208 protein-coding genes, 6 tRNA genes and 1 pseudogene (2 of these 215 running past the window's edge) are annotated in these 229039 nt (G+C 60.5%); 146 read left to right on the forward strand and 69 right to left on the reverse strand.

Annotation, left to right across the window (positions count from 1 at the left end):
• Positions 1–1027, reverse strand: partial view of a methyl-accepting chemotaxis protein gene (locus tag CAF76_RS12290; RefSeq protein ID WP_085647364.1) — the 5' portion only. 614 nt of this gene lie to the left of the window's left edge; only the first 1027 of its 1641 coding nucleotides appear in the window; it begins with the start codon at positions 1025–1027; its stop codon lies beyond the left edge, outside the window.
• A 366-nt stretch (positions 1028–1393) separates the two neighbouring features.
• Between CAF76_RS12290 and CAF76_RS12295 the strand changes: the two genes are divergently transcribed.
• The 7 genes from CAF76_RS12295 (at position 1394) to CAF76_RS12325 (ending at position 10517) form a co-directional block, all read left to right on the forward strand.
• Complete coding sequence (locus CAF76_RS12295) at positions 1394–2794, forward strand: cytochrome c (protein WP_085647365.1); 1401 nt, start codon at positions 1394–1396, stop codon at positions 2792–2794.
• Between the two features lie 15 nt (positions 2795–2809).
• Entirely contained in the window at positions 2810–3352 is a 543-nt protein-coding gene (locus tag CAF76_RS12300) for a sorbitol dehydrogenase family protein (RefSeq protein WP_256579609.1), read from the forward strand.
• Positions 3349–4983, forward strand: coding sequence for a GMC family oxidoreductase (locus CAF76_RS12305; protein WP_085647367.1), 1635 nt, complete (start codon positions 3349–3351; stop codon positions 4981–4983). Before CAF76_RS12300 ends, CAF76_RS12305 begins: the two co-directional genes overlap by 4 nt.
• Before the next feature lie 346 nt (positions 4984–5329).
• A complete protein-coding gene (locus tag CAF76_RS12310) occupies positions 5330–6934 on the forward strand; it encodes a tetratricopeptide repeat-containing response regulator (protein WP_085647368.1) in 1605 nt (534 codons plus the stop codon).
• Positions 6931–7623: a sensor histidine kinase KdpD gene (locus CAF76_RS12315; RefSeq protein WP_085647369.1), complete on the forward strand. Its 693-nt coding sequence runs from the start codon at positions 6931–6933 to the stop codon at positions 7621–7623. The genes CAF76_RS12310 and CAF76_RS12315 overlap by 4 nt, the downstream gene beginning before the upstream one ends.
• A gap of 219 nt (positions 7624–7842) precedes the next feature.
• Positions 7843–9084 (forward strand): glutamine synthetase family protein, encoded by a 1242-nt coding sequence (locus tag CAF76_RS12320; protein ID WP_178076177.1) that lies wholly within the window; start codon positions 7843–7845, stop codon positions 9082–9084.
• A 68-nt stretch (positions 9085–9152) separates the two neighbouring features.
• A complete protein-coding gene (locus CAF76_RS12325; RefSeq protein ID WP_085610720.1) occupies positions 9153–10517 on the forward strand; it encodes an MFS transporter in 1365 nt (454 codons plus the stop codon).
• Between the two features lie 60 nt (positions 10518–10577).
• Here CAF76_RS12325 and CAF76_RS12330 read toward each other — a convergent pair whose 3' ends face one another.
• From CAF76_RS12330 to flgA, 4 genes are all read right to left on the reverse strand, one after another.
• A complete protein-coding gene (locus tag CAF76_RS12330) occupies positions 10578–11324 on the reverse strand; it encodes a flagellar brake protein (protein WP_039772106.1) in 747 nt (248 codons plus the stop codon).
• Positions 11325–11419: 95 nt separating this feature from the next.
• Positions 11420–11887 (reverse strand): flagella synthesis protein FlgN, encoded by a 468-nt coding sequence (locus tag CAF76_RS12335; protein ID WP_039772108.1) that lies wholly within the window; start codon positions 11885–11887, stop codon positions 11420–11422.
• Between the two features lie 48 nt (positions 11888–11935).
• The gene (gene flgM / locus CAF76_RS12340; protein ID WP_007960324.1) at positions 11936–12262 is read right to left on the reverse strand and encodes a flagellar biosynthesis anti-sigma factor FlgM; all 327 of its coding nucleotides are present in this window, start codon (positions 12260–12262) and stop codon (positions 11936–11938) included.
• A gap of 205 nt (positions 12263–12467) precedes the next feature.
• Entirely contained in the window at positions 12468–13229 is a 762-nt protein-coding gene (gene flgA / locus CAF76_RS12345) for a flagellar basal body P-ring formation chaperone FlgA (RefSeq protein ID WP_064598681.1), read from the reverse strand.
• Positions 13230–13311: 82 nt separating this feature from the next.
• Here flgA and CAF76_RS12350 point away from each other — a divergent pair, with 82 nt between their 5' ends.
• The 6 genes from CAF76_RS12350 to flgE all read left to right on the forward strand — a co-directional run bounded on the left by CAF76_RS12350 (position 13312) and on the right by flgE (position 18298).
• Positions 13312–14244 carry a chemotaxis protein CheV gene (locus tag CAF76_RS12350; protein WP_011335509.1) on the forward strand — a complete coding sequence of 311 codons (933 nt, stop codon included), beginning with the start codon at positions 13312–13314 and terminating at the stop codon, positions 14242–14244.
• Between the two features lie 47 nt (positions 14245–14291).
• The gene (gene cheR, locus CAF76_RS12355; RefSeq protein ID WP_007960327.1) at positions 14292–15119 is read left to right on the forward strand and encodes a protein-glutamate O-methyltransferase CheR; all 828 of its coding nucleotides are present in this window, start codon (positions 14292–14294) and stop codon (positions 15117–15119) included.
• A 236-nt stretch (positions 15120–15355) separates the two neighbouring features.
• Positions 15356–15763 (forward strand): flagellar basal body rod protein FlgB, encoded by a 408-nt coding sequence (gene flgB, locus CAF76_RS12360; RefSeq protein ID WP_007960328.1) that lies wholly within the window; start codon positions 15356–15358, stop codon positions 15761–15763.
• 3 nt (positions 15764–15766) lie between these two features.
• Positions 15767–16210 (forward strand): flagellar basal body rod protein FlgC, encoded by a 444-nt coding sequence (gene flgC, locus CAF76_RS12365; RefSeq protein ID WP_007960329.1) that lies wholly within the window; start codon positions 15767–15769, stop codon positions 16208–16210.
• A gap of 15 nt (positions 16211–16225) precedes the next feature.
• The gene (flgD, locus tag CAF76_RS12370; RefSeq protein WP_039772111.1) at positions 16226–16954 is read left to right on the forward strand and encodes a flagellar hook assembly protein FlgD; all 729 of its coding nucleotides are present in this window, start codon (positions 16226–16228) and stop codon (positions 16952–16954) included.
• Between the two features lie 30 nt (positions 16955–16984).
• On the forward strand, positions 16985–18298 hold the full coding sequence (gene flgE, locus CAF76_RS12375) for a flagellar hook protein FlgE (protein WP_064383586.1): 1314 nt from the start codon (positions 16985–16987) through the stop codon (positions 18296–18298).
• A gap of 357 nt (positions 18299–18655) precedes the next feature.
• Here flgE and CAF76_RS12380 read toward each other — a convergent pair whose 3' ends face one another.
• Both CAF76_RS12380 and CAF76_RS12385 read right to left on the reverse strand, forming a co-directional pair.
• Positions 18656–18907, reverse strand: coding sequence for a hypothetical protein (locus CAF76_RS12380; protein WP_143491839.1), 252 nt, complete (start codon positions 18905–18907; stop codon positions 18656–18658).
• 195 nt (positions 18908–19102) lie between these two features.
• Complete coding sequence (locus tag CAF76_RS12385) at positions 19103–21997, reverse strand: ribonucleoside-diphosphate reductase subunit alpha (protein ID WP_011335505.1); 2895 nt, start codon at positions 21995–21997, stop codon at positions 19103–19105.
• 736 nt (positions 21998–22733) lie between these two features.
• Here CAF76_RS12385 and CAF76_RS12390 point away from each other — a divergent pair.
• Together CAF76_RS12390 and CAF76_RS12395 are read left to right on the forward strand one after the other, a co-directional pair.
• Positions 22734–23456: a response regulator gene (locus CAF76_RS12390; protein WP_064598677.1), complete on the forward strand. Its 723-nt coding sequence runs from the start codon at positions 22734–22736 to the stop codon at positions 23454–23456.
• The gene (locus CAF76_RS12395; protein ID WP_007957745.1) at positions 23453–25063 is read left to right on the forward strand and encodes an ATP-binding protein; all 1611 of its coding nucleotides are present in this window, start codon (positions 23453–23455) and stop codon (positions 25061–25063) included. The genes CAF76_RS12390 and CAF76_RS12395 overlap by 4 nt, the downstream gene beginning before the upstream one ends.
• Before the next feature lie 6 nt (positions 25064–25069).
• Here the strand turns inward: CAF76_RS12395 and CAF76_RS12400 are convergent, their stop codons facing one another.
• A complete protein-coding gene (locus CAF76_RS12400; protein ID WP_085647375.1) occupies positions 25070–25795 on the reverse strand; it encodes a 4'-phosphopantetheinyl transferase in 726 nt (241 codons plus the stop codon).
• A 152-nt stretch (positions 25796–25947) separates the two neighbouring features.
• Entirely contained in the window at positions 25948–26739 is a 792-nt protein-coding gene (locus tag CAF76_RS12405; RefSeq protein WP_085647377.1) for a dienelactone hydrolase family protein, read from the reverse strand.
• Positions 26740–26881: 142 nt separating this feature from the next.
• Here CAF76_RS12405 and CAF76_RS12410 point away from each other — a divergent pair, with 142 nt between their 5' ends.
• The 3 genes from CAF76_RS12410 to CAF76_RS12420 all read left to right on the forward strand — a co-directional run bounded on the left by CAF76_RS12410 (position 26882) and on the right by CAF76_RS12420 (position 29659).
• Positions 26882–27487 (forward strand): hypothetical protein, encoded by a 606-nt coding sequence (locus tag CAF76_RS12410; protein ID WP_064598671.1) that lies wholly within the window; start codon positions 26882–26884, stop codon positions 27485–27487.
• A gap of 151 nt (positions 27488–27638) precedes the next feature.
• Positions 27639–28316, forward strand: coding sequence for a response regulator transcription factor (locus CAF76_RS12415; RefSeq protein ID WP_007957754.1), 678 nt, complete (start codon positions 27639–27641; stop codon positions 28314–28316).
• Positions 28313–29659: an ATP-binding protein gene (locus CAF76_RS12420; RefSeq protein WP_064598667.1), complete on the forward strand. Its 1347-nt coding sequence runs from the start codon at positions 28313–28315 to the stop codon at positions 29657–29659. Before CAF76_RS12415 ends, CAF76_RS12420 begins: the two co-directional genes overlap by 4 nt.
• A 4-nt stretch (positions 29660–29663) precedes the next feature.
• Here CAF76_RS12420 and CAF76_RS12425 read toward each other — a convergent pair whose 3' ends face one another.
• A complete protein-coding gene (locus tag CAF76_RS12425) occupies positions 29664–30662 on the reverse strand; it encodes an AraC family transcriptional regulator (RefSeq protein ID WP_085647380.1) in 999 nt (332 codons plus the stop codon).
• A 353-nt stretch (positions 30663–31015) separates the two neighbouring features.
• On the opposite strand from CAF76_RS12425, the gene CAF76_RS12430 reads away from it, so the two are divergent.
• Positions 31016–32350: a dicarboxylate/amino acid:cation symporter gene (locus CAF76_RS12430; protein WP_039772890.1), complete on the forward strand. Its 1335-nt coding sequence runs from the start codon at positions 31016–31018 to the stop codon at positions 32348–32350.
• Between the two features lie 145 nt (positions 32351–32495).
• On the forward strand, positions 32496–33677 hold the full coding sequence (locus CAF76_RS12435; RefSeq protein WP_085647382.1) for a CaiB/BaiF CoA-transferase family protein: 1182 nt from the start codon (positions 32496–32498) through the stop codon (positions 33675–33677).
• A gap of 149 nt (positions 33678–33826) precedes the next feature.
• Here the strand turns inward: CAF76_RS12435 and CAF76_RS12440 are convergent, their stop codons facing one another.
• Positions 33827–34321, reverse strand: a complete 495-nt coding sequence (locus tag CAF76_RS12440; protein WP_007957760.1) for a SprT family zinc-dependent metalloprotease — start codon at positions 34319–34321, stop codon at positions 33827–33829.
• A gap of 160 nt (positions 34322–34481) precedes the next feature.
• Positions 34482–35084, reverse strand: coding sequence for a Yip1 family protein (locus CAF76_RS12445; protein ID WP_007957761.1), 603 nt, complete (start codon positions 35082–35084; stop codon positions 34482–34484).
• A 289-nt stretch (positions 35085–35373) separates the two neighbouring features.
• On the opposite strand from CAF76_RS12445, the gene ttcA reads away from it, so the two are divergent.
• Positions 35374–36198, forward strand: coding sequence for a tRNA 2-thiocytidine(32) synthetase TtcA (gene ttcA, locus CAF76_RS12450; protein WP_085647384.1), 825 nt, complete (start codon positions 35374–35376; stop codon positions 36196–36198).
• A gap of 132 nt (positions 36199–36330) precedes the next feature.
• Positions 36331–37005 (forward strand): DNA-3-methyladenine glycosylase I, encoded by a 675-nt coding sequence (locus tag CAF76_RS12455; protein ID WP_039772888.1) that lies wholly within the window; start codon positions 36331–36333, stop codon positions 37003–37005.
• Between the two features lie 81 nt (positions 37006–37086).
• On the opposite strand, the gene CAF76_RS12460 is transcribed toward CAF76_RS12455, so the two are convergent.
• From CAF76_RS12460 to arsC, 3 genes are read right to left on the reverse strand one after another with little or no spacing between them, the layout of a single operon-like run.
• Positions 37087–37512, reverse strand: a complete 426-nt coding sequence (locus tag CAF76_RS12460) for a DUF2069 domain-containing protein (protein WP_011335491.1) — start codon at positions 37510–37512, stop codon at positions 37087–37089.
• A gap of 1 nt (position 37513) precedes the next feature.
• Complete coding sequence (wrbA, locus tag CAF76_RS12465; RefSeq protein WP_085647386.1) at positions 37514–38110, reverse strand: NAD(P)H:quinone oxidoreductase; 597 nt, start codon at positions 38108–38110, stop codon at positions 37514–37516.
• On the reverse strand, positions 38107–38460 hold the full coding sequence (gene arsC / locus CAF76_RS12470) for an arsenate reductase (glutaredoxin) (RefSeq protein WP_085610708.1): 354 nt from the start codon (positions 38458–38460) through the stop codon (positions 38107–38109). The genes wrbA and arsC overlap by 4 nt, the downstream gene beginning before the upstream one ends.
• 114 nt (positions 38461–38574) lie before the next feature.
• Between arsC and CAF76_RS12475 the strand changes: the two genes are divergently transcribed.
• Complete coding sequence (locus CAF76_RS12475) at positions 38575–39042, forward strand: TlpA disulfide reductase family protein (RefSeq protein WP_064598655.1); 468 nt, start codon at positions 38575–38577, stop codon at positions 39040–39042.
• Positions 39043–39198: 156 nt separating this feature from the next.
• Here CAF76_RS12475 and CAF76_RS12480 read toward each other — a convergent pair whose 3' ends face one another.
• Both CAF76_RS12480 and CAF76_RS12485 read right to left on the reverse strand, forming a co-directional pair.
• Positions 39199–39603: an META domain-containing protein gene (locus tag CAF76_RS12480; protein ID WP_039772881.1), complete on the reverse strand. Its 405-nt coding sequence runs from the start codon at positions 39601–39603 to the stop codon at positions 39199–39201.
• Complete coding sequence (locus CAF76_RS12485) at positions 39603–40037, reverse strand: hypothetical protein (RefSeq protein ID WP_085610706.1); 435 nt, start codon at positions 40035–40037, stop codon at positions 39603–39605. The genes CAF76_RS12480 and CAF76_RS12485 overlap by 1 nt, the downstream gene beginning before the upstream one ends.
• A 133-nt stretch (positions 40038–40170) precedes the next feature.
• On the opposite strand from CAF76_RS12485, the gene CAF76_RS12490 reads away from it, so the two are divergent.
• Positions 40171–40611, forward strand: coding sequence for a hypothetical protein (locus CAF76_RS12490; protein WP_064598651.1), 441 nt, complete (start codon positions 40171–40173; stop codon positions 40609–40611).
• Positions 40612–40621: 10 nt separating this feature from the next.
• Here CAF76_RS12490 and CAF76_RS12495 read toward each other — a convergent pair whose 3' ends face one another.
• A complete protein-coding gene (locus CAF76_RS12495) occupies positions 40622–41611 on the reverse strand; it encodes a 2-hydroxyacid dehydrogenase (protein ID WP_085647388.1) in 990 nt (329 codons plus the stop codon).
• A gap of 83 nt (positions 41612–41694) precedes the next feature.
• A complete protein-coding gene (locus CAF76_RS12500) occupies positions 41695–44448 on the reverse strand; it encodes a response regulator (RefSeq protein ID WP_085647617.1) in 2754 nt (917 codons plus the stop codon).
• A 216-nt stretch (positions 44449–44664) separates the two neighbouring features.
• Between CAF76_RS12500 and CAF76_RS12505 the strand changes: the two genes are divergently transcribed.
• From CAF76_RS12505 to CAF76_RS12535, 7 genes are all read left to right on the forward strand, one after another.
• Positions 44665–45387, forward strand: coding sequence for a response regulator transcription factor (locus tag CAF76_RS12505; RefSeq protein WP_085647390.1), 723 nt, complete (start codon positions 44665–44667; stop codon positions 45385–45387).
• The gene (locus CAF76_RS12510; RefSeq protein WP_085647392.1) at positions 45374–46798 is read left to right on the forward strand and encodes a sensor histidine kinase; all 1425 of its coding nucleotides are present in this window, start codon (positions 45374–45376) and stop codon (positions 46796–46798) included. Before CAF76_RS12505 ends, CAF76_RS12510 begins: the two co-directional genes overlap by 14 nt.
• A 170-nt stretch (positions 46799–46968) precedes the next feature.
• On the forward strand, positions 46969–47871 hold the full coding sequence (cysM, locus tag CAF76_RS12515; protein WP_085647394.1) for a cysteine synthase CysM: 903 nt from the start codon (positions 46969–46971) through the stop codon (positions 47869–47871).
• Positions 47871–49256 (forward strand): 23S rRNA (uracil(1939)-C(5))-methyltransferase RlmD, encoded by a 1386-nt coding sequence (rlmD, locus tag CAF76_RS12520; RefSeq protein ID WP_085647396.1) that lies wholly within the window; start codon positions 47871–47873, stop codon positions 49254–49256. The genes cysM and rlmD overlap by 1 nt, the downstream gene beginning before the upstream one ends.
• A gap of 88 nt (positions 49257–49344) precedes the next feature.
• Positions 49345–51588 carry a GTP diphosphokinase gene (relA, locus tag CAF76_RS12525; protein WP_007957789.1) on the forward strand — a complete coding sequence of 748 codons (2244 nt, stop codon included), beginning with the start codon at positions 49345–49347 and terminating at the stop codon, positions 51586–51588.
• Positions 51585–52427, forward strand: coding sequence for a nucleoside triphosphate pyrophosphohydrolase (gene mazG, locus CAF76_RS12530; protein WP_085647398.1), 843 nt, complete (start codon positions 51585–51587; stop codon positions 52425–52427). The genes relA and mazG overlap by 4 nt, the downstream gene beginning before the upstream one ends.
• 26 nt (positions 52428–52453) lie before the next feature.
• Positions 52454–52996 carry a DUF2058 domain-containing protein gene (locus CAF76_RS12535; RefSeq protein ID WP_007957793.1) on the forward strand — a complete coding sequence of 181 codons (543 nt, stop codon included), beginning with the start codon at positions 52454–52456 and terminating at the stop codon, positions 52994–52996.
• A gap of 97 nt (positions 52997–53093) precedes the next feature.
• On the opposite strand, the gene CAF76_RS12540 is transcribed toward CAF76_RS12535, so the two are convergent.
• The 6 genes from CAF76_RS12540 to CAF76_RS12565 all read right to left on the reverse strand — a co-directional run bounded on the left by CAF76_RS12540 (position 53094) and on the right by CAF76_RS12565 (position 60626).
• A complete protein-coding gene (locus CAF76_RS12540; protein ID WP_039772867.1) occupies positions 53094–53282 on the reverse strand; it encodes a hypothetical protein in 189 nt (62 codons plus the stop codon).
• Between the two features lie 394 nt (positions 53283–53676).
• Positions 53677–54897, reverse strand: a complete 1221-nt coding sequence (fabB, locus tag CAF76_RS12545; protein ID WP_007957797.1) for a beta-ketoacyl-ACP synthase I — start codon at positions 54895–54897, stop codon at positions 53677–53679.
• A gap of 11 nt (positions 54898–54908) precedes the next feature.
• Entirely contained in the window at positions 54909–55424 is a 516-nt protein-coding gene (gene fabA / locus CAF76_RS12550) for a 3-hydroxyacyl-[acyl-carrier-protein] dehydratase FabA (RefSeq protein ID WP_003227150.1), read from the reverse strand.
• A 247-nt stretch (positions 55425–55671) separates the two neighbouring features.
• Positions 55672–57573, reverse strand: a complete 1902-nt coding sequence (locus CAF76_RS12555) for an ATP-binding protein (RefSeq protein WP_085647400.1) — start codon at positions 57571–57573, stop codon at positions 55672–55674.
• Positions 57570–58502, reverse strand: coding sequence for an ABC transporter substrate-binding protein (locus CAF76_RS12560; RefSeq protein ID WP_085647402.1), 933 nt, complete (start codon positions 58500–58502; stop codon positions 57570–57572). The genes CAF76_RS12555 and CAF76_RS12560 overlap by 4 nt, the downstream gene beginning before the upstream one ends.
• Positions 58503–60626 (reverse strand): TonB-dependent siderophore receptor, encoded by a 2124-nt coding sequence (locus tag CAF76_RS12565; protein ID WP_085647404.1) that lies wholly within the window; start codon positions 60624–60626, stop codon positions 58503–58505. It lies immediately after the preceding gene.
• Positions 60627–60822: 196 nt separating this feature from the next.
• Between CAF76_RS12565 and CAF76_RS12570 the strand changes: the two genes are divergently transcribed.
• The 9 genes from CAF76_RS12570 to CAF76_RS12610 all read left to right on the forward strand — a co-directional run bounded on the left by CAF76_RS12570 (position 60823) and on the right by CAF76_RS12610 (position 68696).
• Entirely contained in the window at positions 60823–61848 is a 1026-nt protein-coding gene (locus CAF76_RS12570) for an NAD(P)H-dependent glycerol-3-phosphate dehydrogenase (RefSeq protein ID WP_085647406.1), read from the forward strand.
• A gap of 18 nt (positions 61849–61866) precedes the next feature.
• Positions 61867–62214, forward strand: coding sequence for a DUF4389 domain-containing protein (locus CAF76_RS12575; RefSeq protein WP_039772859.1), 348 nt, complete (start codon positions 61867–61869; stop codon positions 62212–62214).
• On the forward strand, positions 62211–62663 hold the full coding sequence (gene sixA, locus CAF76_RS12580; RefSeq protein WP_064598618.1) for a phosphohistidine phosphatase SixA: 453 nt from the start codon (positions 62211–62213) through the stop codon (positions 62661–62663). Before CAF76_RS12575 ends, sixA begins: the two co-directional genes overlap by 4 nt.
• A gap of 81 nt (positions 62664–62744) precedes the next feature.
• On the forward strand, positions 62745–64400 hold the full coding sequence (locus CAF76_RS12585) for an AMP-binding protein (protein WP_085647408.1): 1656 nt from the start codon (positions 62745–62747) through the stop codon (positions 64398–64400).
• Positions 64401–64431: 31 nt separating this feature from the next.
• Positions 64432–64875 (forward strand): hotdog fold thioesterase, encoded by a 444-nt coding sequence (locus tag CAF76_RS12590; protein ID WP_007957810.1) that lies wholly within the window; start codon positions 64432–64434, stop codon positions 64873–64875.
• A 118-nt stretch (positions 64876–64993) separates the two neighbouring features.
• Positions 64994–65800, forward strand: coding sequence for an alpha/beta fold hydrolase (locus CAF76_RS12595; RefSeq protein WP_039772855.1), 807 nt, complete (start codon positions 64994–64996; stop codon positions 65798–65800).
• Complete coding sequence (locus tag CAF76_RS12600) at positions 65797–66651, forward strand: alpha/beta hydrolase (RefSeq protein ID WP_064598615.1); 855 nt, start codon at positions 65797–65799, stop codon at positions 66649–66651. Before CAF76_RS12595 ends, CAF76_RS12600 begins: the two co-directional genes overlap by 4 nt.
• A 127-nt stretch (positions 66652–66778) precedes the next feature.
• Positions 66779–67585, forward strand: coding sequence for a DUF4892 domain-containing protein (locus CAF76_RS12605; RefSeq protein ID WP_007957816.1), 807 nt, complete (start codon positions 66779–66781; stop codon positions 67583–67585).
• 70 nt (positions 67586–67655) lie between these two features.
• On the forward strand, positions 67656–68696 hold the full coding sequence (locus CAF76_RS12610; RefSeq protein WP_039772850.1) for an AI-2E family transporter: 1041 nt from the start codon (positions 67656–67658) through the stop codon (positions 68694–68696).
• Positions 68697–69294: 598 nt separating this feature from the next.
• Here the strand turns inward: CAF76_RS12610 and xopAW are convergent.
• The 3 genes from xopAW to CAF76_RS12625 form a co-directional block, all read right to left on the reverse strand.
• Positions 69295–70152: a XopAW family type III secretion system calcium-binding effector gene (xopAW, locus tag CAF76_RS12615; protein ID WP_085695475.1), complete on the reverse strand. Its 858-nt coding sequence runs from the start codon at positions 70150–70152 to the stop codon at positions 69295–69297.
• A gap of 110 nt (positions 70153–70262) precedes the next feature.
• Positions 70263–71312: a cell wall metabolism sensor histidine kinase WalK gene (locus CAF76_RS12620; RefSeq protein ID WP_085647412.1), complete on the reverse strand. Its 1050-nt coding sequence runs from the start codon at positions 71310–71312 to the stop codon at positions 70263–70265.
• Positions 71312–72061, reverse strand: coding sequence for a response regulator (locus CAF76_RS12625; protein ID WP_064600917.1), 750 nt, complete (start codon positions 72059–72061; stop codon positions 71312–71314). Before CAF76_RS12625 ends, CAF76_RS12620 begins: the two co-directional genes overlap by 1 nt.
• A 295-nt stretch (positions 72062–72356) precedes the next feature.
• On the opposite strand from CAF76_RS12625, the gene pyrF reads away from it, so the two are divergent.
• Positions 72357–73055: an orotidine-5'-phosphate decarboxylase gene (gene pyrF, locus CAF76_RS12630; RefSeq protein ID WP_178076173.1), complete on the forward strand. Its 699-nt coding sequence runs from the start codon at positions 72357–72359 to the stop codon at positions 73053–73055.
• A 52-nt stretch (positions 73056–73107) separates the two neighbouring features.
• Here pyrF and CAF76_RS12635 read toward each other — a convergent pair whose 3' ends face one another.
• Positions 73108–74112, reverse strand: a complete 1005-nt coding sequence (locus CAF76_RS12635) for an NADP-dependent oxidoreductase (protein ID WP_085647416.1) — start codon at positions 74110–74112, stop codon at positions 73108–73110.
• 228 nt (positions 74113–74340) lie between these two features.
• On the opposite strand from CAF76_RS12635, the gene CAF76_RS12640 reads away from it, so the two are divergent.
• The 4 genes and pseudogenes from CAF76_RS12640 to CAF76_RS29055 all read left to right on the forward strand — a co-directional run bounded on the left by CAF76_RS12640 (position 74341) and on the right by CAF76_RS29055 (position 78772).
• Positions 74341–75102, forward strand: coding sequence for an SDR family oxidoreductase (locus CAF76_RS12640; protein WP_007917441.1), 762 nt, complete (start codon positions 74341–74343; stop codon positions 75100–75102).
• A gap of 196 nt (positions 75103–75298) precedes the next feature.
• On the forward strand, positions 75299–76699 hold the full coding sequence (locus CAF76_RS12645; RefSeq protein WP_085647418.1) for a PLP-dependent aminotransferase family protein: 1401 nt from the start codon (positions 75299–75301) through the stop codon (positions 76697–76699).
• A gap of 147 nt (positions 76700–76846) precedes the next feature.
• Positions 76847–77911 (forward strand): annotated as a pseudogene (locus CAF76_RS29050) (HAMP domain-containing protein); the annotation flags it as partial.
• Entirely contained in the window at positions 77909–78772 is an 864-nt protein-coding gene (locus CAF76_RS29055; RefSeq protein ID WP_371855248.1) for a methyl-accepting chemotaxis protein, read from the forward strand. The pseudogene CAF76_RS29050 and the gene CAF76_RS29055, both read left to right, overlap by 3 nt.
• Before the next feature lie 611 nt (positions 78773–79383).
• On the opposite strand, the gene CAF76_RS12655 is transcribed toward CAF76_RS29055, so the two are convergent.
• A complete protein-coding gene (locus CAF76_RS12655; RefSeq protein ID WP_011335462.1) occupies positions 79384–80142 on the reverse strand; it encodes a hypothetical protein in 759 nt (252 codons plus the stop codon).
• A 388-nt stretch (positions 80143–80530) separates the two neighbouring features.
• Here CAF76_RS12655 and CAF76_RS12660 point away from each other — a divergent pair.
• The 6 genes from CAF76_RS12660 (at position 80531) to CAF76_RS12685 (ending at position 81157) form a co-directional block, all read left to right on the forward strand.
• Positions 80531–80606 (forward strand) — tRNA-Glu (locus CAF76_RS12660).
• Between the two features lie 2 nt (positions 80607–80608).
• Positions 80609–80684 (forward strand) — tRNA-Gly (locus tag CAF76_RS12665).
• A 104-nt stretch (positions 80685–80788) separates the two neighbouring features.
• Positions 80789–80864 (forward strand) — tRNA-Glu (locus CAF76_RS12670).
• A 3-nt stretch (positions 80865–80867) separates the two neighbouring features.
• Positions 80868–80943 (forward strand) — tRNA-Gly (locus CAF76_RS12675).
• Positions 80944–81003: 60 nt separating this feature from the next.
• Positions 81004–81079, forward strand: a tRNA-Glu gene (locus tag CAF76_RS12680).
• 2 nt (positions 81080–81081) lie between these two features.
• Positions 81082–81157: transfer RNA gene (locus CAF76_RS12685), tRNA-Gly, on the forward strand.
• Between the two features lie 124 nt (positions 81158–81281).
• Here the strand turns inward: CAF76_RS12685 and CAF76_RS12690 are convergent.
• The 4 genes from CAF76_RS12690 to CAF76_RS12705 all read right to left on the reverse strand — a co-directional run bounded on the left by CAF76_RS12690 (position 81282) and on the right by CAF76_RS12705 (position 85343).
• Complete coding sequence (locus CAF76_RS12690) at positions 81282–83021, reverse strand: dipeptidase (protein ID WP_085647420.1); 1740 nt, start codon at positions 83019–83021, stop codon at positions 81282–81284.
• 194 nt (positions 83022–83215) lie between these two features.
• Positions 83216–83854: a LysE family translocator gene (locus CAF76_RS12695; protein WP_011335460.1), complete on the reverse strand. Its 639-nt coding sequence runs from the start codon at positions 83852–83854 to the stop codon at positions 83216–83218.
• 1 nt (position 83855) lies between these two features.
• Complete coding sequence (locus CAF76_RS12700; RefSeq protein WP_064598593.1) at positions 83856–84626, reverse strand: 2OG-Fe(II) oxygenase; 771 nt, start codon at positions 84624–84626, stop codon at positions 83856–83858.
• 90 nt (positions 84627–84716) lie between these two features.
• Positions 84717–85343 carry a hypothetical protein gene (locus tag CAF76_RS12705; protein ID WP_085647422.1) on the reverse strand — a complete coding sequence of 209 codons (627 nt, stop codon included), beginning with the start codon at positions 85341–85343 and terminating at the stop codon, positions 84717–84719.
• A gap of 90 nt (positions 85344–85433) precedes the next feature.
• Here CAF76_RS12705 and CAF76_RS12710 point away from each other — a divergent pair, with 90 nt between their 5' ends.
• A complete protein-coding gene (locus CAF76_RS12710) occupies positions 85434–86429 on the forward strand; it encodes a LysR family transcriptional regulator (protein ID WP_064598590.1) in 996 nt (331 codons plus the stop codon).
• Positions 86430–86486: 57 nt separating this feature from the next.
• On the opposite strand, the gene CAF76_RS12715 is transcribed toward CAF76_RS12710, so the two are convergent.
• Together CAF76_RS12715 and CAF76_RS12720 are read right to left on the reverse strand one after the other, a co-directional pair.
• Positions 86487–86894: a PA2817 family protein gene (locus tag CAF76_RS12715; RefSeq protein WP_007950758.1), complete on the reverse strand. Its 408-nt coding sequence runs from the start codon at positions 86892–86894 to the stop codon at positions 86487–86489.
• Positions 86895–86968: 74 nt separating this feature from the next.
• Positions 86969–89416 (reverse strand): acyl-CoA dehydrogenase, encoded by a 2448-nt coding sequence (locus CAF76_RS12720; RefSeq protein ID WP_085647424.1) that lies wholly within the window; start codon positions 89414–89416, stop codon positions 86969–86971.
• Positions 89417–89664: 248 nt separating this feature from the next.
• Between CAF76_RS12720 and CAF76_RS12725 the strand changes: the two genes are divergently transcribed.
• The 4 genes from CAF76_RS12725 to CAF76_RS12740 all read left to right on the forward strand — a co-directional run bounded on the left by CAF76_RS12725 (position 89665) and on the right by CAF76_RS12740 (position 92833).
• On the forward strand, positions 89665–90324 hold the full coding sequence (locus CAF76_RS12725; RefSeq protein ID WP_064598586.1) for a transglutaminase family protein: 660 nt from the start codon (positions 89665–89667) through the stop codon (positions 90322–90324).
• 43 nt (positions 90325–90367) lie between these two features.
• Positions 90368–90991, forward strand: coding sequence for a glutathione S-transferase family protein (locus CAF76_RS12730; protein ID WP_085647426.1), 624 nt, complete (start codon positions 90368–90370; stop codon positions 90989–90991).
• Between the two features lie 133 nt (positions 90992–91124).
• Positions 91125–92057, forward strand: a complete 933-nt coding sequence (locus CAF76_RS12735; protein WP_039770736.1) for an ABC transporter ATP-binding protein — start codon at positions 91125–91127, stop codon at positions 92055–92057.
• Positions 92054–92833 carry an ABC transporter permease gene (locus tag CAF76_RS12740; RefSeq protein WP_085612112.1) on the forward strand — a complete coding sequence of 260 codons (780 nt, stop codon included), beginning with the start codon at positions 92054–92056 and terminating at the stop codon, positions 92831–92833. Before CAF76_RS12735 ends, CAF76_RS12740 begins: the two co-directional genes overlap by 4 nt.
• A gap of 53 nt (positions 92834–92886) precedes the next feature.
• Here CAF76_RS12740 and CAF76_RS12745 read toward each other — a convergent pair whose 3' ends face one another.
• Positions 92887–93405, reverse strand: a complete 519-nt coding sequence (locus CAF76_RS12745) for a DUF2062 domain-containing protein (RefSeq protein WP_085647428.1) — start codon at positions 93403–93405, stop codon at positions 92887–92889.
• A gap of 136 nt (positions 93406–93541) precedes the next feature.
• On the opposite strand from CAF76_RS12745, the gene CAF76_RS12750 reads away from it, so the two are divergent.
• From CAF76_RS12750 to CAF76_RS12805, 12 genes are all read left to right on the forward strand, one after another.
• On the forward strand, positions 93542–95785 hold the full coding sequence (locus CAF76_RS12750; protein WP_085647430.1) for a DNA internalization-related competence protein ComEC/Rec2: 2244 nt from the start codon (positions 93542–93544) through the stop codon (positions 95783–95785).
• A gap of 78 nt (positions 95786–95863) precedes the next feature.
• A complete protein-coding gene (locus tag CAF76_RS12755) occupies positions 95864–96499 on the forward strand; it encodes a MotA/TolQ/ExbB proton channel family protein (protein ID WP_163976130.1) in 636 nt (211 codons plus the stop codon).
• Entirely contained in the window at positions 96496–96924 is a 429-nt protein-coding gene (locus CAF76_RS12760; RefSeq protein ID WP_039770694.1) for a biopolymer transporter ExbD, read from the forward strand. Before CAF76_RS12755 ends, CAF76_RS12760 begins: the two co-directional genes overlap by 4 nt.
• Positions 96924–97934: a tetraacyldisaccharide 4'-kinase gene (gene lpxK / locus CAF76_RS12765; protein WP_085647432.1), complete on the forward strand. Its 1011-nt coding sequence runs from the start codon at positions 96924–96926 to the stop codon at positions 97932–97934. The genes CAF76_RS12760 and lpxK overlap by 1 nt, the downstream gene beginning before the upstream one ends.
• Before the next feature lie 23 nt (positions 97935–97957).
• Entirely contained in the window at positions 97958–98143 is a 186-nt protein-coding gene (locus CAF76_RS12770; RefSeq protein WP_003179363.1) for a Trm112 family protein, read from the forward strand.
• Positions 98140–98904, forward strand: coding sequence for a 3-deoxy-manno-octulosonate cytidylyltransferase (gene kdsB, locus CAF76_RS12775; RefSeq protein WP_064383500.1), 765 nt, complete (start codon positions 98140–98142; stop codon positions 98902–98904). The genes CAF76_RS12770 and kdsB overlap by 4 nt, the downstream gene beginning before the upstream one ends.
• A complete protein-coding gene (locus CAF76_RS12780) occupies positions 98904–99368 on the forward strand; it encodes a low molecular weight protein-tyrosine-phosphatase (protein WP_064598568.1) in 465 nt (154 codons plus the stop codon). Before kdsB ends, CAF76_RS12780 begins: the two co-directional genes overlap by 1 nt.
• Complete coding sequence (murB, locus tag CAF76_RS12785) at positions 99365–100384, forward strand: UDP-N-acetylmuramate dehydrogenase (protein WP_085647434.1); 1020 nt, start codon at positions 99365–99367, stop codon at positions 100382–100384. Before CAF76_RS12780 ends, murB begins: the two co-directional genes overlap by 4 nt.
• A gap of 247 nt (positions 100385–100631) precedes the next feature.
• Positions 100632–101102 (forward strand): (2Fe-2S)-binding protein, encoded by a 471-nt coding sequence (locus CAF76_RS12790; protein WP_039770687.1) that lies wholly within the window; start codon positions 100632–100634, stop codon positions 101100–101102.
• A complete protein-coding gene (locus tag CAF76_RS12795) occupies positions 101099–103420 on the forward strand; it encodes a xanthine dehydrogenase family protein molybdopterin-binding subunit (RefSeq protein ID WP_085647436.1) in 2322 nt (773 codons plus the stop codon). Before CAF76_RS12790 ends, CAF76_RS12795 begins: the two co-directional genes overlap by 4 nt.
• Positions 103420–104400, forward strand: coding sequence for an XdhC family protein (locus CAF76_RS12800; RefSeq protein WP_085647438.1), 981 nt, complete (start codon positions 103420–103422; stop codon positions 104398–104400). The genes CAF76_RS12795 and CAF76_RS12800 overlap by 1 nt, the downstream gene beginning before the upstream one ends.
• The gene (locus tag CAF76_RS12805) at positions 104397–104993 is read left to right on the forward strand and encodes a nucleotidyltransferase family protein (RefSeq protein WP_085647440.1); all 597 of its coding nucleotides are present in this window, start codon (positions 104397–104399) and stop codon (positions 104991–104993) included. The genes CAF76_RS12800 and CAF76_RS12805 overlap by 4 nt, the downstream gene beginning before the upstream one ends.
• A gap of 67 nt (positions 104994–105060) precedes the next feature.
• Here the strand turns inward: CAF76_RS12805 and rne are convergent, their stop codons facing one another.
• Complete coding sequence (gene rne / locus CAF76_RS12810) at positions 105061–108291, reverse strand: ribonuclease E (RefSeq protein ID WP_085647442.1); 3231 nt, start codon at positions 108289–108291, stop codon at positions 105061–105063.
• A 699-nt stretch (positions 108292–108990) separates the two neighbouring features.
• Here rne and rluC point away from each other — a divergent pair.
• Genes rluC through sppA form a run of 3 tightly spaced genes read left to right on the forward strand, consistent with a single transcriptional unit; the run spans position 108991 to position 111616 of the window.
• The gene (gene rluC, locus CAF76_RS12815) at positions 108991–109953 is read left to right on the forward strand and encodes a 23S rRNA pseudouridine(955/2504/2580) synthase RluC (RefSeq protein ID WP_039770677.1); all 963 of its coding nucleotides are present in this window, start codon (positions 108991–108993) and stop codon (positions 109951–109953) included.
• Complete coding sequence (locus CAF76_RS12820; RefSeq protein WP_039770675.1) at positions 109940–110602, forward strand: HAD-IA family hydrolase; 663 nt, start codon at positions 109940–109942, stop codon at positions 110600–110602. The genes rluC and CAF76_RS12820 overlap by 14 nt, the downstream gene beginning before the upstream one ends.
• 24 nt (positions 110603–110626) lie before the next feature.
• Entirely contained in the window at positions 110627–111616 is a 990-nt protein-coding gene (sppA, locus tag CAF76_RS12825) for a signal peptide peptidase SppA (RefSeq protein ID WP_085612123.1), read from the forward strand.
• Positions 111617–111662: 46 nt separating this feature from the next.
• On the opposite strand, the gene CAF76_RS12830 is transcribed toward sppA, so the two are convergent.
• Positions 111663–112241, reverse strand: coding sequence for a nucleoside triphosphate pyrophosphatase (locus CAF76_RS12830; RefSeq protein WP_085647444.1), 579 nt, complete (start codon positions 112239–112241; stop codon positions 111663–111665).
• Between the two features lie 106 nt (positions 112242–112347).
• Between CAF76_RS12830 and CAF76_RS12835 the strand changes: the two genes are divergently transcribed.
• The 27 genes from CAF76_RS12835 to CAF76_RS12965 all read left to right on the forward strand — a co-directional run bounded on the left by CAF76_RS12835 (position 112348) and on the right by CAF76_RS12965 (position 137111).
• Complete coding sequence (locus CAF76_RS12835; protein ID WP_003204262.1) at positions 112348–112875, forward strand: YceD family protein; 528 nt, start codon at positions 112348–112350, stop codon at positions 112873–112875.
• A 13-nt stretch (positions 112876–112888) separates the two neighbouring features.
• Positions 112889–113071 (forward strand): 50S ribosomal protein L32, encoded by a 183-nt coding sequence (rpmF, locus tag CAF76_RS12840; protein ID WP_003179396.1) that lies wholly within the window; start codon positions 112889–112891, stop codon positions 113069–113071.
• Positions 113072–113075: 4 nt separating this feature from the next.
• A complete protein-coding gene (gene plsX / locus CAF76_RS12845; RefSeq protein WP_085612125.1) occupies positions 113076–114086 on the forward strand; it encodes a phosphate acyltransferase PlsX in 1011 nt (336 codons plus the stop codon).
• A 125-nt stretch (positions 114087–114211) separates the two neighbouring features.
• Entirely contained in the window at positions 114212–115150 is a 939-nt protein-coding gene (fabD, locus tag CAF76_RS12850; protein ID WP_007950787.1) for an ACP S-malonyltransferase, read from the forward strand.
• A gap of 16 nt (positions 115151–115166) precedes the next feature.
• Complete coding sequence (fabG, locus tag CAF76_RS12855) at positions 115167–115910, forward strand: 3-oxoacyl-ACP reductase FabG (RefSeq protein ID WP_007950790.1); 744 nt, start codon at positions 115167–115169, stop codon at positions 115908–115910.
• A 196-nt stretch (positions 115911–116106) separates the two neighbouring features.
• Positions 116107–116343 carry an acyl carrier protein gene (gene acpP / locus CAF76_RS12860; RefSeq protein WP_003175607.1) on the forward strand — a complete coding sequence of 79 codons (237 nt, stop codon included), beginning with the start codon at positions 116107–116109 and terminating at the stop codon, positions 116341–116343.
• 108 nt (positions 116344–116451) lie between these two features.
• On the forward strand, positions 116452–117696 hold the full coding sequence (gene fabF / locus CAF76_RS12865) for a beta-ketoacyl-ACP synthase II (RefSeq protein WP_007908259.1): 1245 nt from the start codon (positions 116452–116454) through the stop codon (positions 117694–117696).
• Complete coding sequence (pabC, locus tag CAF76_RS12870; RefSeq protein ID WP_064598548.1) at positions 117696–118511, forward strand: aminodeoxychorismate lyase; 816 nt, start codon at positions 117696–117698, stop codon at positions 118509–118511. The genes fabF and pabC overlap by 1 nt, the downstream gene beginning before the upstream one ends.
• 3 nt (positions 118512–118514) lie before the next feature.
• A complete protein-coding gene (mltG, locus tag CAF76_RS12875; protein WP_085647446.1) occupies positions 118515–119696 on the forward strand; it encodes an endolytic transglycosylase MltG in 1182 nt (393 codons plus the stop codon).
• A gap of 19 nt (positions 119697–119715) precedes the next feature.
• Positions 119716–120348: a dTMP kinase gene (gene tmk / locus CAF76_RS12880; RefSeq protein WP_007950797.1), complete on the forward strand. Its 633-nt coding sequence runs from the start codon at positions 119716–119718 to the stop codon at positions 120346–120348.
• On the forward strand, positions 120341–121324 hold the full coding sequence (locus CAF76_RS12885) for a DNA polymerase III subunit delta' (RefSeq protein WP_085647448.1): 984 nt from the start codon (positions 120341–120343) through the stop codon (positions 121322–121324). Before tmk ends, CAF76_RS12885 begins: the two co-directional genes overlap by 8 nt.
• A gap of 42 nt (positions 121325–121366) precedes the next feature.
• Positions 121367–121723, forward strand: coding sequence for a PilZ domain-containing protein (locus CAF76_RS12890; RefSeq protein WP_039770657.1), 357 nt, complete (start codon positions 121367–121369; stop codon positions 121721–121723).
• Positions 121724–121738: 15 nt separating this feature from the next.
• Positions 121739–122524 (forward strand): TatD family hydrolase, encoded by a 786-nt coding sequence (locus tag CAF76_RS12895; protein ID WP_085647450.1) that lies wholly within the window; start codon positions 121739–121741, stop codon positions 122522–122524.
• Positions 122525–122865: 341 nt separating this feature from the next.
• Positions 122866–123504: a TetR/AcrR family transcriptional regulator gene (locus tag CAF76_RS12900; protein ID WP_007950805.1), complete on the forward strand. Its 639-nt coding sequence runs from the start codon at positions 122866–122868 to the stop codon at positions 123502–123504.
• Between the two features lie 138 nt (positions 123505–123642).
• Positions 123643–124611: a GTP 3',8-cyclase MoaA gene (locus tag CAF76_RS12905; protein WP_064383475.1), complete on the forward strand. Its 969-nt coding sequence runs from the start codon at positions 123643–123645 to the stop codon at positions 124609–124611.
• Between the two features lie 168 nt (positions 124612–124779).
• The gene (locus CAF76_RS12910) at positions 124780–125385 is read left to right on the forward strand and encodes a DUF4823 domain-containing protein (protein WP_064598539.1); all 606 of its coding nucleotides are present in this window, start codon (positions 124780–124782) and stop codon (positions 125383–125385) included.
• Positions 125386–125400: 15 nt separating this feature from the next.
• Positions 125401–125961, forward strand: a complete 561-nt coding sequence (locus CAF76_RS12915; RefSeq protein WP_085647452.1) for a DUF1285 domain-containing protein — start codon at positions 125401–125403, stop codon at positions 125959–125961.
• 101 nt (positions 125962–126062) lie between these two features.
• Positions 126063–126779 carry a FadR/GntR family transcriptional regulator gene (locus tag CAF76_RS12920; RefSeq protein ID WP_007950814.1) on the forward strand — a complete coding sequence of 239 codons (717 nt, stop codon included), beginning with the start codon at positions 126063–126065 and terminating at the stop codon, positions 126777–126779.
• Between the two features lie 25 nt (positions 126780–126804).
• Positions 126805–127680 (forward strand): SMP-30/gluconolactonase/LRE family protein, encoded by an 876-nt coding sequence (locus tag CAF76_RS12925; RefSeq protein WP_085647454.1) that lies wholly within the window; start codon positions 126805–126807, stop codon positions 127678–127680.
• Between the two features lie 270 nt (positions 127681–127950).
• Positions 127951–128769, forward strand: a complete 819-nt coding sequence (locus CAF76_RS12930; protein WP_011335425.1) for an SDR family oxidoreductase — start codon at positions 127951–127953, stop codon at positions 128767–128769.
• 144 nt (positions 128770–128913) lie between these two features.
• Complete coding sequence (locus tag CAF76_RS12935; protein WP_085647456.1) at positions 128914–129918, forward strand: substrate-binding domain-containing protein; 1005 nt, start codon at positions 128914–128916, stop codon at positions 129916–129918.
• 56 nt (positions 129919–129974) lie between these two features.
• Positions 129975–131519, forward strand: coding sequence for an L-arabinose ABC transporter ATP-binding protein AraG (gene araG, locus CAF76_RS12940; RefSeq protein ID WP_039770641.1), 1545 nt, complete (start codon positions 129975–129977; stop codon positions 131517–131519).
• 12 nt (positions 131520–131531) lie between these two features.
• Positions 131532–132500 carry an L-arabinose ABC transporter permease AraH gene (araH, locus tag CAF76_RS12945; RefSeq protein ID WP_011335422.1) on the forward strand — a complete coding sequence of 323 codons (969 nt, stop codon included), beginning with the start codon at positions 131532–131534 and terminating at the stop codon, positions 132498–132500.
• 296 nt (positions 132501–132796) lie between these two features.
• A complete protein-coding gene (locus CAF76_RS12950) occupies positions 132797–133510 on the forward strand; it encodes a GntR family transcriptional regulator (protein WP_064598527.1) in 714 nt (237 codons plus the stop codon).
• Positions 133507–134505 (forward strand): ADP-ribosylglycohydrolase family protein, encoded by a 999-nt coding sequence (locus CAF76_RS12955; protein ID WP_085647458.1) that lies wholly within the window; start codon positions 133507–133509, stop codon positions 134503–134505. The genes CAF76_RS12950 and CAF76_RS12955 overlap by 4 nt, the downstream gene beginning before the upstream one ends.
• Before the next feature lie 217 nt (positions 134506–134722).
• On the forward strand, positions 134723–136189 hold the full coding sequence (locus tag CAF76_RS12960; protein ID WP_085647459.1) for a cytosine permease: 1467 nt from the start codon (positions 134723–134725) through the stop codon (positions 136187–136189).
• Entirely contained in the window at positions 136182–137111 is a 930-nt protein-coding gene (locus CAF76_RS12965) for a PfkB family carbohydrate kinase (RefSeq protein WP_085647461.1), read from the forward strand. Before CAF76_RS12960 ends, CAF76_RS12965 begins: the two co-directional genes overlap by 8 nt.
• A 60-nt stretch (positions 137112–137171) precedes the next feature.
• On the opposite strand, the gene CAF76_RS12970 is transcribed toward CAF76_RS12965, so the two are convergent.
• The 4 genes from CAF76_RS12970 to CAF76_RS12985 form a co-directional block, all read right to left on the reverse strand.
• Complete coding sequence (locus tag CAF76_RS12970; RefSeq protein WP_085647463.1) at positions 137172–137552, reverse strand: Rho termination factor N-terminal domain-containing protein; 381 nt, start codon at positions 137550–137552, stop codon at positions 137172–137174.
• An 88-nt stretch (positions 137553–137640) separates the two neighbouring features.
• Positions 137641–137895: a hypothetical protein gene (locus CAF76_RS12975; RefSeq protein WP_011335416.1), complete on the reverse strand. Its 255-nt coding sequence runs from the start codon at positions 137893–137895 to the stop codon at positions 137641–137643.
• Between the two features lie 52 nt (positions 137896–137947).
• Positions 137948–138292, reverse strand: coding sequence for a hypothetical protein (locus CAF76_RS12980; RefSeq protein ID WP_064598512.1), 345 nt, complete (start codon positions 138290–138292; stop codon positions 137948–137950).
• 82 nt (positions 138293–138374) lie between these two features.
• Positions 138375–139037: an HD domain-containing protein gene (locus tag CAF76_RS12985; RefSeq protein WP_143491838.1), complete on the reverse strand. Its 663-nt coding sequence runs from the start codon at positions 139035–139037 to the stop codon at positions 138375–138377.
• Positions 139038–139154: 117 nt separating this feature from the next.
• Here CAF76_RS12985 and CAF76_RS12990 point away from each other — a divergent pair, with 117 nt between their 5' ends.
• The 6 genes from CAF76_RS12990 to CAF76_RS13015 all read left to right on the forward strand — a co-directional run bounded on the left by CAF76_RS12990 (position 139155) and on the right by CAF76_RS13015 (position 144927).
• Positions 139155–139637 carry a GNAT family N-acetyltransferase gene (locus CAF76_RS12990; RefSeq protein ID WP_039770630.1) on the forward strand — a complete coding sequence of 161 codons (483 nt, stop codon included), beginning with the start codon at positions 139155–139157 and terminating at the stop codon, positions 139635–139637.
• Between the two features lie 192 nt (positions 139638–139829).
• Complete coding sequence (locus CAF76_RS12995; RefSeq protein WP_085647467.1) at positions 139830–140819, forward strand: 2-dehydro-3-deoxygalactonokinase; 990 nt, start codon at positions 139830–139832, stop codon at positions 140817–140819.
• Between the two features lie 19 nt (positions 140820–140838).
• Entirely contained in the window at positions 140839–141459 is a 621-nt protein-coding gene (locus CAF76_RS13000) for a 2-dehydro-3-deoxy-6-phosphogalactonate aldolase (RefSeq protein ID WP_085647469.1), read from the forward strand.
• A gap of 48 nt (positions 141460–141507) precedes the next feature.
• A complete protein-coding gene (gene dgoD / locus CAF76_RS13005) occupies positions 141508–142656 on the forward strand; it encodes a galactonate dehydratase (protein ID WP_007950849.1) in 1149 nt (382 codons plus the stop codon).
• A gap of 96 nt (positions 142657–142752) precedes the next feature.
• Entirely contained in the window at positions 142753–144063 is a 1311-nt protein-coding gene (locus CAF76_RS13010; RefSeq protein ID WP_085647471.1) for an MFS transporter, read from the forward strand.
• Positions 144064–144123: 60 nt separating this feature from the next.
• The gene (locus tag CAF76_RS13015) at positions 144124–144927 is read left to right on the forward strand and encodes an IclR family transcriptional regulator (RefSeq protein ID WP_085647473.1); all 804 of its coding nucleotides are present in this window, start codon (positions 144124–144126) and stop codon (positions 144925–144927) included.
• Here CAF76_RS13015 and CAF76_RS13020 read toward each other — a convergent pair.
• Positions 144924–145976 (reverse strand): NAD(P)-dependent alcohol dehydrogenase, encoded by a 1053-nt coding sequence (locus CAF76_RS13020; protein ID WP_011335405.1) that lies wholly within the window; start codon positions 145974–145976, stop codon positions 144924–144926. The two genes, CAF76_RS13015 and CAF76_RS13020, sit on opposite strands and share 4 nt — an antisense overlap.
• 191 nt (positions 145977–146167) lie before the next feature.
• Between CAF76_RS13020 and CAF76_RS13025 the strand changes: the two genes are divergently transcribed.
• Positions 146168–147058: an AraC family transcriptional regulator gene (locus tag CAF76_RS13025; protein ID WP_074688074.1), complete on the forward strand. Its 891-nt coding sequence runs from the start codon at positions 146168–146170 to the stop codon at positions 147056–147058.
• Between the two features lie 66 nt (positions 147059–147124).
• Here the strand turns inward: CAF76_RS13025 and CAF76_RS13030 are convergent, their stop codons facing one another.
• Complete coding sequence (locus CAF76_RS13030) at positions 147125–148789, reverse strand: electron transfer flavoprotein-ubiquinone oxidoreductase (RefSeq protein ID WP_064598497.1); 1665 nt, start codon at positions 148787–148789, stop codon at positions 147125–147127.
• 525 nt (positions 148790–149314) lie between these two features.
• On the opposite strand from CAF76_RS13030, the gene CAF76_RS13035 reads away from it, so the two are divergent.
• The 10 genes from CAF76_RS13035 (at position 149315) to CAF76_RS13080 (ending at position 158753) form a co-directional block, all read left to right on the forward strand.
• On the forward strand, positions 149315–150064 hold the full coding sequence (locus tag CAF76_RS13035; RefSeq protein ID WP_085647475.1) for an electron transfer flavoprotein subunit beta/FixA family protein: 750 nt from the start codon (positions 149315–149317) through the stop codon (positions 150062–150064).
• A complete protein-coding gene (locus CAF76_RS13040) occupies positions 150065–150994 on the forward strand; it encodes an electron transfer flavoprotein subunit alpha/FixB family protein (RefSeq protein WP_085647477.1) in 930 nt (309 codons plus the stop codon).
• Positions 150995–151074: 80 nt separating this feature from the next.
• Positions 151075–151911, forward strand: coding sequence for an ABC transporter substrate-binding protein (locus CAF76_RS13045; protein ID WP_064598494.1), 837 nt, complete (start codon positions 151075–151077; stop codon positions 151909–151911).
• A 9-nt stretch (positions 151912–151920) separates the two neighbouring features.
• The gene (locus CAF76_RS13050; protein WP_172829501.1) at positions 151921–152277 is read left to right on the forward strand and encodes a DUF4398 domain-containing protein; all 357 of its coding nucleotides are present in this window, start codon (positions 151921–151923) and stop codon (positions 152275–152277) included.
• Positions 152274–153086, forward strand: a complete 813-nt coding sequence (locus CAF76_RS13055; protein WP_085647479.1) for an OmpA family protein — start codon at positions 152274–152276, stop codon at positions 153084–153086. Before CAF76_RS13050 ends, CAF76_RS13055 begins: the two co-directional genes overlap by 4 nt.
• A gap of 201 nt (positions 153087–153287) precedes the next feature.
• The gene (locus tag CAF76_RS13060; RefSeq protein WP_039770612.1) at positions 153288–154727 is read left to right on the forward strand and encodes a PLP-dependent aminotransferase family protein; all 1440 of its coding nucleotides are present in this window, start codon (positions 153288–153290) and stop codon (positions 154725–154727) included.
• A 74-nt stretch (positions 154728–154801) separates the two neighbouring features.
• Positions 154802–155278: a translation initiation factor 2 gene (locus CAF76_RS13065; RefSeq protein ID WP_085647481.1), complete on the forward strand. Its 477-nt coding sequence runs from the start codon at positions 154802–154804 to the stop codon at positions 155276–155278.
• A gap of 166 nt (positions 155279–155444) precedes the next feature.
• Complete coding sequence (locus CAF76_RS13070) at positions 155445–155699, forward strand: YkgJ family cysteine cluster protein (RefSeq protein ID WP_007950870.1); 255 nt, start codon at positions 155445–155447, stop codon at positions 155697–155699.
• 41 nt (positions 155700–155740) lie between these two features.
• Positions 155741–156346: an START domain-containing protein gene (locus tag CAF76_RS13075; RefSeq protein ID WP_064598485.1), complete on the forward strand. Its 606-nt coding sequence runs from the start codon at positions 155741–155743 to the stop codon at positions 156344–156346.
• 313 nt (positions 156347–156659) lie between these two features.
• Complete coding sequence (locus tag CAF76_RS13080) at positions 156660–158753, forward strand: LTA synthase family protein (RefSeq protein ID WP_085647483.1); 2094 nt, start codon at positions 156660–156662, stop codon at positions 158751–158753.
• 61 nt (positions 158754–158814) lie between these two features.
• On the opposite strand, the gene CAF76_RS13085 is transcribed toward CAF76_RS13080, so the two are convergent.
• Positions 158815–158973 (reverse strand): DUF3309 family protein, encoded by a 159-nt coding sequence (locus tag CAF76_RS13085; RefSeq protein ID WP_169432680.1) that lies wholly within the window; start codon positions 158971–158973, stop codon positions 158815–158817.
• A gap of 256 nt (positions 158974–159229) precedes the next feature.
• Here CAF76_RS13085 and CAF76_RS13090 point away from each other — a divergent pair, with 256 nt between their 5' ends.
• The 3 genes from CAF76_RS13090 to csrA all read left to right on the forward strand — a co-directional run bounded on the left by CAF76_RS13090 (position 159230) and on the right by csrA (position 160766).
• Positions 159230–160045 (forward strand): SDR family oxidoreductase, encoded by an 816-nt coding sequence (locus CAF76_RS13090; protein WP_064598482.1) that lies wholly within the window; start codon positions 159230–159232, stop codon positions 160043–160045.
• A gap of 64 nt (positions 160046–160109) precedes the next feature.
• Positions 160110–160442 (forward strand): YnfA family protein, encoded by a 333-nt coding sequence (locus CAF76_RS13095; RefSeq protein ID WP_085647485.1) that lies wholly within the window; start codon positions 160110–160112, stop codon positions 160440–160442.
• A 138-nt stretch (positions 160443–160580) separates the two neighbouring features.
• Positions 160581–160766, forward strand: a complete 186-nt coding sequence (gene csrA, locus CAF76_RS13100) for a carbon storage regulator CsrA (RefSeq protein WP_007950875.1) — start codon at positions 160581–160583, stop codon at positions 160764–160766.
• Positions 160767–160772: 6 nt separating this feature from the next.
• Here the strand turns inward: csrA and CAF76_RS13105 are convergent, their stop codons facing one another.
• The 4 genes from CAF76_RS13105 to CAF76_RS13120 all read right to left on the reverse strand — a co-directional run bounded on the left by CAF76_RS13105 (position 160773) and on the right by CAF76_RS13120 (position 165833).
• Positions 160773–161000: a YheU family protein gene (locus CAF76_RS13105; RefSeq protein WP_003192759.1), complete on the reverse strand. Its 228-nt coding sequence runs from the start codon at positions 160998–161000 to the stop codon at positions 160773–160775.
• A gap of 59 nt (positions 161001–161059) precedes the next feature.
• The gene (locus tag CAF76_RS13110; RefSeq protein ID WP_007950879.1) at positions 161060–162250 is read right to left on the reverse strand and encodes an osmoprotectant NAGGN system M42 family peptidase; all 1191 of its coding nucleotides are present in this window, start codon (positions 162248–162250) and stop codon (positions 161060–161062) included.
• Between the two features lie 61 nt (positions 162251–162311).
• Positions 162312–164057, reverse strand: coding sequence for an N-acetylglutaminylglutamine synthetase (ngg, locus tag CAF76_RS13115; RefSeq protein WP_064598480.1), 1746 nt, complete (start codon positions 164055–164057; stop codon positions 162312–162314).
• 3 nt (positions 164058–164060) lie between these two features.
• Complete coding sequence (locus CAF76_RS13120) at positions 164061–165833, reverse strand: N-acetylglutaminylglutamine amidotransferase (RefSeq protein ID WP_085647487.1); 1773 nt, start codon at positions 165831–165833, stop codon at positions 164061–164063.
• Positions 165834–166128: 295 nt separating this feature from the next.
• Between CAF76_RS13120 and CAF76_RS13125 the strand changes: the two genes are divergently transcribed.
• Entirely contained in the window at positions 166129–170955 is a 4827-nt protein-coding gene (locus tag CAF76_RS13125) for an NEL-type E3 ubiquitin ligase domain-containing protein (RefSeq protein ID WP_085647489.1), read from the forward strand.
• Positions 170956–170973: 18 nt separating this feature from the next.
• On the opposite strand, the gene mnmC is transcribed toward CAF76_RS13125, so the two are convergent.
• Complete coding sequence (mnmC, locus tag CAF76_RS13130; RefSeq protein ID WP_085647492.1) at positions 170974–172953, reverse strand: bifunctional tRNA (5-methylaminomethyl-2-thiouridine)(34)-methyltransferase MnmD/FAD-dependent 5-carboxymethylaminomethyl-2-thiouridine(34) oxidoreductase MnmC; 1980 nt, start codon at positions 172951–172953, stop codon at positions 170974–170976.
• A 172-nt stretch (positions 172954–173125) separates the two neighbouring features.
• Here mnmC and pap point away from each other — a divergent pair, with 172 nt between their 5' ends.
• Positions 173126–174640, forward strand: coding sequence for a polyphosphate:AMP phosphotransferase (gene pap / locus CAF76_RS13135; RefSeq protein ID WP_085612157.1), 1515 nt, complete (start codon positions 173126–173128; stop codon positions 174638–174640).
• Positions 174641–174742: 102 nt separating this feature from the next.
• Complete coding sequence (locus CAF76_RS13140; RefSeq protein ID WP_085612158.1) at positions 174743–175927, forward strand: thiolase family protein; 1185 nt, start codon at positions 174743–174745, stop codon at positions 175925–175927.
• Positions 175928–176063: 136 nt separating this feature from the next.
• Here the strand turns inward: CAF76_RS13140 and CAF76_RS13145 are convergent, their stop codons facing one another.
• Positions 176064–176258 (reverse strand): DUF6316 family protein, encoded by a 195-nt coding sequence (locus CAF76_RS13145; protein WP_085647618.1) that lies wholly within the window; start codon positions 176256–176258, stop codon positions 176064–176066.
• Between the two features lie 214 nt (positions 176259–176472).
• On the opposite strand from CAF76_RS13145, the gene CAF76_RS13150 reads away from it, so the two are divergent.
• Positions 176473–177432, forward strand: coding sequence for a DMT family transporter (locus CAF76_RS13150; RefSeq protein WP_039770584.1), 960 nt, complete (start codon positions 176473–176475; stop codon positions 177430–177432).
• A 36-nt stretch (positions 177433–177468) separates the two neighbouring features.
• Here the strand turns inward: CAF76_RS13150 and CAF76_RS13155 are convergent, their stop codons facing one another.
• Entirely contained in the window at positions 177469–178863 is a 1395-nt protein-coding gene (locus CAF76_RS13155) for a class II fumarate hydratase (protein ID WP_064598467.1), read from the reverse strand.
• Between the two features lie 193 nt (positions 178864–179056).
• Between CAF76_RS13155 and CAF76_RS13160 the strand changes: the two genes are divergently transcribed.
• The 5 genes from CAF76_RS13160 to CAF76_RS13180 all read left to right on the forward strand — a co-directional run bounded on the left by CAF76_RS13160 (position 179057) and on the right by CAF76_RS13180 (position 183394).
• Entirely contained in the window at positions 179057–179575 is a 519-nt protein-coding gene (locus CAF76_RS13160; RefSeq protein ID WP_007950895.1) for a DUF2059 domain-containing protein, read from the forward strand.
• Between the two features lie 12 nt (positions 179576–179587).
• Complete coding sequence (locus CAF76_RS13165) at positions 179588–179887, forward strand: BolA family transcriptional regulator (protein WP_007950896.1); 300 nt, start codon at positions 179588–179590, stop codon at positions 179885–179887.
• A 117-nt stretch (positions 179888–180004) separates the two neighbouring features.
• Positions 180005–180946 carry a rhodanese-related sulfurtransferase gene (locus CAF76_RS13170; protein ID WP_085647494.1) on the forward strand — a complete coding sequence of 314 codons (942 nt, stop codon included), beginning with the start codon at positions 180005–180007 and terminating at the stop codon, positions 180944–180946.
• Between the two features lie 35 nt (positions 180947–180981).
• The gene (locus CAF76_RS13175; protein WP_172829544.1) at positions 180982–181584 is read left to right on the forward strand and encodes a DsbA family protein; all 603 of its coding nucleotides are present in this window, start codon (positions 180982–180984) and stop codon (positions 181582–181584) included.
• Positions 181577–183394 (forward strand): ABC transporter ATP-binding protein, encoded by a 1818-nt coding sequence (locus tag CAF76_RS13180; RefSeq protein ID WP_085647496.1) that lies wholly within the window; start codon positions 181577–181579, stop codon positions 183392–183394. The genes CAF76_RS13175 and CAF76_RS13180 overlap by 8 nt, the downstream gene beginning before the upstream one ends.
• Before the next feature lies 1 nt (position 183395).
• Here CAF76_RS13180 and CAF76_RS13185 read toward each other — a convergent pair whose 3' ends face one another.
• Positions 183396–187550 carry a hypothetical protein gene (locus CAF76_RS13185; RefSeq protein ID WP_085647498.1) on the reverse strand — a complete coding sequence of 1385 codons (4155 nt, stop codon included), beginning with the start codon at positions 187548–187550 and terminating at the stop codon, positions 183396–183398.
• Positions 187551–187769: 219 nt separating this feature from the next.
• On the opposite strand from CAF76_RS13185, the gene CAF76_RS13190 reads away from it, so the two are divergent.
• Positions 187770–190232 carry an EAL domain-containing protein gene (locus CAF76_RS13190; RefSeq protein WP_064598459.1) on the forward strand — a complete coding sequence of 821 codons (2463 nt, stop codon included), beginning with the start codon at positions 187770–187772 and terminating at the stop codon, positions 190230–190232.
• Positions 190233–190278: 46 nt separating this feature from the next.
• Positions 190279–191073, forward strand: a complete 795-nt coding sequence (locus tag CAF76_RS13195) for a TenA family transcriptional regulator (protein ID WP_085647500.1) — start codon at positions 190279–190281, stop codon at positions 191071–191073.
• Between the two features lie 62 nt (positions 191074–191135).
• Here CAF76_RS13195 and CAF76_RS13200 read toward each other — a convergent pair whose 3' ends face one another.
• The 5 genes from CAF76_RS13200 to CAF76_RS13220 all read right to left on the reverse strand — a co-directional run bounded on the left by CAF76_RS13200 (position 191136) and on the right by CAF76_RS13220 (position 196007).
• Positions 191136–192062 (reverse strand): GGDEF domain-containing protein, encoded by a 927-nt coding sequence (locus CAF76_RS13200; protein ID WP_085647502.1) that lies wholly within the window; start codon positions 192060–192062, stop codon positions 191136–191138.
• Between the two features lie 362 nt (positions 192063–192424).
• Positions 192425–193165: a YciK family oxidoreductase gene (locus CAF76_RS13205; protein WP_039770568.1), complete on the reverse strand. Its 741-nt coding sequence runs from the start codon at positions 193163–193165 to the stop codon at positions 192425–192427.
• A gap of 75 nt (positions 193166–193240) precedes the next feature.
• Positions 193241–193912 carry an N-acetylmuramic acid 6-phosphate phosphatase MupP gene (mupP, locus tag CAF76_RS13210; protein WP_074688036.1) on the reverse strand — a complete coding sequence of 224 codons (672 nt, stop codon included), beginning with the start codon at positions 193910–193912 and terminating at the stop codon, positions 193241–193243.
• A 4-nt stretch (positions 193913–193916) separates the two neighbouring features.
• Positions 193917–194615 (reverse strand): bifunctional 2-polyprenyl-6-hydroxyphenol methylase/3-demethylubiquinol 3-O-methyltransferase UbiG, encoded by a 699-nt coding sequence (gene ubiG, locus CAF76_RS13215; protein WP_039770564.1) that lies wholly within the window; start codon positions 194613–194615, stop codon positions 193917–193919.
• Between the two features lie 57 nt (positions 194616–194672).
• Positions 194673–196007, reverse strand: a complete 1335-nt coding sequence (locus CAF76_RS13220) for a TRZ/ATZ family hydrolase (RefSeq protein ID WP_085647504.1) — start codon at positions 196005–196007, stop codon at positions 194673–194675.
• A 108-nt stretch (positions 196008–196115) separates the two neighbouring features.
• Here CAF76_RS13220 and mtnA point away from each other — a divergent pair, with 108 nt between their 5' ends.
• The 8 genes from mtnA to rpsA all read left to right on the forward strand — a co-directional run bounded on the left by mtnA (position 196116) and on the right by rpsA (position 208376).
• Positions 196116–197192, forward strand: coding sequence for an S-methyl-5-thioribose-1-phosphate isomerase (gene mtnA, locus CAF76_RS13225; RefSeq protein WP_039770560.1), 1077 nt, complete (start codon positions 196116–196118; stop codon positions 197190–197192).
• A gap of 424 nt (positions 197193–197616) precedes the next feature.
• Complete coding sequence (gene gyrA, locus CAF76_RS13230; RefSeq protein ID WP_039770558.1) at positions 197617–200280, forward strand: DNA gyrase subunit A; 2664 nt, start codon at positions 197617–197619, stop codon at positions 200278–200280.
• A gap of 64 nt (positions 200281–200344) precedes the next feature.
• The gene (gene serC, locus CAF76_RS13235; RefSeq protein ID WP_085647505.1) at positions 200345–201430 is read left to right on the forward strand and encodes a 3-phosphoserine/phosphohydroxythreonine transaminase; all 1086 of its coding nucleotides are present in this window, start codon (positions 200345–200347) and stop codon (positions 201428–201430) included.
• Entirely contained in the window at positions 201430–202524 is a 1095-nt protein-coding gene (gene pheA / locus CAF76_RS13240) for a prephenate dehydratase (protein WP_007950913.1), read from the forward strand. Before serC ends, pheA begins: the two co-directional genes overlap by 1 nt.
• A gap of 12 nt (positions 202525–202536) precedes the next feature.
• Positions 202537–203649 (forward strand): histidinol-phosphate transaminase, encoded by a 1113-nt coding sequence (gene hisC / locus CAF76_RS13245; RefSeq protein WP_007950914.1) that lies wholly within the window; start codon positions 202537–202539, stop codon positions 203647–203649.
• Positions 203650–203677: 28 nt separating this feature from the next.
• Positions 203678–205885, forward strand: coding sequence for a bifunctional prephenate dehydrogenase/3-phosphoshikimate 1-carboxyvinyltransferase (locus CAF76_RS13250; protein ID WP_256579614.1), 2208 nt, complete (start codon positions 203678–203680; stop codon positions 205883–205885).
• Positions 205882–206571, forward strand: coding sequence for a (d)CMP kinase (cmk, locus tag CAF76_RS13255; protein WP_085647507.1), 690 nt, complete (start codon positions 205882–205884; stop codon positions 206569–206571). Before CAF76_RS13250 ends, cmk begins: the two co-directional genes overlap by 4 nt.
• 119 nt (positions 206572–206690) lie before the next feature.
• Positions 206691–208376, forward strand: coding sequence for a 30S ribosomal protein S1 (gene rpsA / locus CAF76_RS13260; protein WP_085647508.1), 1686 nt, complete (start codon positions 206691–206693; stop codon positions 208374–208376).
• 118 nt (positions 208377–208494) lie between these two features.
• Here the strand turns inward: rpsA and CAF76_RS13265 are convergent, their stop codons facing one another.
• From CAF76_RS13265 to CAF76_RS13310, 10 genes are read right to left on the reverse strand one after another with little or no spacing between them, the layout of a single operon-like run.
• Complete coding sequence (locus CAF76_RS13265; RefSeq protein ID WP_085647509.1) at positions 208495–209505, reverse strand: NAD-dependent epimerase; 1011 nt, start codon at positions 209503–209505, stop codon at positions 208495–208497.
• Between the two features lie 11 nt (positions 209506–209516).
• Complete coding sequence (locus tag CAF76_RS13270; protein WP_085647510.1) at positions 209517–210866, reverse strand: UDP-glucose/GDP-mannose dehydrogenase family protein; 1350 nt, start codon at positions 210864–210866, stop codon at positions 209517–209519.
• Between the two features lie 43 nt (positions 210867–210909).
• Complete coding sequence (locus CAF76_RS13275) at positions 210910–212082, reverse strand: glycosyltransferase (RefSeq protein ID WP_158090458.1); 1173 nt, start codon at positions 212080–212082, stop codon at positions 210910–210912.
• A 44-nt stretch (positions 212083–212126) separates the two neighbouring features.
• Complete coding sequence (locus CAF76_RS13280; RefSeq protein ID WP_085647512.1) at positions 212127–214163, reverse strand: methyltransferase domain-containing protein; 2037 nt, start codon at positions 214161–214163, stop codon at positions 212127–212129.
• Positions 214160–217390 carry a glycosyltransferase gene (locus CAF76_RS13285; protein WP_085647514.1) on the reverse strand — a complete coding sequence of 1077 codons (3231 nt, stop codon included), beginning with the start codon at positions 217388–217390 and terminating at the stop codon, positions 214160–214162. The genes CAF76_RS13280 and CAF76_RS13285 overlap by 4 nt, the downstream gene beginning before the upstream one ends.
• Positions 217387–218418 (reverse strand): acyltransferase, encoded by a 1032-nt coding sequence (locus CAF76_RS13290; protein WP_085647516.1) that lies wholly within the window; start codon positions 218416–218418, stop codon positions 217387–217389. The genes CAF76_RS13285 and CAF76_RS13290 overlap by 4 nt, the downstream gene beginning before the upstream one ends.
• A gap of 51 nt (positions 218419–218469) precedes the next feature.
• Positions 218470–219228, reverse strand: coding sequence for an ABC transporter ATP-binding protein (locus CAF76_RS13295; protein ID WP_085647518.1), 759 nt, complete (start codon positions 219226–219228; stop codon positions 218470–218472).
• The gene (locus CAF76_RS13300; RefSeq protein WP_085647520.1) at positions 219225–220022 is read right to left on the reverse strand and encodes an ABC transporter permease; all 798 of its coding nucleotides are present in this window, start codon (positions 220020–220022) and stop codon (positions 219225–219227) included. Before CAF76_RS13300 ends, CAF76_RS13295 begins: the two co-directional genes overlap by 4 nt.
• Positions 220019–220495 carry a GNAT family N-acetyltransferase gene (locus tag CAF76_RS13305; RefSeq protein WP_218190799.1) on the reverse strand — a complete coding sequence of 159 codons (477 nt, stop codon included), beginning with the start codon at positions 220493–220495 and terminating at the stop codon, positions 220019–220021. The genes CAF76_RS13300 and CAF76_RS13305 overlap by 4 nt, the downstream gene beginning before the upstream one ends.
• A 32-nt stretch (positions 220496–220527) precedes the next feature.
• Complete coding sequence (locus CAF76_RS13310) at positions 220528–221655, reverse strand: DegT/DnrJ/EryC1/StrS aminotransferase family protein (protein ID WP_085647522.1); 1128 nt, start codon at positions 221653–221655, stop codon at positions 220528–220530.
• Positions 221656–222487: 832 nt separating this feature from the next.
• Between CAF76_RS13310 and CAF76_RS13320 the strand changes: the two genes are divergently transcribed.
• The 9 genes from CAF76_RS13320 to CAF76_RS13360 all read left to right on the forward strand — a co-directional run.
• Positions 222488–222772, forward strand: a complete 285-nt coding sequence (locus tag CAF76_RS13320; protein ID WP_085647526.1) for a hypothetical protein — start codon at positions 222488–222490, stop codon at positions 222770–222772.
• 177 nt (positions 222773–222949) lie between these two features.
• Positions 222950–223246 carry an integration host factor subunit beta gene (ihfB, locus tag CAF76_RS13325; protein WP_011335356.1) on the forward strand — a complete coding sequence of 99 codons (297 nt, stop codon included), beginning with the start codon at positions 222950–222952 and terminating at the stop codon, positions 223244–223246.
• A 27-nt stretch (positions 223247–223273) separates the two neighbouring features.
• Positions 223274–223513, forward strand: coding sequence for a lipopolysaccharide assembly protein LapA domain-containing protein (locus CAF76_RS13330; RefSeq protein ID WP_085647528.1), 240 nt, complete (start codon positions 223274–223276; stop codon positions 223511–223513).
• 227 nt (positions 223514–223740) lie between these two features.
• Complete coding sequence (gene rfbB / locus CAF76_RS13335) at positions 223741–224817, forward strand: dTDP-glucose 4,6-dehydratase (RefSeq protein ID WP_085647530.1); 1077 nt, start codon at positions 223741–223743, stop codon at positions 224815–224817.
• Complete coding sequence (rfbD, locus tag CAF76_RS13340; protein WP_085647532.1) at positions 224814–225713, forward strand: dTDP-4-dehydrorhamnose reductase; 900 nt, start codon at positions 224814–224816, stop codon at positions 225711–225713. The genes rfbB and rfbD overlap by 4 nt, the downstream gene beginning before the upstream one ends.
• A complete protein-coding gene (rfbA, locus tag CAF76_RS13345; RefSeq protein WP_085647533.1) occupies positions 225710–226600 on the forward strand; it encodes a glucose-1-phosphate thymidylyltransferase RfbA in 891 nt (296 codons plus the stop codon). Before rfbD ends, rfbA begins: the two co-directional genes overlap by 4 nt.
• 53 nt (positions 226601–226653) lie before the next feature.
• Positions 226654–227577 carry a glycosyltransferase gene (locus CAF76_RS13350; protein WP_085647535.1) on the forward strand — a complete coding sequence of 308 codons (924 nt, stop codon included), beginning with the start codon at positions 226654–226656 and terminating at the stop codon, positions 227575–227577.
• Positions 227574–228536 carry an SDR family oxidoreductase gene (locus CAF76_RS13355; protein WP_085647537.1) on the forward strand — a complete coding sequence of 321 codons (963 nt, stop codon included), beginning with the start codon at positions 227574–227576 and terminating at the stop codon, positions 228534–228536. The genes CAF76_RS13350 and CAF76_RS13355 overlap by 4 nt, the downstream gene beginning before the upstream one ends.
• On the forward strand, positions 228533–229039 hold the 5' portion of the coding sequence (locus CAF76_RS13360; RefSeq protein WP_085647538.1) for a glycosyltransferase family 4 protein. Its footprint extends 504 nt past the window's final position; the window shows 507 of its 1011 coding nt (coding positions 1–507); the start codon lies at positions 228533–228535; its stop codon lies beyond the right edge, outside the window. Before CAF76_RS13355 ends, CAF76_RS13360 begins: the two co-directional genes overlap by 4 nt.

The following is a 229039-nucleotide window of genomic DNA, read 5'->3' on the forward strand; positions in this document are numbered from 1 at the left end:
CGCGGCCGTTGCTGGCTTCCCGGCTGGTGGTCTGGGAGGCCTCGGAGGTGGATACCGCATTGCGCGCAACTTCCTCCACGGCGGAGGTCATTTCCGTGACAGCCGTCGCTGCCTGCTGGATCTCGTCGTTCTGACGAATCAGTCCGCGGCTTCCATTGTCTGTGACGGCGGTGAGTTCTTCGGCGGCGGAAGCCAGTTGATCCGCCGCGCTGGCGATCTGCTGAATAGTGCTTTTCAGACTGCCCTGCATCTCGGCCAGGGCTGTGAGCAGCTGGCCGGCCTCGTCGCGGCCGGTGCTGACGATGTTTTGAGTCAAGTCGCCGCCAGCGATGCTTCGGGCGCTTTCAACGGCTTTGGAGATGGGGCGGCTGATCAGCCGGCTGATGAACAGGCCAAGCAAAATCGCCGCGACGAAGGCCAGCACGATGCCGATGTACAGCGAGGTCTTGGCAGAGGACTCCGTCAGAACCGATCGCTTTGCGGCTTCGCTGACCTGCATGTCGTTGGAGTTGGTCATGATGGTCAATTCGTCCATGACGACGCGATAGTTTTTCTGCAGGTCGCCGAGCAGCAGTTCGCGGCCATTTTCCAGGTCGCCGGCCTTCATCAGGCCCAGATACCTTTGCACGATCGCCTGGTAAACGGGCCAGGCCTTCTCCATCCGGTCACCGGCTGCACGTTCGTCGTCGGCAAGCTCGGTTTTTCTGTATTCGGCAAAGGCTTTTTCACTCGCCAACTGGTTGGCGCTCATCGAGGCGAGAAATTCGTCTTTGGTGCTCTGGGGCAGGTTGGCGGCAGTGGCGACGTAAAGTCGATACATGTCACGGGTCTGTCCGACAGCCTTGATTTTGGTCTGCGCAATGTTGGCGACGGCGACGAGGTTGTTACCGAACACCGATCTGAGGCTTGTCGAGAGTTCGGTCACTCCCCGGCTTCCCAGCAGGCCCACCCCCAGGGTGATGAAGGCGCACGCCGCGAAGGCCGTGATCAATTTCGTGGAAAGTCTTGCGTCATTCAACCAACTCATAAGGGGCATCCTGCTGACATGTGGGGGCGGAGCAATATCGAGCGCAGCTCGTACGAAAATGGTTCGTCGTCGTACATCTTTCGGCTGCGGAGTCCACAACTGTAGGGTTACCAGTTGTTTCTTATCTAAATATATTCCGCATTAAACCCCCTTGTAACCAGCGTTTTAGAGCATTCAGCACAAACATACAAAAGATGGCACTTGGCCTTTTCTATTTGTTGCCAAGTGTTACATTGTGTGGAATATTCCAATAAATACGTACGACATCGTACCTCTTCGTCCTTGTCGCTCAAGATGACGAGGACGCTGTGTTCGTGATTTCCAGAACCGTGAAAAAAAAGAACGAAGCAGCCTAGGGTAGGACTCATGTCGCGTCGCATTGATAAAGGGAAACGCAGGGGGTACGCCTCTGCCGGATTGGTTACGCTGCTGATCGCTATAGCTGGCACCGCGTACGGCGAGACGCTCGACAGCACGGCCTCGGCGGGCAAGCGTCTGGCGGTAGCGGCTGACTGTGTGGCTTGCCATACGGTGCCAGGCGGCAAGGCTTTTGCGGGCGGCTATCCGCTCGGCTCACCGATGGGCACGATCTACTCGACCAACATCACGCCTTCGAAAACGGCGGGTATCGGCAATTACACGTCTGAGCAATTCGCCCGTGCGGTGCGTGACGGGGTGGCGGCCGATGGCACTCGGCTTTACCCGGCGATGCCCTACACCTCCTATTCGAAGATGACCGACAGCGACATTGCTGCGCTCTACGACTACTTCATGCATGAAGTGGCGCCGGTCGATACGCCGAACCAGAAAACCGCTCTGGATTTCCCGTTCAATATCCGCGCATCGATGATTGGCTGGAACGCGCTGTTCCACAGCACGGCGCGCTTTACGCCGGATCCGGCCAAGTCTGCCGAGGTCAACCGTGGCGACTATCTGGTCAACGGCCTGGCTCACTGCGATACCTGCCACACACCGCGCAATGTCCTGATGGCGGCCGACAGCGCAAAACCGTTGGCCGGCGGATCACTGGGCAGTTGGTATGCCCCCAATATCACCTCCGACAAAGTCAGCGGCATCGGTGCCTGGTCGAGCGACGAGATCGTGGCCTATCTGCGTACCGGTCACGTCGAGGGCAAGGCCCAGGCGGCAGGCCCAATGGCCGAGGCGGTGGAGAACAGTCTGCAGCATCTGAGCGATGTGGATCTCAAGGCCATCGCGGCCTACCTGCTGCAGACGGCGCCGATCAACAGTGGGGAAACCAAAGCCCGCCACGAGTACGGTCAGGCCTCGGTCGATGAATTGACGCTGCGCGGAGGCAAACCGGGGGATAACCCGGGTTGGCACATATTCAGTGGCACTTGCGCCAACTGCCATCAGCCGAACGGTCAAGGCACGCGGGAATACCCATCGCTGTTTCACAACACCGCCACCAGTCGCAGCGACAACCTGATTGCGACCATCGTGTACGGCGTGCATCGTGAAGTCGACGGTGTGGCCATCGACATGCCGGGTTTCGGCCCTGACGCGCTGTTCACCGACCGCCTCAACGACCAGCAGATTGCCGACGTCAGCAACTACGTGCTGTCGCGCTACGGCAATGCCGACACGGTTGTCACCGCCGCCGATGTGGCACAGGTACGCAACGGTGGGCCCCAGGCGCCACTGGCAGTGATGGCGAAGTTTACGACCCCGGTCATCATTCTCGTGTGCGTGTTGATCGGCCTGGGCGCATGGGCCTTGATTGCACGTCGGCGCAAGGGGGCCTGAGCAATGGACACTTCAATGACGCACAAACACGAAAAAACTCAAATCGAAAGCTCGACTGGGCTCACTCGCCGCAATCTGTTGCGCGGTTCCGTGACGCTGGGCCTGGCTGCGATGATCGGCAGTGCGCTGCCCTGGCAGTCGGTGCTGGCAGCGCAGGTTTCGAGTGACGATTTCATTGCGCTGTCGCAGTTTCTGGTCAGCCGTGCGGTCAATCCGGTTCTGGCCGGTCGTTATTACGCTGCGCTGGACAAGCGCGCGCCGAATTTCTCGACCAACGTGATTGCCTTGAAGCAATTGATCGGCGCACAGGGTTACAAGCATGTCGATGAATACCTGGCGCAGCCGAATCCGGATCCGTCGCTGCGGGCCACGGCCACCAGCATCATTTCCGCCTGGTATCTGGGCATCGTCGGTGAGCCGGCGGATGCCGAGTTGATCAGCTATTCCCTCGCCATGATGTATCAGCCCACTCACGGCATTCTCATCATTCCAACCTACGGTGGCGGCCCGGATTCATGGGGTCCCAAACCAGCAGTCATTCAGGACTCGACAGTATGAGCAGCGATCAATTCGATGCCGATGTGGTGATCATCGGTTCCGGTGTCATGGGCGGTCTGATCGCCACGGGCCTGGCCAAAGCGAACAAGTCGGTGATCGTGCTCGAGGCCGGTCCCCGGGTGAATCGCCGTGATGTGGTGGAAACATTCCGCAATGCCCCGGTGAAACTCTCGCTGGCCAACGCCAAGTTGCAGGGCGCCGGGTCGCCTTATCCGAGCCTGCCCCACGCGCCCTCTACCTATGGCGACTATCTGCAGCAGGTAGGGCCGGTGAAATACAACACCTCTTATCTGCGTGTGGTGGGTGGCACCACCTGGCATTTCGGTTCCTCGCTGTGGCGCATGCTGCCCAATGATTTTCGTCTCAAGTCGCTGTATGGCCGTGGTCGTGACTGGCCGATCAGTTATGACGAACTCGAACCGTATTACGCTCGGGCTGAAATCGAACTGGGAGTTTCCGGTGTCGACGGCCAGGACGAAAGCGGGCAGGGCGGAGACGCCTATCCGCCGCGCTCGATTCCCTATCCGATGGAGGGCCTGAAGCCGAGCTACATGTTCAAACGCCTTTCCGAATTGCTCAGCAAGGGCGGGTATAACCCGATCCTCGAGCCGAATGGCCGGGCGACCCGTCCTTATGGCAAACGGCCTCCCTGTGCCGGCAACAACAACTGCAACCCGGTGTGCCCGATTGCCGCCAAGTACGATGGTTCGATGCACATCGATGAAGCCGAGCGCCATGGCGCCAAGGTGCTGGACAACTCTGTCGTCTACAAGATCGAGGCGGGCGACGACGGCAAGATCACCGCGATCTGGTACATGCGCCCCGACAAGTCCAAACACAAACTGACCGCCCGGGCCTTTGTACTGGCGGCATACGGTATCGAGTCGCCGAAGCTGCTGTTGATGTCGACCTCGGAAAAATACCCGAACGGGATTGCCAACTCCTCGGATCAGGTCGGGCGCAACCTGATGGACCACACCGGCATCAGCATGAACGTCATGACCAATGAAGACATGTGGCCGGGCGAAGGGCCGACGCAATTGCTGGTCTATCTGAACAGTCGCGATGGCGCGTTTCGCAACGATTACCCGAGCTACAAGATCAAGGTGCGCAACACCGTGCCGACGTCGCAAATCACCTCGAACCTGATTGCCAAAGGCGTGCTGGGCTCGAAGCTCGATGAGCAGATCCGCCTGCAATCGGCGCGCTCCCTGAACTGGGCCGTCGATTTCGAAACCCTGCCACTGCCGGAGAACCGGGTCACCCCGAGCAAGACCAAGTTCGACGCCATCGGTCTGCCGGTTCCCGAGATCTACTACAGCGTTCCCGACTACTGGCACGCCGGTAAAGAGAAGGCGCTGGAAGACTTCAAGCAGTTTGCAAAACTGCTCGACGCCGACATCCTCAGCACCGACACGGGCTTCCAGAACCGTCAGCACATCATGGGCACCACCATCATGGGCGATGACCCGAAAGACTCGGTGGTGGACCGCGATTGCCGCAGTCACGACCATTCCAACCTGTTCATCGCAGGCACGAGCGTCATGCCATCGTCCTCCTGCGTGAACCCGACGCTGACAGGTGCGGCGTTGAGTATTCGGATTGCCGATGTGTTGGTGGCGGAGGTCTGAGAGGCGCCCTGAATTGAAAAGCCCCATGCAGAGAAAACTGGTGGGGCTTTTTTGTTTTTGGTGCAGTCCAGTCTGGCGGTTGGAGCGAGCAGGTTAAATGCAAGCTTGCAGGCCGACACGATTCAGCATTCCTTGATGTACCCGCGTTCGAAGTTGAGAACCGCCGCGCAATTAAGTCACTGCGCAACGAATCTTGAACCCCCGCTTCAAGAGAACCACTGATCCGGCCGATAACCCGTTCGGTGACTACAGAGTCGCGCGAAATCGCTTGATAGCATTTGGCCGGCAGCTATCATCTGCGCGCCTGGAAATGGTCCCATCTTCTTCAATTGCCTGGAAATCCTCGATGCTGTCGTATCACCAAAAGAGTTTTCTGATCGTCGATGATTTCTCGGATTTCCGCAGTTCCGTGCGTTCGATGTTGCGCGAGTTGGGCGTCAAGGATGTGGACACCGCCGACACCGGCGAGCAGGCGCTGAAAATGTGTGCGCAGAAGTCCTACGATTTCATCCTTCAGGACTTCCACCTCGGTGACGGCAAGAAGAACGGCCAGCAGGTGCTGGAAGACCTGATGATGGAGAAGCTGATCAGTCACGAAGCGGTGTTCGTGATGGTCACGGCCGAGACCAGTCAGGCGATGGTGCTCAGTGCCCTGGAGCACGAGCCGGACGCGTACCTGACCAAGCCGTTCAACCGTTCCGGCCTGGCTCAGCGGCTGGAGCGTCTGGAGCAGCGCAAGACCCTGCTCAAGCCGATTCTGCAAGCCCTCGACCGTGGCAAACCGATGGAAGTGCTCAACGCTTGCATCGCCCTGTGCAAACAGGACATCCGCTATTCGCCGCTGTGCCTGCGCTATCGCGCCGATGCGTTGCGCGACATGAATCAGAACGAAGCGCTCGAGCGCCTTTACGACAGCATCATCGCTGACCGGCCGTTGCCGTGGGCGTTTGCCGGGTTAGGCAAGTTGCTGTTCAAGCGTGGGCAGGTCAGTCAGGCCAAGGGCGTTTACGAAAAAGCCCTGAAGGTCTTCCCGATGATGCCGGCGCTGTATGACGGCATGGCTGACGTGCTGGTCGCCGAAGGCGATACCAAAGGCGCGCAGCAAGTGCTGGAGGAAGCGATTCGCCTGTCGCCGCTGGCGGTGCGCCGTCAGGCATTGCTGGGCAAGCTGGCGATGGCCAACGAAGATTTCGACACCGCCTCCCGGGCTTATCGCCAGGCGGTGAATCAGGGCGCGCAATCGCGGTTCAAGGATCCGGAAAGCAATCTCGGCCTGGCCCATGCCTTGATCAGCAAGGGCAGCGAACGCGGGCTCGACACCCGTACGCGTCTGGAGATCAACACCACCCTCAGCGCCGTGGCCAAGGAAAACCCGACCGATCCGGGCCTGCAGATTCGTGCGCGTCTGATGAAGGCTACGAGCCTGTTGCTCAACGATGCCGAGACCGCCGAAAAACTCACCGAACAAGCGCTGATGCGCCTGGACGGCATGGAGCAGTTCATGAGCCCCGAGGCCGCGTTGCTGGTGGCCAAGCAATTGCAGATGCTCGGCCAGACCGAGGCGGGCACCTCGATGCTCAAGAGTTGTGCGGAAATCTACGGCGATGACCCGACGGTGATGAAAGACATCGCCAAGCTCACTGACGACCCGACTATTCTCAGCTCCAGCAACGCCGCTGCCGACCTCAACCGGCAGGGCGTGCGCGTGTACAAGACCGGCAACCTGGTGGAGGCCCGCGAGGTGTTCCGCAAGGCGCTGAAGATGCAACCGAAGAACATCAGTATTGCGCTGAACATGGCCCAGTCGCTGCTGCACGGCACCGACACCAATGTGCCGTCGGCGGAGCTGGAAGAATGTCGGGCCTGCCTGAAACTGGTGGGCATGATGCCCGATACCGACGCGCGTTATCCGCGTTATCAGAAGCTGAAAAGCAAGGCGTTTGGCGAATGAACCAAGACGAGCAGGCACTGGATTTTTCCACGGTGATCGCCTCCACCGTGCACGACATGAAGAACTCTCTGGCGATGCTGATGCAGGCCCACAGCCAATGGCTGGCGCGTCTGCCCGAGGCGCAGCGCCAAGGGGCGGAGCAGGGCGTGATCGACTTCGAGTTCGCCCACCTCAACGGCATGCTGGTGCAGTTGCTCGGGCTGTACAAGCTCGGGGTCAATCAGATGCCGTTGCAGCCGGCTTATCACGAGCTGGACGACTTCATCGAGGCGCAACTGGCGGCGCATCAGGAAGTGTTCGCCAGTCGTGGAATCCTCGCCACATACGAAGTCGATCCGCTCAGTCCCCTGGGCTTCTTCGATCGTGAGCTGATCGCCTCGGTGCTGGGCAACTGCATCAACAATGCGATCCGCTACGCCCGCGAATCGCTGCTGATCACCGTCAGCGATGAGGCGGGGCAACTGGTGCTGAGCATCAACGATGACGGCGACGGTTACCCGGCCGAAATGCTTGAGCGTCAGGCCGATTATGTGCAGGGCATCAACCACAGCAGTGGCAGTACCGGCCTTGGTCTGTACTTCGCCGGACGCATCGCCGCGCTGCATCAGCGCAACGGTGTTGGCGGCCGGACCGAGATCCGCAATGGCGGCCCGTTGGGCGGCGGCGTGTTCAGTATTTACCTGCCCTGAATCACCGATTCATCGACCGGAATTCTTTTTGTTGGCTGCTGCTTGATATTCCGAACAGCCGAAGCCTATTTTGTCCGGGTCGCCGTTCGCGGCTCGCACAATAACAAGGATTGCGTCATGACAACCGATGGCCAGCGTTCTCTCGCGCAGCGATTGACGGGCATTGATGAGATTGAATGTGTCACGCCGGATTTGAACGGCGTGCCACGGGGCAAGGTAATGACCGCCGAGGGCTTCCTCGAAGGGCGGCGTCTGCAGTTGGCCCGGGGGGTGCTGCTGCAATGCATCATGGGCGGTTATCCTGCCGCGAAATTCTATGGCAGCGATGACGGCGATCTGGCGCTGGTGGCCGATCCTGCGCAGATCCATCCGTTGCCATGGAGCGAAGAGCCAAGAGCCTTTGCCATCTGTGATGCCGACGAACTGACCGGCGAAAGCTCCAACCTGTCGACCCGTGGTCAGCTCAAGAAAGTCATTGCCCGCTACGCGGCCCTCGGTCTGGCGCCGGTGGTGGCGACCGAGCTCGAATTTTTTGTGTTCGCCCCGAACACCGACCCGACCCAACCGTTCCAGCCGCCAGTCGGTCTCGACGGTCGTCGCGAGGACGGTCATTCGGCGTTCAGCGTCAGTTCCAACAACGGTCTGCGACCGTTCTTCAGTGAAGTCTATAAATGCATGGCGGCTCTGGGCCTGCCACGCGACACCTTCATGCACGAAATGGGCGTCAGCCAGTTCGAGATCAACCTGCTGCACGGCGATCCGCTGCTGCTGGCCGACCAGACCTTCCTGTTCAAGCACCTGCTCAAGGAAGTCGCGCTCAAGCACGGCCTGACCGTGGTGTGCATGGCCAAGCCGCTGGCGCACACGCCGGGCAGTTCGATGCACATTCATCAGAGCATCGTCGAGATCGGCAGCGGCAAAAATGTGTTCAGCGATGCGGACGGTCAGCCGACTGCAATGTTCCGCCACTTCATCGGCGGGCAGCAGGCGGGCATGGCTGATTTCACCGCGCTGTTTGCGCCGAACGTCAATTCCTACCAGCGCCTGTGCCATCCGTTTGCATCGCCGAACAACGCCTGCTGGTCCCACGACAACCGTGCCGCCGGCCTGCGCATCCCGGCCAGTTCGCCGGTTGCCCGTCGGGTCGAGAACCGCTTGCCGGGCGCCGATGCCAACCCGTATCTGGCGATTGCCGCAAGCCTGGCCGCCGGCTTGTACGGCATCGAGCATGAACTCGAACCAAGCGAAGCGATTCAGGGCGAGTTCGACGTGCCGGACAATCTTTCGCTGCCGTGTACCTTGCACGCGGCGCTCGAACGTCTGAAACGCAGCCAGCTTGCAAAGGAACTGTTCGGCACGGAGTTCATCGAAGGCTACATCGCTTCGAAGACCATGGAGTTGACCAGTTTCTTTGATGAAATCACTCCCTGGGAACGCCGTGTTCTAGCAGCCCAGGCCTGACGAAATGTCGCCGTCGGGCTATCGTTTGATAGCCCGATACTTACTGCAAGGAGCCGCTCGGAACGCCGATGCGCCAAATCTGGAAATCCTTTCGAGCGCTGTATTTCGCCTCGCTGATGATGTTGATCGGCTCGGGCCTTCTTTCTACTTATCTGGCTTTGCGTCTGGCTGCCGACCATGTCGACGGGTTGTGGGTCGGTGCGTTGATGGCGGCCAACTATTTCGGTCTGGTGCTGGGCGGCAAGATCGGTCACCGCCTGATCGCCCGGGTCGGGCATATCCGTGCCTACTCGGCGTGTGCCGGGATCGTCGGTGCGGCGGTGCTCGGTCATGGGCTGGTGGACTGGTTGCCGGCGTGGCTGGTGCTGCGGACCATCGTCGGCCTCGGCATGATGTGCCAGTACATGGTCATCGAGAGCTGGCTGAACGAGCAGGCCGACGCCAATCAGCGGGGACTGGTGTTCAGCGGCTACATGATCGCGTCGTATCTGGGGCTGGTACTCGGTCAGCTGATTCTGGTCATGCACCCGGGCCTTGGTCTGGAACTGTTGATGCTGGTCGCGCTGTGCTTCGCCCTGTGTCTGGTGCCGGTGGCGCTGACTCGACGGATTCACCCGGCGCCGTTGCACCCGGCGCCGATGGAGCCGCGCTTCTTTATCAAGCGCGTGCCGCAGTCGCTGAGCACGGTGCTCGGGGCCGGGCTGATCATCGGTTCGTTCTACGGTCTGGCGCCGCTGTATGCCTCGCAGCAGGGGCTGTCCACCGAACAGGTCGGTCTGTTCATGGGTAGCTGCATTTTTGCCGGGCTGGTGGTGCAGTGGCCGCTGGGCTGGTTGTCCGACCGCTATGACCGGGCGCTGTTGATCCGCTGTTTCGCGCTGTTCCTCGCGGTTGCTTCGTTGCCACTGGCGATCCTGCCGCAGGTGCCGCTGGAGGTGCTGTTCGTGGTCGGCTTCCTCTGTTCGCTGGTGCAGTTCTGCCTGTACCCGTTGGCGGTGGCGTTCTCCAACGACCACGTCGAAGGCGAGCGTCGGGTGTCGCTGACGGCGATGCTGCTGGTGACCTACGGCGTGGGCGCCAGTATCGGGCCGCTGGCGGCCGGGGTGCTGATGAAGCTGTTCGGGCCGCAGAGCCTGTACGCGTTCTTCACCTTTTTCGCGTTGGTGCTGGTGTGGCGGATCCGGCCAAAAGCCGTGACCAATCTGCACCAGGTCGATGATGCGCCGCTGCATCACGTGGCGATGCCTGACAGCATGTCCAGTTCGCCGTTGGTGGCAGCGCTGGACCCGCGGGTTGACGAGCAGGTGGTGCAGGAGCAGATGCAGAATACGGTCGCTCCGGAGCCTGAACCTGAACCCGAGCCAGAACCTGTCGCGCCAACCGACTCGACAATCGAAGGTGAGGGGCCGGACATCAGCCCCGCCAGACCGTGATTCAGGCATAAAAAAACGGGCAGTCACCGCAGTGATTGCCCGTTTTTTCATGCCTGTCGATCAGAGGTCGTCTTTATCGAACCGACGCGCTTCGCGTTGCAGTTGATAAACGAAGCGCTCGACGTTGCGCGCCGCCGGGCCGCTGATGTTGTGAAAGCGCAGGCCGGCGAAGGTGATGTTGAGTTTTTCTTCGAAGTGCAGGTAACGCAGCTCGACCGAAGTCGGCTGGTTGCCGAACAGCGGCGCGGCGATCAGGCGATCATAAACCTGGCCCAGTTGCAGGCGGTCGGTGATGTCGCCTTCGAAGCGCAGTTTGCAGCCGGTGGCGGAGATATCCAGCAGTTTGCCGCCGATAGGCGACTTGAGCTTTTCGCCGCCCAGTTCGACGCTGACCAGGTCGGTCAGCTTCAAAGCGGCGCGGAACGCATTGCGACGCTGGTGATAGACCACTTCGGTGGGCAGGTCGCCAGTGTAGAAACGATCGCCACTGGATTCTTCGATGTTCAGTGTGCCGTTGCATTCCCAGGCAATGCGCACGCCGTCATGAAAACCTTCGACCTTGAACGGCTCGCCAGCCAGCAGGAAGCGTTCGCCATCGCGCGGGATCATCTCGTCCAGGGCAATCGTGGCGGTTTCCCGGTCAACCTTGATCAGGTAGCTCTGGAAGCGCTGGCTGCGCTCGTGGAAGGTGATGATCAGAGGATCATGGCTTTCTTGCAGCTGGCGCAGGTTGCTGGAGATTTCCAGAGGTGTAGTGAGCACCTTTGGGGGCTGCGGAGCATCATCCGCGCTGAGGACGTTGGACACGTTGAATCAATCTCCAGACAAAATTTGACTACGGCTGGCCAGTATTTTGCCAGCATGTTTCGCACGTTGATAGGGCGCAAGCATAGAAGAAAGCATCACGCCTGGCTGAGCGCGCGCGGTTTCTGTAGTTTGGAGAAGGTGCCACTGGCATCGTAGAGCGCGGGTGGCTCGCCGCCGGTAAGGATTTTCAGCTGATTGGCCGTGGCGGCCTGTTGCATGATGATCGACTGGCCATTCCTGGCATTGGCTGCCTGGCACTGGGCGATCAGATCGGTCAGGACATCGCTCTGGCTGAGCAACTGGTCGCCGATGCTCGACTGGCTGGCCAGTTGTTCCAGGCCGGCGCGGTCGAGCGACAGATTGAGACTGGCGAGGATTTCGCTGCGCTTGCGGCCATGCTGTTCGAGCAGAATGATCAATGCCTGCTTGTTCGCCAGAATTTCTTCCAGCAGAGGCATGTCGCGACCGTGCAAGGCGAGGGACTCGGTTTGCAGTAACTCCAGCAATTGTTGAGCTGGAGCAAAGTCGTCGATGATCAGTTGCAATAAATTAGTGTCGTGCATGGCTGGCCTTGGGTTTTAAGCGTCCAAAAGCCTGGCGCTGACCGAGGCCTAGCGCTGGGCTTCGAAATTGAGCAGTTTGCTGGCTACACGGTTGCTGTCGACCTTGTAGCTGCCATCGGCAATCGCTGCTTTCAACTCGGCCACGCGGGCCTTGTCGACGGCAGGCTGATCACGCAGCTTGTCAGTGACCTTCTGCAACTGTTGAGCCTCATTGCTGAGGTGTACCGATTCCCCGCTTTTTGCGGTACTGGCCTGTTCGGCCGGTGTATTCAGCGGCGCGGAGGTGCCGGTTTCGGCGGTTTCCTTGGCGTTGCTGGTACGTGTACTGCCCGTAAGTGACGAGGAGCTGTTCAAACGGCTGAAATCGATGACCATGTTAAAAACCTCTGGGAATTTGGACGCTTGCCATGTTCTCGGCCATCCCCTGGAAAACTTTAGGCCCATTTAGCAATGAGCTTGCATGCGCCGTTGCAGGTCCTGCTGCGGCACAGTTTAGGGAACAGCTCTGGTCAGCGCCAGTTTTCTGCCAAACGCTCAGGGGCTTTTCAAATATCCGTTCATCTTGCCGCTCACTCGCCGCTTACATCGCTACTTCCACCTGGCCGGGCGCCACAACCTGCGCCTTGATGACCCGCTGGGAGTTGAGGTTCTTCACTCGAATCTGTTCTTTCAGGCCGCCGTTGGCCAGCGCTTCGCCTGGCATCCGCACGGCGAGGGTGCCGCTGCGGGCAGTGATCACCACTTGATCGCCCTTGCGAACCACTTCCGCCTGTTCCAGATGCACCAGGGTGATGACTTGATCGGCTACCGTTGGTCGGGTCAATTTCTGGCCGATGGCTTCATCCACCGACGTCAGGAAACCCTGATTGATCGTGCTGACGTCGCGCTCGCGCAAGGTCACGTCCTGCGGCTCGATGATGCCGGCGCGCTTGAGTGGCCGCGTGGTGGTGACAATCTCGCGAAACAGGCGGACTTGAGCGGGCACGAACACCGTCCAGGGGGAGGCGCCTTCGCAGCGGACCTTGACCGTGACACGGCCCAGAGGACGTGCCGGACTCTCCAGTGTCGCTGTCAATTCCTTGTCGCACATAGGCATGCGCATGCGTGGATCGAGCTGGTTGACCTCGATTTCATATCGGCCTTCCGTTTGACTGGTGGCCAGATAGTCTTCTACGGTGAATTCAAGAAAGCCCTGAGTGACGCCGATAAGCATGTCAGGCATGGTAACCGCATCAGCAACGGCAGGGCTGCCAGCGAAAGACAGGCAAACGGCGGACATCGCGCAAAGCCCTCTGCGGAGGGGAGATGTCAGGCGTCGGAAAAATGTCGTTTGAGCGTTCATACGAGTTAAAAAGCAAGCGCCGTGCCGTTTAGCAATGAATGTGCGTCGCAACAACACTTGGCGTTGGTGTAGGAGTCTGGGCATGGCTGGTGTAATGGATTCGGTGAACCAGCGCACGCAACTGGTGGGGCAGAATCGCCTGGAGCTGTTGTTGTTCCGTCTCGACGGTCAGCAGCTCTACGGGATCAACGTGTTCAAGGTTCGGGAAGTGCTGCAGTGCCCGCAACTGACGCTGATGCCCAAGTCCAGTCCTGTCGTGTGCGGGGTGGCGAATATCCGGGGGGCGACCATTCCGATCCTTGATCTGGCGATGGCGACCGGCTCCGGTGCGTTGAAAGACAAGAACAGTCCGTTTGTGATCATCACGGAATACAACACCAAGACCCAGGGTTTCCTGGTGCGCTCGGTGGAACGTATCGTGAACATGAACTGGGAAGAGATTCATCCACCGCCCAAGGGCACCGGACGCGATCACTACCTGACCGCTGTGACTCGGGTCGACAATCAGTTAGTCGAAATCATCGACGTCGAGAAGGTGCTGGCGGAAGTTGCGCCGACCCCGGAAGCGATTTCGGTCGGCGTGGTGGATGTCGAGACCCAGAGCAAGGCGTTGTCGCTGCGGGTGCTGACGGTCGATGACTCGTCGGTGGCGCGCAAGCAGGTGACGCGTTGCCTGCAGACAGTCGGTGTCGAAGTGGTGGCGTTGAACGACGGCAGGCAAGCGCTGGATTACCTGCGCAAACTGGTCGACGAGGGCAAGAAGCCGGAAGAAGAGTTCCTGATGATGATCTCCGACATCGAAATGCCGGAGATGGACGGGTACACCCTGACGGCCGAGATCCGCAGCGACCCTCGCATGCAAAAGCTTCATATCATCCTGCATACTTCGTTGTCGGGTGTGTTCAATCAGGCGATGGTCAAGAAAGTCGGTGCCGATGACTTCCTGGCCAAGTTCCGTCCTGATGACCTGGCATCCCGGGTAGTCGACCGGATCAAAGCAGCAGATATCAGCTAAGGGCCTTTTGCCCCTGGCGTTCAACACGATTTAAGAGGCGGCATCATTTGTCTACGGGTAATTTGGATTTCGAACAGTTCCGGGTCTTCCTGGAAAAAGCCTGTGGCATTTTGCTCGGTGAAAACAAGCAGTACCTGGTGTCGAGCCGTCTCAACAAACTGATGGAGCAGCAAGGCATCAAGTCCCTGGGTGAGCTGGTACAGCGCATCCAGACCCAGCCGCGCAGCGGTTTGCGCGAGCAGGTGGTCGATGCCATGACGACCAACGAAACCCTGTGGTTTCGCGACACCTATCCGTTTGAAGTCTTGAAGAACAAGGTGCTGCCCGAAGCGATCAAGGCCGCTCCCAACCAGCGTCTGCGGATCTGGTCGGCGGCCTGCTCGTCGGGTCAGGAACCCTACTCGCTGTCGATGTCGATCGACGAGTTCGAGCGGACCAACATCGGCCAGTTGAAGATGGGCGTGCAGATCGTCGCCACGGATCTGTCCGGCAGCATGCTGACCAACTGCAAGACCGGCGAGTACGACAGCCTGGCGATCGGTCGCGGTCTGTCCGCCGATCGCCTGCAGCGCTACTTCGACCCGAAAGGGCCGGGGCGCTGGGTGATCAAGGCGCCGATCAAGAACCGTGTGGAATTCCGCTCGTTCAACCTGCTCGACAGCTACGCAAGCCTGGGCAAGTTCGACATCGTGTTCTGCCGCAACGTGCTGATCTACTTCTCCGCCGAGGTGAAGAAGGACATCCTGTTGCGCATCCACAGCACGCTGAAGCCGGGCGGTTATCTGTTCCTTGGCGCTTCCGAAGCGCTGAATGGTCTGCCGGATCATTACCAGATGGTTCAGTGCAGCCCGGGGATCATCTACCAGGCGAAGTGAAACACTGGCGACACAAAAAACGGGAGTCCTCAGGGGCTCCCGTTTTTTTATGCCTGAAGGTTTTGCCGGTGGCAGGCGGCAGAAAAGCGGCATCCGGCGGAAACCGGTTGCCGCTTTTCTGGCATTGCCGTGTTGCCGATTGCATGCAAAGCCCCGTAATCCGGGGCTTTCTCAAACTGGCACGCCGCTTGCTATAACCCTGTTACGAAAAATCCGGTCACCTGAAGGTTCCCGACATGAGCATCAGCTTCGATAAAGCGCTCGGCATTCACGAAAAGGCTTTGGGCTTCCGCGCCCAGCGTGCCGAAGTGCTGGCCAACAACATCGCCAACGCCGACACCCCGAACTACAAGGCGCGGGATCTGGAGTTCTCCAAAGTGCTTGAAGCACAGAGCCAGAAGAACGCCAACGGCACCATCGCCCTGAACATGACTAACAGCCGTCACATCGAAGCTGAAGGCCTGGGCAATGGCGACGAGTCGCTGATGTATCGCACGCCGATGCAGCCGTCGATCGACCAGAACACCGTGGACGCCCAACTGGAACAGTCGAACTACGCGGAAAACGCCGTCGGCTTCCAGGCCAGCTTCACCCTGCTCAACAGCAAATTCAAAGGGCTGGTGTCAGCCCTGCGCGGAGAGTAATCCATGTCCCTGTCCAGCGTTTTCAACATTGCCGGCAGCGGCATGAGCGCCCAGACCACCCGTCTCAACACCGTGGCCTCGAACATCGCCAACGCCGAGACCGTCTCGTCGAGCATCGACCAGACTTATCGCGCCCGTCACCCGGTGTTCGCCACCATGTTCCAGGGCGGCCAGAGCGGCGGCAGCAATTCACTGTTCCAGAACCAGGACGCGGCCGGTCAGGGCGTGCAGGTCATGGGCGTGGTCGAAGACCAGAGCAACCTCGAAGCGCGCTACGAGCCGAACCATCCGGCGGCCGACGCCAAAGGCTACGTCTACTACCCGAACGTCAACGTGGTGGAAGAAATGGCTGACATGATTTCCGCGAGCCGGTCGTTCCAGACCAACGCCGAAATGATGAACACCGCCAAGACCATGATGCAGAAGGTACTGACCCTCGGTCAGTGATAAGGGGCGACTGCCATGAGTGTTACCGATACCACCAGCAGCCTGACGATGAACGACATACTGGCCAACTCTTCGAAGAAGACCAGTAGCACCACCACCGGCGGCATCGCTTCGGCCACCAACAGCTCGACCGGCGGCCAGGCCCTGGGCAAGGACGCGTTCCTGCAACTGCTGGTGACTCAGCTGAAGAACCAGAACCCGCTCGACCCGCAGGACAACAGCGCATTCGTTGCCCAGCTCGCGCAGTTCAGCAGCCTCGAGGGGATCACCACCCTCAACAGCACCGTCAGTTCGCTGGCCGGCAACTACAACTCGTCGCAAGCCCTGCAGGCGTCGTCGCTGGTGGGTCGCAATGTGATCGTGCAGACCAACACGGTTCAGCTGGACGATCCGAGCAAAGGCATGACCGGTTCGGTCACCGTTCCGTCGTCGATTGCCGGCGGTACCGTCACCATCACCGACAGCAGCGGCGCCACCGTTCGCACCATCGATCTGGGCAGTCGCGCCGCAGGCGATGCAAGCTTCACCTGGGACGGCAAGGACAAGGACGGCAACCTGGTGAAAACCGGTACCTACACCGTCAAGGCCAACGCCTCGATCAACGGCACCGCGACCGACCTGGCGACCTATCTGCCAGCCACGGTCACCAGCGTGACGATCAGCCAGACCGGCGGCGAGCTGATGCTCAACCTGTCCGGCAAGGGCACCGTCGCCCTGTCCAAAGTACAAACCATTGGTATATAGAGCCGACTAACCGGCACAAAGGAGTGGAATATGTCTTTCAATATCGGCCTTAGCGGTCTCTATGCAGCCAACAAACAACTGGACGTGACCGGCAACAACATCGCCAACGTCGCGACCGCCGGTTTCAAATCGTCCCGCGCAGAATTCGAAGACGTCTACTCGGCGACTCGCCTGGGCAGCGGCAGCAAGGTCATTGGTAACGGCGTGCGTCTGGCCAACGTTTCCCAGCAGTTCACCCAAGGCGACATCAACAACACCGGCAACGTGCTGGATATGGGGATCAACGGTTCGGGCTTCTTCACCCTGAGCAACAACGGTTCTATCTCCTACACCCGTGCCGGTACGTTCAAGGTCGACAAGGACGGCTTCATTACCAACACCGACTACACCTCGCGTCTGCAAGGTTACGGTGTGGACTCCAACGGCAAGATCATCAACGGCGTGTTGACCGATCTGAAGATCGACACCTCGAACCTGGCGCCGAAGTCCACCTCGCTGGTGACCTCGACCATCAACCTGAACTCGACCGCTCCGGTGATCGACGACACAGCAGTGGCCGGCAAGTTCGACCCGACCAACCTCGCGACCTACACCAAGTCGTTCAGCACTCCGATCTATGACAGCCAGGGCAACTCCCATGTCATGGATCAGTACATGGTGAAGACCGGCGCCAACACCTGGAAGGTCTACACCCTGGTGGACGGTCGCAACCCGGATGCTACCGGCAGCGATCCGAAAGTCACTGCGCCTGTCGCATCGACCATGACCTTTGACTCCACTGGCAAGCTGACTCAGGTCAGCACTCCTCCTGCCGTGATCAGCAGCGACCTGAAACTCACTGGCTGGGTACCGGGCACTGTCACCAACGGTGTGTGGACGGCCAACGGTGCTTCGGCTAACCCGGCCGGCATTACCATTTCGATGGCCAAGACCACTCAATACAACGCTGACACCGCGCGTTCGATCCCGACTCAGGATGGTTACGCCACTGGCCAGATCACCAACCTGACCATCGACGGTACCGGTACGCTGTTCGCCAACTTCAGCAACAACCAGAGCAAGGCCATCGGCCAGGTTGCGCTGGCGAGCTTCACCAACGAGCAGGGCCTGCAGCCGATCGGTGGTACCAGCTGGAAAGAGACTTTCGCTTCGGGTATTCCGGGCTACGATGCGCCGGAGACCGGTACGCTGGGTTCGGTGGTTTCGAACTCGCTGGAGGAGTCGAACGTTAACCTGACCAATGAGCTGGTTGATCTGATCAAGGGGCAGAGTAACTATCAGGCGAATGCCAAGACCATTTCGACTCAGAGCACTATCATGCAGACCATTATTCAGATGACCTGATTTCTGGGTTTTGGCTGGTTAAGGAGCCCCTCTTTTTGAGGGGCTTTTTTTTGGCTGGGGGTTGGGGTGTTTATCCGTTGCTTCGGGTGCTGCCGCTGGCGGTTTCGCCCTTACGGCGAGTCACTTTTGCAGACGCCCAAAAGTAACCAAAACGCTGGGCCCCGGCGTTCGGCACCTCGCTTTGGCTCGGTGTTCCTTCGTTACGGGATTCATCCGGGGGCATCGCCTACGGTTTGCTTCGCTGCACCTCCTCTCGATGCATGCGGCTGCGCCGCACGGTCGCTGCGCTCCCACCCCCGGATAAATCCCTCCACTCAGCCTTCCGATGGGGCCGGCACGTCAAAAGCGGTACTCGAGCTAACGCTCATCGTGTTGAGTGGTGGAGAGCGGAAGCAGAAGCAGCAGCGGAAGTGGAAGCAGGAGCAGGAGCAGGAGCAGGAGCAGGAGCAGGAGCAGGAGCAGGAGCAGGAGCAGGAGCAGAGAAAGCAGGAGCAGAGAAAGCAGGAGCAGAGAAAGCAGGAACAGAGAAAGCAGGAACAGAGAAAGCAGGAACAGAGAAAGCAGGAACAGAGAAAGCAGGGGTTGAGTTGTATGCGTTTCAAAACCCAAGTTCACCTCGGTATTTCACGTCGGCGTATCTCTATAAAACACCTCGGTCAGTCCCCTCTCCCTCCGGGAGAGGGTTAGGGTGAGGGCGGCTTTTGCTTTTGCTTTTTGCGCGGGCAAAAGAAAACCCCCGACAAACCAGAAGTCTGTCGGGGGTTTCTCGGATCAGGCGTTTCACAACGCCCGATTCAGCTCAGCTTATTGGCAAGCTTCGCAATCCGGCTCGTCGATGGCGCAAGCCTTCGGTACTGGAGCCGGGCCGGCAGGGGCTGCCAGGACCGAGTCGTCGCCGTGGTTGCCGCCGCTGGAAACAGCGTTCAGCTTGCCGGTGTTGATGGTCGACTTCTCGGTGCTGGTCGCGGCCAGGGCACGGAGGTAGTAGGTGGTTTTCAGGCCACGGTACCAGGCCATGCGGTAGGTCACGTCCAGCTTCTTGCCCGATGCGCCGGCGATGTACAGGTTCAGCGACTGGGCCTGGTCGATCCACTTCTGACGACGGCTGGCGGCGTCAACGATCCACTTGGTGTCCACTTCGAACGCGGTCGCGTAGAGCTCTTTGAGTTCTTGCGGGATGCGCTCGATCTGCTGAACCGAACCGTCGTAGTACTTCAGGTCGTTGATCATGACCGAGTCCCACAGGCCGCGAGCCTTCAGGTCGCGAACCAGGTACGGGTTGATCACGGTGAATTCGCCCGAGAGGTTCGATTTCACGTACAGGTTCTGGTAAGTCGGTTCGATCGACTGCGAGACGCCGGTGATGTTGGCGATGGTCGCGGTCGGTGCGATGGCCATGATGTTCGAGTTACGGATGCCTTTCTGTACACGGGCGCGAACCGGTGCCCAGTCCAGGGACTCGGTCAGGTCGACGTCGATGTACTTCTGGCCACGTGCTTCGATCAGGATCTGTTGCGAATCCAGCGGCAGTACGCCTTTGGACCACAGCGAACCCTGGAACGTCTCGTACGAGCCGCGCTCGTCGGCCAGATCGCAGGAAGCCTGGATCGCGTAGTAGCTGACCGCTTCCATCGACTTGTCGGCGAACTCGACGGCAGCGTCGGAACCGTAAGGGATGTGCTGCAGGTACAGCGCGTCCTGGAAGCCCATGATGCCCAGGCCGACCGGACGGTGACGGAAGTTGGAGTTCTTCGCCTGCGGTACCGAGTAGTAGTTGATGTCGATCACGTTGTCGAGCATGCGCACGGCGACGTCGATGGTGCGCTTGAGCTTGGCGGTGTCCAGCTTGCCGTCGACGATGTGGTTCGGCAGGTTGATCGAGCCCAGGTTGCAGACCGCGATCTCGTCCTTGTTGGTATTCAAGGTGATCTCGGTGCACAGGTTCGAGCTGTGAACCACGCCGACGTGCTGCTGCGGGCTGCGCAGGTTGCACGGGTCCTTGAAAGTCAGCCATGGGTGGCCGGTTTCGAACAGCATCGACAGCATCTTGCGCCACAGGTCTTTGGCCTGGATGGTCTTGAACAGCTTGATCTTGCCCGGGTATTCGGTCAGGGCTTCGTAGTACTCGTAGCGCTCTTCGAAGGCCTTGCCGGTCAGGTCGTGCAGGTCCGGTACTTCGGACGGCGAGAACAGGGTCCACTTGCCGTCATCGAAGACGCGCTTCATGAACAGGTCAGGGATCCAGTTGGCGGTGTTCATGTCGTGGGTACGACGACGGTCATCACCGGTGTTCTTGCGCAGCTCGATGAACTCTTCGATGTCCATGTGCCAGGTTTCCAGGTAGGCACAGACAGCGCCTTTGCGCTTGCCACCCTGGTTAACGGCGACGGCGGTGTCGTTCACCACTTTCAGGAACGGAACCACGCCCTGCGACTTGCCGTTGGTGCCCTTGATGTACGAGCCCAGCGCACGAACCGGGGTCCAGTCGTTGCCCAGGCCGCCGGCGAATTTCGACAGCATGGCGTTGTCGTGGATCGCGTGGTAGATGCCCGACAGGTCATCCGGCACGGTGGTCAGGTAGCAGCTCGACAGCTGTGGACGCAGGGTACCGGCGTTGAACAGGGTCGGGGTCGAAGCCATGTAGTCGAACGAGGACAGCAGGTTGTAGAACTCGATCGCACGGTCTTCTTTCTGCTTCTCTTCGATCGCCAGGCCCATGGCCACGCGCATGAAGAAGATCTGCGGCAGTTCGAAACGCACGCCATCCTTGTGGATGAAGTAACGGTCGTACAGGGTCTGCAGGCCCAGGTAGGTGAATTGCTGGTCGCGCTCGTGGTTGATCGCCTTGCCCAGTTTTTCCAGGTCGAAGGAGGCCAGCACAGGGTTCAGCAGTTCGAACTCGATACCTTTGGCAACGTAGGCCGGCAGGGCCTTGGCGTACAGGTCGGCCATTTCGTGGTGAGTGGCGCTCTCGGCCACGCCCAGGAAGCCCAGGCCTTCGGCACGCAGGGTGTCCATCAGCAGGCGGGCGGTCACGAACGAGTAGTTCGGCTCGCGCTCAACCAGGGTACGGGCGGTCATCACCAGCGCGGTGTTGACGTCGTTCAGGGCCACGCCGTCGTACAGGTTCTTCAGGGTTTCGCGCTGGATCAGGTCGCCGTCGACTTCGGCCAGACCTTCGCAGGCTTCGGTGACGATGGTGTTCAGGCGGCCCATGTCCAGCGGCGCGAGGCTGCCGTCGGCGCGGGTGATGCGGATCGACGGGTGCGCCTGTACCGGTGCTTCGGCGGTGGTGCGGGTGGCGCGTTCCTTGGAACGGGCGTCACGGTAGATCACGTAGTCGCGAGCCACTTTCTGCTCGCCGGCACGCATCAGGGCCAGTTCGACCTGGTCCTGGATTTCTTCGATGTGGATGGTGCCGCCCGACGGCATGCGACGCTTGAAGGTCGCGGTGACCTGTTCGGTCAGGCGGGCAACGGTGTCGTGGATTCGCGACGAAGCGGCAGCGGTGCCGCCCTCAACTGCGAGGAACGCTTTGGTGATAGCGACGGTGATCTTGTCATCGGTGTAAGGAACGACAGTGCCATTACGCTTGATCACGCGCAGTTGACCAGGCGCGGTGGCAGCCAGATCCGAATTCGAATCGGCGGCCTGCGGCAAGGTGCCCTGCGGGTTCTCGCGAGTTGTGTCGGTTTGCATGGGGGGTGATCTCCACATTCTCTATGTTTGTTTGGGCACCATCATGGTGCTCACCGTTCTGGTCCGAAGCACTACAACCGACGGGCGTCGGGCATAACAACTTCGGACCAGTAGGAAAAAGGCTAATGACGCCGCATCCTTGCCGAAGTTTTCGGCCACGAGCCAAGGCTCGAGCCGGATTACTTCCAGGGTGACAGTAATGACTGCAACACCCGTACCGTTCCGGTCGTTGCCAACCTGAAAAACGGTGCCATCCGCAAGTGCGGTTTGGGCTTTGAAAAACTTGCTTGGTTCAACCGGAAACTGGCAATAAAGCACTTGAGTTTCAGGTCCGAAATGTGGTTGGGCTCTGGAATGGAAAACCCTATATGTAGGGTCTGTCCTCGCGCCGTGCTACAAGATAATGCGTTTCGAGGGGGCTTGCAACGTACGAGCTGTGGATAAACCTGTGCGTAAATTGTGTAAGAAACCAGGAATTCCCGTGTAGGCCGCGAACCTGCTGAGCTAGACCGTCTGTCACTGTTTTTCACCGCAAAAAAATGCCGCGGCGGAATTTTGAGGGCGCGAACCCTATCACAAAAATCCGCCTTGTCCGAACGCATTTACCGACTTGTGTTCTGGTTGTTCGCCGTTTATACAATCGGCCCATGCGCACGCATTCTTATCCTCCTTAAAGATGACAAAAAGACGGGAGGATCCTTCCTTTATAAGCAGCATCGGCAAGCAGAGGTCACTCGTGGAGCAAGAAGCCTGGCAGGTATTGATCGTCGAGGATGACCAGCGTCTGGCCGAACTGACCCGTGAATACCTGCAAGCCAACGGATTGCGCGTGGAGATCGAAGGCAACGGCGCACTGGCGGCGGCGCGGATCATCAAGGAGCAACCGGATCTGGTAATCCTCGACCTGATGCTCCCCGGCGAAGACGGCCTGAGCATCTGCCGCAAGGTCCGTGACCGCTACGACGGGCCGATACTGATGCTCACCGCGCGCACTGACGACGCCGACCAGATCCTCGGTCTCGACCTCGGTGCCGACGATTACGTGTGCAAACCGGTGCGCCCGCGGCTGTTGCTGGCACGCATCCAGGCATTGTTGCGACGCAGTGACACACCGGAGCCATCGGCAGGCAATCCGCGTCGGTTGCAATTCGGCCCGCTGGTGGTGGACAACGCGTTGCGCGAAGCCTGGCTCAGCGACAGTGGCATCGAACTGACCAGCGCCGAATTCGATCTGCTCTGGCTGCTGGTGTCCAACGCCGGACGGATCCTGTCCCGGGAAGAAATATTCACCGCGTTGCGCGGTATCGGCTACGACGGCCAGGACCGTTCGATCGATGTGCGCATTTCGCGCATCCGCCCGAAGATCGGCGACGACCCCGACCATCCGCGCCTGATCAAGACCATCCGCAGCAAAGGCTATCTGTTCGTGCCGGAAGCCTGCGCAGACCTGCCGCTGTGAATTCGATCTTCCTGCGCATCTATGGCGGCATGTGCGCGGCGCTGATTCTGGTGGCGGTGCTCGGCGTGCTTGCGCTGCACCTGCTCAATCAGGTGCGCAGCGAGCAATACCGCGAGCGTCTGGCTCACGGTACGTTTTCGCTGATGGCCGATAACCTGCAACCGATGAACGAAACCGAGCGCCATCGCGCCTTGCTGGTGTGGGAGCGGCTGCTCGGGATTCCGCTGGCGCTGAAAACCTTTGCCCAGACCGACCTCGACCTGACTCAGCGCACCCGGGTGCAGCGCGGGCAGGCGCTGGTCGAACAGACCGGCCCGCACGCGGCCAAGGTCTATCGGCTGGTCAGCGACAAGGATCAACTGGTGCTGGTGGGCGAGGTGCAGCAGATCAGCGAGCAACTGGCCCGGGCGACCATTTACCTGTTGGCCGATGAACTGGTGCGGGTACCGGTGGGCGAGCAGCCCAAACGACTGGCGCAGTTGAAAGAAGACAAAGGCTTCGGCTTCGATTTGCGGCTGGTCACGGTCAGCGACGCGGACATGGACGAAGACCAGAGCCGTCGGGTGTCCGAAGGCGATACGGTGATGGCGCTGGGCAAGGGTGGCGATTCGATCCGGGTGTTCGCCGGTATGGTCGGCACGCCGTGGGTGCTGGAAATCGGGCCGCTGTATCAGATGAACCCGTACCCGCCGGAATGGCTGGTGCTGATCGCCGCCCTTGGCCTGACTCTGATCGGCCTGATCGTCTATTTATTGGTGCGTCAGCTTGAACGGCGTTTGCGCGGACTCGAAGCTGCCGCTACGCGCATCGCCAAAGGCAGCCTGGAAACCCGGGTGCCGGCCCGGGGTGCCGACTCGGTGGGCAAACTGGCGGCGGCGTTCAACGGCATGGCCGAGCACTTGCAGCAGTTGCTCGCCATTCAGCGTGAACTGGTGCGCGCGGTGTCCCACGAATTGCGCACGCCGGTGGCGCGCCTGCGTTTCGGTCTGGAGATGATCGGCTCGGCGACCACCCCGCAGGCGCTGGAAAAATACCGCGAGGGCATGGACCACGACATCGAGGACCTCGACAAGCTGGTCGACGAAATGCTCACGTACGCCAGACTGGAACAGGGCTCGCCGGCGCTGACCTTCCAGCGCATCGACCTGGATGCGCTGGTCAATCAGGTGATCGAAGAGCTGGCGCCTCTGCGCGCCGAGGTCACGGTGCAGCGCGGCTTGTGCCTGTCGGCGGCGGATTGCGATGACGCCTGGGTCGAGGCCGAGCCGCGTTACCTGCACCGCGCCTTGCAGAATCTGGTGAGCAACGCCATGCGCCATGCGCGTTCGAAGGTCACGGTCAGTTATCAGGTCGGGCAGATGCGTTGCCGGGTGGATGTCGAGGACGACGGCCCCGGTGTGCCGGAAACCGCCTGGGAGAAAATCTTCACGCCGTTCCTGCGCCTGGACGACAGCCGCACCCGGGCGTCCGGCGGACACGGGCTGGGCCTGTCGATCGTGCGTCGGATCATCCACTGGCACGACGGGCGGGCGTTGATTGGCAAGAGCAAGAGCCTGGGCGGGGCTTGTTTCAGTCTGAGCTGGCCGAGGAATCAGGAGCGGCGCTGAAGCCGCCTACGCCTGGATGCTGACCAGACTCAGCAACTGGCCGTCCTGCACGCCGAATTGCGCATCAAGCTCCGTACCGTTGCGCCATTCACAGGACAGATCCGTGAGCAACCGCAGCCGCACCTGACCCTGTTCATTCCACTCCAGCACTTCGGCGTGTTCGAAGTAGAAGCGCTGCTGCACGATCGGGTACAGCGCCTTGAACAGGCTTTCTTTCACCGAGAAGGTCAGGGTCACCCACAACGCAATCTGATCTCGGGAGCCGGCGGCCATGCGCTGCATTTCCGGCGGGGTCAGGATCTCTCCGGCCAGTCGTTCGGCGCGTTCGGCGTTGAGCAGGTTTTCCAGGTCCATGCCCAGTCCGCGCCAGTGCTGCTTGTTGGCGACAATCGCCGCCGCACGGCCGGTGCTGTGGGTGATCGAGCCGCAGATGTGTGCCGGCCAAATGGGTGCACGGTCCTCGCCGATCGCCGGAACAGTGCTTGAGCCTTCCAATTGCTGCAACGCGGCCCGGGCGCAAATCCGCCCGGCGAGGAATTCCGCCTGCCGCTTGGCCACCGAACGCTGAATGCTCGGCGGCGGCTCGATGGCGCTACGACGAAAGTCATCGCCGAGTAGTCGCGACGGGTCGAAATGGGTGCTCAGAAATACGGTTTCGGGCAACACCGTCGGCAGTGGCCAATGGGCATCGAGCGGCGTGCAGCAGGCGGGGAGGAAAGGGCTGGCATTCATGGCGGGCATTTTGCCGGTAAGCGTCAGGGCTGGGTAGTGGCAAGGTTTAAATCGGCGGCGCGATCATCGCCAGCAGGCTGGCTCCCACAAACGCTCGCCATGCATATGTGGGAGCCAGCCTGCTGGCGATGGCCGCGCCGCGATGTCTCTGCCTAACCAAAGATCTTCTTGAAAAACGCCTGCATGTCCGCCCAGGATTTTTCATCTGCAGCCTTGTTGTAGCCGATATCCGGGCCACCGTGATCGCCGTGGCTCAGGCGATCCGCGTCGGGATTGCTGAAACCGTGCTTGGCGCCGTCGAGGCTGACGAATTGATAGTCGGCGCCGGCCTTGTCCATTTCCGACTTGAACGCCGTGACGTTGTCCGGGGTGACCATACTGTCCAACGCGCCATGTTCGACGAGGATTTTCGCCTTCACAGTGCCAGGCGCAGCCGGGGTCTTGGTGGCCAGCGCGCCGTGGAAACTCACCACGCCGGCCAGCGGCACACCCTGACGCGCCGCATTCAGCACCACGCCACCGCCGAAGCAGTAACCGATGGCGGCGATTTTATCCTTGTCGGTCTGCGGCTGTTTCTTCAACAGATCCAGCCCGGCCTGAAAGCGCTTGCTGGCCGCATCGGCGTTTTGCGTGGCGGCTTGCATGAACGCCATCGCGTCTTTCGGGTGCTCGGTGTTCTTGCCTTCACCGTACATGTCGATGGCCAGCGCGCTGTAGCCAAGCCCGGCGAGGTCCCGGGCGCGGCGCTTGGCGTAGTCGTTCAGGCCCCACCATTCATGCACCACCACCACGCCGGGGCGCGGGCCCTTGATCGCGTCGTCGTAGGCGTAGTAACCGATCAGCTTCGTGCCGTCGGCGCTCTGATAGGGGATTTCCTCGGTCTTGATCGCAGCCTGGCTGAGGCTGCTTAAGGCGAGAAGGGCGAGGGTCAATAGCAGGCGCATGATCGGGTCTCCGGACAATAAGGGGTCAAAACAGCCTAGTTCATTTCATTCAGGCGAGGTTCAGAGAGCGTTCAGGGGCGGTACAGGGGAGGCTCAGTAACCTTGCGCCATACCCAAACAGCACTGTGAAAGAGGAAACTCCATGACTCGTTTAAATAAACTGCTGCTGGCTTTTACCGTAATGAGCGCCAGTATCGCGGCCCACGCCGACACCACCAGCAACTTCGCCGGCCTGACCTTTGGCCAGACCAGCGACAAGATCAAGAAATCCAACGCCCTGAACGACAACCTCGGCCACCCGGACGCCACCGCGGCCATCGACGGCAACAACACCTACGGCCTGCGTCTGGGTCAGCAAAACAGCCAGGGTCGCTACTACGCCACCTACGACAACGTGTCGGGCTCGCACAATGGCATTAAACTGCGCCAGGAAAACCTGCTGGGCAGCTACGATCTGTTCTACCCGGTGGGCGGCAGCACCAAGCTGTTCGGCGGTGCCACGGCGGGTCTGACCAAGCTGACCCAGGATTCGCCAGGCTACAGCCGTGACAGCGACATCGGTTACGCCGTCGGCGGTCAGTTCGGTGTGCTGCAGCAAGTCTCGCAGAACACCTCGGTCGAACTCGGTTACCGTTACCTGCGCAGCAACGCCAGCACCGAGATGAAAGAGAGCGGCGGCAGCAAGCAAGGCTCGCTGGACTTGACCAGCAGCGCCCAGACTTACCTGTCGGCCAACTACGCTTTCTAAAGCGCGGCTTGCCCTGGCCCCTGTGGGAGCTAGCCTGCTAGCGATAGCGTCCTGACAGTCGACATCATGGTCGGCTGTCAAATCGCAATCGCTAGCAGGCTAGCTCCCACAATTGGTTGTCTGGAGATTTCGTTTTACCCGGGAGAAGGTTATGAAACTGTTGGTCGTCGAAGATGAAGCGCTGTTGCGCCATCACCTGCAAACCCGCCTGACGGAGAGCGGTCACGTGGTCGAGTCCGTGGCCAACGCCGAAGAGGCGTTGTACCAGACCGGGCAATTCAACTTTGACCTGGCAGTGATCGACCTCGGCCTGCCGGGCATGGGTGGGCTCGACCTGATCCGCCAGTTGCGCTCGGGCGGCAAGACCTTTCCGATCCTGATTCTCACCGCGCGCGGCAACTGGCAGGACAAGGTCGAAGGCCTGGCCGCCGGCGCTGACGATTACGTGGTCAAGCCGTTCCAGTTCGAAGAGCTTGAAGCGCGGCTCAATGCGTTGCTGCGCCGCTCCAGCGGTTTCACCCAGTCGACCATCGTCGCCGGCCCGCTGTTGCTGGACCTCAATCGCAAACAGGCGACCCTCGACGAGCAACCGCTGGCGCTGACCGCCTACGAATACCGGATCCTCGAATACCTCATGCGCCATCATCAGCAAGTGGTGCCCAAGGATCGGCTGATGGAGCAGTTGTACCCGGATGACGACGAGCGCGATCCGAACGTGATTGAAGTGCTGGTCGGCCGTCTGCGCCGCAAGCTCGAAGGCCCGGCCGGGTTCAAGCCAATCGACACCGTGCGTGGCCTCGGCTACCTGTTCAATGAGCGCTGCACTTGATCCGTTCCCTTCGCGTCCGGCTGATGCTCGCCGCCACCACCCTGGCGGTGCTGTTCATGCTCGCGTTGCTCCCGGCGATGCAGGGCGCGTTCAGCCTGGCGCTGCAGGACTCGATCGAGCAGCGACTGGCGTCCGACGTCACCACGCTGATCTCCGCCGCGCGGGTTGAAAACAACCACCTGATGATGCCGGCACAGTTGCCCGACGAGCGCTTCAACCTCACGGACAATCGCCTGCTCGGCTACATCTATGACCGCGAAGGGCATCTGGTCTGGCGCTCGAAGGGCACCCAGGAAGAGAAGATCAACTACACGCCGCGCTACGATGGCCTCGGCAACGAGTTCGCACGGATCCGCGAGGCCAACGGTCAGGAATTCTTCGTCTACGACGTCGAAGTCAAACTGCTCGGCGGCAAAAGCGCGGCCTTCAGTATCGTGGCCCTGCAACCGGTGCGCGAATACGAAACCACCCTCGAAGGCCTGCGGGAAAATCTCTACCTCGGTTTTGGCGCGGCGCTGCTGGTGCTGCTGGCGCTGCTGTGGATCGGCCTGACCTGGGGTCTGAAAGCCTTGCGCCGGCTCAGTCAGGAACTTGACGAAATCGAAGGCGGAACCCTCGAAAGCCTCAGTGAACAACACCCGCGAGAACTGCTGCGCCTGACCGGCTCCCTCAACCGCCTGTTGCACAGCGAACGCCAGCAGCGCAGCCGTTACCGCGACTCCCTCGACGACCTGGCCCACAGCCTGAAAACCCCGCTGGCGGTATTGCAAGGCGTCAGCGAAGACATGGCCCAGCGTCCCGAAGACCGCGATCAGGCGTGGGTGCTGCAAACCCAGATCGAACGCATGAGCCAGCAGATCGGCTACCAGTTGCAACGCGCCAGCCTGCGCAAAAGCGGTCTGGTACGCCATCAGGTGCGCCTGCGGCCGGTGCTGCAAAGCCTGTGCGACACCCTCGACAAGGTCTACCGCGACAAACACGTGCGCGTCGCCTTCGATCTGCCGGAGCACTGTTACGTGCCGATCGAGCAGGGCGCCTTGCTGGAGATGATGGGCAACCTGCTGGAAAACGCCTATCGCCTGTGTTTGAGCGAAGTGCGCATCAGCGTGCGCGAAAGCCATTCCGGAATCGAACTGTGCATCGAAGACGACGGCCCCGGCGTACCACCGGATCAGCGCGCACGGATACTCGAACGCGGCGAACGCCTGGATCGCCAGCATCCGGGGCAGGGGATCGGGCTGGCAGTGGTCAAGGACATCATCGAGAGCTACAGCGCCAAGCTGACTCTGGGGGATTCGCCGATGGGTGGGGCGGCGTTCAGGATTCATTTTCCGGCGGTGTGACGGCCTACTGCTCCTGCGCTCGATAAGCACCCGGCGTCAGCCCCGTCCACTTCTTGAACGCCCGGTGAAACGCCGACGGCTCGGAGAACCCGAGCTGTTCGGCGATCTGTTGCAACGACAGATCCGCCCGCCCCAGGTGATAAATCGCGATGTCCCGGCGCAGATGATCCTTCAATTCCTGAAAACTGGTGCCTTCCTCGCGCAGATGCCGGCGCAGGGTTTGCGGGCTGATGTGCAGGTGCGCGGCCACGGCTTCGAGGTCCGGCCAGCGTGCGCTGTCGTGGCTGAGCAAGCGGCGCAGCCGGCTGCTCAGGCTGTTGCCGTCGTCCGGGCGGGACAGCAGGTCGGCGGGGGAGCGTTCGAGGAAATGCTTGAGGGTGCGTTCGTCCTGCAACAGCGGCATGTGCAGATAGCGGCTGTGAAATACCAGGCTGCTTTGCGTTGCCGAAAATTCCAGCGGGCAGGAAAACAGCAAATCGTATTCCGCCCCGTGCGCCGGTTTCGGGTAGCTGAAGCTCGCCTGTTCAAGACGAATCCGCTGGCCGATCAGCCAGCTGCCGAGGCGATGCCAGATCACCAGCAGGCTCTCGCTGAGAAAGTGATCCGGGTCCCACAATTGCGCATCGTCGAGGCTCAGGCGCACCCATTCGTCTTCATGGGTCAGGGTCAGGCGCGGGGCTTCGGGGAATAGGCTATAAAACAATAAGCCGCGTTGCAGAGCCTTTTCCAGGCTGCGGCAATGAATGATCGCGTGGCACATCATGGCGAAGCTGCCGGGTTTGCTCGGCGCGTTGCCGAAACCCAGGTATTCGTCGTCCAGGGCCAGCCACAGGTTCTGGATCAACTGGGTGAATTGTTCCGGGGCGATCCGCGCGCGCGGCTCGTCGAGCAGTTCGGGGCTGATGCCCAGTTGCTGCAGCAGGTCCGAATAGTCGTAACCCGAGCGCCGCGCGCCACCGAGGGCGGCGCGGGCAAAGTGACTGGCGATGGTACGTTCGCGCATGAGCGGCAGATCCTTCCTCTGGCGACCGATGGTAGCGGCTGCCTTTGATCGGTAACAAGGCGGATTTCCGCCAAATTGTAGGACGAGGTCGGGCGAGTTGGCGGAAATCCGCCACACTTGAGTCACCGAATGGTGACACAGAAAAACTCGAATCCCCTGATATCAAAAGGCTTGCAGCGATTTGCACCAAAGTGGCACGACGTTTGCGATAAGAGCGACAGAAGCGTGCGCCGAGCCGGTCCGGAAAAGCGCCGTTCGACACAACAAATCCCTCCAGTGCAGGAGGGTTCGCAATTCAGGTGTCGCGTTCAACAGATGGATGTTGCCACGCGGGACTCTTGAGGAACTTTGCAATGACGACTCGTCAGCCACTGTACAAATCCCTGTATTTCCAGGTGATCGTTGCCATCGCCATCGGCATCCTGCTCGGTCACTTCTACCCACAGACCGGTGTGGCGCTCAAGCCACTGGGTGACGGGTTCATCAAACTGATCAAAATGGTCATTGCGCCGATCATCTTCTGTACCGTTGTCAGCGGCATCGCCGGCATGCAGAACATGAAATCCGTGGGCAAGACCGGCGGCTACGCGCTGCTGTACTTCGAAATCGTTTCCACCATTGCCCTGCTGATCGGTCTGGTCGTGGTCAACGTTGTGCAGCCGGGCGCCGGCATGCACATCGACGTCACCACCCTGGACGCCTCGAAAATCGCCACTTATGTGACGGCCAGTAAAGACCAGAGCATCGTTGGCTTCCTCCTCAACGTGATCCCGAACACCATCGTCGGCGCATTCGCCACCGGTGACATCCTGCAAGTGTTGATGTTCTCGGTGATCTTTGGCTATGCGCTGCATCGCCTGGGTTCATACGGTCGTCCGCTGCTGGACATGATCGATCGCTTCGCCCACGTGATGTTCAACATCATCAACATGATCATGAAACTGGCGCCACTCGGTGCGCTGGGCGCCATGGCGTTCACCATCGGTGCCTACGGTGTCGGCTCGCTGGTGCAGCTGGGTCAGCTGATGATCTGCTTCTACATCACCTGCGTACTGTTCGTCGTGCTGGTGCTGGGTGCGATCTGCCGGGCTCACGGTTTCAGCGTGTTCAAACTGGTGCGCTACATCCGTGAAGAGCTGTTGATCGTACTGGGTACGTCCTCGTCGGAATCGGCACTGCCACGCATGCTGATCAAGATGGAACGTCTGGGCGCGAAGAAATCGGTGGTAGGTCTGGTCATCCCGACCGGCTACTCGTTCAACCTCGACGGTACCTCGATCTACCTGACCATGGCGGCCGTGTTCATCGCTCAGGCGACCGACACCCACATGGACATCACCCATCAGATCACCCTGCTGCTGGTGCTGCTGCTGTCCTCCAAAGGCGCAGCCGGTGTGACCGGTTCGGGCTTCATCGTACTGGCGGCCACCCTGTCGGCCGTAGGTCACCTGCCGGTGGCCGGTCTGGCGCTGATCCTCGGTATCGACCGCTTCATGTCCGAAGCCCGCGCCCTGACCAACCTGGTCGGCAACGCCGTAGCGACTATCGTCGTGGCCAAGTGGGTCAAGGAGCTGGACACCGACGTGCTGCAATCCGAGCTGGCCTCGGGCGGTCGCGGTATCTCTGACGAGCGTCAAGAAGACGACCTGGGCGTGGCCGAAGGCCCGACCCCGAGCAATGTGAAGTAAGCATCGCTCGAATGGAAAAACCCGCTTCGGCGGGTTTTTTCTTGTCTGCTGTTTGAGCGCAACGGTCAGCGCAACTGATGGATCCGGTAATTGCCCCATCGCCGATGGCTGCCTAGGCTGCATGCATCGTTGATGGAGAATGCCCATGTCTGCACCGCTGGCCTCACTGAAGATTCTGGATTTCTCGACCCTGCTGCCGGGGCCGTTCGCCTCGCTGCTGCTAGCGGACATGGGCGCCGAGGTACTGCGCATCGAATCGCCGACCCGCCTCGACCTGGTGCGGGTGTTGCCGCCTCACGATCACGGCGTCTCGGCCAGTCACGCGTATCTCAACCGCAACAAGCGCAGCCTGGCGCTGGACCTCAAGCGGCCCGAGGCGCTGGCGCTGGTCAAGCAGTTGCTGGCGGATTACGACATCGTGCTGGAGCAGTTTCGCCCCGGAGTGATGGAGCGGCTGGGGCTGGGTTACGAGGCGCTGAAGGCGATCAATCCGAAGCTGATTTATGTGTCGATCTCCGGTTACGGCCAGACCGGGCCGTACAAGGATCGCGCCGGCCACGACATCAACTATCTGGCACTGGCCGGGCTCTCCAGTTACACCGGGCGCGCCGACAGCGGGCCGTTGCCGCTGGGCATGCAGGTGGCGGATGTCGCGGGCGGCTCGCTGCACGGGGTGATCGGTCTGCTGGCGGCGGTGATTTCCCGTCAGCAAACCGGGCAGGGCACCCATCTTGACGTGAGCATGACCGACTGCGCGTTCAGCCTGAATGCCATGGCCGGAGCCGGGTATCTGGCCTGCGGCGAAGAGCCGGGCTGGGAAGAGCAGATGCTCAATGGCGGCAGTTTCTACGATTACTACCGCTCTCGCGACGGGCGCTGGATGTCGGTGGGCAGTCTGGAACCGGCCTTCATGCAGCAACTGTGTGCGGCGCTGGGCCGGCCGGAACTGGCGGCGCAGGGCCTGTCACTCAAACCCGAACAGCAACGGGCGCTCAAGGACGCCTTGAAGGTCGAGTTCGAGAAGCATGACTTTGCCGAACTGTGCGAGCTGTTCGCCGGAATCGATGCCTGTGTCGAACCGGTGCTGAATCTGGGCGAGGCGGTGCGGCATCCTCAATTGCAGGCGCGGGAACTGGTGACGCAGGTGCCCCGTGGCGATGGCTCGGCGCAGGCGCAGATCGCCTGTCCGCTGAAGTTCTCCGAGGCATTGCCGGCGCCGCGACATGTCGGGGCGGCGCTGGGGCAGCATACGGATCAGGTGTTGGCGGAGTTGGGGTTGAGCCCTGAGCGGATTGCCGAACTGCGGCGGGCAAAGGTAGTTCTCTAGTACCTGTTGCGGCCTCTTCGTCGGATCGCCGCCCGGACCAAGCCCGCTCCCACAGGTTACGTGTCGTACACAGAGGCTGTGAACACACCGGACACTGTGGGAGCGGGCTTGCCCGCGAAGAGGCCCGACCAGACAACACAAAATCCAGGTTATTCGACCCGCATCTCGCCACTGAACACCAGCGTATTGCGACAGCGCCGGCACAAATAGCGCCGACCTTGCCGGACCAGGCTGTGACGCTGCGCCGAAAACGGAAAATCGCTGTCCGCACACGGGCATTTATAGATGTAGCGGGTCACGCTGCGGCGTTTGACTTCATAGGTGTGACAGCGATCCGGTGGCAATTCGTAGACGCCGCGCATGATCAGTTGCCACTCCTCGCCGTGGGGCTGGATGCGATCGCCGAACAGTTGATGGGCGATCAGGTGCGCGACTTCGTGGGCCACGGTCTGCTTGAGGAAGTGCTCGGTGTTTTCCCGGTACAGCTGCGGATTGAAGCGCAGCAGGTTCTCGTGCAGATGCGCGACCCCGGCTTTTTGCCCGCGCAGCTTGAGGCTCACCACGGGGCGTTTGAAGGGACGTTTGAAAAAGGATTCAGCGAGTTGGAAACAGTCTTCGACGCGGGTATTGAGTTGCTCGGGCATGCTTGATGGATCTCCAGAGGCGTCGAGTATGCCGCAACCCCGGGGCGTTGCGAATCGTCGAACTGCCGAATGGTCGTCGCTCTTTTTCAACCGGCACGAGAAGGCCGCCTTGCGGCGGCCTGTGTTGGCGGATCTTGTTTTTCTCGGGATGAACCGATTGCTAATTGGTGTAGACGGGCCCCACGCCCAGTCCCCAGACGATCACGGTAAACGCCATGATGGCCACCAGCACCACCAGACCCACCGCCAGTACCGAGCTGGAAAACAGGAAACCCTCGTCGGACGGAATATTCATGAAGGTCGGCAGCCCCACATACAACAGGTACACCGTGTAGCAGATGGCCGCCGTGCCGACGATCATCCCCAGCCACATGTGCGGGTAGAGCGCCGCCAGTCCGCCGACGAACAGCGGTGTCGCGGTGTAGGTGGCAAATGCCACGCAACGGGCCAGGCTCGGGTTGGCGTCATAGGTGCGGGCCATCCAGTGCACGAAGGCACCCATGACCGCGACCCCGCCGAGCATTGCCAGATAAGACATGATCGTCATCCACAACGCGCTTTCGACGGTGAGCATCACCGGTGCGCGGTTGCCGATCACCCAGCCGACCTGGGTGGTGCCGATAAATGCCGAAACAGCGGGGATCGCCGCCAGGATCAGCGTGTGCGTCAGGTACATGTGGCTGATGCTTTCTTCCTGGTCGCCACGGATTTCCTTCCATTCCTGATCGGGGTGGGTAAAAAGTCCCACTACGTGATGGATCATGCCAGTCACTCCTCTCGTTATTGCCATCGCCCCCCAGCGGAGCGCCTACGGGCCAATGCGGCCGAGCAAATACAGGTCTTCAGATTGTGTGCGACCTTATGTCGCAGTATAGAAAGGTCTTAACCGCACAGGTGATAGGGGCTTAGAGCAAATCGCGCTGTAAAACCTCGGGGTAATCGCGTCGGGGTCTGTGTAAGCAGGCATTCGAGGGGGCGACAACCTGTGGCCACAAGCCAAGTGTTTTTGCGTAAAATGCCCGCCTTTCGTCACACCTCACGGATTTCGCGTCATGGGCACTCTTACGGTCAACCAGAACAAACTGCAAAAGCGCCTGCGCCGCCTGGCGGGCGAAGCCGTCACCGACTTCAACATGATCGAAGACGGCGACAAGGTCATGGTCTGCCTGTCCGGGGGCAAGGACAGCTACACCATGCTCGACGTGCTGATGCACCTGCAGAAGGTTGCACCGATCAAGTTCGAGATTGTCGCCGTGAACATGGACCAGAAGCAGCCGGGTTTCCCCGAACACGTGCTGCCGGCCTACCTGAAAGAGCTGGGCATCGAGTACCACATCGTCGAGAAGGACACGTACTCGGTGGTCAAGGAACTGATCCCGGAAGGCAAGACCACCTGCTCGCTGTGCTCGCGCCTGCGTCGCGGCACGCTGTACACCTTCGCCGACGAAATCGGCGCGACCAAAATGGCCCTCGGTCATCATCGCGACGACATCGTCGAGACGTTCTTCCTCAACATGTTCTTCAACGGCAGCCTCAAAGCCATGCCGCCGAAACTGCGCGCCGACGATGGTCGCAACGTGGTGATCCGTCCGCTGGCCTACTGCAACGAGAAAGACATCCAGGCCTACTCGGACTTCAAGCAATTCCCGATCATCCCGTGCAACCTTTGCGGCTCCCAGGAAAACCTGCAGCGTCAGGTGGTCAAGGAAATGCTGTTGGACTGGGAACGCAAGACACCGGGCCGTACCGAGAGCATTTTCCGCAGCCTGCAGAACGTGATTCCGTCGCAACTGGCCGACCGTAACCTGTTTGACTTCACCAGCCTGAAGATCGACGAGACCGCCGCTTCGCGTTTCGTCAACGTCGTAAACCTGTAAGCCGTACCCATTGTGGGAGCCAGCCTGCTGGCGATTGCGGTGTGCCAGCCCCGACATGGGTGACTGACACTGCGCTATCGCCAGCAGGCTGGCTCCCACATTGGTTTTTCGTTTCATTCAAAAGGAGAGGGCATGCGCGACTACAAGTGGCTGCACGAATACTGTCTGAACCGCTTCGGTTCGGCGGCTGAACTGGAAGCCCATCTGCCCGTTCCCAAGACCCCGGCGCAACTGCGCAAGATCAGCGACGACCGTTATCTCTCGACCATGGCCCTGCGGGTGTTTCGTGCCGGGCTCAAGCACAGCCTGGTGGACGCCAAGTGGCCGGCCTTCGAAGAAGTGTTCTTCAAGTTCGACCCGGAAAAGGTCGTGCTGATGAGTGCCGAACACCTTGAGCGGCTGATGCAGGATGCGCGGATCATCCGTCACCTGGGCAAGCTGAAAAGCGTGCCGCGCAATGCGCAGTTCATTCTGGACGTCGAGAAAGAGAAGGGCAGTTTCGGTGCGTTGCTGGCCGACTGGCCGGTGACCGACATCGTCGGTTTGTGGACCTACCTGAAAAAGCACGGCCATCAATTGGGCGGGCTGTCGGCGCCTCGGTTTTTGCGGATGGTTGGCAAGGACACCTTTGTGCCGAGCTACGACGTGGTCGCGGCGTTGAATGCACAGAAGATCGTCGACAAGGCACCCACCAGCCTGCGGGATCTGGCGACGGTGCAGAACGCGTTCAACCAGTGGCATGAAGAGAGTGGCGGACGGCCGATGAGCCAGATCTCGATGATGCTGGCTTACACCGTCAACCATTGAGCTCAGAGTGATCGTTCCCACGCTCTGTGTGGGAATGATCCCGAAACCTGTGGGAGCTGGCTTGCCAGCGATAGCGGTCTGTCAGGCGACGGAGACTTCGCCTTCGCCCGCCAGTTTGCGGTTCAGCTGATACCGCCAGCGCACATACAGCAACGCCGAGCAGAACACCGCCAGACTGGCGATCATCTCCAGCACGCCAAACAGCTGCCGGCTCGGGTCGTATGCGGCCAGCGCGCCCTTGATGAAATACAGGTTCACCACAAAGCACATCCACGAATGCCCGCGTGCGCTGCCCATGATCATGCCCGGTGCGAGCACGATCCACGGGATCAGCTCGATCAGCAGAATCACCCACGGCCGCGCGCCGTGCAGGTCGGCGAACACCAGGTAATACGCGGCGAGCAGTCCGGCCAGGCCGAAAAAGCACAGCAGACTGATCACCCGCATCGCCCGCACCCGTGGCTCCAGCCACTCGACGGCGGGCAGGACTTTCGGCTTTCTGGCCATCTCAGTTCCCCAGTTTCTGGGCGGTCTTGGCCAGACGTGCACCGAGGGCGCGGCACAGCGCCACTTCGTGCGGATCGAGACCACTTTTACCGTCGGCCCCAGCGTGATGGCTGGCGCCGTAAGGCGTGCCGCCGCCCTGGGTTTCCAGCAGCGCCGATTCGCTGTAAGGCAGGCCGGTGATCAGCATGCCGTGGTGCAGCAGCGGCAGCATCATCGACAGCAGGGTGGTTTCCTGACCACCGTGCAGGCTGGCGGTGGAGGTGAACACCCCGGCCGGCTTGCCGACCAGCGCGCCGGTCAGCCACAGGTTGCTGGTGCCATCGAGGAAGTACTTGAGCGGCGCGGCCATGTTGCCGAAACGAGTCGGGCTGCCGAGGGCAAGACCGGTGCAGTTCTTCAGGTCATCCAGAGTGGCGTACAGCGCGCCTTCATCCGGAATGTCCGGTGCCACGGCTTCACACTCGGTGGAGATCGCCGGCACGGTGCGCAGGCGTGCTTCGAGACCGGCCTGCTCGACGCCACGGGCGATCTGCCGGGCCATCTCGTTGGTCGAGCCGCTGCGGCTGTAATACAGAACCAGAATGTACGGCGCACTCACGGCAGCAGCTCCAGGATCTGCTCCGGTGGACGGCCGATAATGGCTTTGTCGCCGGCTTCGAGAATCGGTCGCTCCATCAGCTTCGGATGTGCCGCGATGGCTTCGATCAATTGCTGCTCGGTGAGACTGGCATCGGCCAGGTTCAAGGTCTTGTATTCGTCTTCGCCGGTGCGCAGCAGTTGCCGTGCGCTGATTCCGAGCTTGCCGAGCAAAGCCTTGATCTGCGCGGCGTCCAGCGGCGTTTCGAGGTAGCGCACCACGTTTGGCGTCAGGCCACGGGCTTCGAGGAGTTCGAGCGCACCGCGGGATTTCGAGCAGCGCGGGTTGTGATAAAGCGTCAGATCGGTCATGGGCGGGTCGCTTCTTGCGTAGAGTGGCGGCTATTCTAACTGTGCAGCGCGCAATCCAGAACCTTGGGAGGCGATGGGTCGCAGGCGCATTCAATTTTTCACAAGGAACACGACATGACACGGGCACTGGCAGCGGCATTGACGATCATCGGGGCGTTGATGCTGGGGGGCTGCGGTAACGACTACGGCATCGACCAGAACGGGCAGAAAGTGGCGTCCGAACGCCTCGACAAACAATGGGTCGTGCTCAACTACTGGGCCGAATGGTGCGGCCCATGCCGCACGGAAATCCCGGAACTCAATCATTTGGCCGAAGAGCTCAAGGGCAAGAAGATCGGCGTGTTCGGGGTCAATTTCGACAATGTGCAGGGTGAAGAGCTGAAGAGCGCCAGCGAAAAACTGGGCATCAAATTCACGGTGCTGGCGCAGGATCCGTCGGAACTGTTCGAGCTGCCGCGCAGTGAGGCCTTGCCGGTGACCTACATCATCGACAACAAGGGCAAGGTGCGGGAACAGTTGCTGGGCGAGCAGACAGCGGCGGGGGTGATGGCGAAGCTTGAGGCGTTGCAGGCGACCAACTGATTCGCCTTGGCTGATCGTCGCTGATCGTTCCCACGCTCCGCGTGGGAATGCATCCCGTGACGCTCTGCGTCACAGCGGACGCGGAGCGTCCGGGGCGGCGTTACCACGCAGAGCGTGGGAACGATCACGCGCTGTGCGTGGGAACGACTCGAAGGATCAGCCTTCTTCCAGCCACCAGCGCAATGGCTTGCCTTCAGCCGGCCAGAAGCGCATCTGCTCGATCGGCGAGATGTCCCAGCGCTCAACATGCTCCAGGGCCTGGAGGAAGCGTTGCTCCTGCTCCATCAGCGCCGGTGCGCAGAGTTTGCGGGTCTTGCCGATCTTGCCGAAGCTCAGCTTGTCGCCTTCCAGAGTGTACGGCGCGAACCAGTGGTTGCAGCCGCCATTGCCATACGCCCGGCCATCATCGCCAAGGGTCACGGTCAGGTGGCTGTAGTCCATCAGCGGTCGCTCGCCGATCCACTCCAGAATGTAGCTGCGGTTCTGTTGCAGTTGCACAGGCTCCGCGGCGCAACCCATCAGGCCGGCGCCGACAACAGCGGTCAGGGCCAGGTGTTTCATCACGCCGGCTCCTGGCATTTCGGGCACAGGTGCTTGTCGCCAACGGTTTTCCAGCCGAGCTCGGCGATGCGTGCGGTGGCGGCCGGTTTTTCCGCAGGCTTGCCCAATTTGGCGTCCACGGCGAATTCGAAGCTCAGCTCCCTGGCGCAGCTGTCGCAATTGACCTGCCAGGTGTGGATCGCCAGCTCACCAAACACCGGGCCGGTGGTCATGGCAGTCCATTGACCCGGCGGGTTGATCAGGTGGCGGACGGTGTCGACGGTCAGGCGCATGGACAAGTCCTTGCTGCCTTTGAGGGTTACGACCAGCACGTCGCCGATGCGGATCGAGCCACCGTTGCCGGTGACCTGATAACGGCCCGGAACCAGGGCGCGGCATTCGGTGAGGGTGTGTTGCGGGTTCATCAGGGTGTAGCGGAAATCGTGTTCGACCATGGGTCCTCCAAATATGCGCGACATGCTAGCACGGGCTTGATTGCAGAATGATGCGCGCGTGCGACCTTCGATCCGGTTCAAATCGACACCGCAGTCGTGGCAAACTGCCGCCTTCATTTTCAAGGAACGGAACATGGCGCTGATCGAATGTTATGAATGCAAGCGGAGCATCAGCTCCGAAGCCACGGCGTGCATTCATTGCGGGGCCCCGCTGGCAGAGGCGCCTGCTTCGCACGCCCAGACGGGCACGTCGACAATTTCCTTTGGCAGCCTGCCGCGCAACAAGGCAGTGCCCGAGGCCTACGTTCCGCCGCCGGCGCCCGAGCGGCCGAAGATCATGCCGGCCGCTGCGGGGCGACGCCGTCGTTCGCAGCCGGTCGAGCCGGTGCTGAACCCGGACGGCTCGCGCCCGGTGGAAGGCTGGCTGAAGATCATGGCGTTTCTGATGCCGCTGGTGTTTGTCTGGTTCCTGCTGCGCAACGGGCACTCCCTCAAGCAACGTTTACTGGGGTTCGGCTGGCTGGCGCTGTTAATCCTGTGCGTGGCGATTACCCCGACGCCGCCTCCGGTCTGAGCCCGATCGTTCAGCCCTCGACCTGGTTCTGCGGCGTACCCGCCGCCCAGGTCGCGATGTTGTGCAGGGTGGTCGCGGCAATCGCGCCCAGCGCCTCATGGGTCAGGAACGCCTGATGGGCGGTGACGATCACATTGGGGAACGTCAGCAGCCGCGCCAGCACGTCGTCCTGTAGCGGCAGGTCGGAACGGTCCTCGAAAAACAGCTGCGCTTCCTCTTCATACACATCCAGTCCCAGATAACCGAGCTGGCTGTCCTTCAGGGCGTCGATCAGCGCTGGCGTGTCCACCAGACCGCCGCGCCCGGTGTTGATCAGCATCGCCCCCGGTTGCATGTGCGCCAGCGAATTGCGGTTGATCAGGTGTCTGCTCTGTTCGTTGAGCGGGCAGTGCAGGCTGATGATCCGCGACTGTGCCAGCAGATCCGGCAGGCTCAGGTAGCGCGCGCCTAACGCTTCGACGGCGGGATTCGGATAAGGGTCGTAGGCCAGCAGTTCGCAGCCAAAGCCGTGCATGATTTTCGCGAAGGTCGCGCCGATCTGTCCGGTGCCGACGATGCCGACCGTCTTGCCCACCAGATCGAAACCGGTAAGACCGTGCAGGCTGAAATCGCCTTCGCGGGTGCGGTTGTAGGCGCGATGCAGGCGCCGGTTGAGGGCGAGGATCAACGCCACCGCATGCTCGGCCACCGCGTGGGGCGAGTAGGCTGGTACACGCACGACGGCCAGCCCCAGACGTTTGGCGACGGTCAGATCCACGTGGTTGTAGCCGGCCGAACGCAAGGCGATAAGGCGAGTGCCGCCGGCCGCCAGACGTTCCAGCACCGGCGCGCTGAGGTCATCGTTGATGAAGGCGCAGACTACCTCGTGATGTTCGGCCAGCGCTGCGGTATCGAGGCTGAGCCGGGCCGGCTGGAAGTGCAGTTCGATCCCGTCCGGGCAGTCGGCGGCGAGGAAACTGTCGCGGTCGTAGGTCTGGCTGCTGAAAACGATCGTGCGCATGAAATCCTCCTGGAGCATCGACGCGGGCGCAAATCACCCGCGACAACTGTAGCCGCGTCGGCGTTGACCGGCATTGCCGTGGATCAGGCGCTGATCTTCGCCTGGGCCGCCAGACGATTGATCGCCCGTTCCAGCTCGTCCAGCGCGGTCGAGGCCTTGGGGTCCTGCTGCTTGAGCAGGGTTTCGCTGCGCTGGCAGGCGGCGCGCAATTGCGGCACGCCGCAGTAACGCGTGGCGCCATGCAGACGGTGCACCCGTTCGAGCAGGCTGTTCTGATCCTGACTGTCGCGGGCGGTGCGGATGGCTTCGCGGTCGGCTTCAAGCGAAGCCAGCAGCATCGCCAGCATGTCCGCCGCCAGGTCCGCCTTGCCGGCAGCCAGGCGCAAACCTTCTTCGTGATCGAGAATCGGCAGTTCCTGATTGCCCAGCAGGCTTTCGCCGCCCCGGTCCGGCGCCTGATTGCGCAACGCAAGGCCCGTCCACTTCAGCACCACCTGCGCCAGTTGCCGCTCGCTGATCGGCTTGGTCAGGTAGTCGTCCATGCCGCTTTGCAGCAGCGCGCGTTTTTCATTGGCCATGGCGTGGGCGGTGAGGGCGACGATCGGCAGCGGCGTGCAGTGCCGCTCGCTTTCCCACTGGCGAATCGTTTCGGTGCTCTGGCGTCCGTCCATGCCGGGCATCTGCACGTCCATCAGCACCAGATCGAAGGTTTCGTTCTGCACTGCCTTGACCGCGGCATAACCGCTTTCCACGGCCAGCACCTTGGCGCCCATGTCTTCGAGCAGCGTCTGCACCAGCAACAGGTTGGCCGGGTTGTCGTCGACGCACAGCACTTTCGGCGCGCGGCTCGACAACGGTTCGCCCGGTTCGCTGCGCTGCTGGCGCGGGTTGACCATGTCCGACAAGGCCCGGCGCAGTTTGCGGGTGCAGGCCGGTTTCGATTGCAACTGACTGTGAGGGTTGGGCACTGAAAGGTGATAGAGCGTCAGCTCGGTGGTCGGGCACAACACCAGCACCCGGCAACCGAGGTGCTCAAGGTCCCAGATGTGCTGGTTGAGGCGCTCCGGCGGCATGTCGTTACTGGTGATGCCGAGCACCGCCAGATCGATGGCCTGATCGGTCTGATGGGCGCCGGTAACGCCATTGGTCAGGCTTTCCAACGTGTTGAACGGCGTGACATCGAGGCCGCAGTCTTCCAACTGATGTTGCAGGGCCTGACGCGCCAGTTCATGGTTCTCCAGCACCGCCACCCGGCGCCCGAGCAACGGCGCGGCGGGCAGGTCTTCGGCATCGTCGCGGGTCTTGGGCAGGTTCAGGCTGATCCAGAATTCCGAACCTTCACCCGGGGTGCTGTCGACGCCGATTTCGCCGCCCATCTGTTCGATCAGGCGCTTGGAAATCACCAGCCCCAGGCCGGTGCCACCGGGTTGGCGCGACAGCGAATTGTCGGCCTGGCTGAAAGCCTGGAACAACGCGCGCACATCCTGGTTCGACAGGCCGATGCCAGTGTCCTGAATGCTGATGCGCAACTGCACGCTGTCGTCGTTTTCTTCTTCGAGCATGGCGCGGGCGACGATGGTGCCTTCGCGGGTGAACTTGATCGCGTTACTCACAAGGTTGGTCAGGATCTGCTTAAGCCGCAGTGGATCGCCGACCAGCGACAGCGGCGTATCGCGGTACACCAGACTCACCAGTTCCAGCTGCTTGGCGTGGGCGGCGGGGGCGAGGATGGTCAGGGTGTCCTGCAACAGGTCGCGCAGGTTGAACGGAATATGGTCGAGCACCAGTTTGCCGGCCTCGATCTTCGAGAAATCGAGGATCTCGTTGATGATCCCCAGCAGGCTGTCGGCGGACTTTTCGATGGTGCCCAGGTAGTCGAGCTGGCGCGGGGTCAGCTCGCTTTTCTGCAACAGGTGGGTGAAACCGAGAATGCCGTTGAGCGGCGTGCGGATTTCGTGGCTCATGTTGGCGAGGAATTCGGATTTGATCCGGCTCGCTTCCAGCGCTTCCTTGCGGGCCAGGTCCAGCTCGATGTTCTGGATCTCGATGGTTTCCAGGTTCTGGCGCACGTCTTCGGTGGCCTGATCGACGCTGTGCTGCAATTCTTCGCGGGCGTTCTGCAGGGTGCCGGCCATGCGGTTGATGCCGGACGCCAGTTCATCCAGTTCCTGACTGCCCAGCGGTGGCAGGCGGGTTTCCAGATGACCGTCCTTGAGCTGGGCGACGGCCTGTTTGATCTGGCTCAGCGGGCGGTTGATCGTGCGGCCCATGCGCAAGGCCAGCAACGCGGCGCCGGCCAGACCCGCGCCGATCAGCAACAGACTGGCGAACAGGCTTCGGTAGCCGCGCAACAACATGCCGTTGTGCGACAGTTCCAGTTCAACCCAGCCGAGCAGGCGGTCGGATTCTTGCGGGATCAGCTCGCCGGCGAGGTTGCGGTGTTTGCCGAAGACCGGCAGCAGATAGCGGGTGGCATCGTTGCCGCTGCGTCGCAGCAGGTGCGCGCTGTCACCGCTCGGCGCCTGGTTGAGCATGGTCGGGCCGGCGTGGGCGAGGGGAGAGCGATCGGGCGCGAGGAAGGTCACGGCGCGCACGTCTGGTTGTTCGAGGGACTGGGTGGCGATGCGCTCGAGCAGTTCGGCATCGCCGTGGCCCATGGCCGGTGCCACCAGCGGAGCCAGTTGCTCGGCGATCATTTCGCCGCGCTGCATCAGTTGAGCTTGCAGGTCGGATTGCTGCGTCCAGGTGAAGTACCCGCCCAGCACCAGTGCCATCAGGCTGGTCGGCAACAGGGTCAGCAACAATACGCGACCTTTGATTCCCAGTTTCTTGAGCACGCCTTTCTCCTGCATCCCGCTGATCGTTGACTCACACGTGCGTCCGGCACGCGGTATCGGCGCAGTGTAGCGATTTGCTTGCGGGCAATCTTGGGAAAAATGATGTCGTCATTGTTCGCTCGCAGGCCGGTCATCTGTCCGACAGGTCAAGCTTGGGTTGCCGGGCGCCGGGCAATCTTGAATAATCGCCCAACTGAGAATTATTTGCAGATAGTCATGACTCCTGTCTCTATTGGCCAACCCCGCATTCTTTCCATCGAAGACGATCCCGTCCTCGGTGCCTATGTCCATGAACAACTGGGCCGCAGCGGCTTCCAGGTGACCTGGTGCCAGAACGGCAGCGAAGGCCTGAGCATTGCCCGGCGCCAGCCGTTCGATGTGGTGTTGATGGATATTCTGTTGCCGGGGCTGGATGGATTGAATGTCCTGACTCAACTGCGTCAGAGCCATTCCACCCCGGTGCTGCTGATGTCGGCGCTGGGTGCCGAGGCCGACCGTATCAGCGGTTTCCGCCTCGGCGCCGATGACTACCTGCCCAAACCTTTCAGCATGGCCGAGTTACATGTGCGCATCGAGGCGATCCTGCGGCGCGTCGCGCTCGACCGGCGCCCGGCTGTCGCCGCCCCGGTGATGCCGGCCAGCGGGCTGCGTTTCGACGACGAGCAGTGCGATGTGTTCTACCGTAATCAACCGGCCGGCCTGACCCGCAGCGAATACCGTCTGCTGGAAACCCTCAACCGCAACGACGAGGAAGTGCTGAGCAAGGCCTTCCTTTATCAGCACGTTCTGCAACGCGGCTATGCGGCCCACGACCGCAGCCTCGACATGCACATCAGCCAGATCCGCCGCAAACTCAAGTCAGTCGGCTACACCGAGCGGGAAGTGCGCACGGTGTGGGGCAAGGGTTACGTCCTGAGTGCCATCGATGAAAGTGTCTGACCTGCCGGGCCGGCACTCGCTGTTCTGGAAACTCGCCTGCCTGTTGGTGGCGTTCTGTCTGTTGATGATCTGGCTGAGCTGGTCCTGGGGCCGGTACATGGAGCAGCGCAACCAGTTCCTCTCCGACGACGCCCGTCGCACGTTGAGCCGTTATGCCGCCGAGGCCGAGCGCGCGTGGCAGCAGGGCGGGCGCGATGGCATCGATAGCTTTTTACAGAGCATGGAGTTGCGCGAAGCCGGCTGGGTCGGCGTGATCGGCGGCAACCTGCAGTCGCTGGGCAGCCAGCCGTTGAACGCTCAAGAGCTTCAACGCCTGACCTTCCTGCGCGGCCTTGACTGGCCGATTCACAAAAAGGGCCGGCCGTGGCTGCGGGTTCCATTTCCCACAGACCCGACCGCCGGCAGTCTGGTGATCGAGTTGCCCGAGCGATTTCTGCCGGGCAAATACCGGGTGTTCTGGCGCGTCATCACCAACGGGGTGATTCCAGGTCTGTTCACCTTGCTGCTGTGCGTCGGCCTGTATCGCCTGCTCGTGGTGCCGCTGAACAATCTGCGCGAGCAGGCCAATGCGTGGCGTGCCGATCAATTGAATGTGCGGTTGTCGAGCGGCATCACCCAGCGGCCCGATGAGCTTGGCGAACTGGCCCGTGCTTTCGACTCGATGTCCGAACGCCTGCAATCCACCGTGGCCCTGCAACAGCAACTGTTGCGCGACCTGTCCCACGAACTGCGCACGCCCCTGAGTCGGTTGCGGGTCGCCAGCGAAAGCGAGCAGCAGCTGCAACCGCTGCGCGAACGTATCGGTCGCGAAGTCGACGTGATGCAGCGGCTGGTGGAAGACACTCTGCAACTGGCCTGGCTCGACACCGAACGCGCGCCGTTGCCGGACGAAGCGATCCAGATTCAGGCACTGTGGGAAATGCTCACGGAAAACGCCTGCTACGAAAGCTGCTGTCCGATGGGGCAGTTGCAGTGCGGGGTGGAAGCCTCATGCTGGGTACGCGGCAATCTCAACACCCTGGCCCAGGCACTGGAAAACATTCTGCGTAATGCGATTCGACATTCGCCACCGGGCGGCATCGTGCGGCTCGACGGTCGACGGGATGGCGATTACTGGCACCTGTGGCTGGAGGACGAGGGCGGCGGCGTGGCCGAAGCGGACCTTGAGCGGATCTTCTCGCCCTTCATCCGACTCGACGGCTCGCGGCCGGGGGACGGTGGATTTGGTCTGGGCCTGAGCATCGCGAGGAACGCGGTGCAACGCCAGGGCGGAACCCTGTGGGCTGAGAACGGCCCGTCGGGATTGCGACTGAATCTGCGGTTGGTGGCGGATGACAGTGCTGTCAGTCCCGACGTCTTCGCTGGCAAGCCAGCTGCCACAGTGGACATGGGCCGCCCGCAGATCGTTTGAGCTGCACAAGAAAGTGTCAGCGCTGCTGACACTATTTAAAAGTCGCACCACTGGCGCGACTTTTATTGCTTATTCCAAGAAACCATAAGCACCACACTTTGCGTGATATGGCCTGCGCAGGTTTGCCGGTATGATAGGCGCCCCCGCAGTCCGGATTGCGAAAAAACGCCATGACCTTGCAGTACCCAACCATCGCCGATTGCGTCGGCAACACGCCGCTGGTGCGTTTGCAGCGCCTGCCCGGTGTCACCAGCAACACCCTTTTGCTCAAGCTCGAAGGGAACAACCCGGCGGGTTCGGTCAAGGATCGTCCGGCGCTGTCGATGATCACCCGTGCCGAGTTGCGCGGGCAGATCCACGAAGGCGATACGCTGATCGAAGCGACCTCGGGCAACACCGGGATCGCCCTGGCGATGGCCGCCGCGATCAAGGGTTACAAGATGATCCTGATCATGCCGGACAACTCCAGCGCCGAGCGTAAGGCGGCGATGACCGCTTACGGCGCGCAGCTGATTCTGGTCAGCCAGGAAGAGGGCATGGAAGGCGCTCGCGATCTCGCCCAGCGGATGGAAGCCGAAGGCCGTGGCAAGGTGCTGGATCAGTTCGCCAACGGCGACAATCCTGAAGCGCACTACACCACCACCGGCCCGGAAATCTGGCGTCAGACCCAGGGCTCCATCACCCATTTCGTCAGCTCCATGGGTACCACCGGCACCATCATGGGCGTGTCGCGCTACCTCAAGGAGCAGAACGACAAGGTGCAGATCGTCGGCCTGCAACCGATGGAAGGCTCGGCCATTCCCGGCATCCGCCGCTGGCCGCAGGAATACCTGCCGAAGATCTACCAGGCCGACCGCGTTGACCGCATCGTCGACATGGCGCAAAGCGAAGCCGAGGACGTCACCCGGCGTCTGGCCCGCGAAGAAGGCATCTTCTGTGGCGTGTCCTCGGGCGGTGCGGTGGCAGCGATGCTGCGCCTGTCCAGAGAAGTTGAAAACGCGGTGATCGTCGCGATCATCTGCGACCGTGGCGACCGTTACCTGTCGACCGGCATTTTCGACGCGCCCAACTGATGGCCAAGCATGAGAGAGGCCTGCGCTTCCAGCCCACCGGCGGCAGCAAGGCCGCGCAAATCCCGACCGGCAAAAAGCAGCGTCTGAGCATCGAGCGCCTGGCCAATGACGGTCGCGGCATCGCGTTTTTTGAAGGCAAGACCTGGTTCGTCCTCGGCGCTCTGGCGGGTGAGGAGGTCGAAGCGCGGGTGCTCGGCGCCCACGGCAAAGTGGTCGAGGCGCGTACCGAGCGCGTGTTCAGCGCCAGTCAATTGCGTCGTCCCGCACCTTGCCAGCATGCCGGCCGTTGCGGCGGTTGCAGCGTCCAGCATTTGCCCCACAACGAACAGCTTGCCCTGAAACAGCGCATGCTCGCCGAGCAGTGGTCGCGAGTCGCTGGTGCCGAGCCCGAGGAGTGGGCGGCGCCGTTGACCGGTCCCGAATTCGGCTACCGTCGCCGCGCCCGGATCGCCGTGCGCTGGGACAGCAAGGCCAAACAGCTTGAAGTCGGTTTCCGTGCCGCCGGCAGTCAGGACATCGTCGCGATCAGCGAATGCCCGGTGCTGGTACAGCCCTTGCAGCCGATCATGACCCGCTTGCCGGAGATGCTGCGACGCTTGAGCAAACCTCAGGCGCTGGGGCATGTCGAATTGTTCAGTGGCTCGTCACTCGCCGTACTGCTGCGTCACATGGCGCCGCTGTCCGAGGCCGACCTGACGATCCTCAAGGATTTCTGCGCGTTCCATGAAGCGCAGCTCTGGCTGCATGGCGAAGGCGAACCGCAGCCGGTGGATGATGCACAGTCGCTTGGCTATCACCTGGAACAGTGGGATCTGCAATTGGCTTACCGGCCGGGGGATTTCATCCAGGTCAATGCCGGGGTCAACGAGGCCATGGTCGCCCAGGCGCTGGACTGGTTGAAACCGACGAGCGATGAGCGCGTGCTCGACCTGTTTTGCGGCCTCGGCAACTTCGCCCTGCCGCTGGCGAAAGCTGCGCGTGAAGTGGTGGCGGTCGAAGGCGTGCAGACCATGGTCGATCGCGCGGCGGCCAATGCCGCTAGCAACAATTTGCATAACACAAAGTTTTTTCAGGCCGATTTATCCCAGCCTTTGACCGATGCCCAGTGGATCGGAAACGGCTTTTCTGCGGTACTCTTGGACCCACCGCGCGACGGTGCTTTCGAGGTGGTGCGCAAGCTGGCGGCCTTGGGCGCCAAACGGTTGGTGTACGTGTCGTGCAACCCTGCAACTCTGGCGCGCGATACGGTCGAATTGATCAAGCAGGGCTACCGGTTAAAACGTGCCGGGATTCTCGATATGTTTCCTCAGACGGCACATGTCGAGGCCATGGCGTTATTTGAAGCGAGCCAGGATGGCTCGTCTGATCCGACTGGTCGTCCGTAGCGCTCGCCTTGGCCCCGCGAGCGCGAACGGGCATTGACGGTCAGTGATTTGACGCATTGAATCTGCGTCGTAGGGAAGGTAAAGCAAGATGGTACAGGTGAGAGCACACCAGCCGATCAACACTGACGGCAGTATCAATCTCGAGGCTTGGCTCGATCACGCGGTCAGTGTCGATCTGGCACTGGATCGCGAAGCCTTGAAAGAGGCCTGCGAGTACGCTCGCCAGGCCGAGCAGCAATCCAATGCCGCGAAGAATCTCTGGTCCGAAGGCAGCGGCAGTTTCAGCACGGGCCTTGAGATCGCCGAGATCCTCGCCGACCTCAAGCTCGATCAGGATTCGCTGGTTGCCGCGGTTCTGTATCGCGGCGTACGCGAAGGCCAGATTGAACTCGCAGCGGTCAGCCAGCGCTTCGGCCCGGTGGTCGCCAAGTTGATCGACGGCGTGCTGCGCATGGCGGCGATCAGTGCCAGCCTCAGCCCGCGCCAGTCGATGGTGCTTGGCACCCAGGGCCAGGTGGAAAACCTGCGCAAGATGCTGGTGGCGATGGTCGACGACGTGCGTGTCGCGCTGATCAAACTCGCCGAACGCACCTGTGCGATCCGCGCGGTGAAAACCGCCGACGACGAAAAACGTAACCGGGTCGCCCGGGAAGTGTTCGATATCTATGCGCCGCTCGCGCATCGACTCGGCATCGGTCATATCAAATGGGAACTGGAGGACCTGTCCTTCCGTTACCTGGAACCCGATCAATACAAACAGATTGCCAAGCTGCTGCATGAGCGGCGGCTGGATCGTGAGCGTTTCATCGCCGACGTGATGACCCAGCTCAAGGACGAACTGCAGGCCACCGGCGTCGAAGCCGACATCAGTGGCCGGGCCAAACACATCTATTCGATCTGGCGCAAAATGCAGCGCAAGGGTCTGGAGTTCAGCCAGATCTACGACGTGCGTGCGGTGCGCGTGCTGGTGCCGGAAATGCGCGACTGCTACACCGCGCTCGGTATCGTCCACACCCTGTGGCGGCACATCCCGAAAGAGTTCGACGACTACATCGCCAACCCGAAAGAGAACGGCTACCGCTCGCTGCACACGGCGGTAATCGGCCCGGAAGGCAAGGTGCTGGAAGTCCAGATACGGACCCATTCGATGCACGAAGAGGCCGAACTCGGTGTCTGCGCGCACTGGCGCTACAAGGGCACCGACGTCAAGTCCGGCTCCAATCACTACGAAGAGAAAATCTCCTGGCTGCGTCAGGTCCTCGAGTGGCACGAAGAGCTGGGCGACATCGGTGGTCTGGCCGAACAGCTGCGGGTCGATATCGAGCCGGACCGGGTCTACATCTTCACCCCGGACGGTCACGCCATCGACTTGCCGAAGGGCGCGACGCCGCTGGACTTCGCCTACCGCGTACACACTGAAATCGGTCACAACTGCCGTGGCGCGAAGATCAACGGGCGCATCGTTCCGCTCAACTACAGCCTGCAGACCGGTGAACAGGTCGAGATCATCACCAGCAAGCACGGCACTCCGAGCCGCGACTGGCTGAACCCGAACCTGGGCTACGTCACCACGTCCCGGGCGCGGGCGAAGATCGTGCACTGGTTCAAGTTGCAGGCGCGCGACCAGAACGTCGCGGCGGGCAAGACCCTGCTCGAGCGCGAGCTCAATCGCCTCGGCCTGCCGGCGGTGGATTTTGACAAGCTGGCCGACAAGGCCAACATGAAAACCGCCGAAGACATGTTCGCCGCCCTCGGTGCCGGCGACCTGCGTCTGGCGCAGCTGGTCAATCTGGCGCAACAACTGGTCGAGCCGGAACGCGGCAACGAACAGCTGGAGCTGATTCCGCGCAAGGCCACCGGCTACAAACCGGGCAAGCGCGGCGACATTCAGATCCAGGGCGTCGGCAACCTGATGACCCAGATGGCCGGCTGCTGCCAGCCGTTGCCGGGCGATGCGATCGTCGGTTACATCACCCAGGGCCGTGGCGTGAGCATTCACCGCCAGGACTGCGCCTCGGTGTTGCAACTGGCCGGGCGCGAGCCGGAGCGGATCATCCAGGTCAGCTGGGGCCCGGTGCCGGTGCTCACCTATCCGGTGGACATCGTCATCCGCGCCTACGACCGATCCGGTCTGCTGCGTGACGTCTCGCAGGTGCTGCTCAACGAGCGGATCAACGTGCTGGCGGTCAACACCCGCTCGAACAAGGAGGACAACACCGCGCTGATGTCCCTGACCATCGAGATTCCGGGTCTGGACGCGCTGGGGCGGTTGCTGGGGCGGATTTCCCAGTTGCCGAACATCATCGAAACGCGGCGTAACCGGACTCCATGAAACCGACCTACAGCCTTGACGACCTGCTGCACCTGATGAACCGTCTGCGTGACCCGCAGTATGGTTGCCCGTGGGATATCAGGCAGACTTACGCGACCATCGTTCCACACACCCTTGAAGAGGCCTACGAAGTCGCCGACGCCATCGAGCGCGGCGACTTCGATCACTTGCAGGGGGAGTTGGGCGATCTGCTGTTTCAGGTGGTGTATTACAGCCAGCTGGCACGGGAGGAGGGGCGGTTCGAATTCGCCGGCGTGGTCGACAGCATTACCCGCAAACTGATCCGTCGTCATCCGCACGTGTTCCCCACCGGCGATCTGTATGCGCCGGTGGACGTGCCGCGTCTGAACGAAGAGCAGGTCAAGCAGCGCTGGGAGGAAATCAAGGCCGAGGAGCGCGCCGAGAAATCCACCGAGCCGCAGCAACTGTCACTGCTCGACGATGTGCCTGCTGCGTTGCCGGCATTATCCCGCTCGGCCAAGTTGCAGAAGCGCGCCGGTCAGGTCGGTTTCGACTGGCCGGATGCCTTGCCGGTGCTGGACAAGGTCCGTGAAGAGCTCGATGAAGTACTCGAAGCCATGTCCGAAAATGACCCGCAAGCGGTGGCCGACGAGATCGGTGACCTGCTGTTTTCCGTGGTCAATCTGGCCCGGCACCTGAAGGTCGATCCGGAAACCGCATTGCGTGGCGCCAACGCCAAGTTCGAGCGACGTTTCCGTTTTATCGAACAGGCATTGCGCGATACCCACCGCCCCATGGAAGATTGCACCCTCGAAGAGTTGGACGCCCTGTGGGGCGAAGCCAAACGTCAGGAAAAGAATTCGCCCAGCTGTGGCTGAGCCGTTGCCCAAGTGAGTAAGCATCAATGAGCCTTTCCCTTCGCGACCAGTTGCTCAAGGCAGGACTGGTCAACCAAAAGCAGGCCAAGCAGGTCAGCAAAGACAAACAGAAACAACAGCGCCTGGCCCACAAAGGCCAGATCGAACTGGACGACTCCCAGCAGCGTGCTGCCCAGGAAGCCCAGGCCGAGAAGGTCAAGCGCGACCAGGAGCTGAACCGCCAGCAGCAGGAGAAGGCGGAAGCCAAGGCCCGCGCCGCGCAGGTCAAGCAGTTGATCGAGGTCTCGCGTCTGCCGAAGCTGACGACCGAGGACTACTACAACTTCGTCGACGACAAGAAGGTCAAGCGCATCTCGGTCAACACGCTGATGCGCAACAAGCTCAGCAGCGGCTCGCTGGCGATCGTGCACCACGCCGGCGGCTACGAAGTGATTCCTCGTGAGGCGGCCCTGAAGATTCAGGAGCGCGATCCACAGCGCATCGTCCAGCTCAACGAGAAGGTCGAAGAGGTCAATGCCGAGGACGATCCGTACGCGGCCTACGTGATCCCTGATGATCTGATGTGGTAATCGGGTCTCGCCGGGCTGCGAAGCGGCCCTGAAATCCCCAAAAACGACAAACCCCGCTCATGGCGGGGTTTGTCGTTTTCAATGCTGTGGTTTTGTTTCAGGCGGATTTCCGATCCCGCTGCTGTTCCTGCAGTTCCAGTTCGGCCTTGTAGTTGTGGGCGTCGATCTCGTTGTGGAACATGCCGACCAGCAAGTCTTGTTGATGCACATCCCAGATCCGTACGCCGGCGGCTACGCCTTCATGGGACATGTGTGAATCGTCGCGTTCAGTTACTTTTACAGTCATCTGCTAGCTCCAAATCTCAAGTTATCTGCAGCAAGGCGTGTGCAGGACTCTGTTATAGATTTTGTTAGCCGGCTAAGTAAACGCCCGATTCGTGCAATGTATTCTTGCGAAATCTGCAACAGCGCTGGAGCCCGCGGAAACCGCGACATTCAGTCGCAGGGCATTGAGCTTCATGACAAAAGCTTCATGTTCCTGACGGCGATTTTCAAGCAATACACCGACCCTGTGGGAGCGGGCTTGCTCGCGAATGCGATTTAACATTCAACATTTTTGTCGACTGACCCACCGCTTTCGCGAGCAAGCCCGCTCCCACAGGAGGTTGTGTTTATGGCTGGCGAAAAAAAACGCCCCGAACCAGTCGGGGCGTTTTCATGTGCGGCTCAGCAGGAGGGAATTACTTGCCTTCCCAGCGCTTCAGCACGAGGGTGGCGTTGGTGCCACCGAAGCCGAAGCTGTTGCTCATCACGGTGTTGATGGTGGCGTTCTCGCGGGTCTTGGTCAGCACCGGCAGATCGGCCACTTCAGGGTCCAGTTCGTCGATGTTGGCCGAACCGGCGATGAAGTTGCCTTCCATCATCAGCATGCAGTAGATCGCTTCGTGAACGCCGGCGGCGCCCAGGGAGTGACCCGACAGGCTCTTGGTGGAGCTGATGGCCGGGGCCTTGTCGCCGAACACTTCGCGCACACCTTTCATTTCCGCGACGTCGCCGACCGGAGTCGAAGTGCCGTGGGTGTTCAGGTAGTCGATCGGGGTGTCGACGGTGGACAGCGCCTGCTGCATGCAGCGGATGGCGCCTTCGCCGCTCGGGGCCACCATGTCGTAGCCGTCGGAAGTCGCGCCGTAGCCAACGATTTCCGCGTAGATCTTCGCGCCACGGGCCAGAGCGTGTTCCAGCTCCTCGACCACCACCATGCCGCCACCGCCAGCGATGACGAAACCGTCACGGTCGGCGTCGTAGGCGCGGGAAGCTTGCTCAGGGGTGTCGTTACGCTTGCTGGACAGGGCGCCCATCGCGTCGAACAGGAACGACTGGCTCCAGTGCTCTTCTTCACCGCCGCCGGCGAACACGATGTCCTGCTTGCCCATCTGGATCTGTTCCATGGCGGTACCGATGCAGTGAGCACTGGTGGCGCAGGCAGAAGCGATGGAGTAGTTCAGGCCCTTGATCTTGAACGGGGTGGCCAGGCAAGCCGAAACGGTGCTGCTCATGGTCCGCGTTACACGGTATGGGCCGACGCGCTTGACGCCTTTCTCGCGCAGGATGTCCAGCGCTTCCATCTGGTTCAGGGTCGACGCGCCGCCGGAACCTGCGATCAGGCCGGTACGCGGGTTGGACACCTGCTCTTCGGTCAGACCGGAGTCAGCGATGGCGTCTTTCATGGCCAGGTAGGCGTAAGCCGCTGCGTGGCCGACGAAGCGATAGATCTTGCGATCGATCAGCTCTTCAAGGTTGAGGTCGATGGAGCCGGAAACCTGGCTACGCAGACCCATTTCGGCGTATTCCGGGTTGAACCGGATGCCAGGGCGGCTTGCACGCAGGTTAGCGGAGACGGTCTCTTTGTCATTGCCCAGGCACGAAACAATGCCCAGACCAGTGATAACGACGCGGCGCATGCGAATAACCCTTAGAAGTTGTCAGTGGAGGTGAACACGCCGACGCGAAGGCCTTCGGCGGTGTAGATTTCGCGACCGTCGACAGTCACCGAACCGTCGGCGATGGCCAGGTTCAGCTTGCCCTTGAGGACGCGCTTGATATGAATGTTGTAGGTGACTTTCTTGGCGGTCGGCAGGACCTGGCCGAAGAATTTCACTTCGCCCGAACCCAGCGCACGGCCGCGGCCCGGCAGGCCTTGCCAGCCCAGGAAGAAGCCGACCAATTGCCACATGGCGTCCAGACCCAGGCAGCCCGGCATCACCGGATCGCCTTCGAAGTGGCACGCGAAGAACCACAGGTCAGGGTTGATATCCAGCTCGGCGACCAATTCACCTTTGCCGTACTTGCCGCCTTCTTCGCTGATCAGGGTGATGCGATCCACCATCAGCATGTTCGGGGCGGGCAGTTGCGCGTTACCTGGGCCGAACAGCTCACCGCGACTGCAGCGCAGCAGGTCTTCCCGAGTAAAGGCGTTTTGTTTGGTCATGCGAGCTCCTCAATAATCCCATGCGGCAGGTGGGGCAAATCTTCCCGGCCGATCGACGCGTTCATGCCTCGAACCGGCAGCCTACTCATAGACTATTGCGTTGTGGTGAAAGTCACAGCACCAAGGACATGAATGTACACTTGTGCACTGAAATTTTTAATCAAGCCCCTTTTGAGGCCCGTTCGGGTGCCTAAGACTGCCGCACTTTCGCTTTTCACGCCAGTCGCAGATGCTCGAAAGGGCCTCTCTACTGCACCCAGCGCTGCAGAATCTGCTGCAGGTCATTGCGTTTGAATGGCTTGGCCAGGTAATCGTTCATCCCTGCCGACAGGCAGTTTTCGCGATCACCCTGCAACGCGTTGGCGGTCAGGGCGATGATCGGCACGTGGCCGCAGCCGGGCAGGCGGCGGATCTGTCGGGTCGCCTCGTATCCATCGATGAGTGGCAAGCGGCAATCCATCAGGATCGCTTCGAAACGGTTGTCCCCGGCACTGCGCACCGCCTGCACGCCATCGGTGGCGACGCTGACGGTAAAGCCCAGGCTGCGCAGCATCGCTTCGATCACGGTCTGGTTGACCGGGTTGTCCTCGACCAGCAACACATGGCGTCCTTCGCCGTGACCGTTGCCGTTCAATGCGCGCGGTGCCGCCAGCGCGGGCAGTGCCTGCTTATATAGGGCCAGTGGTATTTCCAGGGTGAACACCGAGCCGCGACCTTCTTCACTCTGGGCACGCAAGGTGCCGCCCATCCGCTCGGCGAGGGTGCGGGCAATCGGCAGGCCCAGACCGGTGCCGCCATATCGACGGGAAATCGAGCTGTCGGCCTGCTGGAACGCGTTGAACATCAGCTCCAGGCTTTCCGGCGAAATGCCGATGCCACTGTCACGTACCGCGCAGGTGAACCACAGCAATTCGTGATCCAGCGATTGCCATTGCGCCTCGATGCTGACGCGCCCCTGCTCGGTGAACTTCAGCGCATTGCCGACCAGGTTGACCAGAATCTGCCGGATCCGCGTCGGATCGCCCTGTACCTGCAAGTCGTGCATGTCATCGGGGATCCGCAGCTGCAGGGCCAGCCCGCGTTGCGCCGCGCTGTGCTGGAAGGAATGGGCGCAGGCGCCGATCAGGTCGGCTAGGTTGAACGGAATGTGCTCCAGCTCCAGCTCCGAACGTTCGATGCGCGAGAAATCCAGAATGTCGTTGATCACCTTGAGCAAATGCTCGGTGGACTCGGAAGCCAGCGCCGCGTACTCGACCTGCTCCTCGGTCATGTCGGTGGTTTCCAGCAATTGCAGCATGCCCAGCACACCGTTCATCGGGGTGCGCAGCTCATGGCTCATCATCGCCAGGAAATCCGATTTGGCGTTGTTGGCCTTTTCCGCCTCTTCGCGGGTCTGGATCAGTTGCGCCATCGCCTGATGCTGTTCGCGGCTGGCCTGCTCCAGTGCCTGGGCCAGGTTGTTGATGTGCTGGGACAGTGCGCCCAGCTCGGTGTCATCGACGATCGGCAGCGGGGTCTTGTAGTCGCCCTCCTGAATCGCCTTGACCGCATTGCCGATGTCGCGGATCGGCTGCGACAGGCTGCCGGCCAGTCGCCGCGCCAGCACAAAGGTGAAGAGCAGGGCGAACAACGCCAGAATCCCGGCCTTGAGCAGGATCTCCTGTTGGCGCTGACTGAAGGCGTCATTCGACAGCCCGACGATCACCCGCCCCAGATAATCCTCGCTGGCCACGCCAGGGCTGCTCTTGCCGTCCTGGAAGAAATCGTTGTGCAAGGCGATGCGTTGCAGCCGCACCGGCGCCTGGAACACTTCGACCTGATGCGGGCGATTGTGCGCATCCGCCGGCTGTTCGACGTAGGCCAGAATCCGGTTGGCGCTGTCCTGCACTTCCAGAAACCGTACGTTCGGCGTGGCCAGCGTGGCCTTGAGCAGGCTTTCCAGGACTTCGTTGTTGCCGGAAATCACCCCGTACTCGGTGGCCGGTGCGAGTTGGTTGGCGATCAACTGGCCGGTGTGATTCAGCTCCTGACGCAGATCCTGAATGCGCACGAAGGTGAAAAAGCTGATCAGCAGCAAGGTCAGCAACAGCGCAGGGCCCAGGCTGATCAACTGGGTGCGGGTGTTGATGTCCCAACGGCGGAAAATCATGGGCGGCGCTCTCCTTCGGCCAGCTCTGCGGCGACAGACGCTTCATTGATCGGTTCTATCCCTAGGGAACGAGCCACCTGCGCATTACTTGAGACTTTAAAACGCCCGGGGTAGAGCGTGCGCGGCCAGGTGGCCGGTGTCCGGTCCAGCAATTCGTCGAGGACGGCCAGCCAGTCGTTCTGATCGCTGTAGGTACTGGCCAGGCTGCCGGCGCGAACGAACGAGACATTCGGCCCGACCAGTGCCAGTTGCCGAGAGTAACTGCTGAGCAACAGGTTCTTCGCGGTTTTCGGGTTGTACAGGTCAGGGTCGTCGAGGCCCAGCAGCACGTCGCTGTTTTTCAGCACGGTCTGCAAGGGGCGGCTGTCGTGGGTGTTGTCCCAGCGTTGCGGGACAATTTGCAGATTCAGCGGCTGGGCAGCCGATTGCAGCTCCTTGAGCAGGAACTCGCTGTGCTGATCGAACAGCACGCCGACGCGCCCGGCCTGGGGCAGAATCCGGCGGATCAGTTGCAACTGACGACTCAGCGGCGGATCGGCCCACAGCAGGCTCAAGTGGGGTGGCTGCGCGTCGCCGAAGCGTTGGCGGGCTTGCAAGCGGCTGATGCGCAGGACCAAAGTCGCTGGGCCCTGGCTTTCCTGCATGCGCCAATCGAGGCTCGGCAGATCCAGCAGGATCAGGCGCAGGCTCGACGGCAGTTTGCCCGGTGCTGGCAGACTGGCCAGTGGCTGGAAATGCACGCGGTCGGTGGGGCGCAGTTCGCTCAGGGCCTGAACGAAGGACTGCACACCGGGGCTTTCCTCGGCGCCGGTCAGCAGAATGTCGGCCGCCTGCACCGCCACGCCATGCAGCCACGCTGTCAGGAACAGACAGAGCCCGGCCAGCCATTGGCCGAGCGTTGGCATCTTCCGTGACATGGCGTAACGCATCTAGAACTCCAGCTCGGCGCTGAAATACACCACCCGGCGTTCGTCGTAATTGTTGTCGACGAAGGTGGTCGGCTCATGGTCGAGGCGTTGTTGCAGCACGCCGGCCAGTTGCAGCTGGGCCTTGCCCAGGGCGATGCGTTTGGCGATGCGCGTGTCGACCCGCTCGAAGCGGTAACCGTTGAGCGCGTTGTCACCGTAATAGAAGAGGGCGCTGTTCCAGCCGTGGCCCCAATCGCGCAGCCAGCCGGCCGAGCCGCTGTTGCGCGCGGTGAATTGCTGGTCCAGCGGGTTGCTCGCCTCGGCGTCGACGAAGGCGTAGGTCAGGCGCAAGCGGTCAGCCGCACTCAGGCGCCAGTCCATTTGCGTTTCGGTGCCGCGAAAGCGCGAATCGTTGGCGTTGCTGGCGATGTACTGATTGTTGCGCAGCGGCTCGCTGATCATCCCGGTGATTTCGTCGTAGAACAGCTTCACGTCCAGGGCCAGGCCCCATTCCGGGAAAAAGCCGTTGTAGCCCAGTTCCCGCGAGCGCATGTGCTCCTGGTCCAGATCGCCGGGGCCCCGGGTCTTGACGAAGTAGCGGGCTGAAGACTGGCCATAGGCGGCAGGCCGCAGGTTGGTCACCTGATAACTCCAGTTGACGTTGTTCTCGAACATGTCCGGCGAACGGATGGCTTCCGAATACACCGCGCGCAGGCTGTGCCGCGGATTGATCAGGTAGTTGACCGCAAACCGGGGCGTCAGCGAGCTGCCGATCAATTGCGTGTCTTCGAACATGGCGCCGCCCTGCAACAGCCAGTGTTCGCTGACGCGCCATTCCAGTTGGCCGAAGGCGCGCCAAGTGGTGTCGTCCAGCGTGCCGTTGAAATAGGTCTCGGAATCGGCACGGTCGTAACGATAGTTCAGGCCGCTGACCAGACGCAGGCTATCGGACAGGCTGAGGGTGTCCTGCAATTCCAGGTCGTAGCGCGATTCCCGGGCACTCTGGTCGATGTCACCGCACAGAGTCTGGCGCGCGCCGTTGCGCCACTGATCCAGCACCTGATTGGCCAGGGTCATTTCCTGCGGCGTGCCGGCGGGTGCGCCGGGGCCGGTGAACAGCGTCATGTTACGGGCCAGGCGTTCGGTGTAGTTCGGGTTGAGCTGCCACAGCTCGGTCAATTGCGGGCTGAACGACACTTCGGCGTCACAGGCGCGCCAGGTCTGCTGGCGATCCCAGTGTTGTGCCGAGCCCTGCACGTACAGGCTGTGATCGGGGTTGATGTCCAGGTTCCAGCGCACCGAACCGGCGTAGTCCTTGGCAACCACGTCGGAATTGTTCCCGGCAGCGGTAATCCCGGAGAACACCGGGCGGTAGGTGTAAGGCCGCTGATTGGTCCCGTCCTTGGCGTTGACCTGCCAGTCCAGGCTCTGGTTGTCGCTCAGGGTCTGGCTGACCGCGAGGCTGAAGCGGTTCAAGCGGCGGTTGTCGCGGTAGTCGGCGCCGGTGCGGTCGCTGTCGAAACCGTCGTCCTCCTGGCCGGACAGCGACAGACGCAGGTCGCCGCCATTCCAGCCGGTGCTCTGGCTGGCATAGAAATCGTTGATGCCACGTTGGCCGCGGGTCAGCTTCAGTCGTGTGCCGTGGCTGTCCGCCGGGTTGCGGGTGATGATGTTGATCACCGCCATCAGCGCGTTGGCGCCGTAGCTGACGGTGTTCGGGCCGCGAAAGACTTCGATGCGTTCGATGTCTTCCATGGCCACCGGGATATCGCTCCAGTCCACGGTCGCCAGACCGGCGCGGTACACCGAGCGGCCGTCGATCAACACCTGCATGCGCCGGGCTTCGCTGGCGTTGGTCCCGTGATAGTTCACCGCCGCCTGATTGCCGCTGATATTGCCGACCATCATCCCCGGCACCAGGCGCAGCAGTTCACTGATGTCCCGGGCACCGCTGGCGCTGATCAGTTCGCTGTCGAGCACGGTCATGCTGCCCGGGACTTCCGCCGGCGACTGTTTCAGCCGCGTGGCGGTCAGGATCTGCGGTAAGGCCTCACTGTCGACAAACAGGTCGTCCGCCAGCAGCACCGGGCTGAACAGCAGCGCCAGCAGCAGGGACGAACGCGGGGAAGGGGGGCCAGAAAACACGACGCAGCCTTGATAGCAAAGAATTGGCGCGCATGTTAACCGAGGTCGACGACTTTTCCAGTCACGTTGCAGGCATTTTCCTCGGTTTTATTGGTCTTCTTCCTACAAGTGCGGGTAATTGACGCCGGGGCTGTCCGAGAAGGGGACGCTCCGTATAATGCCGGCATCGCCACTGGTATGGATTAACGGATTACATATGACTGAACAGCGCCCGATTGCGGTCCTGGGAGGCGGAAGTTTCGGTACCGCCGTGGCCAATCTGTTGGCCGAGAACGGCCATCAAGTCCGGCAGTGGATGCGTGACCCCGAGCAGGCCGAGGCCATCCGGGTCAATCGCGAGAACCCGCGTTACCTCAAAGGCATCAAGATTCTGCCGGGCGTGACTGCGGTCACCCACCTGCAGGAAACCCTCGACGCCTGCGATTTGTGTTTCGTCGCGTTGCCGTCCAGCGCGCTGCGCACGGTGTTGGCAGCGCACGCCGAACGCCTGAGCGGCAAGATGCTGGTCAGCCTGACCAAGGGCATCGAAGCCCACACCTTCAAACTGATGAGCCAGATCCTCGAAGAGATCGCCCCGCAGGCACGTATCGGCGTGCTGTCCGGGCCGAACCTGGCGCGGGAAATCGCCGAGCACGCACTGACCGCCACCGTGGTCGCCAGCGAAGACGAAGAACTCTGCAAAGCCGTGCAGGCCGCATTGCATGGCCGCACTTTCCGCGTCTACGCCAGCGCCGACCGTTTCGGCGTCGAGCTGGGCGGGGCGCTGAAAAACGTTTACGCGATCATCGCCGGCATGGCGGTGGCGCTGGAAATGGGCGAGAACACCAAGAGCATGCTGATTACCCGGGCGCTGGCCGAAATGACCCGGTTTGCGGTGAATCAGGGCGCCAACCCTATGACCTTCCTCGGTCTGGCCGGTGTCGGCGACCTGATCGTCACTTGCTCGTCGCCGAAAAGCCGCAACTACCAGGTCGGTTTCGCCCTCGGTCAGGGTTTGAGCCTGGACGAAGCGGTGTCGCGCCTGGGTGAAGTGGCCGAAGGCGTCAACACCCTGAAAGTGCTTAAGGCCAAGGCCCAGGAGGTTGGCGTGTACATGCCGCTGGTCGCCGGATTGCATGCAATTCTGTTCGAAGGGCGCACGCTTGAGCAGGTGATCGGTCTGCTGATGCGTGCCGAACCGAAAACCGATGTCGACTTTATTTCCACCAGTGGTTTCAACTGATTCAGCAGGGAGCAGGCCATGAACGATCCGAAAACCGAAGCCAAATATGAATCCATCCTCCTGCGGGTGTTGTGGATGATTGTTTACATCCTGGTCTGGCAGGTGGCGCAGTTCATCCTCGGCGCGGTGGTGCTGGTGCAGTTGATCTATCGTTTGTTCTATGGCGCCCCAAGCGCCAGCCTGATGAATTTCGGCGACAGCCTGAGCCAGTTTCTGGCGCAGATCGGCCGTTTCGGCAGCTTCCACAGCGACCAGAAACCCTGGCCGTTCGCCGACTGGCCGGCGCCGCGTACGCCGGAAGGTGAAGCGCCACACGTTGTTGCGCCGGCACCGCATCCGGCCCGGGATGAGGAACCCAAGCTATGAAACTCTGGGTATTGCGTCACGGTGAGGCCGAGCCCTATGGCTCGCGCCCCGACTCCGAGCGGGAACTGACCGACCACGGTCGCAAGGAAGTGTTGAGCAGCGCGGCCCGTTTGATGGGCCAGCCGCTGACGGCGATCTACGCCAGCCCGTACCTGCGGGCGCAGCAGACGGCGCAACTGGTACGCGAAGCGCTCGGCTTCGAGCCGGAAATCCGTACAGTCGAGTGGTTGACCCCGGAAGTTGACCCGGACCGCGTGGCCGAGCAACTGGTGTCGGTGAGCAACGTGCTGCTGGTCAGCCACAATCCGCTGGTGGGCAATCTGCTCAGCTACCTGCAACACGGTGCGGGCTACCCACCGGAAAAAGTCAGCACCGCCGGGCTGGCCGAGCTCGAACACAGCGAGTTGCTGATCGGCTCGATGACGCTCAACAGCCTTAAACATCCCTGAAATTTTTTGTATGAAATAGTCAACCAAGCACTTGCTTGGTTGACTACGCTTGCTCCAGACCAAAAAACAGGAGCGAGTCGAATGTCTTCCGCCTTCCGTTTGCCGCTGGACGTGTTTTACGAACGCGAGGCCCGGCACCCGCGCCAGCGTTTTCTGGTGCAGCCGATCGGCGGCGGGCAGGTCGAGACACTGACCTGGGCCGACGTCGGCCATCAGGCCCGCTGCGCCGCGCACTGGCTGCGCTCCCGGGAATTGCCGCAAGGCAGCCACATCGCCCTGATCTCGAAAAACTGCGCGCACTGGATCATCGCCGACCTGGCGATCTGGATGGCCGGGCACGTTTCGGTGCCGCTCTATCCGAACCTCACCGCCGAATCCGTGAATCAGGTGCTGACCCACTCGGAAAGCGTGCTGGCGTTCATCGGCAAGCTCGATGACTGGCCGAGCATGTCAGCCGGCATACCGGCCGGCCTGACCACCGTCAGCCTGCCGCTGCATCCGCCGGGCACGTTCGATTTCAACTGGGATGACCTGCAACGCAGCTCACCGATCCAGGACGACCCGCGACCCGCCGCCGAGCAACTGGCGACCATCATTTACACCTCCGGCACCACCGGCCTGCCCAAGGGCGTGATGCACAGTTTTGCCAACCTCGGCTTCGCGACGACGCGCGGTACGCAGCTGTTCGGCCTCAATGAGAACGACCGGCTGCTGTCGTATCTGCCGCTGTGCCACGTGGCCGAGCGGATGTTCGTCGAGCTGGCGTCGATCTATACCGGGCAGACGGTGTTTTTTGCTGAAAGCCTCGACACCTTTCTTGCCGATCTCAAGCGGGCGCGGCCGACGGCGATGTTCGGGGTGCCGCGGATCTGGACCAAGTTCCAGATGGGTGTCTACAGCAAGATCCCGGCGAAACGCCTGGACTTGCTGCTCGGTCTGCCTTTTATCGGCCGACGGATCGGCCACAAGGTCCTGGCCGGATTGGGTCTGGATGCCTTGCGCGTGGCGCTGTCCGGTGCGGCGCCGGTGCCGCTGACCCTGTTGCGCTGGTATCAGAAACTCGGGCTCGACGTGCTGGAGGTCTACGGCATGACAGAAAGCTGCGGTTATTCGCACATCTGCCTGCCGGGGCAATACAAGGAAGGCTGGATCGGCCGGCCGTGTCCTGACGTGGAAGTGCGGATCGACGAGTCCGGCGAAGTGCAGGTGCGCAGCCAGGCGAATATGCTCGGCTATTTCAAGGAACCGCAGAAAACCGCCGAGACCCTCACCGAAGACGGCTTCCTGCGCACCGGCGACAAGGGCGAACAGGACGCCGAAGGGCGTTTGCGCCTGACCGGGCGGCTCAAGGAAATCTTCAAGACCAGCAAGGGCAAATACGTCGCCCCGGCGCCGATCGAAAATCGGCTGGCGGTGCATTCGCGGATCGAGCAGGTCTGCGTGGTCGGCGATGGCCTGAGCGCACCGCTGGGATTGTGCGTGCTCTCGGCGGTGGGCCGGGAAGAGCCCCGCGCACCGCTGCATTCGAGCCTGGAAAAACTGCTGGAGGAGGTCAACGCCGTCCTCGACAAGCACGAGCGCCTGCGTCGGCTGGTGGTGGTCAAGGACAGTTGGGCAGTGGAGAACGGCTTCCTCACGCCGACCTTGAAGATCAAACGCAACATCATCGAAGACACCTACGGAGCACGTTTCGAAGAATGGAGCGAGCGCAGCGAGGCGGTGCTGTGGCAGGATTGAGCGTCGATCAAAACAACAAAGGAAGCCTGCGATGACCTTGTGGCGCACCACTCCGAACATCGAGCAGTTGAACGCAATCCAGAAAAACACCATCGGCGAAGTGCTGGACATTCGCTTCGAGTCCTTCGACGAGGAATCGCTGACGGCCAGCATGGTCATCGACCATCGCACCCATCAGCCTTACGGCCTGTTGCACGGCGGAGCCTCGGTGGTGCTGGCCGAGACGGTCGGCTCGATGGCCAGTTACCTGTGCATCGACGCCAGCAAGTTCTATTGCGTGGGCCTGGAAATCAACGCCAACCACTTGCGCGGCCTGCGCAGCGGACGAGTGACGGCGGTGGCCAAACCGATCCACATCGGCCGCACCACCCACGTCTGGGATATCCGCCTGACCAGCGATGAAGGCAAGGCCAGTTGTGTGTCGCGCCTGACCATGGCGGTGGTGCCGCTGGGAGAACAACCGCCGGCGCGTTAATGGCCGCAGCGTCATAGCCCTGACCGGACTGTCATCATTCCTGGCAGTTACGGTCATTGCTGTAGGACGCGGTCTTGCGGACAATCAACGCCTGTTTTCCGCTCTTGGATTTGCCGGTATGTCGCAACCGATCTTCTTCGCCCACGCCAACGGTTTCCCTTCGGGTACCTACGGCAAACTGTTCGCGGCGCTGGCGCCCGAGTACCGGGTCGCGCATCTGGAACAACATGCCCATGACCCGCGTTTCCCGGCAGGTGATAACTGGTATCACCTGGTCGATGAACTCATCCATCATCTTCAACAGCAAGACGAGCCGGTGTGGGGCGTGGGCCATTCCTTCGGCGGCATGCTGCATTTGCACGCCGCGCTGCGTTGCCCTGAACTGTATCGGGGCGTGGTGATGCTCGACTCGCCGGTGCTGACCCGCACCGATCAATGGGTGATCCGGGCCGCCAAGCGTTTTGGTTTCATCGACAAACTGACCCCGGCCGGCCGCACGCTGGGACGGCGCGAAGAATTTGCCGATCTGGACAGTGCCCGTGGTTATTTCGCTGGCAAGACCCTGTTCCGCAGCTTTGATCCGGAATGTTTCGATGCCTACCTGCAGCACGGTTTGCACAAGGTCGGCGACAAGCTGCGTCTGCGCTTCGATCCTGCGACCGAGATCAGCATCTATCGCGGCGTGCCGCACACCAGTCCTGCGCATACCCGGCAATTGAAAGTGCCGCTGGCGGTGGTACGTGGACACAAGAGCCGCGTGGTGATGAACCACCACACCCGATTTGTCGGACGCCTGCCTCAGGGCGAGTCGCTGACCGTGCCCGGCGGGCACATGTTTCCGCTTGAGCGTCCGCAGGACACCGCACAATTACTGAAAAACCTGTTCAATCGCTGGGAACGCCGGCAAGACAAGGACTGCGCATGAACCCGGCCGTCGAAGAAGTGCGCCTGAGCCTGCCGCATATCGAACTGGCGGCCCACCTGTTCGGCCCGGACGACGGGTTGCCGGTGATCGCCCTGCACGGCTGGCTGGACAACGCCAACAGCTTTGCACGCCTGGCGCCGAAGCTCAAAGGCTTGCGCATCGTCGCGCTGGACATGGCCGGCCACGGACATTCCGGGCACCGGCCGAACGGCGCCGGTTACGCGCTGTGGGATTACGCCCACGACGTGCTGCAGGTCGCCGAACAACTGGGCTGGAAGCGTTTCGGCCTGCTCGGGCACTCCATGGGCGCCATTGTTTCGCTGGTGCTGGCCGGGTCGTTGCCCGAACGCATCACCCATCTGGCGTTGATCGACGGGGTTATTCCTCCTACCGACAAAGGCGAAAATGCCGCCGAGCGCATGGGCATGGCCTTACAGGCGCAGCTCGATCTTCGGGAAAAGCGCAAACCGGTCTACAACACCCTCGACCGGGCGATCGAAGCGCGGATGAAAGGGCTGGTGGCGGTCAGTCGCGAAGCCGCCGAACTGCTGGCGCAACGCGGACTGATGCCGGTGCCCGGCGGGTACACCTGGCGCACCGACAACCGCCTGACTTTGCCTTCGCCGCTGCGTCTGACCCAGGAACAGGCGATGGCGTTCGTGCAGCGCATTGCCTGCCCCGCACAATTGGTGGTCGCCGCCGACGGCATGCTGGCCAAACATCCCGAGCTGCTGGAACGTCTACCCTTTGCCCGGGAACAGCTGCCGGGCGGGCACCATCTGCACCTGAACGATGAGGCCGGGGCCGAGCTTGTCGCAGACTGTTTCAATCGGTTCTTCGCCATTCCTTGACTTGCTCCCGGCAACTGTCGAGGCTGGGCGGGTTGAAATGGGAGACAACCAAGATGGATTTCTACACCGCTGCGACTTCGAACTGCCCCCAAGGCATCCAGGCCATGTCCCTGCGATGAGCCTGTCCATGCGATCTATCAGTCTGCTGGCGCTGTGCTGTTTCAGTCCCTTTCTATTCGCTGCCGACCTGCCGGGCAGTCAGGACCTGCCGATTGTGCCGCGTGTGGCCGATGCGCAGATCGTCGACTATCGCCCCGCCGTGGAGCTGGAGCGGATCTACCCGCTCGGCTCGATCCGCAAGATCAGCGGTCAATTGCGTTTCGACGGCCAGGTCAGCGCCCGGGGGCAAACCACCTCGGTGACCTATGAGTTGCCGCCGGAACATTCCGCCACCGAAGCCTTCACTCTCGCTCGCGAAGCCCTGCAAAAACAGGACGCCCAGCTGTTGTTCTGGTGCCAGGCCCGGGATTGCGGCGAGAGCAGCCTGTGGGCCAACGAGGTGTTCGGCAACGCCAAGCTGTACGGTGCCGACGAGCAGCAGGCCTATTTGCTGTTGAGGCTCGCGGCCCCGCGCGACAACACGCTGGTGGCGCTGTACAGCATCACCCGGGGCAATCGCAAAGCCTATCTGCACGTCGAACAGTTCGAGGCGCTGGCCCCGCTGGGTGACCTGCTGCCGACCTCGGCCACGCTGCTGCGGGAACTCAAAAGCACCGGTGAGCTGGACTTTCCAAAGCTGGCCGGCGATCCGGATGACACCTGGCTGCGCTTGCTGTCCCGTGGTTTGAACCTCGACACCACCTTGCGGGTGACAGTGTCCGGGCCGAAAGCCGAGGCCTGGCGGCAGGCGCTGATCGGGCAGGGCGTGCGTGCCGCGCGCATGGAAACCGGCAGTGTCGACGGCGAAGGTCTGCGCATCGATCTGTTGCGATAAGGTGTCTTTGGCGGACACGCTCGACGTGTTCGCCTACTCTTTGCCTGACTGATTTTTTTCGAGATTTCACATGCCCAATAATGATCGTCTGTTGGTGCAGATCCTGTTGCTGGTGCTGTTTGGTGCCAGTTTCTGGGTGATGGCGCCGTTCTGGTCGGCGCTGTTCTGGGGCGCGGTGCTAGCGTTCGCCAGTTGGCCGCTGATGCGTTTGCTGACCCGCTGGCTCAATGGCCGGGAATCGCTGGCGGCTCTGGTTCTGACCATGGGCTGGATGTTGCTGGTAGCGGGGCCGCTGGTGTGGCTCGGCTTTAACCTGGCCGATCACGTGCGTGACGCTACGGCGTTCATCAAGGATGTGCAGGTCGACGGGCTGCCCGAGGCACCGAGCTGGCTGGGTGGCGTGCCTTTGGTGGGCGAACGGCTGGTGGGGATCTGGAACAGCATCGATCAGCAGGGCGCGGCGCTGATGGTGACGGTCAAACCCTATCTGGGGCAGGTCGGCAACTGGCTGCTGGCGCGCAGTGCGCAGATCGGCAGCGGGATTCTCGAGCTGACCCTGAGCATTGTCTTCGTGTTCTTTTTCTACCGCGACGGGCCGCGGCTGGCGGCATTCGTACACAGTCTGCTGGAACGCCTGATCGGTGACCGGGCCGGGTACTACATCGATCTGGTGGCCGGTACCGTGCAACGGGTGGTCAACGGGGTGATCGGTACGGCGGCGGCGCAAGCGGTGCTGGCGCTGATCGGGTTCCTGATTGCCGGGGTGCCGGGGGCGCTGGTGCTGGGGATCGTGACGTTCCTGCTCAGTCTGATTCCGATGGGGCCGCCGCTGGTGTGGATTCCGGCCACGGCTTGGCTTGCCTGGAAGGGCGAGTACGGGATGGCGGTGTTTCTCGGGATCTGGGGGACGTTCATCATCAGTGGCGTGGATAACGTACTCAAGCCGTATCTGATCAGCCGGGGTGGGAATCTGCCGTTGGTGATTGTGTTGCTTGGGGTGTTTGGCGGGTTGATTGCGTTTGGGTTTATCGGGTTGTTTATTGGGCCTACGCTTTTGGCTGTGGCTTATAGTTTGTTGACGGATTGGAGTAAGAGTCAGGCTCGGGTTTGAGGCTTTGGACTTGGCGGCCTTTGGGCCGACCAGGCTCTTGTTCGTTTTGCGTGTATATCCGTTTCTTCGGGTGCGGCCGCTGGCGGTTTCGCTCTTACAGCGAGTCACTTTGGCAAACGCCCCAAAGTAACCAAAGGTCTGGGCCCCGGCGTACGGCCCGCTCGCTGGGGCTCGGGGTTCCTTCGTTCCGGGATTCATCCGGGGGCATCGCCTACGGTTTGCTTCGCTGCACCTCCTCTCGATGCATGCGGCTGCGCCGCACGGTCGCTGCGCTCCCACCCCCGGATAAATCCCTCCACTCAGCCTTCCGAAGGGGCCGGTACGTCAAAAGCGGTACTCGAGCTAACGCTCATTGTGTTGAGTGGTGGGAAGCCAAAGCGAAAGCCAAAGCCAAATCAGGAGTGGGGTTGTATATGTTTTTGAAAACTCGAGTTCACTTCGGTATTTCACGTCGGTGTAGTTCGCTTAAACACCTCGGTCGGTCCCCTCTCCCTCTGGGAGAGGGCTAGGGTGAGGGCAGCTTTGATGACACATCGCAGAGCCAAAGCAAACCACTCACCCAGCCAACCTCAGTCGTCCCTCAAATCCTCACCCAATCTCAAGTCGCCACATTCAAATACTTGCCCACCGACGCGGTGCTTTCGAGCGAGTACTGCTTGCTCAGATTGGCAATCATCCGGTTCAGCGCTTCGGTGGTGGTTTGAGTATTGCTGGCGGTCTGTTCGTCATCCGGGCGCTCACGGCCAGCATGCAGCGCAGCTTTCAGTTCGTCGCTGCTGACGCCTGCGCTGCTGTCGCTGTCCAGCACCTTGAGCAGAGCGGCGGCGGTGTCGGTGTTGTTCGATGAGGTGCTGTCGCTGACCTGCAACGCGCTGTTCAGTTCGGTGGCGGTAACAGTGCCGTCGCCGTCTGCATCGAGTTGGCTGAAGAGTTCGTCGCTGGAGGCTTGCGGCGGTGGGGGTGGCGGTGGGGTGAGGCTGGCGGCGAGTTCGTCCTGGCTGACGACGCCGTCTTCGTTTTTGTCCAGGGCCGAGAAGATTTTGCTGCTGTCGGCGGTGCTGCCGGCGCTGGTCAGGCCGTTGCTCAGTTCGTCGCTGCTGATGGCGCCGTCGCCGTCGGCGTCCAGGGCGCTTATCAGGGCGTCGGCCAGTTCGGTGTTGGGGGCCTGGTCGCCTGGGGGCGGTGGCGGTGGGGCCATGGCGGCCATTTCTTCGGCGCTGAGGCTGCCGCTGGCGTCGCTGTCCAGATCGCCGAATTGTTTGCTCAGGCTGACCAGCAGGCCGTCGTTGGACTTTTGCGACAGGGCGCTGCCGAGTTCGTCCTGATCCACCGCGCCGTCGCCGTTGCTGTCGAGTTTGGCGAACAGTTCCTTTTGCAGTTGCTGGCTGCGGGCGTTCTGGGTGGAGGTGCTGCTGGTGCTGGTATAGCTCGTGTAGTTGCTGACGCTACCGATCATCGGGCTCGCTCCTTGGACTGGAAAACCGGTGGGTGTACCGGCTTATGCAGCCTTATGGTGCAAGGTGTCGTGGGTATGTGAGGTTTGTACCGGCCGGTACACAGTCGGGATCAGTGGCGAGGCAGTTGGATCACGGCGGTCAGGCCGCCGGCGGGGGTTTCTGCCAGGGTCAGTTGTCCGCCCTGGCGCTGCGCCGCTTCCCGGGCGATGGTCATGCCCAGGCCGACGCCGCCGGAGTTGCGGTTACGTGAGCCTTCGAGGCGGAAGAACGGCTCGAATACCGCTTCACGCTTGTCCGCCGCGATGCCCGGGCCGTGGTCGATGACGCGGATCAGCAGTTGTTCGCGTTGGTCTTGCAGTTCGATGTGCGCTTGGCCGGCGTAGCGCAGGGCGTTGTCCATCAGGTTGTTGATGCACGAGCGCAGTGCCATCGGTTGCACCTGCAACGGGGCGCAGTGGCCGCTGACCTGAACGTCGGCGCCTTGATCCTGGGCGTTTTCGCACAGTGATTCGACCAGCGCCTGCACGTCCATCAACTGCAAGGCCTCGCTGGTGCGCTGTTCGTGCAGGTAGGTGAGGGTGGCGTCGAGCATGCCGATCATGTCGTCCAGATCCTGGCGCATCTGGCCCTGCAGTTTGTCGTCGCTGATATTTTCCAGACGCAGTTTCAGTCGCGACAGCGGGGTGCGCAGGTCGTGGGAGACGGCGCCGAGCATCCGCGCGCGCTGCTGCACCTGTTCGCGGATGCGCTGCTGCATCAGGTTGAAGGTGTACGCAGCCTGCCGTGCTTCCCGCGGGCCGGTTTCGTCCAGCGGCGGGCTGTCGAGGTCTTCGCTCAGGCGCTCGGCCGCATCGCTCAGACGCTGGATCGGTCGGGTCAGCAGCTTGGCGCCGTACCAGGCGGCGATGATCAGCGAGATGAACTGGAAGGTTAGCGGCACGATCGGCCCGCCGAACCAGGGTCGCGGTGGACGGGGCGGGTAGCGTGGATCCTGAGCCGGCTGTTGGCCGTCGAGGTTTTGCGAGAACTCCGGCGGCGGTGGCGGGGGCGGTGGGCCGTAGAGGCGGAACCAGGCGAAGGCCAGCAGGTGCGCCAGGACGATCGCCACCAACAGCATGCCAAACAGGCGGCCGAACAGCGTGTCGAAGCGCGCCCGCATCAGCCGATGTCTCGTGCGTCGAACAGGTAGCCTTCACCGCGCACGGTCTTGATCAGTTGCGGGGCTTTCGGGTCGTCGCCGAGTTTTTGCCGCAGACGCGAGACCAGCAGGTCGATGCTACGGTCGAAGGCTTCGATCGAGCGGCCACGGGCGGCGTCCAGCAACTGTTCGCGGCTGAGCACCCGGCGCGGGCGTTCGATGAACACCCAGAGCAGGCGGAATTCAGCGTTGGACAGCGGCACCACCAGACCATCGTCAGCGATGAGCTGGCGCAGGACGCTGTTCAGGCGCCAGTTGTCGAAGCGAATGTTCGCACGCTGTTCGCTGCGGTCGTCGCGCACCCGACGCAGAATCGTCTGGATCCGCGCCACCAGTTCCCGGGGTTCGAACGGTTTGGCCATGTAGTCATCGGCACCCAGTTCCAGGCCGATGATCCGGTCGGTGGGTTCGCAGCGGGCGGTGAGCATCAGGATCGGGATGTCGGACTCTGCGCGCAGCCAGCGGCACAGCGACAGACCGTCCTCGCCGGGCAGCATCAGGTCGAGCACCACCACGTCGAAATGTTCGGCCTGCATCGCCTGGCGCATGGCCGCGCCGTCGGTGACGCCGCTGGCGTGAATGTTGAAGCGGGCCAGGTAGTCGATCATCAATTCACGGATCGGCACGTCATCGTCGACGATCAGCGCGCGGATGTTCCAGCGCTTGTCGTCTTTCTGTTCGTCGTTCACGGAGGCTTGGGAGTTGTGCATGAGGCTGTTCATCTGCCAGTAGGCCGCCAACCACAAAGATAGGCTGCGAGGTTGTGGTTTCAGCATAGGCGTCCGGCCGTGAGGCGGGAAGGGCTGCTGTAAGGACTTGTTGCGGCTGGCGAGGCTAGCGCGGGCGCATGTTGTCGGCGTGTCGGTTGTGTATCGGGTTCGACACAATACCCTGCAAGGCTATGCTGATCACGGTTGGCGCGACGATTTACCGATCATCGGGTGCCGCGCCGCCGCCGGTTCCGCTACAATGCGCGCCGATTTCGACTTGCCTGAGAGCCCATCCATGTCCGCCTGCCAGACTCCTATCATCGTCGCCCTGGATTTCCCTACCCGTGACGCCGCACTGAAGCTGGCTGACCAGTTGGACCCGAAGCTGTGCCGGGTCAAAGTGGGCAAGGAACTGTTCACCAGTTGCGCCGCGGAAATCGTCGGCACCCTGCGTGACAAGGGTTTTGAAGTATTCCTGGATCTTAAATTCCACGACATTCCCAACACCACGGCGATGGCGGTAAAAGCCGCGGCAGAGATGGGCGTGTGGATGGTCAACGTTCACTGCTCCGGCGGCCTGCGCATGATGGCGGCCTGCCGTGAAGAGCTGGACAAGCGCAGCGGTCCGCAGCCGTTGCTGATCGGCGTGACCGTGCTGACCAGCATGGAGCGTGAGGATCTGGCGGGTATCGGTCTGGACATCGAGCCGCAGGAGCAGGTGCTGCGTCTGGCGGCGCTGGCCGAAAAGGCCGGGATGGACGGTCTGGTGTGCTCGGCGCTGGAAGCCACTGCGCTGAAAACCGCGCATCCATCGCTGCAACTGGTGACCCCGGGGATTCGTCCGGCGGGCAGCGCCCAGGACGACCAGCGTCGCATCCTGACCCCGCGTCAGGCGCTGGATGCCGGTTCCGACTATCTGGTGATCGGCCGTCCGATCAGCCAGGCGGCGGATCCGGCCAAGGCACTGGTCTCGGTGGTTGCCGAACTGGCCTGAGCGAACAGCTGAAGAAACAATGAAGGGAGCCCGATGGCTCCCTTCATTGTTTTCAGACCTTCAACACCAGCTTGCCGAAGTTCTCGCCGCTGAACAGTTTGCCCAGGGTCTCGGGGAATGTTTCCAGGCCTTCAACGATGTCTTCCTTGCTCTTGAGCTGACCCTTGGCCATCCACCCGGCCATTTCCTGGGCGGCACTGGCGTACTGCGCGGCGTAATCCATCACCACGAAGCCTTCCATCCGCGCGCGGTTGACCAGCAGCGACAGGTAGTTGGCCGGGCCTTTGACCGCTTCCTTGTTGTTGTACTGGCTGATCGCGCCGCAGATCACCACGCGTGCTTTCAGGTTGATACGGCTGAGTACGGCGTCGAGGATGTCGCCGCCGACGTTGTCGAAATACACGTCCACGCCTTTCGGGCATTCGCGTTTGAGACCGGAGAGTACGTCTTCGCTCTTGTAGTCGATGGCGCCGTCGAAGCCCAGTTCATCGACCAGGAATTTGCACTTGTCCGCGCCGCCGGCGATGCCGATCACCCGGCAGCCTTTGATTTTGGCGATCTGACCGGCGATGCTGCCGACCGCGCCCGCGGCACCGGACAGCACCACGGTGTCCCCGGCCTTCGGCGCGCCGACATCGAGCAGGGCAAAGTAGGCGGTCATGCCGGTCATGCCCAGTGCGGACAGATAAACCGGCAGCGGTGCCAGTTTCGGGTCGACCTTGTAGAAACCTCTTGGCTCGCCGAGGAAATAATCCTGCACGCCAATGGCACCGTTGACGTAGTCGCCGACGGCAAACCCCGGATTGTTCGACGCGACGACTTTACCTACGCCCAACGCGCGCATGACTTCGCCCAGACCCACCGGCGGAATGTAGGACTTGCCTTCGTTCATCCAGCCGCGCATGGCCGGGTCGAGGGACAGGTATTCGTTCTTGACCAGAATCTGCCCTGCCGCCGGCTCGCCGACCGGTACTTCCTGATAGGTGAAGGTCTCGCGGGTGGCGGCGCCCACTGGGCGTTTGGCGAGCAGGAACTGGCGATTGGTCTGGTTGGTCATGACAGGCACTCGAATTGAATGAAGCCTTGTTGATAGACCTTCATGAGCGATGCCGCAAGGTTGGCTCACGGGGCGAATGCAGGCTGATCCAGTACGGTGATAGTGCAGGCCTGGGTTTCATCACTGCGATTCATGCAAGCCTAACCGGCCTTCTGATAGTGCTGACGTCACTCAGGCCCCTGTGGCTATGCTGCCTTCATCCATTCCCCCGCATTCGAGGACATAACAATGAGCATGACGTTTTCCGGTCAGGTAGCCGTCGTCACCGGCGCGGCCAACGGCATCGGCCGCGCGACGGCCCAGGCATTCGCCGCCGAAGGTCTGAAAGTGGTGGTGGCCGATCTGGATGCGGCCGGGGGCGAGGGCACCGTGGCGCTGATTCGTACAGCCGGTGGCGAAGCGACCTTCGTGCGCTGCAACGTGACCGTCGAAAGCGAAGTGAAAAATCTGATGGACGAGGTGATCAATACCTACGGCCGTCTCGACTACGCCTTCAACAATGCCGGGATCGAAATCGAGAAAGGCAAACTGGCCGAAGGCTCGATGGACGAGTTCGACGCGATCATGGGCGTCAACGTCAAGGGCGTCTGGCTGTGCATGAAGTATCAGCTGCCGTTGCTGCTGGCTCAGGGTGGCGGGGCGATCGTCAACACCGCGTCGGTGGCTGGATTGGGCGCCGCGCCGAAGATGAGTATCTACGCGGCTTCCAAACATGCGGTGATCGGTCTGACCAAGTCGGCTGCGATCGAATACGCCAAGAAGAAAATCCGCGTCAACGCCGTCTGCCCGGCGGTGATCGACACTGACATGTTCCGTCGCGCCTATGAAGCGGACCCGAAAAAAGGCGAGTTCGCCAACGCCATGCACCCGGTCGGCCGCATCGGTAAGGTCGAGGAAATTGCCAGTGCCGTTCTGTATCTGTGCAGCGACGGTGCGGCTTTTACCACCGGCCATTCGCTGGCCGTGGATGGCGGCGTGACCGCCTTCTAAAGTGGCGTCGACCGAGTCAATAAACGACCCGCCCACTGGCGGGTTTTTTTTCGCCTCGGGAGCGGTTCCGTTAGTCCGCTAAACAATGTGTTTCAAATGGTGAGAACGGAGCCTTTTGGCGGTTTTGTCGCACAGCCTCAAGGGCGTGGCTGTGATTTACTGCCGCCAGCAAAAACGGACAGGAGTTTGCGTGCTCATGGAATTGAGAATTGACCGACAGGCAATGGTGCCGGTCGTACAGCAGATTGTTGACGGGTTGACCGAGTGGATCATGCAGGGGCAGGTGCCGCCGACGACGCGTCTGCCCTCCGTGCGCGAGATCGCACGGTGCAATTTGCTCAGCCAGTCCTGCGTCATGGAGGCTTGCGAGCGGCTGGTGGCGCAAGGGGTTCTGGCCTCGCGTCAGGGCTCGGGATTCATGGTGGCGGCTTCGTCGCCCGATTGTTGCAAGGCGATCGATGGCTCCGGGTGTGAGGGGGAGCGCACCGGGGGCGATCCGGCCCTCCGATGGCGCGGCGGTTTGACGCTGGGGAGTGGCGTCCTGCCAGAGAGTTGGCGCGAGCCCGATGATCTCGGCTATGCGATCCGCGAGGTGACGCGCGCCGACATGGCCAGCCTGTTCAACTACAGCACGCCACTGGGGCTGCCGGCGTTGCGCGAACAGATTGTCAGGCGCCTGGGATTGCTGAATATCAAGGCTGCTGACGAGCAGGTGATGACTACCGCCGGCGCCAGCCACGCACTCGACCTGATCGTGCGGACCTTGTTCAAGGCCGGTGATTGCGTCGTGGTAGAAACCCCCGGTTATGCGCCGCTGTTCGATCTCCTGCGCTTGCATGGCGTGCGCATGCTGGAGGTTCGCCGCATGGCGGGCGGGCCGGATGTCGAGGCCCTCGAGGCGTTGCTGCAGCAGTTCCGACCCTCGGCGCTGTTCATCAACAGTCATCATCACAATCCCACGGGCAGTTGCCTGGTGCCGGCGGTCGCCCGACGCATCCTGCAGCTGAGCAGGATCTACGACCTGCGGCTGATAGAAGATGATGTCTATGCCGACCTGCACAACGGCAGCGGCACTCGCCTGGCGGCGCTGGATGACGAGGGGCGGGTCATTTACGTCGGCAGTTTTTCCAAGACCCTGAGCAGCTCGCTACGGGTGGGTTTCGTGCTGGCCGATGGCGAGCTGATCGAGCGGATGGCGCGGGTCAAGATGATAAGTTGCATGGGGACCCCAAGGTTCTGCGAGGCGGTGCTGGCGGGGATGCTTGCCAGTGGTGCCTATCGAAAACTGGTACAGCGTCAGCGTCAGCGGCTTTCCACTGATCGTGCGGCTGCTCTTCAGGCGCTGGAAGACGCTGACTGGGAGGTGTTCGGCAAACCCACGGGCGGCCTGTTCATCTGGGCACGTTCGCCAGTGGCCGATGAGGCGCGCCTGCGCAGGCATGCTCTGCGATGCGGTGTGCAGTTGTCCTGCGCAACGTCGTTCAGTCCCAGTGGCGAAGCCTGCGACTGGCAGCGGATCAACGTGGCTTACGCCTGCGATCCCCGGGCACGGCAGTTTTTTCGCGATACAGCCATGGATCGACCTCGAACGTTCTGAAAACGACGCGTGCGTAGCTTTTTGCCATTATTCCGACGCCAGAGACTTGTGCTGGTTCAAGGCCGTTGCGAATCTTCGACAACAGACTATGGCAGGGGACTACGCGCAATGATTTCGGCCGTGCAAGGACGTTTTGCCAACCTCGGTATGGCAAAAAAACTGGGTATCGGGTTTGTGCTGGTGTTGTTGCTGACTGCACTGGTGGCGGCGATTGGCGTCTGGTCCCTGCAAACCATCAGCCAGCGCTTCGATGGCCTCAAGCAGATGTCATCGCTCAACAGTGGCCTGCTCAAGGTGCGGCTGCTGGAGCAGGACTACGCCTTGCATGGCAACCCGAAAACCGTCGAGGCCTTGCACGAAGGTGTCGACGGTCTGGTCGCCATGGCCGACCAACTCAAGATTTTGTCGCCGGGCAATGAGTCGGTCATGAACGACGTCCAACAGTCATTGGGCGCTTACCGCAAGGCGTTCGATGAATTCGTCTCGTTGTCCCAGGCCAAGGATCTGGCGCTGGAGATGGCCAGTTGGTCGGTGTCCAGCGTCGCCAACAATCTCGATGTGTTGCAGGCCGGTCTGGCCGACGACGGCGCGTACACTCTGAAAGACAGCGAGGGCAAGGACGGGGCGCAATTCATCGAGCAGGCCGGCCAGGTCAGTCAGGTCTCACGCTTGATGCTGCAGGCGATGAACGAGGCGCGGGTACGCCTGGATCAAAGCCGCAAGGGTGATGACAGCGCAGGTCAGGGCAATATCGAGCAGGCTGCGCAAGCCCAGGCGCAAGCCGAGCAGCTTAAGTCCACGGTCAAGGACGAAGGCTATCTGACGGTGCTCAATGAAGTGTCCGGGCACATTGCGGGTTTCAGCGACAAGCTGGCCGAGTACACCGGGTTGCTGGCCCAGGAAAAGACTGTCTATCAACAGCTGCACCAACGGGCCGACGAAGTCGTGGCGCGGGTCCAACAGGCCTATGTTGCGCAAGACGGCGCCATGCAGAGCGAACTGAAAAAAAATTCGGTGCTGATCATCGGCTCATCGGCGTTGGCATTGCTGGTCGGGCTGATTGCGGCGTGGGTGATTACCCGGTTGATCGTTGCACCGTTGCGCAGCGTGATTCACGTGGCGCAACAGATTGCGGCCGGTGATTTGAGTGGAACGATCGAGGTATCGCGCCGTGATGAAATCGGTCAATTGATGCTGGCCATGCAGCAGATGGGCGCGGGCTTGAGCACGATTGTCAGCGGGTTGCAGGCGGGTATCGAACAGTTGGCCAGTTCGGCGCAATCGCTGTCGGCGGTGACCGAGCAGACCAACCTTGAGGTCAGCAGCCAGAAAGAGGAAACCGAACAGGTGGCGACGGCGATGAACCAGATGACCGCCACCGTTCATGATGTGGCGCGCAACGCCGAAGAAGCGGCGCTCGCAGCGCAGACCGCTGATGGCAAGGTCGAAAGCGGTCAGCAGGTGGTGCGTCAGAGCATGGCGCGGATCGAGCAACTGGCGGACTCGGCGACGTCGGCCAGTTCGAGCATCGAAAGCCTCAGTGCGGAAATCCAGAACATCGGCACGGTGCTGGAAGTGATCAAGAGTGTCGCCGAGCAGACCAATCTGCTGGCGCTCAACGCGGCGATCGAAGCGGCGAGGGCGGGCGAGCAGGGCAGGGGCTTTGCGGTGGTCGCCGATGAGGTGCGGGCGCTGGCCCGGCGCACGCAGCAGTCGACCGAGGAAATCGAGCGGCTGGTCAGTGCCTTGCGTTCGGCGGCGCATTCGTCGGTGCAGCAGATTCAGAGCAGTGGCGAACTGGTGAAACTGGCGGTGAGCGATGCGTTGCAGACCGAGAGTGCGCTGGGGAGTATTGCGGCGGCGGTTTCGTTGATTCAGCAGATGAACCAGCAGATTGCGGCGGCGGCCGAGGAGCAGAGTTCGGTGGCCGAGGAGATCAATCGCAGTGTGACGAGTATTCGGGCGAGTGCGGATCAGTCTTCGATTGCCATGCGCGGGAATGCGGCTTCGAGTGTTGAGCTGGCGCAGTTGGGGAGTGAGCTTCGGGGGATGGTGGGGCATTTCCGGCTTTGACCCTGGCGGCCTTTGGGCCGACCAGGTTGTTGGTTGTTTGGGGTGAATATCCGTTGCTTCGGGTGCTGCCGCTGGCGGTTTCGCCCTTACGGCGAGTCCCTTTTTCAGACGCCAAAAAGGAACCAAAAGGCTGGGCCCCTGCGTTCGGCACCTCGCTGTGGCTCGGTGTTCCTTCGTTCCGGGATTCATCCGGGGGCATCGCCTACGGTTTGCTTCGCTGCACCTCCTCTCGATGCATGCGGCTGCGCCGCACGGTCGCTGCGCTCCCACCCCCGGATAAATCCCTCCACTCAGCCTTCCGAAGGGGCCGGTACGTCAAAAGCGGTACTCGAGCTAACGCTCATCGTTTTGAGTGGTGGGAAGCCGAAGCCAAAGCAGAAGCAAGAGTAGAAGAGGCAGAAGGTGCAGAAGGTGCGGCAGTGTGAGTTGAGTTGCATGTGTTTCAAAAACCGAGTGCGACTCGGTTTTTCACGTCGGCGTACCTCCCCCAAGCAATGCGGTCAGTCCCCTCTCCCCCCGGGAGAGGGTTAGGGTGAGGGCGCTTTTGATTTTGATCTTTCCCGCGGGCAATAAAAAAGCCACCTCCCGGTGGCTTCTCTCTCCGACTGCACTCAGTCGTAAATCACTTTCTTCTTCCAGTCCGCATCAGCCTCGACATCTTTGAGGCCGGCAGTCAGTTGGTTTTCTTCGCCTTCGACCGGGGCGATCTTGTCCATGACCTGGGCGTTGGCGCGGGCCAGGAGTTTTTCCAGGTATTGGAGTTGTTCGGCGTAGATTTGCGGGTCCTGCTGTTTGCGCAGGTATTGCACGCCGCGTTCGAAGGCGAGGCGGGCCTGGCCTGGCTGGTTTTGCTGGAGGGCGTGTTGGCCGAGGTTGTTGAAGAACTCGATGTGCAGCAGCACGAGGATGTGGCGTACTTCGCGGATCCAGTGTTTGGCTTCGTTCGGTGGCAGGAAGCCGTCCTGGGCGGCGCGGGTGATTTGGCCGTGGAGGGCTTCGAGGAGGAAGCGGACGTCTTTGGCCTTGGCTTCGGTCTGGATCGGTGCCGGCGGGTTGTTGACCGGGATCGATTCGCCCTGGGCGACCAGGGCGCTGAGTTCTGTGATGCGAGCCTTGGTGGTGGCGCTGGTCTTTTCCAGGTTCAGCAGGCGCTGGCAGACGTTCAGCTCGAGGCGAGTCAGCAGCAGTTTGAGGGCCGGGGTCATGAACTGGCCGGGGAAGGTTTCGGTCAGTTCGCCGCAACGGCGCAGGCGGTCGTTGAGTTCGACCTTGGTGCGGGCCTTCTCCAGTTTGGTGTTTTCCACCACATGGTTCATGTAGCCAATGGCGATCAAGATTGCGATGCCGGCTATGACTAGCAGGGTGATCATGAGTGGTGTCACCGGTAAGACCTCTTTATAGGGTTCGCGTGCGAGTGTAGTGGCTTGGCATACAGGAGCCTAGCGCCGCTCGACGGGTTTGGATCGGCGAAGCTGAATCTGTATCGGCCAGGAACCGGCTTATATAAATGCTGGCCCTTGGGGTGCAGATTGCCATCACCTGTGCCGTGGACTATAACGCCTTGGCGAGTGTCGGAATATAGGCGTCAATCGTCGGGCGACGCAAAAGCCGGAAACGGTGCGTAAAGCAGGTCGAAGTCATTGATTTAAATAAATTTATATCTGGGGGTTGACGACCTTTCAATCCATCCATAGAATGCGCGCCACTTGCAGCGTAAAGCACACAGCGAAACGCGGCAGGGAGTGAATGTTGTAGTGTGTCCCCTTCGTCTAGTGGCCTAGGACACCGCCCTTTCACGGCGGTAACAGGGGTTCGAGTCCCCTAGGGGACGCCAATGCGGGAATAGCTCAGTTGGTAGAGCACGACCTTGCCAAGGTCGGGGTCGCGAGTTCGAGTCTCGTTTCCCGCTCCAATTTTAAACAGCAACGCTTCAGGGCGGTGCTGAGTGAAACCAGAGCCAACTCTTCGGAGGCGGATCTGGACACCGAAACACACACCATGTGTTCCGGGTAGCGTGTCCCCTTCGTCTAGTGGCCTAGGACACCGCCCTTTCACGGCGGTAACAGGGGTTCGAGTCCCCTAGGGGACGCCATTTGCGGGAATAGCTCAGTTGGTAGAGCACGACCTTGCCAAGGTCGGGGTCGCGAGTTCGAGTCTCGTTTCCCGCTCCAAATTCAAAAAGCGCCGCTTTGCAAAGAGCGGCGTTTTTATTAGTGAAAGTTGTAGCCTGTGTCCCCTTCGTCTAGTGGCCTAGGACACCGCCCTTTCACGGCGGTAACAGGGGTTCGAGTCCCCTAGGGGACGCCATTGCGGGAATAGCTCAGTTGGTAGAGCACGACCTTGCCAAGGTCGGGGTCGCGAGTTCGAGTCTCGTTTCCCGCTCCAAATTCACAAAAACGCCGCTCAGTGATGAGCGGCGTTTTTGTTTGTGCTGTTTTTGTCAGGCAATAGAAAAGGACCTCACGGTCCTTTTTTGTGGGCCCGCCAATGTGGCGAGCCCGGTACGTGATCAGAGCTTCGGCAACTGCCCGATGCGTCCCATCATTTCGGTGACGATCTGCAGGTCCAGCAGGAACTGGTCAACGGTCTTGAATTCGCCATCGGTGTGACCGGTGTACTTGACCTCAGGTCGCGCCAGGCCGAATTGCACGCCGTTCGGCAGTTCATGCACCGAGGTGGCGCCGGCCGAAGTGCCGAATTCGTGTTTCATGCCCAGGTTTTCGGTGGCCACGGCCAGCAGCGCCTTGACCCACTCACCTTCTGGGTTGCGGTACATCGGTTCGGCGATCGAATAGTCGAAGTTGACCGCGACATGGGTCTTCTTGCTCCAGGCCGCCAGTTTGTCGGCGATTTCGCGCTTGAGCACTTCCGGCGACTTGCCCTTCGGCACGCGCAGGTTGACCGCGAGTTTGAAGGTTTTGTCGTCCATGCCGACGTAGGTCGGGGACGTGGTCAGCGGGCCCATGAAATCATCGGCGAAACCGACGCCCAACTTGCCACCCTTGTAATCCAGGCCCCAGTTGTCGGCGGCGTAGTGGGCAGCGTCGGTGATGTGGTTGTGCTTGAAGGCGATCTTGCCGTCCACGCTGTGGATGAAGTCGAGCATGCGCGCGACCGGATTAACGCCGGATTCTGGCTCGGACGAGTGCGCGGAAACACCGGTCACGGTGAGTTTGACGTCTTTGCCATCGACCTTGGCGTTCACTTCGAAATCGCCGCCATTGCGCTTGGCGTATTCAGTGCCGGCCTTTTGCAGGCTGGCCGCAAGCTCGGCGGGTTTGTCTGTCACCAGCGTGACGACCGAAACCGATGGAATCTGGTTGGTCGCCAGGCCGCCGGTCATCGAGGCGATTTCCGCGCCTTTACCCTCGGCCTTGCGCTTGGCGAACTTGGCCATGACGGTGCCGTAGCCTTTTTCCGCAATCACTACGGGATAGCCGCCATCCAGTGCCAGGTTGTACTCGGGCGTCGGGTTGCGTTCGAAGTAGTAGGGAATCGCGTCACCGGTAGTTTCTTCGGTGGTGTCCACCAGCAGTTTGAAATTGCGTGCCAGCGGCAGCTTCTCTTCCTTGATCACCTTCATGGCGTACAGCGTCACAACGATGCCGTTCTTGTCGTCCTCGGTGCCGCGGCCGTACATGCGGTCGCCGATCAGCGTGACCTTGAACGGGTCGAGTTTGGTGCCGTCCTTCAGCACCCAGTTTTCCGGCGTTACCGGCACCACGTCGGCGTGAGCATGAATGCCGACGACGTCCTTGCCGCTGCCGTCGAGGGAGATTTCGTAGACGCGGTTGTCGACGTTGCGATACTTCAGGCCGAAAGACTCAGCCAGATCCTTGATCTTGTCGGCGATCTTGATGAATTCGGGGTTGTCATGCTGATCGACGCCATCCTTGCGGAAGGTCGGGATTTCCACCAGTTCGCGCAGGGTTTCCAGCGCAGCTTTGCCGTACTTCACGCGGGTGTAGAGACCGAGCAGGCGATGGATTTCGTTTTGCTGTTCGGCGGTCAGCGTCTCGTTGTCGAGGAAGGCGCTGATGGCAGGGCGCAGATCGTCGGTCTTGCTCAGGTCGTTCTTGGCCAGATCACCGAGAAATGCTCTGAAGTCACTGATCTTTGCCTCATTGAAGGTCTTGAGAATGGTCGCGCTCTGCTGCTCGGTAAGGTTGGCTTGGGCTGGCAGCGTGACGGACGAAAGGCTGGCCAGAATCAGCGTCGACGCGGCCAGTTGCTTGAGTGAAAAATCCATTGCTAAGGGCATTCCTTTGCAGGCGGTGAGAAGGAGTTGTCTGACCGATGCGTCAGACGGTCTCGCAAACTACCACCACACGAGCGTGCCCGGGAGCCCCCGAAGTGGGACGCGTCGCACAGAAACGCAAAAGCGGCGCAGAATCGAAAAAGCCCGTCCAATCTGTCTGGATCGGGCTTCTCCGCTCAGCATGCTTACATCGACAGCACCAGACGCCCGGCAAACAGGATCAGAATCACCCCCATGCTGCGCTCGAACCAGTGGCCCATGCGCATGAACAGCACGCGCACTTTGCTGCTGGAAAAGAACAGCGCGACGATCACGAACCACAACGCATTCACCCCGCACATCCACAACCCGTACAGGGCCTGGATTTGCAGCGGCGTGCTGGCGCTGATGATCGTGGTGAAGATCGCCAGGAAAAACAGTGTGGCCTTGGGGTTGGTGGCGTTGGTCAGGAAACCGGTGGAAAACGCCTTGAACAGCGATTGCTCGACCAGTGGTTCGTCGCTGGTCTTTTCGCCTTCCATTGTCGTCTTGGGTTTGCTGCGGATCAGGCTGACGCCCAGATAAAGAATGTAAGCACCGCCGACCACTTTGGCGACGGTCAGCAACCACGGCGTGGTGTGCATCAAGGCGCCGACGCCCAGCAGGGTGTACAGCACGTGCACGGAAATCCCCGCGCCGATGCCCAGTGCCGTGCAGATGCCGACCAAACGACCGAAACGCACACTCTGGCGGATGGTCACGGCGAAGTCCGGGCCGGGTGCGACCACGGCCAGAAAGTGGATGGTGGCCAGCGCCAGAAACTCGCCCAGATAATTCGATGTCATTTCAGCTCCAGAAAGTCAGGGGTGAGGCATTGCCGCGATAGCCGACAAAAAACGAAAGGCTCAAGCGCGGATCGGCCACGCCCGGCGTTACCGAGTGCATGCGACGCGAATTGAACATGATGAAATCCCCCGGTTCCGGGCGAACTTCGAGGGCGGGCGGGCCGAGCAGTGCCGGGTCGATGCCGTAGCTGTCGCCGCGCATTTCGTCGAAGCGGTCCGGGGAAATGTCGTCTTCCCACATCTGCAACGCGCCGCCTTCGGTCGGCATGTTGAGGTAGACGTTGCAGGCAAACTGCGCCTCCAGGCTGCGGGCCTGAAAACTGTCCGGGGCGTCCTTGGCGAAGATGTCGTGGTGGGCCAGGAAGCACACGCCCGGTTTCACCACGCGGGACAGGCCGACGTACATCTTGCGACCGTAGAGGTTTTCCAGGTGGGCACCCGCCGGCCAGGATTCGTCGAGCATGCAGCGCAAGGTATCGACCGGCGACGAGTAGGGTGCGCAACGGTTACGTAGTTCGGCGATGTTGCTGGTGGCGCGCTCGAAATAATCTTCGATCAGCAGCGGCTGGTTTTCCGCCTCGTAGAACGCCATGCCGATGCGGCCGATGCTCGGCGCATTGATGTAGCCCTCGAAGCCGGGGGCGAGGATCTTGTCGCCAATCTGGATTGCCTGCGCCTGGGGCAGAAAGCCTTTGAAGCGGATGGCGAGGACTTCTTCGTTGGCCAGTTTTTTTATGCACGTCTCATCGAGACGCTCGACGTCAAGCATCATGGTTTCAGGTCCATCTATCGAATAGTCAACGGAACCGGCGAACGCGGTTCCCCCGGCGTCGGACGCTGCATCTGGCAGCGTCCGAAATCCTCAATCCACGTTGTAGTGGACGGACAACGTGCCTTTCTTCTGCGAAAGGGACGCGATCGTGACTGTGCCCAAATCCTTCAGGCTGCGTACATGGGTGCCACCGCAGCCATAGGCTGGCAGTTCACCGAAACCGATTTCCCGCGCGCCTTCGCGCAGGGAAGTCAGGCGTGGCAGGTCGTGTTCGATCCATTGCTCGATGCCGTATTGAACGGTTTGCGCATCGACTTCCTGGGCCGAATCTCCGGGTTTGAATTGAACCCGGCCCTCGTCCGGCCAGTGGTGCGCCTTGATCGGCATCCAGCCCATGGCCTGGACGAAGTGGCCGATCAAATGTCCGGCAGAGTGCATGCGGGTGTTGAAGCGGCGGCGTTTTTCGTCGACGCGAATCTGGGTCATGCCCAGTGGCACCGGCTGATCGACAAAATGAATGATCCGGTCCGGTTCCTGGACGACGCGCAGAACCTTGCTTTCGCCAATCCAACCGGTATCGCAGGGTTGGCCACCGCCCTGGGGATGGAAAAGCGTAGCGCGCAACACAACGGCGAATTCGTTCTCGTGGGGCGTGCAGTCGAGGACTTCCACATTGGCCTTGAGGTCATCACTATGGAAAAAGAGGCGAAGCGTCATATTCCATGCCCTTATTAAAGTTTCTTTTTTAATTATATGAATCGTGCAATAACGTGATAATCCGTTCAAACATCAAAGGACTGTTGCGCTGTGAGCATAAATCTTCCCCTGCCGCTGCTTGGTGAGATGGCGATTTTCGTCAAGGTCGTCGAGACCGGCAGTTTCTCCGAAGCCGCTCGCCAGTTGGGCTCATCGCCCTCGGCAGTCAGTCGCAGTATTTCCCGGCTGGAGAAAGCGCTGGCCACGCGGCTGCTGCAACGCACCACGCGCAAACTGCGCTTGAGCGATGGCGGGGAAGAGGTGTTCAAGCGCTGCCAGGAAATGGTCAGCGCCGCCAAGTCGGTGATGGAGATCAGCGGCCAGTTCACCCACGAAGCCGAAGGTCTGGTGCGGGTCAGCGTGCCGAAAGCGGTGGGGCGCTTCGTGATTCACCCGCACATGCCGGAGTTTCTGCGGCGCTACCCGAAGGTCGATGTGGAGTTGTTGCTGGAAGACCGCCAGGTTGATCTGATCGATGACCATGTCGACCTGGCTATTCGCATCACGGATCGTCCACCGGCCGGACTGGTCGGCCGACAACTGCTGACCATCGACCATTTGCTCTGCGCCACACCGCAATACCTGGCCGAACACGGGACGCCGACCCATCCCCACGACTTGCTCAATCACAGTTGCATTTACCTGGGCGAAACCCCGAGCGATGCGCGCTGGAAATTCAAGAAAGGCACGAAAGCCGTCACCGTCGGCGTGCGCGGCCGGTATGCCGCCAATCACACCGGCGTGCGTCTGGGCGCCGTGTTGCAACACATCGGTATTGGCAGCCTGCCGTATTTCACCGCCCGTTATGCGCTGGAGCAGGGGCTGATCGTGCAGGTGCTGCCGGACTGGACATTCCTGGCGTCGTACCACGGCGGATTGTGGTTGCTGCACTCGCCGACGCGCTATCTGCCGCCGAAGCTGCGGGTGTTCATCGACTATCTGGTGGAGTGCCTGGAGAAAGAGCCGACCCTGAGCAAGCCGGGGAAGTCTGGCGGTTCAAAACCGTTGGCCGAGTACGAATTGCCCGAGAGCGAAGGGTTGCTCTGACCCCATGAAAAAGGCCCGCATGGATCACCATGCGGGCCTTTTCATTACCGGGGAAAATCAGTGCTTGCTGTCCTGGGCGGACATCGCCAGCAGCTGTTTTTCCTGGTTCCAGTCGAACGGTTCGTCGTTCTGTTCGGCTTCGTAGCGGCGTTCTTCCAGCGCCTGATACATGTCGATTTCTTCGTCGGACAGGTAATGCAGGCAGTCGCCGGCGAAGAACCACAGCAGATCCCGCGGGATCAGGTGGGCAATTTGCGGGTAACGGGTAATCACTTGAGTCAGGATGTCCTGGCCCAGGTATTGGCTTTCGATTGGCTCGATCGGCAGTGACGCCAGCAGTTCGTCGAAACGCTCCAGGAACAGGGCATGGCTTTCTTCGGGAACCTGATCGGCCTCACCTACGGCGACCAGGATACTGCGCAGATGGTCGAGCAAAACCAGATGATCGGCAACGACGTTGGACACGAGATAAGTCCTCAAGAGCAAAACGGGCGCGGGAGTATAAAGCGCCCGCGCCCGTTTTTCACTGATTGAAGGGATCAGCGGATTTTGCCTTCCGCGGGTTTGAGTTGCTCCTTGTCGAAATCATCGACATCGATCACCTTGCGCCGCGCCGCTTCGGCATCACGCAGGGTCTGGGCTTCCACGGCCTGCAACACGCCGGCTTCCAGCGCCGCATCGATGGCGTGTTCGCCGGCAACCGGTTTGACCTGACCGCTCTTGAGCGACGAGTGCAGTTTCTTGTGCAGCGGTTGCGCCGCGTTCAGTTGATCGCAGGCGTGCTGCAGCGCACCGACGGCATCATCGACCGATTGCGGGCGATAGCAGCCGGCAAGCAGTTCTTCCAGCGCCGGATCGCCCTTGGCCCGGCCGATGACTGCAGCCACCTCGGCACCGAGTTTGTCCGAAGGCCCTTTGTGACGGCGGCCGAACGGGAACACGATCACGCGCAACAGGCAGCCAAAGACTCGGTTCGGGAAGTTGGTCAGCAGTTCATCCAGCGCCTTTTCCGACTGGCCGAGGCTTTCTTCCATGGCCCATCGGAACAGCGGTTCCATGTACGCCGGGGAATCGAGGTCGTGATAGCGCTTGAGCGCCGCCGACGCCAGATACAGGTTGCTCAGCACATCGCCCAATCGTGCTGACAAACGCTCGCGGCGTTTCAGTTCGCCACCCAGCAACATCATGCTCAGGTCGGCGAGCATGGCAAATGCGGCAGCCTGACGGTTGAGGGCGCGGAAATAACCCTGGCTGAGCTTGTCTCCCGGCGCATGTTCGAAATGGCCGAAGCCAAGGTTCAACACCAGGGTGCTGGCGGCGTTGCTCACGGCAAAGCCGATGTGCTTGAGCAGCAGGCCATCGAATTCCTTGAGTGCCTGATCCTTGTCCTCGCGTCCGGCGAGGGCCATTTCCTTGAGCACGAACGGATGGCAGCGGATGGCGCCCTGGCCGAAGATCATCAGGTTGCGCGAAAGAATGTTCGCGCCTTCCACGGTGATGAAGATCGGCGCGCCGTTCCAGCTGCGACCCAGGTAGTTGTTCGGGCCCATGATGATCGCCTTGCCGCCGTGTACGTCCATGGCGTGGCTGATGCACTCGCGACCGCGTTCGGTGAGGTGGTACTTGAGGATCGCCGACAGCACGGAAGGCTTCTCGCCCAGGTCCACCGCGTTGGCGGTCAGCATCCGTGCGGCGTCCATCATCCAGGCGTTGCCGCCGATCCGCGCCATGGCTTCCTGAATGCCTTCGAACGCTGACAGCGGCACGTTGAACTGCTCGCGAATCTGCGCGTATTGCCCGGTCACCAGACTGGTGAACTTGGCCGCGCCGGTACCTACTGCCGGCAGCGAGATCGAACGCCCGACCGACAGGCAGTTCATCAGCATCATCCAGCCTTTGCCGAGCATGTCCTGGCCGCCGATGAGGAAGTCCAGCGGGATGAATACGTCCTTGCCGGAGTTCGGGCCGTTCATGAACGCAGCGCCCAGCGGCAGGTGGCGACGACCGATTTCCACGCCGGGGGTGTCGGTCGGGATCAGCGCCAGGCTGATGCCCAGGTCTTCCTTGTCGCCGAGCAGGTGATCCGGGTCATAGGCCTTGAAGGCCAGGCCGAGCAAGGTCGCGACCGGGCCGAGTGTGATGTAGCGTTTTTCCCAGTTCAGGCGCAGGCCGAGGGTTTCCTGACCTTCCCATTCGCCCTTGCAGATGATCCCGGTGTCGGGCATGGCGCCGGCGTCGGAACCGGCGAGCGGGCCGGTCAGCGCAAAGCACGGAATGTCGTCGCCCCGGGCCAGCCGTGGCAGGTAATGATTGCGTTGTTCGTCGGTGCCGTAATGCAGCAGCAGTTCGGCCGGACCGAGGGAGTTGGGCACCATCACGGTGGAGGCAAGATCGCCGCTGCGGGTTGCCAGTTTCATCGCCACCTGGGAGTGGGCGTAGGCGGAGAAACCCTTGCCGCCGAATTCCTTGGGAATGATCAGGGCGAAGAAACCGTGTTCCTTGATGTGAGTCCAGGCTTCGGCCGGCAAGTCCATCGACTGGCCGATCTGCCAGTCGGTGACCATCGCGCAGAGCTCTTCGGTCGGGCCGTCGATGAACGCCTGTTCCTCTTCGCTCAATTGAACCTTGGGATAGGACAGCAGCTTGTCCCAGTCCGGACGGCCGCTGAACAGTTCGCCGTCCCACCACACCGTGCCGGCGTCGATCGCGTCGCGTTCGGTCTGCGACATCGGTGGCAGGGTTTTCTGGAACCAGCTGAACAGCGGCGCGGTGAAGTGTTTGCGGCGCAGGTCAGGCAACAGCAACGGGGCGGCCACCAGGGCCAGCACCACCCAGAAAATCAGCAGCAACCAGCCCGGTGCGTGGCTGAAAATTCCCATCGCCAACAGGTAAGCGGCAACGATGCCCAGCGCCGGCAGCGGGGCGATGCGCCGGTGGGCCAGATACGCCACGCCGACGATCAGAACCAGTATCCACAACAACAGCATATTTAATCCTCCGTGAACCAGCGCGAACCGACCCTCCAGAGCTTAGACGGCATCTGCAAAACGGGGCGGTCAGAGCAAGGTGATTGAAATCGTGGGAAACCCCGGATGTCTTTTGTAGGTTCGGTGGGCAACACGCGTGGGAAATCGTTCGCCGCTTCCGCGTCTTTGCGTGCATGTTTGGCCGAAACGTCGTTATCTCTGTGCTGAACCTCTCGCTAGACTCGGGGCTCAATCAGGAGAATGTCGTCATGCACGAGTATCTGAGCCCCGGCCGCTTCATCGATAGTGACCACCCCTCGGTGGTGGAGTTCGCCGAGCAGCACCGTGGTGCCAGTCGCGATCCACTCGCGCAGGCGATCAGTCTTTATTACGCCGTGCGCGAGGCGGTGCGTTACAACATGTACACCTTCAGCCGCGACCCGCAGACCTTGCGCGGCAGCTATGCGCTGGCGGCGGGTGAGAGTTATTGCGTGCCCAAGGCCACGTTGCTCGCCGGTTGCGCGCGCCATTGCGGGATCCCCGCACGCATCGGTCTGGCGGATGTGAAAAATCATCTGTCGACGCCGCGTCTGCTTGAACTGCTGAGAAGCGAAGTGTTCGCCATGCATGGTTATACCGAGCTGTTTCTCAATGATCGCTGGGTGAAAGCCACGCCCGCGTTCAACCAGAAGCTCTGCGAAATGTTCAACGTTGCGCCGCTGGAATTCGACGGCATGAACGACAGCGTTTTTCACCCGTACAACAGCGATGGCGCGCTGCTGATGGAGTACCTGGTCGATCACGGCCAGTTCGCCGATGTACCGGAATCTTTTTTCTTCGAACATCTGCAGAAATGTTATCCGCACCTGTTCAACGATCAGCAGAAGCCACTGTCCAGTGACATGCGCGGTGATGTCGGCAGCCTCTGATCCGGCGTATGCTGCCTGCCCATTTACTGGAAAAGAGGCGGTCATGCTGAAGATCTGGGGTCGCAAGAATTCGTCGAATGTCAGAAAGCCGTTGTGGGCTGCCGAAGAGCTCGGACTGGCCTACGAGGCCATCGATGCCGGTGGCGCGTTTGGTGTGGTCGACACGCCGGAGTACCGGGCGATGAACCCGAACGGGCGGGTGCCGGTGATTCAGGACGATGGTTTTGTCTTGTGGGAATCGAATGCCATCGTGCGTTACCTGCTGGCAAAACATGCGGCCGATACCTCGTGGTACCCGGCGGATCCGCAGACCCGCGCCACCGCTGACAAGTGGATGGACTGGACGACTTCCAGTTTTGCCGGACCGTTTCGCACGGTGTTCTGGGGCGTTCTGCGTACCCCGGCAGACAAGCAGGACTGGCCGGCCATCCACGCGGCGATCAAGGAATGTGACGGCTTGCTGGCGATGGCCGATCAGGCACTGAAGCACCAGCCGTATCTGTCCGGGAGTGAAATCGGCATGGGCGATATCCCGCTCGGCAGTTTCATTTATGCCTGGTTCGAGATGCCGATCGAGCGCGCGCCACAGCCGAATCTTGAAGCCTGGTACGCGCGGTTGAAGCAGCGTCCGGCGTATCAGAAAGCTGTCATGACCGCGTTGACTTAATACCTACTATCGACACACTTGACTGTACTTGTGCGGCGACGGCAAGCACCATTGCGCTCGAGCGCTGCGGTTGTCTTCCCCGCCGCCGGCCTTTTATCAGTCCTTTTTTCCTTACTGGGTGCGTAAATCCGATATGAGTTCCGCTCTGTCCATCCGGCAGCTAACCAAAACCTACGGCAACGGGTTCCAGGCCTTGAGTGGTATCGATCTGGACGTCGCCGAAGGTGACTTCTTCGCCTTGCTCGGCCCCAACGGCGCCGGCAAATCCACGACGATCGGCATCCTCTCGACCCTGGTCAACAAGACCAGCGGCACCGTGAATATCTTCGGCCACGACCTGGACAAGAACCCGGCGGCGCTCAAGCGCTCGATCGGCGTGGTGCCCCAGGAGTTCAACTTCAACCAGTTCGAAAAGACGTTCGACATCGTCGTGACCCAGGCCGGTTACTACGGCATTCCGGCGAAGGTCGCCAAGGAACGCGCCGAGCAGTACCTGACCCAGCTCGGCCTTTGGGACAAGCGCGATGTGCCGTCGCGTTCGCTGTCCGGCGGCATGAAGCGGCGTCTGATGATCGCCCGTGCGCTGGTGCATGAACCGCGTCTGCTGATCCTCGACGAACCGACTGCCGGCGTCGACATCGAACTGCGTCGTTCGATGTGGACGTTCCTCACCGAACTGAACCAGAAAGGCATCACCATCATCCTCACCACCCACTACCTGGAAGAGGCTGAGCAGTTGTGCCGCAACATCGGCATCATCGACCACGGCACCATCGTCGAGAACACCAGCATGCGTCAGCTGCTCGGCCAGCTGCATGTCGAAACCTTCCTGCTCGACCTGAAGAGCGATCTGGCGGTTGCGCCGCAACTGGTCGGCTATCCCGCCCGGCTGGTAGACGCACATACACTGGAAGTCCAGGTCGACAAGTCCATGGGTATCACTGCGCTGTTCGGCCAGCTGGCCTTGCAGAACATCGAAGTGCTGAGCCTGCGCAATAAAACCAATCGCCTCGAGGAGCTGTTCGTGTCCCTGGTGGAGAAAAATCTGTCGAAGGTGGCGGTATGAGTTCCGAGCTGCGCCCCAACCTCGTTGCCCTCAATACCATCGTTTATCGCGAGGTCAGACGCTTCACCCGGATCTGGCCGCAGACTTTGCTGCCGCCGGCGATCACCATGGTTCTGTACTTCGTGATCTTCGGTAACCTGATCGGTCGGCAGATCGGCGACATGGGCGGTTTCACCTACATGGAGTACATCGTGCCGGGGCTGATCATGATGTCGGTGATCACCAACTCTTACGGCAACGTGGTGTCGAGCTTCTTCGGCAGCAAGTTCCAGCGCTCCATCGAAGAGTTGATGGTGTCGCCGGTTTCACCGCATACGATCCTGATCGGCTACACCCTTGGCGGCGTACTGCGTGGCTTGATGGTGGGCGTCATCGTGACGATTCTGTCGTTGTTCTTTACCAGTCTGCAGGTGCATCACCTGGGCGTGACCGTTCTGGTGGTGGTGCTGACGGCGACGATCTTCTCGCTGCTGGGCTTCATCAACGCGGTGTTTGCGCGCAACTTCGATGACATCTCGATCATCCCGACCTTCGTGCTGACCCCGTTGACCTACCTTGGCGGTGTGTTCTATTCGATCACCTTGCTGCCGCCGTTCTGGCAGACCGTGTCGCTGGCCAACCCGGTGCTGCACATGGTCAACGCCTTCCGTTACGGCATCCTCGGTGTGTCGGACATCCGCATCGGTATCGCGATCACTTTCATGCTGGTGGCGACCGTGGCGCTGTATTTCGGTTGCGCACGGCTGCTGGTGAGCGGGCGCGGAATGCGTACCTGATTTCTTCAATGCTGAATGCAAAACGGCCTCCCACAGTGGAGGCCGTTTTGCATTCAGCGCATGCGACTTTTCTTGCGCCGCGCCCATTGCCGGGCCACCCACCAGCGCCAGTACAGCATCACCAGACAGTAGGCGAGGGCGCCCAGTGCCAGCCCGACCACCACCGAACCCAGCAGGAACGGTTGCCACAGGGTCGAAAGCTCGCCGCTGATCCATTCCCAGGTCAATTCGTCTGGAAGTGTGCGGGCGGGAACATCCATCAGCCAGGCCCCGGCCTGATAGGTGCAGAAGAACACCGCCGGCATGGTGATCGGATTGGTCAGCCAGACCAGGCTGACGGCAATCGGCATGTTGCCGCGCACCATGATCGCAAGGACGGCGGCCACCAGCATTTGTGCGGGAATCGGCAGAAACGCGGCGAACAGACCAACGGCCATGGCGCGGGCCACCGAGTGCCGGTTGAGGTGCCAGAGGTTCGGGTCATGCAGCAGCGTGCCGAGAAAGCGTAAGGATTTGTGTTCCCTGATGCTCGTCGGATCGGGCATGTAACGTTTGAATAAGCGCCGGGGCATAAGGCTTCTCGGTCGGTTAAGGCGGCAAGTATGTCTGGATTCTACGAACCGCCCATTCAGACTTTGTGACAATTGATAACGACGCCCGTGCCCCGCAACCGCTATGCCTGAAGGTGGGACTCTCAAGGACGGGCTTATGCGCACAGGGATGATGGCGCTGGCGGTCGGTCTGCTGGCTGCGGTTTTTTTACCGGCCTTGCCGCCGGTCGGGTTATTGCTGGTGTTGCCGTGGGTGGCGCTGATGCTGCTGCCGTTTCGCACCTATCCACTGGCGTTTTTACTGCTTGGATTCGCATGGGCGGGATTCAGCGCGCAACTGGCGTTGAATGATCGACTGCCGTCCCGGCTGGATGGCGAAACGCGCTGGGTGGAAGGGCGGGTCGTCGGCTTGCCGCAGGACGCCGAGGGCGTCGTGCGGTTTGAGCTGGCCGATGCGCGCTCGCGTCACGAGAAGCTGCCATCGCTGATGCGTCTGGCCTGGTACGCCGGGCCCGGAGTCAAAAGTGGCGAACGCTGGCGATTGGCGGTCAAGCTCAAGCGTCCCGGTGGCCTGCTCAATCCGGATGCGTTCGATTACGAGGCCTGGCTGCTGGCGCAACGCATCGGTGCTACCGGGACGGTGAAGGATGGCCAGCGTCTGGCGCCAGCGCAGTGGGCCTGGCGTGACAGTATTCGCCAGCGCCTGCTTGCAGTGGATGCCCAGGGGCGTAACGGCGCCTTGGCCGCGTTGGTGCTCGGCGATGGTTCCGGCCTCAGTCGCGAAGACTGGCAGATCTTGCAGGACACCGGCACCGTGCATCTGCTGGTGATTTCCGGCCAGCACATCGGGCTGTTGGCAGCGTTGATGTACGCGCTGGTCGCCGGGTTGGCCCGATTCGGATTTTGGCCGCTGCGTTGGCCCTGGCTGCCCTGGGCGTGCGGTCTGGCATTCGCGGCGGCGCTGGGTTACGGCTTGCTGGCCGGATTCGATGTACCGGTGCGGCGGGCCTGCGTGATGGTTGCGCTGGTGCTGCTGTGGCGTTTGCGCTTCCGCCACCTCGGTGCATGGTGGCCATTGCTGCTGGCCTTCAATGGCGTGTTGTTGATGGATCCGCTGGCCAGCTTGCGTCCGGGATTGTGGCTGTCGTTCGTGGCCGTGGCCGTGTTGATCTTCACCTTCGGTGGCCGTTTGGGACCGTGGCGCTGGTGGCAGACCTGGACACGCGCGCAGTGGCTGATCGCAATCGGATTGTGCCCGGTGCTGCTGGCGTTGAGTCTGCCGATCAGTCTCAGCGGGCCGCTGGCCAATCTGCTGGCGGTGCCGTGGGTCAGTTTTGCGGTGCTGCCGCCGGCGTTGCTCGGGACTTTGTTGCTGCCAATTCCTTATGTCGGTGAAGGGCTGCTGTGGCTGGCCGGTGAACTGATCGATGGATTGTTCCGGGCACTGGCCCTGATTGCCGGGCGCTGGCCGGCGTGGGTTGCAGAATCGATGCCGGGCTGGATCGTGGCGCTGGGTTGCATCGGTGCAGTGCTGTTATTGCTGCCCCGAGGCGTTCCTTTGCGCCCGCTGGGCTGGCCATTGCTGCTGGTGCTGGCATTCCCGCCGCGGGAACGACTGGACGAAGGTATCGCCGATGTCTGGCAACTCGACGTCGGCCAAGGGCTGGCGATTCTGATCCGCACGCGCCATCACGCCTTGCTGTACGACAGCGGCCCGCGCTTCGGCGATTTCGATGTCGGCGAGCGGGTGGTGTTGCCAGCCCTGCACAAGTTGGGCGTCGAGCGACTCGACCTGATGCTGCTCAGCCATGCCGATGCCGATCACGCGGGTGGCGCACTCGCCGTAGCGAAAGGATTGCCGGTCAGCCGGGTCATCAGCGGCGATCCGCAGGGATTGGCCGAAGCGCTGAACGCCGAAGCCTGTGAAAGCGGTCGGCAATGGCAGTGGGACGGCGTTGCCTTTCATCTATGGCAATGGGCAGAAGCCCATGACAGCAACCAGCGTTCCTGCGTGTTGCAGATCGAAGCCAACGGCGAGCGGCTGCTGCTGACCGGTGACATCGACACCAATGCCGAGCGGGATTTGCTCAACAGCGCGCTGGCGGTTCCGACCCAGTGGCTGCAAGCCCCGCACCATGGCAGCCGCAGTTCCTCATCGATGGCCTTGCTCAAGGTTTTGCAGCCCCAGGCCGTGCTGATTTCCCGGGGGCAGGGCAACTCGTTCGGCCATCCGCACCCGACGGTCATTGCCCGTTACCGCAAGCAGGGAATACACATCCACGACAGCGCCGAGCAGGGCGCCATTCATCTGCAACTGGGGCGGTTTCAGCCGGCCCGGTCGATGCGTCAACAACGCAGGTTCTGGCGCGACCCGCCGTTGCCGGGGACGGAGTACCGTTGAGCACGGTCGTCGGGGCGACGGGTCTTTATCGCGAACCGGTATGGTAAAGTGGCGCACTTTTTCGAGGGGGCTGTCACTGTGTGGGAATTGGTCAAATCCGGCGGCTGGATGATGTTGCCGATCATTCTGAGTTCCATCGCCGCCATGGCGATCGTCGCCGAGCGCCTGTGGACCCTGCGCGCCAGTCGCGTCACCCCTGAGCATTTGCTGGGTCAGGTCTGGGTCTGGATCAAGGACAAGCAGCTCAACAAGGAAAAACTCAAGGAATTGCGCGCCAACTCGCCGTTGGGGGAAATCCTCGCCGCGGGCCTGGCCAACTCCAAGCATGGTCGCGAGATCATGAAGGAGTGCATCGAAGAGGCCGCCGCCCGGGTCATCCACGAGCTCGAACGCTACGTCAACGCGCTGGGCACCATCGCCGCCATGTCGCCGTTGCTGGGTCTGCTGGGCACGGTGCTGGGCATGATCGATATTTTCAGTGCCTTCACCGGCTCCGGCATGACCACCAATGCTGCGGTGCTGGCCGGCGGTATTTCCAAGGCGCTGATCACTACCGCTGCGGGCCTGATGGTCGGTATTCCGGCAGTGTTCTTCCACCGTTTCCTGCAACGCCGCATCGATGAACTGGTGGTGGGCATGGAACAGGAAGCGATCAAACTGGTGGAAGTGGTGCAGGGCGACCGTGATGTCGATCTGGCCGGGGGCAAAGCGTGAAGTTCCGTCGCAAGCCCCGGGAAACCATCGACATCAACCTCGCGTCGCTGATCGATGTGGTGTTCATCCTGTTGCTGTTTTTCGTCGTGACCACCACCTTCACCCGCGAAACCCAACTGCGTGTCGACCTGCCGGAAGCGGTCAGCGGCTCGCCGGCCGAGGATCAGCAGGTCAAGCAACTGGACGTGGCCATCAGCGCCGAAGGCGTGTTCTCGGTGAACAACAGGATTCTGCCGAAGAATGATCTGGCGACGTTGATGGAAGCCATGCAGAAAGAAGCCAACGGCGACACCAATATGCCGCTGTCGATCAGTGCTGACGGCAAGGCTCAGCACCAATCCGTGATCACCGCCATGGACGCGGCCGGCAAGCTCGGTTTCAGCCATCTGCGCATGACCACGGTCGAGGCGGCGCCCAAATCCTGATGGCCATGTCCGATCGTCTGCTCGCCGCGTGGTATCAGGGGCACCCGGCCCTGACGCTGTTGCGGCCGCTGGAGTGGCTGTACCGCCGCGTGGTGGCCGGCAAGCGTCAGCGTTTTCTCGACGGCGAGGGAGAGATCTATCAATCCCCGGTGCCGGTGATCGTGGTCGGCAACATCACCGTCGGCGGCACCGGCAAGACACCGATGATTCTGTGGCTGATCGAGCACTGCCGACGCCACGGGCTGCGGGTCGGCGTGGTCAGCCGTGGTTACGGCGCCAAACCGGCGCAACTGCCGTGGCGGGTCGAGTCTGACCAGACTGCCGACATCGCCGGCGACGAGCCGTTGCTGATCGTGCAGCGCACCGGCGTACCGCTGATGATCGATCCCGATCGCAGCGCCGCCGTCAGAGCCCTGCTGGACAGCGAGCCGCTGGACCTGATCCTGTCCGATGACGGTATGCAACATTACCGCCTCGCGCGGGATCTGGAACTGGTGCTGATCGACGCTGCCCGTGGGCTTGGCAACCAGCGCTGCCTGCCCGCCGGCCCCCTGCGCGAACCGGTCGAGCGCCTGCAAAGCGTTGACGGTGTGCTGTTCAACGGCGCCCTTGAGGATCGCGACGGCGGTTTCGCCTTCCGTCTGCAGCCCTCGGCGCTGGTCAACCTGCGCAGCGGTGAACGCCGGCCGCTCGATCATTTTCCGCCCGGTCAGGCCGTGCACGCGGTGGCCGGGATCGGCAACCCGCAACGTTTCTTCAATACCCTCGAAGCGCTAGACTGGCGGCCTGTGCCCCACGCCTTCGCCGACCACGCCGAATACAGCGTGCAGGCCTTGAGTTTTACGCCGTCATTGCCAGTGGTGATGACTGAAAAGGACGCGGTGAAGTGCCGTGCCTTCGCCGCTGCCGACTGGTGGTACCTGGCGGTCGATGCCGTGCCGTCACCGGCCTTCGTGGCCTGGTTCGACACGCAGTTGATGCGCCTGTTGCCGGATCGTCTTTTGCCTTAATCCGTTTTATCCAGGGAATGTTCATGGACACCAAATTGCTCGACATCCTCGCCTGCCCGGTCTGCAAAGGCCCGCTCAAGCTCAGCGCCGACAAGACCGAACTGATCAGCAAGGGCGCCGGTCTGGCGTACCCGATCCGCGACGGCATCCCGGTCATGCTGGAAAGCGAAGCCCGCACCCTGACCACCGACGAGCGCCTGGATAAATGACCACCGCCTTCACCGTTGTCATCCCGTCGCGCTACGCCTCGACCCGTCTGCCGGGCAAACCGCTGCTGGATATCGCCGGCAAGCCGATGATCCAGCACGTCTGGGAACAGGCCAGCAAAAGCAGCGCCAGCCGCGTGGTCGTGGCGACCGACGATGCGCGTATCGTCGAGGCCTGCAAGGCTTTCGGCGCCGAAGTGGTGCTGACCCGTGAAGATCACAACTCCGGCACTGATCGTCTGGCCGAAGTGGCCGCGAAGTTGGGTCTGGAGCCGGATGCCATCGTGGTCAACGTGCAGGGTGACGAACCGCTGATCCCGCCGAGCGTGATCGATCAGGTCGCCGCCAACCTCGCAGCCCACACCGAAGCGCGCATGGCCACCCTGGCCGAGCCGATCGAAGACGTGGAAACCCTGTTCAACCCGAACGTGGTCAAGGTTGTCAGTGACCTCAACGGTCTGGCGCTGACCTTCAGTCGCGCGACCCTGCCATGGGCCCGCGATGCGTTCGCCAAGAGCCGCGATGTGTTGCCGGAAGGCGTGCCGTATCGTCGTCACATCGGCATTTATGCCTACCGCGCAGGCTTCCTTCAGGATTTCGTGAGCTGGGGTCCGTGCTGGCTGGAAAACACCGAATCCCTCGAACAGCTGCGTGCCCTGTGGCACGGCGTGCGGATTCACGTGGCTGACGCGTTGATCGCGCCGCCGACCGGGGTCGACACCGCCGAAGACCTCGAGCGTGTCCGTCGCCTGCTGGAGGCCTGATGCGCGTTCTGTTCGTGTGCCTGGGTAACATCTGCCGTTCGCCCACCGCCGAAGGCGTGTTGCGCCACAAGTTGCGTGAAGCGGGGCTGGCGGATCAGGTCGAAGTGGCCTCCGCCGGCACTGGCGACTGGCACGTTGGCAATCCGCCGGACAAGCGCAGCCAGGCGGCGGCCAAGCTGCGCGGTTATGACCTGTCGGCGCAACGCGCGCAGCAGGTCAGCCGCGCCGATTTCGCCAGCTACGACCTGATCCTCGCCATGGACAACAGCAATCTGCGCAACCTCAAGGCCTTGCAGCCGTCCACCGGCAAGGCCGAGCTGGACTTGTTCCTGCGGCGTTATGAAGGTGAAGTCGACGAGGTGCCGGATCCGTATTACGACGGCGATCAGGGCTTCGAGCAGGTGCTGGATCTGATCGAGCGTGCCTGCGATCAGTTGTTGATTGAAGTGAAGGGGCGGTTATGAGTTTGCAGATACAACCGCAGGTTTCCCTGAAGCCCTTCAATACCTTCGGCGTTGATGTGCGCGCACAGCTGTTTGCCGAAGCCCACAGTGACGCCGATGTGCGCGAAGCCCTAGCGTATGCGAGTGCCCATGATGTGCCGTTGCTGGTGATTGGCGGCGGCAGCAATCTGTTGCTCACGGCGGACATTCCGGCGCTGGTGCTGCGTATGGCCAGCCGTGGCATCCGTGCCATCAGCGACGACGGCAATCGTGTGGTGATTGAAGCCGAAGCCGGTGAGCCGTGGCACCCGTTCGTGCAGCACACGCTGGCGCAGGGTTTTTCGGGACTGGAGAATCTCAGCCTGATCCCCGGCACTGTTGGCGCTGCGCCGATGCAGAACATCGGTGCTTACGGCGTCGAGATCAAGGATGTGTTCGCCGGCCTGACGGCGCTGGATCGCCAGACCGGCGAGCTGCGCGACTTCAGCCTGGAGGAATGCCGGTTCGCCTACCGCGATAGCGTGTTCAAGCAGCAGCCGGGGCGTTGGCTGATTCTGCGGGTGCGCTTCGCACTGGACCGAGTCGCGCATTTGCATCTGGAATACGGTCCGGTGCGTCAGCGTCTGACCGAGCAGGGCATCGAGCAACCGACGCCGACGGATGTCAGCCGCGCGATCTGCAGCATCCGCAGCGAAAAACTGCCGGACCCGGCGGTGCTCGGCAATGCCGGCAGCTTCTTCAAGAACCCGCTGGTGCCGGCGGCCGTGGTTGCACAGATCAAGGCGCAGCATCCGGATCTGGTGGCCTACGCGCAACCGGACGGGCAGATGAAACTGGCGGCCGGCTGGTTGATCGAGCGTGCCGGTTGGAAGGGCTTTCGCGAGGCCGATGCCGGCGTGCATAAATTGCAGGCGCTGGTGCTGGTCAACTACGGTGCGGCGACCGGGCTGCAATTGCTCGATCTGGCGCAGCGCATCCAGAAAGACATTTCAGAACGTTTCAATGTCGAGCTGGAAATGGAGCCCAACAGGTATTGAGGCTACGCTTTCAAGGCTGAACCCAAAGCCCTGCACTTATTTAAAAAGTGCAGGGCTTTTTTGTTAATCGCGGGTTAACGTAGCCAGCTAACGATACCAACCATTTGCTCCACCAAAGGCCCGGTGCAGACATTCCCGTCGGCACAAGAGAGCCTGATTAGCCTGAGCCGATCTGCGCGAACCACTACCGTCCCTGCGGTGGCAGATGGCTCGACCCCATAACCTCCAAGAATATGCGGGCGTGCCCATGATTACCCTGAAACTCAATGGTCAAGATCATCCACTCGATGTCACCGAGGACATGCCGCTGTTGTGGGCGATCCGCGACGTCGCCGGTTACAACGGCACCAAGTTCGGCTGCGGCATGGGCCTGTGCGGTGCGTGCACCATTCATATCGACGGCGCGCCGGCGCGCAGTTGCATCACCCCGATCGGTTCGGTGGTCGGGCAGAACGTGACCACCATCGACAACCTGCATGCCGACCCGGTCGGTCAGATCGTCCAGCAAGCCTGGCTCGACACCGCTGTGGCCCAATGCGGTTACTGCCAGGGCGGCCAGATCATGTCCGCCACCGCGTTGCTCAAGACCAACCCGAACCCGAGCGACGAGCAGATCGAAGAAGCGATGGTCGGCAACATCTGCCGCTGCGGCACCTACAACCGGATCAAGACCGCAATCCGTCAGGCATCCACTCACCTGAAGGAGGCCAAGGCATGAGCCGTCTACCGAACGATTTCGCCCTGAGCAACCTGAGTCGCCGGGGCTTCCTCAAGGGCGTCGGCGCCACGGGTGCGCTGGTGCTGGCGGCGAGCTGGGGCTGGCAGGATGCGCTGGCCGAAGACAAGCCCAAGCAGTTCGGCGCCGATGGCATGCCCAACGGCTGGATCGACGATCCGAAGGTCTACGTCAGCATTGCCGCCGACGGCACGGTAACCGTGGTCTGCAACCGTTCGGAGATGGGCCAGGGTGTGCGCACCAGCCTGACCATGGTGGTCGCCGATGAACTGGAAGCCGACTGGGCGCACGTCAAGGTCCAGCAGGCGCCGGGTGATGAGGTGCGCTTCGGCAACCAGGACACCGACGGCTCGCGCAGCATGCGTCACTGGTACGAACCGATGCGCCGTTGCGGCGCCGCCGCCCGGACCATGCTGGAACAAGCGGCCGCCGCCCAGTGGAAGGTGCCGGTCGGCGAATGCCGCGCGCAACTGCATAAAGTCATTCACACACCGTCCGGACGCGAGCTGGGTTACGGTGAGCTGGCCGCTGCGGCCAGTGCCCTGACGGTGCCGGCCCGTGACAGTCTGCGGCTCAAGCAGCCGTCGGAATTCCGCTATATCGGCAAGGAAGGCACCAAAGCCATCGACGGTGCCGACATCGTCAATGGCCGCGCGGTGTACGGGGCCGACGTGCATTTCGACGGCATGCTGTTCGCGGTCATTGCGCGTCCGGCGGTGTACGGCGGCAAGGTCAAGTCGGTGGACGACAGCGCCGCGCTGAAAGTGCCGGGCGTGCTGAAAGTCATCCAGATCGAACCCCGGCCATTGCCTTCGGAATTTCAGCCGTTGGGTGGCGTGGCTGTGGTGGCCAGCAATACCTGGGCGGCATTGAAGGGCCGTGAAGCGCTGAAAATCGAGTGGGACGACGGCCCGAACGCCACTTATGACTCGGTCGCCTATCGCAAGGAGATCGAAGCCGCTTCGCTGAAACCGGGCAAAGTGGTACGCAATACCGGCGACATCGACAAAGCCATCGCCGGTGCCGCCAGCACGCTGGAAGCCTCTTATTACTTGCCGCATCTGGCCCAGGCACCGATGGAGCCGATGGTTGCCATCGCCCGTTACAAGGATGGCACCTGCGAGGCGTGGGCACCGAGCCAGGCGCCGCAGGTCACCCGCGAGCGGATCGCCGAACGCCTGGGGCTGCCATTCGATAACGTCACCTTCAATGTCACGCTGTTGGGCGGTGGGTTCGGGCGCAAGTCCAAACCGGACTTCGTCGTTGAAGCTGCCGTTCTCGCCAAGGAATTCCCCGGCAAAGCGGTGCGTGTGCAGTGGACCCGGGAAGACGACATCCACAATTCGTATTTTCACACCGTGTCCGCCGAGTACCTCAAGGCCGGCGTGGGCAAGGACGGTTTGCCGTCCGCCTGGTTGCACCGCACGGTCGCTCCGAGCATCACCGCGCTGTTCGCACCGGGCATGAACCACGAAGCCGCCTTCGAGCTGGGCATGGGATTCACCAACATGGCCTACGCGATTCCCAACGTGCGGCTGGAAAACCCTGAAGCCACGGTGCACGCGCGGGTCGGCTGGTATCGCTCGGTGTCGAACATTCCCCATGGCTTCGCGATCCAGAGCTTCGTCGATGAACTGGCGCACAAAGCCAAGGAGGATCCGCTCAAGTACCAGATCAAGTTGCTCGGCCCGGATCGGCAGATCGACCCGCGCACGCTCAGTGAAGAATGGAACTACGGCGAATCCCCCGAGCGTTATCCGATCGACACCGGGCGCATGCGCACCGTGCTGGAAACGGCGGCCAAGGCGGCGGGTTGGGGGCGTCAATTGCCCAAGGGTCGTGGTCTCGGATTGGCGGTGCATTACAGCTTCGTCACCTATGTGGCGGCGGTGATCGAAGTCGAGGTCAAGGACGACGGCACGCTGATCGTGCACAAGGCCGATATCGCCGTGGATTGCGGCCCGCAGATCAACCCCGAGCGCATCCGTTCGCAGTTCGAAGGCGCCTGCGTGATGGGCCTGGGCAACGCCGTGTGGGGCGAAATCAGCTTCAAGGACGGCAAGGTGCAGCAGGACAACTTCCATATGTATGAAGTCGCGCGCATGTCGTTGGCGCCGAAGGAAGTCGCGGTGCATCTGGTAACGCCGCCGGGCGAGGTGCCGCTGGGTGGCGTCGGCGAACCGGGCGTGCCGCCGATTGCGCCGGCGCTGTGCAATGCGATCTTCGCCGCCACCGGTCAGCGCATCCGTAACCTGCCGGTGCGTTACCAGTTGCAGGGCTGGCAGAAGGCGCAAGCGTAATGGACAGCGCCGATCTGAATGTCCTGCGTAGTGTGCTCGAATGGCGCCGCGCCGGACAGCGGGTAATGTTGTTCAGCGTGGTGCAGACCTGGGGCACCGCGCCCCGGGCGCCCGGCGCAATGCTGGCGTTGCGCGAAGATGGCGTGGTGATCGGTTCGGTGTCCGGCGGTTGCGTCGAGGATGATCTGATCGCCCGGCTGCACGACGGACGGATTCCCGCCAACGGGCCGCCGGTGCAGTTGATCACCTACGGCGTGACGCAGGAAGAAGCGGCGCGGTTCGGCCTGCCTTGCGGCGGCACCCTGCGCCTCACCGAGGAACGGGTCGGTGATCCGGCGTGGGTCGCCGAGCTGCTGGATCGCTGCGAGGCTCACGAAATCGTCGCTCGGGAGCTGAACATCGGCACTGGCGAGGTGGTGTTGCGACCGGCCGGCAAGACCGATGTCTTGAGTTTCGACGGCCAGACCCTGCGCGCCATTTACGGCCCGCGCTGGCGCCTGCTGTTGATCGGTGCCGGGCAGTTGTCGCGGTATGTGGCCGAGATGGCGCGATTGCTGGATTTCGAAGTGCTGATCTGTGATCCGCGCACCGAGTTCGTCTATGGCTGGGAAGAGCAGCATGGGCGTTTTGTCCCCGGCATGCCGGACGAAGCAGTGCTGAATATCCAGACCGATGAACGCACGGCGATTGTCGCGCTGACTCACGACCCACGGCTGGATGACATGGCGCTGCTCACGGCGCTCGACTCCAAGGCGTTCTACGTCGGCGCACTCGGTTCACGGGTCAACAGCCGCAAGCGTCGGGAAAATCTGGCTGAGCTAGGCTTGTCGGAAGCGGCCATCGCCCGTTTGCACGGGCCGATCGGTTTGCATATCGGCAGCCATTCACCGGCGGAAATCGCGTTGTCGCTGTTGGCGGAAATCGTCGCGATTAAGAATGGTGTCGAGCTCAAGCAGAAGAAAACAGTGGAGAGTGTATGAGCCGATCCATCGGAGTGATTGTGCTGGCGGCGGGCGAGGGCAGCCGCTTTCGCGAAGTGGCGGGTGCCGACAAGGACAAGCTGCTGGCCGATTGCACCGGGCGCGATGGCGCGGTGCGTTCGGTGATCGAGCAGGTGCTGGTGAACCTGCCGGCGAGCCTCGACAAGCGAGTGCTGGTGACGACCGAGGCGCGGCCGCAGGCGATGCGCATGGCGCAGGCTTACGGATGTGACATTGTCTCGATTGAGTCCACAGGAATGGGCGACAGCATTGCGGCGGGTGTGGCGGCATGCCCGGAGGCCGACGGCTGGCTGATTGTACTGGGCGACATGCCATTCATCCTGCCGTCGAGCATTGAGCGGGTCGTGGCGGCGATTGCCGAGGATGCGGTCAGCGTACCGACGTTGAACGGTGACTATGGGCATCCGGTCGGGTTTGGCCGCTCGTTCGCCGCAGGGCTGATGGCTTTGTCCGGTGACCGGGGCGCCAGACCGCTGTTTGCCCAAGGTCGGGTGATTGAAGTCGCGGTGGATGACCCGGGGGTGTTGTGGGATATCGATGTGCCGGATGCGCTGGTGTTCCCGCCCTCCTGATAAAACCTTGAGATATAAAAAAGCCCCGCCTGGATCACCAGGCGGGGCTTTTTAGTGGCTTTTGGAATCAGACGAGGGGTTTAGGCTCGTGTTCTTTTTCCTGGGCCTCTTCGTGTTGCTCGACCGCTTCCTGAACGGAGCGTGGTGCTTCGGCAATCACGGCTTCAACGGCCACTTCCTCGGCGACCGGGGCAGGAGCCGCCTCGACCACTTCGGCAGCTGGAGCAGCAGCGGCGGCAGCGGCAGCCAGTTCGGCCTCCTTCTGCAGACGCTCTTCTTCACGCTTGCGACGACGCACTTCACGCGGATCGTTCGGTGCGCGGCCGCTTGGGGTCAGGGCGCTGACCGGAGCTGCTTCAACCACTGGCGCTGGTGCTTCGGCTACAACTGGCGCTTCAACCACAGGGGCTTCAACGACCGGTGCCGGTTCAGCAACAACTACTGGCTCGGCAGCCTTGGCTTCTTCAACAACAGGCGCTTCAACCACTGGCGCTGGTGTTTCAGTGACAGCCGGCTCGGCGACCCAGTTGAACGCGGTCTGTTCTTCGCGAACTTCACGCACGGTTTCGGTCACGGTTTCAGCGACGGTTTCGACAACCGACTGTTCAGCGACGGCTGGCGCTTCAAAGGACACAGCTGGTTCGGCAGCGACTTCAACCTGAGGCTGAGCTTCGCGAGCCGGAGCTACTTCGACTTCCGGAGCAGCAGGCGCTACGACCGGAGTGGTGGCTTCAACAACGGGCGCTTCTACTGGAGCAGTTTCCAGTGTTGCAGCGGTAGCGCGTTCAGCTTGCTCGTGGGCCTGAGCTTCAGCCGGAGCGCTGATCACGGTGCTGGCAACAGCAGCGGTAACAGCCAGGCCAGCAGCCAGATCGGCAGTGCTTGGCGCCTGGGCGTTTTCGCCGGACTCGGACTCTTCCGAACCTTCGATCACGTTGCCGTTGGCATCACGCTGACGCTCGCGACGGTTGCTGCGACGACGCTGACCACGGGAGCGGCGGCGTGGACGATCGCCTTCGGCGTTCTCCGAACCGTCTTCCGGAAGTTGCTCTTCGTTGGTGGTGATCTCTTCTTCAGTGACGGCAGCAGCGGCCTGTTCGGCGCGCGGTTGACGCTCTTCACGCGGAGGACGTGGCGCACGTTCTTCACGTGGCTGACGGGCCGGACGCTCTTCAGCGGTGGCGGCGGCAGCAACGGCCGGAGCGGCATCCAGAGGCTCGCGCAGTTCACGTACGCGTTCTTCACGCTCGCCACGTGGCTTGCGATCTTCACGCGGAGCACGTGGTGCACGTTCTTCGCGAGGCGCGCGTGGTGCGCGTTCTTCGCGGGCTACCGGTGCTTCGTCACGGGATTCGCGTGGCTCGCGGACTTCACGTGGTTCGCGCGGTTGACGCTCTTCACGCGGCTCACGTGGGGCGCGCTCTTCACGCGGTGCACGCTCTTCGCGCGGCTTGCGCTCTTCATCGCGGCGACCATTACGGTTGCGGCTCTGCTGACGACCGTTGCGACGCTCTTCGTTGCGGGCCGGACGCTCGGTGGCTGGTTTTTCAACCACGACCGGAGCAACCGGCTCTTCCTTGGTGGCGAACAGGCTGACCAGCGACTTCACCAGGCCTTTGAACAGGCTTGGCTCTGGCGCGGCAACCGGAGCAGGTGCCGGGGCCGGAGCGGCGACTTCGGTCGGAACCGGAGCGTTGGCGCGGGCCGGAGCCGTCTTGACCGCGGCTTCCTGGCGAACCAGGGTGCGGGTCGCGGCGGCTGGCTGGACGTCTTCGACATCGGCGGCAGCGGCAGCGATTTCGTAGCTGGACTGGTTGGTCGCGGCTTCCGGGCTGTCGTCACGCAGGCGCTGAACTTCGAAATGAGGGGTTTCGAGGTGATCGTTCGGCAGAATGACGATGCGGGCGCGGGTGCGCAGTTCGATCTTGGTGATCGAGTTGCGTTTTTCGTTGAGCAGGAATGCGGCCACCGGGATCGGCACTTGAGCGCGAACTTCGGCGGTGCGGTCTTTCAGGGCTTCTTCTTCGATCAGGCGCAGGATCGCCAGGGAAAGCGATTCGACGTCACGGATGATGCCGGTGCCGCTGCAGCGCGGGCAGACGATGCCGCTGCTTTCGCCCAGCGAAGGACGCAGGCGCTGACGGGACATTTCCAGCAGGCCGAAGCGCGAGATGCGGCCGATCTGCACGCGGGCGCGGTCGGCTTCCAGGCATTCGCGGACTTTCTCTTCCACGGCGCGCTGGTTCTTGGCAGGGGTCATGTCGATGAAGTCGATGACGATCAGGCCGCCGATGTCGCGCAGGCGCAACTGACGGGCGATTTCTTCGGCGGCTTCAAGGTTGGTCTGCAGGGCGGTTTCTTCGATGTCGCTGCCTTTGGTGGCGCGCGCCGAGTTGATGTCGATGGACACCAGGGCTTCGGTCGGATCGATGACGATGGAGCCGCCGGACGGCAGTTCGACAACGCGCTGGAAAGCGGTCTCGATCTGGCTTTCGATCTGGAAACGGTTGAACAGCGGAACGCTGTCTTCGTACAGCTTGATCTTGCTGGCGTACTGCGGCATCACCTGGCGGATGAAGGTCAGGGCTTCGTCCTGGGCTTCAACGCTGTCGATCAGCACTTCGCCGATGTCCTGGCGCAGGTAATCGCGGATGGCGCGGATGATCACGTTGCTTTCCTGGTAGATCAGGAACGGCGCGGAACGATCCAGCGAGGCTTCTTTGATGGCGGTCCAGAGTTGCAGCAGGTAATCGAGGTCCCACTGCATTTCTTCGCTGCTGCGGCCCAGGCCGGCAGTGCGCACGATCAGACCCATGTCGGCCGGAGCGACCAGACCGTTCAGCGCTTCACGCAGTTCGTTGCGCTCTTCGCCTTCGATGCGACGGGAGATGCCGCCGGCACGCGGGTTGTTCGGCATCAGAACGAGGTAACGACCGGCCAGGCTGATGAAGGTGGTCAGGGCTGCGCCCTTGTTGCCACGTTCTTCTTTTTCGACCTGAACGATGACTTCCTGGCCTTCGCTCAGGACGTCCTTGATGTTGACGCGGCCTTCAGGGGCTTTCTTGAAGTATTCGCGGGAGATTTCTTTGAGGGGCAGGAAGCCGTGGCGCTCGGAGCCGAAATCGACAAAGGCAGCCTCAAGGCTTGGTTCGATGCGAGTGATGCGGCCTTTATAGATGTTGGCCTTCTTCTGCTCGCGTGCACCGGATTCGATGTCCAGGTCGTAGAGGCGCTGGCCATCTACCAGTGCAACACGCAACTCTTCGGGTTGAGTTGCGTTAATCAGCATTCTTTTCATGTAGTACCGTCGGTTTCCGGGCTGCCGGAAACGGCGTTCGGCACACACGACTTCTCACGGTCGGTGTCAGGTGCGTCGGGAGTGGTTGGCCATTCCCGTGTCCAGCGATGTCCGGCCAATTGGGCCGTTATCGCGACGTACGCGTCCTGCTTGCTGTGGCTACTTAAGCACTCAGTCAGGAGGAGGAATCAACCGGTGGCTGTGGACGAGATGAAGCGTCTTGATAAAACCTGTTGCTACACAGTCCAGCGGTTGTGCATCTCCACCCTACACGTATCCCTGATAATTCGGGTGCTGCCGCGCGCAGAATCCGCAGCGGGTTGGCATTTACCGTGAGCTCCGAAAGGGGAGGTCACGCATCATGGCTAATTCAGGCGGTGTTTCCGGAGTCTTCGCTCGGGGTCATCCGCGGCTGACTGCACTTTGTGAACTGGCCGTGAATATGGCTCGCGTGGCGAGTCAAAACTCTGCTTTGCGGCGTGATTCAGGCCTCATGTCACCTGCGCTTGTTACAGCTGCAAACTCCACCGTTACGTAGCAAAAGCCCCGTAGGACGGCCTCGCGTCCTGGTGAATTGCGTTGGTCAGGGCCGGTTTTTGACCGTGGTTCCGCTGTCCAGGCCGCTTTTGGCGGCGTTCGCGACTATAGCAGCAATGATTAAGTGCTTCAATTCCATAAAAAATTGTTATTATCCGCGCCATGACGACTACTGCCCCTACGACTCCAGGCGTTCAACTGCTTGAGGTCTCGCCGGAATATGCCGGCCAACGAATCGACAATTTCCTCCTCGCCCGGCTCAAAGGCGTGCCCAAGACCTTGATTTACCGCATTTTGCGCAAAGGCGAAGTGCGCGTGAACAAAGGTCGGATCAAGCCCGAATACAAGCTGCAGGCCGGCGACATTGTGCGCGTGCCGCCGGTGCGCGTGCCTGAGCGTGACGAGCCGGTTCCTTTGGCCCAAGGCCTGTTGCAGCGCCTGGAAGCCTCGATTGTCTACGAAGACAAAGCCCTGATCGTGATCAATAAGCCCGCCGGCATTGCGGTTCACGGTGGCAGCGGCCTGAATTACGGCGTTATCGAAGCCTTTCGTCAGTTGCGCCCCGATGCCAAGGAGCTCGAGCTGGTTCACCGTCTCGATCGCGACACCTCCGGCCTGCTGATGATCGCCAAGAAACGCAGCATGTTGCGTCACTTGCATGCCGCGTTGCGCGGTGACGGTGTCGACAAGCGCTACATGGCACTGGTTCGCGGCAACTGGGCGACCTCGATCAAGCAGGTCCGTGCGGCGCTCGGCAAGAGCAATCTGCGCTCCGGTGAGCGCATGGTCGAGGTCGACGAGGAGGAGGGCAAGGAGTCTGTGACCGTGTTCAAGGTCCTGCGTCGCTTTGGCGATTTTGCCACTTTGATCGAGGCCAAACCGATCACCGGTCGCACGCACCAGATCCGCGTCCACACGTTGCACGCCGGGCACTGCATTGCCGGCGACACCAAATACGGCGATGACGGTTTCAGTAAGGAAATCCGTGATCTGGGCGGCAAGCGCCTGTTCCTGCACGCCTACATGCTGACCGTGCCGCTGCCCGATGGCGGTGAACTCAAGTTGCAGGCACCGGTCGATGAAATGTGGGCCAAGACTGTGGAGCGATTGAGTGCGCCCATCTGACTACAAACTGCTGATTTTTGATTGGGACGGCACGCTGGCCGATTCCATTCATCGGATTGTCGAGGCGATGCACTCGGCGTCCGGGCGTTCAGGTTTCGAATTGCGTGATGATTTTGCCGTCAAAGGCATCATCGGTCTGGGCTTGCCCGAGGCGATCCGCACCTTGTATCCGGAAATCAGCGATACCGAAATGACCTTGTTTCGCGAGTATTACGCCGATCACTACATCGCTGCAGAAGCCGTGCCTTCGCCGTTGTTCGAAGGCGTAGTCGAGTCGATGGCGTCCTTTCGCGAGCAGGGCTATCACCTGGCTGTCGCGACCGGCAAGAATCGTCGCGGGCTGGATCGGGTGCTCAAGGCCAATGGCTGGGAAGATTATTTCGATATCACCCGCGCAGCCGATGAAACTGCAAGCAAGCCGCACCCTCTGATGCTGGAGCAGATCCTTGCGCATTGCGGTGTGCGTGCCGAGCAAGCGCTGATGGTCGGTGATTCGTCCTTCGATCTGCTGATGGCGCGCAATGCGGGGATGGATTCGGTGGCGGTCAGTTATGGCGCGCAATCGATCGAATCACTGCAGCAGTTCGAGCCGCGACTGTCGATCGACCATTTTTCCGAATTGCACGCCTGGCTGGGGCAGCAGGCTTAATACGTTTTTGCTGGGGTGGATGGCATGACCGACGAATGGAAAGCACCGGCCAAGGCAACTGCCGATGACGGTGATGCGAAAAGCTGGAAGCTGCTGGAAAAGACTCTGCTGGCCGGCGTGCAGGAGCAGCGTCGTTCACGGCGCTGGGGCATCTTCTTCAAGTTGCTGACCTTTGTTTATCTGTTTGTTGCGCTGATCCTGTTCACGCCGTTGATGGACATGGAAAAAAGCGCCACCCGCAGCGGCAACTACACCGCGCTGATCGACGTCACCGGCATGATTGCCGACAAGGAGCCGGCCAGCGCCGACAATATCGTCGGCAGCCTGCGCGCGGCGTTCGAGGACAAGAAGGTCAAGGGCGTAATCCTCCGTATCAACAGTCCGGGCGGCAGTCCGGTGCAGTCGGGTTATGTCTATGACGAGATCAAGCGCCTGCGCGGCCTGCATCCCGACACCAAGCTGTACGCGGTGATTTCCGACCTGGGCGCTTCCGGTGCCTATTACATTGCCAGTGCGGCGGATCAGATTTATGCCGACAAGGCCAGTCTGGTCGGTTCCATTGGTGTGACGGCGGCCGGTTACGGGTTTGTCGGCACCATGGAAAAGCTGGGCGTCGAGCGTCGCACTTACACGTCCGGCGAGCACAAGGCGTTCCTCGATCCGTTCCAGCCGCAGAAGCCGGAAGAAACGGCGTTCTGGCAGAGTGTGCTGGATACCACGCACAAGCAGTTCATCAACAGCGTCAAGCAGGGGCGTGGCGATCGCCTGAAGGACAAGGAGCATCCGGAGCTGTTCTCCGGGCTGGTCTGGTCTGGCGAGCAGGCGCTGCCATTGGGGCTGATCGATGGGCTGGGCAATGCCAGTTCGGTGGCGCGTGAGGTGATTGGCGAAAAAGAGCTGGTGGACTTCACCGTTCAGGAATCGCCGTTCGACCGCTTCTCGAAGAAGCTCGGTGCCAGCGTTGCCGAGAAGCTGGCAATGTGGATGGGTTTCAACGGGCCGTCGTTGCGTTGATCGAATGCTGCAAGAAAGACCGGCCTGAGGGCCGGTTTTTTTTGGGTCAGGGAATCTGTACGCCTTCGACCAGCAGCATGTCGATCAGGCGAATCAGCGGCAGGCCGATCAGGCTCGTGGCGTCCGGGCCTTCGGTGGACTGAAACAGGCTCACGCCCAGTCCTTCGGCCTTGAAGCTGCCGGCGCAGTCGTAGGGCTGCTCGGCGCGCAGATAGCGCTCGACGCGGGCCTGGTCCAGTACGCGCATGTGCACGGTGAAAGGCACGCAGTCGACCTGGCAGTGGCCGGTCTGGCTGTTGAGCAGGGCCAGGCCGGTGAGGAAGGTCACGCTGGCGCCGCTGGCGGCCATCAGTTGTTCGCGGGCGTTTTCGAAGGTGTGCGGCTTGCCGATGATGCGCTCGCCGAGTACCGCAACCTGATCGGAGCCGATGATCAGGTGGGCAGGGTGGCTGTCGGTCAAGGCTCGGGCTTTCAGTTCGGCGAGGCGTTTGACCAGTTCGATTGCCGACTCGTCCGGGCGATGGCTTTCATCGATATTCGGTGAGCTGCAGACGAACGGCAGGCGCAGGCGGCTGAGCAATTCTCGACGATAGGTCGAGCTTGAAGCGAGTAATAAAGGCAGCATTCGCATCTCCAGAGGCAGGCGACAGATTCTAGCGGAGCCGCGCAAGTGACGGACAGGGCACAATTTCCTTTGACATGGGTGGGTGCATCCCTATAATGCTGCGCCTATGTTGAATGACCCGATTCCACCTCACGTTGACCCGCGCAAATTGGCTGACCGTGGCACCACCCTTCAAGGTGAACTGCTGCTGGCCGATTTGAAGAGACTCTGCGACCCGCTTTCCGACGATGTCGGTACGGTGCAGGCAAAATTCGTTTTTGAACGAGATGAACGTAAATCTGTGGTGATCCACAGCTTTATCGACACCGAAGTCAAAATGGTTTGCCAGCGTTGTCTTGAGCTGGTCACCCTGCCGATCCACAGCGAATGCAGTTACGCTGTTGTGAAGGAGGGTGCGAATACCCAGTCGTTACCGAAAGGTTATGACGTGCTGGAACTGGGCGAAGATCCATTGGATCTGCAGTCACTGATCGAGGAGGAGCTTCTGCTCGCCTTGCCCATTGTGCCTGCTCATCATCCGGAAGAATGCCAGCAGCCGGCGGGAGCAGATGAGCCCGAACCGAGCGAGGACGAGGTAACGCGGTCCAACCCGTTCAGTGTATTGGCGCAGTTAAAGCGTGACCCAAACGTTTAGGAGTTAATCAATTATGGCTGTTCAGCAGAACAAAAAATCCCGCTCTGCCCGTGACATGCGCCGTTCGCACGACGCTCTCGAGGCTAGCACCCTGTCTGTAGAAAAAACCACTGGTGAAGTTCACCTGCGTCACCACGTATCGCCAGAAGGCGTATACCGTGGCCGTAAAGTGATCGACAAGGGCGCTGACGAGTAATCACTTGTCCGCTCAAGTCATCGCGATTGACGCAATGGGCGGGGACTTCGGTCCCCGCAGCATTGTTCAGGCCAGCCTTGCTTGCCTTTCTGCTACACCCTCGCTGCACCTGACCCTCGTCGGTCAACCTTCCCTTCTTGAAGAACTGATCACCGGCCAATCGGCTGCCGATCGCGCGCGCCTGACGATTGTCCCGGCGTCCGAAGTCATCACCATGGACGAAAAACCTGCCCAGGCCCTGCGTGGCAAGCCGGACTCGTCGATGCGTGTCGCCCTCGAGTTGCTGCGTGATGGCAAGGTCCAGGCCTGTGTCAGTGCCGGCAATACCGGGGCACTGATGGCCCTGTCGCGATTCGTGCTCAAGACCCTGCCGGGGATTGATCGTCCGGCCATGGTTGCCGCCATCCCCACCCAAAAAGGCTATTGCCAGTTGCTTGATCTCGGCGCCAACGTCGATTGCAGTGCCGAGCACTTGTTGCAGTTCGCCGTGATGGGGTCCGTGGCCGCGCAAACCCTTGGCATTGCCCGTCCGCGTGTTGCGCTGCTGAATATCGGCACCGAAGACATCAAGGGCAATCAGCAGGTCAAACTGGCTGCGACGTTGCTGCAGGCTGCACGGGGCATTAACTACATCGGTTTCATCGAAGGTGACGGCTTGTATCGCGGCGAGGCGGATGTGGTGGTTTGCGACGGTTTTGTCGGCAATATACTGCTCAAGTCCAGCGAAGGCCTGGCGACGATGATCGCTGCGCGTATCGAGGCCTTGTTCAAGAAAAACTTCGCTTCCCGTGCTGTTGGCGCTCTGGCGCTGCCATTGATGAAGCGTCTGCAGGCTGATCTGGCGCCAGCGCGACATAACGGCGCAAGCTTCCTCGGCTTGCAGGGCATTGTCGTGAAGAGTCACGGTTCGGCCGGGGTTCAGGGGTTTCAGAGTGCCATTCAGCGAGCGTTGATCGAGATTCAGGAGAATCTTCCCGAGCGCCTGCACGGCCGTCTGGAGGATTTGTTGTCTTAGGCGTTTTCGTCGGACAATGCTTAAATGTGACCGCCCGGTTCAAAGGGCCATCCAACTGTCAGTTTCTTGCGTCCCTCTAGCGGGATGCCATTTTTCCGACGACAAGATCATTAGGGGCTTGTTACATGTCTGCTTCCCTCGCATTCGTCTTTCCAGGACAGGGTTCGCAGTCCCTCGGCATGCTGGCCGAGCTGGGCGCGCAACATCCGCTGATCCTCGAAACCTTCAAAGAAGCATCCGATGCTCTGGGCTACGACCTGTGGGCGCTGACCCAGCAGGGCCCGGAAGAGCTGCTCAATCAAACCGATAAAACCCAGCCGGCCATTCTGACCGCTTCGATCGCCCTGTGGCGTCTGTGGCTGGCTGAAGGTGGCGCGCGTCCGGCCTTCGTTGCCGGTCACAGCCTGGGTGAATACAGCGCGCTGGTCGCTGCTGGCAGCTTGAGCCTGGCCGACGCGGTAAAGCTCGTCGAGCGCCGTGGCCAATTGATGCAGGAAGCCGTACCGGCCGGGCAGGGCGGCATGGCTGCCATCCTCGGTCTGGAAGATGCTGATGTTCTCGCTGCCTGTGCCGAAGCGGCGCAAGGCGAAGTGGTCAGCGCAGTGAACTTCAACTCCCCGGGCCAGGTGGTGATCGCCGGTGCCAAGGCTGCCGTTGAGCGTGCCATCGAAGGCTGCAAGGCCCGTGGCGCCAAGCGTGCCATGCCGCTGCCGGTCAGCGTGCCGTCGCACTGCGAACTGATGCGCCCGGCTGCCGAGCGCTTCGCCGAGTCCATTGCTGCCATCGACTGGCAGGCACCGCAGATCCCTGTGGTGCAGAACGTCAGCGCCCAGGTGCCGGCGGATCTGGAAACCCTCAAGCGTGATCTGCTGGAGCAACTCTACAAGCCGGTTCGCTGGGTTGAATCGGTCCAGACCCTGGCCGCCAAAGGCGCGACCAACCTGGTCGAATGTGGCCCTGGCAAAGTGCTGGCCGGTCTGAATAAACGTTGCGCCGAAGGCGTTTCGACTTCCAACCTCAATACCCCAGACGCTTTCGCTGCTGCTCGCGCAGCGGCTGTCTGAATCAGGAGAAGCTTGCATGAGTCTGCAAGGTAAAGTTGCACTGGTCACCGGCGCAAGCCGTGGCATCGGCCAGGCTATCGCACTGGAACTGGGTCGTCAGGGCGCCATCGTTGTTGGCACCGCGACTTCCGCTTCGGGCGCCGAGCGTATTGCTGCGACCCTGAAGGAAAACGGCATTCAGGGCGCAGGTTTCGAACTGAACGTCACCAGCGACGAATCGGTCACCAAAGTGCTGGCGAGCATCCAGGAGCAGTTCGGTGCGCCGGTGGCGATTCTGGTCAACAATGCCGGCATCACCCGCGACAACCTGATGATGCGCATGAAAGACGACGAGTGGTACGACGTGATCGATACCAACCTGAACAGTCTGTATCGCCTGTCCAAGGGCGTTCTGCGCGGCATGACCAAGGCGCGTTGGGGCCGAATTATCAGTATTGGCTCGGTGGTGGGTGCCATGGGCAACGCTGGCCAAGTAAACTATGCAGCCGCCAAGGCCGGGCTGGAAGGTTTCAGCCGTGCCATGGCGCGTGAAGTCGGTTCGCGTTCGATTACGGTCAACTCGGTAACCCCAGGGTTTATCGACACCGATATGACGCGCGAGCTGCCTGAAGCACAGCGTGAAGCCTTGCAGACGCAGATTCCGCTGGGCCGTCTGGGACAAGCTCAAGAGATCGCGTCCGTGGTCGCTTTTCTTGCATCCGACGGTGCGGCATACGTGACCGGGGCTACAATCCCGGTTAACGGCGGGATGTACATGTAATTCAAATGTGACGGATTGCTTCAAAAAAATGTCATACGAGCTGTCTAAAATCCGTTATAAAGCTGCAATCTATTTATAGGCAGAGGGCCGCAGGGTTTGAGGAGTGAAGCTTTCAGTTGAAAAGCTGAAAAGTCTTTCTATACACTTACCCACTGGCCAGCTGCCTGAATTTGTCCATTAGGAGTGAAAACAAGGTATGAGCACCATCGAAGAGCGCGTCAAGAAAATCGTTGCCGAGCAACTGGGTGTTAAAGAAGAAGAAGTGGTCAACACCGCTTCCTTCGTAGAAGACCTGGGTGCCGACTCCCTTGACACCGTTGAGCTGGTGATGGCTCTGGAAGAGGAATTCGAGACCGAAATCCCTGACGAAGAAGCTGAGAAGATCACTACTGTACAAGCTGCAATCGACTACGTTACTAGCCACCAGGCGTAATAGTTTGTAATCGTTGCTTGCTGTCATGGAAAAACCGCACTGCCATCATGGCGTGCGGTTTTTTCTTTAGGCCTGATGCAAAGTCGTCATTTGAAAAAGGAGAGTGCTGTGTCGCGTAGACGCGTCGTAGTCACCGGTATGGGTATGTTGTCGCCACTGGGCACGGATGTGCCGAGCAGTTGGCAGGGCATTCTGGCTGGCCGCAGTGGCATTGGTCTGATCGAACACACCGACCTTTCTGCCTATTCCACCCGCTTTGGCGGCTCGGTAAAGGGCTTCAATGTCGAGGAATACCTGTCGGTCAAGGAAGCGCGCAAGCTCGACCTGTTCATTCAGTACGGTCTGGCGGCCGGCTTTCAAGCCGTACGCAATGCCGGTCTGGAAGTCACCGATGCCAACCGTGAACGCATTGGCGTGGCCATGGGTTCGGGTATCGGCGGTCTGACCAACATCGAAGAAACCAGCCGCACCCTGCACGAGACTGGCCCGCGCCGGATTTCTCCGTTCTTTGTGCCTGGCTCGATCATCAATATGATTTCCGGTTTCCTGTCCATCCATCTGGGTGCGCAGGGGCCTAACTACGCCATCGCCACAGCGTGTACCACCGGTACGCACTGCATCGGCATGGCGGCACGCAACATCATGTACGACGAAGCCGACGTGATGATTGCCGGCGGTGCCGAGATGGCCGCGTGCGGTCTGGGCATGGGCGGCTTCGGTGCTTCCCGTGCGCTGTCGACCCGCAACGACGAGCCGACCCGCGCCAGCCGTCCGTGGGACAAGGGCCGTGACGGCTTCGTGCTGTCCGACGGCGCCGGTGCCCTGGTGCTCGAAGAGCTCGAACACGCCAAGGCCCGTGGCGCGACCATCTATGCCGAGCTGATTGGTTTCGGCACCAGTGGCGATGCTTTCCACATGACTTCGCCACCCGCCGACGGCGCCGGTGCTGCACGCTGCATCACCAACGCGCTGCGCGATGCGAAGATCAACGTCGATCAAGTGCAATACATCAACGCCCACGGCACTTCGACCCCGGCCGGCGACCTCGCTGAAGCCAACGCGATCAAGTCGGTGTTCGGTGATCACGCCTACAAGCTGGCGGTCAGCTCCACCAAGTCCATGACCGGTCACCTGCTCGGTGCGGCGGGCGCGGTCGAGGCGATCTTCAGCGTGCTGGCGATCAACAGCCAGGTGGCGCCGCCGACCATCAACCTCGATGAGCCGGACGAAGGCTGCGACCTCGATTTCGTGCCGCACACCGCGCGCAACATGGACATCGATGTCGTGCTGTCCAACTCGTTCGGATTTGGCGGCACCAACGGCACGTTGGCGTTCCGTCGGTTCGCCGGCTGATGGACTGCTGGGTCGACGGTCTGCCGGCTGACGCTCTGTCGCTGAAAGATCGCGGCCTGGCTTACGGCGACGGTCTGTTCGAGACCATCGCCGTGCGTGGCGGCCAGCCGTTGCTGCTGGATCGGCATCTGACGCGTCTGGCCGACGGCTGTACACGTCTGGCCATTGCGACGGACGTCGAGCTGATTCGCCATGAGCTGCAATCCTATGCCGCCGCGATGGGCGAGGGCGTGCTCAAGCTCATCCTCACCCGTGGCGACGGATTGCGCGGTTATGCGCCGGATCCTTCGGCGCAGGGCCGACGCATTCTGCAAGGCAATCCTCCCGCCGCTTATCCAGCGGCCCACGCCGAACAGGGCGTTCGCCTGTTTCCTTGCAGCACGCGTTTGTCCAGGCAGCCGTTGCTCGCCGGGCTCAAACACCTCAATCGACTGGAGCAGGTCATTGCCCGCGCCGAATGGCGGGACAGTGAGCACGCCGAAGGTTTGATGCTCGATCAGGCGGGTCGCGTGATCGAGGGAGTCTTCAGCAACCTGTTCCTGGTGCGTGACGGTGTGCTGATCACGGCGGACCTGAAACGTTGCGGCGTGGCCGGCGTGATGCGCGCAGAAATATTGTTTCAGGCCGAGTCCCTGGGCATTCCCGTGCAAATCACCGACATCCCCCTCGAACAGCTGCAATGGGCTGATGAAGTCTTTGTCTGCAACAGCGTGTATGGCGTCTGGCCGGTACGCGCCTGTGCTGCTCTGAGCTGGCCGGTTGGCCCGCTCACCCGTAAACTGCAAACCATTGCCCGCGCGCTACTGGATGCCTGATTCGTGAGACGTAAACTTTTGCTGCTGCTGGAAACCGGACTGGTTCTGGCAGGGCTGCTGTTGGGCGCCAGCGCCTGGAAGATTCATTCGGCACTGGAACAGCCCCTGAACATCACGCAGGAAGAACTGCTGGATGTGCCCAAGGGATCCACCCCGACCCGTACTTTTCTTGGACTCGAAGCCGATGGCGTCATCAAGGACGCGTTCTGGCTGCGGGTCTATTGGCGGTTCAATCTCGCTGGCACGCCGATTCATACGGGCGAGTACCGTATGCAACCGGGCATGACCGTCAACGGCCTGATCGACCTGTGGAAGCGTGGCGATGTGGTTCAGTACAGCCTGACCCTGGTCGAAGGCTGGAATTTCCATCAAGTACGCGCCGCGCTGGCCAAGGATGAAAAGATCGAACAGACCCTCAATGGTCTGAGTGACAGCGAGGTCATGGCCAAAATCGGTCACAAGGGTCTGTTCCCTGAAGGCCGCTTCTTCCCCGACACCTACCGCTTCGTGCGCGGTGTGACCGATACCGAACTGCTGAAAAAGGCTTTTGACCGCCTCGACGAAGTGCTGGCCAAGGAGTGGGAAAAACGCTCCGCCGACGTGCCTTACACCGAGCCTTATCAGGCGCTGATCATGGCATCGCTGGTGGAGAAGGAAACCGGCGTGCCTCAGGAGCGTGGGCAGATTGCCGGCGTCTTCGTGCGGCGTATGGCGCTGGGCATGCAGTTGCAGACCGATCCGACGGTGATCTACGGCCTGGGTGACCGCTACAACGGCAAACTGACCCGTGCCCACCTCAAGGAAGCCACGCCGTACAACACGTACATGATTCCGGGGCTGCCGCCGACGCCGATCGCCATGGTCGGACGTGAAGCCATTCACGCGGCTCTCAACCCGGTGGATGGCACCAGCCTCTACTTCGTTGCCCGTGGCGATGGCAGCCATGTGTTCTCCGATGATCTGGACGCGCACAACAACGCGGTGCGCGAATACCAGCTCAAGCGGCGCGCGGATTACCGCTCCAGCCCGGCGCCTGCGACAGCGCCCGAGACCGCTCCGGCAGCCGAGGAGGCGATACCTGCCGCCTCACCCGATACTGCACCGGAATCGTTGCCGCAGCCGCCTGCTCAAGCGCCTGCATCGACGCAGGAACCGGAAGCGTCCGCTCCCCAAAACACGCAATGACTTTGATTAAGGACTGCCTGTGACTGGCTTGTTTATTACCCTGGAAGGCCCGGAAGGCGCCGGCAAAAGCACCAACCGCGAATACCTCGCCGAGCGCCTGCGCGCCGCCGGTATCGAAGTGGTGCTGACCCGCGAGCCCGGCGGTACGCCGCTGGCCGAGCGCATTCGTGAGGTGTTGCTGGCCCCGGTCGACGAAGTGATGAACCCGGACACCGAGCTGCTGCTGGTGTTCGCCGCCCGTGCCCAGCATCTGGCTGAAGTCATTCGACCGGCACTGGCCCGTGGTGCGGTGGTGCTGTGTGATCGTTTCACCGATTCGACTTACGCCTATCAGGGTGGCGGCCGCGGCTTGTCGCTGGAGCGCATCGCGGCGCTGGAGACTTTCGTGCAGGGCGATCTGCGTCCCGACCTGACGCTGATATTCGATCTGCCGGTGGAAATCGGCCTGGCCCGCGCCAGCGCCCGAGGTCGTCTGGATCGTTTCGAGCTGGAAGGCCGTGAGTTTTTCGAGGCCGTGCGTAGTGCGTTCCTCAAGCGCGCCGAAGCTGATCCGGCGCGTTATGTGCGGATCGATGCCGGTCAGCCGTTGGCCAAGGTTCAACAATCGCTGGATACCCTGATTCCGAACTTGCTGGAGCTGAGCCGTGGCTGAGGCCTATCCGTGGCAGGACAGCCTCTGGCAGCAACTGGCCGGTCGCACTCAGCACGCTCACGCGTATCTGCTGCACGGGCCGGCCGGGATCGGCAAACGCGCGCTGGCCGAACGACTGATGGCCAGTCTGCTGTGCCAGCGTCCGACGCCTGAAGCCTGCGGCGAGTGCAAATCCTGCCTGCTGCTCAAGGCCGGCAGCCACCCGGACAATTACATCCTCGAACCGGAGGAAGCGGACAAGGCGATCAAGGTCGATCAGGTGCGCGATCTGGTCAGTTTCGTGGTGCAGACCGCGCAACTGGGCGGGCGCAAGGTGGTGCTGATCGAGCCGGTGGAGTCGATGAACATCAACGCCGCCAACGCCTTGCTCAAGAGCCTTGAAGAGCCGTCCGGCGATACCGTGCTGTTGCTGGTCAGCCACCAGCCGAGCCGGTTGTTGCCGACCATCAAGAGCCGCTGCGTGCAGCAGGCCTGCCCGCTGCCGAGCGAATCCATGAGTCTGCAGTGGCTGGCTCAGGCACTGCCGGAATGTTCCGAAGACGAACGGGTCGAACTGTTGACCCTGGCCGCCGGTTCGCCGTTGGCAGCCGTTATATTGCAGGGGCAGGGCGTACGTGAACAGCGCGCGCAGGTGGTGGAAGGCGTGAAGAAGCTGCTCAAGCAGCAGCAATCGCCGACGCAACTGGCCGAGGAGTGGAAAAACATTCCGATGCTGCGTCTGTTCGACTGGTTCTGCGACTGGTCGAGCCTGATCTTGCGCTATCAATTGACCCAGGACGAAGCGGGCCTCGGCCTGACCGACATGCGCAAGGTCGTGCAATATCTGGCGCAGAAAAGTGCCCAGGCTAAAGTGCTCGATATCCAGGACTGGATTCTCGCCCAGCGCCAGAAAGTCCTGAGCAAGGCCAACCTCAACGCGGCGTTGCTGCTGGAAGCGTTGCTGGTGCAATGGGCGAGCTTGCCTGGCCAAAGATAAGAATGTGTACCTAGACTCTGAACATCAGCAGTGGAGGTCAACATGAATGAACCCGTCAGTCCGGGGCCGCGCAACGGCATCTTGTCCCTGACCATCAAGGACAAGTCGGTCCTCTACGCCGCCTACATGCCGTTCATCAAGAACGGCGGCCTGTTCATCCCGACCAACAAGAACTACAAGTTGGGCGACGAGGTGTTCATGCTGCTGAACCTGATGGACGAGGCGGAGAAGATTCCGGTGGCCGGCAAAGTCGCCTGGATCACCCCCAAAGGCGCGCAGGGCAACCGCGCGGCCGGCGTCGGCGTGCAATTCAACGATGGCGACAATACCGCGCGCAGTCGCATCGAAACTCATCTGGCCGGAGCCCTGAAATCCGACCGTCCCACTCATACGATGTAAGTTGCAGTCCTTTTTATGCTCGTAGATTCCCATTGTCACCTTGATCGCCTCGACCTCGCCGCTCACGACGGTTCCCTGGATGCCGCACTGGATGCGGCCCGCGAACGCGGCGTCGGGCATTTCCTGTGCATCGGCGTCAGCGCCGACAACGCGGCCGACGTTAAAGCCCTCGCCGAGCGTTACGACGATGTCGATTGTTCGGTCGGCGTGCATCCGCTGGATGTGCAGCCGGGCGCGGCGCCGGCGCTGGATTGGCTGTTGCACGAGCTCAATCACCCGAAAGTGGTGGCGATCGGTGAAACCGGTCTGGACTACCACTACGAGCCGGAAGCCGCCGAGCTTCAGCAGGAGTCGTTCCGTCTGCACCTGCAAGCCGCGCAGCAGACCGGCAAGCCGGTGATCATCCACACCCGCGGCGCCCGCGCCGACACGCTCGAGTTGTTGCGCGAAGCCGCGTTGCCCCAGGCCGGCGTGTTGCATTGCTTCACCGAAGACTGGGACATGGCCAAGGCGGCGCTGGACATGGGTTATTACATTTCCCTGTCGGGCATCGTCACCTTCCGCAATGCCGATGCGCTGCGTGATGTCGCGAGCAAAGTCCCGGCGGATCGCCTGCTGGTGGAAACCGATTCGCCGTACCTGGCGCCGATCCCGTATCGCGGCAAGCCGAACCTGCCGCAATACGTGCGGGAAGTGGCAGAGTTTCTGGCGATGCTGCGCGGTGAGAATTACGAGCGTTTTGCCGAGCAGACCACCGAGAACTTCAAGCGACTGTTTCCGCTGGCGAATGTAAAAGCCTGAATCGCAGGCAAAAAAAACCCGGGTTCTGGGGGGTGAATCCGGGTTAAGACCATTAGGAGTAAAACAAAGGCACGCGGTCCCTTGGTACCTTTACCGGCACGACACTTGGGGGAGATGTCGCCCGACAGTTCAAGTATTGATCAGTCTGGCGCCGAGTCCAGTTGGCTGGCCGGGGTTTTTAAACAAATTTGGAATACGTTCGCTTCGGTTATGTTCTCATTCCCCTCGAAACGTTCGTGAAATGAACAAGAAACACAGATATGGTCGGATGATCCGTGCATTTTTGCGCAAGTTAGGCATAATACGCGGCTTCGAATTTTGACCCCTACAGACCTTTTCTTATGCACAAAGAACCTCGTAAGGTCCGTGAGTTTCGTCGCCGCGAGCAAGAAATTCTCGATACCGCGCTCAAGCTGTTCCTCGAACAAGGTGAAGACAGTGTCACCGTCGAGATGATTGCTGATGCCGTGGGTATCGGCAAAGGCACGATCTACAAGCACTTCAAGTCCAAGGCCGAGATCTACCTGCGCCTGATGCTCGATTACGAGCGCGACTTGAACGAGCTGTTGCACTCGGCCGATGTCGACAAGGACAAGGAAGCGCTGTCCCGTGCCTACTTTGAATTCCGCATGCGCGACCCGCAGCGCTATCGCCTGTTCGATCGCCTGGAAGAGAAGGTGGTCAAGGGCAATCAGGTCCCTGAGATGGTCGAGGAGCTGCACAAGATCCGTGCCTCGAACTTCGAACGCCTGACGCTGCTCATCAAGGGCCGCATCAGCGAAGGCAAGCTCGAAGACGTGCCGCCATACTTCCATTACTGCGCATCCTGGGCGCTGGTGCACGGCGCGGTGGCGCTGTATCACTCGCCGTTCTGGAGCAATGTGCTGGAAGATCAGGAAGGTTTCTTCCAGTTCCTGATGGATATCGGCGTGCGTATGGGCAACAAGCGCAAGCGCGACCCTGAAACACCGAGCAGCTGAATCATTCAGTTGCCTTATGCGCCGTGTTTTTAGCTACATGGCGCAGTACCGCAGGAATATACTCAGGCATAGGGCTTGCTAAAACTTGAATTGTGAGTCAAGTTTTAGCCGCTCGATTTTCCATCGCCGGAGTGCTTCATGATCGTTGACCGTCAAGGTAGGCGTTTTCGCAATTTGCGGATCAGTCTGACTTCAGCCTGCAATTACGCCTGTACCTACTGCGTGCCCAACGGCAAGCGGTTGGTGGCTGCGCAGGATGAACTGTCGGCCGAGGCCATGGCGCGTGGCGTAGCCTATCTGATCGAAGCCGCGGGCATCGAGCGCCTGCGCATCACCGGCGGCGAGCCGCTGGTCAGCCCCAAGCTCGAATCTTTCATGAGCGCCGTCGGCAGGATGGGCCTGGAAGACATCAGCCTGACCACCAACGGCCAGCTCCTGGCGAAAAAACTCCCGTTGCTGGTTGATGCCGGCCTGCGACGCCTCAACGTTTCCCTCGATACTCTGGACGCCGGCGCGTTCCGCAGCATCGCCCGTGGCGGCGATCTGGCCACCGTGCTGGATGGCATGGATCAGGCCGCAGCGGCGGGGATGAAGATCAAGGTCAACATGGTGCCGTTGCGCGGGCAGAACCTCGACCAAGTGATGCCGTTGCTCGATTACTGCCTTGAACGCGGCTTTGAACTGCGCTTCATCGAGCTGATGCGCATGGGCCACCTGGCCACTGATTCCAACGCCTTCCTGCAGCAGTTCGTCAGCCTGCAACAGCTGCTGAGCCTGATCGGCGAACATTACGAGTACGCGCAAACCGACGCGCCGGTGGATGCCACGGCGGTTCGCTATGCGATTCCCGGTTTGGGTAATTTCGGCGTGATCGCCAACGAAAGCGTGCCGTTCTGCCGAACCTGTTCGCGCCTGCGCCTGTCGTCCACCGGATGGCTGCATGGCTGCCTGTCGTCGAGCAACCGCCACTACGTCGGTGACCTGCTCGACAAGCCGCGTCACGAGGCGCTGCCGGCGTTGCAGCGACTGCTGGTCAAGGCGCTGGGTGACAAGCAGGAAGTCGCGTTCTCCGGCGGCGCCACCGTCATGAAGATCATCGGCGGCTGAAAATCCTCATCGCGAGCAGGCTCGTTCCCACAGGTAAATGCTATTTCCTGTGGGAGCGAGCCTGCTCTCGATTACGATCGAAAAAACGACGAAGATCTGGAGGTGGCGCAAAAGCTGCATCCTACGGCCATTCGCCGGTTTTCCGTCACCGGCTTCTGGAGGATTAGGATGCGTAGCCTGGTTTTGCTGCTGGCCGTTTTGGCGCTGGGCGGCTGTATGACTGTCAGTGACATGGCTGAAGGGACTCGCTACCAGATGAGCGACGCGGGTCTGCTGGACCACAGCGACAGCCGTCGCGTGAACAATTTCCGCATTCAGCCGGATTCGTTTATCTACATCGCGCAAGGCTCATTCGCGCCGCCGGGTGGTTCTTACCCGCGCCCCAACGTAGTGGCCGAAGAGGCCTTCAAAGGCTTCGTCGAATACTTCCCGATGGTCCGCCGCGCCCGTGCGCCGGAAGGCCTCGACCAGGCGATGGGCGAAGCCCGCGACGCCGGTGCCCACTACTTGCTGTACACCCGTTTCGCCAAGGCCGACGACCGCATCGGCAACTCCGATGAATGGCTGGATGAGGAAGCCGTGGATCGCCTCGGTATCGACGGCGGCGTGATTCAGATCATGTTGATCGAGACCAGCACCCAGTATTTGATTGATACTGCGCGGATCAAGAGTCGTGGCGGTTTACTGACGTTCCACGACAACAAGCCCGAAGACCTGATCGGCCCGCCGCTGGCGCAGTACGCGCGCAGCCTGCTTGGCGTCGGGGACCAGTAATTCAAGGAGTACGCCATGAGTGGCCCGCAAAAAGCCAATGACCTGCTGGGACAAATCCCCAAAACCAAAGGCTTGCCGCCGGTGCACTTGTGGAACCCGGATTTCTGCGGCGATATCGACATGCGCATCGCCCGTGACGGCACCTGGTATTACCTGGGTACGCCGATCGGGCGAAAGCCGATGGTCAAACTGTTCTCCACCATCATCCGCCGCGATGGCGATGACTATTTCCTGATCACTCCGGTCGAGAAGGTCGGGATCAAGGTCGATGACGCGCCATTCGTGGCGATTGCCGTCGAGGTGGAAGGCGAGGGTGAGGCGCAACTGCTGCGCTTTACCACCAACGTCGATGAAACAACGGAAGCCGGCCCGGAGCATCCGATCCGGGTCGAGATCGATCCAGCGACGCAAGAACCTGCGCCTTACGTGCATGTCCGCACCAATCTCGAAGCGCTGATCCACCGCAACGTGTTCTACCAGTTGGTGGAGCTGGCAGTGAGCCGTGAAATCGATGGCCAGCGCTGGCTCGGCGTCTGGAGCGGTGGCGAGTTCTTCCGCATCGGCCTCGAACCTTAAAAAACCGCAGTCTGTGAAAGCAGGCTGCGGTTTTTTGTCGTTGACTCTCAATCGTATGATGATTAGCGTAGGCACCCACAGCGAACGGCTTCGGGGTGTCCATGTCGAGCAGTTTTCACGCATCAACGGTTGACTGGCTGGGCGCCTGGATTGCTGCCGGCCAGGTGAAGCCGGGGCAGGCGATCAAGGTCGAGGCCGATCTGGGCGAGCAGCTCGGCGTCAGCCGCACCGTGATCCGCGAAGCCATCAAGACCCTCGTCGCCAAAGGCATGCTTGAAGTCGGGCCGAAAGTCGGCACGCGGGTGCTGCCGATCAAGCGCTGGAACCTGTTCGATCCGCAAGTGGTGGGCTGGCTGTCACGCAGCGGCTTGCCGGAAAATTTCGTCGATGACCTGCTCGACCTGCGCCGTACCATCGAACCGATGGCGGTGCGCTGGGCCTGCGAGCGGGCGACCGTCGAACAGGTGCAAGCCGTGCAGCAGGCTTACAACGCGCTGGAACGGGCGGTCGACAGCGGCATCGATTACAACCGCGCCGACCAGTTCTTCCACGAATGCATTCTCGCCGCCAGCCACAATCAATTCATCGAACAAATGGTGCCGGCCCTCGGTGCACTGCTTGCCGTGTCTTTCGAAGTCTCGGCGGCCGACCCTGACGAATTGCGCCGCACACTGCCCATCCACAAGGACATGGCCGACGCCATTGCCGCCCGGGATGCCGCGCGCGGGGTGTGGGCCTGCATGACCCTGATCGACAATGCCGACCTGGCCATCAAGCGGTTTTACCCGCAGGTGATGGCCGACAAAAAAGCCAGCTGACAAAAGCAACAAGACAGGAGGTTGCATGACGTGGACTGCGGTGACAGAACATCGGGCGCAACTGGGCGAAGGCCCGTTCTGGGACGCACCAACCCAGGCGCTGTACTGGGTGGACATCGCCGGCAGGCAGGCGCTGCGGCTGATCGGGCAGAACGTGCAGATCTGGCAGATGCCGGAGCACGTCTCGGCGTTCATTCCCTGCGCCAGCGGCGACGCGCTGGTGACCCTGAGCAGCGGCGTCTATCGGCTCGATCTGGATTCCCCCGGACTTGAGCCGCGACTGACGCTGTTCTGCGTCGCCGACCCGCAACCGGGCAACCGCGCCAACGAGGCACGTTGCGACGGCCAGGGCCGCTTGTGGCTCGGCACCATGCAAAACAACATTGGCGAGCAGGGCGAGGTTCTGCCGATCACCCGTCGTTCCGGCGGGCTGTTCCGCGTTGATCCGGATAAAAGGGTCACGCCATTGCTGCGCGGTCTGGGCATTCCCAACACGCTGCTGTGGAGCGACGACGGCACCACGCTGCTGTTCGGCGACAGCCTCGAAAGCACCTTGTATCGCTATTTTATTCACACCGACGGCAACCTCGACACCGCCCAGCCCTGGTACAGCGCCGATCAGCACGGCGGCCCGGACGGTTCGGCGATGGACGCCGAAGGCTACGTGTGGAACGCCCGCTGGGACGGCAGCTGCCTGCTGCGCCTGACCCCGGATGGCCAGATCGATCGCAAGATCGACCTGCCGATCAGTCGCCCCACCAGTTGCGTGTTCGGCGGCGCAGACTTGAAAACCCTGTACATCACCAGCGCCAAAAGTCCGCTGAATCATCCGCTGGACGGAGCCGTACTGTCGCTGCAAGTGGATGTCGCCGGAAAGCTCTGCACGCGATTTGCCAGTTAAATCCCAAAATATGGGATGCAAAATTATATATTGAGATTATTTGGCGGTCGGGTTTATAGTCGGTCCCAGCAGTAACACGCACTCACACTTAAAAAGAACAAAACAGGTGAAGTGATGCAGCGAATTTCCATCGCACTCCATAGCGGAGTCAGCGCTTCGGGCCGTCTCGGTGCCGCGGCGTGCGCTCGCCTGTCTTGTTCCACAAGCCTTCCAGACCGGACATCGTCAGATGCCCGGTTTTTTTATGCTTTCGAACAGGAGTCCTGATTCATGGCTGAACCACTATCCTTGCCACCGGTGCCCGAGCCACCGAAAGGTGAGCGCCTGAAAAACAAGGTCGTGCTGCTGACCGGCGCCGCCCAAGGCATCGGCGAAGCAATCGTCGCGACCTTCGCCTCGCAGCAGGCCAAACTGGTGATCAGCGATATCCAGGCTGAAAAGGTCGAGAAAGTCGCCGCGCACTGGCGCGAGCAGGGCGCCGATGTGCAGGCGATCAAGGCCGACGTCTCGCGTCAGCAGGATCTGCATGCCATGGCCAAACTGGCCATCGAGCTGCACGGCCGCATCGACGTGCTGGTGAATTGCGCCGGGGTCAATGTGTTCCGCGATCCGCTGGAAATGACCGAAGAAGACTGGAAACGCTGCTTCGCCATCGACCTCGACGGCGCCTGGTATGGCTGCAAGGCCGTATTGCCGCAGATGATCGAGCAAGGCATCGGCAGCATCATCAACATTGCGTCGACCCATTCCACGAACATCATTCCCGGCTGCTTTCCGTACCCGGTGGCCAAGCACGGCTTGCTCGGGCTGACCCGAGCGCTGGGCATCGAGTACGCGCCGAAGGGTATTCGGGTCAATGCGATTGCACCGGGCTACATCGAAACCCAACTCAACGTCGATTACTGGAACGGCTTTGCCGACCCGCACGCCGAACGTCAACGGGCTTTCGATCTGCATCCACCGAAACGCATCGGCCAGCCGATTGAAGTGGCGATGACCGCCGTGTTTCTGGCCAGCGATGAAGCGCCGTTCATCAATGCCTCTTGCATCACCATCGATGGTGGTCGCTCGGTGATGTACCACGACTGAGAAAAGGGGATTTCAGGCGGAAAGGTCCGCCTGAAATTCAATCATCATACGATATGACTATTGTCGTCATGATTCGCAGGAAACGCTTCGACCGCTTTAACGTTTTTCAAATAACGCTCAAGAAAAATAACAAGGAGTCTGCTTATGAAACGTCGTTTCGGGATTCGTACCCTGTGCAGTACCGCGCTGGCGGTTACTGCGTTCAGCCTGAGCAGTTCGCTGCTGGCCGCCGATCCGGTGAAGATCGGTTTCCTGGTCAAGCAGGCCGAAGAGCCGTGGTTCCAGACTGAATGGGCCTTCGCCGAGAAAGCTGCCAAGGACAAAGGCTTCGAGCTGATCAAGATCGCCGTGCCAGACGGCGAGAAAACCCTCTCGGCCATCGACAGCCTCGCGGCCAACGGCGCCAAGGGCTTCGTCATCTGCCCGCCGGACGTGTCCCTCGGCCCTGCGATCATGGCCAAGGCCAAGCTCAATGACCTGAAAGTGATCGCCGTCGACGACCGCTTCGTCGATGCCAATGGCAAATTCATGGAGGACGTTCCGTACCTCGGCATGGCCGCCTTCGAAGTCGGCCAGAAGCAGGGCGCCGCCATGGCCGCCGAAGCGAAAAAGCGTAACTGGGACTGGAAAGACACCTACGCGGTGGTCAACACCTACAACGAACTCGACACCGGCAAGAAGCGCACCGACGGCTCGATGAAGGCCCTCGAAGATGCTGGCATGCCGAAAGATCACATTCTGACGGCCGCCCTGAAAACCCTCGACGTGCCGGGCAGCATGGACGCCACCAACTCGGCGCTGGTCAAGCTGCCGGGCGCGGCGAAGAACCTGATCATCGGCGGCATGAACGACAACACCGTGCTCGGCGGCGTACGCGCCACCGAAGCCGCCGGGTTTGCCGCGGCCAATGTGATCGGCATCGGCATCAACGGCACCGACGCTATCGGCGAATTGAAAAAGCCTAACAGCGGCTTCTACGGTTCGATGCTGCCAAGCCCGCACATCGAAGGCTACAAGACCGCCGAGATGATGTACGAGTGGGTCACCACCGGCAAGGAACCGCCGAAGTACACCGCGATGGACGACGTCACCCTGATCACCCGCGACAACTTCAAGCAGGAGCTGGAGAAGATCGGCCTGTGGAACTGACGGCAGCGGCGGCCCGGGCAGCCGGGCCGCTTGAACGGTGTGATGAGGTGGCTTAAATGCACGCGCAAGTACAGACACAAGAACACAGTGCCAGCGGTAGCCTGCGTTTCAACGGGATCGGCAAGACCTTCCCGGGCGTGAAGGCGCTGGACGGCATCAGTTTCGTCGCTCACCCCGGGCAGGTTCACGCCTTGATGGGCGAGAACGGCGCCGGCAAATCGACCCTGCTGAAAATCCTCGGCGGCGCCTATATCCCGAGCAGCGGCGAGCTGCAGATCGGCGAGCGGACGATGGCGTTCAAGTCCACCGCCGACAGCATCGGCAGCGGCGTGGCGGTGATTCACCAGGAGCTGCATCTGGTGCCGGAAATGACCGTGGCCGAGAACCTGTTCCTCGGTCACCTGCCGGCCAGCTTCGGCCTGATCAATCGCGGCGCGTTGCGCCAGCAGGCATTGGCATGCCTCAAAGGCCTGGCCGATGAAATCGATCCGCAGACCAAGGTCGGACGCCTGTCCCTCGGTCAGCGGCAACTGGTGGAAATCGCCAAAGCGCTGTCCCGTGGCGCCCATGTGATTGCTTTTGACGAACCGACCAGCAGCCTCTCGGCGCGGGAAATCGACCGCTTGATGGCGATCATCGGCCGGCTGCGCGACGAGGGCAAAGTGGTGCTCTACGTCTCCCATCGCATGGAAGAAGTGTTCCGCATCTGCGACGCGGTGACGGTGTTCAAGGACGGTCGCTACGTGCGCACCTTCGACGACATGAGCCAGCTGACCCACGATCAATTGGTGACCTGCATGGTCGGGCGCGACATTCAGGACATCTACGATTATCGCGGTCGTCCGCGCGGTGCTGTGGCGCTGAGAGTCGATGGCTTGCTCGGCCCGGGCCTGCGCGAGCCGATCAGTTTCGATGCGCACAAAGGCGAGATTCTGGGCCTGTTCGGACTGGTCGGGGCCGGGCGCACCGAGCTGTTCCGGCTGCTCAGCGGTCTGGAGCGCAACACCGCCGGACGCCTAGAATTGCGCGGTCATGAACTGAAGCTGCGTTCACCCCGCGATGCGATTGCTGCCGGGATTCTGCTGTGCCCGGAAGACCGCAAGAAGGAAGGCATCATCCCGCTCGCCAGCGTCGCCGAGAACATCAACATCAGTGCGCGCGGTGCGCATTCCGGTCTCGGCTGCCTGCTGCGCGGAATCTGGGAGAAGGGCAACGCCGAGAAACAGATCAAGGCCCTGAAAGTGAAAACGCCCCACGCCGGGCAACAGATCAAGTTCCTGTCCGGCGGCAATCAGCAGAAAGCCATTCTCGGTCGCTGGCTGTCGATGCCGATGAAAGTGCTGCTGCTCGACGAGCCGACCCGGGGCATCGACATCGGTGCCAAGGCCGAGATCTACCAGATCATCCATAACCTGGCCGCCGACGGTATTTCGGTGATCGTGGTGTCCAGCGATCTGATGGAAGTCATGGGTATTTCCGACCGCATTCTGGTGCTGTGCGAGGGCGCCCTGCGTGGCGAAGTCAGCCGCGACCAGGCCAACGAATCCAACCTGCTGCAACTGGCTTTGCCGCGCCAACGCGCTGACGGCGTGGCGAACTGAGAGGTGACTATGATGACAACCCAAAACGAAACCCTGCCGACCGAGCGCAAACCTTTGGATATGCGGCGCTTCCTCGATGACTGGGTGATGCTGCTGGCGGCGGTGGGCATTTTTGTCGCCTGCACCTTGCTGATCGACAACTTCCTTTCGCCGCTGAACATGCGTGGCCTGGGGCTGGCGATCTCCACTACCGGGATCGCCGCGTGCACCATGTTGTATTGCCTGGCGTCGGGGCATTTCGACTTGTCGGTAGGTTCGGTAATCGCCTGCGCCGGGGTGGTGGCGGCGGTGGTGATGCGCGACACCAACAGCGTGTTTCTCGGCGTCAGCGCCGCGCTGGTGATGGGCCTGATTGTCGGCCTGATCAACGGCATCGTGATCGCCAAGTTGCGGGTCAACGCGTTGATCACGACGCTGGCGACCATGCAGATCGTCCGTGGCCTGGCTTACATCTTTGCCAACGGCAAAGCGGTGGGCGTCTCGCAGGAGTCGTTCTTCGTCTTTGGTAATGGTCAGTTGTTCGGTGTGCCGGTGCCGATCCTGATCACCATCGTCTGCTTCCTGTTTTTCGGCTGGCTGCTGAACTACACGACCTACGGGCGCAACACCATGGCCATCGGCGGCAACCAGGAGGCAGCGTTGCTGGCGGGGGTGAATGTTGATCGCACCAAGATCATCATCTTCGCGGTGCATGGCGTGATTGGTGCGTTGGCGGGGGTGATTCTGGCATCGCGGATGACGTCGGGTCAGCCGATGATTGGCCAAGGGTTTGAGCTGACGGTGATTTCGGCTTGCGTGTTGGGAGGGGTGTCGCTGAGTGGCGGGATCGGGATGATCCGGCATGTGATTGCCGGGGTGCTGATTCTGGCGATTATCGAGAATGCGATGAACCTGAAGAATATCGACACGTTTTATCAGTATGTGATTCGTGGGTCGATTTTGCTGTTGGCTGTGGTGATTGACCGTCTGAAACAGCGCTGAAATCAAAAGCTCCCTCATCGGAACGCCGCCCGCCCAGCCCTCTCCCGGAGGGAGAGGGAGCTGACCGAGGTGTCTTGCGCTCTACATTGACCTGAAGAATTCAGTCGATTATGGATTCAGCGAGCGGGCTCAGGTCGGCGTATCTCCCAAATATCCCCCATTCAGTTCCCTCTCCCTTCGGGAGAGGGCTAGGCGGGCGGCGTTCCGATGAGGGCGCTCTTGATCTTCCCGCCTTCCGTCACCCCACCCAAAATATCCCTTGCCCGCCCCAACCCGTTTCGGTTATCACTTTGTACATGATTAGACAGGTACGATTTGACAAGAAACAACGGGTGGTCGACGAGCTCGTCCGACGCATCGAAAGCGGCCTCATGGAGGACGGCTTTCTGTTGCCCGGCGAGCATCAGTTGGCTCAGGAATTCAACGTCAGCCGTGGCACGTTGCGCGAAGCGCTGGCCGAACTGAAACGGCGCAAATACATCGCCACGCAAAGCGGGGTCGGCTCCATCGTCACGTTTGACGGGGTGGTGCTCGACCAGCGCAGCGGCTGGGCCCAGGCCCTGGCCGACAGCGGGGCGATGATCAATACCGACGTGCTGCGCCTGGAAGCCGTGACGCGTGCAGATCTGCTTGCGCGTTTCGGCTCCGATCAATTCATTCTTCTTGAACGTCGCCGCCGTTCCAACGACGGCACGGCGGTGTCCCTTGAACGCTCTCTGATGCCCGCCAGCGGAGGCCTGGAAAGCCTGCCGCGAGTGGGCCTGATCGATAACTCCCTGACCATCACCCTGGCCGCCTACGGTTACATCGGCGAGCGCGGCGATCAGTGGATCGGTGCCGAACCGCTCAACGCCGTGGACGCCGAACTGCTCGGCCGCCCCGAAGGCACGGTGTTCCTCAAGGCGCTGCGAACCACCTACGACCGGCAGAACCGTTTCATGGAGCAGGTCGAAAGCCTGCTCGACCCAGTGCATTTCCGTCTGCACCTGCAATTTGGAGAATCGAAATGACCGCCCTCGACCGTGCCTTGGGCGCGTTTTATGGCCTTGCCCTGGGCGACGCGCTGGGCATGCCGACCCAATCCCTGAACCGCGAAACCATCAAGCAGCGCTTCGGCCAGATCACCGATCTACAGGACGCCGGGCCCTTGCAGCCGATTGCCGCGAACATGCCCAAGGGCTCGATCACCGATGACACCGAACAGGCGATTCTGGTCGGCGAGTTGCTGGTCGCAGGCAAGGGCCGGATCGAACCGGCGGTGCTCGCGCAACGGTTGATCGAATGGGAAGCCGAGATGCAGGCCAAGGGCTCGCAGGACTTGCTCGGCCCGTCGACCAAGCGTGCGATCGAAATGATCCTCGCCGGCCACTCGCCGGAAGAGGCCGGGCGCTACGGCACCACCAATGGCGCCGCGATGCGTATCACCCCGGTGGGCATCGCGGCGGATGTCGCCGACCCCGATCGCTTTATCGCGGCGGTGGTGCAGGCCTGTCAGGTCACTCACAACACCACGCTGGGGATTTCCAGCGCGGCGGCGGTGGCGGCGGTGGTCTCGGCCGGCATCAACGGTCTGGATCTGGGTGAGGCGCTGAACCTCGGCCAGCAGATCGCCCAGCAAGCAGAATCGCACGGACACTGGGTGGCCGGCGGGCGCATCGCCTCGCGGATCAGTTGGGCGCGCAGCATCAGTGTCGAGAGCGACCCGGTGTTGCTCGCGGATCTGCTGTACGACGTGATCGGCACCTCGGTGGCCTCGCAGGAGTCGGTGGTGGTGTCGTTCGCCCTCGCGCAGCAAGTCGCGGTCGGTGAAATGACGCCGTTCGATGCGCTGTGCATGGCCGCGAGCCTCGGTGGCGACACTGACACCATCGCCGCGATTCTCGGTGCCATGCTCGGGGCCTGCCTGGGCTTGCAGAGCTGGCCGGCACCGATGATCGAGACGGTGAAGGCCGTCAATGGTCTGGAGCTGGAACCGTTGGTGCAGGGACTTTTGGCCTTGCGTTGACCGGGCTGACGCCATCGTCGGATCGCCGCCCGGAGCAGGCTCGCTCCCACAGGGGTAACGCCGTACTTGTGGGAGCGAGCCTGCTCGCGATGGACGCACCACAAACCCTGAATATTCACCCGCAATGGATCGCGCAGACAGGCCCAGGAAGGGCGGGATGCCTTGTCGTTCTGCGTCATTGCCACAACCACAATAAAGGCAAACAGGAGCATTTTTCATGAGTTCATCGACCGCCGGACAAAGCGCCGGGCAACTGGAAACCCGGGGCATCGAACCGGTGCCGGAAGGCGAGTGCAACGGCCATCCACTGCAACTGTTCTGGGTCTGGTTCGCGGCCAACATTTCCATCCTCGGCCTGCCGCTGGGCGCCACGCTGGTTGCGTTTCGCGGCCTGGCGATCTGGCAGGCGATCATCGTCGCGATCCTCGGCGCTGCCGGTTCGTTCGCGGTGGTGGGGATCATCTCGATTGCCGGCCGTCGCGGTCGTGCGCCGAGCCTGACCCTGTCGCGAGCGATCTTCGGTGTGCGCGGCAATATCGGTCCGACGCTGGTGTCGCTGATGTCGCGCCTGGGCTGGGAAACCGTCAACACCACCACCGCCGCGTTCGTGCTGCTGTCGCTTTGCTCGATCCTGTTCGGCTCGCCGGTGGAAGCCAAAAGCGCGCCGGTGCTGACCCTGATCTTCATCGCGATTTTCGTGCTGCTGACCCTGTCGGTATCCGGCCTCGGCCACGCCACGTTGCTGGTGATCCAGAAGTGGGCGACCTACGTGTTCGGTGCGCTGAACATTTTGGTGGGCGGCTTCCTCTGCGCGACCATCGACTGGAGCGCGGTGTTCAACGCCACGCCGGCGCCGATGAGCGCGATGATCATCGGCATCGGCACCATGGCCGCCGGCACCGGGATCGGCTGGGCGAATGCCGGCGCCGACATGTCGCGCTATCAGCATCGCAGCGTCAAAGCCGTGCGCCTGGTGGCTTCGGCGGCGTTCGGCGCGGGGATTCCGCTGGTGCTGCTGATCACCCTCGGCGGCCTGCTCTCGGTGGGCAACAACGACCTGGCATCGGCGACTGATCCGATCGTGGCGATCCGCGACATGCTGCCGACCTGGATGGCCGTGCCGTACCTGATCACCGCATTCGGTGGCCTGCTGCTGTCGAACAACCTGTCGGTGTACTCCGCCGGCCTGACCACGCTGACCCTCGGCCTGAAGGTCAAGCGCGTATACGCGGTGGTGGTCGACATCGTGGCGATCTTCGCCGGTTCGATCTACTTCATGCTGATCGCCGACAGTTTCTACGGTCCGTTCATTACCTTCATTTCCCTGCTGGCAGTGCCGATCACTGCGTGGGTCGGGATCTTCGTGGTCGACCTGATTCACCGTCACTACTACAGCCCGAAAGACCTGCTCGACGTCAGCCCGAGCAGCGCCTATTGGTACAGCGGCGGCATCGAGTGGCGCGCATTCGGCGCGTGGGCGATCGCCATCGTGCTGGGCTTCAGTTTCACCACCATCGGCACCACGGCTGAAAATGTCTGGTTCAAGGGCTTCCTGTCCGACTCGTGGCTGGGCCATAACGGCCTCGGCTGGATCGTGACGTTCGTGGTCGCCGGCGGCATTTACTTCGTACTCGGCGGGGCGAGAGATCGCCGCGCTGCGCAATCCGAGAATGCTCATGCCTAAGATGTTGCACACCGGTCAGGTCATCATCGACCTGGTCATGGCTGTGGAGGCGCTGCCGCAGATCGGCGGTGACGTGCTGGCGCAGTCCGCCAGTTTCGAAGCCGGCGGCGGCTTCAATGTGATGGCTGCCGCCGCGCGTAACGGCTTGCCGGTGGTCTACCTGGGTCGCCACGGCAATGGTCGTTTCGGTGATCTGGCGCGGCAGGCGATGAACGCCGAAGGCATTTGCATCGGCATCGATCAACCTGCAGAGCGTGACACCGGGATCTGCGTGGCGCTGACCGATGCGTCGGCGGAACGCAGCTTCATTTCCTACATCGGCGCCGAAGGTGAAGTCACGGCGGCGGAACTGAACAGCGTTGCCGCCGAGGCGGGGGACTATGTCTACGTCAGCGGCTACAGCCTGCTGCACAGCGGCAAGGCCCAGGCATTGCTGGACTGGACGCTGGCGCTGCCGAAGACGATCAATGTGGTGTTCGATCCGGGCCCGCTGGTGGAATCGCCGGACTCACCGATGATGCAGGCGTTGCTGCCGCGCATCGATGTGTGGACCAGCAACAGCGTCGAGGCGCTGCGTTTCACTGGCGCGGCGGACATCGAAACCGCGCTGGACCGCTTGGCCGTGCACCTGCCGCCGGAGGTGCTGATGGTGGTACGCGACGGCCCGCAGGGTTGCTGGATTCATCAGCGCGGTGAACGTCAGCATGTGCCGGGTTTCAAGGTGCAGGCAGTGGACAGCAACGGCGCGGGCGATGCGCATGCCGGCGTATTCGTCGCCGGGCTGGCGCAAGGACTGGCCGCTCACGAAGCCGCAAGGCGCGCCAACGCTGCGGCTGCGTTAGCGGTCACTCGCTGGGGCCCGGCGACCGCTCCTAGCACTGCCGAGGTTGATGTGTTGATCAGCAAAAAATGCACTGACTGAACGATCGCAATCGCTGGCTTGCCAGCGATAAGGCCTTCAGCCGTTACATCCAGTCTGGACCTAGCCGGCTCTGCGCAACGCCGCAATCAACTCATCTTTACGCATCGACGAACGCCCTGGGATTTTCCGCTCCCGGGCCTCCTTCCTCAGGCTGTCGACAGTCTGCGCTTCGCGTGAAGCCTTGCTGTCGCGCGAATGTCCCTCACGACTCACCGCCGCGCGCCGCGCTGATTCCTTGCGATCCTCGGCCTTGGCATTGGCCGGTTTCCGACGCCCGGAACCTCCGGCCTTCTCGCCGCCGCCGGACTGTTTGTTCACTGTCGCCCAAGCGCGGGCCTCGGCTTCATCCTTGGACATCCCTTTGTTCTGATAGCTGTCTTCGATGTGTTCGGCTTTGCGCTTCTGTTCTTCAGTGTATTTGGCTTTGCTTCCACGAGGCATGGCGAGTCTCCTGGTGGTTGGATGAATCTCGGTATGAACCGGCGCAGGCAATGCATTCGAACACTGCCTGCGCCAGTGACCGCAAGCGTCAGGTATCGAGTTTACGCGCCGCTTCCACACCCGCAGCGCTGAGCTTGATCGGCAGATTCAGCGAATGCTCTCCCGCTTCATTGCAAGTGATGTGTCCGTGGTGAATCAGTCCACGCTCCTGCAGGGCGGCGAGGGCACTGGCCACGACTTTCTCGCCGCGATAATTGTCCAGCACCTCTTTGCCGAGGCCGCTTGGGTGGGCATGCAACAGGCGGGTGAGGACTTCTTTTTCCAGGTTTTTATCGACGTTCATGGTTACCTCTTCAGGGAAGTGGATAAGACACGTTGCGTGGATGAAGCACGGATCACTGTCCTGCGCCTTCAGAGCCCGAACCACCCGTGGTGGTTTTCGAGCCGACGCCGGGACCGGCGTTGTCGGGGGCAGCCGGAGAGTCAGGGGTGTTCATGCCGCCCTGGCGTCCGGGATCGCTGCCTTGAGTGCGAGGATCGGTTCCCGTGGCGGGTGGCTGATTGATCAGCGGTACACCGGAACCGTCGGTATTCATACCGGGGGCACTGTTGATGGCGGGTGCTCTTGGCTGGGTAACCGGATCGGTCGGCCCGGTACCGGCGGCGGTAGTCGAGGCGGCGAATACCGCCGGGCTGAGGAGGGTAGCGAATACGAGCGCAGTCAACCTTGACGAGATCATAGGGTGTCTCCAGTGATTGAAATCCTTACCTCCTTTTGGTCTGCCCTCGTGAAAGATTGGTGCCTGATGATCGACGAACGGTTCAGAAGGGCTGAGCGCTTTCGAGGCCGATCTCTTCCTTGAATTGGTCCATGAAACCTTTCAGGCGTTGATGACGGAGCTGTGCCAGACGTTGGCCGGCAACGGTCTGGAATCCGTCGGCGAGGTGCAGCAGTTTGGTCTGGAAATGGTCGAGGCAGAATCGCTTGTCGTCGTAGTCCCTTTCCCGGGCCTCGGGATCGTGCGGGTCGTACAGCGCGCTGCCCATGCGTCCGGCGGTGTAAAAGGTGCGGGCGACGCCGAGCATGCCGAGGGAGTCGAGACGGTCGGCGTCCTGCACCAGTCGCGCTTCGAGGGTGAGCGGGGCGATGTTGGCGGAAAAGCTGTGGGCCTCGATGGCGTGGGTGACAGCGTCGATATTGGCTTCGGGCCAATGCATGTTCGCCAGCACCTTCGAGGCTTTTTCCGCGGCCAGACGCGATGCCTGTGAGCGCAGCGGCGAGTTCTTTTCCACCGCCACACAATCGTGCAGCAGCACGGCCGCGAGCAGCACTTCAAGGTCGCCGCCTTCGTCGGCCTGCAAGGTGCGCGCGTTGTGCCAGACCCGTTGCAGATGCGACAGATCATGAGCGCCGTCTTCCGACGGTTCCAGCGCGTGGGGCAGCAGTTCGGCGGCGAGTGAGGCCAGTGGTTCGAATGCGTTCATGAAAATCCTTCAGACCAGTCGAAAATCCCTGTGGGAGGGTAGTGTTTGCTTTGCCATGTGACGAGCGTCGCGCGCCGCCTTAGTATGGCGTTTTCCTTTTTCCGACAAGGCCCGTCCATGACGATCGAAATCCGCCCGGCGACCCCCAGCGATGCACCGCAAATCCTCGCGTTCATCACTGAACTTGCAGACTTCGAAAAGGCCCGTCACGAAGTCATCGCCAGTGTTGCCGACATCGAACGCAGCCTGTTCAGCGAAGGCGCCACGGCCCATGGCCTGATCTGCCTGCGCGACGGCTTGCCAATCGGTTTTGCGGTGTTCTTCTTCAGCTATTCGACCTGGCTGGGCAGCAACTGCCTGTACCTCGAAGACCTCTACATCACCCCGGAACAACGGGGCGGTGGCGCCGGTAAAACCCTGCTGCGCCACCTCGCGAAAATCGCCTGCGCCAACGACTGCGGCCGCTTCGAATGGAGCGTGCTGGACTGGAACACCCCGGCCATCGAATTCTACAAATCCCTTGGTGCCCAGCCGCAGGAGGAGTGGGTGCGTTACCGCATGGATGGCAAGGTATTGCGGGAGTTTGCCGAGGGCAACTGAGCCGACGTAAAAGATCGCAGCCTTCGGCAGCTACTGCAGAGAAAGTCGATACCCCTGCAGGAGCTGTCGAAGGCTGCGATCTTTTTTTGCCTTCGTCCCACAATATGGGAGTGATATTTATATATTGAGATTTATCCGCGCTCAGGTTTATAGTCCAGCTCACTCACTGCCAATAACAAAACAGGTGAAGCGATGCTGGCGCAATTGATCGCGCTCGATTGGGGGACGACCTCACTACGTGCTTACAAACTCGCGGCGGGCGGACAGGTGCTGGCGCAGCGTTCGCTGTCGTTCGGGATCATGCAGTTGCCGAAGACGCCACGGGTCATCAACGGTCGCGAATGCGCCGAGGGTTTTGAACTGGCGTTCGACGAGGCGTGCGGCGACTGGCTCGACGCGCAACCCGGCTTGCCGGTGATTGCCTGCGGCATGGTTGGCAGCGCTCAGGGCTGGCGCGAAGCGTCCTACCGCGATACGCCGGCCAACGTCGCCGATCTCGGAAAATCCCTGCAAACCGTTCGCAGCCTTCGCGGTGTCGATGTGCACATCGTGCCCGGTGTGATTCAGCGTTCGACGCTGCCGAACGTGATGCGCGGCGAGGAAACCCAGGTCCTCGGCGTCCTGCAGAATCTGCCGGTCGAGGCGGGCAATGATCTGCTGATCGGCCTGCCCGGCAGTCATTCGAAATGGGTGGAAGTGGCCGACGGCTGCATCACCCGTTTCGACACCTTCATGACCGGCGAAGTGTTTGCCGTGCTCAGTGAACACAGCATTCTCGGCCGTACCCAACAGCACAGCGCGACGTTCGACGCCGACGCCTTCGATCGCGGCGTGCAGGTGGCGTTATCGGCGGAGGGCGAGATCGGCGTGCTGTCGACCCTGTTCAGCGCCCGCAGCCTGGGCCTGACCGGCGAACTCGGCGCCACCGCGCAACCGGACTATCTGTCCGGCCTGCTGATCGGCCATGAGCTGACAGCATTGGCCGCCGTACAACGACGCCGGCGCAACAGCAAACAGCTTCCTTCGATCATCCTCATCGGCAACGCGCATTTGTGCGCCCGTTACAGCCGGGCCCTCGACGCCTGCGGTTTCGCCCGGGTGACCCTGGCCGAGCAAGCCACCGAGCGTGGTCTGTGGCAACTGGCGCTCGCCGCCGGACTGATCGATTCCTCATCCCGTTAACCCTGACTGGAGGCCTGACATGCTCAAGCAAGCACTGGCGCAAAACGGTCTGATCGCGATCCTGCGCTGCCTGCATCCGCAGGAAGCCGCCGCTGTCGGAGAAGTCCTGTATGCGGCCGGATTTCGCGTCATCGAAGTACCGCTCAATTCCCCCGCGCCGTACGAAAGCATTCGCATCCTGCGTAAGACCTTGCCTGCCGATTGCCTGATCGGTGCCGGCACGGTGCTGACCCCGGAACAAGTGGAATTGGTGAAGGAGGCCGGCGGCCAGGTCATCGTCATGCCCCACAGCGATGCCAAGGTGTTGCGGGCCGCGAAAGCGGCGGGGCTGTACCTGTCGCCCGGCGTCGCCACGCCGACCGAAGCCTTTGCGGCGCTGGAGGAGGGGGCGGACATTCTCAAGCTGTTCCCGGCCGAACAGATGGGCCCGGCAGTGGTGAAAGCCTGGCTGGCGGTGTTGCCGGTCGGGACGATTCTGGCGCCGGTCGGCGGCATCACGCCGGACAACATGCAGGCGTTCATCGACGCTGGCGTCAAAGGCTTCGGCCTCGGGTCCGGGCTGTTCAAGCCGGGCATGACGACTGAGCAAGTGGCGGCCAATGCCAAGGCCTACGTGACGGCCTGGAAAGCCCTTCGCTAAGACTTTTCCGGCGCTGCGTGCGCTGCATCTAACAAGAGAGACAAGCAGATGAAAATCACCAAACTCACCACCTTCATCGTCCCGCCGCGCTGGTGCTTCCTGAAAGTCGAAACCGACGAAGGTGTGACCGGTTGGGGCGAGCCCGTGGTCGAGGGCCGCGCCCACACCGTCGCGGCTGCAGTCGAGGAATTGTCCGACTACCTGATCGGCAAAGACCCACGCAATATCGAAGACATTTGGACCGTGCTGTATCGCGGCGGCTTCTACCGGGGCGGCGCGATCCACATGAGCGCGCTCGCCGGTATCGATCAGGCGTTGTGGGATATCAAGGGCAAGGCGCTGGGTGTGTCGGTCAGCGACCTGCTCGGTGGTCAGGTGCGGGACAAGATCCGCGTGTATTCGTGGATCGGCGGCGACCGTCCGGCGGACACGGCGCGGGCCGCGAAAGAGGCGGTGGGTCGTGGTTTTACGGCGGTGAAAATGAACGGCACCGAGGAGCTGCAATTTCTCGATACCTTCGAAAAAGTCGATCTGGCGCTGGCCAACGTTGCCGCCGTGCGCGATGCGGTGGGGCCGAACGTCGGCATCGGTGTCGACTTCCATGGCCGGGTGCACAAACCGATGGCCAAGGTCCTGATGAAGGAACTCGACCCGTACAAACTGATGTTCATCGAAGAGCCGGTGCTCAGCGAAAACTATGAAGCGCTGAAGGAGCTGGCACCGCTGACCAGCACGCCGATTGCCCTCGGCGAGCGGCTGTTTTCACGCTGGGACTTTAAACGGGTGTTGAGCGAAGGTTACGTCGACATCATCCAGCCGGATGCGTCCCACGCCGGCGGCATCACCGAGACCCGCAAGATCGCCAACATGGCCGAAGCCTACGACGTGGCGCTGGCACTGCACTGCCCGCTGGGGCCGATTGCACTGGCGGCGTGTCTGCAACTGGACGCCGCTTGTTACAACGCGTTTATCCAGGAGCAGAGCCTGGGCATCCATTACAACGAGAGCAATGACCTGCTCGACTATGTGAAGGATCCACGGGTGTTCGACTACGACAAGGGCTTCGTGAAAATCCCCAACGGCCCGGGCCTGGGGATCGAGATCAACGAGGAATACGTGATCGAACGCGCGGCGGTCGGCCACCGCTGGCGCAACCCGATCTGGCGGCATGCCGATGGCAGTTTTGCCGAGTGGTGAGTCGCTGACTCTCTGCCGCATCCAGTAAGTCAGATCTCCAGGGAGCGGAGATCTGCATACCCTCGACCTCAATAAACATAAGAAGAGGCGCTCCTCATGCAACCGCAAACCCTCACCGGGCAAGCGACGTTAGTCACGCCCAGCCGCAAGCGATTTTTCATCATGGTGTTGCTGTTCATCACCGTGGTCATCAACTACCTCGACCGCAGCAACCTGTCGATTGCCGCCCCTGCACTGACGACGGATCTGGGCATCGATCCGGTACACGTCGGACTTATCTTCTCGGCGTTCGGCTGGACCTACGCCGCCATGCAGATCCCCGGCGGCTGGCTGGTGGACCGGGTGCCGCCACGCATCCTTTATAGCGTCGCACTGTTGCTGTGGTCGTTGGCCACGGTGATGCTCGGTTTCGCCGCCAGTTTCATCGCGCTGTTCGTGCTGCGCATGGCGGTCGGTGCGCTGGAAGCGCCGGCGTACCCGATCAACAGCCGCGTGGTGACGACCTGGTTCCCCGAGCGTGAGCGGGCCACGGCCATCGGGTTCTACACCTCCGGGCAGTTTGTCGGGCTGGCGTTCCTGACCCCGGTGCTGGCGTGGCTGCAACATGAATTTGGCTGGCACATGGTATTTGTCGCGACCGGCGCGGTGGGCATCATCTGGGCGGTGATCTGGTACGCGGTGTATCGCGAGCCGCGTGATTTCAAAGGCGCCAACCAAGGCGAAATCGACCTGATCCGCGAGGGCGGCGGACTGGTGGATATCGCGGCCGAAACTGCCAAGGTGAAGGCAAAATTCAGCTGGACCGATCTCGGCATCGTCCTCAGTAAACGCAAGTTGTGGGGGATCTATCTAGGCCAGTTCTGCCTGAACTCGACGCTGTGGTTTTTCCTGACGTGGTTCCCGACCTACCTGGTGAAGTATCGCGGCATGGACTTCATCAAGTCCGGTCTGCTGGCGTCGCTGCCGTTTCTCGCCGCGTTCATCGGCGTGCTGTGCTCCGGGTTCTTTTCCGACTTCCTGATTCGCCGTGGTTGCACCGTCGGGTTTGCGCGCAAGCTGCCGATCATTGGCGGGCTGCTGATTTCCACCTCGATCATCGGCGCCAACTTCGTCGAGTCGACGCCGTTGGTGATTTCCTTCCTGGCCCTGGCGTTTTTCGGCAACGGGCTGGCGTCGATTACCTGGTCGCTGGTCTCGACACTGGCGCCGGCGCGGTTGCTGGGCCTGACCGGCGGGGTGTTCAACTTCATCGGCAATCTGTCGGCGATTGCCACGCCGATTGTCATCGGCTTCCTGGCCAGCGGTGACTCGTTCGCGCCGGCGATCACCTACATCGCGGTTCTGGCATTGATCGGTGCTTTGTCCTACGTGCTGTTGGTGGGCAAGGTCGAGCGCATCGAGTTGTAGTCGGCTATGTCGGGCGACCATAATGCCGCCCGTTCCCTCGCTCAACGCTAAAGGCTGGATATGCAGGAAGACGCCCCAAAAACCGCCAAGGACGCCGCGCCGACTGGCACCCAAACCCTGCTTCGCGGGTTGGGTGTGGTGCAGGCCGTCGCCAGTGGCGCCCGCGATCTCAAAGAGATTGCCCGCCTGATCGGCACCACGCGCAGCACCACCCATCGTCTGGCCAGTTGTCTGGTGGACGAGCGCTACCTGCGCGTCGTGCCGCAAGTCGGTTATCTGCTGGGGCCTAAGCTGATCGAACTGGGTTTCCAGGCGCGTGAAGAGTTGCCGCTGGTGACGTTGGCCGGGCCGTATCTGGACGAGTTGTCGGCGCTGACCGGCGACACCGTTCACCTGGGCATTCGTGAAGGCGACGAGGTGCTGTACCTGTTGAAGAATCCGGGGCGCAACGGCCCGGAAATGCGCTCGCGGGTCGGCCATCGCATGCCGTTGGCGCGGACCGGGATCGGCAAGGCGCTGATGCTGGATGACGCGCCGCAGGACTGGCAGCGCCTGTACGACATCAGCCTGCCGGCGGGTGGGAAAAGTCAGTTCTGGCCGCAGCATCCCCAGCAGTCGTGGGAGCAGCTGGAGCAACGGATGACCGAGTACGTGGCCGGCGGCTACGCGTTCGATCTGGAAGACAACGAGCCGTCGATCCGTTGCGTGGCGGCGCCGATCCGCGACGCGAGCAAGCGCATCGTCGCGGCGATCAGCATCGCCAGCACGGTGCCGTACATGCCGCTGGAAAAAATGGCCGAGCTGATTCCCCTGATCAAAGGGGTCACGGCCCGGCTCTCGGCAGAACTGGGGTTGAAGATTTAAAGCTTCAACGTCGCCATATCGATCACGAAGCGGTACTTCACATCACCGGCAATCATGCGGGCGTAAGCTTCGTTGATCTGGCGGATGTCGAGCATTTCGATGTCGCAGCTGATGTTGTGCTCGGCGCAGAAATCCAGCACTTCCTGGGTTTCGGCGACGCCCCCGATCAACGAGCCGGCCAGTACGCGACGACCCAGCACCAGTTTCGCGGCGTGGACCGGCGGATCGATCGGTTCGATCAGGCCCACCAGAATGTGCACGCCGTCGAAGCGCAGGGTGTCGAGGTACGGGTTGAGGTCGTGCTGGACCGGAATGGTATCCAGCAGGAAATCGAAGCGACCGGCTGCAGCTTTCATTTGCTCTTCGTCGGTGGACACGATGACGTGATCGGCGCCCTGACGACGACCTTCCTCGGCCTTGCTCGCCGAACGGGTGAACAGCGTGACTTCTGCGCCCATGGCCTTGGCGAACTTGATGCCCATGTGGCCGAGGCCACCCATGCCGAGAATCCCGACCTTGTCGCCGGCCTTCACGCCATAGTGCTTGAGTGGCGAGTAGGTGGTGATGCCGGCGCAGAGAATCGGTGCAGCGGCCGCCAGGTCCAGCTTCTCGGGAATGCGCACCACGAAGTGTTCGCTGACCACGATGCTGTCCGAATAACCGCCCATGGTGTTGCTGCCATCGACCCGGTCCGGGGTGGCATAGGTCATGGTCGGGCCTTCGAGGCAGTATTGCTCGAGGTTCGACTGGCAGGCTTCGCAGGTGCGGCAGGAGTCGACCATGCACCCGACGCCAACCAGATCGCCTACCTTGTGTTTAGTGACATTCGCACCGACGGCGGTGACTTTTCCGACGATCTCGTGGCCGGGCATCAACGGGTAAACGGCGATGCCCCATTCGTTGCGCGCCTGGTGGATGTCGGAGTGGCAGACGCCGCAGTACAGGATTTCGATGGCGACGTCGTCGGCCCGAGGGCTGCGGCGTTCGAACTTCATCGGGGCGAGGGGCGTGGTGGCCGTTTGAGCGGCATAGCCGATGGCGGTGTACATGTGAAACCTCGCAAAAGCAGTGACAAGTGAGGCGGCGCATTCTGGGCGCCGTCCGCTTGTCCGGCCATGGCGATTCCTCCGGGTGTCATGCCTAATCCTCCGGCATGCGGGGTTGATCGGTCGCATTGGCAAAAGGATCTGCGATGATGCTTTTATCCCTTTTTCCATGATTTTTTCTGAAGAGCCACCCGATGCAATTGACCCGTCACCTTGATGCCAACGCCACCCTGGTTTCGCTGATCGAACCGCTGGCGCTGCGCGATGGTTACAGCCAGACCGGGCTGCCGGGCGTGCAGGTTTTGCGCGCCAGTTGCGACGTCGCCCGTGGCCCGCACATTTATGAGCCGAGCCTGATGATCATCGCCCAGGGCAGCAAATTGGCGTATCTGGGGCCGCGCACCATGGAGTACGGCGCCGGGCATTACCTGATCCAGGCCTTGCCGGTGCCGTTCGAGTGCGAGACCTATGCGTTGCCGGATGCGCCGTTGCTCGGCGTATCGGTGGCGATCGACCGGGTGCTGCTCGGCGAACTGGTGCTGGCCATGGGGCTGGCGCCGGGGCGGCATATTCCGGCGCAGACCCCGGAGTCGATGACGTCGGTGGTGCTTGATGATGACATGCGTGGTTGTGTCGAACGCTTGCTGCGTTGTCTGCACGATCCGCTGGAATGCCAGATTCTCGGCCCGGCGCGGGTGCGGGAGTTATTGTTCGTCGCGTTGCGCGGTCCCCAGGCTGATGTGCTGCGGGCACTGGTGGAGCAGCAGGGGCAGTTTGCGCGAGTGGCGGCTTCGATCAGTCATCTGCATGCGCATTACACCGAGCCATTGAATGTCGAGACATTGGCCGGTTGCGCGAACATGAGCGTTTCGACCTTTCACGAACACTTCAAACGCAGCACGTTGCTGTCGCCAGTGCAGTATCTGAAGCGTTTACGTTTGTTGAAGGCGCAGACGTTGTTGATCGCCGAAGGACTGGGCGTGGCACAGGTGGCGCATCGGGTGGGGTATCAGAGCACGTCGCAGTTCAGTCGCGAGTACAAACGCTATTTCGAGCGCAGTCCAGGGGATGAACGCGCGGCTTGATCTTTTACAAAACGCAGGCAACAAAAAGGCCCCCGTTTCGGGAGCCTTGATGTTCAGCGATTCGACTTACATATTCGGGTAGGTCGGACCGCCGGCGCCTTCCGGCGCAACCCAGGTGATGTTCTGCGAAGGGTCCTTGATGTCACAGGTCTTGCAGTGCACGCAGTTCTGAGCGTTGATCTGGAAGCGTTTCTCGCCGTCTTCCTTGGTGATCACCTCATACACGCCGGCCGGGCAATAGCGCTGCGCCGGCTCGTCGTACAGCGGCAGGTTCTTCGCCAGCGGAATGCTCGGGTCGGTCAGTTTCAGGTGGCACGGCTGTTCTTCTTCATGGTTGGTACCGGAGATGAACACCGAGCTCAGCTTGTCGAAGCTGATCTTGCCGTCGGGTTTCGGGTAGTCGATCTTCTTGCAGTCGGCCGCGAGCTTGAGGCAGGCGTAGTCCGGCTTGGTGTCGTGCAGGGTGAACGGCAGTTTGCCGCCGAAGATGTTCTGATCCAGCCAGTTGAAACCGCCGCCGACGATGGCGCCGAACTTGTGGATCGCCGGGCCGAAGTTGCGGCTGGCGAACAGTTCTTCGTAGAGCCAGCTCTGCTTGAAGGCGTCGACGTAAGTGGTCAGCTCTTCAGTGCCGTCCTTGTCAGCGAACAGTGCGTCGGCCACGGATTCAGCGGCGAGCATGCCGGACTTCATCGCGGTGTGGCTGCCCTTGATCTTGGCGAAGTTCAGGGTGCCGAGGTCGCAACCGATCAGTGCGCCGCCCTTGAACACCATCTTCGGCAACGAGTTCAGGCCACCCTTGCAGATTGCGCGAGCGCCGTAACTGATGCGCTTGCCGCCTTCCAGATACTGCTTCAGTACCGGGTGATGCTTGAGGCGCTGGAATTCGTCGAACGGCGACAGGTAGGTGTTGCTGTAGGAAAGATCGACGATCAGACCGACCACCACCTGGTTGTTTTCCAGGTGATAGAGGAAGGAGCCGCCGGTGTTCTCGGTGCCCATGATGTCCATCGGCCAACCGGCGGTGTGCACCACCAGGCCTGGCTGGTGTTTGGCCGGGTCGATTTCCCAGATTTCCTTCAGGCCGATGCCGTAGTGCTGGGCGTCGGCGTCGCTGTCGAGGTTGTAGCGCTTGATCAACTGCTTGCCGATGTGGCCACGGCAGCCTTCGGCGAACAGCGTGTACTTGCCACGCAGTTCCATGCCTGGGGTGTACAGGCCTTCTTTCGGATGACCTTCGCGGTCGACGCCGAGGTCGCCGGTGATGATCCCGCGTACCACGCCGTTTTCATCGATCAGCGCTTCCTGAGCGGCGAAGCCCGGGTAGATTTCCACGCCCAGGTTTTCGGCCTGCTGAGCGAGCCAGCGGCACAGGTTGCCGAGGGAGATAATGTAGTTGCCTTCGTTGTGCATGGTCTTGGGCACAAAGAAGTCAGGGATTTTTTGCGCGCTTTCGGCGTTTTTCAGCACGAAGATGTCATCGCGGGTGACGGGCGTGTTCAGCGGGGCGCCGAGTTCTTTCCAGTCCGGGAACAGTTCGTTCAGGGCCCGTGGTTCGAATACGGCACCGGACAGGATGTGTGCGCCGACTTCGGAGCCTTTTTCGACCACGCAGACGCTGATTTCCTTACCGGCTTCGGCGGCCTTCTGCTTCAGACGGCAGGCGGCGGACAGGCCAGCGGGGCCGGCACCGACGATGACCACGTCGAATTCCATGTATTCGCGTTCCACAGGCTATCTCCTACTCAAGGCTCAACAGTTTTTTTTCTAATTTGGAGGTTCGGTGTCGTATCCGTTATTGCCTTTACGTTAACGTCAAGGGTAATAATGGGCAAACCACCTTTCTCTCTAGGCGGCGCATTATATCTACACCACTCTTAGCGTCCAATACAAACGTTTGTTTGAATTGGCTCCAGCCCAGAGAAATCAAAGAAGCGCGGCTTATGACAGGGCATTTTGGCGTATTGACCAGAATGGGCGTTCCGGTCAAGATACGGGCGGTTTTGCGCTCGCCGTAGGCTGAATGGTGGTTTCAAGAGCACCTCTAAAGACAGGGCGTAGGCGGTAACCGGTGATGCGCAGCGCAAGTTTGGCGCGCAGTTTACACACCGCGAGGCGGCATGACTCGTCGGTCACGACTGACGAACGGTCATCCCGCTCAGCCGACGTTTTTAGAGGTGCCCTTGTGCCCGATGAGCATCAACCGCCAGGTTCGCCTAGGCGACTTTCTTTTCACCGGAGAGTAACGAGGAATCCATGAAGGTTCTTGTAGCTGTCAAACGCGTTGTGGATTACAACGTCAAGGTTCGCGTCAAGGCGGACAATTCCGGCGTAGACCTCGCCAACGTCAAGATGTCGATGAACCCGTTCTGCGAAATCGCAGTGGAAGAAGCCGTACGCCTGAAAGAAAAAGGCGTTGCGACTGAAATCGTCGTCGTCTCCATCGGCCCGTCCACCGCTCAGGAACAGCTGCGTACCGCACTGGCTCTGGGTGCCGACCGCGCCATCCTCGTCGAATCCGCTGAAGACCTGACTTCCCTGGCCGTGGCCAAGCTGCTCAAGGCCGTGGTCGACAAGGAACAGCCTCAGCTGGTGATCTTGGGCAAACAGGCCATCGACAGCGACAACAACCAGACCGGCCAGATGCTCGCTGCACTGAGCGGCTACGGTCAGGGCACTTTCGCCTCGAAAGTCGAAGTTTCCGGCGACAGCGTTGCCGTGACCCGCGAAATCGACGGCGGCGCGCAGACTGTCTCCCTGAAGTTGCCAGCGATCGTCACCACCGACCTGCGTTTGAACGAGCCGCGCTATGCGTCCCTGCCAAACATCATGAAAGCCAAGAAGAAGCCTCTCGAGATGCTGACTCCGGACGCTTTGGGCGTTTCCACCGCCTCCACCAACAAGACCCTGAAAGTCGAAGCGCCGGCTGCACGCAGCGCGGGCATCAAGGTCAAGTCGGTGGCTGAACTGGTCGAGAAACTGAAAAACGAAGCGAAGGTAATCTAAATGACTATCTTGGTTATTGCTGAACACGACAACAAAGTGCTGGCTCCGGCCACCCTGAACACCGTGGCTGCCGCTGCCAAAATCGGCGGCGACATCCACGTTCTGGTTGCCGGCCAGGGTGCTGGCGCCGTGGCTGAAGCCGCCGCGAAAATCGCAGGCGTGAGCAAAGTCCTGAACGCTGACAATGCTGCCTACGCGCATCAGCTGCCGGAAAACGTTGCTCCGCTGGTAGCCGAACTGGGCGCTGGTTACAGCCACATCCTGGCTGCCGCCACTTCCAACGGCAAAAACATCCTGCCGCGCGTTGCCGCCCAGCTGGACGTTGACCAGATCTCCGAGATCATCTCGGTAGAAAGCGCTGACACCTTCAAGCGTCCGATCTACGCCGGTAACGCCATCGCTACTGTGCAATCGACCGCTGCGATCAAAGTGATCACCGTGCGTGCCACCGGTTTCGATCCGGTTGCCGCTGAAGGCGGTTCCGCTTCGGTTGAATCCGTTGCTGCTGCTCACAACGCCGGCACTTCCAGCTTCGTCAGCGAAGAACTGGCCAAGTCCGATCGTCCTGAGCTGACCGCTGCCAAGATCGTCGTTTCCGGCGGCCGCGGCATGCAGAACGGTGACAACTTCAAACACCTGTACGCCCTGGCCGACAAGCTGGGCGCTGCCGTCGGTGCTTCCCGTGCAGCGGTCGACGCAGGTTTCGTACCGAACGACATGCAGGTCGGCCAGACCGGCAAGATCGTTGCGCCACAGCTGTACATCGCCGTCGGTATCTCCGGCGCGATCCAGCACCTGGCCGGCATGAAAGACTCCAAAGTGATCGTTGCGATCAACAAGGACGAAGAAGCACCGATCTTCCAGGTGGCCGATTACGGCCTGGTGGCGGATCTGTTCGAAGCCGTACCTGAGCTGGAGAAGCTGGTCTAATCCGGCCGCTTCACTTATAAAGAGCCCGGCCTGTTGGTCGGGCTTTTTTTTGTCTGGGATTTGAGCGGGAGCGTTTCGCCATGGATTTGCATCGTCGGTTGGGCTGCTCGTGGTTGCTGGGTCTGGCATTGTTGCCGGGCCTGTCGGTGGCGGCGGGCAAGTGCGAGCGGCTGGTCGTCACCGGCAGCCCGGATGCACCGCCGTACCTCTGGCAGGATCCGCAGAACCCCAAACAACTGATCGGTGCAAGTGCCGATCTGTTGCAACAGGTGGCCAAGGAGTTGGGGATCAAGGTCGATCTTTTGTACGCCGGCAAGCGCTCCCAGGCCCTCGATGAAGTGCGCAGCGGGCGTATGGACATGCTGGCCGACGCACCGCTGACCTTTAATGAGCTGGAAAACCTCGACTACATACACCCGCCGTTACTGGAAAACGATTACCTGGTGTGGACGCGCAAGGGGTCGACCCTGGTCTACAGCGAAGCCAAGGACCTGCACGGGCATACCGGCGGCTTGTCGGAAAAGTCTCGAATGACCCCGGCATTTGGCGCTATCGCCGAGCAGCAATTGACCCTGACCCGTACGGCAAACCTGACCCAGGCGTTTCAGAAACTTCTGCTGGGCGAAGTGGAATATGTACTCGCCGGTCGCTACTCGGGCATGGCGGCCGCGCAGGCCTTGGGCATGGCCAACGATCTGCTGGCCTTCGAACAACCCATCGACCGGCCCGGTCTGTTCCTCGCGGTTTCGCACAACTCGGCCTGCAACGATCCGTGGTTGCGCGGACAGCTGGCCAAAAAGATGACAGAATTGCCCGCGTCCGGCCTGACGGAAGCCGCGCTGCAACGCAACATCGAGCGCTGGAAGGCGCAGCAGCAACAGCCGCCGCAACCACCTGTCAGCGCCCCAAAACAGTAGGGATTCTTAGTGAGTAATCGACTTCTTTTCGCGGCCATGGCCGTTCTGGCCCTGGCCGGTTGCGCCAGCGATCCGGCACCCAACGAACAAATGCGTCTGACCGAGCAGGCCCTTGAGCAAGCCAAAGCCGTGGGCGCCACCGCCGAAGACGTGCCGGAGATGAAACTGGCCGAGGACAAGTTCAACCGGGCCAAAGGCAGCATGGCGGGTGAGTCTTACAAGAATGCGCGGATGCGCTTCGAACAGGCCGAACTCGACGCACGTCTGGCGGAAGCCAAAGTCCTGACCCGCAAGAGCGAAGAGCAAGTGAACGTGCTCAACACCCGTATCGTCCGACTGCGCAAGCAACTGGGGGATGCCCAATGAGCCTGAAGTCCAAAACTCTCGGTGCTCTGATCCTCGCCGGTTGCGCCAGCCTGTACGGCTGCGCCGGTCAGCACAGCGAATCTGCACTGCAGCAGGCCAGCACCGACTTCCAGAAGGTCAAGGAAGATTCCAACGTGCTGCGTATCGCGCCGAAAGACGTGATCCGCGCCGGTGAGTCCCTGGCCCGTGCCGATCGTCTGTCGACGTACTGGGGCAGCGGCTCGGACGTGGTGCATTACGCCTACCTGAGTCAGCGCTACAGCGAAATCGCTCGTGAGCACACCAATCAGGTGCTCAACGAAGAGCGTGTGGCGAAGCTGGAACTTGAACGCCAGCGCCTGCAACTGGCCCTGCGCGAGTCCAAGCTGCTGAGTGTGCAACAGCAGGGTAAATGGCTGGAAGAACAGATCGTTGCACTGGCCACTACCCAAACCGACCGTGGTCTGGTGATGACCCTGGGTGACGTGCTGTTCGACACCGGTGAGGCCGAACTGAAAAACTCTGCCAACCGCGTGGTGCTGAAGATCGTGCAGTTCCTGCAACTCAACCCGAAACGCGTCGTGCGGATCGAGGGCTACACCGACAGCACCGGCGGCAAGCAGGAAAACCTCAAGCTGTCCCGTGACCGTGCGCAGTCGGTAGCTGACGTGCTGACGGACCTGGGCATCGACGAAAAACGCATTCAGGTCGAAGGCTACGGTGATGAATATCCCGTGGACGCCAACGCTTCCGAGCGTGGGCGTGCGCAGAACCGTCGAGTGGAAATCGTGTTCTCCGACGAAAAAGGCCAGCTCGGCGCCGCCCGCTGAGGGTGGCGTTACTGGAAAGCCCGGGCTGTCAGGCAGCGCCGGGCTTTTTTACGTCTGTCGATTACCTCACAAAGCAGTACAGATTTAACCGACACAGCACTGTATGGTTGACTAATATGGCAACTGTCCCAGTACACTTCCAAACTGTTCCGGTATTGTTTCACACAAGAATAAAACGCCCGTGAAATCGAGTGCTGCGTCATGACCAATCTCTTGCTCTACCAACGTATTGCTCAACAGCTGGCCGAAGATATCCGCCGTGGCGTCTATCAACCGGGCGAGCGCGTGCCTTCGGTGCGCAAGATGAGTTCGCAGCTCAACGTCAGCCATGCCACCGTGTTGCAGGCTTACGCCAACCTCGAGGATCAGGGCCTGATCCGTGCGCGGCCGCAGTCCGGCTACTACGTGCACCAGACTCCCGCACTGACGGCGCCCACGCCGGACATTGCCCGGGTCGAACGGCCAGGCCTGGTCACCCGCAGCAGCATCATTCAGCAAGTGCTGGTGGAGTCCCGTCGTGAAGGCGTGTTCCCGCTGGGGGCGGCGGTGCCGAGTGTCGATTATTTGCCGGTGCGGGCCCTGCATCAGCAATTGGCCAAGGTCACCCGCTTTCACAGCCCTCGGGCGTTCAGCTACATGTTCAGCCCCGGTTTCGAGCCGCTGCGCCGGCAGGTGGCGATTCGCATGCGTGATGCAGGCGTGGTCGTTGACCCTTCGGAAGTGGTGATCACCCACGGCTGCGTCGATGCGTTGCAGATGTCGTTGCGAGTGCTGACGCGCCCCGGCGACCTGATCGCCGCTGAATCGCCAACCTATTACGGACTGTTGCAATTGGCGGATCTGCTGGGCCTGAAAGTCATCGAGATCCCCAGCGATCCCGCCACCGGCATGAGCCTCGAAGCCCTGCAACTGGCGGCGAACCAATGGTCGATCAAGGCGCTGGTGCTGACCACGCGCCTGAGTAATCCGCTCGGCGGTACCATGCCCGAAGAGCGCCAGAAACAACTGCTGCGACTGGCCTCGGATTTCGATATCCAGATCGTCGAAGACGACATCTATGGCGAATTGATGTTCGAGCAGGGCCGCACCAAGTCGCTCAAGGCCTACGACCGGCTCGACCGGGTGATCTATTGCTCGAGTTTTTCCAAGACGTTATCGCCCGGGGTGCGCATCGGCTGGATGATCGCCGGCAAGTACCAGCAGGAAATCCAGCGCTTGCAGACTTTCAGCACCCATTCCGCGTGCAGCGTCACCCAAATGGCTATCGCGGCCTACCTGGAAAACGGCGGCTATGACCGGCATTTACGGTACATCCGCCAGGAATACCGGAAAAATCTCAGCGCATTCCAGCTGGCGGTTCAGCAGCACTTTCCCGAAGGCACACAGATGACCCGGCCGACCGGCGGATTCATTCTGTGGGTCAGCCTGCCGGGACGGGTCAACACCCAGGAATTGCACGTGCGGGCGCTGCAACAGGGCATCAGCATTGCGCCGGGGTTGATCTTCAGCAACACCGAACAGTTCAACCACTGCATCCGGTTGAATTGCGGCATCCCGTGGAATCGCGAGGCGGAACGGGCGCTGATGACCCTCGGCATGTTGGCCACCCAGCTCTGTCAGGAGATGGCCGGCGGATTTTGAAACAATGGCGGAGCTTGTCATGTGGCGCCCAACAGGCGAGCATATGGCCCTCTGCCGTTAGCTTCGTTGGGTTCATGAAAGCGAAATTTTCTGCCGCCTGGGTTGTGCTCTGCCTGTTGATGATGGGTCAGATCCCTGGCGCCATGGCGGCGGCTCAGGAAAAGACGCCGGCGACTGCCACCGCGAAAAAACCGGTCACGGCCAAGAAAACCGTTCCAGCGAAAAAAACACCGCAGAATAAGGCTGCTCCCGCCAAGAAGCGCGCCCCGGTAGCCTCCAAGTCGAAATCGGCGAAGGAGGTGGCCAAGACGCCGCTGCCGCCTGCGAAGCTCGATTTGAGCCTGCCGAAAGACATGGTTCAGGAATTGAAGCCTCCCGGTTCCGTGACGCTGCCCAAGCGTGAGCCGATCCTGCCGCAGATGTTCGGCGACAAGAACAGCGGGTTCCAGCTCAACGGCCGTTTGCTCAGCAACGAAATGCAGTTGCAGCTGCGTAACGAAGAGCGCCGCGAAGTCGAGGGCGCGGCGCTGGATTTCGAGTTCAAGCAATAAATCGTCCCCATCGGTGACCCGCAGACCAGACGCTTTGTCGGAGACTGGTCAGTCACTTTCGTTTCTGCGTAAAAACCCCGGTTCAGGCAATTTAAAACAGCCGTTTAAGCGGTTACCCTGTTCCGCGTCCCTTTAACACATTGCCCGCTGCGAGGAACGCGTCGTCATGAAATGCCGTGAAGGCTGTGGCGCCTGCTGCATTGCCCCTTCCATCAGTTCGCCGATTCCAGGCATGCCCGATGGAAAACCTGCCGGTGAACGCTGCGTTCAGTTGTCGGTCGATAACCTGTGCAACATTTTCGGCCGACCGGAACGTCCGGCGGTCTGTTCAGGATTCAAGGCCGATCCCGAAGTCTGCGGCAGCAGCCAGGAAGACGCGATCAGACTGCTCGGCTGGTGGGAGCAGATGACGGCGGCGTGATGTGTCAAACGAACGGAACTTCAACAATAAGGAATAAGACTATGGGTTCGCTGCATCGTATCGCTGTGTTGTGTGGTTTGACGGCCGTGCTGGCCACCTCGGTTGCCCAGGCTGAAGACTGGAAAGTCGCCAAGAACGAGGACGGCATCAAGGTCTCCCTGAGCGAAGTCCCGGGTTCGGACTACAAGTCTTATCAGGGTGTGACCGTGATGAAGACCACCATCGCCAAACTGCGCGCCTTGCAGGAAGACGTGTCCGGGGCCTGCGCATGGATTCACGAGTGCAAGACCCAGAAACTGCTCAAGCACGAAGGCGACCAGAGTTGGACCTACACCCAGTTCAACACGCCATGGCCGGTTACCCCGCGCGACTCCATCCTGCATGTCACCACCGTTGAAGGCGCCGATGGCAGCCTGACCCGTAACCTGGAAGGCGTGCCGAAGTACCTGCCTGAAGAAAAGGGCTTTGTGCGGGTCGCTCAGGTCAAAGGCTTCTGGAAGTTCGTGCCAAAGGGCGATCAGGTTGAAGTGACCTATCAGGTTCACACCGAGCCGGGCGGCAGCGTGCCTTCCATGATCGCCAACAAGTTTGTGGTCGACGCACCGTTCAATACCCTGAAAGCCTTGAAAGAACGCGCCGAGAAGTAAACATCGCGTTCATCTGTAAACGCCCCGAAGAACTCGGGGCGTTTTGTTTTGCAGGTTTATTGTGTTTCCGAATATGCGTTGAACGAAATTTTCACAAAGTCTCCAAGACAATTCGCCCGCGCTGTTTGTACCTGTCCCGCCGCGCTGTGCCTTGAATGAAAGTGTCCGGCAGCGGGTACTAATCAATGGCAATGCCGCCGGTGATCGTGCAACATTTGCGCTCCGCGCAAGCCCCGGGGCCTGGAATGGCCAACAGAGGGCAGGGCGCAGCTGAATTTTTGCAACTTCAACTTCCAATGGGTCCTAAAACGACATGGCAAACCCGGACGCCCTGAGTCAGCAGCGATCTTCCAGTCGCCTGCTGCAACCGACCGTCAAATCGCATCTGGCCTACACGCTTCTGTGCGCGCTGGTCATGATGGTGATGTTTTCCGTGCTGCGCCTCGCGCTGCTGGTCTACAACCGCGAGATGATCCTCGACACCCCGGCCTCGACTTTCCTCGAAGCCTTCGCCAACGGCCTGCGCTTCGATATTCGCCTGGTGGTGTACGTCTGCATTCCGCTGGTGCTGGCGCTGTTCAGTGCCCGGGCCATGGCGGCGCGCGGGTTCTTCCGTCTGTGGCTGACCGTTGCTTCGAGCATCGCGCTGTTCCTCGGCCTGATGGAGATGGACTTCTATCGCGAGTTCCACCAGCGCCTCAACGGCCTGGTGTTCCAGTACGTGAAAGAAGACCCGAAAACCGTGATGAGCATGCTCTGGTACGGTTTCCCGGTGGTGCGTTACCTGTTGGCCTGGGCCGTGGGCACGCTGATCCTGACCCTGGCGTTCAAGGGAGCGGACCGTCTGACCCGTCCGCGTGGCCCGTTCAGCGGCGGTAACGTCGGCACCCGTCAAGTGGCGCCATGGTATGCGCGTCTGGCGGTATTCGTGGTGTGCCTGCTGATCTGCGTGGTCGCCGCTCGCGGCACCCTGCGTCAAGGCCCGCCGCTGCGCTGGGGTGACGTGTACACCACCGATTCGAACTTCGCCAACCAGCTCGGCCTCAACGGCACGCTGTCGCTGATCGCGGCAGCCAAGGATCGGCTGGGCGAGGATCGCGACAACATCTGGAAAGCCACGCTGCCGCAGGATCAGGCGCAGAAAGTGGTGCGCGAGATGCTGGTGATGCCGGACGACAAACTGGTGGATGCCGATATCGCTGCCGTGCGTCGTGAATACACGCCGCCTGCCGACAAGACCCTGCCGATCAAGAACGTCGTCGTGATCCTGATGGAAAGCATGGCCGGTCACTCGGTGGGCGCACTGGGCGCGCCAGGCAACATCACGCCGTACCTCGACAAGCTGTCGAAGGAAGGCCTGCTGTTCGACCGTTTCTTCTCCAACGGCACCCACACCCACCAGGGCATGTTCGCCACCATGGCGTGCTTCCCGAACCTGCCGGGTTTCGAATACCTGATGCAGACCCCGGAAGGCAGCCACAAACTGTCCGGCCTGCCGCAGTTGCTCAGTGCGCGTGACTATGACGATGTCTACGTCTACAACGGTGACTTTGCCTGGGACAACCAGTCCGGTTTCTTCAGCAACCAGGGCATGACCAACTTCGTCGGCCGTAACGACTTCGTGAACCCGGTGTTCTCCGATCCGACCTGGGGCGTGTCCGACCAGGACATGTTCGACCGTGGTCTGGTGGAGCTCAAGGCGCGGGAAAACGGCAAGCCGTTCTACGCGCTGCTGCAGACCCTGTCCAACCACACGCCGTACGCCTTGCCGACGCCATTGCCGGTCGAACGCGTCACCGACCGTGGCCCGCTCAACGAGCACCTGACCGCCATGCGTTACGCAGACTGGGCGCTGGGCCAGTTCTTCGAGAAGGCCCGCAAGGAGCCGTACTTCAAGGAAACCCTGTTCGTCATCGTCGGCGACCACGGTTTCGGCAACGAGCGTCAGATCACCGAAATGGACCTGGGCCGCTTCAACGTGCCGATGCTGATGATCGCACCGGGCATCCAGGAAAAATTCGGTACCCGTGACCACACCGTGGGCACCCAGATCGACATCGTGCCGACCATCATGGGTCGCCTCGGTGGCGAAGTGCGCCATCAGTGCTGGGGCCGCGATCTGCTGAACCTGCCGCAGGGTGATACCGGTTTCGGTGTGATCAAGCCGTCGGGCAGCGAGCAGACCACTGCCATCGTCACCGCTGACCAGATTCTGGTGCTGCCGAAAGAGAAGGAAATGGCGCCGAAGATCTACCAGTACCAACTGGGCGCGAATCCTTCTGCTGAAATCATTCCGGATGCACCGCGCACTGCCGAGCTGAAACTCAAGCTTGAAGCGTTCCTGCAAACGGCCACCAAGAGCCTGATCGACAATACCGCCGGTGTGGTTAACGGCAAGCCGGACTGATCAGTCGGCACAATAAAAAAGAGGCCCTTCACAGGGCCTCTTTTTTTTGTCGGTCAAACAGTCATATCCGACCGAGTAACAACAGCACCAACAGGACTACCAGCACTACGCCGATAATGCCCGAAGGGCCATAACCCCAACTTCTGGAGTGCGGGAAGACCGGCAGACCACCGATCAGCAACAGGATCAGGATGATGATTAGAATTGTGCCCATGTCTATTTCCTTGTTGATAGTGTCTGTGAAGTCTTGGTGTTCAAGGGCAGCTGGAAGTTGAACTAAATCCAGCCGGCTTACAAATTCCGACTGGTGCGCATGAAAGAAAATTCAATGTTTTTTTAAGGTATTTGGCTCGCTCGCTTATTTCGTTTGTTGTCGCGGTTTGCCCTCGCCATTCAGCAATCTGATGGAGCGTGGGTCGCTGCGTATCCTTCGCTACACTCCGCGCATCTTCCCCGGAACAACAAGGCTGTCTGCTATGCAAAATCGCATGATGATCACTGGCGCGGGCTCTGGCCTGGGTCGCGAAATCGCGCTGCGCTGGGCGCGTGAAGGCTGGCAACTGGCCTTGTCCGACGTCAGCGAGCCCGGTTTGCAAGAGACCCTGAAACTGGTCCGCGAGGCCGGCGGCGACGGCTTCATCCAGCGCTGCGACGTGCGCGATTACAGCCAGTTGACGGCGTTCGCCCAGGCCTGCGAAGTGAAACTTGGCGGCATCGACATCATCGTCAACAACGCCGGTGTGGCGTCGGGCGGGTTCTTCAGCGAGTTGTCGCTGGAGGACTGGGACTGGCAGATCGCGATCAACCTGATGGGCGTGGTCAAGGGCTGCAAGGCATTCCTGCCGCTGCTGGAGCAGAGCAAGGGCAAGATCATCAACATCGCCTCGATGGCCGCGCTGATGCAGGGCCCGGCGATGAGCAACTACAACGTGGCCAAGGCCGGAGTGGTGGCCCTGTCGGAAAGCCTGTTGATCGAACTGGCCCAGCAGGAAATCGGTGTGCATGTGGTCTGCCCGTCGTTCTTCCAGACCAACCTGCTGGACTCTTTCCGGGGCCCGACGCCGGCGATGAAAGCCCAGGTCGGCAAGTTGCTGGAAAGTTCGCCCATCACCGCCAGCGATATTGCCGACTACATCTACCAGCAAGTCGCGGCCGGCGAGTTCATGATCCTGCCCCACGAACAAGGGCGCATGGCCTGGGCGCTCAAACAGAAAAACCCGCAATTGCTGTACAACGAAATGACCGCGATGGCCGAGAAGATGCGCGCCAAGGCCAAACAGAACAACGGCTGAACTTGCCCGGGGTTCGTCGCATCGTTAGGGTGGCCGCAACAGTCACCCTGACGAGATGTCTTGCATGCTCAACTATCTGTGGTTTTTTCTCGCCGCGCTGTTCGAAATCGCCGGCTGTTTCGCGTTCTGGATGTGGTTGCGCCAGGGCAAGAGCGCCTTGTGGGTGATCCCGGCACTGTTCAGTCTGACTCTCTTTGCGCTGCTGTTGACGCGCGTCGAAGCGACCTACGCCGGTCGCGCCTACGCAGCTTATGGCGGCATCTACATCATTGCTTCGATTGGCTGGCTGGCGGTGGTTGAGCGCATCCGCCCGTTGGGTTCGGACTGGATCGGTGTGGCACTGTGTGTGATCGGGGCCAGTGTGATCCTGTTCGGGCCGCGGTTTTCCGCGAGCTGAATCTTGCAGGCCTGAAGGAAACGTCTGAAGGCTTGCGCGCCTTGGCGCGTAGGGAATGACTGAATTGCCCGGCATGCATTGTAGGGCGCTCGAAAGCCGCGCATCTTCAAGGCTCGCAAACCTTGAAGGACACCTCCCATGCTTGTACTCAGCCGTGTTGTCGGGGAACTGATTTCCATCGGCGACAACATCACTTTGCGCGTTCTGGCGGTCAACGGCTCCAGCGTGCGGTTCGGCGTCGAAGCGCCGGAGCAGGTCGGCGTGCATCGCGCCGAGGTCTACGAACGGATCCAGCGCAAACAGGCCAGCGGCAAGGGCCGCTGACCGTTTTCAGTCGAACAGGTGCTTGGGCACGTCGTGCTTGAGCATCAACTGGCATTGCTCGCTCTCCGGATCGAAGACAATCAACGCCTGGCCTTTGGTCAGCGCCTGGCGAACCCGCAGTACGCGGGTTTCCAGCGGCGTGTCGTCACCGTTGTCGGTACCGTCACGGGTGACGAAATCCTCGATCAGGCGGGTGAGGGTGTCGACTTCGAGCGCGTCGTAGGGAATCAGCATGGGCACCTCGGCTAAATCAATGTCGGGATGCTACGGCGAATGATCGCCGAGGGCCAGACTCAACTGTCCGAACGCTGCCCCACCAGGCTGTCCACCGACGGCACACGGGTGTCGCTCTCCATCTGCGTCTCGTGCTCGATCTGATGACTGAAGCGATCCAGTGACCCGGTGGCCGGTTGCGCATCGCTGGCGAACACCGGCGGACTCAGAATGTACGCCCCCAGCAAGCGACTGAGCGCCGCGAGGCTGTCGATGTGCGTGCGTTCGTAACCGTGGGTTGCGTCGCAGCCGAAGGCGAGCAGGGCGGTGCGAATGTCGTGACCGGCGGTGACGGCCGAATGGGCGTCGCTGAAGTAATAGCGGAACAGGTCGCGGCGCACTGGCAGTTCGTGCTCGCCTGCCAGACGCAACAGGTGCCGCGACAGGTGATAGTCGTACGGCCCGCCGGAATCCTGCATCGCCACGCTCACCGCATGTTCACTGGAGTGCTGGCCCGGCGCGACCGGGGCGATGTCGATGCCGACGAATTCGCTGACGTCCCACGGCAAGGCTGCCGCCGCGCCGCTGCCGGTTTCCTCGGTGATGGTGAACAGCGGGTGACAGTCGATCATCAGCTCCTGACCGCTGTCGACGATGGCTTTCAGCGCTGCCAGCAGCGCGGCAACACCGGCCTTGTCGTCCAGATGTCGGGCGCTGATATGGCCGCTTTCGGTGAACTCGGGCAAAGGATCGAAGGCCACCACATCGCCAACGCTGATGCCCAGCGAATCACAATCGGCGCGGGTCGCGCAGTAGGCGTCCAGACGCAGCTCGACGTGATCCCAACTGATCGGCATCTCGTCCACGGCAGTGTTGAAGGCATGCCCGGAAGCCATCAATGGCAACACGCTGCCGCGAATCACACCGTTGTCGGTGAACAGGCTGACGCGGCTGCCCTCGGCGAACCGGCTCGACCAGCAGCCCACCGGCGCCAAGGTCAGACGCCCGTTGTCTTTCACCGCGCGCACGGCGGCGCCGATGGTGTCCAGGTGCGCCGAGACCGCACGGTCGGGGCTGTTTTTCTTGCCCTTGAGGGTGGCGCGGATCGTGCCGCGACGGGTCATCTCGAAGGGAATGCCAAGTTCTTCCAGACGCTCGGCGACGTAACGCACGATGGTGTCGGTAAACCCGGTGGGACTGGGAATCGCGAGCATTTCCAGCAGGACTTTCTGCAGGTAGTTCAGATCCGGTTCGGGAATTTGGGTGGTCATGGAAACTCCTGTTGCGGGGCGTCATTCGCGCGTTCAACGCGGGAATGACGCTGAAGAGAGATCAAACGGCCGGCTGACTGTGCGGAAACAACAGATCGACAAACCGCTCGGCCGTCGGTTGCGGCTCATGGTTGGCAAGACCTGCCCGCTCGTTGGCTTCGATGAACACGTACTGTGGTTGATCCGCCGCCGGCACCATCAGGTCGAGTCCGACCATGGGTATTTCCAGGGCGCGGGCCGCACGCACGGCGGCCTCGGCCAAGGTCGGATGCAGAATCGCCGTGACGTCTTCCAGCGTGCCGCCAGTGTGCAGATTCGCCGTGCGCCGCACGAACAGATGCTCACCGGCCGGCAGGATGCTGCTGTAGTCGTAACCGGCTGCGTGCAGGGTGCGCTGGGTTTCGTGATCCAGCGGAATCTTGCTTTCCCCGCTGGTCGCCGCCTGCCGGCGCCGACTCTGGGCTTCGATCAGGGCGCCGATGGAATGATGGCCGTCGCCGACCACTTCCGCCGGCCGGCGGATCGCCGCAGCAACCACCTCGAAACCGATCACCAGAATCCGCAGGTCGAAGCCTTCATGGAAGCTTTCGAGCAATACGCGAGTGTCGAACTGTCTGGCCGCTTCGATGGCCTGCTGCACTTCCTCGATGGTCTGCAGATCCACCGCCACGCCTTGGCCCTGTTCGCCATCCAGCGGTTTGACCACCACTCGCTGGTGTTCATCGAGGAACGCCAGATTGTCGTCCGCGTTTCCTGCTAGCTGCTGCGACGGCACATTCAACCCGGCGGCTTTCAACACTTTGTGGGTCAGGCTCTTGTCCTGGCACAGGTTCATGCTGATGGCGCTGGTCAGGTCGCTCAGTGATTCGCGGCAACGCACCCGGCGCCCGCCGTGACTGAGGGTGAACAGCCCGGCATCGGCGTCATCCACTTGCACGTCGATACCGCGTCGATGGGCTTCCTCGACGATGATCCGCGCGTAAGGGTTGAACTGCGCCTCCGGGCCGGGGCCAAGAAACAGCGGCTGATTGATGCCGTTCTTGCGCTTGATGGCGAACGTCGGCAGGTTGCGAAAACCGAGTTTGGCGTAGAGGTTTTTCGCCTGGCGGTTATCGTGCAGCACCGACAGATCGAGATAGCTCAAACCCCGGCTCATAAAGTGTTCGATCAGATGACGCACCAGCACTTCGCCGACCCCGGGGCGCGAACACTGCGGATCGACCGCCAGGCACCACAGGCTGCTGCCGTTTTCCGGGTCGTTGTAAGCCTTCTGGTGATTGAGGCCCATGACGCTGCCGATCACCGCGCCGCTGTCGTCGTCTTCCGCCAGCCAGTACACCGGGCCGCCCTGATGGTGCGGGGTGAGCAGGGTGGCGTCGATCGGCAGCATGCCGCGCGCCTGATACAGCTGATTGATCCCCTGCCAGTCCGCGTCACTTTGCGCACGACGGATGCGGAAGCCGCGAAACACGCGGGTGGCCTGACGATAATCGCTGAACCACAAGCGCAGGGTATCGGACGGGTCGAGAAACAATTGAGTCGGTTCCAGCCCGAGAATCTGCTGCGGCGCGGCAACGTACAAAGCAATGTCGCGCTCGCCCGTCTGCTCGTTGAGCAGTTCCCGGGCAAGGCTTGCAGGATCGGGGAAGGTGTGACCGATGAGCAATCGGCCCCAGCCGCAATGCACCGCGATCGGTTCGGCGGCAGGCTCGCTGCCATCTTCGGCCAGGCGCGCCTGCAAGCGTTCGTAGGACGGCGTCTGACCGCGCAGCAGGCGTTGGCTGTAAGCCGTGGCGTGAGGTTTCATCGATCAGATTCCTTGTTCGCTGAGCCACAGGTTCAGGGCTGCCAGTTGCCACAGTTTGGAACCGCGCAGAGGCGTGAGTTGACCTTGTGGATCAGTGAGTAGCTTGTCGAGCATCACCGGGTTGAACAGGCCGCGATCCTGACTCGGATCGAGCAGCAGTTCGCGCACCCAGTTCAGAGTGTCGCCCTGCAAATGCTTGAGGCCCGGCACCGGGAAGTAACCTTTCTTGCGGTCAATCACTTCACTCGGAATCACCCGTCGCGCGGCTTCCTTCAGCACCTGCTTACCGCCGTCCGGCAGTTTGAACTGGCCCGGAATGCGAGCCGACAATTCCACCAGTCGATAGTCGAGAAACGGCGTGCGCGCCTCCAGGCCCCAGGCCATGGTCATGTTGTCGACGCGTTTGACCGGGTCGTCCACCAGCATCACCGTGCTGTCCAGGCGCAGGGCCTTGTCGACCGCCGCATCGGCGCCGGGCTGTGCGAAATGTTCCTTCACGAAGTCGCCGGCAGCGTCATTGGCCGTTAGCCATTTCGGCTGCACCGTGGCGGCGTAGTCGTCGTAGCTGCGGTCGAAAAACGCTTCGCGATAAGCCGCATACGGATCGGCCGCGCCGTCGACTTGCGGATACCAGTGATAACCGGCGAACAACTCGTCGGCTCCCTGGCCGCTTTGCACAACCTTGCAGTGCTTGGCCACTTCGCGGGACAGCAGATAGAAGGCGATGCAATCGTGGCTGACCATCGGCTCGCTCATGGCGCGGAACGCGGCGGGCAATTGCTCGATGATCTCTTTTTCGTCGATGCGCAGTTGATGGTGCTGGGTGCCGTAGTGCTTGGCGATCAGGTCTGAGTACTGAAACTCGTCACCGCGCTCGCCCCCGGCATCCTGAAAACCGATGGAAAAGGTCGACAGGTTCTCCACGCCGACTTCGCGCAACAGGCCCACCAGCATGCTCGAATCGACACCTCCGGAAAGCAGCACGCCGACATCCACCGCTGCCCGTTGGCGGATCGCCACGGCTTCGCGGGTGCTGTCGAGCACGCGGTCACGCCAGTCTTCCAGGGTCAGGTTTTTTTCGTCGTCGTGTGGTCCGTAGGGCAGGGTCCACCAGGTTTTCTGCTCGGTGGTGCCGTCTGCTTCAATGCGCATCCAGCACGCTGGCGGCAGCTTTTCGATACCGGCCAGCAAGGTGCGCGGCGCAGGTACCACGGCGTGGAAATTCAGGTAATGGTTGAGCGCCACCGGATCGAGGATCGGGTTGATGTCACCGCCCTTGAGCAAGGCCGGCAGGGCCGAGGCAAATCGCAGGCGCTGGCCGGTGCGCGACAGGTACAGCGGCTTGACGCCAAGACGGTCGCGGGCAATGAACAGACGCTGGGCATCGCGCTCCCAGATGGCGAAGGCAAACATGCCGTTGAGTTTCGGCAGCAGCGCTTCACCCCAGGCGTGATAACCCTTGAGCAGCACTTCGGTGTCGCCGCCGGAATAGAACGCGTACCCGAGCGCTTCGAGTTCGGCACGCAATTCAGGGAAGTTGTAGATCGCGCCGTTGAAGGCCAGGGACAGGCCCAATTGGCTGTCGATCATCGGCTGCGCCGAGCCGTCCGACAGGTCCATGATTTTCAGGCGTCGATGGCCCAGGGCAATCGGTCCCTGGGCATGGAAGCCCCACGCGTCGGGGCCGCGAGGCGCCAGGTGATGGGTGATTCGCTCGATGGCTGCAAGGTCTGCAGGTTGTTGATCAAAACGTAACTCGCCAGCTAATCCGCACATAAGGTCCTTACCGGTTTTTCCGTTGGGGAAGGTGTCACTGCACCGCGCCGAAATGGCCGGTACTCAGAAACTGACCCGGCTGGGATGTGGGAGTTTTAGAACGATCGGTTATAAGCGGTTCGGCCTGACCGATGGGCCATTAGCTTTCCGCTTGGGGTTATGGGTAGTAGATAAATAGTGAAAACATGCGGATGTCTGCTTGTTTGCCGGCCTGATCACGTAGTTTTTCGTGTTTTTTTACGCAGGCAGGATCGTTAAGGTAACGGTTCCAAAGTGCGATAAAGGAATATTGCCCATGTCGAATACGCAGTCGGATACTGCGACACCGCTGACCCAGGAACAGATACTGGTTTTTTTGCTGGAAGCCACCGGCGATCTGGATACTGCCCAGGCCTTGCAGAAAATCCTGCCCCCCAGCCTTCTGAAAGGTTCCAGCTCTGCACTCGCCGCGCTGGACCAGACCGCGCGTGAGTTACACGCCGCTCAGGCGAAGGTCGAAGCCGATCTTGGCCGCTTGCAACCTTTGAACAGCTTTTGCGCCGCGCTGTTGACCAGCGCCCTGAAAGCTCGCTGGCCAGTGCAGTTCGATGTCGAAAAAGACTATCTGGAGCTGCCTGGGGAGTACTGTGGTTGCGAGCCCGTCACCCCGCCCGGCGGAGGATCGCCGGTCACGCCGCCGGCAACGCCGACGCTTCTGGAAGCGGCGATGCAGAACTTCACGGAGCGGGAGGCACAGGACGATTTTTTCCCCGCAGGCAGTGTCGTGCGCATCTCTGGCCATCCTGCAGGGATTGCGGGCCTGACACCCACCGCGTTCGCCGGACTCTGTCGCGAGCTCGATCTGGGGCAGAAATACCAACAGCATTTTCAAGAGGTATTCGGTATCACCCAGGTTGATGGCAAACCGGTTGCCACCGGTTCCATGATCCGCAACATCATCGACCTGAAAAAACAGTTGATGCGACTGGATCTGCATCTGGCACTGTTGAATGCACACATCAGCCAGGGCGCATACGACAGCCTGGAGCGCCTGCTCGAGGCCGGTGGTATCGCTGATGCCAAAAGCCTGAATTACCAGGGCCGGCCGCTGCTCATGCAAGGCATCGAACTGTTCGATTGTTGCATCTGGGGCATCGTGGTGTTTTCCGAGCGCTCGGTCGAGTCGGAGCCGGATCAATGGTGCCTGGTTTACATGCCCGGCTCGCCCTCTCAACCGTTGTACGAGTATGCGAGTTTCTCGGCGTTTCTCGTGTACCTGGAATACCAATTGGGGGTGGCCAGTTACAGGAGCTACTTCACTCATTGCATCGGCGAGGTGGACAAGGCGGATTTCTTCAAAAACTTCGCGGACGCTCGCAGCCTGGGTCGTGCCAAATATTTGCCGATAACCGTGTCGTTGCTCGACTTCATGCACCAGAGCCATATCGGCAAACTGCAGATCGATGCCCGCGCGCTCGCCGTACCGACTGCCGATGTGGATGAAGAGGCGCGCAAGAAGCGCCTGCTCGAGTATCTGGAAATCGGTCTGACGGTCGCCAATGTGGCCGGGATTTTCGTGCCGGTCGTAGGGCAACTGATGATGGGGGTTGCCGTGGGGCAAATGCTTGCGGAAGTTTATGAGGGCGTTGAGGACTGGTCGCGGGGAGATCGTGAGGAGGCGTTTTCGCACCTGCTCAGCGTTGCTGAAAACATTGTGCTGATGGTCAGCGTGGGGGCCGGTATCAAGGGCCTGAAAACACTGGCAATCAAGACGGTGCGCAAGCATCCGGATTTCTTCCAGCCGTTCACGGCCATATTGGACCGTGACGGTCAGCCTCGATTGTGGAAACCGCAGCTACTCGGTTATGAACAGCCGCTTCCGACAGGTGCCGAACCCGATACTGCAGGCTTGTTCCGGGCGAACGGCAAGCAGTTTGCCCATTTCGACAATCGGGCTTACGAGGTAGCGCTGGAGCCTGCATCCAATACCTGGGAAGTCCAACACCCTGTGCGTGCACAGGCTTATCAGCCGGTATTGAAGCGCAATGATCGCGGAGGCTGGCGTCATGACTTCGAACAGACCGAGCGATGGAGCGGAGCGTACACGCTCAAACGCACTGATCCTAGTCTTGAGGGCTGGGAAGACAGTCGTCTGGAGATGGCCCGTCGGTTGACCGACACCCGGATCGATGAGCTGCATCGCCTGAGCGACGACAACCGGCCGCTGCCTTCCCGCTTGCTGGACATGATCGAACGTTTTGGAATCGAGCGCAGAGTGCGCGAATACATTGCCGCCATGGAGCGTGGCGAGGCGAGTGATCCGCGTTACGTCAACGAACAGCTGCATGCTTTACCCCGGCTTGCGAACTGGCCGGCCGATCGCTACATCAAAGTCGTGGATGAACAAGGGCGGATCACCGCGACCTACCCGCCCGGATCGATCGACGACGATACCGTGAGCGTCATTGTGAAGCATGCGCAACTGGAGAAGGGCGAGTTGCTGCAAGCGGTCGTCGATGTTCTGCGTCCCAAAGAAGTGGAGGTCTTGGTGGGGGCTGACGTAGCCCCGGCCGATGCGAGTCAGCAGTTGGCGAAAGTGATCGGGGCGGCGATCAAGGCCGATCGAAGGTCGACTTTCGACCATCTCTACAGCCGATACGATCAAGACGTTGCCGGAGAATTGCTCAAGTTGCGCAGGGCCTTTCCCGATTTGCCGGTGCGCTCCGCCCGGGAGCTGCTCAAACGGACGCCGAGCATTGAACGGATGCGCCTGCGCAGCACCGGGCGGGTGCCCATGGGGTTGGCACAACGGGCGCGTCAGGCTTTGAGCGATGGGCGAGTGGATCGGGCATTGGCAGGTTTTTACCTGACCGACATCGCCAATGCCGATACAAGGAAACTGGCGATCCGGTTGCTACCCCGTCTCGCAGGCTGGGATCCCGAGTTCTATCTTGAACTGCGGGCGAAATCCTTGAGCGGTCAGCTCCTGGAAACGCTGGGCGAAAAACCGCTGGTTACGTCGAGTTCATGCACGCTGGTCAGACTCGACAATGGTTACGAGGTGTTTGGCAGCGACAGGAAATCACTCGGCAGGATCGCGGCCGGGCCGGAAGATCTCTATCAGGCGATTCTCAAAGGTCTTTCAGCGCAGCAGCGCAAGGCCATCGGATTTGTGCAACCGACGCCGGAAAATGGCGGGCGCCTGCGCGGCAAACTGTTGGAGAGTGCTCTGGATGAACGTGAGGCATGCGCCCGGGTGTTGGCAGGCGGTCAGTGGCAAGCGGCGACCGCCGAGCCCGTGTGCACGCCTGCCGACTCTCCCGCCGGGTCGAACATTCATTCGCGTCGTTTATTGCGGCAGGTGAAAAAGCTCTATCCCTTGTTTTCTGACGTTCAAGCCAATGAGTTCCTTGACCAGCTGGGCAGCGACCATCTGACCAGGGCGGTCAGGGTCCGACAGTTGCGAAAGGATCTGGGCCGACTGCGGGATGTGATGGACACCTGGGTCCGAGATGAAGCAGCCATGAAGGTCCTGGGCGGTGATCTGAACGAAATTCGCGAATGCCGGCAAATCGTTGCGTTCGAAATCGAAGACTGTTTTCGCCGTTTGATCTCCCTGCCCGATGACGCCGGGCGTCTCGTCTATGGTTTGAAGCTCGATGGCATGCGCTTCGGCAAGTTTCCGACCTTGCCGGTCGGTTTGACGTTTGATCATGTCAGGCAATTGTCTCTGCAAGACATGTTGCTGGACGACGATGCCGCTTATTTCCTCAAAGCATTCACGAACGTCGAGTCCCTTGAACTGGATCGCAATCAGATCACCCGGTTGCCCGAGATCATTTCGCATATGCCGAACCTCAGGCGGCTGAGCCTGGCCGGCAATCGGCTTCAACTCACCGAGCACGCCCTGGTGAAGCTGGCCGGGTTGCGCACCTTGCAAAGTCTGAATCTGAGCGGGAACCCCCTCGGCGCCACGGTGGATGTCCGCAACCTGTTCGATCTGACTTACCTCTCCTTGCGCAATACCCGCGCCACGGAGCTGCCAAAAGGCCTGCAGTTTCTACCCAATCTGGATCGGGTGGATCTGCGGGATAACGAAATCCGTGATCTGCCTGCCTGGCTTTTTGAAACGTCCAGGCGCTTCAGTGAAGCGATCAATTTGCGGCGTAACCCGATTTCCGATGTCAGCAGAACTTACCTTGAAAACTACCGCACGACGGTCGGCGTCGGCATGGGTTACCTGGATAACGATATCGCGCGACTGGACGAAATCCAGGCACGTTCGATCTGGCTGACCGAGACGGGAGGAAGCGAGGGCTCCCGGCATCTGCAGATGTGGAACGCACTCAAGGATGACCCAAGGGCCGAAGGCCTGTTCGCGCTGCTCGCGGAGTTGGGCAATTCCGCCGAGTCAGCCAATGTGCGCGAGGATATGCACCGGCGGGTCTGGACGGTTCTGGATGCTACGCAGGCCGATGCCGAATTGCGGGAGCAGATTTTCGATCTGGCGGCCAACCCGATCAATTGCACGGACAACGCGGCGTTGAACTTCAGCCACCTGGAAGTTGCAGTGCACGTCCACCATGTGACCCGTGGTCCCAGGGGGCAACGCCCTTCGACGAAGGCGCTGATGAGGCTGGCGAGAGGACTGTTTCGGCTGGAGCAGATTGACCGGATCGCCGCGGAGCACGCGCAGGTCCATGCGGCACCTGACCCGCTGGAAGTGACCCTTGCCTACCGCTCCGGTCTGGCGCAGGCACTCGAATTGCCCGGGCAACCTTCGCACATGCATTACGCCTCACTCGCGGAGGTGACAGGGGCGGATCTGGTGGAGGCTATCAATCGAATCCAGACTGCTGAATTGTCTCCCGAGTGGCTGGCGTTTCTGGTTCGCCAGCCTTGGTGGAACGAATACATGAAAAGCAGTTTTGCCCAACAGTTCGACGATGCGCGCGCGCCTCACCAGGAAGAAGCCCTGGCGTTGTTCGAGAAAGCCGAAGAACTCAGCTCGGCCGACTATCTCAACGAAATGAACCTGTGTGCCGCCCGGCAGGAACAGACGGAAAGCGCCTTGCTCGAGCGGTTGACCGAGCAAGTGCTACGACTGGTCGAGGGCAATATTTGCCTGTTGCCCGGTGGTTGAATCCAATCCCGGATTCGGTCATTTGCCCCGGATCAGCCACCGCAAGGCAAACCGGTTCGGATGACACGCCTCTGCGACACCTCTGGGCAGGGGCAGCGGTTCGTTGTCCAGCCAGGCCGCCAGCAGTTCACCGGACAGTGGCGCGGTGATCAGCCCCCGGGAACCGTGGCCACTGTTGACGTACAGACCGTCCAGCCATGGGCAGGCAATGTCCGGCACTTGCCGGGCATCCTTGCTCAAGGCGCGATAGGCCTCGGTGAAGGCTTCGCGATCGGCGAGCGGGCCGACGATCGGCAGGTAATCGGGGCTGGTGCAACGGAAGGCTGCCCGGCCCTGGAGACTTTCGGCGTCGAGCTCGCTGACGTGCAGGCGCGCGACCAGATCGGTGGAGATCTCTTCGAGCATCGCCAGATTGCCCAGATGTTCGGCGGTGGTCGGGGTCAGGTCGTCGCTGTTGAAATCGAAACTGGCGCCGAGGGTGTGTTCCCCCAGGCGTGCCGGTGCGACGTAACCTTCGGCGCACACGACGCTGGTCAGCGCCTGGCTTTGCGTGGTCTGCGCGAGGCGGGTGATCTGCCCGCGAATGCGCTTGAGGGGCAGGTCGGCGCTCTGGGGGAAACGCTTGATGTCGGCGGCGCCGGCCAGCACCACGACCGGTGCTGTTGCGATCAATCGTTCACCGTCGAAGGCTTGCCACTGACCGTCGACCTTGCGCAACTCCACGGCTTCCTGATGGGGCAGCAGCGTGACGCCCGGTTGTGTCGATTGCGCCTGACACAACGCCGGCGGATGCACCCAGCCGCCCTCGGGGTAATACAAACCGCCATGAGCCAGACCGATCCCGGCTCGGGCTTGTGCCTCGGGTTGATCGAGCCATTGCAGCAGGTCTTCGGGAAACGCGGCCGCCAGTTGCGCCTGACGTTCGTGTTCCTTTTCGTTGAATGCCAGTTGCAGCACGCCGCAGTCGTCCCAATCGGTGCCGCGTTGCAGGGTTTCCAGCAAACGTCGGGTGTAGCCGAAACCGCTGACGATCAACTGCGACAGTGCGGTGCCGTGGGCGGACAGTTTCAGGTACAGCACGCCTTGCGGATTGCCCGAGGCTTCCTGCGCCACCGCGTCATGTCGTTCCAGCAGACTGACCTGCCAGCCCCTTGCCGCGAGGCTAGCCGCCGTGGCACAGCCGGCCAGGCCGGCACCGATCACCAGCGCACGACGCTCTCCATTGAAAGGCGCCGGGCGGGCGAACCACGGTTTGTCCGCCACGGGTAAAGGAACGTCCTGCGGCCAGCCGAGAAATTCGCCGCGCAGGATCTCCCATTTGTGGCCGATGCCCGGCGTGCGCTTCATCTTGAAACCGGCGGCGTTGAGCAGGCGTCGAACCCAACCGGTGCTGGTGAACGTGCTGATGGTCGAGCCGGGCGCCGCCAGTCGCGCCAGTTCGGCGAACAGTTCGGCGGTCCACATCTCCGGGTTTTTCGCCGGGGCGAAACCGTCGAGAAACCATGCGTCGATCTGCCCGTCCAATTGCGGCAATTGCTCCAGCGCATCGCCGATCAGCAGCGTCAGGGTCACGCGGCCGTTATCCAGAACAATGCGCTGAAAGCCTTGATGGATGGCGACGTAATGCTTGAGCAGTTGATCGCAGAAAGGCTTCAGGTCGGGCCACAACGCCAGCGCCCGCTGCAGGTCGGCAGGGCTCAACGGAAATTTCTCGACACTGACGAAATGCAGCCGCGCACCGGGCACCGCGTGCTGTTCGAACAACTGCCAGGCACAGAGAAAATTTAGCCCGGTGCCGAAGCCGGTTTCACCGATCACCAGTCGCCCACCCGCCGGCAGTGCGGCGAAGCGCTCGGCCAGACGGTTCTGTTCGAGGAACACGTAGCGGGTTTCATCCAGCCCCGACTGGTCGGAAAAATACACATCGTCGAACACTCGCGAACGCGGGCGTCCCTGGTCATCCCAGTCGAGTTGGGCGTGGGGCAATACAGGTTTCATGGCAGGCTCGGCAACGGCAAGGCGGCCATTCTAGCCGATCACGCAGGCGGCGCTTGATCCATGGCAAGCCTTGCCGACGATCACTCAAGGACAATCCGCCGCCGGCGGGAATTTCTGTGCCGCGTCAGAGCCCAATCCGCTAGTCTTGCTGAATCCTGGAAGGAGCCGTCCCATGTTCGAATCCGCTGAAATCGGTCACGCCATCGACAAAGACACCTACGAAGCCGCCGTGCCCGCCCTGCGTGAAGCCTTGCTCGAAGCCCAGTTCGAGTTGCAGCAGCAGAAGCGTTTCCCGGTGATCATTTTGATCAACGGCATCGAAGGCGCCGGCAAGGGCGAGACGGTCAAGTTGCTCAACGAGTGGATGGATCCGCGCCTGATCGAAGTGCGCACTTTCGACCAGCAGACCGATGAAGAGCTGGCGCGGCCTCCGGCCTGGCGCTACTGGCGGATGCTGCCGGCCAAGGGGCGGATGGGGATTTTCTTCGGCAACTGGTACAGCCAGATGCTGCAGGGCCGGGTGCATGGTTTGTTCAAGGATCCGCGACTGGATCAGGCGATTGCCGGCGCCGAGCGCATGGAAAAGATGTTCTGTGATGAAGGCGCGCTGATCTTCAAGTTCTGGTTCCACCTGTCCAAGAAACAGATGAAGGCGCGGCTCAAGGCGTTGGCCGACGACCCGCTGCACAGCTGGCGCATCAGCCCGCTGGACTGGCAGCAATCGCAGACCTACGACAAGTTCGTCAAATACGGCGAACGCGTGTTGCGCCGCACCAGTCGCGATTACGCGCCGTGGCATGTCATCGAGGGTGTCGACCCGCACTACCGCAGCCTGACGGTCGGCAAGATCCTGCTCGAAGGCCTGCAAAATGCCTTGAAGCGTCCCGATGTGCATCCCCATGAGGTCAACGCTGCACCGCTGGGGACTTCCGTCGACCAGTTGAACCTGCTCGACAGCCTCGATCTGACCCAGCGTCTGGACAAGAAAGACTACGAAGAACAATTGATCACCGAGCAGGCAAGGCTGTCGGGGCTGATGCGTGACAAACGCATGCGCCGGCATGCGCTGGTGGCGGTGTTCGAAGGCAACGATGCCGCGGGCAAGGGCGGTTCGATTCGTCGGGTGGCGGCGGCGCTCGATCCGCGCCAATACAGCATCGTGCCGATTGCCGCGCCGACCGAAGAGGAACGGGCGCAGCCGTATCTGTGGCGGTTTTGGCGACATATTCCGGCGCGGGGCAAGTTCACGGTGTTCGACCGCTCGTGGTACGGCCGGGTGCTGGTGGAGCGGGTCGAGGGCTTTTGCAGCACTGCCGACTGGATGCGCGCTTATGGCGAGATCAATGATTTTGAGGAGCAACTGGCCGACGCCGGGGTGATCGTGGTCAAGTTCTGGCTGGCGATCGACAAGGACACGCAGATGGAGCGCTTCCAGGCGCGCGAAGAAATCCCGTTCAAGCGCTTCAAGATCACCGAAGACGACTGGCGCAACCGTGACAAGTGGGACGCCTACCGTGCCGCCGTGGGCGACATGGTCGACCGCACCAGCACCGAAATCGCGCCGTGGACCCTGGTCGAGGCCAATGACAAGCGCTGGGCCCGGGTCAAGGTGTTGCGCACGATCAACCGGGCGCTGGAAGACGCTTTCGAGAAGTCCGACAAGCGAGCCAAAAAGCACAAGGACTGAACCGATGGGCCCGCATACGCGAGGTGAATGATTGTCGCGGTCGGCGATGGGGGGGACTTATGCTCGGTTCACTCTCAACCGACTGCAACAATGAGGTATGCCATGCGTGAAGTGGTGATCGTCGACAGCGTACGGACCGGCCTGGCCAAGTCCTTTCGCGGCAAGTTCAACCAGACCCGTCCCGATGACATGGCGGCCCATTGCGTCAATGCGTTGCTCTCGCGCAACGACATCGACCCGGCAAGCGTCGAGGATTGCATCGTCGGCGCCGGCTCCAACGAGGGCGCCCAAGGCTACAACATCGGCCGCAACGTGGCGGTGCTCTCGCAATTGGGCACCGGCACCGCCGGCATGACCCTCAACCGTTTCTGTTCTTCGGGGTTGCAGGCGATTGCGATTGCCGCCAACCAGATCGCGTCGGGTTGCAGCGACATCATCGTCGCCGGCGGCGTCGAGTCGATCAGCCTGACCCTGAAGAGTGTCAACACCGATCACCTGATCAATCCGTTGCTCAAGCAGCAGACGCCGGGCATCTACTACACCATGGGCCAGACCGCGGAAGTGGTGGCGCGCCGTTATGGCGTCAGCCGCGAGGCGCAGGATCGCTACTCGCTGCAAAGTCAGATCCGCACCGCTCAGGCGCAGGCAGCAGGGCTGTTCAACGATGAAATCGTGCCGATGACGGTGAAGTACCGGGTTGAAGACAAGAACAGCGGTGAAGTGCAGATCCTCGACGGCATCGTCGACCGCGATGACTGCAATCGTCCGGACACCACCTATGAAAGCCTTGCCGGGTTGAAACCGGTGTTCGCCGAGGACGGTTCGGTGACCGCCGGCAACTCGTCGCAGTTGTCCGATGGCGCCTCGATGACGCTGGTGATGAGCCTGGAAAAAGCCCTGCAACTGGGGCTCAAGCCGAAAGCGTTTTTCCGCGGGTTTACCGTCGCTGGGTGCGAGCCTGACGAAATGGGCATCGGCCCGGTGTTTTCGGTGCCAAAGCTGCTCAAGGCCAAAGGCCTGCAGGTGGCGGATATCGATCTGTGGGAATTGAACGAAGCGTTTGCCTCGCAGTGCCTGTACGCCCGTGATCGTCTGGAAATCGACAACGAGAAGTACAACGTCAACGGCGGCTCGATTTCCATCGGCCACCCGTTCGGCATGACCGGGTCACGGCAGGCCGGGCATCTGGTGCGCGAGTTGCAGCGGCGCAATCTGCGCTACGGAATCGTGACCATGTGCGTGGGCGGGGGGATGGGGGCGACCGGGTTGTTTGAGGCTGTGCGCTAGGCCTTGAACGATGCGTTGACCGGCAAATCGTAATCGCGGGCAAGCCCGCTCCCACAGTGTTCGAGTGTGCTCACAATTCAGTGGCCAACCCGGAACCTGGGGGAGAGGGCTTGCCCGCGATTGGGTTCAGCACGGCTTATCTGCCGGAATCCAGCAACTGCATCCGCGCGATGTAGGCCTTTATCTGCTGCTCGGCTTTCTCGTGGCTGTCGAACGGCCCTTCGAGGGTGTTTTCCCGGGTGCTGAAATACAGTTCGCCGTTGACCCGGCACACGCGGTCGCTGCGAAAGTGCGTGGCGGGGGCGGTGTCCTGGGCGCGCATGCCTAACATGACGGGGTCTCCTTGGTGAGTGATGTCCCGGGCTGGATCCAAGAAGCTTATGCCTGAACCACTTACCTTGCCCGGCTGGCCGATCAACGGCCCATCGTCAATTTTCTGCTGCGACCTGCACAGTTTCATTTGCGGCTGGAGCGCAACTGTTCCTGTGTCGGATCGGTCTGTGCGCCTAGAATGAGCGCTCCTGTCTCTGGCGCTTGGGGTTCTCATGCACGTTTCATCGGGTCGTTGGGTGTACGGCATGTTCCTGGCGTTGTTGACGGCGTTTCTGTGGGGAATCCTGCCGATCAAGCTCAAACAGGTGCTGGTGGTGATGGACCCGGTCACGGTGACCTGGTTTCGCCTGCTGGTGTCCGGCGGCTGTCTGTTCATTTATCTGGCCGCGACCAAACGCTTGCCGAGCCGCAAGGTGCTCGGGCCGAAGGGCGGCTGGCTGGTGCTGATGGCGGTGCTCGGGCTGGTGGGCAACTACGTGCTGTACCTGATGGGCCTGAACCTGCTCAGCCCCGGTACTGCGCAACTGGTGGTGCAGATGGGGCCGATCATGTTGCTGATCGCCAGTCTGTTTGTGTTCAAGGAGCGCTTCAGCATCGGTCAGGGCATTGGCCTGGCGGTGCTGTTGATCGGTTTTGCTTTGTTCTTCAATCAGCGTCTGGCGGAATTGCTCACCTCTTTATCTGATTACACCGCCGGTGTGTTGCTGGTGCTGCTGGCCTCGACTGTCTGGACTTTCTATGCGCTGGGCCAGAAGCAATTGCTGACGGTGTGGAATTCTTTACAGGTGATGATGGTGATCTACCTGTTCTGCGCCTTGTTGCTGACGCCGTGGGTGCATCCGCTCGAAGCCCTGTCGCTGAATCCGTTGCAGGGCTGGCTGCTGCTGGCGTGCTGCATGAACACGCTGATCGCCTACGGCGCATTTGCCGAGGCGCTGGCGCATTGGGAAGCTTCGCGGGTCAGCGCGACGCTGGCGATCACGCCGTTGGTGACGTTCGGTGCGGTGGCCGTGGCGGCGGGGGTGTGGCCCGAGTATGTGCATGCCGAGCAAATCAATCTGCTGGGGTATGGCGGGGCGGTGCTGGTGGTGCTGGGGTCGGCACTGGTAGCGCTGGGGCCTTCGCTGATTGCCGGGCTCAAGGCCCGGCGGGCGAAACTGTTGGTCGGATGACCTTCCCATGCCGGGCACGGGAAGGATCGGGTTGACTCAGCCCTTGGCACCGGCCTCGATCATGTTCTCCGGCCGCACCCAGGCATCGAACTCCTCATCAGTCAGGTAACCCAGCTCCAGCGCCGCTTCGCGCAGGGTCTTGCCTTCGCTGTAAGCCTTCTTGGCGATTTCCGCCGACTTGTCGTAGCCGATGTGCGGGTTCAGCGCCGTCACCAGCATCAGGCCACGTTCCAGATGGTTCGCCATGACTTCGGCATCCGGCTCAAGGCCGGCAATGCAGTGCTGCTGGAAGTTGCTGCAGCCATCGGCCAGCAGGCGGATCGATTGCAGCAGGTTGTGAATGATCACCGGTTTGAACACGTTCAGTTGCAGGTGACCCTGGCTGGCGGCGATGCCGATCGCCACGTCGTTGCCAAGCACCTGACAGGCGAGCATCGACAACGCCTCGCACTGGGTCGGGTTGACCTTGCCGGGCATGATCGAACTGCCTGGTTCGTTGGCCGGCAGGCGCACTTCGGCAAACCCTGCGCGAGGGCCGGAGCCCAGCAGGCGCAGGTCGTTGGCGATTTTCATCAGCGCCACGGCGAGGGTTTTCAGGGCACCGGACAGCGTGGTCAGTGGCTCATGGCCGGCGAGGGCGGCGAATTTGTTTGGTGCGGTGACGAACGGCAGGCCGGACAACGCCGCCAGTTCAGCGGCAATCGCTTCGCCGAAGCCGTGGGGCGAGTTGAGCCCGGTGCCGACGGCAGTGCCGCCCTGCGCCAGTTCGCAGACCGCCGGCAACGCCGCGCGAATCGCCCGTTCGGCGTAATCCAGCTGCGCTATGAAGCCGGAGAGCTCCTGGCCGAAGGTGATTGGCGTGGCGTCCATCATGTGGGTGCGGCCGGTCTTGACCAGTTTCATGTGCCGCGCCGACAGCTCGGCCAGACCGCCCGACAGCTCGGCGATGGCCGGCAGCAGTTGGCCCTGCACCGCTTGCGCGGTGGCGATGCTCATGGCCGTGGGGAAGCAGTCGTTGGAGCTCTGCGAGCGGTTGACGTGATCGTTGGGGTGCACCGGCGTCTTGCCGCCGCGTGGGTTGCCGGCCAGTTCGTTGGCGCGGCCGGCGATCACTTCGTTGGCGTTCATGTTGCTTTGGGTTCCGCTACCGGTCTGCCAGACCACCAGCGGGAACTGGTCGTCATGCTGGCCGTCGAGCACTTCGTCGGCGGCCTGTTCGATCAGGCGGGCGATGTCGGCAGGCAGGTCGCCGTTGCGGTCGTTGACCCGGGCCGCGGCTTTCTTGATCAGGGCCAGGGCGTGCAGTACCGGCAATGGCATGCGTTCCTGACCGATGGCGAAGTTGATCAGCGAGCGTTGCGTCTGAGCGCCCCAGTAAGCGTCGTCCGGGACCTCGATCTGGCCCAGGCTGTCGGTTTCGATACGGCTCATCGTGCACACTCCTGTTGGTCTGTTTGCGCAGTTTAGGCCGGTGTCGGCCCGGGTGGTTCCATCCGGTCGATTGTTGACCGGCAAATCCCCGCCAATCAAGCTCGGCAAGGGCCGGGGGTTGAGCCGCAGCGTTATTCAGGCGCAGAATGGTCGCCCTTGGGGTTTTACCTCGCCTAGCTGAAAAGGAAACTCGATGACTCGTCTTCGTGCCATCTGTACCGCGGTTGCCCTGGTCTGCGCCAGCGGCCAGGTGCTTGCCGATACCGCCAGCCACAACGCCAGTGCCGAAGCTTTCCTGACCCTGGCACACGCTGACAAGCTGGGCACTCCGGTGTACATGCAGGTTCAGCAGATGTTCGCCCAGCGTTTTGAACAGACCAAGGCGCCGGAATCCAAGAAAGCCGTACTGGATACCTACCAGGCCAAGGCCAACGCCGCTCTGGACCAGGCCATTGGCTGGAACAAGCTGAAACCGGACATGGTCAAGCTCTACACCAGCAACTTCAGCGAATCCGAGCTGAAAGACCTGGTCGCGTTCTACCAGTCGCCACTGGGCAAGAAAGTCCTGGAGAAAATGCCGCAGCTGACCCAGCAATCGGCCCAGATGACCCAGGCCAAGCTGGAAAGCGCCGTACCGGTGGTCAACAAGCTGCTGGACGACATGACCAACGAGCTGGCACCGAAAGGCGCCGCTCCGGCCAAGAAGAAGTAAGCGGAGTTCGTGATGACCATGCAACAACGCATCGAATCGACGCTGGCGCTGCTTCAGCCTGAACATCTGCAAGTGCTGGACGAAAGCCACATGCACAGTCGCGGGTTGCAGACCCACTTCAAGGCAGTGGTGGTCAGTGCGCAGTTCGAAGGCCTGAACCGGGTCAAGCGCCACCAGAAAGTCTACGGCACGCTCGGCGAGCTGATGGGCGAGTTCCATGCGTTGGCGCTGCACACCTACACCCCGCAGGAATGGGCAGAGACAGGCGTCGCTCCGGCGTCGCCGACCTGTGCCGGCGGCAGCAAGCATTGAGCCTTGCAGCAATGAACTGAGGTTTTTTGCTAGAATCCGCAACGCGCCGCTGACCCGGCGCGTTTTTTTTCGCATCCGGTTCACCCTTTACGAGGGTAGCCACCTGGAGAAATACCCATGACACAACCGATTGTCGTGGCGGCACTGTACAAGTTCGTCACCCTCGAAGATTACGTCAACCTGCGCGAGCCTCTGCTGCAAGCGATGGTCGACAACGGCATCAAAGGCACCCTGCTGATCGCCGAAGAAGGCATCAACGGCACGGTTTCCGGCAGCCGCGAAGGCATCGACGGCCTGCTGGCCTGGCTGCGCAACGATCCGCGCATGGTCGATATCGATCACAAGGAATCGTACTGCGACGAGCAGCCGTTCTATCGCACCAAGGTCAAGCTCAAGAAAGAGATCGTGACCCTGGGTGTCGAAGGCGTCGACCCGAACAAGAAGGTCGGCACCTACGTCGAGCCAAAGGACTGGAACGCACTGATCAGCGACCCGGAAGTGCTGCTGATCGACACCCGCAACGATTACGAAGTCTCGATCGGCACCTTCGAAGGCGCCATCGATCCGAAAACCACCAGTTTTCGCGAATTCCCCGATTACATCAAAGAACACTTCGACCCGGCCGTACACAAGAAGGTCGCGATGTTCTGCACCGGCGGCATTCGCTGCGAAAAAGCCTCGAGCTACATGCTCGGCGAAGGCTTCGAAGAGGTTTACCACCTCAAGGGCGGCATCCTGAAGTACCTCGAAGAGGTGCCGCAGGAGGAAACCAAATGGCAGGGCGACTGCTTCGTCTTCGACAACCGCGTGACCGTGCGCCATGACCTGAGCGAAGGCGACTACGATCAGTGCCACGCCTGCCGCACCCCGGTCAGCGTTGAAGATCGCGCTTCCGAGCATTACGTGGCCGGCATCAGTTGCCCGCACTGCTGGGACAGCCTGAGCGAGAAGACCCGTCGCAGCGCCATCGACCGCCAGAAACAGATCGAACTGGCAAAAGCGCGCAACATGCCGCACCCGATCGGCTACAACTATAAGCAAGCATCCACCGAGGCTTAATCATGTCTGCACGCCTGCTCTATGTGATGGATCCGATGTGTTCGTGGTGCTGGGGATTTGCCCCGGTGGCCAAGGCATTGGTGGAGCAGGCGCAGGCAGCCGGGGTGGAATTGCACCTGGTGGTCGGCGGGTTGCGCACCGGCAGTGGAGCGGCGCTGGAGCCGACCACCCGGCGCTACATTCTCGAACACTGGCAGGCGGTCACCGAGGCCACCGGCCAGCCGTTCAAATTTGAAGGCGCATTGCCGGATGGTTTTGTCTACGACACCGAGCCTGCCTGCCGGGCCATCGTCACCGCGCGCAGCCTGGCGCCGGATTGCGCGTGGAAACTGGTCGGGTTGATCCAGCACGCGTTCTACGCCGAAGGTCGCGATGTCACTCAGGCCAGCGTTCTGGTGGAGCTGGCCGAGAAGGCCGGCGTCCCGCGCATTGAGTTTGCTGCCCTGTTTGATCATGCCGACCAGCACAAGGCGACCCAGGCCGATTTCAGTTGGGTTCAGGATCTGGGCATCGCCGGATTCCCGACCCTGCTCGCCGAGCGCAACGGCCAACTGGCGTTGCTGACCAACGGCTACCAGCCGCTCAGTGAACTGTCACCGTTGCTCGGCCGATGGCTGGAGCGCGCGGCCTGTGTCTGACCCGGCCGATGACACGCAAGCCGTCAAGCGTGTCGACCGGCTGAGCTGGGCTGAAGTCCGGCGACTGGCACTTCATCACAAAAAATCCCTGTGGATCGCCAACGGCGTGGCCGTACTGGCGACGCTGTGCAGCGTGCCGATTCCGCTGCTGCTGCCGTTGCTGGTGGACGAAGTCCTGCTCGGCCATGGCGATGCTGCGCTGAAAGTCATGAACCACGTGCTGCCCTCAATGTGGCAGCAAGCGGCGGGCTATATCGGCCTGATGCTGGTGGTGACGCTTACCCTGCGTTGCAGCGCCCTGTGTTTTGGCGTGTTGCAGGCGCGATTGTTTGCGCGGTTGGCCAAGGACATCGTTTATCGGATTCGCGTGCGTTTGATTGAACGACTCAAACGGATTTCCCTCGGCGAATACGAAAGCCTGGGCAGCGGCACGGTCACCACGCACCTGGTCACCGACCTCGACACCCTCGACAAGTTTGTCGGCGAAACCCTCAGCCGTTTTCTGGTGGCGATGCTGACCCTGGTCGGCACCGCCAGCATCCTGATGTGGATGCACTGGAAACTGGCGCTGCTGATCCTGCTGTTCAACCCGCTGGTGATCTACGCCACGGTGCAGTTGGGCAAGCGGGTCAAGCATCTGAAGAAACTGGAGAACGACAGTACCTCGCGCTTCACTCAGGCGCTGAGCGAAACCCTCGATGCAATCCAGGAAGTGCGCGCTGGCAACCGGCAGGGCTTCTTCCTTGGGCGCCTTGGATTGCGCGCGCAGGAAGTGCGCAACTACGCGGTCAATTCGCAGTGGAAGACCGACGCTTCGAACCGCGCCAGTGGCCTGCTGTTCCAGTTCGGTATCGACATCTTCCGCGCAGCGGCCATGTTGACGGTGTTGTTCTCTGACCTGTCGATCGGCCAGATGCTCGCGGTGTTCAGCTACCTGTGGTTCATGATCGGCCCGGTCGAGCAGCTGCTGAACCTGCAATACGCCTATTACGCGGCGGGCGGTGCGCTGTCGCGGATCAACGAACTGCTGGCCCGCGCCGACGAACCGCAATACCCCGGCGGCGTCGACCCGTTCAAGGGCCGCGATACCGTAGGGATTCAGGTGCAGGGTTTGAGCTTCGGTTACGGTGACGAACTGGTGCTGGATCAGTTGAACCTGTCCATCGCGCCGGGCGAGAAAGTGGCGATTGTCGGCGCCAGCGGCGGAGGCAAAAGCACCCTCGTGCAATTGCTCCTGGGTCTGTACACACCGCTGGCCGGCACCATTCGTTTTGGTGGATCGACCCAACAGGAAATCGGCCTGGAAACGGTTCGGGAAAATGTCGCGGTGGTGCTGCAGCATCCGGCGCTGTTCAACGACACCGTACGCGCCAATTTGACCATGGGCCGTACCCGCAGCGACGAAGCCTGCTGGCAGGCACTGGAAATCGCTCAGCTTGAACCCACCATCCGCGCCTTGTCGGACGGCCTGGACAGCATCGTCGGCCGCTCCGGCGTGCGCCTGTCCGGTGGTCAGCGGCAACGGCTGGCCATCGCGCGGATGATCCTCGCCGAGCCGAAAGTGGTGATCCTCGACGAGGCGACGTCAGCCCTCGACGCCGCCACCGAATACAACCTACACCAGGCCATGGCGCGCTTCCTCCATGGCCGCACCACACTGATCATCGCCCACCGCCTGTCAGCGGTGAAGCAGGCGGACCGGGTGCTGGTGTTCGACGGCGGGCAAGTGGCCGAGGATGGCGACCATCAGCAACTGATTGCCGATGGTGGGTTGTACGCCAAGCTGTATGGGCATTTGCAGCGACTGTAGGTCAATTCCATAGCACTTCCAGTGCGTTGGCCGTGCCGTCGTAGCCAAACTCTTTGACGATCACCGAGCAACTGTTGCATGGGGGCATGGTCGTGGCCACATCGACCGAAGCGATCATGTGGTTTTCGGGATATTTCTGGCGAAGCACGTTGATCAGTTTGGCCTCGCTGTCCAGAGAAGTCGGCCTTCGGGTCAATTCAGGCGTGTAGGTGTCGATGTCCTTTATCGTATGGGGGATCGCCACCAATCGCCCTTCGCTTGAGACTTCCAGCGAGGTTCTGTTGAAGGTCTGGCCGAAGTCGATGTTGAAGTAGGTAGTATCACCCACAATCATTCTGTCCGGCGCAAACGGAGGCTTGAACAGTGGCAATTCTCCGGTAAGTCCCTGGGCGCCGGAAACGCTGACATATACCTCGCGCTTGCCGGTCGATGTCACGATGTCGGCGTAGGCGATGTTACGTGGGTTCTGGCCCTGGAAATGAGGCGGGAGCATCGCTTGAAGCTTGTCCATTGTCCGATTGATTTTCAGGTCGGCGCTCTGTTGGACATTGATGGTTTTCTCGGTAAACAGCGTATCGAAGATGTCGGCGGCTCGTTGGCGAAACGTATCCGAAGCGTCTCGGCTGCGTGACCAGGATGCAGCACCATCCGGAAGCCGGCTGACGATCATGCGCGTGGAATGATCGAACAACACCGCCTCTCCGGGAGAGGTGTCGACTTTAAGCAGTTTGAGCGTGTCGGGCGGGTTCTTATGGCCGCCAATGCGAATGGCAATATTCTCCATGGTTGCGAGGGCGCGTTCTACGGTTGAAATACCGTAGATTCTCGCCATGTTGTTGGCATGGAGCGATCCGGTGTAGACCTTCATCAGTTCAGCCTTCAGATCGGCAGGCAGGCTGGTGGCCTTGCGCAGCGTCAAAGAGCTGGAGATGCCTTGTCCCTTGGGTAATTCCGCAATGTAGAAGGCTCCGGCGCCCAGTCGGGTGAACACATAGTGCCTTGAGTCGTCGATGGCGGGGACGATGATTGCGCCGGCCTCGAAGGTGTCGAACCGATTCCGGGTGCCGACGGGAATATCCACTCTGATTCTTCCGTAAATCCCTTTTTGAAACGCTATCGTCGCCGGGAGTCTGCTTTTCTTTTTCAGGGTCTTGAGCAGCATCGCTCGATTCGGAACGGCCGGGGTATAAATGCAGTCCCCGAACCAGGGTGCCCAGCCTTTATCGGTGTCGTAAGTCCCGCTGGCTGGCGTGGACGCCGGATTGCGGGTGACATAGCTCGTTTTGCATGCATCTGAACCCGGCATGCGCCGCACTCGGCAAGGTATGGTTTTGAACATCGATTGATCATCGATCAGGTCAGCGCGTCGCAGATGACCGCCGTCCAGGCGATAAGGGATGTCATCAATCAGCAGCGTGGTTCGTCCATCGACTTCTAGCATTTCATGGATACGGGCGTTCTCCGGCACTTGCGTCAGGGCATGGGATTCGGTTGGCGGCAGCAACTGGTAACTGGATCTGCCCTGGATGAGGTTTCTGCTGTCATTGCGCAGGCGCGGGCCATAGGGCAGCGAGGTCACCGGGTCGACCAGATGCAGTCGTTTCGGATCCGAAGGACTTGCAGGGCGAACGAGTACGTCATCGATGCCGTTGACCGTTGCCAGCTCGTCAGTACTTGTCAGCGGCTTCCAGCGCCCGGGGTCGATAGCCTGTGGCAACTGGTCGGCCAGTTGATAGCCGTCGGCCTTTCCCGTCAACTTTTTGATACCTCCAAGAGTTGCCCGACCACCGGCGAGCAATCCTCTTCCTGCGCCGCTCAACAGTCCTTTGAGTAGCGTCGGTATGCCATCCAGTGGGTTCAGGTTTTTTATTGAGGAGATCAGGAGCTTGCCGGTCAGTGCCGAGAAAGAAGGCAGGCTGGCCTTGACGACTATATTCGAAGCGCCGCTCGCGGCTCTGGCCAGTCGTACCGAGCCGGACAGAAATTTACCCATAGGGAAGAGAAAGGATGCCAGATCCACCAGGAGCCCTACGCCGCCCATGATTTTTTTCGTGATATCACCCGACATGAGATCGTCGATGCTGCCCCAGAAAGGCACGAATCCTTTGACGATATTTTCAAGCACCTCCAGTCGTTTCTCTATTTTGGCCCTGATTTTGTCGAACGCGGTCATACCCCGGGCCTGGAGGCGCAGTTCTTTTTCATCGACGTACAAATGATTGGTTGCGATGAGGTGAGCCACTTCTTTCAGTCTGCTTGCAAGGTCTGTCGCTTCACTGGCGGGCGTTGAGTCGGGGAGTACCGCAGCTTTCACCCGACCCACTGTATCGAGGATTCCTATGCAGGACTGCTTGTCAGCGGGTGCCCTGCCGTGGACATGGGCGGTACTGTCGAGAAGCAACGAGGTACTGATGTCGCGTTCGGGTGAATAGGTTTGTCCGGGGATCGAGGCATGTAGCGGGTATTCTTCGCGAACGCCGTTGATCGTCGAAAATCTCAGAGTGGTTCTGGGGCGAATGATGCCGGCGCTCGGGATGAGTTCGTAATAGACGATGTCATCGCCGTGGGTCACCTTCAGAACGTAACCCTTGCGAGCCTTGAGGTCTGCCCACTCTTCGCCTTGCTTGATGCGCTGGCGTAACCTCAGCACGTCAATGTCACCCTGGGCCAGAATCCGGCGTTCAGGAAGTGTCAGAGAGGCCAGCATGCTGGCAATCAGGGTTTCGAAAGCCTGCCTGATGATCGTCAGGTAGTCCTTGAAGGCCGTTTCGAATTTGGCGTTGATGTCGGGTAGTGTCCCGCCCGCCCATTCGGGAGCGTGGTGTGAGGTCCGTTGATAATCGCCTTCTGAATTCATGCGTTCGGAATAGAGCACTCGCCGATCGTCAATCCTGAGCGTTATAACGCTTCGTGTCTTGCCATCGGACTGGGTGACGACCCATCTTTTTCCTTCTTTGATCTGACCATCCGCATAGAGGTCGAGGAAATCGTGTCCCGGCAGCTTCAATGTCGGTGTGGATCGGGATCCTATATAACGTGTGTCCTCTGGCAGCAGCTTGCGTCCGTCCTGCTCGAAAAAATGACTGCCAAGTACGATGTTTTTGAACTCTCGGGCCATTTTCAGCCGTTCGGGAAGCGGGATGTTCAGATTCATCACCGCTTTGTTCAGGCTCTCGTTCTGGCTGTCCAACGCTGCCATTGCCCGTTTGATGTCCTCTTCGTCGTAGTCGGACTCCGTTCGCGATTGGACAATGCCCATGCAAACCGCCCACTCCAGCGCGGGACCCATCCTCAGTTTTGTTATTTGCTCAAGTTGCTCGGGAGTGGCGCTGGCACTCCGTACCAGAGGCAGGTCGACGAGCTGTTGAAAAGACAGCAATTGCGACCGGTTCAAGTCAAGCGCTTCGGCCAGTAGCACACCATGCATGAAATTGACCCATACGGCCGAGCTCTTGTAACGCAACTCGGGAGGGATGTCGGGCACAGAGAAATCTTTCGAGAGTCGGGTCTGGAAGATTTGCGCCAGTATTATCGCCTCTTTGGTACTGCCCACCCGGCGAGTGTCCAGCAAGTGCTGTTCAAAATCATGGCGCAGGGCCTGGTAGCTTTTGCCCCAGAGGGCAGGAGCCCGCCAACTGAAACCGGCCAGTTCTTCCGGTGCTTCGAATGAAGGCGCAGCATTCAGGTATAGACAGATGGCTTTGCACATCAGTTGATGTCGGACGCTGTCCGGTGTCTGTTCGCCAGGCTGCGCGCCATACCACTTGAGCTTTTTCAGCAAGCGGACTGTCAGATCCTGTGAGTTGACAGAATTGAGTATTCGTTGAAGAAACACTGAGGGTGTCGCGCGTACTTCCTCGATGGTGGGCTCATGCAATACGTCGCCAGCCAGGCGACGGATCAGCATTGAGCTGGCACCCAAGAAGTCCTTTACGGTGCCGTAAATGCGATCGTTGACACGCGTTGCCTTGTACATGTCGATGGTCATGGATTGGGCAAGTTCGGGCTTGGCGCGCAGAAGTGAGTTGAACCGTCTTCGATCCCGGGCGGTCGGTAGGGAAGTCAACGCTTCGATGTCCGGGCTTTCTCCCAGTCCCAGGGCTTGCCAGGCGCGCAGTTCTTCAGTTTCGGGTGCAGCTAAAAATGTCGATGTCATATCGCACTCCTTGTGTAAGTTTCCACGCTCAGAGCGTGAAACCTGAAGTGGCCATTAAATCGAGTCCTGAAACCGTGCTGGCTATACATATATATACAGAGCAAGCCTGTACCGCACTGAGGCTGATCCGCCGCTTGCCGGAAACGGGTTCGCCTCCTAGTCTTTGGAGGTTGGTCTGATAGAGACGGACAATCAGGCAGTGACCACGCAAGGAATCCCATGAAGCAAAAGCGGACTCTCGGAACGCCTCGGTTGCTGGGCATCGTCTGGCCATTTATCGCCGTCGTATTGTTTCAAGCCTTGCTGGGGGGCGTGAGCCTCTATGTCCTGTCGGCCGTTCGTGGTTATGTGGCGGGCGAGAGTCTCTGGTCCAAGGGCCAGAAAGACGCCATCTATTACCTCAATTTGTATGCCGATAGTCGTGACGAGGCGATTTACCTCAAATATCAGAACGCAATCGCCGTGCCTCAGGGCGGTCATCAGTTGCGTCTGGCACTGGACAGACAACCGCCCGATCTGCAATCGGCGCGCGAGGGTATCCTCAAGGGCGGCAACCACCCGGACGATGTTTCCAGCCTGATCTGGCTGTACCTGAATTTTCGTCACTTCAGTTATCTGGAAATCGCCATCGACCGCTGGACGCTGGGTGACGCCTATCTGGTGGAACTCGATGATGTCGCCCGGGAGATGCATCGGTCCATCATTGCCAATGCTGCCACCGAGGCGGATATCCGGCGCTGGAAGGACCGGATCTTTGCGATCAACGACGGCGTGACGCCCGCCGCCAAGGCCTTCAGTGATGCCTTGGGTGAAGGGTCGCGGGTGATCCTGCGTCTGTTGCTGTTCACCAACCTCGCCACGGCGCTGGGCCTGATCGTGCTGGCATTGCTGCGTACCCGCAAACTGCTCAAGCAGCGACATGCCTTCGCCGAGGCCTTGCAGCTGGAAAAGGATCGGGCTCATATCACGCTGCAATCGATTGGCGACGGGGTGATCACCACCGACGTGAGCGGGGCCATCGAATACATGAACCCGGCCGCCGAAGCCCTGACCCACTGGAAAGCCGAGCAGGCGGCCGGGTTGCCACTCGCGGCACTGTTCAATCTGCTGGACGACAACGCCCAGACCGAAGGACTGACCCTGATCGAGCATATTCTCAGCGGCCAGCTCAGCGGAGGCAGTGAACATTCCAAGCTGATCCAGCGGCTCGATGGCAGTACGGTGTCGGTGACCCTGGTCGGGGCACCGATTCGCAATTCCGACAAGGTCAGCGGCACCGTGCTGGTGCTGCATGACATGACCCAGGAGCGGCAATACATCGCCAATCTGTCGTGGCAGGCGACCCACGATGCACTGACCGGCCTGGCCAACCGCCGCGAGTTCGAATACCGCCTCGAACAGGCCCTGCATAACCTGACCCGGCAAGCTGGACGCCATGCGCTGATGTTCCTCGACCTCGACCAGTTCAAACTGGTCAATGACACCTGCGGGCACGCGGCCGGCGATGAATTGCTGCGGCATATCTGCGCGTTGCTGCAATCCGGCTTGCGCGAGGGCGACACCCTGGCGCGGCTGGGGGGAGACGAGTTCGGCATCCTGCTGGAGAACTGTGCCCCGGAGGCCGCCGAGAAGATCGCAGAGAGTTTGCGCCAGACCGTACAGAACCTGCATTTCGTCTGGAAGGGGCGACCGTTCCTGACCACGGTGAGCATTGGCCTGGTGCATGTGGCGCAGACGCCGACCACCCTCGAAGCCTCGCTGCGGGCTGCCGACATGGCCTGCTACATGGCCAAGGAAAAGGGCCGCAACCGGGTGCAGGTCTACCATGCCGACGACTCGGAGCTGTCCCTGCGGTTTGGCGAGATGGCCTGGGTACAGCGACTGCACATGGCCTTGGAAGAAAACCGCTTCTGTCTTTACGCCCAGGAGATTGCTCCGCTGAGTTCGATTGCCGGTGGTACGGGCGGACACATCGAGATTCTGCTGCGACTGCACGATGAGGCAGGCCGGATGATCCTGCCGGACAGTTTCATACCGGCGGCGGAACGTTACGGATTGATGACATCGCTGGATCGCTGGGTTGTGCAGAATGTATTTAAGGTTATTGCCCAATGTATTAACGATAAGTGTCAGGGTCCTCTGGCAATGTGTGCGATTAATCTTTCAGGCATTACTATCGGAGATGACGCGTTCTTGCACTTTCTGCGGGAACAGTTTGATAACTACGGCATACCGCCTGAAATGATTTGTTTTGAAATTACAGAAACCAGTGCCATTGCAAATCTGGGTAGTGCAATCAGATTTATCAATGAACTCAAAGGCTTGGGTTGTTACTTTTCCCTGGATGATTTTTGCGCCGGAATGTCTTCATTCGCTTATCTGAAACATTTGCCTGTAGACTTCCTGAAGATCGACGGGAGTTTCGTAAAGGATATGCTGGACGACCCGATTAACCGCGCTATGGTCGAAGTGATCAATCACATCGGGCATGTCATGGGTAAGCAGACAATTGCCGAGTTTGTCGAGACAGCGCAGATCGAGCAGGCATTGCTTGAAATCGGCGTGGATTACGCTCAGGGTTATGTTATTGAACGCCCGCAGTTGTTTACCTGTGACAGTTTGCAAAGTCGGCCCGCCAGACCGCAGCCGTTGTTGTTCAAGGCGCCTGGCACATTCCGTTGAAGTCTCTTGCCGATCCTTACAATCACAAATCAAAAGGAGCCGAACAGTGATCGACACATTCAACCGAACCGGACCACTCATGGAAGCTGCAAGTTATCCCGCCTGGGCGCAACAGTTGATCCAGGATTGCAGCGAGAGCAAACGCCGGGTTGTCGAACATGAACTTTATCTGCGCATGCGTGATAACAAGCTCAGCGCCAGAACCATGCGCCAGTACCTGATCGGGGGCTGGCCCGTCGTTGAGCAATTCGCGTTGTACATGGCGCAGAACCTGACCAAAACCAAATTCGCCCGCCACCCGGGCGAGGACATGGCGCGGCGCTGGCTGATGCGCAACATTCGCGTCGAACTCAATCATGCCGATTACTGGCTGCACTGGAGCCGGGCCCATGGGGTGAGCCTGGAAGATCTGCAGGCACAGCAAGTGCCACCGGAATTGCACGCCCTGAGCCACTGGTGCTGGCACACCAGTTCGGCGGATTCGCTGATCGTGGCCATCGCGGCCACCAACTACGCCATCGAAGGCGCGACCGGGGAGTGGTCGGCGGTGGTGTGTTCGACGGGGGTCTATGCCGCCGCTTTCCCTGAAGAAGATCGCAAACGGGCCATGAAGTGGCTGAAGATGCACGCCCAGTACGATGACGCCCACCCGTGGGAAGCGCTGGAGATCATCTGCACTCTCGCCGGGCTAAACCCGAGCAAAGCCTTGCAGGCGGAACTGCGACAGGCCATCTGCAAGAGTTACGACTACATGTACCTGTTCCTTGAGCGCTGCATGCAGCTTGAGCTGTCGGAGCGGGTGTTGGTCGGGCGTGAGCGTCGGGCGCTGGTCGAGAGCTGATTTGGGCGACACCCATAAAAAAACGGGAGCCTTGGCTCCCGTTTTTTGTTGGCGGAGAAAATCTAGCCTGCCATGGTCAGGCGATTGCGGCCTTCGCGCTTGGCGACATAGAGCGCGCTGTCGGCGCGACGCAACAGGCTGTCGGCGGATTCGCCAGGCAACAGGGTCGAGCAGCCGAGGCTCACGGTCAGTTCGATCAATTGATTATTGGCGTAGTAATCCTGGGTCTGCGCCGCCTGACGCAGGCGCTCGCCGACCATGGCGGCCGCATCGCGACCGGTGTTGGACAGCAGGATTAGAAATTCTTCCCCGCCATAACGGAACACCATGTCGACATTGCGCAACTGGCCCTTGATTGACGCGGCCACGGCTTTGAGGACCTCATCGCCGGCGCTGTGACCATGAAGGTCGTTGACCTGTTTGAAGTGGTCGATATCCAGCATCAGCACCGACAGTGGTTGCAGGTGCCGGCGCGACATTTCGATTTCTCGCAGCAACGTCTGCTCCATCGCAATGCGGTTACCGGCTCCGGTCAACGGATCACGCAGGGCGCTCTGAGTGGCGGCGCGGTAAAGCAATGCATTGCGCATCGGGTACAGCAGGGCCGACAGCAGTGACTCGAGATAACCCAGTTCCTGTTCGTTGAAGCGCTGGTTGCGGCGGAACACCAACTCACCCATATGCTCGCCTTCGTGGCTGAGGCTATAGCTGGCCGAATGGTGCCCGCGAGCACCGAACTCCAGGCGCAAGTCGCTGCCGTCGTGCACGTAGGTCAGGGCGTCCAGCGGCACCAGGCGCTGAACTTCGCGGAAAAACAGACCGAGGATGCGTTGAGGCTCAAGGCTGGTTTGCAGTTGCAGGCTCATGTGCTGGCGCAATTGCGCCAGGCTGACAGGTCGCGCCAGCAGGGGAGGCTGCTGACCAAAGCCCAGGCGTTGCAATTTGGCACTGTCGAAGTCAATTGCAGTGGTCTGGGAGGGTGATTTCATATGGCGTGAGCCCCTAAGCAGTAAGTCTGTCTTACAGGCTGGGTGAGAGCGGCTATGGGCTGCGCGTCATACTGGTCCATCAGTCCCGTAGGACATTTGGCGTAAGTCTAGTCTGCCCGATGACGATTAGTCAGCCATCGAATCAGGCCTTGCCCGACTGCTTTCACACGGCGTGCTTTGAGGACATGTAGAGCGAAAGTCGTGCCACACGGTTCATATTTTTTGAAAACTGTTAGGAATCAATAGCTTGAGATTTTTCAGTAAAGCGGGGTGGTGGTTATTTGACTGAGTTGGCGCTACTCAAAGCGGCAATTGCATGCCGCGACGGGATTCCGCCACGGCAACAATTGCGACGTATGGCATTACTGGGCGTTGAAGGCCTGGCCATTGATACCCGTGCTATCCGGGCCCATCAGGTACAAATAGACCGGCATGATCTCTTCCGGTGTCGGGTTGTTCAGCGGGTTCTCACCGGGGTACGCCTGTGCGCGCATGCTCGTGCGGGTGCCGCCCGGATTGATGCTGTTTGAGCGTACCGGCGCCACGCCGTCGATTTCATCGGCCAGAGTCTGCATCAGCCCTTCAGTGGCGAACTTCGACACGCCATAGGCGCCCCAGTAAGCACGGCCCTTGCGCCCGACGCTGCTGGAGGTGAACACCACCGAAGCATCCTGTGAAAGCTTGAGCAGCGGCAGCAGGGTGCTGGTCAGCATGAACATCGCGTTGACGTTGACCTGCATGACGCGCATGAAGTTTTCACCGGACAACTGCTCGATCGGCGTGCGCGGGCCAATGATCGAGGCGTTGTGCAGCAGGCCGTCGAGGTGGCCGAACTCGGTCTCGATCATCGCCGCCAGCTCATCGTATTGATGGGGCAGGGCGGTTTCGAGGTTAAACGGGATCACGGCCGGTTGCGGATGACCGGCCGCTTCGATCTCGTCATAGACCTGGGTCAGGTTGGCTTCGGTCTTGCCCAGCAGCAGCACGGTCGCGCCGTGGGCGGCGTATGTCCTGGCGGCCGCCGCACCGATGCCACGACCGGCACCGGTGACCAGAATGACCCGATCCTTGAGCAATTCGGGGCGAGCGGTGTAATCAAACATAAAAAACCTCATCAAGAGTCAGATCGTTCCCCTGCGCAGCAAAGGAATGCAGCCAATGACGCTCCGCGTCAGGTCTCAGCAGCTGCAGAGTGCGTTATCCAGCACCTTGCGCAACTCCAGCGGATGATCCACCACCACGTCCGCGCCCCAGTGACGAGGGTTGTCGTCGGGGTGAATATAGCCGTAGGTCACGGCAGCGGTTTTGGTGCCGGCGTCACGGCCGGATTCGATATCGCGCAAATCATCGCCGATGAACAGGACGGTCGACGGATCCAGATCAAGCATCTTGCAGGCCAGGGTCAGCATCTCGGGATCCGGCTTGCTGTTCTTCACGTGATCCGGGCAGATCAGCAGGGCCGAGCGCTCGGCCAGCCCCAGCTGCTGCATGATCGGCTCGGCGAAGCGCAGCGGCTTGTTGGTGACCACGCCCCAGACCAGATTGGCTTTCTCGATGTCGGCCAGCAATTCGCCCATGCCGTCGAACAGCTTGCTGTGCACGGCGCAGCCCACCAGATAGCGCTCGAGGAACTCCAGGCGCAACTCCTCGAAGCCCGGCGACTCCGGATCCATCGAGAACGTCACCGCGACCATGGCCTTGGCGCCGCCGGAAATTTCGTCGCGGATGTGTTTGTCGTTCATAGGCGGCAAACCGCGATCCGCACGCATCGCCTGGCAAATGGCGATGAAGTCCGGCGCGGTGTCGAGCAGCGTGCCGTCCATGTCGAAAAGGACTGCTCTGATGGCCATCGGCTTATTCCTCGCGCAGGGTCTGGATCATGTAGTTGACGTCAACGTCCGCCGCCAGCTTGTAGTGCTTGGTCAGCGGGTTGTAGGTCAGACCGATGATGTCCTTGACGGTCAGGCCGGCCATGCGGCTCCAGGCGCCGAGCTCGGACGGGCGAATGAATTTCTTGAAGTCGTGGGTGCCGCGCGGCAGCAGCTTCATGATGTATTCGGCACCGATGATGGCGAACAGGTAGGCCTTCGGGTTGCGGTTGATGGTGGAGAAGAACACCTGGCCGCCGGGCTTGACCATGCGGAAGCAGGCGCGGATCACCGAGGACGGATCCGGTACGTGCTCGAGCATTTCCAGGCAGGTGACGACGTCGAACTGCTCGGGCATTTCTTCGGCCAGGGCTTCGGCGGTGATCTGGCGGTATTCGACGTTCACGCCGGATTCCAGCTGATGCAGTTGCGCGACTGCCAGCGGCGCTTCGCCCATGTCGATGCCGGTCACGGTCGCGCCGCGCTGGGCCATGGCTTCGCTGAGAATGCCGCCACCGCAACCGACGTCGAGGACCTTCTTGCCGGCCAGGTTGACGCGCTCGTCAATCCAGTTGACCCGCAGCGGGTTGATGTCGTGCAGCGGTTTGAACTCGCTTTCGCGGTCCCACCAGCGATGGGCCAGGGCTTCGAATTTGGCGATTTCGGCGTGGTCGACGTTGCTCATGATTCAATCCTCTAAAACTTGAAAAAGGCTGTAGCCCCGGAGTGTGCCCCGAGGTGTTTACGATTCGGTGTGGCCGCTGATGCGTCGGCCCCAGGCCCGGGCGGTTTCGCCGAGCTGTTGTTCGTCCAGTCGGGTCAGACGCCGGTCGTCAAGCAACTGCTTGCCGGCGACCCACAGGTGTTTCACGCAGTCGCGACCGGTGGCATATATCAGTTGCGAGACCGGGTCATAGACCGGTTGTTGCGCCAGGCCGGACAGGTCGAAGGCGACGATGTCTGCGGCCTTGCCGAGCTCCAGCGAGCCGGTCTCGGCTTCGATTCCCAGGGCTCGCGCGCCGTTCAACGTGGCCATGCGCAGGGCCCGGTGGGCGTCCAGCGCGGTGGCCGAGCCGGCGACAGCTTTGGCCAGCAGCGCGGCGGTGCGGGTTTCGCCCAGCAGATCCAGGTCATTGTTGCTCGCCGCACCATCGGTGCCGACCGCGACATTGACCCCGGCCTGCCACAGGCGCTCCACCGGGCAGAAGCCGCTGGCCAGTTTCAGGTTCGACTCCGGGCAGTGGATCACGCTGGTGTTGCTTTCTACCAGCAACGTCAGGTCGTCATCGCTGATCTGGGTCATGTGCACGGCCTGGAAGCGCGGGCCGAGCAGGCCCAGCCGGCCAAGGCGGGCCAGCGGGCGCTCGCCGCGCTGTTCGACCGCTTGCTGTACTTCGAACGCGGTTTCGTGGACGTGCATGTGGATCGAGGCGTCCAGTTCTTCGGCGATCACGCGGATTTTTTCCAGGTTCTCGTCGCCCACGGTGTAGGGTGCATGAGGGCCGAAGGTGATCTTGATGCGCTCGTGATGCTTCAGGTCGCCGAACAGTTCGACGCCCTGACGAATGGCTTCATCGGCGCTGGCGGCACCCGGAATCGGGAAGTCGAGGATCGGAATCGCGATCTGCGCACGGATTCCGCTGTTGTGCACGCGCTCGCTGGCAACCTTGGGGAAGAAGTACATGTCCGAGAAACAGGTGATGCCACCTTTTATCTGCTCGGCGATGGCCAGATCGGTGCCGTCACGCACAAAATCTTCATCGACCCATTTGCCCTCGGCCGGCCAGATGTGGTTTTCCAGCCAGGTCATCAGCGGCAAATCGTCGGCCAGACCACGGAACAGCGTCATCGCGGCGTGGCCGTGGGCGTTGATCAGGCCGGGGCTGAGCAGCACGTCCGGCAGATCGCGGACTTCGGCGGCGTTACACTTCAGCGCTTCGGCACGCGGGCCGATGAACACGATGCGGCCGTCGCGGATGCCCAGGCCGTGCTCCTTGAGCACAACGCCTGCGGGTTCGACGGGTACCAGCCAGGTCGGCAGCAATAATAAGTCGAGCGCAATGGCAGGTTTCGGCATCGAGGGTCGGTTCCAGTGCTTTTGTGAAGGATGGCGAAGTATACCCGAGCGTCTTCGCGGGGGGATCGCTATAATCGGCGGCTTTTGTTCATGAGTGCGGGGTGAGGGATGCGCGATCGACTGTTGGCTGCGGAGAAAGTAAAGGCCATCGATTGGCGTGATGGCGCGCTCCACCTGCTGGATCAGCGCGTTTTGCCGTTCGAGGAAAACTGGATCGCCTACACCAGCGCCGCCGGCGTGGCCGAAGCGATTCGTTCGATGGTGGTGCGCGGTGCGCCGGCCATTGGCATCAGTGCCGCCTACGGCATCGTACTGGCGGCCCGTGCCCGGATTGCCGAGGGAGGCGACTGGTACGCGGCGCTGGAAGAGGATTTCATGCTGCTGGCCGATTCCCGGCCGACAGCGGTCAACCTGTTCTGGGCGTTGAATCGCATGCATGACCGGCTGGACCGTTTGAAGGAAAACGCCGATCCACTGGTGGCGCTGGAAGCCGAGGCCATCGCCATTCATGAAAGCGATCGCGAGGCCAACCTGACCATGGCTCAGCTCGGCGTCGACCTGATCCGCAAGCATCAGGGCAATGCCCAGGCGATTCTGACGCACTGCAACACCGGCGCCCTGGCTACCGGCGGTTTCGGCACGGCGCTCGGGGTGATTCGTGCCGCATTCATCGAAGGCATGGTCGAGCGCGTCTACGCCGACGAGACCCGGCCGTGGCTGCAAGGCTCGCGCCTGACCGCGTGGGAACTGGCCAACGAAGGCATTCCGGTGACCCTGAACGCCGACTCCGCCGCTGCGCACATCATGAAGACCAAAGGCGTTACCTGGGTGATCGTCGGCGCTGACCGGATCACCGCCAACGGCGACGTGGCGAACAAGATCGGCACCTATCAACTGGCGGTCAACGCCATGCACCACGGCGTGCGTTTCATGGTGGTGGCGCCGAGCTCGACCATCGACATGAATCTGGCCAGCGGTGATGACATTCCGATCGAAGAACGCGACGGCGCCGAGTTGCTGGAGGTTGGCGGCAAACGTGTCGGGGCTGACGTTGAGGCGTTCAACCCGGTGTTTGACGTCACCCCGGCGGACCTGATCGATGCGATCGTCACCGAAAAAGGCATCGTCGAGCGCCCGGACACCGCGAAAATGGCGCAGTTGATGTGCCGCAAGCGCTTGCATTGATTGGCTTGATGTCTGCGTTGTCTTCTTCGCGAGCAGGCTCGCTCCCACAGGTTTTGTGATCTCCACGGAACCTTGTGGGAGCGAGCCTGCTCGCGATGGGGTCTTGAAAGTCAATAAACATCCGCAATTTCGCCCCGAAATTTGCATTCAGGGAAGCTCTGAGCCTCTCTCGTCCCCGTTAAGCCTGTCATCGGTCATCTAACTATGCTCCATGCGCATCTGGGGGATAGGTGCGTGGCGGCTCTTGTGATAACATCCGGCGTTTTCCGAGGCGGCCCCACGGGGTTGTCTTCACTGCGCAAATCCAGGGTCAACTTGTCGATTTGTCGTAAGTCGGTGCATGGCACTCGGCCTGCATCGACGAGCTTCGTGCGTCCCCTATGGATATGGCGAAGTTTCACCAGAAAAAGGAATCAGGCTTCTCATGGGCGAACTGGCCAAAGAAATCCTCCCGGTCAATATCGAAGACGAGCTGAAACAGTCCTATCTCGACTACGCGATGAGCGTGATCGTCGGCCGTGCACTGCCGGATGCGCGCGATGGCTTGAAGCCCGTGCACCGTCGCGTGCTGTTCGCGATGAGCGAGCTGGGCAACGACTTCAACAAGCCGTACAAGAAATCTGCCCGTGTCGTCGGTGACGTGATCGGTAAGTATCACCCGCACGGTGATACCGCGGTGTACGACACCATCGTCCGCATGGCGCAGCCATTCTCCCTGCGTTACCTGCTGGTCGACGGCCAGGGCAACTTCGGTTCGGTGGACGGCGACAACGCCGCGGCCATGCGATACACCGAAGTGCGCATGACCAAGCTGGCGCACGAGCTGCTGGCCGACCTGCACAAGGAAACCGTGGACTGGGTGCCGAACTACGACGGCACCGAACTGATCCCGGCGGTCATGCCGACCCGCGTACCGAACCTGCTGGTCAACGGTTCCAGCGGCATCGCCGTGGGCATGGCGACCAACATTCCGCCGCACAACCTCGGTGAAGTCATCGACGGTTGCCTGGCCCTCATCGACAACCCCGAGCTGACCGTCGATGAGCTGATGCAATACATTCCCGGTCCGGACTTCCCGACCGCTGCGATCATCAACGGTCGCGCCGGCATCATCGAAGCCTACCGCACCGGCCGTGGCCGCATTTACATGCGCGCCCGTTCGATCATCGAAGACATCGACAAGGTCGGTGGCCGTCAGCAGATCGTCATCACCGAACTCCCTTACCAGTTGAACAAGGCACGTCTGATCGAGAAGATCGCCGAGCTGGTAAAAGAGAAGAAACTCGAAGGCATCACTGAACTGCGCGACGAGTCCGACAAGGACGGTATGCGCGTCGTGATCGAACTGCGTCGCGGCGAAGTGCCAGAGGTGATCCTCAACAACCTCTACGCCCAGACCCAGCTGCAATCGGTATTCGGCATCAACATCGTTGCCCTGATCGACGGCCGTCCACGGATCCTCAACCTCAAGGACCTGCTGGAAGCCTTCGTCCGTCACCGCCGCGAAGTGGTTACCCGCCGTACCGTGTTCGAACTGCGCAAGGCGCGCGAGCGTGGTCACATCCTCGAAGGTCAGGCCGTTGCCTTGTCGAACATCGACCCGGTCATCGCCCTGATCAAGGCTTCGCCGACCCCGTCGGAAGCCAAGGAAGCGCTGGTCAGCACGCCGTGGGAATCCACTGCCGTGGTGGCGATGGTTGAGCGTGCCGGTGCCGATTCGTGCCGTCCGGAAAACCTCGATCCGCAATACGGTCTGCGCGACGGCAAGTACTTCCTGTCGCCAGAGCAGGCGCAAGCCATTCTGGAACTGCGTCTGCACCGCCTGACCGGTCTGGAACACGAAAAGCTGCTGGCCGAGTATCAAGAGATCCTCAACCAGATCGGCGAGCTGATCCGCATCCTCAACAGCGCCGTGCGCCTGATGGAAGTGATCCGCGAAGAGCTGGAAGTTATCCGCGCCGAATACGGCGACGTGCGCCGCACCGAAATCCTCGATGCTCGTCTCGACCTGACCCTGGGCGACATGATCCCGGAAGAAGAGCGCGTTGTGACCATCTCCCACGGTGGCTATGCCAAGACCCAGCCGCTGGCTGCGTACCAGGCCCAGCGTCGTGGTGGTAAAGGCAAATCGGCGACCGGCGTGAAGGATGAGGACTACATCGCTCACCTGCTGGTCGCCAACAGCCACACCACGCTGCTGCTGTTCTCCAGCAAGGGCAAGGTGTACTGGCTGAAGACCTACGAAATTCCGGAAGCATCCCGCGCCGCCCGTGGTCGTCCGCTGGTCAATCTGCTGCCGCTGGATGACGGTGAATACATCACCACCATGCTGCCGGTCGAGGAATACACCGAAGGTCACTACATCTTCATGGCGACCGCAAACGGCACCGTGAAGAAGACGCCGCTGGAATCCTTCAGCCGTCAACGCAGCGTCGGTCTGATCGCGCTGGAGCTGGACGAAGGCGACGTGCTGATTTCCGCGGCCATCACCGATGGCGAACGTGAAGTGATGCTGTTCTCCGACGGCGGCAAGGTGACCCGCTTCAAGGAATCCGATGTTCGTGCCATGGGCCGTACCGCCCGCGGTGTGCGCGGCATGCGTCTGCCGGAAGGGCAGAAGCTGATTTCGATGCTGATCCCGGAAGAAGGCAGCCAGATCCTCACCGCTTCCGAGCGTGGTTATGGCAAGCGCACCGCGATCACCGAGTTCCCTGAGTACAAGCGTGGTGGCCAGGGCGTGATCGCCATGGTCAGCAACGAGCGTAACGGCCGTCTGGTCGGTGCGGTTCAGGTGCTCGACGGCGAGGAGATCATGCTGATTTCCGACCAGGGCACGCTGGTGCGTACCCGTGTCGACGAGGTCTCCAGCCTGGGTCGCAACACCCAGGGCGTGACCCTGATCAAGCTGGCCAAGGATGAAACCCTGGTCGGTCTGGAGCGGGTTCAGGAGCCTTCGGAAGTGGAAGGTGACGAGCTGGAAGGCGAAGAAGGTGTCGAGCTGGAAGAAGGCGTGATCGGCGCCGAACCGGACGATGCGGTCGACAACCTGCAGGCGGACGCCGCAGACGAAGAAGAGTCGCAAGACTAACCAAATCGTAGCAGGGCAGAGTGTTTGCTCTGTCCGCTACCGTGATTGCATAGCGAGAGTGGATGTGAGCAAACGAGCCTATAACTTCTGCGCAGGTCCCGCTGCGCTGCCTGAAGCTGTCCTGTTGCGTGCCCAGTCCGAGATGCTCGACTGGCACGGCAAGGGTCTGTCGGTCATGGAAATGAGCCATCGCAGTGATGACTACGTAGCCATCGCCGAGAAGGCCGAACAAGACCTGCGCGACCTGCTGTCCATCCCCTCCAATTACAAAGTGCTGTTCCTGCAGGGCGGTGCGAGCCAACAGTTCGCCGAGATTCCGCTGAACCTGCTGCCCGAGAACGGTACTGCCGACTATGTCGAAACCGGCATCTGGTCGAAGAAAGCCATCGAGGAAGCGCGTCGCTTCGGCAACATCAACGTTGCTGCCAGCGCCAAGCCTTATGACTACCTGGCCATCCCTGGTCAGAACGAGTGGAAGCTGACTCCGGGTGCGGCCTATCTGCACTATGCGTCCAACGAAACCATTGGCGGCCTGCAGTTCGACTGGGTTCCCGAGGCCGGTGACGTTCCGCTGGTGGTCGACATGTCCTCCGATATCCTCTCGCGTCCGATCGATGTGTCGCAGTACGGCCTGATCTACGCCGGCGCCCAGAAGAACATCGGCCCGAGCGGTCTGGTCGTAGTGATCGTTCGTGAAGACCTGCTGGGCCGCGCTCGCAGTTCGTGCCCGACCATGCTCGACTACAAGGTCTCGGCCGACAACGGTTCGATGTACAACACTCCGGCCACCTATTCCTGGTACCTCTCGGGCCTGGTGTTCGAGTGGCTGAAGGAGCAGGGCGGTGTCGCCGCGATGGAGCAGCGCAACAAGGCGAAGAAAGATCGCCTGTACGGCTTCATCGACAACAGCGACTTCTATACCAACCCGATCAGCACCAACGCCCGCTCGTGGATGAACGTGCCGTTCCGTCTGGCTGACGAGCGTCTGGACAAGGCCTTCTTGGCCGGCGCCGACGCCCGTGGCCTGCTCAACCTCAAGGGCCATCGTTCGGTCGGCGGCATGCGTGCCTCGATCTACAACGCCCTGGGTCTGGACGCCGTCGAAGCGCTGGTCGGCTACATGGCCGAATTCGAGAAGGAGCATTCCTGATGTCCGAGCAGGAGCTCAAGGCGCTGCGCGTTCGCATCGATAATCTGGACGAGAAGATTCTCCAGCTGATCAGTGATCGCGCGCGCTGCGCAGAAGAAGTTGCCCGGGTCAAGATGGCCAGTCTGGCCGAAGGCGAGCAGCCGGTGTTCTACCGTCCCGAGCGTGAGGCGCAGGTCCTCAAACGCGTGATGGAGCGCAACAAGGGCCCGCTGGGCAACGAAGAGATGGCGCGCTTGTTCCGCGAAATCATGTCTTCGTGCCTGGCCCTCGAGAATCCGCTGAAAGTGGCTTATCTCGGTCCGGAAGGCACCTTCACCCAGGCGGCGGCCATGAAACACTTTGGGCACGCAGTGATCAGCAAGCCGATGGCGGCGATCGACGAAGTGTTCCGTGAAGTGGCGGCCGGTGCGGTGAATTTTGGCGTGGTGCCGGTGGAAAACTCCACCGAAGGCGCGGTCAACCACACCCTCGACAGCTTCCTCGAGCACGACATGGTGATCTGCGGCGAAGTCGAGCTGCGGATTCACCACCACCTGCTGGTCGGTGAAAACACCAAGACCGACAGCATCAGCCGCATCTATTCCCATGCCCAGTCGTTGGCGCAGTGCCGCAAGTGGCTGGACGCCCATTACCCGAATGTCGAGCGCGTGGCGGTGTCCAGCAACGCCGAAGCGGCCAAGCGGGTCAAGGGTGAGTGGAATTCGGCAGCGATCGCCGGTGACATGGCGGCCGGGCTGTACGGCCTGACTCGTCTGGCCGAGAAGATCGAGGATCGCCCGGACAACTCCACGCGCTTCCTGATGATCGGTAACCAGGAAGTGCCGCCGACTGGCGACGACAAAACTTCGATCATCGTGTCCATGAGCAACAAGCCCGGCGCGCTCCATGAGCTGCTGGTGCCGTTCCATGACAACGGGATCGACCTGACCCGGATCGAAACCCGTCCGTCGCGCAGTGGTAAATGGACCTACGTGTTCTTCATCGACTTCGTCGGCCATCACCGTGATCCGCTGATCAAGGGGGTACTGGAAAAGATCAGTCAGGAAGCAGTAGCACTCAAGGTGCTGGGTTCCTACCCGAAAGCAGTTCTTTAAGGGGTGGTAGCAATGAGTGGCAACTTCCTCGCTCTGGCACAGCCGGGCGTGCAACAACTTTCGCCATACGTACCGGGTAAACCCGTGGACGAGCTGGCTCGCGAACTGGACCTGGATCCGGCGAGCATTGTCAAACTGGCGAGCAACGAAAATCCGTTGGGCGCGAGTCCGAAAGCGCTGGCCGCAATCCGCGAAGCGCTGGACGAGCTGACCCGTTATCCGGACGGCAACGGTTTTGCCTTGAAATCCCTGCTGGCCGAGCAGTGCCGTGTCGAGCTGAATCAGGTGACTTTGGGCAATGGCTCCAACGACATTCTCGAGCTGGTGGCGCGCGCCTATCTGGCGCCGGGCCTGAATGCGGTGTTCAGCGAGCACGCGTTCGCGGTCTACCCGATTGCGACCCAGGCGGTCGGCGCTCAGGCCAAGGTCGTTCCGGCCAAGGATTGGGGGCATGACCTGCCGGCGATGCTGGCCGCGATCGACGCCAACACTCGCGTGGTGTTCATCGCCAACCCGAACAACCCGACCGGTACCTGGTTCGGCGCCGAAGCGCTGGACGAGTTCCTGCAGGATGTGCCGGAGCATGTGCTGGTGGTGCTGGACGAGGCCTACATCGAATATGCCGAAGGCAGCGATCTGCCGGATGGTCTGGATTTCCTCGCCGCTTACCCGAATCTGCTGGTCTCGCGCACGTTCTCCAAGGCTTACGGTCTGGCGGCGCTGCGCGTTGGCTATGGTCTGTCTACCCCGGTGGTGGCGGACGTGCTGAACCGGGTACGTCAGCCATTCAACGTCAACAGCCTGGCCTTGGCGGCGGCGTGTGCGGCGCTGAAGGACGAGGAATATCTGGCGCAGAGCCGGCAGCTCAATGAGTCCGGCATGCAACAGCTGGAAGCAGGTTTTCGTGAGCTGGGTCTGAGCTGGATTCCATCCAAGGGCAACTTTATCTGCGTCGACCTCGGTCAGGTGGCGGCTCCTGTATTTCAGGGCCTGCTGCGCGAAGGCGTGATCGTGCGTCCGGTGGCCAACTACGGCATGCCGAACCATCTGCGGGTGACCATCGGTCTGCCGGCGGAAAACAGCCGCTTCCTCGAAGCGCTGCGTAAGGTTCTGGCTCGTGGGTGATGTCACTGCGCTGCAATCTGCTGCACCTATGATCGGGCGCCTGGTGGTGGTCGGTCTGGGGTTGATCGGTGGTTCGTTTGCCAAAGGCTTGCGTGAAAGTGGCGTGTGCCGCGAAGTGGTCGGGGTCGACCTCGACCCGCAATCGCGCAAGCTGGCGGTCGAGTTGGGTGTGGTGGATCGCTGCGAAGACGATCTGGTCAAGGCTTGCCAGGGCGCGGACGTGATTCAGTTGGCGGTGCCGATCCTGGCCATGGAAAAAGTGCTGGCCCGTCTGGCCGGCATGGACCTGGGGCAGGCGATTCTCACGGATGTCGGCAGCGCCAAGGGCAATGTGGTGCGTGCGGCGACCGAGGCGTTCGGCGGCATGCCGGCGCGTTTCGTGCCGGGGCATCCGATTGCCGGCTCCGAGCAGAGCGGGGTTGAAGCCTCCAACTCAGAGCTGTTCCGCCGTCACAAAGTGATTCTGACCCCGCTGGAGCAGACCGATCCGGATGCGCTGGCGGTGGTGGATCGCTTGTGGCGCGAGCTGGGCGCCGACGTCGAGCACATGCAGGTCGAGCGTCACGATGAGGTGCTGGCCGCAACCAGTCATCTGCCGCACCTGCTGGCCTTCGGTCTGGTCGATTCGCTGGCCAAGCGCAATGAAAACCTTGAGATCTTCCGTTACGCTGCGGGCGGTTTCCGTGATTTCACAAGAATCGCCGGAAGCGACCCGGTCATGTGGCATGACATCTTTCTCGCCAACCGCGAGGCTGTCCTGCGCACTCTCGATACATTTCGCAGCGACCTCGACGCCTTGCGCGACGCGGTCGATGCAGGGGATGGGCACCAATTGTTGGGCGTCTTCACGCGCGCCCGGGTTGCCCGCGAGCATTTCAGTAAAATCCTGGCCCGCAGGGCCTATGTGGACGCTATGAATTCCAACGATCTGATTTTCCTGGCTCAACCTGGTGGCCGCCTGTCCGGTCGGATTCGCGTACCGGGTGACAAATCGATTTCCCACCGTTCGATCATGCTCGGTTCCCTGGCTGAAGGCGTCACCGAAGTCGAAGGCTTCCTCGAGGGCGAAGACGCCCTGGCGACCTTGCAGGCGTTCCGCGACATGGGCGTGGTCATCGAAGGCCCGCATCACGGCCGCGTGACCATCCACGGTGTCGGCCTGCATGGCCTGAAGCCTGCGCCGGGCCCGATCTATCTGGGCAACTCCGGCACTTCGATGCGCCTGCTGTCCGGCCTGCTGGCCGCGCAGGATTTCGACAGCACCCTGACCGGTGACGCTTCGTTGTCCAAGCGCCCGATGAATCGCGTCGCCAACCCGCTGCGGGAAATGGGCGCCGTGATCGAAACCGCTGCCGAGGGTCGTCCACCGATGACCATTCGTGGCGGTCACAAGCTTAAAGGCCTGACCTACACCATGCCGATGGCCAGTGCTCAGGTTAAATCCTGCCTGCTGCTGGCGGGTCTGTACGCCGAAGGCAAGACCACCGTGACCGAGCCGGCACCGACCCGTGATCACACCGAGCGTATGCTGCGCGGCTTTGGCTATCCGGTGAGCGTCAACGGTGCCACGGCATCGGTTGAGTCTGGTGGCAAGCTGACCGCGACCCACATCGAAGTGCCTGGCGACATCTCGTCGTCGGCGTTCTTCCTGGTGGCCGCATCGATCGCTGAAGGCTCGGAGCTAGTGCTCGAGCACGTCGGCATCAACCCGACCCGCACCGGCGTGATCGACATCCTGCGTCTGATGGGCGCCGACATCACTCTGGAAAACCAGCGTGAAGTGGGTGGCGAGCCGGTTGTCGACCTGCGTGTGCGAGCAGCTAAACTCAAGGGTATCGAGATTCCAGAAGCGCTGGTTCCACTGGCCATCGACGAATTTCCGGTGCTGTTCGTGGCGGCGGCCTGTGCCGAAGGGCGCACCGTGCTGACCGGCGCCGAGGAGCTGCGGGTCAAGGAATCGGACCGTATCCAGGTCATGGCGGACGGTCTGCTGGCGCTGGGCGTCAAGTGCGAACCGACCCCGGACGGCATCATCATCGACGGCGGCCAGATCGGCGGCGGCGAAGTGCATGGTCATGGCGATCACCGCATCGCGATGGCATTCAGCGTGGCCTCACTGCGCGCCACGGCACCGATCCGCATCCATGACTGCGCCAACGTCGCGACATCGTTCCCGAACTTCCTGGCGCTCTGCGCGCAGGTCGGCATTCGTGTGGCGCAAGAGGCTCAGTCGTGAACAACATTGCACCGGTCATCACCATCGATGGGCCAAGCGGCTCGGGCAAAGGCACCGTAGCCGGGATTCTGGCCAAGCGTCTGGGCTGGAACCTGCTGGACTCCGGTGCGCTGTATCGCCTGCTGGCATTTGCTGCGCACAACCATGGTGTCGACCTGACCAATGAAGAGCTGCTGAAGAAACTGGCGGCTCATCTGGATGTGCAGTTCATCGCGGCGACCGACGGTCAGCTGCAACGCATCATTCTGGAAGGTGACGAAGTCAGCGATGTCATCCGCACTGAAAGCGTCGGTTCCGGCGCTTCCCAGGTGGCAGCGTTGCCTGCCGTGCGCGAGGCGCTGCTGCAGCGCCAGCGTGCTTTCCAGGAGTCGCCGGGTCTGGTGGCCGATGGTCGCGACATGGGTACGGTGGTTTTTCCGAATGCACCCTTGAAGATTTTCCTGACCGCCAGCGCCGAGGAGCGGGCGCGCCGCCGATATTTGCAGTTGAAGGGCAAAGTCGAGGGTGTTAGTCTGTCGAGTCTGCTAGATGAGATCCGTGCGCGCGACGAGCGTGATACCCAGCGAGCGGTGGCCCCGCTCAAGCCGGCGGCTGACGCCATACAGCTGGATTCCACGGAGTTGTCCATCGATCAGGTGCTTGAACGCATCATGAGCGAGATCGCCATTCGCGATATCGCCGGGTGACCAAGAAGGCCGCAGGGGACCAGTCATAGTCCTGGGGCGCTTCTTTTAAATGAAACTAACCCACATTGTCTGGGATGTGGAGATGGGCGTATTTTTCGCCCTAATCAACAGGAATTAAAATGAGCGAAAGCTTTGCGGAACTCTTTGAAGAAAGCCTAAAGACCCTGAACCTTCAGGCAGGCTCCATCATCACCGGTGTTATCGTTGATATCGATTACCAGGCTCGCTGGGTAACCGTTCACGCTGGCTTGAAGTCCGAAGCACTGATCCCGCTGGAGCAGTTCTACAACGACGCTGGCGAACTGAACATCAACGTCGGTGACGAAGTTCACGTTGCGCTGGACTCGGTTGAAGACGGTTTCGGTGAAACCAAGCTGTCCCGTGAAAAAGCCAAGCGCGCTGAATGCTGGATCGTTCTGGAAGCAGCCTTCGCAGCTGAGGAAGTGGTCAAGGGCGTTATCAACGGTAAGGTTAAAGGCGGCTTCACTGTCGACGTTAACGGCATCCGTGCGTTCCTGCCAGGTTCCCTGGTTGACGTCCGTCCAGTGCGCGACACCACGCACCTGGAAGGCAAAGAGCTGGAATTCAAGGTCATCAAGCTGGACCAGAAGCGCAACAACGTTGTCGTTTCCCGTCGCAGCGTCCTGGAAGCCGAGAACTCCGCCGAGCGTGAAGCTCTGCTGGAATCCCTGCAGGAAGGCCAACAAGTCAAAGGTATCGTCAAAAACCTCACCGATTACGGCGCATTCGTCGATCTGGGTGGCGTGGACGGCCTGCTGCACATCACCGACATGGCGTGGAAGCGTATCAAGCACCCTTCCGAAATCGTCAATGTTGGCGACGAGATCGACGTCAAGGTTCTGAAATACGATCGCGAGCGCAATCGTGTTTCCCTGGGTCTGAAACAACTGGGCGAAGATCCATGGGTTGCTATCAAAGCCCGTTACCCAGAAGGCACTCGCGTTACCGCTCGTGTAACCAACCTGACCGACTACGGCTGCTTCGCTGAGCTGGAAGAAGGCGTTGAAGGTCTGGTACACGTTTCGGAAATGGACTGGACCAACAAGAACATCCACCCTTCGAAAGTCGTACAAGTCGGCGACGAAGTGGAAGTCATGGTTCTGGACATCGACGAAGAGCGTCGTCGTATCTCCCTGGGCATCAAGCAGTGCAAGTCGAACCCATGGGAAGACTTCTCTGGCCAGTTCAACAAGGGCGACAAGATCTCCGGCACCATCAAGTCGATCACCGATTTCGGTATCTTCATTGGTCTGGACGGCGGCATCGACGGTCTGGTTCACCTGTCCGACATCTCCTGGAACGAAGTGGGCGAAGAAGCCGTACGTCGTTTCAAGAAGGGCGACGAGCTGGACACCGTTATCCTGTCGGTTGACCCGGAGCGTGAGCGTATCTCCCTGGGTATCAAGCAACTGGAAAGCGATCCGTTCTCCGAGTACGTCTCGGTTAACGACAAAGGCGCAATCGTTACTGGCACCGTGAAAGAAGTTGACGCCAAAGGCGCCATCATCGTTCTGGCCGACGATATCGAAGCGACTCTGAAAGCCTCCGAAATCAGCCGTGACCGCGTTGAAGACGCGCGCAACGTTCTGAAAGAAGGCCAGCAAGTAGAAGCCAAGATCATCAGCGTTGATCGTAAGAGCCGCGTAATTCAGCTGTCGATCAAATCGAAAGACGATGCTGAAGAGAAAGAAGCCATCCAGAGCCTGAAAACCGCTCCGGAAGGCGAAGCAGCTGACACCACTATGGCTGCACTGCTGCGTCAAGCAATGGCCAAACAGAACTGAGTTCTGTCTGATCATTAAAAAGGGCGACTTCGGTCGCCCTTTTTTGTGCCTGAAATTCGTTAAAAAAAACGCCGGATCACAAGATCCGGCGTCGTTTGATGGTTGAACGGTCAGCGTATCAGCTGACTTTGTAGAAGTCCTTGTACCAGTTCACAAAGCGCTGTATCCCGCTTTCAATCGGCGTGCTGGGCGCATACCCGGTATCGATCTTCAACTGCTCGACATCGGCATAGGTGTGTTCCACATCGCCCGGCTGCAACGGCAGGAGCTCTTTATGAGTGGTTTTGCCGAGTGCTTGTTCGATGTGGTTGATGTAGTCCAGCAATTCGACCGGTTGACTGTTGCCAATGTTGTAAAGCCTCCAGGGCGCTGCACTGGAGGCCGGATCCGGCTTGAGTCCTGACCATTGGGGGTTCGGTGCAGCTACATGGTCCAGGACCCGTATGACACCGTCGACGATGTCGTCGATATACGTGAAGTCTCGGCGATGCTTTCCGTAATTGAAAACCTTCAGCGGTTTGCCTTCAAGGATTGCCCGCACGAACAGGAACGGCGACATGTCAGGCCGGCCCCAAGGGCCGTAGACCGTGAAAAAGCGCAATCCGGTAGTCGGCAACCGATAGAGATGACTGTACGAATGCGCCATCAGTTCGTTGGCTTTCTTCGTGGCGGCATACAGCGACACGGGATGGTCAACGTTGTCTTGCACGGCGAAGGGCATGCTCTCGTTGGCGCCGTACACTGAGCTGGACGAGGCGTATACCAAGTGTTTGACGTGAGTTTGTCGACAGCCCTCGAGAACGTTCAAGAAGCCTGTAAGGTTGCTGTCTGCATACGCGTGGGGATTCTCCAGCGAGTACCGCACGCCGGCTTGTGCCGCGAGATGGACAACTTTTTCAAAGCCTTCTGTCTCGAACAATTGCGCCATCGCAGCCCGGTCACCGATATCCATGCGGATAAATCGGAAGCCCTCCTGCGGCGTCAATTGCGCGAGGCGAGCATCCTTGAGAGCCACTTCGTAATAGTCGTTCAGATTATCGATGCCAACGACTTCATCGCCGCGGGCAAGCAGCGCCTGGCTGACATGAAAGCCGATAAAACCGGCTGCGCCAGTCACGAGTATCTTCATGGGACAGCTCCTTAAGGGTGCAGAACGGGCATGAGCGAGTCAGCGCGACCGATTGCGTAGTACATGAACCCTGCCTCCTTGGCTGCTGCAGGGTCAAACAGGTTACGCCCGTCGACCAGTACCGGGTAATTAAGGCAGGTTTTCAGCTTCTTGAAGTCGACAGTGCGAAATTGTTTCCATTCTGTGCAAATTACCAGGGCATCGGCGCCTTCCAGTGCCATTTCACGGTTGGCTGCCAGTTGCAGATCGTCGCGTGCTCCGTAAATGCGCGTGGCCTCGCTCATGGCGGCCGGGTCGAATGCCTGGACTTTGCCGCCTGCCGCCCAGATTGCTTCGATCAGATTGCGACTGGGCGCTGCGCGCATGTCGTCAGTGTTGGGTTTGAAAGACAGGCCCCAGACGGCGATGGTCTTGTTCTTCAGATCATGATCGAAGGCGAGGGACAGCTTCTCGAACATCACGTTCTTCTGGCGGTTGTTGACGGCCTCGACGGCGTTCAACAGTTGCGCCTCATAACCGATTTCCTGGGCCGTGCGGGCGAGCGCCTGAACGTCTTTCGGGAAGCATGAGCCGCCGTATCCACAACCGGGGTAAATGAACTGGAAACCGATGCGTGGATCGGAGCCGATACCCAGTCGGACCTGTTCGATATCGGCCCCCAGCCGCTCTGCCATCTGTGCGATTTCGTTCATGAAGCTGATCTTGGTGGCCAGCATCGCATTGGCCGCATACTTCGTCAGTTCGGCGGCACGCACATCCATGAAAATCAATTTGTCGTGGTTGCGGCTATAAGGTGCGTAGCAGTCGCGCATGACTGCTTTGACCGTTTCGGATTCGGTCCCGACGATAATACGGGCACCTTTGGCAAAATCCTCGATGGCCGAGCCTTCCTTGAGAAACTCGGGATTGGAGCAGACATCGAAGTCGAGCCCGGCGTTTCTGGCCTGCAGGATCGCGTCGACGGTCTGGCTGACTTTGTCGGCAGTGCCTACCGGAACCGTCGATTTGTTCACGATCACTTTGTGCTCGGTCATGTACTCGCCGATGGTGCGAGCGACGGCCAGCACATGCTGCAGGTCGGCAGAACCATCCTCGTTGGGTGGGGTGCCCACCGCGATCATTTGCAATTGACCGAAGTCCACGGCTTGCCTGGCGTCGGTTGTAAAGTGCAGGCGGCCCTCGCGCTGGTTCTGTGCCACCAGTGCGTCCAGGCCCGGTTCGTAAATCGGGATGATGCCCTGCTTCAGGCTCTCGATTTTCGCGTTATCGACGTCGACACACATCACGTCATGTCCAACATCTGCAAGGCAAGCGCCCGTGACGAGTCCGACATACCCGGTGCCGAAAACTGTAACTCGCATAATTTACATCCTGATAAATTCGGGGCCGCTATCAAGGGGCTGATTAAAGAGAATCACTGCGTGAGAAGGCGAATTTGATCCGATTGATCAGTTTGTGTACCAGCAAACGTATTCCGCCTTGGGAGTACACGGTTGCTGCGCGTACCCAAAGCGATTCGAATTGAAGAAAGCGCGTCATGACGTAGGATCTGAGTCGGTTGGTTCGCAACGGACTGATCTTGCGGCGTTTCATGTGCTGATGAACTTGAACGAAGTGCTCGGACCATATGGTCGCCACGTGGGCGACCGAGTGTTTTTTGAAAACATCGTCGTAGGCTTTTGCTGCGATGCTTTCTCGCAGCGTCTTGTCTTCAATCAATCGGCTGATCGCCGAATACCACGCGTCGGAGGTATTGGGCGAAAGAACCCCGGTTTCACCCTGGGCGATTGATCGTTGATAGGGCGGCATGTCCGAATAGACACCTGGCAGGCCGCATGCCGAGTATTCCCTATACTTGTTATTGGTCTTGCAGCGATTCGAGGCATTGTCGATGAGTGGCGCGAGGCCTATCGACCATTGGCGCTCCTGCTTGAAATGCAGGAAGCCCGCATAGTCCGCAGTGTGGGGGAAGAAGCGAATGCGATCGTTGAGCTCAAGATCGTTTGGCGCGGCACCGATAAACTCGAAAACGACCTGCGGGTAGGCTTGAAGAAGAGGGGATATGACAGGCTTGATAATATCCAGATCGTCAGCCCTCGAAGGGCTGCCGGCAAAACCTATTCGCAGTTCGTCAAGCTCGATCTTTCGGGTGGGCTGCAACAAGGAAAAATCGAAGAACGAAGGCAGTATTTCGATCTTTTCATTGAACTGAAATAAAAATTCCGCAAGCAAGTCAGAATTCGTCAGTACTCTGTGAGCGCTTGAAACGGCGATTTCCAGTGTGTGCCGAATCAATGGGTGCTGGTAATACTTGGCGATCGGTGAGTCGCCTTCGATTTTCCAGAAGTTGTCATCGATGTAGTAAATGTAAGGATGATTGGCGTTCTGCAGTTTCTCGATCCACAGTCGCAGGGAAGGATCGCCGCTGCGCACGAACAGTGGAATAGTGGTTTTGCGAATATCCGCTATCGTCAGTTCGGACAGAAACTTCTTCCGGTAGACAACACCATAGGATCGACAGGCGGACAGCATGTGCTCAATCAAATGAGTCGTTGCTATCTCGCCTTCGATAACCATCAGGATATCTATTTTTCCCTTCATCAAGCTGCGACCTTTGACCATTACTGGAGAGCAGCAAACGGGAAGTATTTGGTGCGCTTTTTCATGATGGAATACTGGCTTACTTCATAAAGGGCAACCGGTACATCGGAGTCCCTGACGAAGACACGCAGATACCAATTGGCGTCCAGGTTGGCGGCTGTCGGAAGTTCGAATCGAGTCGGCACCTCGGGATCGATGTCGGCGAGAGGCAGAACGACATGGGCGACAACTTCGTCATTGCTGGAGACGATCTCTACGCCCAGCAGGCCCAGTTGTCCGCGCATCAACGGTCGAACCGCGAGCAACACGCCGCCGAGATTCTCCTGACGAAGCGGCATCAGGTATTCGCGATAAGGAACGTTGCGCAAGTCATCGCCGAGTGTCAGCACGGGCCGAGAAGTCTTGAGCAGGTGTTTTTCCGTAAAGGTTCTGAGCGGCGTGAAGGCCGGGGAAATCGAATTCCACAGCGAGCTTTTGCTCTTGTACAGCGACACCAGCTGCAGGGAGCGCGAGGAGCGATACTCCCGGACTTCCGATTGAAGACTGTCAATGACCTGCAAGGCTTCGTGGCGCGATTGACTGGCCTGGCTCTGCGCAGTGCTGAGTGCCAGGTTCAGATGTTGCACTTCCTGGGCGAGAGGCGATTGAGTCAGCGCTGCTTTCTTCGTCGCCTGCTGGGCGTTGATTACGTCCTGCTGGAGGCGATGCTGTTCGATGTTCCAGGTTTCCTCCTTGGCGCGATACCAGTCGATGATGCCGTTGGCTGCAACGAGTTCGGCTTTGACCAGAGCAATTTTGGCATTGGCAATGGCCGACACTTCCAGGCGTGAGCGCAGCTCCTTGTTTTCCTGCGTCTGATCCAGCAGGGCCTGATGAGCCGCCGAGGTATTGGACTGGGCTTCTGCCAGGCGTTCATGCAGTTCATTGACGAGCAGCAAGGCGTCGACATTGTCGCTTTCAAGTTTGGCGTTCTGTTCGCTCAGGCGGGTGATCTGGTCGCTCAGCTGTTCCTGTTCCAGTTGAGACTTCATCAACCGGGTCTTGCCTTCGTGGATCTGCGCCGAGAGGGCTTCAGCCTTTTCATAGGCACTCATCACCTGCAACCGCAACTGGTGGTTGTCGGCACGGGCTTCATGCAGCAGGCGGTCGGTCAGTGCACGATCCTCGGTCAGCTCGTTGATGCGCCGTTCCAGCAGCGCATCGGTGGTGATCGCCGAGGCCGCCGCAGCGGCTTGTGCTGCCATTGCCTGGGCAGCTGCGGCCGCTGTCGATTGTTCTGCCGCCGCGGCCTGTGCCGCGTTCGTCACTTGTGCCAGTTCGGTTTTCAGGCCCTCGATTCGCTGACGAAGAGCGGCTTCCGACTGAGTGAACTTCTGGATGATTTCGTTTTGCTCGTGCATCTTGAGGTGCCTGATGTAATGAGGTTCATAAGGTTTGAATGCGCTGACGTGATCTTCGTAGCTGACGCCAGGCGAGCATTCATCACCTTTCCAAACGATCAACTGGTACATGATCTGGTCACATACGTTGAATCGCTCGTTACGAAACTTTCTCTTTTGCTCGAGCGGTAGATGCAGGTACTCGGGGAAGTAGAAGAACTCCATGTTGATCAGTCGAATATCGAGACCGGGATTGGAGTTGTCTGACTTTGAAAGTCCCCAGGGGCGCTTTACCGGGTCCGCATAGTCCGCTTCATCCACCGGTGTTTCCGTGTGGTCAGTCCAGAAGCGAGGCGTGTGCTCGTTGAAAATCGTGATGTGGTAAGGGTTGGCGATATTCAGTTTCTGTTCGTTATAGGGGGCGATAATGCATACCTGTGCCCCATGCTTACAGACGCGATAGATTTCGCGCATGGTGAACATCAGATCCCGGGCATGTTCCAGGAAGTGCGACGAGAACAACATATCGACCGAATCATCTTGCAGCGGAATGCCGAGATCGATATCGGCCAGCATATCGACTTCCGGCATCGGGAAACGATCGATGCCGAAAAATCCTTCCTGCTTGCGTTTCCCGCAACCCAGGTCAACGTTCACCACTTCATTCTCTAATGTCATTTATCCAGCGCTCTGCTTAATTGGCTGATCTGACTGCGGGTGGTGTTCAGAGTTGCAAGCAGCATCTGTTCATACGAAGACGCCGAGGTCCTGGACGTGTCGTCGCCGGGCTTTTGTGCAGCTTTGCGGTGCCGGGCGAATTCCTCGAATGCCTGGTTGTACAGATCCACCAGTTCGGAGCGGACGTAGGTCGGGCGGGCAAGGAATTTCATGGATCGCTGCGCACGATCGATGATCTCCAGACGCTGCAATTGTGACAACCGGATGTACTGCGATACGGCTGCTGCCATGGCCTCTGGACTGTCGTCCTGGGCGAGGAAGCCGCTGTAGCGATGTTTGATGATTTCCCCTACGCCGCCGACAATTGTTGAAACAACGGGTATACCCATGGCCATCGCCTGCAACATGGTTTGAGGCATGGACTCATCGGTAGCCGATATCAACAACAAGTCGCACTTATCATAAAACGGTTTTGGATCATCGATAAAACCATGAATGATGAATTTATCTTTATATTGGCTGGCTTCAATTAATGAAGTGCACTCGGCCAGGTATTGATTGTGAAATACCGTGTAGCCGATCAGGTCCAGCGAAACATCGAATCCGGCATCGTTGAGCAGGATTGCCGCCTGAATTGCACCGAGTTGGTTCTTTCGCGGCTGCAGCGTGCCGGAGACAAGAATTCGCAGGGCATTGCCGCTCTTGGCTGCACGGGCGCGATTGGTAGCGAAACTGGTGAAGTAATCGTCTGCGACCGGGCAGACGATACGCCGGGCCGGACTTTTCGACAGGCTCGACCATTTGAAGCCATGAGTCAGCGAGGAGCAGTGGATCGAGTCGGCAAAGTGAACGATGGAGTTGCCGGCGCCCTCATAAAACTGGTGGACACTGGCGCTGCAGGGAATGCCCAGTTGTTTGGCGAGCAGGCTCATGGTCGGTGACCATGTCGCAAAGTGCAGGAAACCGATTCTTTCCGGCTCGAGGCAATTGGACAGATGCCTTGCTGCCGCCTCATCCTGCGGCTGAAACGGACGCTGCGGTTGCGGACTGTCGATATACCCCGAAGGCCATTGCTCTTCGAGCAGGCACGCCCCATTTGTTGCGGCGTCCCAGCGCGCCTTGAAGATCGGGCCGTAGGTCGCATCCTGCGGAACGATGCCGACGACGCGGAAACCCAGCGAAGCCACGAGGCTGGCGTGCCGGATCAGGTGCAGCGTGGCGCCGCCCAGCGCTGTTTCGTGGAAAGCATAGGCAATGGCTTTGTCACCCAGTCTGGAATGCAGGCGAACGGCTTCGCAGCTGGCGAGGAAGTCGTAGAACTGCGACTCGGTGGTATAGCGTGAAAGCACCAGTTCCCGGGCATTTTCCAGCATCTGGTCACGCTTTTGCTGGCCCATTTCGTAGCAATGATTCAGCGCCTGTTCCCAGGCCTCGACCGTGTTTTCGACCTTCACACAACAGGCATCTGGAATGTCGGAGTAGGGCACGGCATCGGTGAAGATGCCGATGGCGCCGGCTGCGACCGACTCCAGCAATTTGACCGGGCTTTTGCTGCGCGCGGCACGGGTGCTGAAGTCCAGGGGAACCAGTGCGATGTCGAAGCTGGTTTCGCTCAGGTCGCGAATATAGCTTTCGTAGACGTGGGTGAACGGTTTGAAGAAAACCGGGCATTCCAGTGCGCCGAATTTCTCCGGATCCAGACCCCAGAAGTGAAACTCCACCGCGTTGGCGTGGGCGCTGGCGAAGTTCGCAAGCGCTTGCCAGAGCTCGCGCAGAATATCCTCGCGAACGGCGCCGGACATGATCGCTACTTTCAGGCGCTTGCCGCGGCTGTAGGTGCGTTTCTGCACGAACCGGGCATGAATGTTGGTATTGAGCCGAACTGTTTTACTGTTGAGCTCGCGCAGATCTTCATTGATTGCATCGCTGTAACCGATGCACGTGTCGACCGACTGGATCTGCTGCGCGATGTTCTGATAGGTCGGTGTGCCAGGCGCAAGAAAGCTGTGTTGGGGGCCGACTTCATGGAAGTGCAGCATGTTGTCGTCCATCAAGTAGGCCAAAGGCATCTTGCCTTTCTGGTTCTTGACGAACTGGCTGCCGGCAACGCCGACAGTGCGATAGAGCACGGTCACATCCACGCCCGCCAGATCGATGACCGGCAGGTCGTTTTCCTTGACGAAAGTGCTGGTGATCGCCCGCTGTTCTGCCAGTTGCGTGAAGTTGTGGATCGTGACATCCACCGATGTCGAATAGTCCGGTTTCACGGTCAACAAGTGCAGCTTGCGTCCTCGAGCGGCCGCCGCGACCGCCATTTCGGAGTCGCTGCAGTAATCATTGAACTTGGTCAGGAACGGCGCGGCTTCCATGCGCCGGTATTCAACGATTTCCGCATCGGTGAACGTATCGGCAAATTGCGAGAGATCGATGACGTCGTAGTCGTTGATTTTTGCAGGGGTCAGCAAGTGATCGCGTGGTATCGCCAGGCTCTTTCTGTACCGCGCGAAGAACAGTGGAATTTCCTTGCCCAGCGAATCGACCAGGTTGGCCCGTACATGTGACGTCACTTCGTCGACCCAGATAAAGTCGGCGTGTTTGGCGAATCGCAACCACAGGTCATAGTCCGAGTAGCGGCGCATCATGACATGCGAGTCATACATGCCTGCAATATCAAACAGGGACTTGTGGTGCATGACCGTGTTGTTGGCAATGTAGTTGCCGTTCATCAACAGGCCGTAGTTGAACGGTCCGCCCAGCTTGCGGGTGGTGATCGACCCGTCGGCGAGGGCGATGTCGACGCTGGCGTTGGCATAGGCCACTGCAGGTCTGGTGCACTTTTCCAGTTGCTCGACACGTACTTGCAGGCTGTGCTCGGTCCACATGTCGTCGTCGAACTGGTAGGCAATGTATTTGCCTTTCGCCCGCAGCGCCGCCTGGTTGACGCGCAATGCCGGCAGGCCGCTGTTCTTGTGGTACGAATGAACAATGATGCGCGGATCTTTCTTCAGGTACTCCTGCAGGACGGCCGCAGAGCCGTCCCGTGAACCGTCGTCGACAATGATCAGTTCAAAGTTTCGGTAACTTTGTGCCAATACACTGTCGATGGATTCCTGCAGCGGCCCGTGGCCGCGGGAATAGGTCGGCAGAATCACCGTGACCTTCGGTTTCGACGGCGCCTTGGAACTGGCATGAATCTTCAGGTCAGAGGAGAAATCACTAAATTTCATGGCTGTTCCAGGGGCTGGTTCTGATGAAGCGCGCTTTGGCGAGTCAGAAGTTTATCTACGGCCGGACGAATTTTGGTCTGATAGAGCCAGTACTCGAACTTGCCGAACAGAAAGGCTGCCGGCAATGCAATCACGGTCATGATCGCAATCGAGGTGTAGAGCTCCACACCGTGAGGTTTGAGGGCCAGGAACAGGCAATAGATAACCGGCATGTGCATCAGGTAGATGCCGTAGGAGTAGTCGCCCAGTTTGATGAGAAATGCAGGAAGTGCTGGCAGTCTGATCAGTGCCAGGATAGCGACGGCGCCCATTGTGCAGATGATGGCGGTATAGCGCAGTTCAGGAAAATATACCGCCTCCAATGCCATGACGAAGAGAGCAGCATAGGCAACCCTGTTTGTCGGCTGGAAAAGCAGGCGCGACAGGAAGAAACCGACGATGAAGTAAATGTTCAGCGTCGAAATAACGATTTCACTCAATGTCGGCATGGCGACACTGGTCTTGATGCCTGCATTGGCAAACCCAAGGATGACCAGCAACCAGGCAAACATGGCAATGTTCAACAGTTGTGGTCTGGCCTTGAAGGCAATCATCGCCAGGAACACCAGCGCGTAGAAAAATACTTCGTAGATCAATGTCCAGTACGGGATCTGGAACGTCCCGTTCAGCGAGCCGACCGGAATCAGCAGCATCGAAAGCGTGCCGCTGTTCAAAACAGGACGGTAACTGGAGAAAACAAGGAAAATCAGCGAGGCAGCAATGGCGGCAATGAAAAAGGCCGGGTAGATGCGCGCGAGTCGATGCGCAGCGAACAGGCTTGGTTTCTTGTCTGTCTGTAAGGCGATGACGAAGCCGGAAATGATGAAAAATACGAAGACGCCGATCGCACCGAAGCTCAGTCGCAAGAAGCCTTGCAGGGAATCGTTATTGATTTGTCCGGAGAAGTACACTGCGTGTTGAATGAAAACCAGCAGTGCAGCAAGCCACCGCAGGGCTTGAATGTTCTTTAAGTTATAGGGGGTCGTCATGTTGGCTCGCTATCCTAGCTGTAAATCTTGGCCGGAAAAGGTTGTGATTTGTTATTGAGCGTTGGTGTGTTCTTCGTTGTAACGCTTGACGATTTCGTCGGTCGGGCCATCCGCGACAATCTGGCCTTTATGCAGCCAAACCGTGCGGGTGCAGAAGTCATTCAACAGGTTGAAGTTATGGGTGGTGAACACCAGGATTTTTCCCTGTTCCATAAACTCGAACATGCGCCGTTTGGCTTTCTCGGCGAAGGAAATGTCGCCGGCGCCCATGACTTCGTCGATCAGCAGGATTTCCGGGTTGATGCTGGTCGACACGGCAAATGCCAGCCGAATGAACATCCCGGAGGAGTAAGTGCGTACCGGGTAGTCGAGAAAGTCGCCGAGCTCAGTGAACGCGGCGATTTCCGGCAGCTTTTCTTCGATGGCATCGGCGGACATGCCCAGCAACAGTCCGCGAATACGGATGTTGTCCCAGCCCGACTGATTCATCTCGAAACCGGTGGCGAACTCGAACATCGGGCAGACGTGCCCTTTGATCGAAACCGATCCTGCGGTGGGCGGATAAATGTCCGCCATGACTTTGAGCAGGGTGCTCTTGCCGGCGCCATTGAGCCCGATCAGCCCGACACGCTCACCATGGTTGATTTCCAGGTTGATGCCTTTGAGCGCTTCGATACGGTAGTTGGTGGCCGTATCGACATTGCGCGTCAGCAACTTGCGCTTGAGCCAGCTTTTCAGTCCCTCTTCACTGCTGAGTGCACCTTCGAAGGTGATGTCGACGTTTTTCAGAATCAGCGATGCACGAGTCATAAGAGGAAAACCACGCGAGAATCAAGCTTGTAGGCGACAAGCAAAGCGGCTACCCAGGTGGCCAGTACATACGCACCGGCGTACAGGTAGTTTTCCGGCAGGGCCAGTTCACCCTGAATGATGGGGTGTCGCACCACGTCGATGAGGTAATAGAGCGGGTTGAACTGGTAGATGAACCCAAGCCCTTTCTCATGGAGCAGTTTGATCGGGAACATGATCGGCGTGATGAAGAACATCATCTGCAGCATGACGGCCATGGCATGGGGGAAGTCGCGAAAACGTGCGCCGAGATAGGCGCTGATCGCGATATGACCCAATGCCGCCATGATCAGCAGGGCCAGCCCCGGAAGAGCGTACAGCCAGCCGAGCGGGGTGATCTCGTTGAAGAACAGTTGCACGGGGATCACGACGGCAATGCCGATCAGCAATACGATCACGCTCGAGATCAGCGTCCTCAGCAGGTAAATCTGCTTTGGATAGGAGAACTGTTTTATGTAGCCCTCGGCCCTGACGAACGTGGCGCTGGCATCGGTGATCGATGCCACGATAAAGCCCCAAAGGGCGAAACCGCAGGCCAGGTAGGGCAGAAACTCGTGAACGGGTTGGCCGAACAGCAGACCGTAGATGAGCCCGACACCGGTCACAAAAAAACCGGTCGTCAGCACGATCCACAGGGGACCGAAGAATGACCGGTGAAATTTTGCCTTGATGTCCTGAACGCCCAGGTAAGTCCAGACGCGCCACATTTTCAATGCGCGCGTGCTATCGATAAACAGCCTCGTGACACTCGTCATTCAGTTCTCGCCTGTTTTTTTCGAAGGCCCATTCTGATGAGGCCGTCGTAACGCTGCTCTTCACTGAAACCGTGTTTGCGGTAGAGGTGAATGGCACGTTCGTTGGTCTCGATGACTTCGAGAAAGACATAGTCCAGATTGAGCGTGTGCCAGCAGATATCCAGCAGTACGCCACAGGCGCGACCGATATGGCCGCGACCCGCCTGATCGGCGTCAACCAGAAAACGACCGACTTCAGCGGTGCGGTTCTGCCAGTCGATGCCGTAGACCGAGGCTTGGCCGACCAGCTTGCCGTCTGCTTCGACGACAAACAGAAAGTCGGTTTCGCTCGGCTGATAGCGCTGATGGAACCAGTTGGCATGCTGCTCGTAAGTGAGAGGCGTCGAAGTTTTGAACCAGACACGCGCCTCGTCCCGGTTTCTCCAGGACAAGGTCTCGTGCAGGTCACTCTCTTCGATCAGGCGAAGGCGCATTGCGCCTTCATCAAACGAGGGGAGTGAGCGCTTCATTTTGCGTAGCGGATCAGCAGTTCGCACACGGTGTCGACGTCGGCACGGGTCAGGCCCAGGTGCATCGGCAGCGACAGGATTTCCTGGCTGGCCTTGGCTGCATTCGGACAGGTGCCGGCACCGAACGAATACATCGAGTACTCGGTGTTGTCGCGGTAGTGCACGCCTGGGTAGATCTGGTGCTCGTTCAGCGCCAGCATCAGAGCATCGCGATCCTTGACGCGGATCTGCAGCAGGTGGGTCGAAGACTCGCAACCTGGTGTTACGTTGACGATGCCGATCTTTGTCTGGCCGGCCAGGTTCTCACGGTACCAGCTGGCCAGTTGACGACGATAGGCGTTGTCCAGGTCCAGATACTTGAGTTGAACCAGACCCATGGCAGCCATGATCGAGTTGCCGTGATATTTGTAGCCCAGCTCTTCAACGTCGTACATCCACTTGTACGCGCCTTGTGCGGCGGTGCGAGCGAAGGTGTCTTTGTTGATGCCCAGCCAGCTCAGCTTGCGAACCCGCTCGTCGTCTTCTTTACTCTTGAAGCAGATCATGCCGGAGTCAGCGGTCGGCAGGTTTTTCACAGCCTGGAAGCTGAACACGACACAGTCGGCTTCTTGACCGACATGCTTGCCGTTGACGCGAGTGCCTGCCATGTGGGCCGCATCGAGGATCAGTTTGATGTCGTGCTCTTTGCAGATCTCGACGATTTTCTGGTACTGGCCGATGTTGCCACCGATGCCAACGAAGATCAGAGCCTTGGTTTTCGGCGTGATGCGCTCGATCACACTTTCCGGGTCGAGGCACAACGACTCGTCGACGTCTGCGAATACTGGCTTCATGCCCGCATACAGAATGGCGTGGTTGGTCGAGATGAAGGTCAGTGGCGTGGTGATGACTTCATCTTCATCGCTCCAGCCGAACTTGGTCTTGTACAGTTCGACGGCCAGGTGCAGGCCAACGGTGTTGGAGCTCAGGAAGTGGGCATTTGGCAAACCGGTATAGGTTTTCCATTCCTCTTCCATGGTCGCGGTCTTGAAGCCGAGACCGGTCCAGCCTTTTTCGAGGCATTCGCGAATGGCGGCGAGGCATTCATCAATACGGAATTTTGGTACAAACAGCTGAATCGACATGGAATGTCCTTATAGGTAGATCAGGCTACAAACTGGGGGTGCCTTACTTACCGATCGAGGTTGTGCAAGAGTTGGGCGTATGGACCTGGATCAATGCGGTGACATCGACACCAGATCGCAATTTTTTTGAGGGTGAATCCGGTCAAGCTGAGTGTCGCGGTGCAAGCAAATATGTGAACTCCATGTCTCGACTCCAGTTAAAGCTGGAGAAAAGTCTTCTCACAGGTGAACGTCTTTTTTGTATTGGCTCTGCTGGCCTCGCAACGTCAGAAACATGTATGCGTTGTTAGGCCCATCCTCAGCATGCGAGCTGCCGAGGCATTGAAAAACTTCGTGAGTTGCCTGCATGCAAAGGTAAAACATCAGCGTTTTTCTTGGGGGGGGCAAGTCGGTTTTCATCACTGTATTCGTGACTTTTTCCAAGGGTGCGTACGGATTTTTCCTACGCTTGGCGCGGCGATGATAACCATTTATTTCGGTCGAGACCATCGTTGGGATCCGATTGGTATCGACTCGCGTTTGGAAACGGATTGCATTGCGCGCAGGCGTGGCGGCAGGTTTGCTTCGTGCCGGTTGTGCTTTTCTGGTGTTCGGAAGTGCTCGTTGAATTATTTTGTAACAAGAATGGGGTAAGGTTTTAAGGGGGTTGGCCGGCTGATCCATCGTCTTGCTGGTGAGGAGTGCGTCCCGTTCTGCTTGAGGTGGAACAGGTTTCCCCGGGCGGCAGGCGCATATAAAGGAAACCAACTTCCGTTCCGTGCGGTCTTTTCAGGACGGGGCGGATCCGAGTTGCCCTTGCAGGGTGTTGGTTATGTCAGAGGTAGGGAGGGGGATGAACAGGTTTATTGTTGTTGCGATGTTGCTGATCCTGGCGGGCTGTACAACCAACAGTAAAACCCATGTCGTTCGTGGCGAAACCGGCGTACGCATCGATTGTTCAGGACTTGGTTCCAGCTGGGGAAAATGCGAAAAGCGGGCGGCTCGCGAGTGTCCGTCAAGGGGGTACAAGGTTGTGGCCAGGTCCAGCGATTCCAAAGAGGACGCCGAGGACTATCCGTTCGGCTGGAACCCGGCCGGATACCTGACACGAACGATGTTTGTGGTCTGCAAACCGTGAAAAATCCTGCTGGGACGGGTTTGGCGTTCTTCGGCGTCGGGCTGGCAATCGGTGCGGCTCCGGGGTCCATAAAGTTGAACTTGTGCGTTCGTCAATACTCAGGCTGTTCAAAATCTTCAGCGCATGCTAAAACCCTTTGTAGCGCTTACCTAGCTGCTTGAAAAAGAAGGGAAAAACATGACGAAGTCGGAGTTGATCGAACGAATTGTCACCCATCAAGGGCTGCTCTCATCCAAAGATGTGGAGTTGGCCATCAAGACCATGCTTGAGCAAATGTCCCAATGCCTTGCTACCGGTGATCGCATAGAGATCCGCGGGTTTGGTAGCTTCTCCCTGCACTATCGCGCGCCGCGTGTTGGTCGGAACCCTAAAACCGGGCAATCCGTCAGTCTTGACGGTAAATTCGTCCCACATTTCAAGCCGGGCAAGGAGTTGCGGGACCGCGTAAACGAGGAAGAGGAGGGCGAGCTTTGATTTCGTCGAGATTTCGGAGCGTCGGTCATGCGTAACTTCAAGCGTGTAGGGTTCTTTGTATTTTTCCTGTTATTGATCCTGATGCTGCTGGCATTTGTCCTTGAGAATCAACAATCGGTCTCGTTGCTGTTTCTGGGATGGGCGGGGCCCCAGTTGCCTGTCTCTTTGATTGTGGTGCTGGCATTGCTGGTGGGCATGATACTTGGCCCGCTTATAAGGGGTATTCTACGTCTCGTGCCGCGTGGTTCACGCAAGCGACCTGTTTAAGGTCGATGCCCTTCAGACGTGTGTATGAAATTGCACAGCAGCTTGTCCATATCCATTAGTAAATCTTCCGGTAAACTGTAAAATGCTACGCCGTTCCGATGGTGGTTATCCCTGTCGGTGCAGGCTGTTTCTATCGAAAGCCTCCGCAAAGTTGATGGCTTTTGCATTCATGGATCAGGCAGGGCCCGGTTGGCGGTCCTCTCAGTAACTCAAGGGTATGGTTTCGCGTGAAAATTCTAGTCACCGGCGGTGCAGGTTTTATCGGTTCGGCAGTCATCCGACACATCATTTCCAATACCACCGACTCCGTTGTCAATGTCGATAAGCTCACCTATGCCGGCAACCTTGAGTCGCTCGCCGAAGTCAGCCTGGATCCGCGTTACGCATTCGAGCGAGTCGATATCTGTGATCGTGATCAGATCGACCGTGTTCTGCGTGAACATCAGCCAGATGCCATCATGCACCTGGCGGCCGAATCCCACGTCGATCGTTCCATTTCCGGCCCGTCCGAGTTTATCCAGACCAACATCATCGGCACTTACGTCCTTCTCGAAGCGGCCCGTCACTATTGGGCGGCCCTCGATGAAAAGCGCAAGGCCGCTTTCCGTTTTCACCATATCTCCACTGACGAAGTTTACGGAGACCTTGAAGGTCCCGAAGATCTCTTCACGGAAACCACACCGTATCAGCCAAGTTCGCCTTACTCGGCCAGCAAGGCCAGCTCCGACCACCTGGTTCGCGCCTGGGCTCGTACCTACGGCCTGCCAACGCTCGTTACCAACTGCTCGAACAACTACGGCCCTTGTCACTTCCCCGAGAAACTGATCCCGTTGATCATTCTCAACGCGCTGGAAGGCAAGCCGCTGCCTGTTTACGGCAAGGGTAACCAGGTGCGTGACTGGCTTTACGTCGAAGATCACGCGCGCGCCCTGTACAAGGTCGTGACCGAGGGCGTTATCGGCGAGACCTATAACATTGGCGGCCACAACGAAAAGCAGAACATCGAAGTGGTGAATACCCTTTGCGCCCTGCTTGACGAACTGCGTCCTGACTCCGCTCACCGTCCGCATGCCAGCCTGATCACCTATGTTCAGGATCGTCCGGGACACGATCAGCGTTACGCGATCGACGCCAGTAAAATCCAGCGTGAGCTGGGCTGGACGCCCGAGGAGACCTTTGACAGTGGAATCCGGAAAACGGTCGAGTGGTATTTGAGCAATACTGAGTGGGTCGCTCACGTGAAGAGCGGCAGCTACCAACAGTGGATTGACCAGAACTACGCAGGTCGTTCGACAAAGGCATGAGAATCCTCCTTCTAGGAAAAAATGGCCAGGTGGGCTGGGAGCTGCAACGCTCCCTGGCGCCACTGGGCGAGCTGTTGTCCCTTGATCGTCACACGGTAGATGGATTGTGCGGTGATCTCGCCGATCTGGACGGCCTGCGCGCGACCATTCGCTCCGTCAAGCCGGATGTGATTGTCAATGCGGCCGCCTACACTGCCGTAGACAAGGCCGAATCCGAGTCTGAGTGCGAGCTGGTGGATCTGGTGAACGTCAAGGCGGTTCAGGTCATTGCCGAGGAGGCGTCCATCCTGGGTGCATGGCTGGTTCACTATTCAACCGACTACGTTTTCAGCGGAGAGGGCACGGTGCCTTGGCTGGAGGGCGATGTGGTTGCTCCGGTCAATCACTACGGCGCCAGCAAGTTTGCAGGCGAAGAGGCAGTCGTCGCGTCCGGCTGCAAGTACCTGATTTTTCGTGCGAGCTGGATCTACAGTGCTCGCGGCAACAACTTCGCCAAGACCATGCTTCGCCTGGCGAGAGAGCGTGAAACACTGAGTGTGATCGACGATCAGATCGGCGCGCCGACCGGTGCGGATCTGATCGCCGATGTCACTGCACACGCCATTCGTCAGGTGTTGCAGCGCCCGGATCTGGCAGGCGTCTATCACCTGGCGGCGGCGGGTGAGGTGTCATGGCATGGCTATGCCCGACATGTTGTCGAAGTGGCGAAAGCGCATGGCGAGACGCTGGCGGTGATGTCGATCAATCCGATTGAAACGACAGCTTATCCGACGCCTGCGCGTCGTCCCCGGAATTCGCGATTGAATACCCGGAAGCTGCGTGACAATTTTTCTCTACACTTGCCGGATTGGCAAAGTGGTGTAACCCGAATGCTTATGGAAGTTCTGAATAAATGACCACGACAAATCGTAAAGGCATCATCCTCGCTGGCGGCTCGGGCACTCGTCTGCATCCGTTGACCCTTGGTGTTTCCAAGCAGATGTTGCCGATTTACGACAAGCCGATGATCTTCTATCCGTTGTCGGTACTGATGCTGGCCGGCATGCGTGAAATCCTGATTATCTCCACGCCGGAAGATCTGCCATGCTTCAAGAAGCTGCTGGGTGACGGCAGCCTGTACGGTATCAAGTTGAGCTATGCCGAACAGCCTTCTCCGGATGGTCTGGCGCAGGCGTTCATCATCGGCGAAGAGTTCATCGGCAAGGACCCTTGCTGCCTGATTCTGGGCGACAACATCTTTTACGGTCAGCACTTCTCGGACAATCTGCGTTCTGCCAGTGCCCAGGCATCCGGTGCCACCGTGTTTGGCTATCACGTTTCCGATCCGGAGCGTTTCGGTGTTGTCGAGTTCGACAAGACGGGCCAGGCGCTGAGTATTGAAGAGAAACCGCTGAAGCCGAAGTCCAACTACGCTGTTACCGGCTTGTACTTCTACGACAACGATGTGGTCAAGATCGCCAAGGGCATCAAGCCATCGGAGCGCGGAGAGCTGGAAATCACCGACGTCAACCGTGCCTATCTCGAGCAGAAGACGCTAAAGGTGGAGATGTTGGGTCGTGGTTTTGCGTGGCTCGACACCGGTACGCATGACTCGCTGCTTGAGGCCAGTCACTTCGTTCATACGATCGAGCAGCGTCAGGGCTTGAAAGTGGCATGTCTCGAAGAGATCGCCTATCACAATGGCTGGATCACTGCCGAGCAGCTGTCCGCTCAGGCCGACGCGTTGAAGAAAACCGGATACGGGCAATACCTGCAGAAACTGCTGGATTCACCTGCTGACTGATTGGAAAGTCGTTTTCCTTTCAATGCTGCGTTCAACCGGTAAGCAGGATAGGCATGCCAGTAAACCCTCCTAAAGTTGCCGTGTTGCTGGCGGCCTACAACGGCATGCAATGGATCGAGGAGCAACTTTGCTCGATCCTTTCTCAGACAGGCGTTGATGTGACTATTCACATCAGCGTCGATCCCTCCAGTGATGGCACCGAATCCTGGTGCGCATCGTTCGCCGCTCGGCATTCGAATGTCGTTCTGTTGCCGTCGGCAGGGCGTTTCGGAGGAGCATCGCGCAATTTCTTTCGTTTGATGCGTGATGTCGAGCTGGGCGCCTACGATTATGTCGCTTTCGCCGATCAGGACGACGTATGGCGTCTCGACAAGCTGGAGCGTGCCTGCCGTTTGTTGCACCGGCAGAGTGCGGATGCCTACTCGAGCAATGTGTCGGCTTTCTGGCCTGATGGTCGCACTCACTTGCTGGACAAGGCTCAGGCTCAAGTCGAATGGGATTATCTGTTCGAGGCTGCCGGCCCTGGCTGCACTTATGTTTTCACTCGGTCATTGGCAGGTGCAATCAAGGCGTCGATGGTTGCCAACTGGCAGGCGTTGCAGGAGGTCAGTCTGCATGACTGGTATTGCTACGCATTTGCCCGTAGTCATCGGTATTCATGGGTGATCGATCCTGATTCAACCCTGCAATACCGGCAGCATGAGCGCAATCAGGTCGGGGCCAACACCGGGCTCGGTTCATTGGTTGTCCGGTACAAGAAGATCCACAACGGTTGGTGGTTTTCCCAGGCTCGACTGATCGCCTTGCTGGTGGGAAAGGAGCAGGATCCCTTCGTTCGTGGCTGGCAGGATTTGCGACGCTGGCAGTTACTGAAGCTGTCCCTGAGTGCCTGCAAGTGCCGGCGCAGGGGCAGGGACAAGTTGTTCTTTTTCATCGTGTGCTGGCTGACCGCGCTGGTTGGAAACAAGGCTGAATGAACGTGCCAAGAGTGTTGGTAACCGGCGCCCGAGGATTTGTCGGTGAGGCGGTGGTTTTCAGGTTGCTGCTTGATCGGCGAGTGGTTCCGGTGGCTGCCGCCAGGGGCGAGACGCGTCTCAAGGGCTTGTGTCCGATTGTGTCGCTGGAGCTCGGCGATCAAACTGCGCTTCCCGAGATGAACGGCATTGACGTCATTGTGCATGCTGCTGCGCGGGTGCACGTGATGGACGACTCGGCCTCTGATCCGCTGGAGGAATATCGGCGGGTGAATGTCGATGGCACCGTCCAGCTGGCGCAGAAGGCAGCGGCGGCAGGCGTCAAACGGTTCATTTTCATTAGCAGTATCAAGGTTAATGGCGAGCAGACCGAGCCTGATCGGCCATTCACTGCGCTGGATCGGCCCATGCCGAAAGACCCGTATGGCGTTTCCAAGCTGGAGGCGGAACTTGCCTTGCAAAAGCTCGCTCAGGAGACCGGCATGGAAGTGGTCGTCATCCGGCCGCCGCTGGTGTACGGGCCGGGAGTCCGGGCAAACTTTCTCAGCATGATGCGCTGGCTCGATAAAGGCGTGCCGTTGCCGTTTGGTGCGATCGATAATTGTCGAAGTCTGGTTTCGCTCACTAATCTTGTCGATCTCGTGGTGACCTGTATCGATCACCCGGGGGCTGCGGGGCAGGTGTTTCTTGTCAGTGATGGCGAGGATCTGTCGACGACTACGCTCTTGAAAGGCATGGCGCGTGCGCTCGGGAAAAAAGCGGCACTGGTGCCGTTCCCTGCGGGATTGCTGACATGGCCTGCCAGGTTGCTTGGAAAAGGAGCGTTGGCTCAGAGGCTCTGTGGCTCTTTGCAAGTCGATATCAGGCATACCCGAGAGGTGTTGGGTTGGACACCTCCCTCTAGGGTGGAGAGGGCATTGCGCCAGACCGCTGACTACTACCTGGATACCAAGAACAGATGATTTTCTGGAGTATTTTGCTTGTCGTTTTTCTCCTGTCCTGGGGGTTGACGCTGGTCTTGCGGCGTTACGCGCTGGCCAGAAGCCTGATGGATGTGCCGAATGAGCGCAGTTCCCATTCGATTCCAACGCCCAGGGGAGGCGGTGTTGCGATTGTGGTGGCATTTGCCCTGGCTTTGCCGCTGCTGGTCTCGGCAGGGCTTTTCGAGCAGGCCGCGATGATCGGTATTCTGGGCGCCGGATTGCTGGTCGCGGTGATTGGCTTTGCCGATGATCACGGACATATCGCTGCCCGTTGGCGTCTGCTTGGGCACTTTATTGCTGCCGGCTGGGCGTTGTTCTGGATCAAGGGGCTGGCGCCTGTCTCATTGTTTGGAGCGCTGGTTGACCTGCGATTGCTTGGCGAGCTGCTTGCCGTGATCTATCTGGTGTGGATGCTCAATCTCTATAATTTCATGGATGGCATTGACGGCCTGGCCAGTGCTGAAGCCATCAGTGTCTGTCTG

It is taken from the genome of Pseudomonas sp. B40(2017) (assembly GCF_002112855.1).
Lineage (GTDB): Bacteria > Pseudomonadota > Gammaproteobacteria > Pseudomonadales > Pseudomonadaceae > Aquipseudomonas > Aquipseudomonas pharyngis.

What these genes read in the sequence shown, in the direction of transcription:
- CAF76_RS12295 (WP_085647365.1), top strand. Translation starts at nt 1,394, where the DNA reads ATGTCGCGTCGCATTGATAAAGGGAAACGCAGGGGGTACGCCTCTGCC.
- CAF76_RS12300 (WP_256579609.1), top strand. Translation starts at nt 2,810, where the DNA reads ATGACGCACAAACACGAAAAAACTCAAATCGAAAGCTCGACTGGGCTC.
- CAF76_RS12305 (WP_085647367.1), top strand. Translation starts at nt 3,349, where the DNA reads ATGAGCAGCGATCAATTCGATGCCGATGTGGTGATCATCGGTTCCGGT.
- CAF76_RS12310 (WP_085647368.1), top strand. Translation starts at nt 5,330, where the DNA reads ATGCTGTCGTATCACCAAAAGAGTTTTCTGATCGTCGATGATTTCTCG.
- CAF76_RS12315 (WP_085647369.1), top strand. Translation starts at nt 6,931, where the DNA reads ATGAACCAAGACGAGCAGGCACTGGATTTTTCCACGGTGATCGCCTCC.
- CAF76_RS12320 (WP_178076177.1), top strand. Translation starts at nt 7,843, where the DNA reads ATGACCGCCGAGGGCTTCCTCGAAGGGCGGCGTCTGCAGTTGGCCCGG.
- CAF76_RS12325 (WP_085610720.1), top strand. Translation starts at nt 9,153, where the DNA reads ATGCGCCAAATCTGGAAATCCTTTCGAGCGCTGTATTTCGCCTCGCTG.
- CAF76_RS12335 (WP_039772108.1), bottom strand. Translation starts at nt 11,887, where the DNA reads ATGCACGACACTAATTTATTGCAACTGATCATCGACGACTTTGCTCCA.
- flgM (WP_007960324.1), bottom strand. Translation starts at nt 12,262, where the DNA reads ATGGTCATCGATTTCAGCCGTTTGAACAGCTCCTCGTCACTTACGGGC.
- flgA (WP_064598681.1), bottom strand. Translation starts at nt 13,229, where the DNA reads ATGAACGCTCAAACGACATTTTTCCGACGCCTGACATCTCCCCTCCGC.
- CAF76_RS12350 (WP_011335509.1), top strand. Translation starts at nt 13,312, where the DNA reads ATGGCTGGTGTAATGGATTCGGTGAACCAGCGCACGCAACTGGTGGGG.
- flgB (WP_007960328.1), top strand. Translation starts at nt 15,356, where the DNA reads ATGAGCATCAGCTTCGATAAAGCGCTCGGCATTCACGAAAAGGCTTTG.
- flgC (WP_007960329.1), top strand. Translation starts at nt 15,767, where the DNA reads ATGTCCCTGTCCAGCGTTTTCAACATTGCCGGCAGCGGCATGAGCGCC.
- flgD (WP_039772111.1), top strand. Translation starts at nt 16,226, where the DNA reads ATGAGTGTTACCGATACCACCAGCAGCCTGACGATGAACGACATACTG.
- flgE (WP_064383586.1), top strand. Translation starts at nt 16,985, where the DNA reads ATGTCTTTCAATATCGGCCTTAGCGGTCTCTATGCAGCCAACAAACAA.
- CAF76_RS12385 (WP_011335505.1), bottom strand. Translation starts at nt 21,997, where the DNA reads ATGCAAACCGACACAACTCGCGAGAACCCGCAGGGCACCTTGCCGCAG.
- CAF76_RS12400 (WP_085647375.1), bottom strand. Translation starts at nt 25,795, where the DNA reads ATGAATGCCAGCCCTTTCCTCCCCGCCTGCTGCACGCCGCTCGATGCC.
- CAF76_RS12405 (WP_085647377.1), bottom strand. Translation starts at nt 26,739, where the DNA reads ATGCGCCTGCTATTGACCCTCGCCCTTCTCGCCTTAAGCAGCCTCAGC.
- CAF76_RS12410 (WP_064598671.1), top strand. Translation starts at nt 26,882, where the DNA reads ATGACTCGTTTAAATAAACTGCTGCTGGCTTTTACCGTAATGAGCGCC.
- CAF76_RS12415 (WP_007957754.1), top strand. Translation starts at nt 27,639, where the DNA reads ATGAAACTGTTGGTCGTCGAAGATGAAGCGCTGTTGCGCCATCACCTG.
- CAF76_RS12425 (WP_085647380.1), bottom strand. Translation starts at nt 30,662, where the DNA reads ATGCGCGAACGTACCATCGCCAGTCACTTTGCCCGCGCCGCCCTCGGT.
- CAF76_RS12430 (WP_039772890.1), top strand. Translation starts at nt 31,016, where the DNA reads ATGACGACTCGTCAGCCACTGTACAAATCCCTGTATTTCCAGGTGATC.
- CAF76_RS12435 (WP_085647382.1), top strand. Translation starts at nt 32,496, where the DNA reads ATGTCTGCACCGCTGGCCTCACTGAAGATTCTGGATTTCTCGACCCTG.
- CAF76_RS12440 (WP_007957760.1), bottom strand. Translation starts at nt 34,321, where the DNA reads ATGCCCGAGCAACTCAATACCCGCGTCGAAGACTGTTTCCAACTCGCT.
- CAF76_RS12445 (WP_007957761.1), bottom strand. Translation starts at nt 35,084, where the DNA reads ATGATCCATCACGTAGTGGGACTTTTTACCCACCCCGATCAGGAATGG.
- ttcA (WP_085647384.1), top strand. Translation starts at nt 35,374, where the DNA reads ATGGGCACTCTTACGGTCAACCAGAACAAACTGCAAAAGCGCCTGCGC.
- CAF76_RS12455 (WP_039772888.1), top strand. Translation starts at nt 36,331, where the DNA reads ATGCGCGACTACAAGTGGCTGCACGAATACTGTCTGAACCGCTTCGGT.
- CAF76_RS12460 (WP_011335491.1), bottom strand. Translation starts at nt 37,512, where the DNA reads ATGGCCAGAAAGCCGAAAGTCCTGCCCGCCGTCGAGTGGCTGGAGCCA.
- arsC (WP_085610708.1), bottom strand. Translation starts at nt 38,460, where the DNA reads ATGACCGATCTGACGCTTTATCACAACCCGCGCTGCTCGAAATCCCGC.
- CAF76_RS12475 (WP_064598655.1), top strand. Translation starts at nt 38,575, where the DNA reads ATGACACGGGCACTGGCAGCGGCATTGACGATCATCGGGGCGTTGATG.
- CAF76_RS12480 (WP_039772881.1), bottom strand. Translation starts at nt 39,603, where the DNA reads ATGAAACACCTGGCCCTGACCGCTGTTGTCGGCGCCGGCCTGATGGGT.
- CAF76_RS12485 (WP_085610706.1), bottom strand. Translation starts at nt 40,037, where the DNA reads ATGGTCGAACACGATTTCCGCTACACCCTGATGAACCCGCAACACACC.
- CAF76_RS12490 (WP_064598651.1), top strand. Translation starts at nt 40,171, where the DNA reads ATGGCGCTGATCGAATGTTATGAATGCAAGCGGAGCATCAGCTCCGAA.
- CAF76_RS12495 (WP_085647388.1), bottom strand. Translation starts at nt 41,611, where the DNA reads ATGCGCACGATCGTTTTCAGCAGCCAGACCTACGACCGCGACAGTTTC.
- CAF76_RS12505 (WP_085647390.1), top strand. Translation starts at nt 44,665, where the DNA reads ATGACTCCTGTCTCTATTGGCCAACCCCGCATTCTTTCCATCGAAGAC.
- CAF76_RS12510 (WP_085647392.1), top strand. Translation starts at nt 45,374, where the DNA reads ATGAAAGTGTCTGACCTGCCGGGCCGGCACTCGCTGTTCTGGAAACTC.
- cysM (WP_085647394.1), top strand. Translation starts at nt 46,969, where the DNA reads ATGACCTTGCAGTACCCAACCATCGCCGATTGCGTCGGCAACACGCCG.
- rlmD (WP_085647396.1), top strand. Translation starts at nt 47,871, where the DNA reads ATGGCCAAGCATGAGAGAGGCCTGCGCTTCCAGCCCACCGGCGGCAGC.
- relA (WP_007957789.1), top strand. Translation starts at nt 49,345, where the DNA reads ATGGTACAGGTGAGAGCACACCAGCCGATCAACACTGACGGCAGTATC.
- mazG (WP_085647398.1), top strand. Translation starts at nt 51,585, where the DNA reads ATGAAACCGACCTACAGCCTTGACGACCTGCTGCACCTGATGAACCGT.
- CAF76_RS12535 (WP_007957793.1), top strand. Translation starts at nt 52,454, where the DNA reads ATGAGCCTTTCCCTTCGCGACCAGTTGCTCAAGGCAGGACTGGTCAAC.
- CAF76_RS12540 (WP_039772867.1), bottom strand. Translation starts at nt 53,282, where the DNA reads ATGACTGTAAAAGTAACTGAACGCGACGATTCACACATGTCCCATGAA.
- fabB (WP_007957797.1), bottom strand. Translation starts at nt 54,897, where the DNA reads ATGCGCCGCGTCGTTATCACTGGTCTGGGCATTGTTTCGTGCCTGGGC.
- fabA (WP_003227150.1), bottom strand. Translation starts at nt 55,424, where the DNA reads ATGACCAAACAAAACGCCTTTACTCGGGAAGACCTGCTGCGCTGCAGT.
- CAF76_RS12555 (WP_085647400.1), bottom strand. Translation starts at nt 57,573, where the DNA reads ATGATTTTCCGCCGTTGGGACATCAACACCCGCACCCAGTTGATCAGC.
- CAF76_RS12560 (WP_085647402.1), bottom strand. Translation starts at nt 58,502, where the DNA reads ATGCGTTACGCCATGTCACGGAAGATGCCAACGCTCGGCCAATGGCTG.
- CAF76_RS12570 (WP_085647406.1), top strand. Translation starts at nt 60,823, where the DNA reads ATGACTGAACAGCGCCCGATTGCGGTCCTGGGAGGCGGAAGTTTCGGT.
- CAF76_RS12575 (WP_039772859.1), top strand. Translation starts at nt 61,867, where the DNA reads ATGAACGATCCGAAAACCGAAGCCAAATATGAATCCATCCTCCTGCGG.
- sixA (WP_064598618.1), top strand. Translation starts at nt 62,211, where the DNA reads ATGAAACTCTGGGTATTGCGTCACGGTGAGGCCGAGCCCTATGGCTCG.
- CAF76_RS12585 (WP_085647408.1), top strand. Translation starts at nt 62,745, where the DNA reads ATGTCTTCCGCCTTCCGTTTGCCGCTGGACGTGTTTTACGAACGCGAG.
- CAF76_RS12590 (WP_007957810.1), top strand. Translation starts at nt 64,432, where the DNA reads ATGACCTTGTGGCGCACCACTCCGAACATCGAGCAGTTGAACGCAATC.
- CAF76_RS12595 (WP_039772855.1), top strand. Translation starts at nt 64,994, where the DNA reads ATGTCGCAACCGATCTTCTTCGCCCACGCCAACGGTTTCCCTTCGGGT.
- CAF76_RS12600 (WP_064598615.1), top strand. Translation starts at nt 65,797, where the DNA reads ATGAACCCGGCCGTCGAAGAAGTGCGCCTGAGCCTGCCGCATATCGAA.
- CAF76_RS12605 (WP_007957816.1), top strand. Translation starts at nt 66,779, where the DNA reads ATGCGATCTATCAGTCTGCTGGCGCTGTGCTGTTTCAGTCCCTTTCTA.
- CAF76_RS12610 (WP_039772850.1), top strand. Translation starts at nt 67,656, where the DNA reads ATGCCCAATAATGATCGTCTGTTGGTGCAGATCCTGTTGCTGGTGCTG.
- xopAW (WP_085695475.1), bottom strand. Translation starts at nt 70,152, where the DNA reads ATGATCGGTAGCGTCAGCAACTACACGAGCTATACCAGCACCAGCAGC.
- CAF76_RS12620 (WP_085647412.1), bottom strand. Translation starts at nt 71,312, where the DNA reads ATGCGGGCGCGCTTCGACACGCTGTTCGGCCGCCTGTTTGGCATGCTG.
- CAF76_RS12625 (WP_064600917.1), bottom strand. Translation starts at nt 72,061, where the DNA reads ATGCACAACTCCCAAGCCTCCGTGAACGACGAACAGAAAGACGACAAG.
- pyrF (WP_178076173.1), top strand. Translation starts at nt 72,357, where the DNA reads ATGTCCGCCTGCCAGACTCCTATCATCGTCGCCCTGGATTTCCCTACC.
- CAF76_RS12635 (WP_085647416.1), bottom strand. Translation starts at nt 74,112, where the DNA reads ATGACCAACCAGACCAATCGCCAGTTCCTGCTCGCCAAACGCCCAGTG.
- CAF76_RS12640 (WP_007917441.1), top strand. Translation starts at nt 74,341, where the DNA reads ATGAGCATGACGTTTTCCGGTCAGGTAGCCGTCGTCACCGGCGCGGCC.
- CAF76_RS12645 (WP_085647418.1), top strand. Translation starts at nt 75,299, where the DNA reads ATGGAATTGAGAATTGACCGACAGGCAATGGTGCCGGTCGTACAGCAG.
- CAF76_RS29055 (WP_371855248.1), top strand. Translation starts at nt 77,909, where the DNA reads ATGGGCGCGGGCTTGAGCACGATTGTCAGCGGGTTGCAGGCGGGTATC.
- CAF76_RS12655 (WP_011335462.1), bottom strand. Translation starts at nt 80,142, where the DNA reads ATGATCACCCTGCTAGTCATAGCCGGCATCGCAATCTTGATCGCCATT.
- CAF76_RS12690 (WP_085647420.1), bottom strand. Translation starts at nt 83,021, where the DNA reads ATGGATTTTTCACTCAAGCAACTGGCCGCGTCGACGCTGATTCTGGCC.
- CAF76_RS12695 (WP_011335460.1), bottom strand. Translation starts at nt 83,854, where the DNA reads ATGACATCGAATTATCTGGGCGAGTTTCTGGCGCTGGCCACCATCCAC.
- CAF76_RS12700 (WP_064598593.1), bottom strand. Translation starts at nt 84,626, where the DNA reads ATGATGCTTGACGTCGAGCGTCTCGATGAGACGTGCATAAAAAAACTG.
- CAF76_RS12705 (WP_085647422.1), bottom strand. Translation starts at nt 85,343, where the DNA reads ATGACGCTTCGCCTCTTTTTCCATAGTGATGACCTCAAGGCCAATGTG.
- CAF76_RS12720 (WP_085647424.1), bottom strand. Translation starts at nt 89,416, where the DNA reads ATGCTGTTGTTGTGGATACTGGTTCTGATCGTCGGCGTGGCGTATCTG.
- CAF76_RS12725 (WP_064598586.1), top strand. Translation starts at nt 89,665, where the DNA reads ATGCACGAGTATCTGAGCCCCGGCCGCTTCATCGATAGTGACCACCCC.
- CAF76_RS12730 (WP_085647426.1), top strand. Translation starts at nt 90,368, where the DNA reads ATGCTGAAGATCTGGGGTCGCAAGAATTCGTCGAATGTCAGAAAGCCG.
- CAF76_RS12735 (WP_039770736.1), top strand. Translation starts at nt 91,125, where the DNA reads ATGAGTTCCGCTCTGTCCATCCGGCAGCTAACCAAAACCTACGGCAAC.
- CAF76_RS12740 (WP_085612112.1), top strand. Translation starts at nt 92,054, where the DNA reads ATGAGTTCCGAGCTGCGCCCCAACCTCGTTGCCCTCAATACCATCGTT.
- CAF76_RS12745 (WP_085647428.1), bottom strand. Translation starts at nt 93,405, where the DNA reads ATGCCCCGGCGCTTATTCAAACGTTACATGCCCGATCCGACGAGCATC.
- CAF76_RS12750 (WP_085647430.1), top strand. Translation starts at nt 93,542, where the DNA reads ATGCGCACAGGGATGATGGCGCTGGCGGTCGGTCTGCTGGCTGCGGTT.
- lpxK (WP_085647432.1), top strand. Translation starts at nt 96,924, where the DNA reads ATGGCCATGTCCGATCGTCTGCTCGCCGCGTGGTATCAGGGGCACCCG.
- CAF76_RS12770 (WP_003179363.1), top strand. Translation starts at nt 97,958, where the DNA reads ATGGACACCAAATTGCTCGACATCCTCGCCTGCCCGGTCTGCAAAGGC.
- kdsB (WP_064383500.1), top strand. Translation starts at nt 98,140, where the DNA reads ATGACCACCGCCTTCACCGTTGTCATCCCGTCGCGCTACGCCTCGACC.
- CAF76_RS12780 (WP_064598568.1), top strand. Translation starts at nt 98,904, where the DNA reads ATGCGCGTTCTGTTCGTGTGCCTGGGTAACATCTGCCGTTCGCCCACC.
- murB (WP_085647434.1), top strand. Translation starts at nt 99,365, where the DNA reads ATGAGTTTGCAGATACAACCGCAGGTTTCCCTGAAGCCCTTCAATACC.
- CAF76_RS12790 (WP_039770687.1), top strand. Translation starts at nt 100,632, where the DNA reads ATGATTACCCTGAAACTCAATGGTCAAGATCATCCACTCGATGTCACC.
- CAF76_RS12795 (WP_085647436.1), top strand. Translation starts at nt 101,099, where the DNA reads ATGAGCCGTCTACCGAACGATTTCGCCCTGAGCAACCTGAGTCGCCGG.
- CAF76_RS12800 (WP_085647438.1), top strand. Translation starts at nt 103,420, where the DNA reads ATGGACAGCGCCGATCTGAATGTCCTGCGTAGTGTGCTCGAATGGCGC.
- CAF76_RS12805 (WP_085647440.1), top strand. Translation starts at nt 104,397, where the DNA reads ATGAGCCGATCCATCGGAGTGATTGTGCTGGCGGCGGGCGAGGGCAGC.
- rne (WP_085647442.1), bottom strand. Translation starts at nt 108,291, where the DNA reads ATGAAAAGAATGCTGATTAACGCAACTCAACCCGAAGAGTTGCGTGTT.
- rluC (WP_039770677.1), top strand. Translation starts at nt 108,991, where the DNA reads ATGACGACTACTGCCCCTACGACTCCAGGCGTTCAACTGCTTGAGGTC.
- sppA (WP_085612123.1), top strand. Translation starts at nt 110,627, where the DNA reads ATGACCGACGAATGGAAAGCACCGGCCAAGGCAACTGCCGATGACGGT.
- CAF76_RS12830 (WP_085647444.1), bottom strand. Translation starts at nt 112,241, where the DNA reads ATGCTGCCTTTATTACTCGCTTCAAGCTCGACCTATCGTCGAGAATTG.
- CAF76_RS12835 (WP_003204262.1), top strand. Translation starts at nt 112,348, where the DNA reads ATGTTGAATGACCCGATTCCACCTCACGTTGACCCGCGCAAATTGGCT.
- rpmF (WP_003179396.1), top strand. Translation starts at nt 112,889, where the DNA reads ATGGCTGTTCAGCAGAACAAAAAATCCCGCTCTGCCCGTGACATGCGC.
- fabD (WP_007950787.1), top strand. Translation starts at nt 114,212, where the DNA reads ATGTCTGCTTCCCTCGCATTCGTCTTTCCAGGACAGGGTTCGCAGTCC.
- fabG (WP_007950790.1), top strand. Translation starts at nt 115,167, where the DNA reads ATGAGTCTGCAAGGTAAAGTTGCACTGGTCACCGGCGCAAGCCGTGGC.
- acpP (WP_003175607.1), top strand. Translation starts at nt 116,107, where the DNA reads ATGAGCACCATCGAAGAGCGCGTCAAGAAAATCGTTGCCGAGCAACTG.
- pabC (WP_064598548.1), top strand. Translation starts at nt 117,696, where the DNA reads ATGGACTGCTGGGTCGACGGTCTGCCGGCTGACGCTCTGTCGCTGAAA.
- CAF76_RS12890 (WP_039770657.1), top strand. Translation starts at nt 121,367, where the DNA reads ATGAATGAACCCGTCAGTCCGGGGCCGCGCAACGGCATCTTGTCCCTG.
- CAF76_RS12895 (WP_085647450.1), top strand. Translation starts at nt 121,739, where the DNA reads ATGCTCGTAGATTCCCATTGTCACCTTGATCGCCTCGACCTCGCCGCT.
- CAF76_RS12900 (WP_007950805.1), top strand. Translation starts at nt 122,866, where the DNA reads ATGCACAAAGAACCTCGTAAGGTCCGTGAGTTTCGTCGCCGCGAGCAA.
- CAF76_RS12905 (WP_064383475.1), top strand. Translation starts at nt 123,643, where the DNA reads ATGATCGTTGACCGTCAAGGTAGGCGTTTTCGCAATTTGCGGATCAGT.
- CAF76_RS12910 (WP_064598539.1), top strand. Translation starts at nt 124,780, where the DNA reads ATGCGTAGCCTGGTTTTGCTGCTGGCCGTTTTGGCGCTGGGCGGCTGT.
- CAF76_RS12915 (WP_085647452.1), top strand. Translation starts at nt 125,401, where the DNA reads ATGAGTGGCCCGCAAAAAGCCAATGACCTGCTGGGACAAATCCCCAAA.
- CAF76_RS12920 (WP_007950814.1), top strand. Translation starts at nt 126,063, where the DNA reads ATGTCGAGCAGTTTTCACGCATCAACGGTTGACTGGCTGGGCGCCTGG.
- CAF76_RS12925 (WP_085647454.1), top strand. Translation starts at nt 126,805, where the DNA reads ATGACGTGGACTGCGGTGACAGAACATCGGGCGCAACTGGGCGAAGGC.
- CAF76_RS12930 (WP_011335425.1), top strand. Translation starts at nt 127,951, where the DNA reads ATGGCTGAACCACTATCCTTGCCACCGGTGCCCGAGCCACCGAAAGGT.
- CAF76_RS12935 (WP_085647456.1), top strand. Translation starts at nt 128,914, where the DNA reads ATGAAACGTCGTTTCGGGATTCGTACCCTGTGCAGTACCGCGCTGGCG.
- araG (WP_039770641.1), top strand. Translation starts at nt 129,975, where the DNA reads ATGCACGCGCAAGTACAGACACAAGAACACAGTGCCAGCGGTAGCCTG.
- araH (WP_011335422.1), top strand. Translation starts at nt 131,532, where the DNA reads ATGACAACCCAAAACGAAACCCTGCCGACCGAGCGCAAACCTTTGGAT.
- CAF76_RS12950 (WP_064598527.1), top strand. Translation starts at nt 132,797, where the DNA reads ATGATTAGACAGGTACGATTTGACAAGAAACAACGGGTGGTCGACGAG.
- CAF76_RS12955 (WP_085647458.1), top strand. Translation starts at nt 133,507, where the DNA reads ATGACCGCCCTCGACCGTGCCTTGGGCGCGTTTTATGGCCTTGCCCTG.
- CAF76_RS12960 (WP_085647459.1), top strand. Translation starts at nt 134,723, where the DNA reads ATGAGTTCATCGACCGCCGGACAAAGCGCCGGGCAACTGGAAACCCGG.
- CAF76_RS12965 (WP_085647461.1), top strand. Translation starts at nt 136,182, where the DNA reads ATGCCTAAGATGTTGCACACCGGTCAGGTCATCATCGACCTGGTCATG.
- CAF76_RS12970 (WP_085647463.1), bottom strand. Translation starts at nt 137,552, where the DNA reads ATGCCTCGTGGAAGCAAAGCCAAATACACTGAAGAACAGAAGCGCAAA.
- CAF76_RS12975 (WP_011335416.1), bottom strand. Translation starts at nt 137,895, where the DNA reads ATGAACGTCGATAAAAACCTGGAAAAAGAAGTCCTCACCCGCCTGTTG.
- CAF76_RS12980 (WP_064598512.1), bottom strand. Translation starts at nt 138,292, where the DNA reads ATGATCTCGTCAAGGTTGACTGCGCTCGTATTCGCTACCCTCCTCAGC.
- CAF76_RS12985 (WP_143491838.1), bottom strand. Translation starts at nt 139,037, where the DNA reads ATGAACGCATTCGAACCACTGGCCTCACTCGCCGCCGAACTGCTGCCC.
- CAF76_RS12990 (WP_039770630.1), top strand. Translation starts at nt 139,155, where the DNA reads ATGACGATCGAAATCCGCCCGGCGACCCCCAGCGATGCACCGCAAATC.
- CAF76_RS12995 (WP_085647467.1), top strand. Translation starts at nt 139,830, where the DNA reads ATGCTGGCGCAATTGATCGCGCTCGATTGGGGGACGACCTCACTACGT.
- CAF76_RS13000 (WP_085647469.1), top strand. Translation starts at nt 140,839, where the DNA reads ATGCTCAAGCAAGCACTGGCGCAAAACGGTCTGATCGCGATCCTGCGC.
- dgoD (WP_007950849.1), top strand. Translation starts at nt 141,508, where the DNA reads ATGAAAATCACCAAACTCACCACCTTCATCGTCCCGCCGCGCTGGTGC.
- CAF76_RS13010 (WP_085647471.1), top strand. Translation starts at nt 142,753, where the DNA reads ATGCAACCGCAAACCCTCACCGGGCAAGCGACGTTAGTCACGCCCAGC.
- CAF76_RS13015 (WP_085647473.1), top strand. Translation starts at nt 144,124, where the DNA reads ATGCAGGAAGACGCCCCAAAAACCGCCAAGGACGCCGCGCCGACTGGC.
- CAF76_RS13020 (WP_011335405.1), bottom strand. Translation starts at nt 145,976, where the DNA reads ATGTACACCGCCATCGGCTATGCCGCTCAAACGGCCACCACGCCCCTC.
- CAF76_RS13025 (WP_074688074.1), top strand. Translation starts at nt 146,168, where the DNA reads ATGCAATTGACCCGTCACCTTGATGCCAACGCCACCCTGGTTTCGCTG.
- CAF76_RS13035 (WP_085647475.1), top strand. Translation starts at nt 149,315, where the DNA reads ATGAAGGTTCTTGTAGCTGTCAAACGCGTTGTGGATTACAACGTCAAG.
- CAF76_RS13040 (WP_085647477.1), top strand. Translation starts at nt 150,065, where the DNA reads ATGACTATCTTGGTTATTGCTGAACACGACAACAAAGTGCTGGCTCCG.
- CAF76_RS13045 (WP_064598494.1), top strand. Translation starts at nt 151,075, where the DNA reads ATGGATTTGCATCGTCGGTTGGGCTGCTCGTGGTTGCTGGGTCTGGCA.
- CAF76_RS13055 (WP_085647479.1), top strand. Translation starts at nt 152,274, where the DNA reads ATGAGCCTGAAGTCCAAAACTCTCGGTGCTCTGATCCTCGCCGGTTGC.
- CAF76_RS13060 (WP_039770612.1), top strand. Translation starts at nt 153,288, where the DNA reads ATGACCAATCTCTTGCTCTACCAACGTATTGCTCAACAGCTGGCCGAA.
- CAF76_RS13065 (WP_085647481.1), top strand. Translation starts at nt 154,802, where the DNA reads ATGAAAGCGAAATTTTCTGCCGCCTGGGTTGTGCTCTGCCTGTTGATG.
- CAF76_RS13070 (WP_007950870.1), top strand. Translation starts at nt 155,445, where the DNA reads ATGAAATGCCGTGAAGGCTGTGGCGCCTGCTGCATTGCCCCTTCCATC.
- CAF76_RS13075 (WP_064598485.1), top strand. Translation starts at nt 155,741, where the DNA reads ATGGGTTCGCTGCATCGTATCGCTGTGTTGTGTGGTTTGACGGCCGTG.
- CAF76_RS13080 (WP_085647483.1), top strand. Translation starts at nt 156,660, where the DNA reads ATGGCAAACCCGGACGCCCTGAGTCAGCAGCGATCTTCCAGTCGCCTG.
- CAF76_RS13090 (WP_064598482.1), top strand. Translation starts at nt 159,230, where the DNA reads ATGCAAAATCGCATGATGATCACTGGCGCGGGCTCTGGCCTGGGTCGC.
- CAF76_RS13095 (WP_085647485.1), top strand. Translation starts at nt 160,110, where the DNA reads ATGCTCAACTATCTGTGGTTTTTTCTCGCCGCGCTGTTCGAAATCGCC.
- csrA (WP_007950875.1), top strand. Translation starts at nt 160,581, where the DNA reads ATGCTTGTACTCAGCCGTGTTGTCGGGGAACTGATTTCCATCGGCGAC.
- CAF76_RS13105 (WP_003192759.1), bottom strand. Translation starts at nt 161,000, where the DNA reads ATGCTGATTCCCTACGACGCGCTCGAAGTCGACACCCTCACCCGCCTG.
- CAF76_RS13110 (WP_007950879.1), bottom strand. Translation starts at nt 162,250, where the DNA reads ATGACCACCCAAATTCCCGAACCGGATCTGAACTACCTGCAGAAAGTC.
- ngg (WP_064598480.1), bottom strand. Translation starts at nt 164,057, where the DNA reads ATGAAACCTCACGCCACGGCTTACAGCCAACGCCTGCTGCGCGGTCAG.
- CAF76_RS13120 (WP_085647487.1), bottom strand. Translation starts at nt 165,833, where the DNA reads ATGTGCGGATTAGCTGGCGAGTTACGTTTTGATCAACAACCTGCAGAC.
- CAF76_RS13125 (WP_085647489.1), top strand. Translation starts at nt 166,129, where the DNA reads ATGTCGAATACGCAGTCGGATACTGCGACACCGCTGACCCAGGAACAG.
- mnmC (WP_085647492.1), bottom strand. Translation starts at nt 172,953, where the DNA reads ATGAAACCTGTATTGCCCCACGCCCAACTCGACTGGGATGACCAGGGA.
- pap (WP_085612157.1), top strand. Translation starts at nt 173,126, where the DNA reads ATGTTCGAATCCGCTGAAATCGGTCACGCCATCGACAAAGACACCTAC.
- CAF76_RS13140 (WP_085612158.1), top strand. Translation starts at nt 174,743, where the DNA reads ATGCGTGAAGTGGTGATCGTCGACAGCGTACGGACCGGCCTGGCCAAG.
- CAF76_RS13145 (WP_085647618.1), bottom strand. Translation starts at nt 176,258, where the DNA reads ATGTTAGGCATGCGCGCCCAGGACACCGCCCCCGCCACGCACTTTCGC.
- CAF76_RS13150 (WP_039770584.1), top strand. Translation starts at nt 176,473, where the DNA reads ATGCACGTTTCATCGGGTCGTTGGGTGTACGGCATGTTCCTGGCGTTG.
- CAF76_RS13155 (WP_064598467.1), bottom strand. Translation starts at nt 178,863, where the DNA reads ATGAGCCGTATCGAAACCGACAGCCTGGGCCAGATCGAGGTCCCGGAC.
- CAF76_RS13160 (WP_007950895.1), top strand. Translation starts at nt 179,057, where the DNA reads ATGACTCGTCTTCGTGCCATCTGTACCGCGGTTGCCCTGGTCTGCGCC.
- CAF76_RS13165 (WP_007950896.1), top strand. Translation starts at nt 179,588, where the DNA reads ATGACCATGCAACAACGCATCGAATCGACGCTGGCGCTGCTTCAGCCT.
- CAF76_RS13170 (WP_085647494.1), top strand. Translation starts at nt 180,005, where the DNA reads ATGACACAACCGATTGTCGTGGCGGCACTGTACAAGTTCGTCACCCTC.
- CAF76_RS13175 (WP_172829544.1), top strand. Translation starts at nt 180,982, where the DNA reads ATGTGTTCGTGGTGCTGGGGATTTGCCCCGGTGGCCAAGGCATTGGTG.
- CAF76_RS13185 (WP_085647498.1), bottom strand. Translation starts at nt 187,550, where the DNA reads ATGACATCGACATTTTTAGCTGCACCCGAAACTGAAGAACTGCGCGCC.
- CAF76_RS13190 (WP_064598459.1), top strand. Translation starts at nt 187,770, where the DNA reads ATGAAGCAAAAGCGGACTCTCGGAACGCCTCGGTTGCTGGGCATCGTC.
- CAF76_RS13200 (WP_085647502.1), bottom strand. Translation starts at nt 192,062, where the DNA reads ATGAAATCACCCTCCCAGACCACTGCAATTGACTTCGACAGTGCCAAA.
- CAF76_RS13205 (WP_039770568.1), bottom strand. Translation starts at nt 193,165, where the DNA reads ATGTTTGATTACACCGCTCGCCCCGAATTGCTCAAGGATCGGGTCATT.
- mupP (WP_074688036.1), bottom strand. Translation starts at nt 193,912, where the DNA reads ATGGCCATCAGAGCAGTCCTTTTCGACATGGACGGCACGCTGCTCGAC.
- ubiG (WP_039770564.1), bottom strand. Translation starts at nt 194,615, where the DNA reads ATGAGCAACGTCGACCACGCCGAAATCGCCAAATTCGAAGCCCTGGCC.
- CAF76_RS13220 (WP_085647504.1), bottom strand. Translation starts at nt 196,007, where the DNA reads ATGCCGAAACCTGCCATTGCGCTCGACTTATTATTGCTGCCGACCTGG.
- mtnA (WP_039770560.1), top strand. Translation starts at nt 196,116, where the DNA reads ATGCGCGATCGACTGTTGGCTGCGGAGAAAGTAAAGGCCATCGATTGG.
- gyrA (WP_039770558.1), top strand. Translation starts at nt 197,617, where the DNA reads ATGGGCGAACTGGCCAAAGAAATCCTCCCGGTCAATATCGAAGACGAG.
- pheA (WP_007950913.1), top strand. Translation starts at nt 201,430, where the DNA reads ATGTCCGAGCAGGAGCTCAAGGCGCTGCGCGTTCGCATCGATAATCTG.
- hisC (WP_007950914.1), top strand. Translation starts at nt 202,537, where the DNA reads ATGAGTGGCAACTTCCTCGCTCTGGCACAGCCGGGCGTGCAACAACTT.
- CAF76_RS13250 (WP_256579614.1), top strand. Translation starts at nt 203,678, where the DNA reads ATGATCGGGCGCCTGGTGGTGGTCGGTCTGGGGTTGATCGGTGGTTCG.
- rpsA (WP_085647508.1), top strand. Translation starts at nt 206,691, where the DNA reads ATGAGCGAAAGCTTTGCGGAACTCTTTGAAGAAAGCCTAAAGACCCTG.
- CAF76_RS13265 (WP_085647509.1), bottom strand. Translation starts at nt 209,505, where the DNA reads ATGAAGATACTCGTGACTGGCGCAGCCGGTTTTATCGGCTTTCATGTC.
- CAF76_RS13270 (WP_085647510.1), bottom strand. Translation starts at nt 210,866, where the DNA reads ATGCGAGTTACAGTTTTCGGCACCGGGTATGTCGGACTCGTCACGGGC.
- CAF76_RS13275 (WP_158090458.1), bottom strand. Translation starts at nt 212,082, where the DNA reads ATGGTTATCGAAGGCGAGATAGCAACGACTCATTTGATTGAGCACATG.
- CAF76_RS13280 (WP_085647512.1), bottom strand. Translation starts at nt 214,163, where the DNA reads ATGACATTAGAGAATGAAGTGGTGAACGTTGACCTGGGTTGCGGGAAA.
- CAF76_RS13285 (WP_085647514.1), bottom strand. Translation starts at nt 217,390, where the DNA reads ATGAAATTTAGTGATTTCTCCTCTGACCTGAAGATTCATGCCAGTTCC.
- CAF76_RS13290 (WP_085647516.1), bottom strand. Translation starts at nt 218,418, where the DNA reads ATGACGACCCCCTATAACTTAAAGAACATTCAAGCCCTGCGGTGGCTT.
- CAF76_RS13295 (WP_085647518.1), bottom strand. Translation starts at nt 219,228, where the DNA reads ATGACTCGTGCATCGCTGATTCTGAAAAACGTCGACATCACCTTCGAA.
- CAF76_RS13300 (WP_085647520.1), bottom strand. Translation starts at nt 220,022, where the DNA reads ATGACGAGTGTCACGAGGCTGTTTATCGATAGCACGCGCGCATTGAAA.
- CAF76_RS13305 (WP_218190799.1), bottom strand. Translation starts at nt 220,495, where the DNA reads ATGCGCCTTCGCCTGATCGAAGAGAGTGACCTGCACGAGACCTTGTCC.
- CAF76_RS13310 (WP_085647522.1), bottom strand. Translation starts at nt 221,655, where the DNA reads ATGTCGATTCAGCTGTTTGTACCAAAATTCCGTATTGATGAATGCCTC.
- CAF76_RS13320 (WP_085647526.1), top strand. Translation starts at nt 222,488, where the DNA reads ATGAACAGGTTTATTGTTGTTGCGATGTTGCTGATCCTGGCGGGCTGT.
- ihfB (WP_011335356.1), top strand. Translation starts at nt 222,950, where the DNA reads ATGACGAAGTCGGAGTTGATCGAACGAATTGTCACCCATCAAGGGCTG.
- CAF76_RS13330 (WP_085647528.1), top strand. Translation starts at nt 223,274, where the DNA reads ATGCGTAACTTCAAGCGTGTAGGGTTCTTTGTATTTTTCCTGTTATTG.
- rfbD (WP_085647532.1), top strand. Translation starts at nt 224,814, where the DNA reads ATGAGAATCCTCCTTCTAGGAAAAAATGGCCAGGTGGGCTGGGAGCTG.
- rfbA (WP_085647533.1), top strand. Translation starts at nt 225,710, where the DNA reads ATGACCACGACAAATCGTAAAGGCATCATCCTCGCTGGCGGCTCGGGC.
- CAF76_RS13350 (WP_085647535.1), top strand. Translation starts at nt 226,654, where the DNA reads ATGCCAGTAAACCCTCCTAAAGTTGCCGTGTTGCTGGCGGCCTACAAC.
- CAF76_RS13355 (WP_085647537.1), top strand. Translation starts at nt 227,574, where the DNA reads ATGAACGTGCCAAGAGTGTTGGTAACCGGCGCCCGAGGATTTGTCGGT.